At 63.1% G+C, this 226140-nt stretch carries 206 protein-coding genes, 1 other RNA gene and 5 pseudogenes (1 of these 212 only partly in view); 95 read left to right on the forward strand and 117 right to left on the reverse strand.

Going from position 1 to position 226140, the window contains the following annotated elements:
- From NCS28_RS09990 to NCS28_RS10015, 6 genes and pseudogenes are all read right to left on the reverse strand, one after another.
- A pseudogene (locus NCS28_RS09990) lies at positions 1-111 on the reverse strand (electron transfer flavoprotein subunit alpha/FixB family protein); the annotation flags it as partial.
- Between the two features lie 22 nt (positions 112-133).
- Positions 134-883, reverse strand: coding sequence for an electron transfer flavoprotein subunit beta/FixA family protein (locus NCS28_RS09995; RefSeq protein WP_250513680.1), 750 nt, complete (start codon positions 881-883; stop codon positions 134-136).
- Between the two features lie 173 nt (positions 884-1056).
- Positions 1057-1851, reverse strand: coding sequence for a MetQ/NlpA family ABC transporter substrate-binding protein (locus tag NCS28_RS10000; RefSeq protein WP_250513681.1), 795 nt, complete (start codon positions 1849-1851; stop codon positions 1057-1059).
- Positions 1852-1866: 15 nt separating this feature from the next.
- A complete protein-coding gene (locus tag NCS28_RS10005; RefSeq protein WP_250513682.1) occupies positions 1867-2520 on the reverse strand; it encodes a methionine ABC transporter permease in 654 nt (217 codons plus the stop codon).
- Complete coding sequence (locus NCS28_RS10010) at positions 2510-3544, reverse strand: methionine ABC transporter ATP-binding protein (RefSeq protein WP_250513683.1); 1035 nt, start codon at positions 3542-3544, stop codon at positions 2510-2512. Before NCS28_RS10010 ends, NCS28_RS10005 begins: the two co-directional genes overlap by 11 nt.
- Positions 3545-3761: 217 nt before the next feature.
- The gene (locus tag NCS28_RS10015; protein ID WP_250513684.1) at positions 3762-4685 is read right to left on the reverse strand and encodes a histone deacetylase family protein; all 924 of its coding nucleotides are present in this window, start codon (positions 4683-4685) and stop codon (positions 3762-3764) included.
- A gap of 319 nt (positions 4686-5004) precedes the next feature.
- Here NCS28_RS10015 and mltB point away from each other — a divergent pair, with 319 nt between their 5' ends.
- A complete protein-coding gene (mltB, locus tag NCS28_RS10020) occupies positions 5005-6174 on the forward strand; it encodes a lytic murein transglycosylase B (RefSeq protein ID WP_250513685.1) in 1170 nt (389 codons plus the stop codon).
- A 61-nt stretch (positions 6175-6235) separates the two neighbouring features.
- Here mltB and cysM read toward each other — a convergent pair whose 3' ends face one another.
- The 16 genes from cysM to gyrA all read right to left on the reverse strand — a co-directional run bounded on the left by cysM (position 6236) and on the right by gyrA (position 24221).
- Positions 6236-7138 carry a cysteine synthase CysM gene (cysM, locus tag NCS28_RS10025; protein ID WP_250513686.1) on the reverse strand — a complete coding sequence of 301 codons (903 nt, stop codon included), beginning with the start codon at positions 7136-7138 and terminating at the stop codon, positions 6236-6238.
- Between the two features lie 265 nt (positions 7139-7403).
- Positions 7404-7793 (reverse strand): ComEA family DNA-binding protein, encoded by a 390-nt coding sequence (locus tag NCS28_RS10030; protein ID WP_250513687.1) that lies wholly within the window; start codon positions 7791-7793, stop codon positions 7404-7406.
- 75 nt (positions 7794-7868) lie between these two features.
- On the reverse strand, positions 7869-8861 hold the full coding sequence (gene rfaD / locus NCS28_RS10035) for an ADP-glyceromanno-heptose 6-epimerase (RefSeq protein WP_250513688.1): 993 nt from the start codon (positions 8859-8861) through the stop codon (positions 7869-7871).
- A 19-nt stretch (positions 8862-8880) separates the two neighbouring features.
- Positions 8881-9855, reverse strand: coding sequence for a D-glycero-beta-D-manno-heptose-7-phosphate kinase (gene rfaE1, locus NCS28_RS10040; RefSeq protein ID WP_250513689.1), 975 nt, complete (start codon positions 9853-9855; stop codon positions 8881-8883).
- Positions 9821-11224, reverse strand: coding sequence for a UDP-glucose dehydrogenase family protein (locus NCS28_RS10045; protein ID WP_250513690.1), 1404 nt, complete (start codon positions 11222-11224; stop codon positions 9821-9823). The genes rfaE1 and NCS28_RS10045 overlap by 35 nt, the downstream gene beginning before the upstream one ends.
- Before the next feature lie 82 nt (positions 11225-11306).
- Positions 11307-12482: a lipopolysaccharide assembly protein LapB gene (lapB, locus tag NCS28_RS10050; protein ID WP_250513691.1), complete on the reverse strand. Its 1176-nt coding sequence runs from the start codon at positions 12480-12482 to the stop codon at positions 11307-11309.
- A gap of 42 nt (positions 12483-12524) precedes the next feature.
- Positions 12525-12818, reverse strand: coding sequence for a LapA family protein (locus tag NCS28_RS10055; protein WP_250513692.1), 294 nt, complete (start codon positions 12816-12818; stop codon positions 12525-12527).
- 295 nt (positions 12819-13113) lie between these two features.
- Positions 13114-13443 carry an integration host factor subunit beta gene (locus tag NCS28_RS10060; protein WP_008342376.1) on the reverse strand — a complete coding sequence of 110 codons (330 nt, stop codon included), beginning with the start codon at positions 13441-13443 and terminating at the stop codon, positions 13114-13116.
- Between the two features lie 23 nt (positions 13444-13466).
- Entirely contained in the window at positions 13467-15197 is a 1731-nt protein-coding gene (gene rpsA, locus NCS28_RS10065) for a 30S ribosomal protein S1 (RefSeq protein WP_181291061.1), read from the reverse strand.
- A gap of 115 nt (positions 15198-15312) precedes the next feature.
- Positions 15313-15993 (reverse strand): (d)CMP kinase, encoded by a 681-nt coding sequence (cmk, locus tag NCS28_RS10070; RefSeq protein WP_250513902.1) that lies wholly within the window; start codon positions 15991-15993, stop codon positions 15313-15315.
- A 75-nt stretch (positions 15994-16068) separates the two neighbouring features.
- A complete protein-coding gene (aroA, locus tag NCS28_RS10075; protein ID WP_250513693.1) occupies positions 16069-17373 on the reverse strand; it encodes a 3-phosphoshikimate 1-carboxyvinyltransferase in 1305 nt (434 codons plus the stop codon).
- 21 nt (positions 17374-17394) lie between these two features.
- The gene (locus tag NCS28_RS10080; RefSeq protein WP_502801175.1) at positions 17395-18345 is read right to left on the reverse strand and encodes a prephenate dehydrogenase; all 951 of its coding nucleotides are present in this window, start codon (positions 18343-18345) and stop codon (positions 17395-17397) included.
- A gap of 53 nt (positions 18346-18398) precedes the next feature.
- Positions 18399-19481, reverse strand: a complete 1083-nt coding sequence (gene pheA, locus NCS28_RS10085; RefSeq protein WP_250513695.1) for a prephenate dehydratase — start codon at positions 19479-19481, stop codon at positions 18399-18401.
- Positions 19482-19521: 40 nt separating this feature from the next.
- Positions 19522-20604, reverse strand: a complete 1083-nt coding sequence (serC, locus tag NCS28_RS10090) for a 3-phosphoserine/phosphohydroxythreonine transaminase (RefSeq protein ID WP_250513696.1) — start codon at positions 20602-20604, stop codon at positions 19522-19524.
- Positions 20605-20799: 195 nt separating this feature from the next.
- A complete protein-coding gene (locus NCS28_RS10095) occupies positions 20800-21414 on the reverse strand; it encodes a DUF2059 domain-containing protein (protein WP_250513903.1) in 615 nt (204 codons plus the stop codon).
- A 161-nt stretch (positions 21415-21575) separates the two neighbouring features.
- Positions 21576-24221, reverse strand: coding sequence for a DNA gyrase subunit A (gene gyrA, locus NCS28_RS10100; protein WP_250513697.1), 2646 nt, complete (start codon positions 24219-24221; stop codon positions 21576-21578).
- Between the two features lie 693 nt (positions 24222-24914).
- Here gyrA and ompA point away from each other — a divergent pair.
- From ompA to ssrA, 4 genes are all read left to right on the forward strand, one after another.
- A complete protein-coding gene (ompA, locus tag NCS28_RS10105) occupies positions 24915-25577 on the forward strand; it encodes an outer membrane protein OmpA (protein WP_035503193.1) in 663 nt (220 codons plus the stop codon).
- A 200-nt stretch (positions 25578-25777) separates the two neighbouring features.
- Positions 25778-26476: a bifunctional 2-polyprenyl-6-hydroxyphenol methylase/3-demethylubiquinol 3-O-methyltransferase UbiG gene (gene ubiG / locus NCS28_RS10110; protein WP_250513698.1), complete on the forward strand. Its 699-nt coding sequence runs from the start codon at positions 25778-25780 to the stop codon at positions 26474-26476.
- Positions 26477-26480: 4 nt separating this feature from the next.
- Complete coding sequence (gph, locus tag NCS28_RS10115) at positions 26481-27245, forward strand: phosphoglycolate phosphatase (protein WP_250513699.1); 765 nt, start codon at positions 26481-26483, stop codon at positions 27243-27245.
- Between the two features lie 81 nt (positions 27246-27326).
- Positions 27327-27684: a transfer-messenger RNA gene (gene ssrA, locus NCS28_RS10120) on the forward strand.
- A 230-nt stretch (positions 27685-27914) separates the two neighbouring features.
- On the opposite strand, the gene NCS28_RS10125 is transcribed toward ssrA, so the two are convergent.
- On the reverse strand, positions 27915-28184 hold the full coding sequence (locus NCS28_RS10125; protein ID WP_250513700.1) for a hypothetical protein: 270 nt from the start codon (positions 28182-28184) through the stop codon (positions 27915-27917).
- Positions 28185-28326: 142 nt separating this feature from the next.
- The gene (locus tag NCS28_RS10130) at positions 28327-29397 is read right to left on the reverse strand and encodes a substrate-binding domain-containing protein (RefSeq protein ID WP_250513701.1); all 1071 of its coding nucleotides are present in this window, start codon (positions 29395-29397) and stop codon (positions 28327-28329) included.
- A 128-nt stretch (positions 29398-29525) separates the two neighbouring features.
- On the opposite strand from NCS28_RS10130, the gene NCS28_RS10135 reads away from it, so the two are divergent.
- Genes NCS28_RS10135 through NCS28_RS10150 form a run of 4 tightly spaced genes read left to right on the forward strand, consistent with a single transcriptional unit; the run spans position 29526 to position 34753 of the window.
- Complete coding sequence (locus NCS28_RS10135) at positions 29526-30014, forward strand: NAD(P)H-dependent oxidoreductase subunit E (protein ID WP_250513702.1); 489 nt, start codon at positions 29526-29528, stop codon at positions 30012-30014.
- On the forward strand, positions 30011-31567 hold the full coding sequence (locus NCS28_RS10140; RefSeq protein ID WP_250513703.1) for a formate dehydrogenase beta subunit: 1557 nt from the start codon (positions 30011-30013) through the stop codon (positions 31565-31567). Before NCS28_RS10135 ends, NCS28_RS10140 begins: the two co-directional genes overlap by 4 nt.
- A gap of 15 nt (positions 31568-31582) precedes the next feature.
- Positions 31583-34504: a formate dehydrogenase subunit alpha gene (gene fdhF / locus NCS28_RS10145; protein ID WP_250513704.1), complete on the forward strand. Its 2922-nt coding sequence runs from the start codon at positions 31583-31585 to the stop codon at positions 34502-34504.
- A 3-nt stretch (positions 34505-34507) separates the two neighbouring features.
- Positions 34508-34753 (forward strand): formate dehydrogenase subunit delta, encoded by a 246-nt coding sequence (locus tag NCS28_RS10150; protein ID WP_250513705.1) that lies wholly within the window; start codon positions 34508-34510, stop codon positions 34751-34753.
- 48 nt (positions 34754-34801) lie between these two features.
- Here NCS28_RS10150 and NCS28_RS10155 read toward each other — a convergent pair whose 3' ends face one another.
- The 3 genes from NCS28_RS10155 to NCS28_RS10165 form a co-directional block, all read right to left on the reverse strand.
- A complete protein-coding gene (locus tag NCS28_RS10155; RefSeq protein ID WP_250513706.1) occupies positions 34802-36538 on the reverse strand; it encodes an FAD-dependent monooxygenase in 1737 nt (578 codons plus the stop codon).
- Positions 36539-36608: 70 nt separating this feature from the next.
- Entirely contained in the window at positions 36609-37574 is a 966-nt protein-coding gene (locus NCS28_RS10160; protein WP_250513707.1) for a cation diffusion facilitator family transporter, read from the reverse strand.
- A gap of 25 nt (positions 37575-37599) precedes the next feature.
- Positions 37600-37959: an ArsR/SmtB family transcription factor gene (locus NCS28_RS10165; protein WP_250513708.1), complete on the reverse strand. Its 360-nt coding sequence runs from the start codon at positions 37957-37959 to the stop codon at positions 37600-37602.
- Positions 37960-38091: 132 nt separating this feature from the next.
- Between NCS28_RS10165 and NCS28_RS10170 the strand changes: the two genes are divergently transcribed.
- On the forward strand, positions 38092-39951 hold the full coding sequence (locus tag NCS28_RS10170) for a tetratricopeptide repeat protein (RefSeq protein WP_250513709.1): 1860 nt from the start codon (positions 38092-38094) through the stop codon (positions 39949-39951).
- A 28-nt stretch (positions 39952-39979) separates the two neighbouring features.
- Here the strand turns inward: NCS28_RS10170 and NCS28_RS33530 are convergent.
- Both NCS28_RS33530 and NCS28_RS10180 read right to left on the reverse strand, forming a co-directional pair.
- A pseudogene (locus NCS28_RS33530) lies at positions 39980-40268 on the reverse strand (IS4 family transposase); the annotation flags it as partial.
- Between the two features lie 326 nt (positions 40269-40594).
- Positions 40595-41890, reverse strand: a complete 1296-nt coding sequence (locus NCS28_RS10180) for an MFS transporter (RefSeq protein ID WP_250513711.1) — start codon at positions 41888-41890, stop codon at positions 40595-40597.
- Positions 41891-42130: 240 nt separating this feature from the next.
- Between NCS28_RS10180 and NCS28_RS10185 the strand changes: the two genes are divergently transcribed.
- The 3 genes from NCS28_RS10185 (at position 42131) to NCS28_RS10195 (ending at position 44618) form a co-directional block, all read left to right on the forward strand.
- Positions 42131-42643 (forward strand): GNAT family N-acetyltransferase, encoded by a 513-nt coding sequence (locus NCS28_RS10185; protein ID WP_250513712.1) that lies wholly within the window; start codon positions 42131-42133, stop codon positions 42641-42643.
- 211 nt (positions 42644-42854) lie between these two features.
- Positions 42855-43838, forward strand: a complete 984-nt coding sequence (locus tag NCS28_RS10190) for a hypothetical protein (protein ID WP_250513713.1) — start codon at positions 42855-42857, stop codon at positions 43836-43838.
- Positions 43839-43883: 45 nt separating this feature from the next.
- Positions 43884-44618 (forward strand): DUF2968 domain-containing protein, encoded by a 735-nt coding sequence (locus NCS28_RS10195; RefSeq protein WP_250513714.1) that lies wholly within the window; start codon positions 43884-43886, stop codon positions 44616-44618.
- Between the two features lie 88 nt (positions 44619-44706).
- Here NCS28_RS10195 and NCS28_RS10200 read toward each other — a convergent pair whose 3' ends face one another.
- The 5 genes from NCS28_RS10200 to NCS28_RS10220 all read right to left on the reverse strand — a co-directional run bounded on the left by NCS28_RS10200 (position 44707) and on the right by NCS28_RS10220 (position 51960).
- Positions 44707-46113 (reverse strand): gamma-glutamyl-gamma-aminobutyrate hydrolase family protein, encoded by a 1407-nt coding sequence (locus NCS28_RS10200; RefSeq protein WP_250513715.1) that lies wholly within the window; start codon positions 46111-46113, stop codon positions 44707-44709.
- Between the two features lie 161 nt (positions 46114-46274).
- On the reverse strand, positions 46275-48032 hold the full coding sequence (locus NCS28_RS10205; protein ID WP_250513716.1) for a cation:proton antiporter: 1758 nt from the start codon (positions 48030-48032) through the stop codon (positions 46275-46277).
- Between the two features lie 189 nt (positions 48033-48221).
- Positions 48222-48560 carry a P-II family nitrogen regulator gene (glnK, locus tag NCS28_RS10210; protein ID WP_008342452.1) on the reverse strand — a complete coding sequence of 113 codons (339 nt, stop codon included), beginning with the start codon at positions 48558-48560 and terminating at the stop codon, positions 48222-48224.
- A 150-nt stretch (positions 48561-48710) separates the two neighbouring features.
- Positions 48711-50765 (reverse strand): NAD(+) synthase, encoded by a 2055-nt coding sequence (locus NCS28_RS10215; RefSeq protein WP_250513904.1) that lies wholly within the window; start codon positions 50763-50765, stop codon positions 48711-48713.
- A gap of 52 nt (positions 50766-50817) precedes the next feature.
- Positions 50818-51960 (reverse strand): GNAT family N-acetyltransferase, encoded by a 1143-nt coding sequence (locus NCS28_RS10220; RefSeq protein WP_250513717.1) that lies wholly within the window; start codon positions 51958-51960, stop codon positions 50818-50820.
- A 170-nt stretch (positions 51961-52130) separates the two neighbouring features.
- Here NCS28_RS10220 and NCS28_RS10225 point away from each other — a divergent pair, with 170 nt between their 5' ends.
- On the forward strand, positions 52131-52424 hold the full coding sequence (locus tag NCS28_RS10225) for a GIY-YIG nuclease family protein (RefSeq protein ID WP_062256270.1): 294 nt from the start codon (positions 52131-52133) through the stop codon (positions 52422-52424).
- 52 nt (positions 52425-52476) lie between these two features.
- On the opposite strand, the gene ppa is transcribed toward NCS28_RS10225, so the two are convergent.
- Positions 52477-53004 carry an inorganic diphosphatase gene (gene ppa / locus NCS28_RS10230; protein ID WP_250513718.1) on the reverse strand — a complete coding sequence of 176 codons (528 nt, stop codon included), beginning with the start codon at positions 53002-53004 and terminating at the stop codon, positions 52477-52479.
- Positions 53005-53221: 217 nt separating this feature from the next.
- Between ppa and NCS28_RS10235 the strand changes: the two genes are divergently transcribed.
- The 19 genes from NCS28_RS10235 to ureG all read left to right on the forward strand — a co-directional run bounded on the left by NCS28_RS10235 (position 53222) and on the right by ureG (position 72269).
- Entirely contained in the window at positions 53222-54661 is a 1440-nt protein-coding gene (locus NCS28_RS10235) for an aldehyde dehydrogenase family protein (protein ID WP_250513719.1), read from the forward strand.
- Positions 54662-54672: 11 nt separating this feature from the next.
- Positions 54673-55449, forward strand: a complete 777-nt coding sequence (locus tag NCS28_RS10240) for an SDR family oxidoreductase (protein ID WP_250513720.1) — start codon at positions 54673-54675, stop codon at positions 55447-55449.
- Between the two features lie 176 nt (positions 55450-55625).
- Complete coding sequence (locus tag NCS28_RS10245) at positions 55626-56942, forward strand: MFS transporter (protein WP_250513721.1); 1317 nt, start codon at positions 55626-55628, stop codon at positions 56940-56942.
- A 1159-nt stretch (positions 56943-58101) separates the two neighbouring features.
- Positions 58102-59409 carry an urea ABC transporter substrate-binding protein gene (gene urtA / locus NCS28_RS10250; protein WP_250513722.1) on the forward strand — a complete coding sequence of 436 codons (1308 nt, stop codon included), beginning with the start codon at positions 58102-58104 and terminating at the stop codon, positions 59407-59409.
- 81 nt (positions 59410-59490) lie between these two features.
- Positions 59491-61095, forward strand: coding sequence for an urea ABC transporter permease subunit UrtB (urtB, locus tag NCS28_RS10255; protein WP_250513723.1), 1605 nt, complete (start codon positions 59491-59493; stop codon positions 61093-61095).
- Positions 61096-61098: 3 nt separating this feature from the next.
- A complete protein-coding gene (urtC, locus tag NCS28_RS10260; protein ID WP_250513724.1) occupies positions 61099-62292 on the forward strand; it encodes an urea ABC transporter permease subunit UrtC in 1194 nt (397 codons plus the stop codon).
- Entirely contained in the window at positions 62289-63173 is an 885-nt protein-coding gene (urtD, locus tag NCS28_RS10265) for an urea ABC transporter ATP-binding protein UrtD (RefSeq protein WP_250513725.1), read from the forward strand. Before urtC ends, urtD begins: the two co-directional genes overlap by 4 nt.
- 142 nt (positions 63174-63315) lie before the next feature.
- The gene (gene urtE / locus NCS28_RS10270) at positions 63316-64008 is read left to right on the forward strand and encodes an urea ABC transporter ATP-binding subunit UrtE (protein WP_250513726.1); all 693 of its coding nucleotides are present in this window, start codon (positions 63316-63318) and stop codon (positions 64006-64008) included.
- A 29-nt stretch (positions 64009-64037) separates the two neighbouring features.
- Positions 64038-64898 carry an urease accessory protein UreD gene (locus NCS28_RS10275; RefSeq protein WP_250513727.1) on the forward strand — a complete coding sequence of 287 codons (861 nt, stop codon included), beginning with the start codon at positions 64038-64040 and terminating at the stop codon, positions 64896-64898.
- Between the two features lie 171 nt (positions 64899-65069).
- Entirely contained in the window at positions 65070-65858 is a 789-nt protein-coding gene (locus NCS28_RS10280) for a transporter substrate-binding domain-containing protein (RefSeq protein WP_250513728.1), read from the forward strand.
- 16 nt (positions 65859-65874) lie between these two features.
- Positions 65875-66552 (forward strand): amino acid ABC transporter permease, encoded by a 678-nt coding sequence (locus tag NCS28_RS10285; RefSeq protein ID WP_250513729.1) that lies wholly within the window; start codon positions 65875-65877, stop codon positions 66550-66552.
- On the forward strand, positions 66549-67199 hold the full coding sequence (locus NCS28_RS10290) for an amino acid ABC transporter permease (protein WP_250513730.1): 651 nt from the start codon (positions 66549-66551) through the stop codon (positions 67197-67199). Before NCS28_RS10285 ends, NCS28_RS10290 begins: the two co-directional genes overlap by 4 nt.
- Positions 67186-67905, forward strand: a complete 720-nt coding sequence (locus NCS28_RS10295) for an amino acid ABC transporter ATP-binding protein (protein ID WP_250513731.1) — start codon at positions 67186-67188, stop codon at positions 67903-67905. Before NCS28_RS10290 ends, NCS28_RS10295 begins: the two co-directional genes overlap by 14 nt.
- Positions 67906-67980: 75 nt before the next feature.
- Positions 67981-68283 carry an urease subunit gamma gene (locus tag NCS28_RS10300; RefSeq protein WP_008342482.1) on the forward strand — a complete coding sequence of 101 codons (303 nt, stop codon included), beginning with the start codon at positions 67981-67983 and terminating at the stop codon, positions 68281-68283.
- Between the two features lie 4 nt (positions 68284-68287).
- Positions 68288-68593 carry an urease subunit beta gene (locus NCS28_RS10305; RefSeq protein WP_061121130.1) on the forward strand — a complete coding sequence of 102 codons (306 nt, stop codon included), beginning with the start codon at positions 68288-68290 and terminating at the stop codon, positions 68591-68593.
- Positions 68594-68609: 16 nt separating this feature from the next.
- Complete coding sequence (gene ureC, locus NCS28_RS10310) at positions 68610-70316, forward strand: urease subunit alpha (RefSeq protein WP_250513732.1); 1707 nt, start codon at positions 68610-68612, stop codon at positions 70314-70316.
- Between the two features lie 6 nt (positions 70317-70322).
- On the forward strand, positions 70323-70940 hold the full coding sequence (gene ureE / locus NCS28_RS10315; protein ID WP_250513733.1) for an urease accessory protein UreE: 618 nt from the start codon (positions 70323-70325) through the stop codon (positions 70938-70940).
- A complete protein-coding gene (locus tag NCS28_RS10320) occupies positions 70927-71607 on the forward strand; it encodes an urease accessory protein UreF (protein WP_250513905.1) in 681 nt (226 codons plus the stop codon). Before ureE ends, NCS28_RS10320 begins: the two co-directional genes overlap by 14 nt.
- An 11-nt stretch (positions 71608-71618) precedes the next feature.
- Positions 71619-72269, forward strand: coding sequence for an urease accessory protein UreG (gene ureG, locus NCS28_RS10325; protein ID WP_250513734.1), 651 nt, complete (start codon positions 71619-71621; stop codon positions 72267-72269).
- Between the two features lie 6 nt (positions 72270-72275).
- On the opposite strand, the gene NCS28_RS10330 is transcribed toward ureG, so the two are convergent.
- From NCS28_RS10330 to NCS28_RS10350, 5 genes are all read right to left on the reverse strand, one after another.
- Positions 72276-73082, reverse strand: coding sequence for an FkbM family methyltransferase (locus NCS28_RS10330; protein ID WP_250513735.1), 807 nt, complete (start codon positions 73080-73082; stop codon positions 72276-72278).
- A gap of 197 nt (positions 73083-73279) precedes the next feature.
- Positions 73280-74602, reverse strand: coding sequence for a lipid IV(A) 3-deoxy-D-manno-octulosonic acid transferase (waaA, locus tag NCS28_RS10335; protein WP_250513906.1), 1323 nt, complete (start codon positions 74600-74602; stop codon positions 73280-73282).
- A gap of 32 nt (positions 74603-74634) precedes the next feature.
- Positions 74635-75519: a Kdo hydroxylase KdoO gene (kdoO, locus tag NCS28_RS10340; protein WP_250513736.1), complete on the reverse strand. Its 885-nt coding sequence runs from the start codon at positions 75517-75519 to the stop codon at positions 74635-74637.
- Between the two features lie 61 nt (positions 75520-75580).
- Positions 75581-76522, reverse strand: coding sequence for a lipopolysaccharide heptosyltransferase I (gene waaC, locus NCS28_RS10345; protein WP_284504821.1), 942 nt, complete (start codon positions 76520-76522; stop codon positions 75581-75583).
- Between the two features lie 276 nt (positions 76523-76798).
- Positions 76799-78199, reverse strand: coding sequence for a phosphomannomutase/phosphoglucomutase (locus tag NCS28_RS10350; RefSeq protein ID WP_250513738.1), 1401 nt, complete (start codon positions 78197-78199; stop codon positions 76799-76801).
- 440 nt (positions 78200-78639) lie between these two features.
- Here NCS28_RS10350 and NCS28_RS10355 point away from each other — a divergent pair, with 440 nt between their 5' ends.
- The 5 genes from NCS28_RS10355 (at position 78640) to NCS28_RS10375 (ending at position 84135) form a co-directional block, all read left to right on the forward strand.
- Positions 78640-79902: an oligosaccharide flippase family protein gene (locus NCS28_RS10355; protein ID WP_250513739.1), complete on the forward strand. Its 1263-nt coding sequence runs from the start codon at positions 78640-78642 to the stop codon at positions 79900-79902.
- Positions 79899-80705, forward strand: coding sequence for a glycosyltransferase (locus NCS28_RS10360; RefSeq protein WP_250513740.1), 807 nt, complete (start codon positions 79899-79901; stop codon positions 80703-80705). The genes NCS28_RS10355 and NCS28_RS10360 overlap by 4 nt, the downstream gene beginning before the upstream one ends.
- Before the next feature lie 41 nt (positions 80706-80746).
- On the forward strand, positions 80747-81886 hold the full coding sequence (locus NCS28_RS10365; protein WP_250513741.1) for a glycosyltransferase family 4 protein: 1140 nt from the start codon (positions 80747-80749) through the stop codon (positions 81884-81886).
- Between the two features lie 24 nt (positions 81887-81910).
- Positions 81911-82957, forward strand: a complete 1047-nt coding sequence (gene galE / locus NCS28_RS10370) for a UDP-glucose 4-epimerase GalE (protein ID WP_250513907.1) — start codon at positions 81911-81913, stop codon at positions 82955-82957.
- A 68-nt stretch (positions 82958-83025) separates the two neighbouring features.
- Complete coding sequence (locus NCS28_RS10375) at positions 83026-84135, forward strand: MraY family glycosyltransferase (RefSeq protein ID WP_250513742.1); 1110 nt, start codon at positions 83026-83028, stop codon at positions 84133-84135.
- A gap of 63 nt (positions 84136-84198) precedes the next feature.
- On the opposite strand, the gene NCS28_RS10380 is transcribed toward NCS28_RS10375, so the two are convergent.
- On the reverse strand, positions 84199-84894 hold the full coding sequence (locus tag NCS28_RS10380; protein ID WP_250513743.1) for a dienelactone hydrolase family protein: 696 nt from the start codon (positions 84892-84894) through the stop codon (positions 84199-84201).
- A 711-nt stretch (positions 84895-85605) separates the two neighbouring features.
- Here NCS28_RS10380 and NCS28_RS10385 point away from each other — a divergent pair.
- The gene (locus tag NCS28_RS10385; protein WP_250513744.1) at positions 85606-87021 is read left to right on the forward strand and encodes a hypothetical protein; all 1416 of its coding nucleotides are present in this window, start codon (positions 85606-85608) and stop codon (positions 87019-87021) included.
- 11 nt (positions 87022-87032) lie between these two features.
- Here NCS28_RS10385 and NCS28_RS10390 read toward each other — a convergent pair whose 3' ends face one another.
- The gene (locus tag NCS28_RS10390; protein WP_250513745.1) at positions 87033-87491 is read right to left on the reverse strand and encodes a hypothetical protein; all 459 of its coding nucleotides are present in this window, start codon (positions 87489-87491) and stop codon (positions 87033-87035) included.
- A gap of 196 nt (positions 87492-87687) precedes the next feature.
- On the opposite strand from NCS28_RS10390, the gene NCS28_RS10395 reads away from it, so the two are divergent.
- Positions 87688-87981 (forward strand): hypothetical protein, encoded by a 294-nt coding sequence (locus NCS28_RS10395; RefSeq protein ID WP_250513746.1) that lies wholly within the window; start codon positions 87688-87690, stop codon positions 87979-87981.
- Between the two features lie 7 nt (positions 87982-87988).
- Here NCS28_RS10395 and NCS28_RS10400 read toward each other — a convergent pair whose 3' ends face one another.
- The 5 genes from NCS28_RS10400 to NCS28_RS10420 form a co-directional block, all read right to left on the reverse strand.
- Positions 87989-90217, reverse strand: coding sequence for a polysaccharide biosynthesis tyrosine autokinase (locus NCS28_RS10400; protein ID WP_250513747.1), 2229 nt, complete (start codon positions 90215-90217; stop codon positions 87989-87991).
- An 88-nt stretch (positions 90218-90305) separates the two neighbouring features.
- Complete coding sequence (locus NCS28_RS10405; RefSeq protein WP_250513748.1) at positions 90306-91460, reverse strand: polysaccharide biosynthesis/export family protein; 1155 nt, start codon at positions 91458-91460, stop codon at positions 90306-90308.
- A 50-nt stretch (positions 91461-91510) separates the two neighbouring features.
- Entirely contained in the window at positions 91511-92890 is a 1380-nt protein-coding gene (locus NCS28_RS10410) for an undecaprenyl-phosphate glucose phosphotransferase (protein ID WP_250513749.1), read from the reverse strand.
- A gap of 136 nt (positions 92891-93026) precedes the next feature.
- Positions 93027-94556 carry a mannose-1-phosphate guanylyltransferase/mannose-6-phosphate isomerase gene (locus NCS28_RS10415; RefSeq protein WP_250513750.1) on the reverse strand — a complete coding sequence of 510 codons (1530 nt, stop codon included), beginning with the start codon at positions 94554-94556 and terminating at the stop codon, positions 93027-93029.
- Positions 94557-94699: 143 nt separating this feature from the next.
- Complete coding sequence (locus NCS28_RS10420) at positions 94700-95698, reverse strand: GlxA family transcriptional regulator (RefSeq protein WP_250513751.1); 999 nt, start codon at positions 95696-95698, stop codon at positions 94700-94702.
- A gap of 1124 nt (positions 95699-96822) precedes the next feature.
- On the opposite strand from NCS28_RS10420, the gene NCS28_RS10425 reads away from it, so the two are divergent.
- From NCS28_RS10425 to NCS28_RS10440, 4 genes are all read left to right on the forward strand, one after another.
- Positions 96823-97275 carry a GDP-mannose mannosyl hydrolase gene (locus NCS28_RS10425; protein ID WP_250513752.1) on the forward strand — a complete coding sequence of 151 codons (453 nt, stop codon included), beginning with the start codon at positions 96823-96825 and terminating at the stop codon, positions 97273-97275.
- Between the two features lie 325 nt (positions 97276-97600).
- Positions 97601-98659 carry a GlxA family transcriptional regulator gene (locus NCS28_RS10430; RefSeq protein WP_502801177.1) on the forward strand — a complete coding sequence of 353 codons (1059 nt, stop codon included), beginning with the start codon at positions 97601-97603 and terminating at the stop codon, positions 98657-98659.
- A 42-nt stretch (positions 98660-98701) separates the two neighbouring features.
- The gene (locus NCS28_RS10435) at positions 98702-99289 is read left to right on the forward strand and encodes a phosphatase PAP2 family protein (protein ID WP_250513754.1); all 588 of its coding nucleotides are present in this window, start codon (positions 98702-98704) and stop codon (positions 99287-99289) included.
- Positions 99290-99378: 89 nt separating this feature from the next.
- The gene (locus tag NCS28_RS10440) at positions 99379-100302 is read left to right on the forward strand and encodes a LysR family transcriptional regulator (protein WP_250513755.1); all 924 of its coding nucleotides are present in this window, start codon (positions 99379-99381) and stop codon (positions 100300-100302) included.
- Here NCS28_RS10440 and NCS28_RS10445 read toward each other — a convergent pair.
- From NCS28_RS10445 to NCS28_RS10465, 5 genes are all read right to left on the reverse strand, one after another.
- Positions 100283-101329, reverse strand: coding sequence for a glycosyltransferase family 9 protein (locus tag NCS28_RS10445; protein WP_250513756.1), 1047 nt, complete (start codon positions 101327-101329; stop codon positions 100283-100285). The two genes, NCS28_RS10440 and NCS28_RS10445, sit on opposite strands and share 20 nt — an antisense overlap.
- Before the next feature lie 16 nt (positions 101330-101345).
- Positions 101346-103241 carry a polysaccharide biosynthesis protein gene (locus tag NCS28_RS10450; protein ID WP_250513757.1) on the reverse strand — a complete coding sequence of 632 codons (1896 nt, stop codon included), beginning with the start codon at positions 103239-103241 and terminating at the stop codon, positions 101346-101348.
- 11 nt (positions 103242-103252) lie between these two features.
- Positions 103253-104278, reverse strand: a complete 1026-nt coding sequence (locus NCS28_RS10455; RefSeq protein WP_250513758.1) for an MraY family glycosyltransferase — start codon at positions 104276-104278, stop codon at positions 103253-103255.
- Between the two features lie 199 nt (positions 104279-104477).
- Positions 104478-105455 carry a UDP-glucose 4-epimerase family protein gene (locus tag NCS28_RS10460; RefSeq protein WP_250513759.1) on the reverse strand — a complete coding sequence of 326 codons (978 nt, stop codon included), beginning with the start codon at positions 105453-105455 and terminating at the stop codon, positions 104478-104480.
- Positions 105452-106276, reverse strand: coding sequence for a glycosyltransferase family 2 protein (locus NCS28_RS10465; RefSeq protein ID WP_250513760.1), 825 nt, complete (start codon positions 106274-106276; stop codon positions 105452-105454). Before NCS28_RS10465 ends, NCS28_RS10460 begins: the two co-directional genes overlap by 4 nt.
- A 255-nt stretch (positions 106277-106531) precedes the next feature.
- On the opposite strand from NCS28_RS10465, the gene NCS28_RS10470 reads away from it, so the two are divergent.
- From NCS28_RS10470 to NCS28_RS10480, 3 genes are read left to right on the forward strand one after another with little or no spacing between them, the layout of a single operon-like run.
- On the forward strand, positions 106532-107953 hold the full coding sequence (locus tag NCS28_RS10470) for a UbiA family prenyltransferase (protein WP_250513761.1): 1422 nt from the start codon (positions 106532-106534) through the stop codon (positions 107951-107953).
- A 3-nt stretch (positions 107954-107956) separates the two neighbouring features.
- Positions 107957-109273 carry an FAD-binding oxidoreductase gene (locus tag NCS28_RS10475; RefSeq protein ID WP_250513762.1) on the forward strand — a complete coding sequence of 439 codons (1317 nt, stop codon included), beginning with the start codon at positions 107957-107959 and terminating at the stop codon, positions 109271-109273.
- Entirely contained in the window at positions 109270-110010 is a 741-nt protein-coding gene (locus NCS28_RS10480) for an SDR family oxidoreductase (protein ID WP_250513763.1), read from the forward strand. The genes NCS28_RS10475 and NCS28_RS10480 overlap by 4 nt, the downstream gene beginning before the upstream one ends.
- On the opposite strand, the gene NCS28_RS10485 is transcribed toward NCS28_RS10480, so the two are convergent.
- The 7 genes from NCS28_RS10485 to NCS28_RS10515 form a co-directional block, all read right to left on the reverse strand.
- Positions 110007-110420: a GtrA family protein gene (locus NCS28_RS10485; protein ID WP_350029781.1), complete on the reverse strand. Its 414-nt coding sequence runs from the start codon at positions 110418-110420 to the stop codon at positions 110007-110009. The two genes, NCS28_RS10480 and NCS28_RS10485, sit on opposite strands and share 4 nt — an antisense overlap.
- A 240-nt stretch (positions 110421-110660) precedes the next feature.
- Positions 110661-111848 (reverse strand): acyltransferase family protein, encoded by a 1188-nt coding sequence (locus NCS28_RS10490; RefSeq protein ID WP_250513764.1) that lies wholly within the window; start codon positions 111846-111848, stop codon positions 110661-110663.
- Between the two features lie 580 nt (positions 111849-112428).
- Positions 112429-113646 carry a class I SAM-dependent methyltransferase gene (locus tag NCS28_RS10495; RefSeq protein WP_250513765.1) on the reverse strand — a complete coding sequence of 406 codons (1218 nt, stop codon included), beginning with the start codon at positions 113644-113646 and terminating at the stop codon, positions 112429-112431.
- Positions 113647-113656: 10 nt separating this feature from the next.
- On the reverse strand, positions 113657-115069 hold the full coding sequence (locus NCS28_RS10500; RefSeq protein WP_250513766.1) for a hypothetical protein: 1413 nt from the start codon (positions 115067-115069) through the stop codon (positions 113657-113659).
- A 72-nt stretch (positions 115070-115141) separates the two neighbouring features.
- Complete coding sequence (locus NCS28_RS10505) at positions 115142-117322, reverse strand: glycosyltransferase (protein ID WP_250513767.1); 2181 nt, start codon at positions 117320-117322, stop codon at positions 115142-115144.
- A 3-nt stretch (positions 117323-117325) separates the two neighbouring features.
- Complete coding sequence (locus NCS28_RS10510) at positions 117326-119503, reverse strand: class I SAM-dependent methyltransferase (RefSeq protein WP_250513768.1); 2178 nt, start codon at positions 119501-119503, stop codon at positions 117326-117328.
- A 116-nt stretch (positions 119504-119619) separates the two neighbouring features.
- Positions 119620-121044 carry a DUF2142 domain-containing protein gene (locus tag NCS28_RS10515; RefSeq protein ID WP_250513769.1) on the reverse strand — a complete coding sequence of 475 codons (1425 nt, stop codon included), beginning with the start codon at positions 121042-121044 and terminating at the stop codon, positions 119620-119622.
- A 173-nt stretch (positions 121045-121217) separates the two neighbouring features.
- Here NCS28_RS10515 and NCS28_RS10520 point away from each other — a divergent pair, with 173 nt between their 5' ends.
- Positions 121218-122210, forward strand: coding sequence for a glycosyltransferase family 2 protein (locus tag NCS28_RS10520; protein WP_250513770.1), 993 nt, complete (start codon positions 121218-121220; stop codon positions 122208-122210).
- A gap of 1 nt (position 122211) precedes the next feature.
- Positions 122212-122604 carry a GtrA family protein gene (locus NCS28_RS10525; protein ID WP_250513771.1) on the forward strand — a complete coding sequence of 131 codons (393 nt, stop codon included), beginning with the start codon at positions 122212-122214 and terminating at the stop codon, positions 122602-122604.
- A gap of 24 nt (positions 122605-122628) precedes the next feature.
- Here NCS28_RS10525 and NCS28_RS10530 read toward each other — a convergent pair whose 3' ends face one another.
- From NCS28_RS10530 to rfbB, 8 genes are all read right to left on the reverse strand, one after another.
- A complete protein-coding gene (locus tag NCS28_RS10530) occupies positions 122629-126129 on the reverse strand; it encodes a glycosyltransferase (protein ID WP_250513772.1) in 3501 nt (1166 codons plus the stop codon).
- A gap of 85 nt (positions 126130-126214) precedes the next feature.
- Positions 126215-126967: an ABC transporter ATP-binding protein gene (locus tag NCS28_RS10535; protein WP_250513773.1), complete on the reverse strand. Its 753-nt coding sequence runs from the start codon at positions 126965-126967 to the stop codon at positions 126215-126217.
- A 9-nt stretch (positions 126968-126976) separates the two neighbouring features.
- Positions 126977-127759 carry an ABC transporter permease gene (locus NCS28_RS10540; protein ID WP_250513774.1) on the reverse strand — a complete coding sequence of 261 codons (783 nt, stop codon included), beginning with the start codon at positions 127757-127759 and terminating at the stop codon, positions 126977-126979.
- Positions 127760-127824: 65 nt separating this feature from the next.
- Positions 127825-128724, reverse strand: coding sequence for a glycosyltransferase family 2 protein (locus tag NCS28_RS10545; protein WP_250513775.1), 900 nt, complete (start codon positions 128722-128724; stop codon positions 127825-127827).
- A complete protein-coding gene (gene rfbD, locus NCS28_RS10550) occupies positions 128721-129611 on the reverse strand; it encodes a dTDP-4-dehydrorhamnose reductase (RefSeq protein WP_250513776.1) in 891 nt (296 codons plus the stop codon). Before rfbD ends, NCS28_RS10545 begins: the two co-directional genes overlap by 4 nt.
- Positions 129608-130159 (reverse strand): dTDP-4-dehydrorhamnose 3,5-epimerase, encoded by a 552-nt coding sequence (rfbC, locus tag NCS28_RS10555; protein WP_250513777.1) that lies wholly within the window; start codon positions 130157-130159, stop codon positions 129608-129610. Before rfbC ends, rfbD begins: the two co-directional genes overlap by 4 nt.
- Positions 130144-131037, reverse strand: a complete 894-nt coding sequence (gene rfbA / locus NCS28_RS10560) for a glucose-1-phosphate thymidylyltransferase RfbA (protein WP_250513778.1) — start codon at positions 131035-131037, stop codon at positions 130144-130146. The genes rfbC and rfbA overlap by 16 nt, the downstream gene beginning before the upstream one ends.
- A gap of 10 nt (positions 131038-131047) precedes the next feature.
- A complete protein-coding gene (gene rfbB / locus NCS28_RS10565; RefSeq protein ID WP_250513779.1) occupies positions 131048-132109 on the reverse strand; it encodes a dTDP-glucose 4,6-dehydratase in 1062 nt (353 codons plus the stop codon).
- A 321-nt stretch (positions 132110-132430) separates the two neighbouring features.
- Between rfbB and NCS28_RS10570 the strand changes: the two genes are divergently transcribed.
- Positions 132431-133285: a symmetrical bis(5'-nucleosyl)-tetraphosphatase gene (locus NCS28_RS10570; protein ID WP_250513780.1), complete on the forward strand. Its 855-nt coding sequence runs from the start codon at positions 132431-132433 to the stop codon at positions 133283-133285.
- Here the strand turns inward: NCS28_RS10570 and NCS28_RS10575 are convergent.
- From NCS28_RS10575 to NCS28_RS10600, 6 genes are read right to left on the reverse strand one after another with little or no spacing between them, the layout of a single operon-like run.
- On the reverse strand, positions 133254-134054 hold the full coding sequence (locus tag NCS28_RS10575) for a lysophospholipid acyltransferase family protein (RefSeq protein ID WP_250513781.1): 801 nt from the start codon (positions 134052-134054) through the stop codon (positions 133254-133256). The two genes, NCS28_RS10570 and NCS28_RS10575, sit on opposite strands and share 32 nt — an antisense overlap.
- A gap of 2 nt (positions 134055-134056) precedes the next feature.
- Positions 134057-135334 carry a dihydroorotase gene (locus NCS28_RS10580; RefSeq protein ID WP_250513782.1) on the reverse strand — a complete coding sequence of 426 codons (1278 nt, stop codon included), beginning with the start codon at positions 135332-135334 and terminating at the stop codon, positions 134057-134059.
- Between the two features lie 10 nt (positions 135335-135344).
- Positions 135345-136370 carry an aspartate carbamoyltransferase catalytic subunit gene (locus NCS28_RS10585; protein WP_035500867.1) on the reverse strand — a complete coding sequence of 342 codons (1026 nt, stop codon included), beginning with the start codon at positions 136368-136370 and terminating at the stop codon, positions 135345-135347.
- A gap of 42 nt (positions 136371-136412) precedes the next feature.
- On the reverse strand, positions 136413-136922 hold the full coding sequence (pyrR, locus tag NCS28_RS10590) for a bifunctional pyr operon transcriptional regulator/uracil phosphoribosyltransferase PyrR (protein WP_250513783.1): 510 nt from the start codon (positions 136920-136922) through the stop codon (positions 136413-136415).
- A complete protein-coding gene (gene ruvX, locus NCS28_RS10595) occupies positions 136909-137355 on the reverse strand; it encodes a Holliday junction resolvase RuvX (protein WP_250513784.1) in 447 nt (148 codons plus the stop codon). The genes pyrR and ruvX overlap by 14 nt, the downstream gene beginning before the upstream one ends.
- Positions 137352-137930 carry a YqgE/AlgH family protein gene (locus NCS28_RS10600; protein WP_250513785.1) on the reverse strand — a complete coding sequence of 193 codons (579 nt, stop codon included), beginning with the start codon at positions 137928-137930 and terminating at the stop codon, positions 137352-137354. Before NCS28_RS10600 ends, ruvX begins: the two co-directional genes overlap by 4 nt.
- Positions 137931-137960: 30 nt before the next feature.
- On the opposite strand from NCS28_RS10600, the gene NCS28_RS10605 reads away from it, so the two are divergent.
- Positions 137961-139451, forward strand: a complete 1491-nt coding sequence (locus tag NCS28_RS10605) for a cryptochrome/photolyase family protein (protein WP_250513786.1) — start codon at positions 137961-137963, stop codon at positions 139449-139451.
- Here the strand turns inward: NCS28_RS10605 and NCS28_RS10610 are convergent.
- Entirely contained in the window at positions 139448-140842 is a 1395-nt protein-coding gene (locus NCS28_RS10610) for a hypothetical protein (RefSeq protein ID WP_250513787.1), read from the reverse strand. The two genes, NCS28_RS10605 and NCS28_RS10610, sit on opposite strands and share 4 nt — an antisense overlap.
- 361 nt (positions 140843-141203) lie before the next feature.
- Positions 141204-141374, reverse strand: coding sequence for a rubredoxin (locus NCS28_RS10615; protein ID WP_008342674.1), 171 nt, complete (start codon positions 141372-141374; stop codon positions 141204-141206).
- A 311-nt stretch (positions 141375-141685) separates the two neighbouring features.
- On the opposite strand from NCS28_RS10615, the gene thiD reads away from it, so the two are divergent.
- From thiD to NCS28_RS10630, 3 genes are read left to right on the forward strand one after another with little or no spacing between them, the layout of a single operon-like run.
- Positions 141686-142561 carry a bifunctional hydroxymethylpyrimidine kinase/phosphomethylpyrimidine kinase gene (gene thiD, locus NCS28_RS10620; protein ID WP_250513909.1) on the forward strand — a complete coding sequence of 292 codons (876 nt, stop codon included), beginning with the start codon at positions 141686-141688 and terminating at the stop codon, positions 142559-142561.
- A 32-nt stretch (positions 142562-142593) separates the two neighbouring features.
- Positions 142594-143373 (forward strand): DUF72 domain-containing protein, encoded by a 780-nt coding sequence (locus NCS28_RS10625; RefSeq protein ID WP_250513788.1) that lies wholly within the window; start codon positions 142594-142596, stop codon positions 143371-143373.
- A 29-nt stretch (positions 143374-143402) separates the two neighbouring features.
- On the forward strand, positions 143403-143834 hold the full coding sequence (locus tag NCS28_RS10630) for a hypothetical protein (RefSeq protein WP_250513789.1): 432 nt from the start codon (positions 143403-143405) through the stop codon (positions 143832-143834).
- A 103-nt stretch (positions 143835-143937) separates the two neighbouring features.
- Here the strand turns inward: NCS28_RS10630 and groL are convergent, their stop codons facing one another.
- The 3 genes from groL to NCS28_RS10645 form a co-directional block, all read right to left on the reverse strand.
- Positions 143938-145578 carry a chaperonin GroEL gene (gene groL, locus NCS28_RS10635; protein WP_250513790.1) on the reverse strand — a complete coding sequence of 547 codons (1641 nt, stop codon included), beginning with the start codon at positions 145576-145578 and terminating at the stop codon, positions 143938-143940.
- A 98-nt stretch (positions 145579-145676) separates the two neighbouring features.
- Positions 145677-145967 (reverse strand): co-chaperone GroES, encoded by a 291-nt coding sequence (locus tag NCS28_RS10640; RefSeq protein WP_035500852.1) that lies wholly within the window; start codon positions 145965-145967, stop codon positions 145677-145679.
- Positions 145968-146517: 550 nt separating this feature from the next.
- The gene (locus tag NCS28_RS10645) at positions 146518-147375 is read right to left on the reverse strand and encodes an AraC family transcriptional regulator (protein ID WP_250513791.1); all 858 of its coding nucleotides are present in this window, start codon (positions 147373-147375) and stop codon (positions 146518-146520) included.
- A gap of 202 nt (positions 147376-147577) precedes the next feature.
- Here NCS28_RS10645 and NCS28_RS10650 point away from each other — a divergent pair, with 202 nt between their 5' ends.
- From NCS28_RS10650 to NCS28_RS10670, 5 genes are read left to right on the forward strand one after another with little or no spacing between them, the layout of a single operon-like run.
- Positions 147578-149776, forward strand: a complete 2199-nt coding sequence (locus NCS28_RS10650) for a TonB-dependent siderophore receptor (protein WP_250513792.1) — start codon at positions 147578-147580, stop codon at positions 149774-149776.
- Between the two features lie 36 nt (positions 149777-149812).
- Positions 149813-150667: an ATP-binding cassette domain-containing protein gene (locus NCS28_RS10655; protein ID WP_250513793.1), complete on the forward strand. Its 855-nt coding sequence runs from the start codon at positions 149813-149815 to the stop codon at positions 150665-150667.
- Position 150668: 1 nt separating this feature from the next.
- Positions 150669-151631, forward strand: coding sequence for an ABC transporter substrate-binding protein (locus tag NCS28_RS10660; RefSeq protein WP_250513794.1), 963 nt, complete (start codon positions 150669-150671; stop codon positions 151629-151631).
- Positions 151631-153652: a Fe(3+)-hydroxamate ABC transporter permease FhuB gene (gene fhuB, locus NCS28_RS10665; RefSeq protein ID WP_250513795.1), complete on the forward strand. Its 2022-nt coding sequence runs from the start codon at positions 151631-151633 to the stop codon at positions 153650-153652. The genes NCS28_RS10660 and fhuB overlap by 1 nt, the downstream gene beginning before the upstream one ends.
- A 56-nt stretch (positions 153653-153708) precedes the next feature.
- Positions 153709-155409 carry a cyclic peptide export ABC transporter gene (locus tag NCS28_RS10670; RefSeq protein WP_250513796.1) on the forward strand — a complete coding sequence of 567 codons (1701 nt, stop codon included), beginning with the start codon at positions 153709-153711 and terminating at the stop codon, positions 155407-155409.
- Between the two features lie 156 nt (positions 155410-155565).
- Here the strand turns inward: NCS28_RS10670 and NCS28_RS10675 are convergent.
- Positions 155566-155874 (reverse strand): annotated as a pseudogene (locus tag NCS28_RS10675) (tyrosine-type recombinase/integrase); the annotation flags it as partial.
- Positions 155875-155959: 85 nt separating this feature from the next.
- Here NCS28_RS10675 and NCS28_RS10680 point away from each other — a divergent pair.
- Positions 155960-156337, forward strand: coding sequence for a Rap1a/Tai family immunity protein (locus NCS28_RS10680; RefSeq protein WP_250513797.1), 378 nt, complete (start codon positions 155960-155962; stop codon positions 156335-156337).
- A 614-nt stretch (positions 156338-156951) separates the two neighbouring features.
- Here NCS28_RS10680 and NCS28_RS10685 read toward each other — a convergent pair.
- From NCS28_RS10685 to NCS28_RS10695, 3 genes are all read right to left on the reverse strand, one after another.
- Complete coding sequence (locus NCS28_RS10685) at positions 156952-157692, reverse strand: SDR family NAD(P)-dependent oxidoreductase (RefSeq protein WP_250490226.1); 741 nt, start codon at positions 157690-157692, stop codon at positions 156952-156954.
- A gap of 282 nt (positions 157693-157974) precedes the next feature.
- Positions 157975-158655 (reverse strand): redoxin domain-containing protein, encoded by a 681-nt coding sequence (locus NCS28_RS10690; RefSeq protein WP_250513798.1) that lies wholly within the window; start codon positions 158653-158655, stop codon positions 157975-157977.
- A gap of 100 nt (positions 158656-158755) precedes the next feature.
- Positions 158756-159898: an alkene reductase gene (locus NCS28_RS10695; RefSeq protein ID WP_077160256.1), complete on the reverse strand. Its 1143-nt coding sequence runs from the start codon at positions 159896-159898 to the stop codon at positions 158756-158758.
- Between the two features lie 318 nt (positions 159899-160216).
- Between NCS28_RS10695 and NCS28_RS10700 the strand changes: the two genes are divergently transcribed.
- The 5 genes from NCS28_RS10700 to NCS28_RS10720 all read left to right on the forward strand — a co-directional run bounded on the left by NCS28_RS10700 (position 160217) and on the right by NCS28_RS10720 (position 164976).
- Positions 160217-161131 (forward strand): LysR family transcriptional regulator, encoded by a 915-nt coding sequence (locus NCS28_RS10700; protein ID WP_250513799.1) that lies wholly within the window; start codon positions 160217-160219, stop codon positions 161129-161131.
- A gap of 316 nt (positions 161132-161447) precedes the next feature.
- On the forward strand, positions 161448-161705 hold the full coding sequence (locus NCS28_RS10705) for a hypothetical protein (RefSeq protein ID WP_250513800.1): 258 nt from the start codon (positions 161448-161450) through the stop codon (positions 161703-161705).
- A gap of 200 nt (positions 161706-161905) precedes the next feature.
- On the forward strand, positions 161906-162208 hold the full coding sequence (locus NCS28_RS10710; protein ID WP_250513801.1) for a hypothetical protein: 303 nt from the start codon (positions 161906-161908) through the stop codon (positions 162206-162208).
- Positions 162209-163186: 978 nt separating this feature from the next.
- Positions 163187-164146: a LysR substrate-binding domain-containing protein gene (locus NCS28_RS10715; protein ID WP_250513802.1), complete on the forward strand. Its 960-nt coding sequence runs from the start codon at positions 163187-163189 to the stop codon at positions 164144-164146.
- 122 nt (positions 164147-164268) lie between these two features.
- Entirely contained in the window at positions 164269-164976 is a 708-nt protein-coding gene (locus NCS28_RS10720; RefSeq protein WP_250513803.1) for a nitroreductase, read from the forward strand.
- 201 nt (positions 164977-165177) lie between these two features.
- Here NCS28_RS10720 and NCS28_RS10725 read toward each other — a convergent pair whose 3' ends face one another.
- From NCS28_RS10725 to pdxR, 4 genes are all read right to left on the reverse strand, one after another.
- Positions 165178-165729 (reverse strand): 4-hydroxylaminobenzoate lyase, encoded by a 552-nt coding sequence (locus NCS28_RS10725; RefSeq protein WP_250513804.1) that lies wholly within the window; start codon positions 165727-165729, stop codon positions 165178-165180.
- Between the two features lie 396 nt (positions 165730-166125).
- Positions 166126-166581: a carboxymuconolactone decarboxylase family protein gene (locus NCS28_RS10730; RefSeq protein WP_250513805.1), complete on the reverse strand. Its 456-nt coding sequence runs from the start codon at positions 166579-166581 to the stop codon at positions 166126-166128.
- A 24-nt stretch (positions 166582-166605) separates the two neighbouring features.
- On the reverse strand, positions 166606-167022 hold the full coding sequence (locus NCS28_RS10735; protein ID WP_250513806.1) for a cupin domain-containing protein: 417 nt from the start codon (positions 167020-167022) through the stop codon (positions 166606-166608).
- 117 nt (positions 167023-167139) lie between these two features.
- Positions 167140-168549 carry a MocR-like pyridoxine biosynthesis transcription factor PdxR gene (gene pdxR / locus NCS28_RS10740; protein ID WP_250513807.1) on the reverse strand — a complete coding sequence of 470 codons (1410 nt, stop codon included), beginning with the start codon at positions 168547-168549 and terminating at the stop codon, positions 167140-167142.
- 180 nt (positions 168550-168729) lie between these two features.
- Between pdxR and NCS28_RS10745 the strand changes: the two genes are divergently transcribed.
- On the forward strand, positions 168730-169389 hold the full coding sequence (locus NCS28_RS10745) for an HD domain-containing protein (protein ID WP_250513808.1): 660 nt from the start codon (positions 168730-168732) through the stop codon (positions 169387-169389).
- 440 nt (positions 169390-169829) lie between these two features.
- Here NCS28_RS10745 and NCS28_RS10750 read toward each other — a convergent pair whose 3' ends face one another.
- From NCS28_RS10750 to NCS28_RS10770, 5 genes are all read right to left on the reverse strand, one after another.
- Complete coding sequence (locus NCS28_RS10750; RefSeq protein WP_250513809.1) at positions 169830-171137, reverse strand: chloride channel protein; 1308 nt, start codon at positions 171135-171137, stop codon at positions 169830-169832.
- An 87-nt stretch (positions 171138-171224) separates the two neighbouring features.
- On the reverse strand, positions 171225-171644 hold the full coding sequence (locus NCS28_RS10755; protein ID WP_250513810.1) for a MarR family winged helix-turn-helix transcriptional regulator: 420 nt from the start codon (positions 171642-171644) through the stop codon (positions 171225-171227).
- 87 nt (positions 171645-171731) lie between these two features.
- Positions 171732-171965, reverse strand: coding sequence for a pentapeptide MXKDX repeat protein (locus tag NCS28_RS10760; protein WP_250513811.1), 234 nt, complete (start codon positions 171963-171965; stop codon positions 171732-171734).
- A 65-nt stretch (positions 171966-172030) separates the two neighbouring features.
- Entirely contained in the window at positions 172031-172807 is a 777-nt protein-coding gene (locus NCS28_RS10765) for a molybdopterin-dependent oxidoreductase (protein ID WP_250513812.1), read from the reverse strand.
- An 18-nt stretch (positions 172808-172825) separates the two neighbouring features.
- Entirely contained in the window at positions 172826-173452 is a 627-nt protein-coding gene (locus NCS28_RS10770; RefSeq protein WP_250513813.1) for a cytochrome b/b6 domain-containing protein, read from the reverse strand.
- A 282-nt stretch (positions 173453-173734) separates the two neighbouring features.
- Here NCS28_RS10770 and NCS28_RS10775 point away from each other — a divergent pair, with 282 nt between their 5' ends.
- The gene (locus NCS28_RS10775; RefSeq protein WP_250513814.1) at positions 173735-174283 is read left to right on the forward strand and encodes a sigma-70 family RNA polymerase sigma factor; all 549 of its coding nucleotides are present in this window, start codon (positions 173735-173737) and stop codon (positions 174281-174283) included.
- Positions 174280-174921 carry a DUF1109 domain-containing protein gene (locus NCS28_RS10780; protein ID WP_250513815.1) on the forward strand — a complete coding sequence of 214 codons (642 nt, stop codon included), beginning with the start codon at positions 174280-174282 and terminating at the stop codon, positions 174919-174921. The genes NCS28_RS10775 and NCS28_RS10780 overlap by 4 nt, the downstream gene beginning before the upstream one ends.
- Positions 174922-174933: 12 nt before the next feature.
- Here NCS28_RS10780 and NCS28_RS10785 read toward each other — a convergent pair whose 3' ends face one another.
- The gene (locus tag NCS28_RS10785; protein ID WP_250513816.1) at positions 174934-175335 is read right to left on the reverse strand and encodes a hypothetical protein; all 402 of its coding nucleotides are present in this window, start codon (positions 175333-175335) and stop codon (positions 174934-174936) included.
- A gap of 227 nt (positions 175336-175562) precedes the next feature.
- Positions 175563-175706 carry an SAM domain-containing protein gene (locus NCS28_RS10790; protein WP_250513817.1) on the reverse strand — a complete coding sequence of 48 codons (144 nt, stop codon included), beginning with the start codon at positions 175704-175706 and terminating at the stop codon, positions 175563-175565.
- A 245-nt stretch (positions 175707-175951) separates the two neighbouring features.
- Here NCS28_RS10790 and NCS28_RS10795 point away from each other — a divergent pair, with 245 nt between their 5' ends.
- Positions 175952-176293, forward strand: coding sequence for a DUF4148 domain-containing protein (locus tag NCS28_RS10795; RefSeq protein ID WP_250513818.1), 342 nt, complete (start codon positions 175952-175954; stop codon positions 176291-176293).
- A gap of 204 nt (positions 176294-176497) precedes the next feature.
- Positions 176498-177253, forward strand: coding sequence for a DUF2242 domain-containing protein (locus tag NCS28_RS10800; protein ID WP_250513819.1), 756 nt, complete (start codon positions 176498-176500; stop codon positions 177251-177253).
- Positions 177254-177266: 13 nt separating this feature from the next.
- Here the strand turns inward: NCS28_RS10800 and NCS28_RS10805 are convergent, their stop codons facing one another.
- Positions 177267-179411 carry a D-(-)-3-hydroxybutyrate oligomer hydrolase gene (locus tag NCS28_RS10805; RefSeq protein WP_502801176.1) on the reverse strand — a complete coding sequence of 715 codons (2145 nt, stop codon included), beginning with the start codon at positions 179409-179411 and terminating at the stop codon, positions 177267-177269.
- 267 nt (positions 179412-179678) lie between these two features.
- Complete coding sequence (locus NCS28_RS10810) at positions 179679-180050, reverse strand: BON domain-containing protein (RefSeq protein ID WP_250513820.1); 372 nt, start codon at positions 180048-180050, stop codon at positions 179679-179681.
- A 113-nt stretch (positions 180051-180163) separates the two neighbouring features.
- On the opposite strand from NCS28_RS10810, the gene NCS28_RS10815 reads away from it, so the two are divergent.
- The 5 genes from NCS28_RS10815 to NCS28_RS10835 all read left to right on the forward strand — a co-directional run bounded on the left by NCS28_RS10815 (position 180164) and on the right by NCS28_RS10835 (position 185063).
- Positions 180164-180328 (forward strand): hypothetical protein, encoded by a 165-nt coding sequence (locus NCS28_RS10815; protein ID WP_250513821.1) that lies wholly within the window; start codon positions 180164-180166, stop codon positions 180326-180328.
- 359 nt (positions 180329-180687) lie between these two features.
- A complete protein-coding gene (locus NCS28_RS10820; RefSeq protein WP_250513822.1) occupies positions 180688-182163 on the forward strand; it encodes a TAXI family TRAP transporter solute-binding subunit in 1476 nt (491 codons plus the stop codon).
- A gap of 140 nt (positions 182164-182303) precedes the next feature.
- The gene (locus tag NCS28_RS10825; protein ID WP_250513823.1) at positions 182304-182963 is read left to right on the forward strand and encodes a 2-hydroxychromene-2-carboxylate isomerase; all 660 of its coding nucleotides are present in this window, start codon (positions 182304-182306) and stop codon (positions 182961-182963) included.
- A gap of 138 nt (positions 182964-183101) precedes the next feature.
- On the forward strand, positions 183102-184085 hold the full coding sequence (locus tag NCS28_RS10830) for a LysR family transcriptional regulator (protein WP_250513824.1): 984 nt from the start codon (positions 183102-183104) through the stop codon (positions 184083-184085).
- A gap of 57 nt (positions 184086-184142) precedes the next feature.
- Positions 184143-185063: an AraC family transcriptional regulator gene (locus NCS28_RS10835; protein ID WP_250513825.1), complete on the forward strand. Its 921-nt coding sequence runs from the start codon at positions 184143-184145 to the stop codon at positions 185061-185063.
- Position 185064: 1 nt separating this feature from the next.
- Here NCS28_RS10835 and NCS28_RS10840 read toward each other — a convergent pair whose 3' ends face one another.
- The 4 genes from NCS28_RS10840 to xdhA all read right to left on the reverse strand — a co-directional run bounded on the left by NCS28_RS10840 (position 185065) and on the right by xdhA (position 190536).
- Positions 185065-186015 carry a DUF4236 domain-containing protein gene (locus NCS28_RS10840; RefSeq protein ID WP_250513826.1) on the reverse strand — a complete coding sequence of 317 codons (951 nt, stop codon included), beginning with the start codon at positions 186013-186015 and terminating at the stop codon, positions 185065-185067.
- Positions 186016-186124: 109 nt separating this feature from the next.
- Positions 186125-186631 carry a xanthine dehydrogenase accessory protein XdhC gene (gene xdhC, locus NCS28_RS10845; RefSeq protein ID WP_250513827.1) on the reverse strand — a complete coding sequence of 169 codons (507 nt, stop codon included), beginning with the start codon at positions 186629-186631 and terminating at the stop codon, positions 186125-186127.
- Entirely contained in the window at positions 186628-188991 is a 2364-nt protein-coding gene (gene xdhB / locus NCS28_RS10850) for a xanthine dehydrogenase molybdopterin binding subunit (protein ID WP_250513828.1), read from the reverse strand. The genes xdhC and xdhB overlap by 4 nt, the downstream gene beginning before the upstream one ends.
- A gap of 21 nt (positions 188992-189012) precedes the next feature.
- Complete coding sequence (gene xdhA, locus NCS28_RS10855) at positions 189013-190536, reverse strand: xanthine dehydrogenase small subunit (RefSeq protein ID WP_250513829.1); 1524 nt, start codon at positions 190534-190536, stop codon at positions 189013-189015.
- 338 nt (positions 190537-190874) lie between these two features.
- Between xdhA and NCS28_RS10860 the strand changes: the two genes are divergently transcribed.
- On the forward strand, positions 190875-192089 hold the full coding sequence (locus NCS28_RS10860) for an MFS transporter (protein ID WP_250513830.1): 1215 nt from the start codon (positions 190875-190877) through the stop codon (positions 192087-192089).
- Between the two features lie 29 nt (positions 192090-192118).
- On the opposite strand, the pseudogene NCS28_RS10865 reads toward NCS28_RS10860, so the two are convergent.
- A pseudogene (locus tag NCS28_RS10865) lies at positions 192119-192423 on the reverse strand (addiction module antidote protein).
- 2 nt (positions 192424-192425) lie between these two features.
- Positions 192426-192726, reverse strand: a pseudogene (locus NCS28_RS10870) (type II toxin-antitoxin system RelE/ParE family toxin).
- 160 nt (positions 192727-192886) lie between these two features.
- Here NCS28_RS10870 and NCS28_RS10875 point away from each other — a divergent pair.
- From NCS28_RS10875 to NCS28_RS10885, 3 genes are all read left to right on the forward strand, one after another.
- The gene (locus NCS28_RS10875) at positions 192887-193633 is read left to right on the forward strand and encodes a GntR family transcriptional regulator (protein WP_250513831.1); all 747 of its coding nucleotides are present in this window, start codon (positions 192887-192889) and stop codon (positions 193631-193633) included.
- A gap of 10 nt (positions 193634-193643) precedes the next feature.
- Positions 193644-195077: a multidrug transporter subunit MdtD gene (mdtD, locus tag NCS28_RS10880; protein WP_250513832.1), complete on the forward strand. Its 1434-nt coding sequence runs from the start codon at positions 193644-193646 to the stop codon at positions 195075-195077.
- Positions 195078-195308: 231 nt separating this feature from the next.
- Positions 195309-196580 carry an EAL domain-containing protein gene (locus tag NCS28_RS10885; protein ID WP_250513833.1) on the forward strand — a complete coding sequence of 424 codons (1272 nt, stop codon included), beginning with the start codon at positions 195309-195311 and terminating at the stop codon, positions 196578-196580.
- Between the two features lie 2 nt (positions 196581-196582).
- Here NCS28_RS10885 and NCS28_RS10890 read toward each other — a convergent pair whose 3' ends face one another.
- The 4 genes from NCS28_RS10890 to xseA form a co-directional block, all read right to left on the reverse strand.
- Entirely contained in the window at positions 196583-196735 is a 153-nt protein-coding gene (locus tag NCS28_RS10890; protein WP_250513834.1) for a hypothetical protein, read from the reverse strand.
- 72 nt (positions 196736-196807) lie between these two features.
- Positions 196808-197938, reverse strand: coding sequence for an acyltransferase family protein (locus NCS28_RS10895; RefSeq protein ID WP_250513835.1), 1131 nt, complete (start codon positions 197936-197938; stop codon positions 196808-196810).
- Between the two features lie 212 nt (positions 197939-198150).
- Entirely contained in the window at positions 198151-198732 is a 582-nt protein-coding gene (locus tag NCS28_RS10900; protein ID WP_250513836.1) for a superoxide dismutase, read from the reverse strand.
- A gap of 208 nt (positions 198733-198940) precedes the next feature.
- Positions 198941-200308, reverse strand: coding sequence for an exodeoxyribonuclease VII large subunit (gene xseA / locus NCS28_RS10905; protein ID WP_250513837.1), 1368 nt, complete (start codon positions 200306-200308; stop codon positions 198941-198943).
- Between the two features lie 484 nt (positions 200309-200792).
- Between xseA and lpxK the strand changes: the two genes are divergently transcribed.
- From lpxK to NCS28_RS10930, 5 genes are all read left to right on the forward strand, one after another.
- Positions 200793-201809: a tetraacyldisaccharide 4'-kinase gene (gene lpxK / locus NCS28_RS10910; RefSeq protein ID WP_250513838.1), complete on the forward strand. Its 1017-nt coding sequence runs from the start codon at positions 200793-200795 to the stop codon at positions 201807-201809.
- Entirely contained in the window at positions 201790-201996 is a 207-nt protein-coding gene (locus tag NCS28_RS10915) for a Trm112 family protein (protein WP_061119386.1), read from the forward strand. The genes lpxK and NCS28_RS10915 overlap by 20 nt, the downstream gene beginning before the upstream one ends.
- Before the next feature lie 8 nt (positions 201997-202004).
- Positions 202005-202796 (forward strand): 3-deoxy-manno-octulosonate cytidylyltransferase, encoded by a 792-nt coding sequence (gene kdsB, locus NCS28_RS10920; RefSeq protein ID WP_250513839.1) that lies wholly within the window; start codon positions 202005-202007, stop codon positions 202794-202796.
- Between the two features lie 287 nt (positions 202797-203083).
- Positions 203084-203749 carry an adenylate kinase gene (gene adk, locus NCS28_RS10925; RefSeq protein WP_250513840.1) on the forward strand — a complete coding sequence of 222 codons (666 nt, stop codon included), beginning with the start codon at positions 203084-203086 and terminating at the stop codon, positions 203747-203749.
- A 196-nt stretch (positions 203750-203945) separates the two neighbouring features.
- Positions 203946-204704, forward strand: coding sequence for a 3-hydroxyacyl-CoA dehydrogenase (locus NCS28_RS10930; RefSeq protein WP_250513841.1), 759 nt, complete (start codon positions 203946-203948; stop codon positions 204702-204704).
- Positions 204705-204754: 50 nt separating this feature from the next.
- Here NCS28_RS10930 and NCS28_RS10935 read toward each other — a convergent pair whose 3' ends face one another.
- Together NCS28_RS10935 and murJ are read right to left on the reverse strand one after the other, a co-directional pair.
- Complete coding sequence (locus NCS28_RS10935; RefSeq protein ID WP_250513842.1) at positions 204755-205600, reverse strand: SirB1 family protein; 846 nt, start codon at positions 205598-205600, stop codon at positions 204755-204757.
- Positions 205600-207150, reverse strand: a complete 1551-nt coding sequence (murJ, locus tag NCS28_RS10940) for a murein biosynthesis integral membrane protein MurJ (RefSeq protein ID WP_350029782.1) — start codon at positions 207148-207150, stop codon at positions 205600-205602. Before murJ ends, NCS28_RS10935 begins: the two co-directional genes overlap by 1 nt.
- A 356-nt stretch (positions 207151-207506) precedes the next feature.
- Between murJ and rpsT the strand changes: the two genes are divergently transcribed.
- Positions 207507-207785: a 30S ribosomal protein S20 gene (rpsT, locus tag NCS28_RS10945; protein ID WP_250513844.1), complete on the forward strand. Its 279-nt coding sequence runs from the start codon at positions 207507-207509 to the stop codon at positions 207783-207785.
- A 147-nt stretch (positions 207786-207932) separates the two neighbouring features.
- Here rpsT and NCS28_RS10950 read toward each other — a convergent pair whose 3' ends face one another.
- Positions 207933-208271 (reverse strand): DUF3579 domain-containing protein, encoded by a 339-nt coding sequence (locus NCS28_RS10950; RefSeq protein WP_187605981.1) that lies wholly within the window; start codon positions 208269-208271, stop codon positions 207933-207935.
- A gap of 517 nt (positions 208272-208788) precedes the next feature.
- Between NCS28_RS10950 and argF the strand changes: the two genes are divergently transcribed.
- Entirely contained in the window at positions 208789-209718 is a 930-nt protein-coding gene (gene argF / locus NCS28_RS10955; RefSeq protein ID WP_250513845.1) for an ornithine carbamoyltransferase, read from the forward strand.
- Positions 209719-209893: 175 nt separating this feature from the next.
- The gene (locus NCS28_RS10960; RefSeq protein WP_250513846.1) at positions 209894-211123 is read left to right on the forward strand and encodes an argininosuccinate synthase; all 1230 of its coding nucleotides are present in this window, start codon (positions 209894-209896) and stop codon (positions 211121-211123) included.
- Positions 211124-211198: 75 nt separating this feature from the next.
- Here NCS28_RS10960 and murB read toward each other — a convergent pair whose 3' ends face one another.
- The gene (murB, locus tag NCS28_RS10965; RefSeq protein ID WP_250513847.1) at positions 211199-212215 is read right to left on the reverse strand and encodes a UDP-N-acetylmuramate dehydrogenase; all 1017 of its coding nucleotides are present in this window, start codon (positions 212213-212215) and stop codon (positions 211199-211201) included.
- A gap of 100 nt (positions 212216-212315) precedes the next feature.
- Here murB and NCS28_RS10970 point away from each other — a divergent pair, with 100 nt between their 5' ends.
- Positions 212316-212801 carry a YajQ family cyclic di-GMP-binding protein gene (locus tag NCS28_RS10970; RefSeq protein ID WP_250513848.1) on the forward strand — a complete coding sequence of 162 codons (486 nt, stop codon included), beginning with the start codon at positions 212316-212318 and terminating at the stop codon, positions 212799-212801.
- A gap of 52 nt (positions 212802-212853) precedes the next feature.
- On the opposite strand, the gene plsY is transcribed toward NCS28_RS10970, so the two are convergent.
- The 5 genes from plsY to queG form a co-directional block, all read right to left on the reverse strand.
- Positions 212854-213486, reverse strand: a complete 633-nt coding sequence (gene plsY / locus NCS28_RS10975; RefSeq protein ID WP_250513849.1) for a glycerol-3-phosphate 1-O-acyltransferase PlsY — start codon at positions 213484-213486, stop codon at positions 212854-212856.
- A gap of 34 nt (positions 213487-213520) precedes the next feature.
- Complete coding sequence (gene ybaK, locus NCS28_RS10980) at positions 213521-214012, reverse strand: Cys-tRNA(Pro) deacylase (protein WP_250513850.1); 492 nt, start codon at positions 214010-214012, stop codon at positions 213521-213523.
- 102 nt (positions 214013-214114) lie between these two features.
- Positions 214115-215044: a site-specific tyrosine recombinase XerD gene (gene xerD, locus NCS28_RS10985; protein WP_250513851.1), complete on the reverse strand. Its 930-nt coding sequence runs from the start codon at positions 215042-215044 to the stop codon at positions 214115-214117.
- Complete coding sequence (locus NCS28_RS10990) at positions 215041-215523, reverse strand: methylated-DNA--[protein]-cysteine S-methyltransferase (protein WP_250513852.1); 483 nt, start codon at positions 215521-215523, stop codon at positions 215041-215043. Before NCS28_RS10990 ends, xerD begins: the two co-directional genes overlap by 4 nt.
- Entirely contained in the window at positions 215520-216752 is a 1233-nt protein-coding gene (queG, locus tag NCS28_RS10995) for a tRNA epoxyqueuosine(34) reductase QueG (RefSeq protein WP_250513853.1), read from the reverse strand. The genes NCS28_RS10990 and queG overlap by 4 nt, the downstream gene beginning before the upstream one ends.
- Before the next feature lie 18 nt (positions 216753-216770).
- On the opposite strand from queG, the gene tsaE reads away from it, so the two are divergent.
- Both tsaE and NCS28_RS11005 read left to right on the forward strand, forming a co-directional pair.
- On the forward strand, positions 216771-217358 hold the full coding sequence (tsaE, locus tag NCS28_RS11000) for a tRNA (adenosine(37)-N6)-threonylcarbamoyltransferase complex ATPase subunit type 1 TsaE (RefSeq protein ID WP_250513854.1): 588 nt from the start codon (positions 216771-216773) through the stop codon (positions 217356-217358).
- A complete protein-coding gene (locus NCS28_RS11005) occupies positions 217340-218848 on the forward strand; it encodes an N-acetylmuramoyl-L-alanine amidase (protein WP_250513855.1) in 1509 nt (502 codons plus the stop codon). The genes tsaE and NCS28_RS11005 overlap by 19 nt, the downstream gene beginning before the upstream one ends.
- Before the next feature lie 19 nt (positions 218849-218867).
- Here NCS28_RS11005 and NCS28_RS11010 read toward each other — a convergent pair whose 3' ends face one another.
- A complete protein-coding gene (locus tag NCS28_RS11010; RefSeq protein WP_250513856.1) occupies positions 218868-219746 on the reverse strand; it encodes an EamA family transporter in 879 nt (292 codons plus the stop codon).
- Positions 219747-219914: 168 nt separating this feature from the next.
- Complete coding sequence (locus tag NCS28_RS11015; RefSeq protein ID WP_250513857.1) at positions 219915-220178, reverse strand: hypothetical protein; 264 nt, start codon at positions 220176-220178, stop codon at positions 219915-219917.
- Positions 220179-220346: 168 nt separating this feature from the next.
- Here NCS28_RS11015 and NCS28_RS11020 point away from each other — a divergent pair, with 168 nt between their 5' ends.
- Entirely contained in the window at positions 220347-221246 is a 900-nt protein-coding gene (locus NCS28_RS11020) for a pirin family protein (RefSeq protein WP_250513858.1), read from the forward strand.
- Positions 221247-221324: 78 nt separating this feature from the next.
- Complete coding sequence (gene trxA / locus NCS28_RS11025; RefSeq protein WP_250513859.1) at positions 221325-222173, forward strand: thioredoxin; 849 nt, start codon at positions 221325-221327, stop codon at positions 222171-222173.
- Between the two features lie 51 nt (positions 222174-222224).
- Here trxA and NCS28_RS11030 read toward each other — a convergent pair whose 3' ends face one another.
- Positions 222225-223070, reverse strand: coding sequence for a tRNA threonylcarbamoyladenosine dehydratase (locus tag NCS28_RS11030; RefSeq protein ID WP_250513860.1), 846 nt, complete (start codon positions 223068-223070; stop codon positions 222225-222227).
- A 281-nt stretch (positions 223071-223351) separates the two neighbouring features.
- On the opposite strand from NCS28_RS11030, the gene pdxH reads away from it, so the two are divergent.
- The 3 genes from pdxH to NCS28_RS11045 all read left to right on the forward strand — a co-directional run.
- Positions 223352-223993 (forward strand): pyridoxamine 5'-phosphate oxidase, encoded by a 642-nt coding sequence (gene pdxH, locus NCS28_RS11035; protein WP_250513861.1) that lies wholly within the window; start codon positions 223352-223354, stop codon positions 223991-223993.
- 102 nt (positions 223994-224095) lie between these two features.
- Entirely contained in the window at positions 224096-225310 is a 1215-nt protein-coding gene (locus tag NCS28_RS11040; protein WP_250513862.1) for a class I SAM-dependent methyltransferase, read from the forward strand.
- Between the two features lie 11 nt (positions 225311-225321).
- Positions 225322-226140, forward strand: partial view of a DUF72 domain-containing protein gene (locus NCS28_RS11045; protein WP_250513863.1) — the 5' portion only. Its footprint extends 255 nt past the window's final position; 819 of the gene's 1074 nt are visible here — the first part of the coding sequence; it begins with the start codon at positions 225322-225324; its stop codon lies beyond the right edge, outside the window.

Genomic DNA, 226140 nt, shown 5'->3' on the forward strand with positions numbered 1-226140 from the left:
ATGCACATCGCCGCCGGCGAATTTGCCAACTTCAGCCGCCGCTGCAACCGTGTTCAGCGTCGCGGCCTTGATCGACGCGTTATCGTGTTCCGCAATTACCAGAATCGTCATGTTTTCTCCGCGTATGTGTCGATCAAAGCACCTTGGCTTCGGTCTTGAGCTTTTCGACCAGCGTCTTTACGTCGGGCACCGTGATGCCCGCGCTGCGCTTCGGCGGCTCGACGACCTTCAGCGTCTTCAGGCGCGGTGCGACATCGACGCCCAGATCGGCTGGCTTCACCGTCGTCAACGGCTTCTTCTTCGCCTTCATGATGTTCGGCAGCGTGACGTAGCGCGGTTCGTTCAGGCGCAAGTCGGTCGTGACCACCGCGGGAAGCTTGAGCGACAGGGTTTCCGCGCCGCCATCGACTTCGCGCGACACGGTGGCCTTGCCATCCGCGATCACGACTTTCGATGCGAACGTCGCCTGCGGCAGACCTGCCAGTGCGGCCAGCATCTGACCGGTCTGATTCGAATCGTCGTCGATGGCCTGCTTGCCGAGAATGACGAGCTCGGGCTTCTCCTGATCGACGAGCGCCTTGAGAATCTTCGCCACCGCCAGCGGCTGCAGCTCATCAGCGGATTCGACGAGAATCGCCCGATCAGCCCCGATGGCCAGCGCCGTGCGCAACGTCTCCTGACACTGCGTCACGCCGCACGACACGGCGATCACTTCCGTCGCAACGCCCGCTTCCTTCAGACGCACCGCTTCTTCAACGGCGATCTCGTCGAACGGGTTCATCGACATTTTCACGTTGGCAATATCGACGCCCGTGTTATCCGACTTCACCCGGACCTTCACGTTGTAGTCGACCACGCGCTTGACTGGCACCAGAATTTTCATGCACACGCTCCAAAGTTACGATTACGTCAACCCAGCGACATTATACGAGCGACGCGTCCGCTAGCTCCCCGGAATCGGTGGGTTGAGTCGCCATGCAATAGGTATGGGCTTAATTTTATCGAACGATCGTTCTATTTGTATCCACAAAAACCCGAACGTCGCCGAAAAATCGATCACCAGGCCGTAATCACCGCGCCCGCGTACTTGCCTTCGATGAACTGCTTCACCTCCGGCGAATGATAAGCAGCGACCAGTTTCGCGACCCACGGCTTATCCTTGTCGGCCGCGCGGACCGCGATGATGTTCACGTACGGACCGTGCGGATCTTCGATGGCGATCGCGTCGGCCTTCGGCTTGAGGCCGGCTTCCATCGCGAAATTCGTGTTGATGGCGGCGGCGTCGACGTCGTCGAGCGAGCGCGGAATCTGCGCCGCGTCGAGTTCGACGATCTTCAGCTTCTTCGGGTTCTCGACGATATCGAGCGGCGTCGCCTTCAGGCCCGCATCCGCGCGCAGCTTGATCAGACCTTGCTTCTGCAGCAGCAGCAATGCGCGGCCGCCATTGGTCGGATCGTTCGGCACCGCGATGCGCGCGCCATTGCCGAGCGCCGACAGCGACTTCAGCTTCTTCGAATAGATGCCCATCGGAAACGTGACGGTATCGGCGACCCGGACAAGCTTGTAGCCGCGGTCTTTCACTTGCGCGTCGAGATACGGCAGATGCTGATAGCTGTTCGCATCGAGATCGCCGGCGGCGAGCGCGGCGTTCGGCTGCACGTAGTCGGAGAACTCGACGACCGTGATCTTCAGGCCGTTCTTCGAGGCGACCTGCTTCACCACGTCCATGATCTGCGCGTGCGGGCCGCCGGTCACGCCCAGCTTGATCGCGTCTTCGGCGTGCGCGACTCCGTTGAAAAGCGTTGCGCTCAGCACCGCGGCGGCGAACTTCAAAATGAATCGACGTTGCATGGTTTTCTTGAGTGGTTATTTGTGGCTGAGACGGCGAACGAGCCAGTCGCCGAACGATTGCACGAGTTGCACGAACACGATCAGGATGATGACCACCATAATCATCACTTCGGGCAGGAAGCGCTGATAGCCATAGCGGATGCCGAGATCGCCGAGACCGCCGCCGCCGATCGCGCCCGCCATCGCCGAATAGCCGACGAGCGACACGAACGTGATCGTGAGCCCCGCGACGACGCCCGGCAGCGATTCCGGCAACAGCACCTTGAAGACGATCTGGCGGGTGGTCGCGCCCATCGCCTGCGCGGCTTCGATGAGACCGCGATCCACTTCGCGCAGCGCCGTTTCGACGAGCCGTGCGATGAACGGCGCAGCGGCGATGGTCAACGGCACGACGGCGGCCGCGGTGCCGATCGACGAGCCGACGACGAGGCGCGTGAACGGAATCACCGCGACGAGCAGGATGATGAACGGCGTCGAGCGCACCGCATTGACTACGCCGCCGAGCACGCGATTCACGCCGATGTTCTGCAGCACGCCGTCGCGATCGGTCAGATAGAGCAACACGCCGAGCGGCAGGCCGACGGCCGCGCCCACGAGTCCCGAGATGCCGACCATGATCAGCGTTTCCCAGAACGACTGCACGAACATGTCGAACATTTCACTCAACATGGGACAACTCCTCCACGACGACACCTTGAGAACGCAAATACTCGATCGCCTCCGCGATTTTCACCGGCTGGCCGCCCGCGAGCACCGCGAGCGAGCCGAACGCCTGCCCCTGAATCTCATCGATCTGGCCGTGCAGGATGTTGAAATCGAGCTCGTAGCGGCGGATCGTCTCCGAGAGAATCGGCTGATCGACGCCCGATCCCGTGAACGCGAGCCGCAGCAAATGGCCGCTGCCCGTCTTAAGACGCTCGATGACGCGCGCCTTCAACGCGGGCGGCAACTCGTGCGCGATCACATCGCCGATCAGCGCGCGCGTGACTTCGTGATGCGGCTGCATGAAGACATCGACGACCTTGCCCTCTTCGACCACGCGGCCCGCGTCGAGCACCGCCACGCGATCGCACACCTGCTTGATCACTTCCATCTGATGCGTGATGAGCACGATCGTGAGGCCGAGTTCGCGATTGATCTTGCGCAGCAGATCGAGAATCGCCCGCGTGGTTTCCGGATCGAGCGCGGACGTGGCTTCGTCGGAAAGCAGCACTTGCGGCTTGCTCGCGAGCGCCCGCGCGATGCCCACGCGCTGCTTCTGCCCGCCGCTGATCTGCGCGGGATACTTGTCCTTGTGCGTCGTGAGACCGACGAGATCGAGCAACGGCAGAACGGCCGCCTCGATCTCCGCGCGCTTCTTGCCGGCGAGTTCGAGCGGCAGCGCGACGTTGTCGTACACCGTGCGCGAACTCAGCAGATTGAAATGCTGAAAGATCATGCCGATGTCGCGGCGCGCCGCGCGCAGATCGTCCTTGCGTAGCGTCGTGAGATCGCGTCCGTCGACAATCACGTTGCCTTCGCTCGGCCGCGTGAGCAGATTAATGGTGCGCACCAGCGTGCTTTTGCCCGCGCCGCTGCGCCCGATGATGCCGAACACTTCGCCGGCGGGGATCGTCAGATTGACGTTGTGTAGCGCTTCGACCCAGCCGCGGGGCCCGGCGAAGCGCTGCGAGAGATTGCGTATTTCGATCATGAAAAATGCAAACGGCGGAAGGCTCGCGCGGGTGAAACGCACCCGCGCCGCCGGCCGCCGTTTGTTCGTAGTCGTAGCTGTGTAGTAACGTCGCCCGCGATTTTACCGGAGGCGTTACATTCTGTTTAATAATGAATTCGGATCGGCTAATTACCGTGGGATATTTGACGGGTGGTCTCGCCGCCGGGTCCAGCGACACCAAGCCACCCAACACACTCTAGAGCTCAGCTAGAACGCGCAAATGCGCAACCACACTACGCCCAAGCGCCGAAAGGTTATACCCACCCTCAAGACAACTCACAATCCGCCCTTGAGCATGCCGCTTCGCCACAGCGCGAATCTGCTCGGTGATCCACGCGTAATCGTCCTCGACAAGACCCATATTGGCCATGTCGTCTTCGCGATGCGCGTCGAAGCCCGCCGAGACGAAGATCATCTGCGGCTTGAACTCGTCGAGCCGCGGCAGCCACAACATGTCGACGACTTCGCGCACCTGCATGCCCTTCGTGCGCGCGGGCAGCGGCACGTTGACCATGTTTTGCGCGTGATTATCGGCGCCGCTGAACGGATAGAACGGATGCTGAAAGAAGCTGCACATCAGCACCCGCGAGTCGCCGCTGAACGCGGCCTCCGTGCCGTTGCCGTGATGCACGTCGAAGTCGACGATCGCGACTCGCTGCAGTCCGTGCACTTCCAGCGCATGACGCGCGGCGATCGCCACGTTGTTGAAAAGGCAGAAGCCCATCGCGCGCGCGGGCTCCGCGTGATGGCCCGGCGGGCGCACGCTGCAGAATGCGTTGTCGTATCGCCCTTCCATCACCGCATCGGTGGCCGCGATCGCCGCGCCCGCCGCGCGCAATGCGGCGCGGTAGGACTCGGGGCACATGGACGTATCCGGATCGAGTTCGCTTCTGCCCGACTCGGGCGTGCGGCTCTTGATGTAATCGATGTGCGCCTGCGTGTGCACGCGCGCGAGTTCGGCTTCCTCGGCGAGCGGCGCTTCCTCGCGTTCGATGAGCGAATCGATCCGGCTCGCGATCAGTTGATCTTCGATCGCCTGCAAACGCGCCGGACATTCGGGGTGCCATTGGCCGTTGTCGTGCCGGAGGCAATCGGGGTGGGAGTAGAAGCCGGTGGCCATGATGTCTCGCAGTGCCGCTTTCGTCGGCTCTCGTCTCGTGTTTTTTCGTCATACGCGACCACGTGTCGCGCAATTGACGTTAAGTTACCACACCGTTCGGCGCGTCCGCCTTCGCCCGGGCACGCGGGCAGTCCGGGCGCGAAGCGTCGGTTATACTGCCCCGACGCCTTGCCGGCCGAGCGGTTGCGCGCGGCAGGTTGCAGGCCGTTGCGTTCAGTTGAGAATCGTTGCAGATCGGTTTCGATCGGTTCGACTTCACACGCGTTCTGGCCGCTCGCGCATCAGTCGTCGCCCCTACCGCCCCCCAACCACGCACACTATGACTTTCCAGTTTGCTCCGTTCGACTTCACGGCTCAGTTCAAGCCGGCAAAGCGCGCACTCGTTGCTTCCCTCGTCTGCGCGCTCGGCTTTCTCTCCAACAGTGCCTTTGCGCAGTCGCAGCAACCGCAGGCCGCGACGCCGCAAGGGCAGGTGTTCGAAGAAGAGATCGTGCCGCAACGCTACGCGAACAATCCGAATGTCGATGCGTTCATCAACGACATGGTCGCGCGCTACGACTTCGATTCGTCGGCGCTGCACGATCTGTTCGCCCGCGTGAGTTATTCGGCGACGGCGGCGAAGCTGGTCCTGCCGTCCCCCACGCCGCAAGCCAAGAACTGGCGCGCGTATCAGGCGCGTTTCATCGAGCCAATTCGCATCAACGCGGGCGTGAAATTCTGGCGCGCGAATCAGGCGACGTTGCAGCGGGCCGCGGAGCAATTCGGTGTGCCGCCTGAGGTGATCGTCGGGATCATCGGCGTCGAGACGATCTACGGGAAGTACATGGGCAACTTCCGCGCGCTCGACGCGCTGACCACGCTCACCTTCGACTATCCGAACACGCCGAACCGCACCGAGCGCATGGCGACGTTCCGCAAGAATCTGGAAGACCTTCTCGTGTGGACGCGCGATTCGCAGATCGATCCGACGACCGTGCTCGGTTCGTACACCGGCGCGATCGGCATTCCGCAGTTCCTGCCGAGCAGCATCGTGCAATACGCGGTCGATTATGACGGCAACAGCCGCATCGATCTGCGCACGAGTCCGGCGGACGCCATCGGCAGCGTGGCGAACTATCTGAAGCAGAACGGCTGGGAGCCGGGGCGACCGGTCGTGTGGCGTATCGCCGGCGATGTCGGCAGTCAGGGCATTGCGCAGGCCGCCGCCGATGGTTCGCCCGAGCCGAAGTGGTCGCTCGCGCAGCTGACGAAAGCCGGCATGCTGCTCAACGAGCCGGGATTGAACATCGACGCTCAGGCGCCGACGCCTCTCACCGTGGTCGATCTTCCGACGCCCGGCCGCGCGACCGAATACACGCTCGGGCTAAAGAACTTCTACGTGCTCACGCGCTACAACCGCAGCTTCTTCTATGCGCTCGCGGTGTATCAGCTCGGCGAGGCGGTGAAGGCGCGCATGATGGCGGGCGACACAGGCACGAACTCGCAGTGACTTTCAGTCAGCCTCGCGCGTAAAAAACCCCGGCTTGCCGAGGTTTTTTTCATTCACCGCATCAAGCCGGAAACACGCCCGTCGACAGATAACGATCCCCACGATCACACACGATGAACACGATCGTCGCGTTCTCCACCTGACGCGCGATGCGCAGCGCGACTTCGCACGCGCCGCCTGACGAGATGCCCGCGAAGATGCCTTCGACCGATGCGAGGCGTCGCGCCATTGTTTCCGACGCCGCCTGACTCACGTTCTCCACGCGATCGACACGGCTGCGATCGAAGATCTTCGGCAGATACGCTTCCGGCCACTTGCGAATGCCCGGAATGCGCGAGCCGTCTTCCGGCTGCGCGCCGATGATCTCGATCTTCTGATTCTGTTCCTTCAAATACTTCGACACGCCCATAATCGTGCCGGTCGTGCCCATCGACGAAACGAAGTGCGTGAGGCGGCCTTCGGTCTGACGCCACAGTTCGGGGCCGGTCCCTTCGTAATGCGCGAGCGGGTTGTCGGGATTCGCGAACTGATCGAGGATGATGCCCTTGCCGTCGCGCTGCATCTGATCGGCGAGATCGCGCGCGTATTCCATGCCGCCCGTCACCGGCGTGAGCACGATTTCCGCGCCGTACGCGGCCATGCTCTGACGGCGCTCGATCGACAAATCTTCAGGCATGAGCAGGACCATCTTGTAGCCGCGCATCGCGGCGGCCATCGCGAGCGCGATGCCCGTATTGCCGCTCGTCGCTTCGATCAGCGTGTCGCCCGGCTTGATGCGGCCACGCTCTTCAGCTTTCCTGATCATCGACAAAGCCGGGCGATCCTTCACCGACCCCGCCGGATTGTTGCCCTCGAGCTTACCCAGCACGACGTTGTTACGGCTGCGGATGTCGTCGTCCACGAGGCGGACGAGTTGCACGAGCGGCGTGTTGCCGATCGTGTCTTCGATAGTCATATAAGCCATATGCGGAAGCGGTCCATCCCCACGCACGACTCGTCTGCCGCGGGGAATTTGATATAGGGATTCGTCGATTGTAGCCCACCGGTTCTGCCGACGCCGGCGCACCCCTGATGCGCGGATGGATTGCCGCGCGAAGTCTGCGCGTGCCCCGGCGTTCGCGCATGCAAAAAACCCCGCGGGGAGGCCGTCCGCGGGGAGCCCAAAACAACGGGAGGCTGAAGGAGACCGGTGGCGCGCCGTGTACCAGGGCGCGCCTTCGCGTCTTCCGCTATTTCTTCACGACGACCGGTTTGGCCGATGTGGACGCCGAAACCGGCGTGACGACCGCCGAGTTCGCCGCACCGGGCGGTGCGACGTTACCCGATGTCGCGGCCGCGGCCGTCTTCGACGCGGCGCCGACGGTCAGCCCCTCCGCTTCGAGACGTTGAACCGTCTTGCCGCCCATGCCCTTCACGCGCGTGCTGAGATCGTTGGCGTCCTTGAAGGGGCCGTGTGCCTGACGTTCATCGAGAATGGCTTTCGCCTTCGCCGGACCGATGCCCTTGATGCCGCGCAACGCGTCGGCGTTCGCGGAATTGACGTCGACGGCCGCCCACGCGCTACCGATGGAAAAGATGAGCGCAAACGCGGCGATCGACGAGAGTGCTTGCTTGAACATGACTGAGTCTCCGTGAAGAACCGGCCGGCACCAGCGCCAACCGTGAGACCCAGTGTAGAGAGACTCGAAACGCGTTTATAGCTGGCCGAATAGCCAACGCACGTAGCGATCGACGCCTTCCTGAACCGTCAGGAACGGCGCGTCATAACCTGCCGCGCGCAGGCGCGACTGGTCGGCTTGCGTGAAGCATTGGTACTTGCCGCGCAGTGCGTCCGGGAACGGCACGTACTCGATTAGCCCGCGCTGCACCAGCTCCGCGAGCGACAGCGACGCTTCGCCGTCGAGCGCGCGCATCGAGTTCACGACCGTCGACGCGATATCGTTGAACGGCTGCGCGCGTCCCGTGCCGAGGTTGAAGATGCCCGACTTCTCCGGGTGATCGAAGAAGAACAGGTTCACCTTCACGACATCTTCGACCGAGATGAAGTCGCGCGTCTGCTCGCCGGCCGCGTAGCCGTTGTATTCGCCGAATAGCTTGACCTTGCCTTCCGAGCGGAACTGGTTGAAGTTGTGAAACGCGACCGACGCCATGCGGCCCTTGTGCGTCTCGCGCGGACCATACACGTTGAAGTAGCGAAATCCGGCGATCTGACTGTGCGCCTTCGGCAACACCTGACGCACGATCTGATCGAAGAGAAACTTCGAGTAACCGTAGACATTGAGCGGCTTCTCGACTTCGCGCTCCTCGACGAAGCGGCTCGACCCGCCGTAAGTCGCCGCCGACGACGCATACAGGAATTGCGCGCCATGCGCGAGGCACGCGTCCATGACGTCGCGGCTGTAGCGGAAGTTGTTCTCCATCATGTAGCGGCCGTCGGTTTCCATCGTGTCCGAACAGGCGCCTTCATGAAACACCGCGCGCACGCGGCCGAAATCGCCGCGCCTGAAGCGCTCGACAAACTCGGTTTTATCGAGATAATCGTCGATCTCGCAATCGACCAGATTCTTGAATTTGTCGGCGCGTGTGAGATTGTCGACCGCGATCACGCGGTTCTCGCCACGTTCGTTCAGCGCCTTGACGATATTGCTGCCGATAAATCCGGCAGCACCGGTCACGATGATGGTCATGGCGAAGTATGAGATAAGGTCAGGCGAAGAGTTCGTTGTAGTCGACGGTCGCCGTGCCGAGCTTGCCCACGACGATACCCGCCGCGCGGTTCGCATAGACGATCGAGTCGACGAGCGGGACGCCCGCGCCCAGCATGGTCGCGACCGTTGCGATGACGGTGTCGCCCGCACCCGAGACATCATACACTTCGCGCGCTTCGGCCGAAGTATGCAGCACCCGGTTCTCGGTGAAGAGCGTCATGCCTTCCTCGGAGCGCGTGAGCAGGAGCGCGGAGAGTTCGAGCTCGGCGCGCAGCTTCGTCACGCGCTCCAGCAGGTCTTCTTCCGATTTCCATTGGCCGATCACTTCGCGCAGTTCCGCGCGGTTCGGCGTGATGAGCGTGGCGCCGCGATACCGGTCCCAGTCATCGCCCTTCGGGTCGACGAGCACCGGCTTGCCCGCGTGCTTCGCGTCGGCGATCATCTGCGTGACGTGCGTCAGGCCGCCCTTCGCGTAATCCGACATGAGGATCACGTCGTGCTGCGGAAGCAGTTGCGCGAAGCGCGCGAGGCACGCGCGCAGCACTTCGTGATTCGGCGTGTTCTCGAAATCGACGCGCAACAGTTGTTGCTGGCGCGACAGCACGCGCAGCTTGATCGTCGTGAGCAGTTCGGGATCGCGCTCGAGGTGCCCCGCGACCTTGCTCTCACCGAGCAGTTCGACGATGCGCTCGCCCGGCTCGTCATGGCCGACCACGCAAAGCAAGCCCGCCTGCGCGCCGAGCGCCGCCGCATTTCGCGCGACGTTCGCCGCGCCGCCGAGCCGGTCTTCCTTCTTCTGCACGTGCACGACCGGAACCGGCGCTTCCGGCGAGATGCGGTTGACGTCGCCGAACCAGTACCGGTCCAGCATCACGTCGCCGACCACGAGCACGCGCGCCGCTGAAATACGCGCGCGCGGCACGACGGGGATATCGAGATCAGTTGCTGCTGTCGCTGCGGTCGAGTTCGGCATGGGGACGTCCTATTGCAAAGTAGTCGATGCCCATTTCGGCCATCGCTTCCGGTTCATACAGATTGCGGCCATCGAAGATCACCGGTGTCTTCAATGCGCTCTTCAAGTGCCAGAAATCCGGGCTCTTGAATTCCTTCCATTCGGTCACGATGACGAGCGCGTCCGCTCCCATCAGCGCATCCTGTTGCGTCGTCACGAAGTGCAGACGCTTCAAATCTTCCGGGCGATCGGCGAGATCGAGCGCGAACACGCGCGCGGCTTCCTCGCGCGCGACGGGATCGTAGCCGTGCACGGTAGCGCCGCGTTGCAGCAGCGCCTCGATGATGCGACGGCTCGACGCCTCGCGCATGTCGTCGGTATTGGGCTTGAACGCGAGGCCCCAGACGGCGAACGTGCGCCCGCGCAGATCTTCGCCCATGCGCTTCACGATCTTGTTGACGAGCACTTCCTTCTGGTCGTCATTGACCGCTTCGACCGCTTCGAGAATGCGCAGCGTGTGGCCGTTTTCGCGCGCCGTCTGCACGAGCGCCTGCACGTCCTTCGGGAAGCACGAGCCGCCGTAACCGCAGCCCGCGTACAGAAAGTGGTAGCCGATGCGCGGGTCGGAGCCGATGCCGCGCCGCACCGATTCAATATCGGCGCCGACGGTGTCCGCGAGATTCGACAGATCGTTCATGAACGAGATGCGCGTCGCGAGCATCGCGTTGGCGGCGTACTTCGTGAATTCCGCCGAGCGCACGTCCATGTACAGCGTGCGCTCGTGATTGCGGTTGAACGGCGCGTAGAGGCGCTTCATCTTTTCCCGCGCGAGATTGCCCGCGTGGTCGTCGTCGATGCCGATCACGATGCGATCGGGGCGCATGAAGTCGTCGACCGCCGCGCCTTCCTTCAGGAACTCCGGATTCGACACGACCGAGAACCGATGCTTGTCCGAGCCTTCGAGCCCGCGCGTCTTCAGCTCTTCATCGACCGCCTTCTTCACCTGCAGCGCCGTGCCGACCGGCACCGTCGATTTATCGACGATCACCTTGAAGCCGTTCGAATATTTGCCGATGTTGCGCGCCGCCGCGAGCACGTACTGCAGGTCGGCGGAGCCGTCTTCGTCGGGCGGCGTGCCCACCGCGATGAACTGGATATCGCCGTGCTCGACGCTGGCTTTCACGTCGGTGGAAAACTGGATACGGCCGGCCGCGCGCGTGCGCCTTAGCATTTCCTGAAGCCCCGGCTCGTGGATCGGCACGCCGCCGTTGTTGAGAATGTCGATCTTGCGCGGATCGACGTCCACGCAAAACACGTCGTTGCCGATCTCGGCAAGACACGCGCCGGTCACAAGACCGACGTAACCCGTGCCGACGATAGTTACTTTCATACGCTTTCCGGTGGTTTTTTAAATGCCGGTGGCGGGAGCGGCGCACTCGCGCGCCGCATGATGTCGTGCTTGCAGCGCGCGTTCAGGCCGAGTTCGTGATCGGCTCGACGCGGCGCGGCGCGTACGTCTCCCAGCCGCTGCAGCCGGGGCATTGCCAATAGAATAGTCGCGCGCGGAAGCCGCAAGTCTGACATGTATAACGCGGCAAATTCTTGGTGCGCTGTTTCACCAAATTACGCATCAACTCGAGCTCGCCGCGACGTGGCTCGTCGGCCGTCGCTTCCTGCGCTTCGAGCAGGCGCGTCATGCCCGCGAGATTCGGCGCGCTCTGCATCTGCTTGCGCGCGAGCGCGTGCGCCGCGTCCAGGCCGCGCAACTCCTGCACGTGCTTGTAGGCGACATCCAGCAAATCGTTCGACGGATAGCGCGTCGTGTAGTCGATCAGCAAGTCGACGCCTTCTTCCCTGCGCCCAAGCGCGCTGTACGCCTTCATCAGCTTTTCGGCAACGAGCGGCAGATACGCTTCGTTCTGTTCCTCGACGCGCTTCCAGTTCGAGATCGCGGCTTCGACGTTGCCCGCGGCCGCTTCGACATCGCCCGAGAGGATCGTTGCGCGCACGTTGTCCGGGTTCGATGCCAGCGCGAGCTTCAGTTCAGCGCGCGCGCCCTCGGGATTCTTGCGCTGCAATGCTTCCTGCGCGAGTTCGCAATGGAAATGCGCGATCTCCATATGCAGCGACGGCGCGCCCATCTTCTCGATCTGCTCGGCCGTCGTGATCGACTTTGGCCAGTCCTTTTCGATTTCGTAGATGGTCAAAAGCGCGCGCTGTGCGCCGAGGGAATATTCGCCCGAATTCAGCGACTTGAACGTTTCCTCCGCGCGATCGAGCAGGCCTGCCTTCAGAAAGTCCTGCCCGAGTTCATACAGAGCGTGATCGCGTTCGGCGGCCGGCAAATCGGCGCGGCTCAAAAGGTTCTGGTGTACGCGAATCGCCCGGTCCGTTTCGCCGCGACGGCGGAACAGATTGCCGAGCGCGAAGTGCAGTTCGATCGTTTCAGGATCGAGCTTGGCGACTTCGATGAATGCGTCGATCGCCTTGTCGTGCTGTTCGTTGAGCAGAAAATTGAGGCCGCGAAAGTACGAGCGCGGCAAGTTCGCATTCTCGGACAACAGCGTTTTCAAATCATAGCGGGACGCCATCCACCCTAGCGCGAACGCGACGGGAATGACGAGCAGCCACCAGAAGTCTAGATCCATGCGATTAGTCGTTGAATGTTAGGCGTCTGCTTTCATGCCGCGTCAGATGAGCGGCGGCATCGGCGGCTCTTCCTTCACCACCGGCGTCTCGCGCGCGACGCGCAGTTCGCGCTTCAGGCGCCCGTTTTCCATGCGCAGACGCACCATCGCCGGAACAGCGGATACGAGCCCCGCCAGCAATCCCACGACGAAAAACGCGAGGCCGATCAGAATCAGCGGCGCCGTCCAGGCGTAGCCTGCGAGGAAATTCAGCGTCGCGGACTGGGTGTTGGCGAGCGCCAGCACCAGCAACAACACGAATACCAGAACGCGGATCAGCCGGACGATGATTTTCATGTAGGGTCTCGCAAGAGCGGTTGCACCCGCCGACCCCGCCTGTGCGGCCGGGCCTGCGCGGTTGAACACCCAGGTCAAAGTGACCGGTATTGTAATTGATGCGTCCGGGTCCCGGCGGTCGCCGGCTCGCCGCACGAACTTTTAGCAAGCAGTGCACCCGTGGCGTGACATCGTCCATAACGAAACGCCGCGCATAAAAAAAGCACCCCGAAGGGTGCTTTCCTGGTCGATTGCCTCGTGGCCGGACGCCGCGAACCGAAAATCCCGAAGGATCATCGGTCAGGATGCGCGCCGATCAGAGATCGTCCGCATCGTCGTCATTCGACGCCTTCAGAGGCTCGCCCGCACGGCCGTCGACGCGTTCGCGCAATTCCTTGCCCGGCTTGAAGTGCGGCACGAATTTCTCCGGCACCAGCACCTTCTCACCCGATTTAGGATTGCGCCCGACACGTGACGGACGACGATTGAGCCCGAAGCTGCCGAAGCCGCGAATCTCGATGCGGTGACCGTTGGCCAAAGCCTCCGACATCGCATCGAGCATCGTCTTCACCGCGAAATCCGCATCCTTGAGGACAAGTTGCGGAAATCGCGACGCCAACTGGGCGACCAATTCCGATTTGGTCATACTGCAGCTGTGCCGTTAAGGGCTTAGCTGTTCTGGCCGTCGAGCTTGGCCTTGAGCAGCGCGCCGAGGTTGGTCGTGCCGGTTGCGGCGGCGTTCGAGTCGCCCTGCAGGCTGCGCATGGCTTCCTGCTGTTCGGCCGAATCCTTCGCCTTGATCGACAGGTTGATGCCACGCGACTTGCGATCGATGTTGATGATCATCGCGTTGACCTTGTCGCCTTCCTTCAGCACGTTGCGCGCATCTTCCACGCGGTCTTGCGCGATTTCCGAAGCACGCAGGTAGCCTTCGACTTCGCCGGACAGCGTGACGACCGCACCCTTCGGATCGACCGATTTCACGACGCCGTCGACGATTGCGCCCTTGTCGTTGATCGCGACGAAGTTGCTGAACGGATCGCCTTCCAGCTGCTTGATGCCGAGCGAAATGCGTTCCTTCTCGACGTCGATGCCCAGAACCACGGCTTCGACTTCGTCGCCCTTCTTGTACTTGCGGACGGCTTCTTCGCCGGTTTCCGACCACGACAGATCCGACAGGTGAACCAGACCGTCGATGCCGCCGGGCAGACCGATGAACACGCCGAAGTCGGTGATCGACTTGATGGCGCCGCTGATCTTGTCGCCCTTCTTGAAGTTGCGGCTGAAGTCATCCCACGGATTCGGCTTGCACTGCTTCATGCCAAGCGAGATACGGCGGCGGTCTTCGTCGATTTCGAGAACCATAACTTCGACTTCGTCGCCCAGTTGAACGACCTTCGACGGCGCAACGTTCTTGTTGGTCCAGTCCATTTCCGACACGTGGACGAGGCCTTCGATGCCCGATTCCACTTCGACGAATGCGCCGTAGTCGGTGATGTTCGTGACTTTGCCGAACAGGCGCGTGCCCGACGGGTAACGGCGCGAGATGCCTTCCCACGGATCGTCACCGAGTTGCTTGATGCCGAGCGAAACGCGGTTCTTCTCTTGGTCGAACTTGAGGATCTTGGCGGTGACTTCCTGGCCGACCGACAGCACTTCCGACGGGTGACGCACGCGACGCCATGCGATGTCGGTGATGTGCAGCAGGCCGTCGATGCCGCCGAGGTCGACGAACGCGCCGTAGTCGGTGATGTTCTTGACCACGCCTTCCACGATCGCGCCTTCCTTCAGCGTCTCGAGCAGCTTCGCGCGCTCTTCGCCTTGCGTCGCTTCGATAACGGCGCGGCGCGACAGCACCACGTTGTTACGCTTGCGATCGAGCTTGATGACGCGAAATTCGAGCGTCTTGCCTTCGTACGGCGTCGTGTCCTTGACCGGACGCGTGTCGACGAGCGAACCCGGCAGGAACGCGCGGATGCCATTGACCATCACGGTCATGCCGCCCTTGACCTTGCCGGTGATCGTGCCGGTCACGAGTTCGTTGTTGTCCAGCGCCTTTTCCAGCGACAGCCACGAAGCGAGACGCTTCGCCTTGTCGCGCGACAGGATGGTGTCGCCATAGCCGTTTTCCAGCGCGTCGATCGCGACGGAAACGAAGTCGCCCGCCTGCACTTCCACTTCACCCGCGTCGTTCAGGAATTCTTCGAGCGGAATATAGGCTTCGGACTTGAGACCAGCGTTCACGACCACGAAGTTGTGGTCGACACGCACGACTTCAGCGGAGATCACTTCGCCGGCGCGCATGTCCTGCTTGGTCAGCGACTCTTCGAACAGAGCCGCAAAGGATTCGGTATTCGGGGTGGAGGTTTGCAGGTCGGACATAAAAATCTGTATTTGCACAGCCTTTGCGCGGTGGTCCCCAATGGACCGGTGAGACGCAACGCCGTACGGGGTTAAAGGTTTAACACACGCTCTGTTTTCGACGGAGCACCTTGCTTTTCACTACACAAACGCGTTACACGCGAATCTTGCTGTACCAGCCGATGATCTGTTCGACCGCTTGATCGATCGACAAACCGGAGGTGTCCAGCGTCTTCGCATCCGCCGCGGGCTTTAGCGGCGCGGCGCTCCGGTTCATGTCCCGGTCGTCGCGTGCGCGCAAATCACGCAGCAAGTCATCCATATTAGCAGAAAAACCTTTTTGCATCAATTGCTTATGCCGCCGCGCCGCGCGTGCCTCGGCGCTCGCGGTCAGAAAGACCTTCAGCGTGGCGTCGGGGAAGATGACGGTGCCCATGTCGCGGCCGTCGGCGACGAGGCCGGGGCGCTTGCGAAAGGCCCGCTGACGCGCGACCAGCGCCTGACGCACTTCGGGATGGACGGCGATCGCGGAGGCGCGGTTGCCGACTTCTTCCCGCCGGATTTCCCCCGAAACGTCCACGCCGTCGAGCTGCGCGCAACCTTCGCGGAAGGTAATGTGGAGCGCTTCGATCAGTTTTGCAAGTCCGCCGGCGTCCTCTCTGGCCACCTCGTAGCGGATGCTTGCGAGCGCGGCGAGCCGGTAGAGCGCGCCGCTGTCGAGCAGGTGAAAGCCGAGCGTCGCCGCGACGATCGCCGCGACCGTGCCCTTGCCCGAAGCCGTCGGCCCGTCGATGGTGATCACTGGAGTGGGGTCGAATGGACGGGTCGGTTTCATCGAGTCTGGCCGGTCTGGCCCGTTATTGCGGTCATTGAAGTCGAAGTCATCGCGTTTCACGGTACAGCGCTCCGGTTACGCCTTCACGAGCGTCGAAAAACGCTCGAAGTAGTCCGGGAAGGTTTTATTCACGCATTTCGGATCGTTAATGCGCACCGGCACGCCGCCGAGACTGACGAGCGAGAAGCACATCGCGATGCGGTGATCGTCGTAGGTGTCGATCGCGGCGTTCGGCATGAGTTTCGCCGGCGGCGTGACGACGAGAAAGTCCGCGCCCTCTTCCACGGTCGCGCCGACCTTGCGCATCTCGGTCGCCATCGCGGCGATGCGGTCGGTTTCCTTCACGCGCCAGCTCGCGATATTGCGCAACGTCGTCGGGCCGCTCGCGAAGAGCGCGGCCACGGCGATGGTCATCGCGGCGTCCGGAATCAGATTGAAGTCCATGTCGATGGGCACGAGTTTGCCGTCGTCCGACTCGACGCCGCGCACCTCGATCCAGTCTTCGCCCATCATCACATTCGCGCCCATGCGATTGAGCGCGTCCGCGAAACCGACGTCGCCCTGAATGCTCGAGCGCCCGACGCCTTCCACGCGCACCGGCCCGTGGCCGATTGCGCCCGCGGCCAGGAAATACGACGCGGACGACGCGTCGCCTTCCACCATGATCGCGCCCGGCGACTTGTAGCCCGCGCCGGCCGGAATCGTGAAGCGCGACCAGCCTTCGCGCTCGACGGTCACGCCGAAGCGCTCCATCAAACGGATCGTGATTTCGATGTACGGCTTCGAGATGAGTTCGCCCTCGATCTCGATCGCAACCGGGCCGTCGCGGCCGACGACCACCGGCAGGCTCATCAGGAGCGCGGTCAGGAACTGGCTCGACACATCGCCGCGCACGCGGATCGGCTTGTCGATCGCGATCTTCGCGGCGTGAATCTTCAGCGGTGGAAAGCCGTCGTTCAGTTCGTAATCGATCGCGGCGCCGATCTGACGCAGCCCGTCGACGAGATCGCCGATCGGCCGCTCGTGCATGCGCGGCACGCCGTGCACGCGATATTCGCCGCCGTTCACCGCCAGCGCCGCCGTCAGCGGCCGCACCGCCGTGCCCGCGTTGCCGAGAAACAGCTCCGCCGACTTCGACGGAAACGCGCCGCCCGTCCCGCCGACGATCACGCGCTCGCCATCTTCACGCACCGCGACGCCGAGCGTCTTGAGCGCGGCGAGCATGACGCGCGTGTCGTCGGAATCGAGCAGATTCGTGATGGACGTTTCGCCGCTCGCGAGCGCCGCGAGCAGCAGCACGCGGTTCGAAATGCTCTTCGAGCCGGGCAGGCGCACGGTGCCGGACGCGCGAGCGAAAGGTCCGAGATCGAGATGTTCCATAGTGTTTCCTTGGGTCACAGCTTATTTCGCGGCGATGTCGTTGGACGGCTTGATGCCGCCGCGTTCCTGCCACTCTTTTCGCGCGACGCGCGAGCGCGCGAACGCCGCTTCGAGCGCCGCGCCATCCGATGCGTCGATCGCCGCGCGAAAACGCGCGAGCACGGCCGTGTAATCGTCGAGTTCGGCGAGCAGCGCGGCGCGGTTCGCGAGACAGATATCGCGCCACATTTCCGGACTCGAAGCCGCGATGCGCGTGAAATCGCGGAAACCGCCCGCCGCGAACGAGAATTTCAGATCGGCGTCGGGCGTATCCAGAATCTGATCGACGAGCGCGAACGACAACACATGCGGCAGATGACTCACCGACGCGAACACGCGATCGTGCTGCGCCTCGCTCATCTCACGCACGCACGCGCCGGTTGCTCGCCACATCGACGCGATGCGCTCCACGTCGTCCGCCGCGTTGTCGGGCAACGGACACAGCACGACGTTGCGATCGACGTACAGATCCGGCAACGCGGCATCCACGCCGCTCGACTCGCGGCCGGCAATCGGATGCCCCGGCACGAACTGCGCGATGCGTTCGCCCAGCGCGCGCCGCGCCGAAGCGACGACGTCCGTCTTCGTGCTGCCGGCATCGGTGACGATAGTCGGCGCGTCGAGAAACGGCGCGATGCGCACGAGCAGCGACTCGGTCTGCGCGACGGGCGCGGCGAGCAGCACCACGTCCGCGCCTTGCAGCGCGCGCGCGAGCGCGGAGTCGTCGTGAAGCGCGGCGGCTTCGTCGATCACACCGAGTTCGAGCGCGCGTTCGACCGATGCCGCCGAACGCCCCACGCCGACGATGCGCCCCGCGAGCCCCGCGCGTTCACGCAACGCGCGCGCAAGCGATCCGCCGATCAGGCCGACGCCGAAGATAACCAGTTTGTTGAAAGAGAACGCAGCCACGGGACATCGATAAGAGCGCGCCATCCGACGCAAGGTGAAACGAACCGCCGCGACTCGTCGCAGCGGCAATGAGCCAATCAGCGCGCCCGCGGATACGAGCCGAGAATTTTCAGGAACGCTGACTTGCGCCCCAGTTCATCCAGCGCGGCGGCCACGGCGGCATCGTCGCGATGGCCTTCGATGTCGATATAGAAGTAGTACTCCCACGCGCCGGAGCGCGCCGGGCGCGATTCGAAGCGCGTCATCGAAACGCCGTGCTTGGCGAGCGGCTCCAGCAGCTTGAACACCGCGCCCGATTCGTTTCGCACCGTGACGATGAGCGACGTCTGATCGTGGCCGCTCGAATCCGTCGGCTGCTTGCCGATGATCACGAAACGCGTGCGATTGTGCGGGTCGTCCTGGATCATCGAGAACACGACGCCGAGGCCGTAGTGCGTCGCCGCGCGATCGCCAGCAATGGCCGCGACCGTCGGATCCTCGACCGCCATGCGCGCCGCTTCCGCATTGCTCGACACCGCCTGCCGCTCCAGATGCGGCGCGTTCGCGCTCAACCACCGCTGACACTGCGCGAGCGCCTGCGGATGCGCGCACACGCGCTTCACGCCATCGAGCGTGCCGGAGGCCGTCAGCAGATTGTGATGGATCGGCAGCGCGAGTTCGCCGCCGATCAGAAGCGACGTTTGCAGCAGCAGATCCAGCGTGCGCGACACCGCGCCCTCCGCCGAATTCTCGACCGGCACGACACCGTATTGCGCCGCGCCCGCTTCGACGGCGCGAAACACTTCGTCGATCGACGGGCACGGCACGCCATGAATCGAATGCCCGAAGTATTCGAACATCGCCTGTTCGCTGTACGTGCCGACGGGCCCCAGGAACGCCGCGCTGATGGTCTGTTCGAGCGCGCGGCTCGCGGCCATGATCTCGCGCCAGATCGATGCGATGTGCTCGTCGGCGAGCGGCCCGTCGCTCATTTCCTGCAGTCGCGCGATGACCTGCATTTCCCGCTCCGGGCGAAACACGGGCGCATTGAAATGCTTCTTCACTTCGCCGACTTCCAGCGCGACGGATGCGCGCTGATTCAACAGCGCGATGAGCTGCGCGTCGAGCACGTCGATGCGCTCACGCAGCGGTTTGAGTCTTGAATTGAGATCGTCGTCCATGCGGTGCTTGAGCTTGTGCGGTTGAGTGAGCGTCGCGCCGTTAAGCGCTCGTGCGCTCGAATTCCTTCATGTAATCGACGAGAGCGTTGACTCCCTCGATCGGCACCGCGTTGTAGATCGATGCCCGCATGCCGCCGACGGACTTGTGGCCCTTCAGTTGCAACAGCCCGCGCGCCTTCGCGCCGGCCAGGAAATCGGTATTGCGCGATTCGTCGGCGAGGAAGAACGGCACGTTCATGCGCGAACGGTTCCGGCGCTCGACCTTGTTGACGTAGAAATCGCTGGAATCGATGGTGTCGTACAGCAGCTTCGCCTTTTCGACGTTGCGCGCCTCGATCGCTTCCAGGCCGCCCTGCTTCTTCAGCCACTTGAAGACGAGGCCCGCGATGTAGATCGCGTAGGTCGGCGGCGTGTTGTACATCGAGTTGTTTTCCGCAACGATCTTCCACTCGAACGCGGACGGACAGATGGGCAGCGCGCGGTCGAGCAGATCCTCGCGCACGATCACGACGGTCACGCCCGCCATGCCGATGTTCTTCTGCGCGCCGCCGAAGAGCACGCCGTACTTCGCGATGTCCATCGGACGCGACAGGATGTGCGAGGAGGCATCGGCGACGAGCGGAATGTCGCCGAGATCGGGAATTTCGAAGGCTTCGACGCCGTCGATGGTTTCGTTCGAGCACAGATGCACGTATGCCGGATCGTCCGACAGCTTCCATTCGCTGAAGGCCGGCACGCGCGTGAAGCCTTCTTCGGTCTTGCCACTCGCCGCGAGATGCGGCGTGCCGTATTTTTGCGCTTCCTTGAACGATTTCGTCGACCACGAACCGGTCACGACGAAGTCGGCGGTTTGCTTTGTGCCGAGCAGGTTCATCGGCACGATTGCGTTTTCGCCGATGCCGCCGCCCTGCAAAAAGAGGATCCGATGCGACGCAGGCACGTTCAGCAGATCGCGCAGATCGGTGAGCGCGGACTCGTGGATCGACATGAATTCCGCGCCGCGGTGGCTCATTTCCATCACGCTCATGCCGCTGCCTTGCCAGTCGAGCATTTCATCGGCTGCTTGCCTCAGAACTTCTTCTGGCATGGCGGCGGGGCCGGCGGAGAAATTGAACACGCGCATCTGAAGATCCCGGAATTCCGATTTGGCAGACGCGAATGAAGGCGGATCGAACGACGGCCGCGTCTTCACGTCCAAAAAAGAAATGGCTGCTTGCGCGTCTTGCGCAAACAGCCATTATCGCACTGTCCTGAAAACCCGCCAATGCAAGGGACGGCAGGCGCCATCCAGCGGATTTCAGTCAGACCGGCGCCGAGCTTACTTGGCGCTCGGCTTGACGCTTGCCACTTCCTGATCGGCTTGCGTGCGCGTTGCCTTGATGGCTTGCGGCATGTACTTCTGCATCAGGCCGTTCACGACGTCGCGGCCAACCTGGTCCTGAACCTGGATGAACTTGCGGCCAGTCGGGCTCTTGTAGAAGTTGGTCAGATCCTTGATCTCGTCGGTCGAGTAGTACTTGGCGTACGCGTCGTACTGAGCTTGCATCGCGTCCTTGCGGAATGCGTCGGTTGCGAAGACTTGGCCAGCGGAATCGACCAGCTTCGGCACTGCATTCTTTTGCAGCGACGGAACGGCGGCTTGCTTTTGTTTGTCGTTCAGCGACTTGTTCTCGGACAGCGCGTCCGAGAGGATCGCCGGCACAAGTTGCTTTGATTGCATCTGCGCGCTGTTACCGATCGCACCGACCAGCTTCTGCGCGTCGATCGCGTCGAGCAGGTCCTTGATCGCGGCTTGCTTGGCCGGATCAACCGGGGCTGCTGCGGCTGCCGGTGCGGCCGACTGTGCGGGCGCCTGGTTCTGAAGCGACTGGGCCATCGCGAAAGTCGGTACGAAAGCGGCCAGCAACATCCACTGCTTGAAACGTCCTTGCATCATTACTCCCTGTAAAAAATATCCAGTTCAGCACTGGCGACGAGCTTTCGCCCGTTGTCCGACGCCGGCCTCGCCTGACGCCGGCAACGAACTCACGTCGCGCAGCTTAACCAATCCGAGCTTTCAAAAGCGATAACGAGAGACCCGCGACACAAAAAATATCAGGCGTTTTCTCCGCCTTCGCCATTTTCCGCGTCGCCGGGCTTGGGCGCAGCGTCGTCCGAACCGGCGTCTGCTTCGAGTTCGGCCTCGGCTTCCGCTTCGGCGATATGCTGCAGTCCCGACAACTTCGTTCCCTCGTCAAGGCTGATGAGTGTAACACCTTGGGTTGCACGGCCCATTTCGCGGATTTCGGAAACGCGGGTGCGAATCAGCACGCCCGAAGTCGTGATCAGCATGATCTCGCTTTCCGGCTCGACGAGCGTCGCCGCGACGACACGGCCGTTACGCTCCGACGTCTGGATCGCGATCATACCCTTGGTGCCGCGGCCGTGACGCGTGTACTCGTTGATCGGCGTGCGCTTGCCGTAGCCGTTCTCGGTCGCCGTGAGCACCGACTGATTCTCGCCGCCCGCGACCAGCATCGCGATGACCTGCTGCCCGTCTTCCAGTTGCATGCCGCGCACGCCGCGTGCCTCGCGGCCCATCGCGCGAACGTCGTTCTCGTCGAAACGCACGGCCTTGCCCGCGTCCGAGAACAGCATCACGTCATGCTCGCCGTCGGTGATGGCCGCACCGATGAGGTAGTCGCCCTCATCCAGCCCGACCGCGATGATGCCCTTCTTCATCGGACGGCTGAACGCTTCGAGCGGCGTCTTCTTGACCGTGCCGAGCGCGGTCGTCATGAACACGTACTTGTCCGCCGAGAATTCCTTGATCGGCAGCACGACGTTGATCTTCTCGCCGTCCTGCAGCGGGAACATGTTGACGATCGGGCGGCCGCGCGAGTTGCGGGAGCCCTGCGGCACTTCGTACACCTTGATCCAGTACACGCGGCCGCGGTTCGAGAAGCACAGCATGTGATCGTGCGTGTTCGCGATGAAGAGCGTGTCGATCCAGTCGTCTTCCTTCATCTGCGTCGCCTGCTTGCCGCGCCCGCCGCGCTTCTGCGCGCGGTATTCGGAAAGCGGCTGCGACTTCACGTAGCCCGAGTGCGACATGGTCACGACCATGTCCGTCGGCGTGATCAAGTCTTCGGTGTTGAGCTCCGTCGCGTTCAGTTCGATGCGCGAACGGCGTTCGTCGCCGAACTCGGACCGCACCTGGCCCAGTTCCTCGACGATGATCTGGCGGATACGCTCGGGCCGCGCGAGGATGTCGAGCAGGTCGGCGATCTGCGCCATCACGTCGCGATATTCGCCGACGATCTTGTCCTGCTCGAGCCCGGTCAGGCGCTGCAGGCGCATCTGCAGAATTTCCTGCGCCTGGACGTCAGACAATTTATACAGGCCGTCTTCCTGCAGACCGTACGCCGGATTCAGCCCTTCCGGACGATAGGCCACGCGGCCGCCCGACGCCTCGGTCTCGGTGCGTGTGAGCATTTCGCGCACGAGGGACGAATCCCACGGACGCGACATCAAGTCCTGTTTCGCGATCGGCGGCGTGGGCGCGGCCTTGATGATCGCGATGAATTCGTCGATGTTGGCGAGCGCGACGGCGAGACCTTCGAGCACGTGCCCGCGATCGCGCGCCTTGCGCAGTTCATACACAGTGCGCCGCGTCAGCACTTCCCGTCGATGCGACAGGAAGCACTCGATCATTTCCTTCAGATTCAGCAGCTTGGGCTGGCCGTCGACGAGCGCGACCATGTTCATGCCGAAGGTATCCTGAAGCTGCGTCTGCTTGTACAGATTGTTCAGGATGACTTCCGGCACTTCCCCGCGCTTCAGTTCGATCACGACGCGCATGCCGCTCTTGTCGGACTCGTCGCGGATGTCGGAAATGCCTTCCAGCTTCTTCTCGTTGACGAGTTCGGCGATGCGCTCGAGCAGCGTGCGCTTGTTCACCTGATACGGAATCTCGTCGACGATAATCGCCATGCGCTGGCCGCGATCGATCTCTTCGAAGTGCGTGGCCGCGCGCATCACGACGCGGCCGCGCCCCGTGCGGTAGCCGTCGCGCACGCCCGCGACGCCGTAGATGATGCCGGCCGTCGGGAAATCCGGCGCCGGCACGATCTCGATCAGCTCGTCGACCGTGGCCTCGGGCGTATTCAGCAGATGCAGACAGGCGTCGACGATTTCTCGCAGATTGTGCGGCGGAATGTTCGTCGCCATGCCGACCGCGATACCGGCCGAGCCATTGATCAGCAGATTGGGGATGCGGGCCGGAAGAACGAGGGGCTCGCTTTCGCTGCCGTCGTAGTTCGGACCGAAGTCGACGGTTTCCTTGTCGATGTCGGCCAGCAATTCGTGGCCGATCTTCGCCATGCGGATTTCGGTGTAGCGCATCGCCGCGGCGTTGTCGCCGTCGACCGAACCGAAGTTGCCCTGACCGTCGACCAGCATGTAGCGCAGCGAGAATGGCTGCGCCATGCGAACGATTGTCTCGTAGACGGACGCGTCGCCGTGAGGATGGTATTTACCGATGACGTCGCCGACGATACGCGCCGATTTCTTGTACGCGCGATTCCAGTCGTTGTTCAGCTCGTGCATCGAGTACAGCGCCCGACGATGCACCGGCTTCAAGCCATCGCGGACATCGGGAAGCGCGCGCCCGACGATCACGCTCATCGCGTAATCGAGATACGAACGGCGCATTTCCTCCTCGAGGGAGATTGGCAGAGTCTCTTTGGCGAATTGATCCATTATCCGTGTCTTGAACTTTGCAGCGGCGACACGGCAGCGCGCGCGATGAATTCGCGGACTCGCCCGCCGGCCGCACGACATGCGCCGGCGTGGCGCGTAGCCGACGTACGCTGCGCGCTGCGTATGCAGCGCATGCCTTTTTATGCGTGCGAACGCAGCGCATCAAGAGATTCTACCATGCGCGACATCCGCGCCCGGACGCATGCCGTATACATACAGTTGTATCGCGCAGGCGAGCGCATCGCGCATCTGGAATTCGCAGTATGCAACGCTGTACCAATTACTTACAAAAACCGGGGAACGTATTCCGTCTTTTCGTCACGAGGGCGGGCTATCATGCCGCCTCGTCGTTTTGCCAAACGCAAAAACACCGACGATAAAAACTCGCAGGAAATCGCTCTCAGGCACGCAAAGTGCGCACGTTTCGCGCCTTCTTCAGCCTCGACCGCCTCCTGACCCTTTCTTGTTGCGCATGCACCACATAAGGTTGCGGGCGCAGTGCGTGCGGGGATATTTTTATCGTTGCAAGGGAACGATATGGCAAAATGCCAACGCACAAACTTAGACATTGCTCGAAGTCTATACAAAGCGTTTTGTTCCGTAGGGAATGTTATACTTCGAGCAATGTATGACTTGTCTTCGTCTACAGGCTCGCAGTAAACCTGCGGTAATCTCAATTTCGAGAGGAGAAATATGAATAAACTTTCAAAGCTCGCGTTCATTGCAGCTACCGCAGTTATGGCTGCATCGGCCTCGGCACAGTCGGTGCCGGCCTCGCGACAAGCCGTGAACGACAACTGGGTGAACGGTACGGGCGAGTATGTGTGGATGAACGGCACGAACGAACTGTGCTGGCGCGACGCATTCTGGACCCCGGCTACGGCAAACGCAAAGTGCGATGGCGCACTGGTCGCGCAAGCACCGACGCCGCCGGCACCGGTCGCTCCGCCGCCCCCGGTCATCCAGAGCCAGAAGGTTACCTATCAGGCTGACGCTCTGTTCGACTTCGACAAGGCAGTCCTGAAGCCGGCTGGTAAGGAAAAGCTGGACGATCTCGCATCGAAGATCGGCGCGCTGAACCTCGAAGTCGTGGTTGCAACGGGTTACACCGACCGCATCGGTTCGGACAAGTACAACGATCGTCTGTCGCTGCGCCGTGCGCAAGCTGTGAAGGCTTACCTGGTCAGCAAGGGCATCGAAGCCAACCGTATCTACACGGAAGGCAAGGGCAAGCGCGACCCGGTCACGGGCAACAGCTGCCAGCAGAAGAATCGCAAGCAACTCATCGCCTGCCTCGCGCCGGATCGTCGCGTGCAGATCGAAGTTGTTGGCACGACGCGTCAGCCGCAGCAGTAATCGCGAGCCGGATTGCCGCAGATCGAACCCCCGCCTCGGCGGGGGTTTTTTTATGCCCGAAGCTTTTCGGGCATTCGTTTAATGGGCCGCCGATTCGGGTAGGCTTCATCTATTCATCTATTCCGCTTTTTGCCCACCCATTGCGGCGCCTATATACTCGGTCCTAATCGATTCACGACTCAATCAAGGCAATTCCGAACATGACCAATGTCGATCCCCACGAACTGCAGAAATTCAGCGAGCTCGCGCATCGCTGGTGGGACCCGAACGCCGAGTTCAAGCCGCTGCATGAACTGAACCCGGTTCGGCTCGACTGGATCGACGCGCATGCGCATCTGATGAGCAAGCGCGTGCTCGATATCGGCTGCGGCGGCGGCATTCTGTCCGAGTCGATGGCCGCGCGCGGCGCGAACGTGAAAGGCATCGATTTGTCGTCGAGCGCGCTTGGCGTCGCCGATCTGCACAGTCTCGAAAGCGGTGTTGAAGTCGCGTACGAAGAGATCTCGGCGGAAGCCCTCGCCGCGCGCGAGCCCGGTTCGTACGATGTCGTGACCTGCATGGAGATGCTCGAACACGTGCCGAATCCCGCGGGCACCGTCGCCGCGTGCGCTGCGCTCGTGAAGCCCGGTGGCTGGGTGTTCTTCTCCACGCTGAATCGCAACCCGAAGGCTTATCTGTTCGCCGTCATCGGCGCGGAATACATCGCGCGCATGCTGCCGCGCGGCACGCACGATTACGCGCGCTTCATCAAGCCGTCCGAGCTGGCCACGTTCGCGCGCGCCGCCTCGCTTTTGACGCTCGACATCAAGGGCATCACGTATCGGCCGATCTCCAAGCATTTCGGCCTGTCAGACGACACGAGCATCAACTACATGATGGCTTGCCGCCGCGAAGCCTGACGCCATGATCAACGACGATCCTTTGTCCACGGGCACCATCGATACCAAGCCGCTGCCGGAAGAAACCACGCCCCTGCCTCAGCGCCTCGCCGAGGGCGATGGTCTTGCGCTGTGTCAGGCCGTGCTCTTCGATCTCGACGGCACCATCGCCGACACCGCGCCCGATCTCGTCGCCGCGGTCAACAAGATGCGGCACGACCGCGGCCTCGAGATGCGGCCGCTCGAAACGCTGCGGCCCTATGCGTCGGCCGGTGCGCGCGGACTGCTCGGCGGCGCGTTCGAGATCGGGCCGGAACACCACGACTTCGCCGCGATGCGCGACGAATTCCTCGCGAACTACGAGGCCGATCTGTGCATCGAAACCACGCTCTTTCCGGGCATCGCGGAGATCCTCGATCAACTCGATGCGCGCGGCGTGCGCTGGGGCATCGTGACGAACAAGGTGACGCGGCTCGCCGCGCCGCTCGTCGGCTTGCTGGGACTCGACACGCGGGCCGGCTGCCTCGTCTGCGGAGACACCACGCCGCATTCGAAACCGCACCCCGCGCCGCTTTTGCACGCGGCGGAATTACTCGATGTCGCGCCGGAGCGCATCGTCTATGTCGGCGACGATCTGCGCGACGTGCAGGCCGGATTCGCCGCCGGCATGATCACCGTGGCCGCCGCCTACGGCTATTGCGGCGACGACATCCCGCCGCGCCGCTGGCACGCCAATCATGTTGTCGATTCGACGGAAGAGCTTCAGCACTTGTTGCGCGACATCGCTTGAAGTGCGAGGCGAACTTGGCGGCTTGAAAACCGCGCGGTTCGCCTCATATCGCTTTTCGTGGGATAATCTTCCTTACGCTTTGGGGGCGACCTGGTTTCGACAGGGGTTGTGAAGCGGTCAGGGCATACCGAGGACCCGTCACCTCGTTAATCAATGGGAAAATCGTAACTGCAAACGACGATACGTTCGCACTGGCAGCCTAAGGGCCGCCGTCCTCTCACTAATTCGCTGACGGGTTAGGGTAGCAATACCACGAGAGGTCATATACGTCAGATAAGCCTTTGCGGCGTCACGACGCCAGGGTCGAAAAATTAGTGAATCGCTGTAACGAAGCGTGTTCGTCCGCGTCGTTGCGGTTAAATCAAAAGATAGAACTAAGTATGTAGAACTGTTCGTAGAGCGCTTCTGGACGCGGGTTCGATTCCCGCCGCCTCCACCAGAACCCGGCAAAAACCCGCGATCGCGCAAGCTTCGCGGGTTTTTTCTTTGTTGCGCGACAGGCGAAAAAAACCCCGCACGAGGCGGGGCAAACATCCTTGAGAGACGTAGCAAGGACAGAGACACCCTTCACTACGTCCGAGAGAATAAGCGGCGGCACACGTCGGCCGAATCAGACCGGTCCGAATACCATTGCCTTGCGTCAGTTAACCACCGTTTCCGTGCGAGAGCTTAGTTCGAGCCGTCCTTCGGACACTTCAGATTGCAGCCATTGGGATCGCCTTCGTCGCCACGGCGGCGCATCGCCGATTTGCCTTTCTGATACTTATCCGACGGCGCCGACGCCGCGAACTGCATCTGCGGATGCTCGTTGAAGCGGAATTGGTCTTGCAGGACGCCGCCCGGCAGGCCCGGCGAATTCTGAGCAAAAGCGACGGGAACCAGATACATCGCGCCAGCGACGAGCGCGGCGGAGGAACAAGCGAGCAACGAGAGTTTCATGGCGGTATATCGCGCGCAAAGAGCGCTCAGAGCGGTTAAGTCGACAGCAAAGCGTTAGGTTAACCCAATTCGCCGTCGACGGCAGTTTTACACCCGCCCCGCTCTCTTACCGCGCGTTTCCGTTATTCCTCACGCGCTCGCTTCAGCCGCGCAAGCCTTCGTCGATATCGACGAGCGAGCCGCAACGCGCCGGATCGTAGCCTTCCAGATGGGCGACGCTCTCCGTGAAACCCGCGCTGCGCAAGATGCGCAACACGGACCCGAGCCGCGCCTCGCCGAGCCGCGCACGTTCGAACGCGAAGAAATAGTCCTCGTCGATGATCGGTATGAAATCGAGTGCGAAATGCTGCGCGGCCGGCTGCACGCCGAAGCCCAGATCGGCCATGCCGCTCGCGACGAATGCGGCGATCGCCGAATGTGTCAGCTCCGTCGTCGCGTACCCATTGATCTGATCCGGATCGACGCCCACACGACGCAGCGACAAATCGAGCAGCATGCGCGTGCCCGAGCCCGGCTGACGATTGACGAAGCGCACGTCGCCGCGCGCGAGATCGCGCAAGCCGGAGATGCCCTTCGGATTGCCCTTCGGCAGAAAGAGACCCTGCGTGCGACGCGTGAGCCGAATCAACTGATGCTTGTTCCGGTCCAAGTACGGCCGATAAATCTCCGCGCAAGTCGAGCGGAACTCGCCGATCGGCAAGTGAAACCCCGCCAGTTCGCACTCGCCGCGTGCAAGCGCGCTCACCGCTTCGGCGCTTTCCCGATACTTGATGTCGACCGGCACGCGCTGATCGCCGAGCGCACGCACGAGCGTCGCGACAGCGTAACCATGCGACGCGTGAATCCGCACCTGCGTAATGCCGCCCGCGAGGCGCCGGTTCAATTCCACGGCGACGTCGTTCGCGACCGCCTGCAACGGCGCTTCGAGCCGTTCGCCGCAAACGCGTTGCGCGCGCAGCACCGACTCGCCCAGCTCCGAAAGCACCGAGCCGCGCCCGCGCGATTTCGTGATGAGTGCGCCGCCAAGACGTGCTTCGATTTCGCGCAACAAACCCCACGCATGCCGATAGGACAAACCCTTAGCGCTCGCGGCATTTGCGATACTGCCCGTCTGCGCGACGAGCTGCAAAAGCGGCACAACCGCACTGAGACTGGTTTCCCGGCCATCGGCGTCCCTTAGGACCAGTTCAGCCCGACATTCGACGTCCACCATATGCAATCCCCCATCCTATTGCCAAGATATATCACGACGCCTATTGTTCTTATACAGGCTCGGCACCCGTAATTATATCGATCCAAATATGTACCGACAAAACATATGCCGAGTGTTGGAGGAGCCCCATGACACATCCGCAGCTATCCGCCGCCGCTTCCGCTGAACTCGTGCGTCGCCACGCCGTGCAGGGCGCGACGCTGATGACCATTCTTCACGCTATCCAGGACGAAGTCGGCTACGTGCCGGAAACGGCTATCGCGCCGCTTGCGCAGGCGCTGTCGCTGTCGCGCGCCGAAGTCCACGGCGTCGTCACCTACTATCATCACTTCCGCTCGGCTCCGCCCGCGCGCGTGACCGTGCAGCTCTGCCGCGCGGAAGCGTGCCGCAGCATGGGCACCGAGGCGTTGAAGGAGCACATCGAAGGGCATACGGGTTGCCGCTTCGACAGCGGTCATGCCGACGACACCGAGCTCGAATCCGTGTTTTGTCTCGGTCAATGCGCGCTGTCTCCGTCGATGATGATCAACGGCGAATTGCACGCGCGCGTGACGCCGGCGAAGTTCGACCGCCTGTACGCCGCGGCGCAAACGAAGGTCGCGGAGGTGACGGCATGACGCGCATTTACGTTCCCATCGATTCCGCCGCGCTCGCTCTGGGCGCGGACGCCGTCGCGCAGGCTATTGCGAGCGAAGCGCAGAAACGCGGCGTGGACGTGCAACTCGTGCGCAACGGTTCGCGCGGGCTCTTCTATCTCGAACCGCTCGTCGAAGTCGAGACGCCGGACGGACGCATCGGCTATTCGAACGTCGAAGCCGACGATGTCGCCGCGCTCTTCGATGCCGGTTTTCACGAGGGCAAGGCGCATGAGAAGAACGTCGGCATCGTCGACGAGATTCCGTATCTCAAGAACCAGCAGCGCCTGACGTTCGCTCGCATCGGTATCACGGACCCGCTGTCCATCGACGATTACACCGCGCTCGGCGGCCTCCAGGGTCTGCGCCAGGTGCTCGACATGAACGGCGACGCCGTCTGCGAAGCGCTGCTCGATTCGGGCCTGCGCGGTCGTGGCGGCGCGGCGTTCCCCGCGGGCATCAAGTGGAAGACTGTGCGCGGTGCGTATGCGGATCAGAAGTACATCGTCTGCAATGCGGACGAGGGCGACTCCGGCACGTTCTCCGACCGTCTCGTCATGGAAAGCGATCCGTACATGCTGATCGAAGGCATGATCATCGCGGGCGTGGCGGTGGGCGCGACCGAGGGCTACATCTACGTGCGCAGCGAGTATCCGCATTCGATCGCCACGCTCAACCGCGCGATCGACAAGGCGCGCGATGCCGGCTGGCTCGGCGCGAGCGTGCTCGGCACGTCGCATGCGTTCGAGTTGTATGTGGCGAAAGGCGCGGGCGCGTACGTGTGCGGCGAGGAAACGGCGCTGCTCGAATCGCTCGAAGGCAAGCGCGGCATCGTGCGCGCGAAGCCGCCGGTGCCGGCGCTCACCGGCCTGTACGGGAAGCCGACGGTCATCAACAACGTCATCACGCTCGCGACCGTGCCGATTATCTTCGCGAAGGGCGCGGCGTTCTATCGCGATTTCGGCATGGGCCGCTCGCGCGGCACGCTGCCCTTCCAGATTGCGGGCAACGTGAAGCAAGGCGGGCTCGTCGAACTGGCGTTCGGCGTGACGTTGCGCGAACTGCTCTACACCTACGGAGACGGCACGGCGAGCGGCCGTCCGGCGCGTGCGGTGCAAGTGGGCGGGCCGCTCGGCACGTATCTGCCTGAGAGCCAGTGGGACATTCCGCTCGATTACGAGGAATATGCGAAGGTCGGCGCGGTGGTCGGACACGGCGGACTCGTGGTTCACGACGACACCTCGAATCTCGCCGAACTCGCGCAATACGCGATGCACTTCTGCGCGCTCGAATCGTGCGGCAAGTGCACGCCCTGCCGCATCGGCTCGACGCGCGGCGAGGAAGTCATCGCGAAGATCCGTGAAGGCGATACGTCGGTGAAGCAGATCACGCTGTTGCGCGAGTTGTGCGACACGATGGTGTCCGGCTCGCTCTGCGCGATGGGCGGCATGACGCCGTTCCCGGTGATGTCCGCGCTCGATCATTTCCCCGAGGACTTCGGGCTGCCCCGCACACCCGCACAGAAAGCGGCATAGAAAAAGGAGACGACAATGTCCAACACCATCAACGGCTGCGGCTCCGGCAACTGCGCGTGCAAGAGCGCGGCGTCGGTGCAGCGCCGCGACCCGTTCGACGAAACCGACTACGGCACGCCGCTGCGTCACGCCGATATCGACGTAACGCTGGAAATCGACGGCGAATCCGTCACGGTGCCCGCGGGCACGTCGGTGATGCGCGCCGCCATCGAAGCCGGCGTCAACGTGCCGAAACTCTGCGCGACGGATTCGCTCGAGCCGTGGGGCTCGTGCCGCTTGTGCCTCGTCGAGATCGAGGGAAAGCGCGGCTATCCGGCGTCGTGCACGACGCCCGTCGAAGCGGGCATGAAAGTGCGCACGCAAAGCGACAAGCTGCAATCGCTGCGCCGCAACGTGATGGAGTTGTATATCTCCGATCACCCGCTCGACTGCCTCACCTGCCCCGCCAACGGCGATTGCGAATTGCAGGACATGGCGGGCGTCGTCGGCTTGCGCGAAGTGCGCTACGGCTATGAAGGCGCGAACCATCTGAAGGACAAGAAGGACGAGTCGAATCCATACTTCACCTACGATCCGTCGAAGTGCATCGTCTGCAATCGATGCGTGCGCGCCTGCGAGGAAACGCAGGGCACATTCGCGCTGACAATCGCCGGACGCGGCTTCGAATCGCGCGTCGCGGCGAGCGAGAACGTGCCGTTCATGGAATCGGAATGCGTGTCGTGCGGCGCGTGCGTCGCCGCGTGCCCGACCGCGACGCTGCAGGAAAAGACCGTCATCATGCTTGGCCAGGCCGAACATTCGGCGATCACGACGTGCGCGTATTGCGGCGTCGGCTGTTCGCTCAAGGCGGAAATGAAGGGCAACACCGTCGTGCGCATGACGCCGAACAAGAACGGCCAGGCGAACGAAGGCCACGCGTGCGTGAAGGGCCGCTTTGCATGGGGTTACGCGACGCACAAGGATCGCATCAAGAAGCCGATGATCCGCGCGAAGATCACCGATCCGTGGCGCGAAGTGTCGTGGGAGGAAGCGCTCGCGTACGCGGCGAGCGAATTCCGCCGCATCCAGGACAAGTACGGCCGCGATTCGATCGGCGGCATCACGTCGTCGCGCTGCACGAACGAAGAGACCTACCTCGTGCAGAAGCTCGTGCGCGCGGCGTTCGGCAACAACAATGTCGATACCTGCGCGCGTGTTTGCCACTCGCCGACGGGTTACGGCCTCAAGGCGACGCTCGGCGAATCGGCGGGCACGCAGACGTTCGCATCGGTCGAGCAATCAGACGTGATCATCGTGATGGGCGCGAATCCGACCGACGGCCATCCGGTCTTCGGCTCGCGCCTGAAGCGCCGCGTGCGTGAAGGCGCGAAGCTGATCGTGATCGATCCGCGCCGCATCGATATCGTCGATACGCCGCACGTGAAGGCGCAGTATCACCTGCAATTGCGCCCGGGCACGAACGTCGCGATGGTCAACTCGCTCGCGCACGTCATCGTCACGGAAGGTTTGCTGAAGGAAGATTTCATCGCCGAACGCTGCGAGGCGCGCGCCTTCGGGCAGTGGCGCGATTTCGTCGCGAAGGAAGAGAACTCGCCCGAAGCGATGGAAGCCATCACCGGCGTGCCCGCGCAACTGGTGCGCGAAGCCGCGCGCGTCTACGCGCTCGGCGGCAACGGCGCGATCTATTACGGCCTCGGCGTGACCGAGCACGCGCAAGGCTCGACCACCGTCATGGGCATCGCGAATCTCGCGATGGCGACGGGCAACGTCGGGCGCGAAGGCGTCGGCGTGAATCCGCTGCGCGGCCAGAACAACGTGCAGGGCTCGTGCGACATGGGCTCGTTCCCGCACGAGTTGCCGGGTTATCGGCATATCGGCGACGCGGCGGTGCGCGCGCTCTTCGAAGAAGCATGGGACGTGAAGCTCCAGCCGGAGCCGGGCCTGCGCATCCCGAACATGTTCGATGCCGCGATGCACGGCACGTTCATGGGCCTCTACTGCCAGGGCGAGGATATTGTCCAGTCGGACCCGAACACACAGCACGTGGCGGACGCGTTGTCGTCGATGGAATGCATCGTTGTGCAGGACATCTTCCTGAACGAGACGGCGAAGTACGCCCACGTTCTGTTGCCCGGCTCGACCTTCCTCGAAAAGGACGGCACCTTCACGAACGCCGAGCGCCGCATCTCGCGCGTGCGCAAGGTGATGCCGCCGCTCGCGGGCCTTTCCGACTGGGAAGTGACGATCAAGCTCTCGCGCGCGCTCGGCTACGAGATGAACTACGCGAATCCGTCGGAAATCATGGACGAGATCGCGCGTCTCACGCCGACCTTCCACGGCGTCTCGTACGAGCGGCTCGACGAGCTCGGCAGCATTCAGTGGCCGTGCAACGAGCGCGCACCGGACGGCACGCCGACGATGCACATCGACGAATTCGTGCGCGGCAAAGGACGCTTCGTCATAACGAAGTTCATCGCGACGCCGGAGAAAGTCACGCGCAAGTATCCGCTGCTGCTCACGACCGGGCGCATCTTGTCGCAATACAACGTCGGCGCGCAGACGCGGCGCACCGAGAACTCGCAATGGCACGACGAGGATCGTCTCGAAATTCATCCGGTCGATGCGGAGGATCGCGGCATCAAGATGGACGACTGGGTCGGCATCGAGTCGCGCGCCGGGCAGACCGTGTTGCGCGCGAAGATCTCCGAGCGTATGCAGCCGGGCGTCGTCTATACGACGTTCCACTTCCCGGAATCGGGCGCGAACGTCATCACGACGGACTCTTCCGACTGGGCGACCAACTGTCCGGAGTACAAGGTGACGGCGGTGCAGGTGATGCCGGTGGAGCAGCCGTCGCAATGGCAGAAGGAATACTCGCGCTTCAACACACAGCAGCTCGAGTTGCTCAACCTCGCCACGACCACGTCGGGAAAATAACCCATGGATGTCGATAACCTGATCGAGATGGCGAACCGCATCGGCGATTTTTTCGATTCGATGCCGGACCGCGCCGAAGCCGTCGACAGCATCGCGGATCACATCCGCCGCTTCTGGGAACCGCGCATGCGGCTCGCGATTCTCGCCGCGCTCGACAATCCCGAAGCGAGCGCGTCGATGGAGCCGATACTTCGTGAGGCGCTCAATCTGCATAAAGCGGATTTGCAGCCCAAGACAGCGACGGCCTGACATCGTTCTCAAACTGCATCAAGCCAAGCCCTGCATCGCAGGGCTTTTTTAATCCTCGCGATATTCCCGTTCCGCTTGTCGCTCGGTGCTCGTATCCTGCGCGCCGAACCACGTTTCGCAATGACGCAGAAGCGCATGCACATCCGATGGCGCCCGCCCGCGCGCGGCGATATAGCCATCGGGACGCACGAGATAGAACGCGGGACGCGTGCGGCCGTAGTTGTCGGTGAGCGAATTCGCGCCCTCGCCGCGCGTATCGGTGATGCGCCACACGCGCACCGCGTTCGGCATGATCGCTTCGATGGATGTCACGAGGCCGTCGAGGCCAGGATCGCGCATCGCGTGCGCGACGGTGATCGTCGCGGGCGCAAGCGCGATGTCGTCCTCGCCCGACGGATTCAGGAGCAGAAAGAGCGAGAAGCAGCCGGGATCGTGCAGATCGTAGAGACAGCCGACGCCGGGCAGCCGCCCGAGCGGGCCGTCGACGACATGCACGCGCGCATCGGGCGCGCGCTCGCCCGCGCGCGGGCCGCCGTCGAGCAGACGCTCGAGCGTGAGCGGGCTCTTGCGATAATTGATCGACAGTTCGCTCACCGTGCGCCGCATCGCGTCGCGCAACGGACCGATCGCGGCGAGCGCGGGCATTACATGGTCGCGCATCAGCTTCATCGGACCGTGCTCGGCGCCGGCCATCTGCGTGAGCATGCTCGTCTGGCGCAGCACGTCGCGTTCGATCGGATGCCGCTCCGCGTGATAGCTGTCGAGCAGCCGTTCGGGCGCGCCGCCCGCGAGCATGCGCGCGATCTTCCAGCCGAGATTGAAGGCCTCCTGAATGCCGGTGTTCATGCCCTGCGCGCCGGCGGGACTATGCACGTGCGCCGAATCGCCCGCGAGGAACACGCGCTCCACGCGCAGCCTGTCGACCATGCGGCTGTTCAGGTGAAAGTACGACGACCACGTCAGGTTCGACAACGCGATCTTGTGATGCACGCGCCGCTCGATGAGCGCACGGCATTCATCGAGCGTCGGGCCGGTCTTCGCCTCTGCCGCGTTGACCGCGCTCGCGACCGGCGGCGGCAGATCCGCGATCAGGCGCGCGCGATCGCCGCCCATCGGAAAGAGCGCGGCGAGGCCTTCGCCGGACGCGAAGATGTGGAACTCGTCGTCGGGCCAGTCGGAGTCCGCCTGGAGATCGGCGAGCAGAAACGTTTGATCGAAGGTCTTGCCGTCGAAACCGATGCCGAGCCGATGCCGCACGAAACTGTGCGCGCCGTCCGCCGCGATCAGGTACGAAGGCCGCAAGAGTTCTTCACGTCCGTTCGGATGGCGCAGCGTCGCCTGCAAGCCTGCCGAGCCTTGCGAGAAATCGACCACTTCGACGCCGCGCTCCACATCGACGTGATAGCCCGCCAGATGCTCCGTGAGCAGGCGTTCGGTTTGCGATTGCTCCAGAAAAAGCAGATACGGATAACGCGTTTGCAGCGGATCGAAGTCTAGGCGTGCGAGGCGCTGCCCGTTCGAATAGAGGTTCGCGACGCGCGCGCGATGGCCGAGCTCGAGAAACGGCTTGACCACGCGATGCTGCTCGAAGAGTTCCAGCGTGCGCGCCTGAATGCCGATCGCGCGTGAATACGGCGACGGCTCGCGCGCCTTGTCGACGAGCCTGACCGGGATGCGCGCGCGCGCGAGGCTCATCGCGGCGGCGAGGCCCGTCGGACCAGCGCCGACGATCAGAACGGGCGCCACGTCCAGCTTGTCGTTCGGATTCAGCTTTGGCGCGAACATGCAGTCCTCCTCTGAAACGTCACGCCGCCTAGTGTACGCCCGCGCCCCGCGCTTTCGGCACGCCGGAACCTCAGTGCGCGTGCCCGCGCTCGCTGAGCACGCACGCGTGGCAGGCCTCGCCGAACTCCACCTGCACGGTCGCATGATGCATCGAATAATCGCGGCGCAGCGTCGTGACGACACCCTGCACGAAGGCGTCGCCCGGATGGCCCTGCGGCATCACCAGATGGACCGTGAGCGCGTTTTCGGTCGTCGAGAGCGCCCACACGTGCAGGTCGTGCACGTCGCGCACGCCGGGAAGCTGCTTCAGATATTGCTCGACGCGGGGCATGTCGACCGACGGCGGGACGGCGGCCATTGCGAGGCGCATCGCATCGCGGCCGAGCCCCCACGTGCCGTAGACGATGACCGACACGACGATCAGGCTCATCAGCGGATCGAGCCAGCTCGCGCCCGTGAACAGGATGATGAGACCGCTCACCGCGACGGCGGCGGAGATGGCGGCATCGGCGGCCATGTGCAGGAAGGCGCCGCGCACGTTGAGATCTTCCTTGCTGCCGCGCATGAAGAGCCACGCGGAGAAGCCGTTGACGACCATGCCGAGCGTCGCGACGATGAACACGTCGAGCCCCGCGACGGGCGCCGGATTGAGCAGGCGCTGAATCGCTTCGAGCACGATCGCGCCGCACGCGAAGAGCAGCAGCGCCGCGTTGGCGAGCGACGCCAGGATCGACGAACTGCCCAGGCCGAAGGTATAGCGCGAGCTCGGCTGGCGCTTGCCGAGCCACACCGCGCCCCATGCGAGCAAAAGACCGAGCACGTCGGAGAGGTTGTGGCCGGCATCGGCGAGCAGCGCGGTCGAGTGTGCGAGAAAGCCGTAGACGGCCTGCACGATCACGATCACCACGTTCAGGCCGACCGCGAGCGCGAACGTTCGGCCTTGCCCTTCCTGCGGCGCTCCGTGATGGTGATGATGTCCGTGATCGTGCCCGTGGCCATCGTGATGCTCGTGTTCTTCGTGCTGATGCGTGCTCATGGACGTATTCGTGATCCGGTGGCTGTCATTCGATGTCGGTGGCGTCGGCTTGCGGCTCGGCGATGTGCTCCAGCAGTTCGCCCAGCATTGCGCTGATGTGGCGATCCGCCGCCACGTAGAACACCTGCTTGCCCTGGCGCTCGGCCCGCACGATCCGCGCCGCGCGCAAGAGCCGCAAGTGATGGCTCACGAGCGACGCCGACAGCCCCAGCAACTCCGCGATCGCCCCCACCGCGCGCCGCTGTTCGACGCACGCGAGCACGATGCGCAGGCGCGTCGGATCGCCGAGCAGGCGGAACAGATCAGCGAGCGGCACGACGCGGTCGTCGGAAGGGATCGGGCTGGCGGTGGTGGACGGATCGGAAACCACGGTTATCGCCAACATATGAATAGGTGTTCATATGTTAAGTGCCATCGCCGCAACATGTCAACCGCGCTTGCCCGGAAGAATCCGGGAGAGCGGCGCCGGTGTGGGAAAATGCGGGGTTTGCTTTTCCGGCCAGAAGTCTTCCCCGTCATGGACACCGTATTCGCCCGCGGCTTCGCGGCACATCGCGATGGCCGCCTGACCGACGCGGAGCGCGACTATCAGGCCGCGCTCACCGCGGAACCCCGGCACGTCGACGCACTGCATTACCTCGGCGTGCTGCGCCATCAACAGGGCCAGCACGCGGAGGCGGCTGAACTCGTGCGCCGCGCCGTCGATCTGCGCCCGACCGATGCCGGCCTGCAGCTCAACCTCGGCAACGCGCTGAAGGCGCTCGGCCGTCTCGACGACGCGATCGAACGCTTTCGCAACGCGCTGACGCTCGCGCCGGGTTTTCCGCTCGCGCAGTACAACCTCGGCAATGCCTACACGGCGGCCGGCCGTCATGAAGACGCCGCCGACGCCTTCGAAAAGGCTTTGCGCCTGCAGCCCAACGATCCGGCGGCATGGAACAACTTCGGCAACGCGCTCTCCGCGCTGCGCCGTTTCAAGGACGCCGCGCACGCGTTCAAGCGCACGCTCGCGCTGCGCCCGCGCCACGCCGGCGCGCACAACAACCTCGGCATGGCGCTGAACGCGCTCGGCGACACGCTCGGCGCGATCGCGCACTTTCGCGCCGCGCTCGACGCCGAGCCGAATTACGTCGCTGCGCATTTCAATCTCGGCAATCTGCTCGATACGAACGGCCATCCCGAAGATGCGTTGCCCGTGCTGCAAAAGGCGGTCGTGTTGCAGCCGCACTTCGCGCCGGGGTATTTCGGGCTTGGACACGCGCTCGCGAAGCTCGGCCGTCATGAAGAAGCCGTGCCGCATTTCGAGCGCGCGGTCGGACTCGATCCGAAATATGGCGTCGCATGGCTCTGCCTCGGCAACACGCATCTCGCGCTCGGCGCGCACCGCGCTGCACTGCGCGCGTTCGACGAGGCGCTGCGCATCGATCCGAAGATGCCCGCCGCGCATCTGAACCGCGCGCTCGCGCTGCTCACGACCGGCGACTACGCGCGTGGCCTCGCCGCCTACGAATGGCGTCTGCAGACGCCCGGCAGCGAACCCGCGCCGCGCCTGCCGCGCTGGAATGGAGAGCCGATGCCGGGCCGCACGCTGCTCGTGCGTGCCGAGCAGGGTTTCGGCGACACTTTGCAGTTCGCGCGTTTCGCGCCGTTCGCGGCGAAGCTCGTCGGCAAGCTGGTGCTGGAAGTGCAGCCCGCGCTCGTGCCGCTGCTCGCGCCGGCCGCGCACGCCGCGCGTGTCGAGTTGAAGAGCAAGGCGGATGGTGTACCGGTTCACGCGGACGCCTTCTGCCCGCTGCTCAGCCTGCCGCTCGCGCTCGGCATGACTTCGCCCGCTGCGATTCCGGCGCGCGCGCCCTATCTCGTCGTGCCCGCCGATTACCGTCGCAAGTGGCGCGGCCCGATCGGCGGCCAGGCGCCGCGCAAGATCGGCATCGCGTGGTCGGGGCGGATGCAGCCGGGCGAAACACGCTCGGTGCCCGTCAGCGAGCTCGCGCCGCTCTTCGCGCTCGAGGGCATCGACTGGATCGTGCTCCAGCCGTTTCTCACCGGCCGCGAGCGTGACGTATTGCGCGCGCATCCGAATGCGAAGTCGATTCACACGCTGGAAGGCCGTCTCGATAATTTCGCGGATACGGGCGCGATCGTTGATCGGCTGGACGCCGTCGTCTCGGTGGATACGTCCGTCGCGCACCTCGCAGGCGCGCTAGGCAAGCCGCTCTGGGTGATGCTGCCGTTCGCCGCCGACTGGCGCTGGGGTCTCGGCAACGATGAAAACGCGTGGTATCCGCGGGCGCGGCTCGTGCGACAGCCCGCGCCGGGCCGATGGCGCGAAGTGATCGAGGCTACGACGGCCGCGCTGGCTTTGCTGCCCGCATGAAAAATTCCCGCCGAAGCGCTAATGCCGTTCAGCTAAGGCTCTTCTTAAGGCGCCGAACGGCATAACGTAAAGGGCGTGATTTGACGACCCGATCGCATGCGCGGCCGGGTCGTTTTTCGTTGGCGAGGCTCTAAGTCGTCCGCGCAGACGTCGCAGGCTGGCGGTCAATTCGCATATGCCGATGTCACAGCGGCCCACATCATGTCGTGCTGGACCGTGTGGAAAGCTCGCACGAAGCTGATATCGGTCGGCGCGAGCTTCGCTTCCCATGCGGCGCCGGCTGTCTCACGGCGAATCAGGTCGTAGGCGATCAACGCCGTCGCAATCGCAGCGAGCGTCAATGAGCGCATCTGCGGATGACTCGCCGCCTTGCCACTGCGTCGCACCGGATGCTCGCTGTGCCGGTTGCCTGGACCGCGTGCTCGATCCATTCGTAGGGCAGATGCTCAGCCGGCCAAGGTCGGCAACCGGCCGTTGCGCTTCGAACAGGAATGTCAGGTGGCTGGACAGCATCGCGCCGAAAAGCTAACCCCTCGGCGCCTCGTTACAACCTCTTCCAGACACAAAAATAAAAATGCCGTCCAGTCTTAACTGAACGGCATTAGGCCCGAAGCGGGGATTTTTTTCGACCTTCTCGAATGCGTCAGGCCGTCTTGTACTGGTTGCGCGCCTCGGTCGAGCGATACAGCACGAGCGTCGCGATCAGACCGCAGATCGCGGCAAGGCCCATCCACAGACCGGGCGCGGCCTTGTTGCCGGTGACGTGAATCAGATACGTCGAGATCGCCGGGGTAAATCCGCCGATGGTCGTGGCGAGGCTATACGCCATCGAGAAGCCGGTCGTGCGCACATCGACAGGCATCACTTCGGTCAGCGCGACCACCATCGCCCCGTTGTAGCTGCCGTACAGGAACGAAAGCCACAGTTCGCACATCAGGAGGCGCGCGAACGACGGGTCCGCGACCAGCCATTGCACCACCGGATACGACGTCAGAATCGTGAGGATCGTGAACACGAGCAGCACCGGGCGGCGCCCCACCCGGTCCGATACCGCGCCCATCAGCGGCAGCCAGACCAGATTCGAGAGGCCGACGCACACCGTGACGACGAGCGCATCGATGGCGGAGAGCTTCAGCACTTCCTTGCCGAAGGTCGGCGTGTAGGCGGTGATCATGTAGAACGACACGGTCGTCATGATGACCATGCCCATTCCGGCGAGTACGATGCCCCAGTTCTGCGCGATCGAGCGCGCGATCTCGCCCATGCCCGGACGATGCTTGCGCGCGAGGAACTCGTCGGTTTCACGCAGCGAGCGGCGGATGAGGAAGAGGAACGGCACGATCAGGCAGCCGATCAGGAACGGCACGCGCCAGCCCCACGCCGTCATCTGCTCGGGCGGCAAGAGACGGTTCATGACCACGCCGATGAGCGCCGCGAACACGACGGCGACTTGCTGGCTGCCGGACTGCCAGGAACAATAAAAGCCCTTGTTGCCCCGGGTCGCGATCTCGGACAGATACACCGACACGCCGCCCAGCTCCACGCCGGCCGAGAAGCCTTGCAACAGCCGCCCGCCCAGCACGATGATCGGCGCGAGCGCACCGATGGTCGCGTAGCCCGGCACCAGCGCGACGCACGCGGTGCCGACCGCCATCAGCCCAAGCGTGAGGATCAGCCCTTTGCGCCTCCCGTGGTGGTCGATGTACGCGCCGAGCACGATGGCGCCGACCGGCCGCATCAGAAAGCCCGCGCCGAAAACGGAGAGCGCGAGCATCAGCGAGGCGAACTCGTCGCCGCTCGGAAAATAGGTCTTCGCGATCGCCGAAGCGTAATAGCCGTAGACCATGAAGTCGTACATTTCAAGGAAGTTTCCGCTGACGACGCGAAATACCGTCTTGAATTTGGATTCGTTGGCGGGTGCGATGTGGGTCGTGGACATGACTTTCTCAAGAAGCTTTGGGGCGCACTCCGGTTCTGCGCGATGACTAGAACCGTTCACGGCGGTCCGAAGATGACGGGCCGCGAGACTGAGGCGAAATCTGTTTCGTTTTTTTACGCGACACCCTCAATCTTAACGCCGCATCCCCGGCGACTGCACACAACTTCGCTCAATTTCATTCAATCAAAGCTTAAATTACGGTTACATATACCTAACTTTAAGCTAACAGACGACCAAGATATGAACGCGAACCTCTCGCTGCGCGCGGCAAATCCGGACGACACGGCCCTCATCGCGTCGATGCACGCGCGCAGTTGGGGGTCGGCGTATCGCGGCATCCTCCCGGACACGTATCTCGAACGCGATCTGCAAGCGGAGCGCATTTCCCATTGGAACGCGCGCATGAAGGATGTCGCGGCGGGCGCGGCGAGTGTGTTCATCGCGGAACACGAAGGCGAACCGGTCGGCTTCATCTGTCTCGTCGAGCCGGACGAGACGGGCAGCGTGCTCGTCGATAATTTGCACGCGCTGCCCGGGCATCGCGGCCTGGGCACCGGCACCGTGATGCTCGACGAAGCGGCGCGCTGGGCTCGCTCGCGGGGCGCGCGGCAACTGCATCTCTGCGTGCTCGAACAAAACGGCGCGGCGATCGGCTTCTACGAATCGCGCGGCTGGACGTGCGCCGAACGCGAAGCGGACCACATGGCGGGCATCGATCTCTTCTCGTTGCGCTACGTGCTTCCGCTCGGCTGAGCACAAGAAGAGCGAATACGTCAATAAGCATTCCTGTCAAAAATAGATAATAGGAATCTTCTGGTCGTCGGGCAGGTAACCGTTTCGTATGATCGCGGGTCGAATTTCGGCCATCCTCGCGCCGAACCTGCGGTGCTATCTCCATGCGCCACGACGGTCCAGGCGGGCCATCTCGTTTGCCCGCGTCCGGGCGTATGCATGTGGAATCTTCATGTCCGAACCCTTCATCGTAGTCGAAGGCAATCTGCGTCTGCCGGCGCGGCGCGCGCCGACGGATCCGCCCTTGAACTTCGGTTTCGAGTGGTCGCCTGTGCGCCCGCGCCCCGTTCAGTCGCAGTCCGAATTTGCGCTTTTTGCCGCGCGCTTCGACACCGCTTATGTGCCGGCGCTGAGCCTGTCCGATATCCACTCGCCCTATCGCGCCACGAGCCTATGGGGCATTTTCGCGAAGGAAGAAATACCACGCGCGATGCTGCGCCTGAATCCAGGCTCGAACGGTCGCGACGATGCCGGCGCAACCCGCGCCGACCCCGTTCATCTGGCGGTCAACGCGCCGTCGGACGTCCGCAAGCATCGCTTCGGCAAGCCGGCCGTCGCTGCTGTCGCCGCGGCTTGCAGCGTGTTCATCGTATGGTTGCTGTTCAGTCACGCGCCGGTCTCGCGCAGCGATGCGCGCCCCGCGTCAGCCGAAGCAACCGTGACTCGCGCACAGCCGGCCGTGCCTGTTGTGGCTCCGGCAGTGCTCACCGCCACCGCCGTATCCCCGCCGGGCCGAGCCGCTGAGAGCGCGCGCGCATCGGAAGCGGCAGTCGTTGCAGATAGCCGCGCCATTGCTGCCGTCGAACCTGTCGTGTCCGAAGCCAAAGCCGCGTCCGCTGCGACATCGCCGGAAAAATCGCGCGTGCGTGCCGTCGAGCCGGCGCAAGACCGCAAGCAAAACGGTCGAGTAAGAGCCGTGCTGACGCCGCACATCAAGCGCGCCGCATTGCCCGTTCACGCAACCGGCGAGCGGGTCGCAAAGCAAGAGAATCGGCGGCACACGCGAGCAACATCGGTCGACAAAATCGCAAGCCAGGCGCCGAAGGTTTCCGTGTCGATGGACCCGTCCACGCTCTATTCGATGCTCCAGCATTCACCGACCCTCGACAGCAACGCGGCCTCGTCCGGCCGCGGCGCTGCGAATGGCGCGCGTTGATTTGCCCAATACAGTCCGATCAACCATTCCGGCCACGACGCCAACATGACGCAATTCAGTTATCTCCGTTACGCGACGCTCACGCTCGCCCTTTCTCTTTGCGGCCTCCTTGCGCCGTTCACGAGCGCGTTCGCCGCACCCGCGACGAAGGCCGTCGCGAAGACGGCTCAGCCCGTGGCGAACGATCCCGCGCCGGCCACGCAAGCCGCACTCGAGGATCTCTCCGACCTCAACGCCGATTCGAACGCGCCGCGCGTCGAAGGCAACATCGCCGAATTGCAAAGTCTCACGCAGGCGGGAAGCCTCACCGAGCTGCGCGCGACGCACAACGGCAGCTACGGCGCGAAGCTCTTCTTCCTCGGGCGCGAGATGCTGTACTACGTCGCGCTCTCGCAGGACGCACGCTGGTGGCGCGTCGTGAAGACGCAGGACGCGGCCCGCGCCGAATCGATGTACGCGCAGTTCTCGCGCAAGAGTTTCGAACTCGCCGATGGCGAAATCCGTCGCACGCAATTGCAGGCGCAAAAGGCGCTGCTCGAGCGTGTGATCGCGAAGTCGGCCGATCGCGCGAACCGGCTCACCGCCGACCTCGAACTCGCGCAACAGCAGGATTCGCAAGTGTCGCAGCGTCAGCAGCAATTGCAGGCCGAATCCGCCGTACTGCAGACGGACAAGCAGGAAGCCGAACGCAAGCTGCGCGCGCTGCAATTGCAGGTCGAGCAACTTCAGAAGCAGACGGAAGCGGGACTTGCGCCGGTGAGCGTGGCGCCGTCGCGTTGAGACCGGCAATACGCGCCTGAATACGAAGAAGGCCCGCTCGAATCGAGCGGGCCTTCTTGTTTTGCGACGTGCCGAAACGCGCGTCGGCTCAGAAGCGCGTCTCGCGCGCAACGCGCAGGAACGTATCGAGCAGCGGCGTGCAATCGAGCAGTTCCGCGCCGCCCGCCCGATGAAACTCCGGGTGCCACTGCACGCCGACGACGAACGGCGCCTTCCGGTAACGCACCGCCTCGATGATCCCGTCCGACGCCGACACCGCCTCGATGTTCAGATCGCGCCCGATCGACTTCACCGCCTGATGGTGAATCGAGTTGACGATCGCCTCGCGCTGGTTAGGGAACATGTTGGCGAGCGTGGACCCCTCGGGGAAGCGGATCGAGTGGCGATGCTGGTCGTAGTGTTCGTTGACGTGGATGCCGGCCGTCGGCACATCGGTGGCGATGTCGCCGTAGAGCGTGCCGCCGAACGCCACGTTGATCAGCTGACAGCCGCGGCACACGCCGAGCACCGGCTTGCCCGACTCGACGAACTCATGGAGCAGTTCCAGTTCGTACATGTCGCGCACGCGGTCGCCGGGCCACTCGGGCCGCGTCGTCGCTTCCTCGTAGGACTGCGGAGAAACGTCGGCGCCGCCTTGCAGCAGCAGGCCGTCGAGATGCTTGGCATAGTCGCGCAGGCGGATGTTGCTCGGATGCAGCATCCCTTGATGGCCGACCGTCGGAATCATGAACACGAGCACGTCGCGCGACATGACCCAGTGCGCGATCGATTCCTCGAGATATTGCAGCGTCTTCCCGCGCAGCCCTTTCGCACCCGGCTCCGGATGAAAGATGCGCGCCGACACGCCGATGCGCAACGTGCGTTGCGTGATGCGCTGACCCGCGCGATCGAAAATCTGACGCGCACGCGCCGCGATGATCCGGCCGAACACGGACCACGCCGAATCCGAATGCTTGAGATACGCGGGCTGTGCCGGCGCCGCCGCCTGTTCGGGCAAAGGCAGCGGCGGCGGATTGAGCTTGCCGAAGTCCGGCGCTTCCGTGAATTCGGGCGGCAGGACGGTCGCGCGGCCGGTCGGCGAATCGGATGACGCGGATTGTGCGTTGGCGGTGCTCGCGGCTTCCGCTTCGGTCGCGGCTTCGAGATTCTCGGCGAGGCTCGCGCGGGGCTTGCCGGATGCGCGCTGCCTCTCGCGCACCTCGGCTTCCTGCGCGGCCGTCGCGCTCGCCGCCGATGCGCGCGCTTCGCGGGCGGCCTGCTGCGCTTCTTCGCGCCGGGCCTGCGCCGTATCGACCGGTTCGACGTTCGATGCGCTCGAAGGCGCATCCGTCGATGCCCGCTCGGTCGCGCTCGCCTTCGGGCCGGGCGCTGCGGCCGCTGCCGCCGCTTCGGGCGGCGCCGTGGGATTCGCGCTTTGCGGCGCGGCCTGAGAGTCGGCGCCGCTGCGGCGCGCGTCGGTGCTGCTTGCGTCGTTGGACGTTTTGTTATCGCTCATTCCGGATTCAGGCGCTCAAAGGCCATAAGGAGAATGCACAAGCGACGATTATCCGCCTCAGACCCGCACGGGGCAAACCAGCACACATTTGGTCACATTGGCTCACATTATCGCGGGAACCCGTCGCACGCGGCCGTAGGGCTATCCCGTGAAGAGAGCCGTCAATGGTCGCGCGGTTCCTCGAAGGTCTCGCGCAAGGCGATCTGCATCGTCGCGTGAATCTTCACGCACCAACGCCACAGCACCGTCAGCAGGAGCGCCACGCACACCAGCACGCCGACCATCAGGCCGAACGGCGGCAGGATGCCGCCCGACAGCGCCGCGACGAGCAGAAAGACGCCGAACATCGCGACGATAGGAATCAGCCCGGAAATCGCCGATCGGATCGCGCGCGTGAAGCGCCCCGCCTTCGCGGGCTGCACGCTCACTTCGGCAAGGAGCAGCGCGAGCGATTCGAGCTTGCGATACACCGCGACCAGAAACGGCAGCGCGACGACGAGCGCCGCACTCCACAGCACGACGCGCTGCGCGTTGTCGGTGTCGAGCCAGCGCGCCAGATAGCCCGACGCAAAAGGCGCCGCATACGACGCGCCCAAAAAAATCGCCGCGACGAGCGCGAGATTCACCGCAATCTGCACGACGATGCGCCGCGTCATCGAGAAGAGCGTCGGGCCGCCGGAGACGGGCGTGAGGCTCGCGAGCCATTGCGAGTAAAGACCGAACGTATGCGCGATCGGCGCGGGCATCGCGCGGGCGAGGCGCATCGTGAGCGGATCGGCGGCGCGGATCAGATACGGCGTGAAAAGCGTCGTAAGCGCGGATACGGCCACGGCGATCGGATAGAGAAAGCTGCTCGTGACCTTGAGCGACAGCCCGAGCGACGCGATGATGAACGAGAACTCGCCGATCTGCGAGACGCTCATGCCGACGCGCATCGATGTGCGGCCGTCCTTGCCCGCGAGGAAGGTGCCGAGCCCGCACGAGACGATCTTGCCGAGCACCACGGCGAAGGTGATGACGGCGATTGGCCACGCGTAATCGACGAGCACAGTCGGATTCAGCAACAAGCCGATGGTCACGAAGAAGATCGCGGAGAACATGTCGCGCACCGGCGCGATCAGATGCTCGATGCGCGCGAGATGCTTCGACTCCGCCATGATCGCGCCGATCAGGAACGCGCCGAGCGCGATCGAATAATCGAGCTTCACGACGAGCAGGCAGAAGCCGAAGCAGAAGCCGAGCACGGTGACGAGCAGCATCTCGTCGCTCTTCGCGCGCGCGACGTAATTGAGCGCGCGCGGCACCGTCAGAATGCCGACCACGAGCGAAACGGTCATGAAGAGCAGCAGCTTGCCGAGCGTGACGGCCGCGACGCCCGCGCTCACGGAGCCCGTCTGCGCGATGCCGGAAAGCAGCACGAGCATCGCGATCGCGAGAATGTCCTCGACGATCAGAATGCCGAACACGATCTGCGCGAAGTGCTCGCCTTTCATGCCGAGCTCGGAGAGCGCCTTCACGATGATCGTCGTCGACGAGATTGCGAGCATCGCGCCGAGAAAGAGCGAGTCCATCGCGCTCCAGTCGAACCATCGCCCGATCTCGTAGCCGACCCAGATCATCAGCACGATTTCCGACAGCGCGGCGACGAAAGCCGTCGCGCCGACCTTGAAGAGCTTGCGCAGGCTGAATTCGAGCCCGAGCGAAAACATGAGGAAGACGACGCCCAGTTCGCCGAGCGTCTGGATCGTCGCTTCGTCGTGAATGAGATTGAACGGCGGCGTGTACGGCCCGATGATCACGCCCGCGGCGATATAGCCGAGAACGACCGGCTGCCGCAGACGATGAAACAGCACCGTCACCACGCCCGCGATGGCCATGATTACCGCAAGATCCTGAATGAAGCCGATCGCGTGATGCATCAAACGATTCCTTACAGAGATATAACCGGGAATTCGATGTTACAGCACGGGCGCGGCATTCCAGCAATCGGGCAATAAAACGGGCTGAAAAAATCGGCATCGTCGCGCCGGTGCATGCGCGATGCGAAAGACGAAAAAAGAAGGCCCGCGCGAACGGCGGGCCGGACCGGCGAAAACGAAACGCGGCGCTCAGACCGCCGCTTCGTTTTCCTCGCCGGTGCGGATACGGATCACGCGCTCGACATCGGCGACGAAGATCTTGCCGTCGCCGATCTTGCCGGTGCGCGCGGCGCCGATGATCGCGTCGATCACCTGATCGGTTTGATCGTTCGCGACGACGACTTCGATCTTCACCTTCGGCAGGAAGTCGACGACATACTCTGCACCACGATAAAGCTCGGTATGCCCTTTCTGGCGGCCGAAGCCCTTCACTTCCGTGACCGTGAGGCCCGTGAGCCCCACTTCGGCGAGCGCTTCGCGGACTTCGTCGAGCTTGAACGGTTTGATGATGGCGGTGATGCGTTTCATGGCGTGCCTCGCGTAAGGATCGATTCAAGGGGTTCGAAAAAACGTCGTGCCCCGTGCGGGGCAGATGTTTTCGATTCTAGCCGCGTTTCATCGAGCCAGCGGTCCGGAAAATCGCGAGGTGCTCACACGATGATCGAATTTCGCGCGCCATCACTCTTTCGCCGGGACGCGTTCGAGGTCGTTGAGCCACACCGTCGCTTGTCCGTCGCTCGGCGCGCGCCAGTCGCCGCGCGGAGACAGCGAGCCGCCCGAGCCGACCTTCGGCGCGTTCGGTATGCATGACCGCTTGAACTGGCTCGTGCGGAAGAATCGATCGAGAAAGATCCGCAGATTCTTGCGGATCTCGCCAAGGTCGTATTGATTGCGTACGACGGTCGGACCTTCCGGCCACGCGCCCGCATCCCGGTTACGCCATGCATGCAGCGCGAGAAACGCGACCTTTGTTGGTGCAAAGCCGAAGCGCAGCGTGTAGTAGAGGTTGAAGTCCTGCAACTCGTACGGACCGATGACGCTCTCCGTCTTCTGCTCGACCACGCCGCTCGTCTTGCCCGGGATGAGTTCGGGACTGATGTCGGTGCCCAGAATGTTTTCGAGCACATCGGTTCCGCTGCCGCCGATCTGCCCCGACTCCGCGACCCAGCGCACCAGATGCGTGATCAAGGTCTTTGGCACGCTCGCGTTGACGTTGTAGTGGGACATGTGATCGCCCACGCCGTAGGTGCACCAGCCGAGTGCGAGCTCGCTCAGATCGCCCGTGCCGACGACGATCGCGTTGTTGAGATTCGCGAGCCTGAACAGATGGCTCGTGCGCTCGCCGGCCTGAACGTTCTCGTACGTGATGTCGTACTGCTCGGCGCCCGAACTGTGCGGATGGCCGATGTCCGACAGCATCTGCGTGCAGCTCGCGCGAATGTCGATCTCGCTCGCCGTGCAGCCGACGACTTCCATCAGTTCGCGCGCCTGCCGCAGCGTGCGATCGCTGGTCGCGAAACCCGGCATCGTGTAGGCGAGAATGTTGGCGCGCGGCAAGCCGAGACGGTCCATCGCTTTCGCGCACACGAGCAGTGCATGCGTCGAGTCGAGCCCGCCCGAAATGCCGATGACGACCTTCGACATGCCCGACGACTGCAACCGCTGCAACAGCGCCTGCACCTGAATGTTGTAGACCTCGTTGCATCGTTCGTCGCGGCGCGCGGCGTCGGCGGGCACGTAGGGAAAGCGCGCGACGCGGCGTTCGAGCGGCAGCTTTTCATCGGCGGGAACCGTCAGCGGAAATTCGACGACATCGAACTGTTCCACTTCGCTCGCGTGACGGTGCGTCGAGCGGCCGAACGTGGTTTGCCTCATGCGTTCGCGCGAGAGCCGTTCGAGATCCACATCGGCGAAGATCAGATGCGACTGATCCGAGAAGCGCTCGGATTCCGCGAGCAGCTCGCCGTTCTCGTAGATGAGGCCCTGCCCGTCCCAGGCGAGATCGGTGGACGATTCGCCATTGCCCGCCGACGTGTACAGATAAGCCGCGACGCAGCGCGCGGACTGCTGTCCGACGAGCTGATGCCGGTACGCCGACTTGCCCACGACAATATTAGACGCCGACAGATTCACGAGCACGGTGGCGCCGGCGAGCGCCGCGAACGACGACGGCGGGATCGGCACCCATACGTCCTCGCAAATCTCGACGTGGAATCTGAAGAGCGGAAGATCCTTGATCTGGAACAGCAGTGACGCGCCGAACGGCACGTCCTGACCGCAGAGCGTGAGCGTGTTGGTCGCGGCGGCATCGGCTGGGCTGAACTGGCGCGCCTCGTAAAATTCGCCATAGTTCGGCAGATAGCTCTTCGGCACGACGCCGCGAATGAAGCCGTCGGCGATGACGATCGCGCAATTGAAGAGCTTGTGCTCCGTCTTGATCGGCGCGCCGACGATCATCGCGATATTCAATCCCTTCGACGCGTCCAGGATGCTTTGCAGCGCGTCTTCGCAGGCATCGAGCAAGGCGCGCTGATGGAAGAGGTCGTCGCAGGTATAGGCGGAAATGCCGAGCTCGGGAAACGCGACGAGCACCGCGCCGTGCGCGGCGGCCTCTTTCGCGAGCTCGATCGTCTGCGCCGCGTTGAACGCGGGGTCGGCCACCTTGCAGGCCGGAACGCCGACCGCGACGCGCGCGAAGTCGTGGCTGTACAGGTTGAAGAAGTTTCTGTTCATGGTCGACATGGATGTGCGCGTGTTGCAACGTAAGGTCTCGCCGATTATCGCATCAGGTCTTCTTCCTGAACGGCGTATGCGCTTCGAGTTCCTCGATATGCTGATCCATCGCCTGCGTCTCGGCATCGAGAAACTCGGCGATCGCGTGCGCGAAACGTTGGTCGGCGATCCAGTGCGCGGACCATGTCGGCGTCGGCAAGAGACCGCGTGACATCTTGTGCACGCCCTGCGCGCCGCCTTCGAAGCGCGCGAGCCCGTGCTCGATGCAATACGCGATGCCCTGCATGTAGCACGTCTCGAAGTGCAGCCCCGAGACGAACTCCCGCGTGCCCCAATAGCGGCCGTACATCGTGTCGCCGCCGATCATGTTGAGCGCGCACGCGAGGCGCTCGCCGTCCGCTTCGGCGATCACGAGCAGCATGCTGTCGGGCGCGCTGGCGTGAATCTGGCCGAAGAACTCGCGCGACAGATACGGCGCGTTCCAGTGCTCGCGATACGTGTTGTCGTAGCAGTCGTAGAAGAAATCGAGCGCGCTTTCGTCGATCTGCGCGCCGCGCAGCCACGTGTACGTCACGCCCGCGTCCGCCACGCGCCGGCGGTCCTGCTTCACCTTCTTGCGCTTGTCGTGGCTCATCGTCGCGAGAAAGGCGTCGAAGTTTTCGTAGCCGTCGCCGGGCAGGTTTTCCCAGTGGAACTGCACGCCTTCGCGCAGCATGTAGCCCGCATCCGTTAGCGCCTGGACATCCTGCGCATGCGGAAACAGCACGTGCAGCGACGAGAGTTCAAGACGCCGCGTCAATTCGATCGCGCCGCGCGCGAGCAACACGCGATCCTCGTGATGCGCGGCGATGAGGCGCGGGCCCGTCACCGGCGAAAACGGCACGGCGGCGAGCGCCTTCGGGTAATAGCGCAAGCCGTGGCGCTCGAACGCGTCGGCCCACGCATGATCGAACACGTACTCGCCGCGCGAATGCGACTTCAGATAGAGCGGCATTGCGCCCGCGAACTCGCCGCCGCGTTTCAATACCAGATGATGCGCGCGCCAGCCGGTGCGCTTGACGGCGCAACCCGTCTCCTGCAACGCCGAGAGAAACGCGTGACGCACGAAGGGGTTATCGCCGGCGAGCCGGTTCCAGTCGTCGGCCGGGATTTCGTCCAGCGCATCGACCACATGAATTTCGACCTCGCGATTCAACAGGCTACCTCGCTGAAATATCGATGAGCGCACGCCCTAGAAAGCTGCGCCCGAAAGCGGCTATTCTCGCGCAAGTCGCAACGCCACGCCGAAGCGGACAAAAGCGCCCCGGCGCGGTGCTTTCGGCGATAATGCGCGGCAAATCTTTCACCGAGCGCCGACCAAACGCGATGCCGTGGTTCCTCTATCTGATCGAATGCGCCGACGGCAGCCTCTACACGGGCATCGCGACGGACGTCGAAGCGCGCTTCTGCGCGCATGCGAGCGGCAAAGGCGCGCGCTATACGCGAGCAAGAAAACCGCTGCGCGTGCTGGCGTCGTTCGAACTGGCGGGAAGATCGGAGGCGTTGCGCGCCGAATATCGCGTGAAGCGTCTGACCGCGCAGCAAAAGCGCGCGTTGATCGCGGGAGAGCGGACGCTCGAATCGTTGTTGCCCCAGACCGAGGCAAGCGAAGAAGAATAAAAAAACGCCGCCGCGTTTCGGCAATGCGGCGGCGTTTCGTCGAACAGCGTGCTTACTTCTTGAAGTTCGCGACGCCTTCCGAGATTTCCTTGTGCGCGGCGTCGATGCCCGCCCAGCCCTCGACCTTCACCCACTTGCCCTTTTCGAGCGCCTTGTAGTTCTCGAAGAAGTGCTTGATCTGATCCTTCAGGTACTCGGGCACGTCGTCGATCGACTTGATGTTCGCCGTCATCGGGCAGATCTTGTCGTGCGGCACGGCGACGAGCTTCGCGTCCACACCGGATTCATCGGTCATTTGCAGCATGCCGAGCGCACGCGCGCGTACGACCGAACCTGCGAGCAGCGGGAACGGCGTGATGACGAGCACGTCGACCGGATCGCCGTCGCCGGAGAGCGTCTGCGGAATGAAGCCGTAGTTCGCCGGATAGCGCATGCCGGTGCCGATGAAGCGATCGACGACGAGCAGGCCCATGTCCTTGTCCGCTTCGTATTTGACCGGATCGCTCTGCGCGGGAATCTCGATGATGACGTTGAAATCTTGCGGGAGATCACGGCCGGAAGGTACGTTGTTGAAGCTCATGAGCACTCTCTGGAGAAGTTGAGGTCGAGATGGAATCGCACGGGCGGACGGTCTTCGGCTGAAGCGCCGCGACCCTCTCGCGCGTAGATGCGTGATTGCGTCATTATAGCCAATCGGTTTGCGCGTCCTTTGCACGCGCGGCGCGCGACAGGCGTTGGCGCGATAATCGGATTCGGCATCGAATTCCAGCAGCAGAAACCCGATTCAGGAGACATGCATGGAAGAAGCGAAGCACTTCATCAATAACCGATGGCTCGCGCCGTCAGGCAACGAGACGATTCCGGTCGTCGATCCGTCGGACGGGCAGATCTTCGCGCAGATCGCGCGCGGCTCGGCGGCCGATATCGACCGCGCGGTGGCCGCCGCCCGCGCCGCGTTCGATGGCGAATGGGGCGCGATGAGCGCCGCCGAGCGCGGACGCATTCTCGCGCGCCTGTCGATGCTGATCGGCGCGTGCCACGAGGAAATCGCGCAAATCGAGGCACGCGACACCGGCAAGCCGCTCAAGCAGGCGCGCGCCGACGCCACCGGCATCGCGCGCTACTTCGAGTTCTATGCGGGCGCCGCCGACAAGCTGCACGGCGAAACTCTGCCCTATCAATCCGGCTACACCGTGCTCACGATCCGCGAGCCGCACGGCGTGACGGGCCATATCGTGCCGTGGAACTATCCGCTGCAGATTTTCGGGCGCAGCGTCGGCGCTGCGCTCGCGACCGGCAATGCGTGCGTCGCGAAGCCTGCGGAAGACGCGTGCCTCTCGCTGTTGCGCATCGCCGAACTGGCGGCGGAAGCGGGCCTGCCCGACGGCGCGCTCAATATCGTCACCGGCTACGGTCACGAAGCAGGCGCGGCGCTCGCGCGGCATCCCGGCATCGATCACATCTCGTTCACGGGCTCGCCAGCGACGGGCGCGGCCGTCACCAAAATGGCCGCCGATAACCACGTGCCCGTGACTTTGGAACTGGGCGGCAAGTCGCCACAAATCGTGTTCGCCGATGCCGATTTCGACGCCGCGCTTCCCGTGCTCGTCGCCGCGATCGTGCAGAACGCGGGGCAGACATGCTCGGCGGGCAGCCGCGTGCTGATCGAGCGCGCGGCCTACGAGCCGCTGCTCGACCGGCTGTCGCAGGCGTTCGCGGCGCTGAAGGTCGGCCCGAGCAAGCTCGATCTCGACTGCGGCCCGCTCATCAGCGCGAAGCAGCAGCAGCGCGTGTGGGACTTCCTGTCCGATGCGCAGCACGACGGCATCCCGATGGCCGCGCATGGCGAAGTGGTCGGCGATGCGCCCGAAGCGGGCTTCTATCAGGCTCCCACGTTGCTGCGCGATGTCCCGCCGACGCACCGTCTCGCACGCGAGGAAGTGTTCGGCCCGGTGCTTGCCGCGATGCCCTTCGACGACGAAACCGACGCGCTCAAACTCGCCAACGGCACCGACTACGGCCTCGTCGCCGGCATCTGGACGCGCGACGGCGCACGGCAGATGCGCCTCGCGCGCCGCGTGCGCTCGGGGCAGGTGTTCATCAACAACTACGGCGCGGGCGGCGGCATCGAATTGCCGTTCGGCGGCGTGAAGCATTCCGGACACGGACGCGAGAAAGGTTTCGAGGCGCTGTACGGCTTCACGACGCTGAAAACCATTGCTATCAGACACGGATAACGGGAGACGATATGCGACTGCAAGGCAAGACGGTGATCGTGACGGGCGGCGGCTCGGGATTCGGCGAAGGCATCGCGAAGACCTTTGCGCGCGAGGGCGCGAACGTCGTCGTCAACGATCTCAACGGCGCGGCGGCCGAACGCGTGGCGAGCGAAATCGCGCTCGCGTCGTCGCCGGAGGTGAAGCATGGGCGCGCGATCGCAGTAGCGGGCGATGTCACGAAGCACGCCGACTGGCAAATGCTCTTCGATGCGGCCATCCAGGACTTCGGCAGCGTGCAGGTCGTCGTCAACAACGCGGGCACGACGCATCGCAACAAGCCCGTGCTCGAGGTGACCGAAGCCGAGTTCGACCGCGTCTATGCGGTGAACGTGAAGAGCATCTACTGGAGCGTCGAGCAGTTCGTGCCGTACTTTCGCGAGCAGGGCGGCGGCGCGTTCATCAATATTGCGTCGACGGCGGGCGTGCGGCCGCGCCCGGGGCTCGTCTGGTACAACGGCAGCAAGGCGGCGGTGATCATCGCGAGCAAGGCGCTGGCGGTCGAGCTGGGCGCGGATCGCATCCGCGTGAACTGCATCAATCCGGTGATGGGCGAAACCGCCCTGCTCTCCGAGTTCATGGGCATGGAAGACACGCCCGAGAACCGCCGCAAATTCCTCGCGACGATTCCGCTCGGCCGCCTTTCGACGCCGCAGGACATCGCCAACGCGGCACTTTATCTCGCCTCCGACGATGCCGAGTTCATCACGGGCGTCGCGCTCGAAGTGGACGGCGGACGCTGCGTCTGAGCGATGCCCGCACGCCGCGCGACGAGTGCGGCGTGCGCTCAAATATCCGTGCTTTCCCTAGCAGGAACAGGCGCTTGGCGTGAATGCCGAAGGGCTAGAATCCTTACGCGTCTGTAATCGGGAGCGGGCCCATCCGCTCGACTTTCGCGCGCTAAAAACCAGAGGAGACAAGCAACATGGCCAGCACCGCCAATCCCATGCCCCGCCCCGGCGCGGGCGTGCCGTCGGCCTTCGAGGAGGCCACGTATCGCAAGGTCGCGTGGCGGCTCTCGCCGCTTCTCCTGATTTGCTATGTGGTCGCGTATTTGGACCGCGTGAATGTCGGTTTCGCAAAACTGCAGATGGCCGCCGACCTGCAACTCTCGGACGCCGTGTACGGTTTCGGCGCGGGCATCTTCTTCTTCGGCTATTTCATCTTCGAGATACCGAGCAACGTGATCCTGCATCGCGTGGGCGCGCGCGTGTGGATCGCGCGGATCATGATTTCGTGGGGCATCATCTCCGCGCTCACGATGTTCGTCACCACGCCGACGATGTTCTACGTGATGCGCTTTTTGCTCGGCGCGGCGGAAGCGGGCTTCTTTCCCGGCATCATTCTTTATCTGACGTACTGGTTTCCGGCGCGCAGGCGCGGGCGCATGACGACGCTCTTCATGACCGCCATCGCGTTGTCCGGTCTGATCGGCGGCCCGATCAGCGGCTGGATCATGAAGAGCTTCGACGGCGTGCATGGCTGGCATGGCTGGCAATGGCTGCTCTTGCTCGAAGGCATTCCGTCGGTCGTGGTCGGTCTCGTCGTGCTGGCGATGCTCGACGATCGCATCGCGAAAGCGAAGTGGCTTACGCAGGAAGAACGCGAGCTGCTCGAGCGCAATATCGCGGCGGATAACGTCGAGAAGGAAGATCCGCCGCTGAGCAAAATTTTGTCGAGCCCGAAGGTCTGGCTGATGAGCCTCATCTACTTCTCGTTCGTGATGGGTCTTTACGGCGTGAGCTTCTGGCTGCCGACGATCATCAAGTCGATGGGCGTCTCCGACGCGTTGCAGGTCGGCCTGCTGTCCGCGATTCCATACGGCGCGGCGGTGATCGGCATGCTGTATGCGGCGCGCAGCGCGGACCGCACGGGCGAGCGGCGGTGGCATATCGCGATTCCTGCGTTCATCGGTGCGATCGGGCTGGTGCTGTCGGTGGTGTGGGCGTCGAACACGACGCTCGCGATGGTCGGTCTCACCCTTGCGACGATGGGGATTCTGACCACCCTGCCTTTGTTCTGGAGTCTGCCGACGGCGTTTCTCGCCGGGACGGGCGCGGCGGCGGGGATCGCGATGATTAATTCGCTTGGCAATCTTGCCGGGTTTTTGAGTCCCTATCTCGTCGGGTGGCTCAAGCAGGTGACTGCTTCCACTGCGAGCGGGATGTATATGCTTGCGGGGTTTTTGGTGCTTGGGGCGTTGCTCGCGTTGAGTGTTCCGGCGCGGATGGTTAATCGGTAGAGTTTTTTTTGATTGGGGCTTCGTGCTATTTGATTTCGTGGAATCCTGATTTCGCGTCGGTCTATTAGCACTGCCCCTGTGCGGGGCGGCAGTCACTTTCTTTGCTGCTGCAAAGAAAGTAACCAAAGAAACAGCTTCTCACCGCCCGCGGTCACACGCAGTTTGACCATGCTTGCCAGCCGCGAGTGGCACCCGCCTGAGTGTCGCCCTCGAAGGCCTAACCGAGCTTGGCTCGCGCACGGTCTGACACATCGCATCGTTTGCTTCACTGATTCAGCGCCAAATGGCTCCGGCCCGCTTCGCGGCCGACGGGTCAATCGGTCGGCGTGCGGCCCCCTCAGTTGTACACATCCCAGCTTCGGAATAACTCACTAGCACGGCTTGGTGACGCGCTGCCATTCGAGTATCAGCCGGATTCATTGGTTGACAATGCGACCGAATTGGCCGCGCGTGGAGTCAGCGAGGCAGAAGAGGCTGTGGAAGAATGCCAAGTCGCGCGAGCGACGTTTCAAGATTCATGCACTTACCTACTATATAAGGAACGAGCTTTTGAGAACTACCAGCGATGCCGAGGGTATTGAGATGAAAGACCGCTGCCGAGCCTGTTCATCGAGACGCCGTGCAATCAGCCATTGCAGAGCGAGCGGCCGCAGGATTCGTTTTCAACGTGCCTCCTGATCGCGCCGATCAATGCGGCGAACCAGTGACGAACGAACACGCACGACTTATCGGATGTATGGCAATTCTTAGTCAGGCGCAAGCGCATCCAGAACTTCGCCCTCGTTTGCAAATCACTACTGCAAACTCGATGAATTGGGAACCGATCGAACGTCCCGATCAATAGCAGGGAGACATGGTTGGCACATGTGCGAAGAAGGCGACAGCCGCCCCGGGAGAGGCAGTGCCAATAGACCGACACGATAACGGGATCCCGCAATAAGCAAAAACAAAGCGCACCCGCACCGCAACGATGCACGCAACCTCCGACGTGCACCAAAACCCCGCCTCACAACACGACCACGCAGCAGTAAAACCTTCCACGAACCACCCGCAAACCCAAGCGATCCGGGCATTCCGCCCTCATTGGCATAACCCTTGCAGAACGATACGAGCAATCGTCATTGCTCAAACAAACACATCGGCAAGGGGAACACTCATCATGAAACGACGCAGTCTGCTGAAGTTCGGCTCGATGTCGGGCGCGCTCGCCCTCGCGGGTCAGCTTCCGTTCACGAAAGCCCAGGCCGCCGATACGGGTCCGATCAAGGTCGGCGTCCTGCATTCGCTGTCGGGCACGATGGCGATCTCCGAGACATCGCTGAAAGACACGGCGCTCATGACCATCGCCGATATCAACAAGAGCGGCGGCGTGATGGGCCGGCAGATCGAACCCGTCGTCGTCGATCCGGCTTCGAACTGGCCGCTCTTCGCCGAGAAAGCGCGTCAGCTTCTCACGCAGGACAAGTGCGCCGTCGTGTTCGGCTGCTGGACGTCCGTCTCGCGCAAGTCGGTGCTGCCGGTCTTCGAGGAACTCAACGGACTGCTCTTCTACCCCGTGCAGTACGAAGGCGAAGAGATGTCCCGCAACGTGTTCTATACGGGCGCCGCGCCGAATCAGCAGGCGATCCCCGCCGTCGAATATCTGATGGGACCGGAAGGCGGCAGCGCCAAGCGCTTCTTCCTGCTCGGCACCGACTACGTGTATCCGCGCACGACCAACAAGATCCTGCGCGCGTTCCTACATTCCAAGGGCGTCAAGGATGCGGACATACAAGAGGTCTACACACCGTTCGGACATAGCGACTATCAAACCATCGTCGCGAACATCAAGACATTTGCCCAAGGGGGAAAGACAACCGTCATCTCTACGATCAACGGCGATTCCAACGTACCGTTCTACAAGGAACTCGGCAACCAGGGCCTGAAAGCGACGGACGTACCCGTTGTCGCGTTCTCGGTCGGCGAAGAAGAATTGCGCGGCATCGATACGAAGCCGCTCGTCGGCCATCTCGCCGCATGGAACTACTTCATGTCGGTGAAGAACACGAACAACTCGAAGTTCGAGAAGCAGTTCTTCGAATACGTGAAGGCGCAAAACCTGCCCGGCGGCGACAAGCGCGTGACGAACGATCCGATGGAAGCGACCTTCGTCGGCATCCACATGTGGAAGCAGGCCGTCGAAAAAGCGAAGAGCGCCGATGTCGACAAGGTGCGCACCGCGATGATCGGCCAGACCTTCGCCGCGCCCTCGGGTTTCACGTTGTCGATGGACGGCAATCATCATCTGCACAAGCCGGTGATGATCGGCGAAATTCGCGGCGACGGGCAGTTCAACGTGGTGTGGAAGACGAAGACCGCGGTGCGCGCGCAGCCGTGGAGCCCGTATATCGCGGGCAATCAGGGCAAGCCGGATGTCGTCAGTTCCATTCCCGCGTTCTTGCGCCGTCAGCGCGTGCGTGTCGCGTGATGCCGTGATGGTTTGAAGCAGTGAGGCCGCGCGCGCTCTCGTGATTCGCGCGGCCGTCCATGTCTCATCAGAAAGGCCATCATGACCGGTTCCTTCATGCGCGTTTTGCTCGCGCTCTTGATCGCGATCGCGCCGTTCAGCGCCCGCGCGCTCACGAACGGCGATCTCGCCCCGCTCGCCGGCGACGACTTCGACGCCAAATCCGCCGCCATCGACAAGCTCATCGCCAACGCCGATGCGCCTTCGGTCGCCGTGCTCACCGCGTTGTCCGATGGCTCGCTCGTCGCGACCGACAACGGCCACGTCTACATTCAGACCGACGACGTCAACAAGGATCCGCTCACCGGCAAGACCGTCGAAGCGCCCGATGCGCAGCAGATCACGCTCTCCAACATCCTGCGCACGAAAGTCGCCGGTGCGCTATCGGGCCTGCAGCTCGCTTCCGCCGATACCGCGAAACGCCGCGAAGCGATCGCCGCGCTCCTGAAGAACCCCGACGCCTCGATGAAGCCGCTGATCGACCGCGCCCGCGCCGTCGAGAAAGATCCCGAACTGAAGAAGCGCCTCGACACGCTCTGGGCGATGACCGCGCTTCACGATCCCGATGTCGGCAAGCGTCTCGAAGCGGCGCAGCTCGTCGCGGCGCGGCATGACCTCGACATGTACGAGCTGCTGCGCCCCATCGTCGCGAAGAAAACCGACGGCTCGTTCAACGAACCCGACGAGCGCGTGCGCAACGCGGCGCAGGAAGGCCTGTACGCGCTCGATTCGATCCAGCGCCGCAGCGAGATCTTCGGCACGATCTTCGCGGGCCTCTCGCTCGGCAGCGTGCTGCTGCTCGCGGCGCTCGGCCTTGCAATCACGTATGGTCTCATCGGCGTCATCAACATGGCGCACGGCGAGTTTCTGATGATCGGGGCATACGCGACGTATGTCGTGCAGAACCTCGTGCAGCATTACGCGCCGGCCGCGTTCAACTGGTATCCGCTGTTCGCGGTGCCGGCATCGTTCATCGCGGCGGCCCTCGTCGGCATCGTGCTGGAAAGGCTCGTGCTCAAACATCTCTACGGACGTCCGCTCGAAACGCTGCTGACGACTTTCGGCGTCAGCCTGATCCTGATTCAGGCGACGCGCACGCTCTTCGGCGCGCAGAACGTGCAGGTGACGAATCCTTCGTGGATGAGCGGCGGCGTCTCGGTGATGCAGAACCTGATCCTGCCGTACAACCGTCTGACGATCCTCGCATTCTCGCTCGCGGTAGTGGGGATCGCGTGGGGCGTGCTTACGAAGACGCGTCTCGGCTTGTTCGTGCGCGCCGTGACGCAGAACCGCCGCATGGCCGCGTGCGTCGGCGTGAAGACCGCGCGCGTCGATTCGTATGCGTTCGCGTTCGGCGCGGGCATTGCGGGACTCGGCGGCTGTGCGCTCTCGCAGATTGGCAACGTCGGGCCGGATCTCGGTCAGAGCTACATCATCGATTCGTTCATGGCGGTGGTGCTCGGCGGCGTCGGCCAGCTTGCGGGCACGGTGATCGGCGGCTTCGGGCTGGGGCTCATCAGCAAGGCCGTCGAACCGTTCTGGGGCGCGGTGCTCGCGAAGATCGCGGTGCTCGTGCTCATCGTGTTGTTCATCCAGAAGCGTCCGCAGGGCATGTTCGCCCTGAAGGGCCGCAGCGCGGAGGCTTGAGCCATGACCGCCTCGACCAATATCGGCGCGAATCTCGACGTCGCGCCGCAACCCGATGCAGGCGCCGCGCGCGCCGGTTTCGCGCTCGGCCTGCCGCCGCGCGCCGCGCTGCTGCCGCGCAACGGCTGGCTCGCGTTGATCGCGCTCATCATCGCGATGGGCGTCCTCGTGCCGGTCAGCGCGCTCGTACTGCCGGAGACGAGCACGTTCCACCTGTCCGCCTATGCGATGACGCTCATCGGCAAGCTGATGTGCTATGCGATCGGCGCGCTCGCGCTCGATCTCGTGTGGGGATACTGCGGCATCCTGAGCCTCGGCCATGCGCTCTTCTTCGCGCTCGGCGGCTACGCGATGGGCATGTACCTGATGCGCTCGATCGGCCGCGAAGGCACGTATCAGAGCGACCTGCCCGACTTCATGGTGTTCCTCGACTGGCACAAGCTGCCGTGGTACTGGGAAGGCACGGAGCATCTCTGGTACGCGCTGCTGCTCGTCGTGCTCGTGCCCGGCGTGCTCGCGTGGCTGTTCGGCTTCTTCACGTTCCGCTCGCGCGTGAAAGGCGTGTATCTGTCGATCATCACGCAGGCGATGACCTTCGCCGCGATGCTGCTTTTCTATCGCAATGAAACGGGCTTCGGCGGCAACAACGGCTTCACGGATTTCAAGCGCATCGCGGGCTTTTCCGTCACGCATCCGGGCACGCGCACGGCGCTGTTTCTCATCACGTTCGCCTTTCTCGTGCTCGCGTTTCTTGCGGCGCGCTGGATCGTCACGTCGAAGCTCGGGCGCGTCGTCACCGGCGTGCGCGACGGCGAGGCGCGCCTGATGTTTCTCGGCTACAGCCCGCTCGCGTACAAGCTCTTCATCTGGACCGTGTCGGCCGTGCTGTGCGGCATCGCCGGTGCGTTGTACGTGCCGCAGGTCGGCATCATCAATCCGAGCGAGATGTCGCCTGCAAACTCGATCGAAATGGCGATCTGGGTCGCAGTCGGCGGACGCGGCACGTTGATCGGACCGATCATCGGCGCGTTCGCGGTGAACGGCGCGAAGAGCTTCTTCACGGCGTACTTCGCGGAGTACTGGCTGTTCTTCCTCGGCCTCATCTTCACGCTCGTGCCCTTGCTTCTGCCGAACGGCATCATGGGTCTCATCGATCTCGCGCGCCGCAAGAAGACCGCAGGAGACGCCGCAGAATGACCGCACACCATGCATTGATCGTCGATCTGCCGCCGATTCCACCTGCGCCGGACTCGCCCGAATCGAACCACAAGAACATCAACGTCATCTCCGGCCTGGGCCATGTGCTTACGCCTGGCGAGATCGACGTATCGCACGGCACGATCCTCTATCTCGAGGATGTCACCGTGAGCTTCGATGGCTTTCGCGCGTTGAACAAGCTGGCGTTGTCGATCGACGTGGGGGAATTGCGCTGCGTGATCGGGCCGAACGGGGCGGGCAAGACGACGATGATGGATGTCATCACCGGCAAGACGCGTCCCGACGACGGCAAGGTTTTTCTCGGGCAGACGCTCGATCTCACGCGCATGTCGGAGCCGGTGATCGCGCGCACGGGCATCGGCCGCAAGTTTCAGAAGCCGACGGTGTTCGAGCATCATCCTGTGTGGGAGAACCTCGAACTCGCGATGAAGACCGACAAGCGCTGGTTTGCTTCGTTGCGCGCGAGGCTGGATCGGCAGGCACAAGCGCGGATTGAAGAAACGCTCGAGCTGATTCGATTGCAGCATCAGGCGACGCGGCTTGCGGGCGAGTTGTCCCACGGACAGAAGCAGCGCCTGGAGATCGGCATGTTGCTGATGCAGCAGCCTGCTCTTCTGCTTCTCGATGAACCCGCCGCCGGCATGACCGATCACGAGACGATGGAACTCGCCGAGCTTCTGAACAAACTGCGCGGATCGTGTTCGATGATGGTCGTCGAGCATGATATGGAGTTTGTTGCTGCTCTTGCTGGGGATAGCGGGAAGGTGACTGTGATGGCTGAAGGGCGTGTTCTTGCTGAAGGTACTTTGGATGATGTCAAGCGGGATGAGGCTGTTATTGAGTCTTATCTGGGGCGGTAATGTTTTTTTTGGGACTTTCGTGAAGCCGGTTTACATATCGGTCTATTGGCTCTGCCCCTGTGCGGGGCGGCAGTGCTAATAGACCACCGCGAAATCAGGATTCCACGAAAGAAAGCCAACCCGAAAACCCGAAAACCCGAAAATGCTAGAAGTCGAAAACCTGAACCAATACTACGGCGGCAGCCACATCCTCCGCGATGTGAAGATGACCGTCCCCGACGGCAACCTGACGGTGCTGCTGGGCCGCAACGGCGTCGGCAAGACGACACTGCTTCGCTGTCTGATGGGCGTCGTGCCGACAAAAAGCGGCACGATCAACTGGCGCGGCAACAAGATCTCGTCGATGCCAACGCACGCACGCGTCGCAAGCGGCCTCGCCTACGTGCCGCAAGGACGCGACATCTTCGGGCGTCTGACAGTAGAAGAAAACCTGCTAGTCGGCGCAGCGAGCCGAAAAGCGCCATCGAAGATCCCAGACCGCATCTACGATCTCTTCCCCGTCCTGAGAGACATGAAAAACCGCCGAGGCGGCGATCTCTCCGGCGGTCAGCAACAACAACTCGCCATCGGCCGCGCGCTCATGAGCGAGCCGCAACTGCTCATCCTCGATGAACCGACCGAAGGCATCCAGCCATCGATCATCCGCGACATCGGCCGCACGCTACGACAGCTCGTCGATGAAATGGGCATGACCGTGCTGCTCGTCGAGCAGTATTACGACTTCGCGCGCGAGCTCGCCGACCGCTACTGGGTGATGAGCCGCGGTGAAATCGTCGCGGGCGGCGCGGGCTCGGAAATGGACGCGCATGGAGTGCGCGAGCTGATCGCCGTATGATTCAGGCTCAGCTCTGAAACGCACCGCTCATGCACCACGAATCTCACGCGACGCTCGTCGATCCGAACATATGGCGCGGCTCGCTCGAACTCGGCTACGCGCATCAGCATGGCCGCACCGTTTGCGTTCATCGCAAGCACGAAGGGCCGTTGAGGCTGCAACGGCCGCTCTATCCCGAAGGCGATATCTGTCACTCGGTCATCGTGCATCCGCCGGGCGGCGTGGCGGGCGGCGATCGCCTGTCCATCGACGTTCGACTTCAGGCGCACACGCACGCCGTCATCACGACGCCCGGTGCGACCAAGTGGTACAAGGCCAACGGCAAGCTCGCGACGCAGCGCATCGACATCGGCCTCGCGGCGCATGCGAAGCTCGACTGGCTGCCGCAAAACAATATCGTGTTCGAATCGTCGAACATCGAGCTCGAATTCAATCTCACGCTCGACGAAGGCGCGAGCGCGATCGGCTGGGACGCGATGCTGCTCGGCCGCGCCGCCGCCGGCGAGAAGTGGACGCAAGGACACATCGAGGCGATATCGCGCATCGCACGAAGCGACGGCGCCACGCTCTGGTTCGAGCGCACGCTGCTCGACGCGAACGATCCGCTACGAGATGCCGCGCAAGGGCTCGCCGGTTTTCCCGCCTACGGCACGCTCTGGGCGGTCGGCCCCGCTTGCGATGATGCCCTCGCCGAAGCGCTCACCGCGCAACTGCCCTTCGACGATGAACTGCGCGCCGGCGCATCGTGCGTCGGACCGGGAGTGTTGATCGTGCGTGCGATCAGCCGCTCGATGGAGCCGCTGCAAAACACGCTCACCGATTGCTGGACGCGGCTTCGTCCCATCGTGCATGGCGTCGATCCGCGGCCCTTGCGTTTGTGGACTACCTAGTACGCACCAGAGCAGCGCATCGTATTGCACACGCGTTGTGCGCGATCATAGACGCGCAACCCGCAAACGCAGACGATACAACGAAGCGACATCGATGGCACGACTCTCGCTTTAAGCCTCGGCTCAAGAGCCGCGCCTTCCATGCGGCCGTTCAAGACCGAAGGATCATCGATGCTCACCACGTTTTCCCGCGCGCGCCGCACCGCGCTCGTCGCGCTGCTGCTTTCCCTCGCTCCCTTCGCCGCACGCGCCGACGCCCTCGACACAATCGCGAAGAACGGCACGCTGCGCGTCGCCGTGCCCGAGGACTACCCGCCGTTCGGATCGGTCGGCGCGGACATGAAGCCGCAAGGCTACGACGTCGACATGGCCGCGCTGCTCGCCAAGTCGATGAACGTGAAGCTCGAACTCGTGCCCGTCAACAGCGCGAACCGCATTCCGTATCTCACGACCAACAAGGTCGATCTCGTGATCTCGTCGCTCGGCAAGACGCCGGAACGCGAAAAGGTGCTCGACTTCTCGACCGCTTATGCGCCCTACTTTCAGGGCGTGTTCGGCCCCGCCGACATCAAGGTGAGCGACCCCGCCGATCTCACCGGCAAGACCGTCGGCGCGACGCGCGGCGCGCTCGAAGAAATCGCGCTGTCGCAGATGGCGCCGAACGCGACCATCAAGCGCTTCGAGGACAACAACGCGACCATCTCCGCGTTTCTCTCGGGACAAGTGCAATTGATCGCGGCGGGCAACATCGTCGCGGCCGCGATCCTCGCGAAGAATCCGCCGCGCCGCCCGGAAGCGAAGTTCATCATCAAGGATTCGCCCTGCTTCGTCGGCATGAACAAGAACGAGCCGCGCCTGTTGGCGAAGGTGGACGACACCATCGCGCAGGCGAAAAAGGACGGCACGCTCAACACGATGTCGAAGAAGTGGTTCAGCCAGCCGCTGCCCGCGAGCCTTTGATCGAGCGCGGCAACGTATGGCCTATGAACTTCAATTCGGCGATCTCGCGCAATACGCGGGCATGTTCGCGAGCGGCGCGGCGACGACGCTCGCATTGACCGCCGTCTCGACGGCGCTCGGTGTATCGGTCGGCGTGCTCGGCGCCGCCGCGCGCGATAGCCGGCAAGCGTGGCTCGCCGCGATCGTCGGCGGCTATGTCGAAGCGGTGCGCAACACGCCGTTCATCGTGCAGCTGTTCTTCGTGTTCTTCGGCCTGCCCGCGCTCGGCATTCATTTGAGCGAATACGTCGCGGCCATTCTCGCGATGACGCTCAATCTCGGCGCGTATTCGATCGAAATCATCCGTGCGGGCATCGCGGCCGTGCCGAAGGGGCACCACGAAGCGGCGGCTTCGCTTGCGATGTCGCGCGGCGAGACGTTTCGCCATGTCGTGCTGCCGCAAGCGCTTGCAAAGGTGTTTCCCGCGCTCACCAGCCAGATCGTCATCACGATGCTCGGCTCCGCGGTCGTATCGCAGATCTCGGTGCCCGATCTCACGTATGCCGCGAGCTATATCCAGTCGCGCAATTTCCGCGCGTTCGAGACGTGCTTCTTCATCACGGCGGCGTATCTGGTGATGGCGCTCGTGTTGCGCACCGCGTTGAACGCTGCGGCCAAGCGCTTTCTGATGAACAACCGGAGCGCCGCGCGATGATCGAGTTCACTCTCGCGCAGATCTTCGAGAACCTGTTGCTCGCGGCGCGCTGGACCGTCGTGCTGTCGATCGTGTCGTTCGTGCTGGGCGGCATCGTCGGCTTCGCGCTGCTCGTGATGCGCGTGTCCGGTTCGCAAGTGCTGCGCACGATCGTCAAAGCGTATATCCAGATCTTTCAGGGCACGCCCCTCTTGATGCAACTGTTCCTCGTGTTCTTCGGTCTGCCGCTGCTCGGCATCGAGGTTTCGCCGTGGCTCGCCGCGACGGTCGGTCTCACGCTCTTCACGAGCGCGTATCTCGCGGAGATCTGGCGCGGCGCGGTCGAAGCTGTGCCGAAGGGGCAATGGGAAGCGTCGTCGAGTCTCGCGATGAGCTACTTCGAACAGCTTCGTCATGTGGTCCTGCCGCAGGCGATGCGCATCGCGGTCGGTCCGACGGTCGGCTTCGCGGTGCAAGCGGTGAAGGACACGGCGCTCGTATCGATCATCGGCTTCACGGAACTCACGAAGGCGGGCACGATGATTTCGAATGCAACTTTCCGGCCGTTCCTCGTGTATGGACTCGTCGCCGTCATCTACTTCGTGCTTTGTTATCCGTTGACGCGCTACGCGCGCACGCTCGAAAGGAAATGGAATGCCGCTCGTTGAAACCCGCAATCTTCAAAAGCAGTTCGGCGCGAATCAGGTGTTGAAGGGTATCGACTTCGCCGTGGAGCGCGGACAGGTCGTGTCGATCATCGGACGCAGCGGCTCGGGCAAGAGCACGCTGTTGCGCACGTTGAACGGGCTCGAGAGCATCGACGAAGGCTCGATCGAAATCGACGGCGAGCATATCGATGCGCGTCATGCCGACTTGCGCGCGCTGCGTCTGAAGGTCGGCATGGTGTTTCAACAGTACAACCTCTTTCCGCATCTCACCGCGGGAGAGAACGTGATGCTCGCGCAAACCGTCGTCAAGAAGATGCACAAGGCGAAGGCGCGCGCGACCGCGCATACGGTGCTCGAACGCGTCGGTCTCGGCGATAAATTCGATGCGTATCCCGACCAGCTTTCCGGCGGCCAGCAGCAACGCGTGGCGATCGCACGCGCGCTCGCGATGAAGCCGACCGTTCTGCTCTGCGACGAGATCACGTCGGCGCTCGATCCCGAACTCGTGGGCGAAGTGCTCGCGGTCGTCGAAGATCTCGCGCGCGACGGCATGACGCTCATCATGGTCACGCACGAGATGCGCTTCGCACGCAAAGTGAGCGACAAGGTCGTGTTCATGCATCAGGGACGCGTGTGGGAATCGGGTGCGCCGGAAGCGATTTTCGAACGGCCGTCGACGGTGGAACTGCAACGCTTCATCCAGTGACATGCAAGCTCGCCGAAAGCCCGTCCGATGCTAGGATTGCAAGGCCCGAAACGCCTTTCTCCGTAAAAGAAGCTCATGAAACTCACGCCCAGAGAAAAGGACAAGCTGCTGATCTTCACCGCAGCATTGCTCGCCGAACGCCGCCGCGCGCGCGGCCTCAAATTGAATCATCCGGAAGCGGTCGCATTCATTTCGGCCGCGCTGATGGAAGCCGCGCGCGACGGCAAGACCGTCGCCGAAGTCATGCACTACGGCACCACGTTGCTCACGCGCGACGACGTGATGGAAGGCGTGCCCGAGATGATTCCCGACATCCAGATCGAAGCGACCTTTCCCGACGGCACGAAGCTCGTGACGGTTCATCACCCGATCCCTTAAGAACATGATCCCCGGCGAATATTTCATCGACGATGGCGAGCACGAGCTCAACGCGGGACGCGAGACCGTGACGGTCGTCGTCGCGAATCATGGCGACAGGCCCGTGCAGGTCGGCTCGCATTTTCATTTCTACGAAGTCAACGCGGCGCTGAAGTTCGAACGCGAGAAGGCGCGCGGCTTTCGCCTGAACATCGCGGCGGGCACGGCCGTGCGCTTCGAGCCGGGACAGGAACGCACGGTCGAACTCGTCGCGCTCGCGGGCGACCGGCATGTCTACGGTTTCAATGGCCTCGTGATGGGCCCACTCTGAACAGGACATCGAAAACATGACGCTACGCATCGGCCGCCGCGCTTATGCTGAAATGTTCGGCCCGACGACCGGCGACCGCGTGCGCCTCGCCGACACCGAACTCATCATCGAAGTCGAGCGCGACTTCACCACCTACGGCGAAGAAGTGAAGTTCGGCGGCGGCAAGGTGATTCGCGACGGCATGGGCCAGTCGCAACGTCCATCGGCCGAGGTCGTCGATACGGTCGTGACCAACGCGCTGATCCTCGATCACTGGGGCATCGTGAAAGCCGATATCGGCATCAAGGGCGGACGCATCTTCGCGATCGGCAAGGCGGGCAATCCGGACATCCAGCCGAACGTGAACATCGCGATCGGCGCGGCGACCGAAGTGATCGCGGGCGAAGGCATGATCGTCACGGCAGGCGGCGTCGATACGCATATCCACTTCATCAGCCCGCAGCAGATCGACGAAGCGCTCGCAAGCGGCGTCACGACGATGCTCGGCGGCGGCACCGGTCCCGCGACCGGCACCAACGCGACGACCTGCACGCCGGGACCGTGGCACATGGAGCGCATGCTGCAAGCCGCCGATGGCTGGCCGGTCAATCTCGGCTTCCTCGGCAAGGGCAACGCGAGTCTGCCTGAGCCGCTGATCGAACAGGTGAAGGCGGGCGCGATCGGCCTGAAGCTGCACGAGGACTGGGGCACGACGCCCGCCGCGATCGACAATTGCCTCAGTGTCGCCGACGACACCGACACGCAAGTCGCCATCCACACCGACACGCTCAACGAAGCGGGCTTCGTCGAGACGACCATCGCCGCGTTCAAGGGCCGCACGATCCACACGTATCACACCGAAGGCGCGGGCGGCGGCCATGCGCCGGACATCATCAAGGTGGCGGGCGAATCGAACGTGCTGCCCTCTTCCACCAATCCGACGCGCCCTTACACCGTCAACACGCTCGACGAGCATCTCGACATGCTGATGGTGTGCCATCACCTCGATCCGTCGATTGCGGAAGACATCGCGTTCGCGGAATCGCGCATTCGCCGCGAGACGATCGCCGCTGAAGACATCCTGCACGATCTCGGCGCGTTGTCGATGCTGTCGTCCGATTCGCAGGCGATGGGGCGCGTGGGCGAAGTCATCATCCGCACATGGCAGACGGCGCACAAGATGAAGGTGCAGCGCGGCGCACTGTCTGAAGACAACGCGCGCAACGACAATTTCCGCGCGAAGCGTTACGTGGCGAAGTACACGATCAATCCGGCGATCACGCATGGCATCGCGCATGAAGTCGGTTCCATCGAGCCGGGCAAGTGGGCCGATCTCGTGTTCTGGGAGCCGGCGTTTTTCGGCGTGAAACCGGCGATGATCGTCAAGGGCGGCATGATCGCGGTGGCGCAGATGGGCGACCCGAATGCATCAATTCCGACGCCGCAGCCGGTGCATTATCGCGAGATGTTCGCGACGCGTGGCGGTGCGCTCGGCAAGACGTCGCTGACCTTCGTGTCGCAACTCGCGGCGGAATCGCGCATCGCGGATCGCTATGGGCTGAGAAAGCAGATCGTCGCGGTGAAGAACTGCCGCAATGTGACGAAGGCCGACATGATTCACAATGCATGGCAGCCGTCCATCAGCGTCGATCCGCAGACCTATCAGGTGATCGCCGATGGGCAATTGCTCACCTGCGATCCCGCCACCGTTCTGCCGATGGCGCAGCGCTATTTTCTGTTCTGAGTCGCCATGCGTACCATCGACAAACGTCTGACCGCCAAGCTCGCACCCGTGCTCGTGAAGCGCGCGCCCACTCTGACCCTGCCTTTCGATGCGCGCGGCAAGAGCCGTCTCGCCGCCACGCTCGACAACGGCGAGGAAGTCGCCCTCGTGATGCCGCGCGGCACCGTGCTCGCGGACGGCGACATGCTCGTCGCGGATGACGGCGGCTTCGTGCGTGTGGTCGCGGCGGCGGAAGACGTGCTCGTCGTGCGTGCGCCGAGCGTGCGGCTCTTGACGCGTGCCGCTTATCACCTCGGCAACCGCCATACGCCCGTGGAAGTCGGCGCGGACTATCTCAAGCTTGAAAGCGATCCTGTGCTCGAAGACATGCTGAAGCGTCTTGGCGTGCTCGTCGCGCATGAATCGCAGCCGTTCCAGCCCGAAACCGGCGCGTATGGCGGCGGTCACAAGCATGGTCACGACGAAACCTTCAACGAAGATTACGCGCTCGCGCAGAAGGTGTTCGACGAGCATCATGGGCATGATCATTCGCACGGTCACGATCATTCGTCGTGCGGTCACGGTCACGGTCACGACCACGACCACGACCACGGTCATCATCATCACGGCCATGCGCATCGCTGAGCTCACTGCGCTTCTGCATCTCGCGTCGCCGGCGCTGCCGATCGGTGCGTTCAGCTATTCGCAGGGGCTCGAAGCGGCGATCGAGCACGGCCTGATCCACGACGGCGACAGCGCGCGCGACTGGATCGCGAGCGGCTTGAGCACCGTGCTCGCGCGTGGCGAACTGCCGTTGCTCGGGCATCAGATCGAGCATTGGCGTTCGCACGACGAAGCCGCGTTGAGAGCCGCGAACGATGAATACATCGCGAGCCGCGAATCGGCGGAATTGAAACGCGAAACCGAGCAGATGGGATGGTCGCTCGCGCAGTTGTGCGCATCGCTCGAATGGGGCGACGAAGCGCGCCGCGCGACGCTCGCCGCGATCAAACCCATCGCGCAACCGACCGCGTTCGCTTTCGCCGCATTCGCCCACGATGCGACGGCGGAAGCCGCGCTCGCGGCCTACGCGTTCAGTTGGGTCGAGAATCAGGCGGCCGCCGCGCTCAAGGCCGTGCCGCTCGGCCAGCTTGCGGGGCAACGCATCATCGTGGCGTTGCGCGAGCCGATCGATGCCGCCGTGCGCCGCGCGCTCGATACATCGCCCGAACGGGTCAACACCTTCGCGCCGCAACTCGGCATTTTGTCCGCGCGGCACGAATCGCAATACTCGCGGCTTTTCCGCTCCTGAACCGATATTTCATGAACACTCCCGCTTACTCTTCCGCCGCTCGCCGAACCAAGAAACTGCCGCCGTTGCGCGTGGGCGTCGGCGGACCGGTCGGTTCCGGCAAGACCACGCTGCTCGAAATGCTCTGCAAGGCGATGCGTGAAAAGTACGATCTCGTCGCCATCACCAACGACATCTATACGAAGGAAGATCAGCGCCTGCTGACCGTCGCGGGCGCGCTGCCGGCCGAGCGCATCATGGGCGTCGAGACGGGCGGTTGCCCGCATACGGCAATTCGCGAGGATGCGTCGATCAATCTCGAAGCCGTCGATCGCATGGTGTCGAAGTTTCCGGACGCCGATATCGTGTTCATCGAATCCGGCGGCGATAATCTCGCGGCAACATTCAGCCCGGAACTCTCCGATCTGACCATCTACGTGATCGATGTCGCGGGCGGCGAGAAAATTCCGCGCAAGGGCGGCCCGGGCATCACGAAATCGGATCTGCTCGTGATCAACAAGACCGATCTCGCGCCTCACGTCGGCGCGAATCTCGACATCATGGCAACCGACGCGAAAAAGATGCGCGGCGAGCGGCCCTTCGTCATGTGCAACTTGAAGGCGCTCGACGGGCTCGATGAAGTCATCGGCTTCATCGAGAGGAAGGGGCTGCTGCTCGCGTAGGACGCGCTAGGTCAGCGCAATCGAATTCGATATCGACACTGCGTTCTCGCCCACCTGCACGAAATCGCGCTTCATCTCGACGTGCCATTGCAGGAAGTTGCGGCTGTTCGATTCGCCGGGAAGCATCCAGTCGTGCAGCTCGATCATGACGACGGGGAACAGGTTCAGGGCATCGCAATGGCGCGAGAACAGGTCCGACTCCGCGCCTTCGATATCGATCTTGAGAATGAACGGCGTCACGCCCGATGCGGGCATCACGTCTTCGAGCGTGAGCGCGTCGACGGCATAGCCTTTCTCGATGGGCCGGTCAGCCGTGCGAAAAGCCCATTCACCGCCGCCCGGATCGTTGAGATAGAGCGTGCCGCGCCTTGCCGCAATCGCGGCGTTCAGCGGCGTGATCAACGGAAAGCTCTCCGCGTTCTTCTGGAGCAGCGCGAAATTCGATACGTCCGGCTCGATGGCGACGATCTTCGCCTTCGGATACGTGAGCGCGTACCACACCGCGGCCGCGCCGATATTCGCGCCGGCATCGACGATCAGCGGGTTCTCGCAGGCCTCATAAAACGCGGCGATCTCCTTCGCGCGAAGCAGATGATCGGTCGCATACTCGCGCAGAAAGAATATCTGCCTGCAAACGGATCGATCTGCCGGGCAAGGCCTATATTCGAAGCGCCTGTTGCCCGGAAGCACGAGGCCGTGCGCGCCGTATCGCACGCTGCCCCATGCATCGGTGGGTCCTGGAGGTGGCCGCAGCAGGCGCAACAGCCCTGGCGGCATCATGTCTTTGACGACGGACTTGATGAGATCTTGCATGCGCGTCCTCGAACGAAGATTGGCAGCAGGTTCGCAGAAATCCGGCTTTTTTAGTGTCCGTTCGAAGGGGCCGGCAGGAAAGGTCGGTTCAGTATCCCCCGAACTTTTTTGACGTTCAACCTCGATTTGTACGCAAAATGAGCGTTTTCATCAGATGATTCGCCGATGAAGACGGCACGGCTACGGCTCGACGAACATCACTTCGCCGCGTCGCTTTCCTCTTCTAGCAATGCGCTCAGCACGCTCACCGTGCGCTCCGTCGCGCCGCGATGCCTCGCCGCGAAAGCCGATGCCGCCGCGCTCATCGAAAGCCGCCGCGCCTTGTCGCCGAAGATCTCGCGCAGGCCGCGCGCGAGTTCCTGCGGGTCCTGCACACGCAGCGCCGCGCCTGCCGCGATCGCATCGTTGGTCGCCTGCGTAAAGTTGAACGTATGCGGCCCGATCAGCACCGGCACGCCCGCCGCGCACGCTTCGATCAGATTCTGCCCGCCGAGCGGCAACAAGCTCCCGCCGATGAACGCCAGATCCGCCGCCGCGTAATACGCGCCGAGTTCGCCCATCGAATCGCCCAGCAGGACCTGCACGTTCGCCGGCAACGGTTCCGGCACGTCCGCGCCCGATCCCGCCGCGGCCGGCTTCGGCGCCCACACCGAACGGCGCGCGCTCGTCAGCCCCAGGCTCGCGATCAGCGCCGACACTTCATCGAAACGCTGCGGATGACGCGGCACGAGAATCAGCAATGCGTTGGGCACATCGAGCGCCGCGAAAGCGCGCAGCACCAGCGTCTCCTCGCCCTCGCGCGTGCTCGCCGCGACCCACACCGGCCGCTCGCCGATGGCGGAGCGCCACGCCTGACCGCGCGCGACGAGTTCGGGCGGCGCGGTCATGTCGAACTTCAGATTGCCGAGCACGGCGACATTGCGCGCGCCGAGCGAGGTGAGCCGCTCGGCGTCGGACGGCGTCTGCGCGAGCACGCGCGAAAAGCCGCCGAACACTTCGCGCACCGCCCGCCCGAACTTCGCCGCGCGCCGATACGAACGCTCCGACATGCGCGCATTCGTCAGCACGAGCGGCACGTCGCCGCGCTTGCATTCGTCGATGAGAGTCGGCCAGACTTCCGTCTCCATCACGATGCCGAGCGACGGACGCCACGCGCGCAGAAAGCGCCGCACGAGCACCGGCAAATCGTAGGGAAGATAGGCGCGCGACACGCGGTCGCCGAACAATTCGAGGCCCGTCGCGCGACCGCTCGGCGTCATGTGCGTGAGCAGCACTCGCGCTTCGGGATGCGCTTTCATCAATGCGTCGATGAGCGGTTGCGCCGCGCGCGTCTCGCCGACCGATACCGCGTGCACCCAGATGAGCGGCGCGAGATCGTCGGCGCGGCGTGGCGGAATGCGTCCGAAGCGCTCGCCGATATGCTCGCGATACCCACGCTCCTTGCGCGAACGGATATAGAGCCGCAGCACCGCGAGCGGCGCGACGATCCACCAGAGCGCCCGGTATACGGCCCTCAGCACGGCAGCCGATGCACCCGGCGAAGCGGCGCCGCTCAAACGAGCGCCCTGCCCTTCAGGCGCTCGAGAATGCCGAGCGGCGCGCAATCCGGGCGCACCATCGCCTTGACGGGCAAAAAGAAGGTCTGCTCCATCATGAACTGGCCGGACATCACCGCGTGCGACGTGTGATCGGAGAAACAGACCCAGACCGAGCCGGGCGGAAACGGCATCGTCTCCTGCGGCGAAGTTTTTTGATAATCGAGATCGGCCTTCATCGCGTCATGCAGATTCAGCATCAAATGGTCGTACTCGCTGCGCGGCGACTTCGTGATGTGCAGCAGATTCATGAGCCACGCCGAGCCGGGCATCTGCGTCTTGATGCCGGGCAGGAAGCGTTTCGCCATGTCCTCGAACGGTTCGCCGACACGCCACACGCGCGGCGCGCCCTTCGGGTTGACGTTCGTGAACACGCGCAGAATGCGCTCGCCGTAGTTCGGGCGCGACGGGAAAGCATCGACGTGCAGGCGGCTGTCGTCCTTGCGCCAGGATGTTTCGCGCGTTTCGACCTGATGCAGCCGGAGGCTCGTGGGCGCGACGCGCAGCTTGCCGTCGTATTCGGGAAAGAGACCGTCGACGAGCGAGCGCGCGTGATCCTGATAACGCTTGATGAGCGAGCGCACCGCCGATTGCATCACGCTGTCGCCGAGCACGCCGTTCAACGCGCCGCCGTTGGGCGCGAGGCTGATGTTCTTGCGTTTGGGGTCCGCGATCTTCGGATCGAGCAGCGCGGTTTCGCCGCCTTCGATCGGAAAACGCAGGTTGGGGAAATACAGCACCTTGCCGTTTTCAACGCCGGCAAGGAGCGTCTCGCGCGGCACGGAAAGATTCTTTCCCTGCCAATCGCCAGACGCGACTTCGATGATTTGAGATTCCGTCATGTGTCTACGACCTTGAGTTGCAAGAGCACGGCGCAGCGCACGATGAAAACGCCACAGCACGCTACAGCAGGCCGAAGCCCGCGAGCGCGGTCTTGACTTCGGAAAGCGTCGGATGCCGGCTCGCGTCGCCGAGATTGACCACCTGCGGCGACCAGTAGCCGCCGGTGCGCCATGCGGTCGAGAAATTGTACAACTCGACGGTCGGGCGCTTCAGCGCCGCGGCAATATGCACCAAGCCCGTATCGACGCCGACGGTCGCGGCCGCGCCGTCGATCAGTCCGACCACCGCGGGCAGCGACAGCTTCGGCGGCACGATCGCGGCCGCGCCGAACTCCTTCGCGAGCTTTTCGCTCGTCGCGCGTTCGGCGTCGCTGCCCCACGGCAGCACGATCGACGCCCCGCGCGTCACGAGCGCTTGCCCGAGCTCGATCCACGCGGCTTCGGGCCATTGCTTGTCGGCGCGCGACGTGGCGTGGACGAACACGACATAAGGCACCGGCAAGTTCAGCCCGAGTTCGGAGACGGCGAGCGTCGCGCGCCGCGTGTCGATGCCGAAGTCGATGTCGTCGGTCATTTGCGGCTTGGGCAGATCGAGCGCCGCCGCCACGAGTTGTCGCGTGCGCTCGACGACGTGCGTGCGCGGCTCGATGGGCACGCGGCGATCATAAAAGAAGCGCACCGGCCATTCGTAGCCTGCGCCGTCGGTGCGATTGCCGAGGCCGACGAGCGGCCCGCGCGCCCAGCTCGCGACCCACGCGGTCTTGATGAGACCTTGGCAGTCGATTACGAGATCGTATTTTTCGGCGACGAGTTCGCGCTTGAACTTGCCGATCTCGCGCCAGTTCGCGGGCGACGAGAATGCCTTGCGCCAGCGCCTGAGCGAGAACGGAATCGCGCGGCGCACGCCGTGCACCAGTTCGACGAGACCCGCGAAACTTTCCTCGACGAGCCAGTCGATCTGCGCATCGGGATAACGGCGGCGGATGTCGGCAATGACCGGCATGTTGTGAACGACGTCGCCGAGCGACGACACGCGGACGATCAGGATCTTTTGCACGCTATGGAGGGAAAGGCGCGGACGGCGCGGCGCAGTGAGCAGGAAAGGGGAGATTTTAGAGCGTGTCGGGGGAGTTTGGCTAAGAAATGCTTGCCCGCTGGGGGCGGCGTGCGGGGGGACTGGGCTTTTCCGCCGGATCCCGGCGGAAAAGCCCGAACATGTCAGGCACTACGAAGTGCAGGCCGCAGCCACGCGCAGTGCCATCCAAACCGGCGAAGCCATTCAAAACGGCAACTTGGCATCCGGCTTCTCAGCCATGATCACCCGACGAAAATCTTCCTGAATCCGCTTGAGCGCCGCATCGTTGTCCGCTTCGAAACGCATCACGACGACCGGCGTCGTATTCGACGAACGCGCGAGCCCGAATCCATCCGGATATTCCACACGCAAACCGTCGATGGTCAGCACATCGTCCGCGCCTTCGAACTTCGCCGATTTCTGCAGACGCGCGATCAGCTCGAAGTTCTCGCCCTCTTCCAGCTTCAGTTGCAACTCCGGCGTCGAAAGCGAATTCGGCAGATCGTTGAGCAGCTTGCTCGGATCCGCCACGCGCGAAAGAATTTCGAGCATCCGCGCGCCGGTGTAAAGACCATCGTCGAAGCCATACCAGCGGTCCTTGAAAAACACGTGGCCGCTCATCTCGCCCGCGAGCGGCGCGCCGGTTTCGCGCAGCTTCGCCTTCACGAGCGAGTGGCCGGTCTTCCACATCACCGGCTCGCCGCCCTGCTCGCGCACCCACTTCGCCAGATTGCGCGTGCACTTCACGTCATAGATGATCTGACCGCCCTTGTTGCGCGACAGCACTTCCTGCGCGAACAGCATCAACTGGCGATCCGGATAGATGACCTGGCCGTCCTTCGTCACGACGCCGAGACGGTCGCCGTCGCCATCGAATGCGAAGCCGACTTCGGCATCCGTTTCCTTGAGCGCCTTGATCACGTCCTGAAGATTTTCCGGATGCGCCGGGTCCGGGTGATGGTTCGGGAAGTTGCCGTCGATGTCCGTGAACAACTCCACGAGCTCGCAGCCGAGCGCCTTGAACAACTTCGGCGCGAGACCGCCTGCGACGCCGTTGCCGGTATCGACGACGATTTTCATCGCGCGCACCGGCTTCACGTCCGACACGATGCGATCGAGATAGATCTGCGACACGTCGAACTCGGTGTACGTGCCTTCGCCCGTGGTGAAGTCGCTATCGACGATGCGCTTGTACAAGCCCTGGATCTGCTCACCGTAAATCGCCGCGCCGCGCAGCACCATCTTGAAGCCGTTGTAGTCGGGCGGATTGTGACTGCCCGTCACGACGATGCACGAATCCACGCGACGCTCGCCCGAGGGCAACGGCAGCGGCACGCTCGCCGCGAAATAGCCGACGGGTGTCGGCACCATGCCGATATCGACGACATCGACGCCCGCCGCGCGCAAGCCCTCCGCGAGCGCGCCGACGAGCTCGGGGCCGGAGAGGCGCCCGTCGCGCGCGACCACGACCGAGTCGCCGCCTTGGCTTTTGATCTCGCTGCCGAACGCCTGGCCGATGCTCTTCGCGACATCCTTGTCGACCGTCTTGCCGACGATACCGCGAATGTCGTAGGCCTTGAAGATGGATTGGGATACTTGGCTCATGAGATGGCTACCTCTTCTCTATTAATTGATGGTTTCTCGGCGATGCAGCCATGAGGGCATGCAGGTCGTGACGGTTGGCGAGCCGGCGCAGCGTGCGAGGCGCGCGAACGACTGCCAGATGACGTAAGAATTCTGCCTATGCGTCTGCTAAATCAATACGAAAGAAACAATTGGAAGCAACTGGATGCAAAACCGGTGCAGCGGGCGGCCCGTGGATCGCACTTATAATCGCTGTCTTTCGGCGCTCTCGTGGTTGCGCGCGGCGGTCAACGCCTGCGCGTTCATTCTAATCCAATGCTCAAACGCTCTTTGGCCTCGATGCCTTCGAAAGAGGCGCGTCTGCGTGCAAACACACAAAACTTGACCGGTTGCGCACGCCCTGAATGCGGTCAGGCTCAGGTAGCACGCCGCGTGCCCGATTGCGCGGCAGGATCGGCCGCATGAAGGCGCTGACGCGCTCCGGCAATCCGGACGTCGCCCGCGCGCTCGCCAACATCGTCTGGCTCGGGCTCGAGCGGCTCACACAGATCGCGGTCGCCATCGTCATTTCGGGATTGCTCGCGCGCTATCTCGGCCCCGACGATTTCGGCAAATGGCAATACGCGAACACGCTGCTGCTCGTGATCGCGCCGATCACCTGGGTTTGCGGCGCGGAGATTCTCGTGCCGACGATCGTCAACCGCACGCCCGCCGAAACCGGCGCGGTGCTCGGCAGTGCGTTCGTGCTGCGCATGGGCGTTTCGATCATCGCGCTCATCGTCACGTGGCTCTGGATCGCGGCGGGCGGCACCGATCCGATGGTCGGTCTGATGCTCGCCGGCCTCGCCGTCACGATGCTCTTTCGCGAGCCGTTCATCGGCGTGGTCAATTCGTGGCTGCAAAGTCTCACCTACAGCAAGCCGCAGCTCATCGCGAGCATGGCGGCGGCGATCGTCAAGGCGGCGCTCGTGTTCGCGCTGGTGCGCGCGGCGGCCGCGCCGCCGAGCTTCGGCTGGCTCTGGGCGCTCGAAGCCGCGGCCATCAGCGCCGCGCTCGTCGTGTATTACATGCGCCGTCACGGCGGCACGCTCGGCTGGCGCTTCGATCGCGCACTGTTCAGACATTTCACGAGCGCGGGCACGGTGTTCTGGCTCGGGCTCATCTGCATGTATCTGTTTCTCAAGCTCGACCGGCTGATGCTCGCGCATCGCGTGTCGTTCGCGGAGCTCGGGCTTTACTCCGCCGCGCAGCAGTTGAACGAGAACTGGATCGCGCTCGCGCTGATGCTCTCGCAGACCATAGCGCCGGCGTTCGTGTATCGCGTGCAGGACACCGCGCGCCTCAGACGCAATCTCGTGCGTCTCTTCGCAATGACCGCCGCGCTCATGATCGCGGGCGCCGCCGCGCTCGATGCGCTCGCGGGCTTCATCATCGCGCGCGTGTTCGGGCCGAACTATGCGGGCGCCGCCGATATTTTCCGCTGGGCCGTGTGGCTTTCCGTGCCCGCGGGCATCGAGGCGATCGGCAATCTCGTCGTGCTGAAATATCAGGCGAAGTACGTGCTGCTGTCGAAATGGCTGTTCGCGCTGGCGGTCGCGTTCATCGTGAACTGGTTCACGATTCCGCGCATCGAAGGCTACGGCGCGCTGATCGGGCTCGCGGCGGGTTATGTCGCGGCGGCGTCGGTGAATTTTTATTACATCCGTTTCCGGCTGCGCGCATGAACGATCTATCCGATGTCGCCGTGTTGATGCCCGCGTTCAATGGCCAGGCCGATGTCGAACGCACGCTCGCGTCGTTCAGGGAAACGTCGACGGTGAACGTGCTGATCGTCGACGATGGCAGCACGCCGCCGATCGTCGCGCCCGTCATCGACGGCATGCGCATCGACATTCTGCGCATGCCGCAAAACGGCGGCATCGAGCGCGCGCTCGAAGCGGGCGTCGCGGCGCTCGGAGCGCGCGGCGTGCGCTATGCGGCGCGCATCGACGCGGGCGATCTGGCGACGCCCGGGCGTCTTTCGAAGCAGCGTGCGTACATGGAGGACCATCCGCGCGTCGCGGTGCTGGGCATGTGGACGCACGTCGTATCGAGAGAAGGCGCGCCGCTCTTCGACCTGACGCCGCCGGCCGAGCCCGCCGCGATCCGCCGCATGATGCTCGCGCGCACGTGCTTCACGCATCCGTCGCTGATGCTGCGTATCGATGCCGTGATCGAAGCGGGCAACTATCGCGCGCACTATCGCGCGGCGGAAGATCTCGATCTGATCCTGCGGCTCTTGCAGCGGCACGACGGCGCGAACCTGCCCGAGTTCGGTCTCTTCTACGAGCTGAACGAAGGCGGCATCAGCGCGACGAAGCGGCGCGCGCAAGTGATGTCGACACTGCGCCTGCAACTGCGCCATCTGCGCGTGACGAATCCGCTCGACTGGGCGGGCGTCGCGAAAAGCGTCGCGCATCTCGTCTTGCCGTATCGCGCGTTGCGCGGCCTGAAGGCGCGATTGCTGAAGTCCACGTCTTCCGCGTGAAAATTTCAATTCAGTTCGCGCTACGTTGAGCGCTCCTCCGGATGACGAAAGAAAAGTCGAGTCTTCGCATCGCCCTCGTCTGCAACACGGCGTGGGCGATCTACACCTATCGGCAAGGCGTGCTGCGCATGCTGACCGCGCGCGGCGCGGAAGTGACGATCATCGCGCCGCGCGATCGCACCTTCGAGCCGCTCACGGAAATGGGCTGCCGCTGCGTCGAGTTGCCGGTCGCATCGAAGGGAACGGATCCGCGCCAGGACCTGAAGACGCTTGCCGCGCTGTATCGCGAATATCGCGCGACGCGTCCGCATATCGTGTTTCACTACACGATCAAGCCGAATATTTACGGCACGCTCGCCGCGATGCTCGCGCGCGTGCCGTCGATCGCGGTGACGACCGGCCTCGGCTACGTCTTCATCCAGAAGAGCCGCACGGCGCAGGTCGCGAAGCTGCTGTACCGTTTCGCGTTCCGCTTTGCGCGCGAAGTATGGTTTCTGAATCGCGACGATCACGAAGCGTTCCTGCACGAGAATCTGCTCGCGCATCCGGATCGCGCGCGGCGTCTGCACGGCGAAGGCGTCGATCTCGATGAATTCGCGTTGCAGCCGCTGCCCGCGCGCGACGACTTCGTTTTCATCCTGATCGGGCGGCTTCTGTGGGACAAGGGCGTGGCGGAATACGTCGAGGCCGCGCGCAGGATCCGCACGAAGTTTCCGCACGCGCGTTTCCAGTTGCTCGGGCCGGTAGGCGTCGACAATCCGAGCGCGATCAGCCGCACGGATGTGCAGAAGTGGGAAGCGGAGAATATCGTCGAATATCTGGGCGAAGCGAACGACGTGCGCCCGCTCGTGGCGGCGGCGGATTGCGTCGTGCTGCCTTCATATCGCGAAGGCGTGCCGCGCACGCTGATGGAAGCTTCGGCGATGGGCCGCCCGATCGTCGCCACCGATGTCCCCGGCTGCCGCGAGGTCGTCGAGCACGGTGTGAACGGTCTTCTCTGCGAGGTGAAGAACGCCGACAGCCTGACCGAAGCGCTTGAACATATGCTGACGCTCTCCGCTGACGAGCGCGAAGCGATGGCGCTGCGCGGCCGCGAGAAAGTGGCGCGGGAATTCGACGAAAAGAATGTCGTCGAACGCTACAAGGGCACAATACATGCCATCACCGGCATTTCACTCTGATTCGAGTTTCCTGGAGAACGCATGATGAATGGCAATCAGTCGCCGAGCACGGGTGCCAAGAGCACGATTCTCGTCACGGGCGGCGCGGGGTTCATCGGTTCGCACACGTGTGTGGAACTGCTCGACGCGGGCTTTGGCGTCGTGGTCATCGACAATCTCGTCAATAGCCGCGCGGAGTCGGTAAAGCGCGTCGAGCGCATCACGGGAAAGAGCGTCGCGTTCTACGAAGCCGACGCGCGCGACGAAGCCGCGCTCAATCGCATTTTCGACGCGCATGACATTACCGGCGCGATTCACTTCGCGGCGCTCAAAGCCGTGGGCGAATCGGTCGCGAAGCCGGTCGAGTACTACAGCAACAACATCGGCAGCCTGCTCGCCGTGCTGAAGGTGATGAAAGAGCGCAACGTGCGCAACTTCGTGTTCAGTTCGTCCGCGACGGTCTATGGCATGCCGAAGAGCGTGCCGATCGACGAATCATTTCCGCTTTCGGCGACGAATCCGTACGGCCAGTCGAAGCTCATCGCCGAACAGATCCTGCGCGATCTCGAAATCTCCGATCCGTCGTGGCGCATCGCGACGCTGCGCTATTTCAATCCGGTCGGCGCGCATGAAAGCGGTCTGATCGGCGAAGATCCGGCGGGCGTTCCGAACAACCTGATGCCGTATGTCGCGCAGGTGGCCGTCGGCAAGCTGGAGCGCCTGCGCGTGTTCGGCAGCGATTACGATACGCACGACGGCACCGGCGTGCGCGATTACATTCATGTCGTGGATCTGGCGCGCGGACACATCGCGGCCATCGACGCGCTGAAGACGCTCGATCGCAGCTTCGTCGTGAATCTCGGCACGGGCCAGGGCTACAGCGTCCTCGATGTCGTGAAGGCGTTCGAGGCGGCGTCGGGCAAGTCCGTGCCGTACGAACTCGTGCCGCGCCGCCCGGGCGATATCGCCGCCTGCTACGCCGATCCGTCCGCCGCCGCGACGCTGATCGGCTGGCGCGCGGAGCATGGCATCGAACGCATGTGCGCCGATCATTGGCGCTGGCAGTCGCAAAACCCGCAAGGGTTTGCGTAAAGTCTCGCTGCGCCCCGCCGCGTCATTCCGAGCGATGCGGGGCTGCTTCTCCCAACCGGTTCTATTTCATGCTTAGTTTCGCGCTTGCTTTTCTGGTCTCGCTGTTCGTGACCTTGTTGATCGTGCGTTTCGCACACCTGCAGGAAGGCGTGCTCGGCGACACCGATCTCGCCGGCGTGCAGAAGTTTCACGTGCGCCCCGTGCCGCGCATCGGCGGCGTGGGCATCATTTGCGGGCTGACCGCATCGGCCGTGCAACTGCGATGGGGCTATCCGGCCGTGTCGGGCGGCATTCTCGGGATCGTCGCGTGCGGGCTGCCGGCGTTCCTCTCCGGGCTGATCGAAGACCTGACCAAGCGCGTCTCGCCGCTCGCCCGCCTCGTCTGCACGATGGCCGCCGCGGGCCTCGCCTATGCGTTCCTGAATATCGCGGTCACGCGCATCAGCGTGCCGCCGCTCGATTTCCTGCTGTCCTACGCGGTCATTTCCTGCACCGTGACGGTGCTCGCCGTCGCGGCCCTCGCGAACGCGGTGAATATCATCGACGGCTTCAACGGCCTCGCGTCGATGGTCAGCTTCATGATGTTCGCATCGCTCGCCTACGTGGCGTTCCAGGTGCACGATCCCGTCGTGCTGTCCGGCTCGCTCATCATGATGGGCGCGGTGATGGGCTTCTTCATCTGGAATTTCCCCGCCGGCCTGATCTTTCTCGGCGACGGCGGCGCGTACTTCGTCGGCTTCATGCTGGGCGAACTGTCCATCATGCTCGTGATGCGCAACCGCGATGTCTCCGCGTGGTATCCGGTGCTGCTCTTCATGTATCCGATCTTCGAGACGTGTTTCTCGATCTATCGCAAGAAATTCATTCGCGGCATCTCGCCCGGCATTCCGGACGGCGTGCATCTGCACATGCTCGTCTACAAGCGGCTGATGCGCTGGGCCGTCGGCGTGAAGAACGCGCACGAGCTCACGCGGCGCAATTCGCTCACGTCGCCGTATCTGTGGCTGCTGTGCCTGATCGCCGTGATTCCCGCGACGCTTTTCTGGCGGCACACGGTGCATCTCTTTTGCTTCGTCGTCGTGTTCGCGGCGACGTACGTGTGGCTCTACATGAGCATCGTGCGATTCAAGTCGCCGCGATGGCTCGTGTTTCGACGGCCGCACACGGTGAAGAAATGAACTGTCTTTTCTGACGATGAACGCCGCCCCGCCCCGGGGCGGCGTTTTCGTTTGCGGCGTCGATTACGTCAGATGCTTTTTGAAAAACTCCGCGGTGCGGCCATTCGCGAGGTGCGCGGCGGCGGCATCGTAATTCGCGCCCTGGTTGCGCGCGAACGCGTGATGGCAGCCGGGATACGTGAACGCCTCGACGTTTGCGCGCCCTTGGACCGCCGCGAGCACGCGATTGCGCGCGTCGGCGGGAATGAACTCGTCTTCTTCCGCGAGATGCAGCATGAGCGGCACCTTGATCTTCGGCGCCTCGCCGACGTATTGGTCGGTGCCGCCGCCGTAATAGGACACCGCTGCATCGACGTCGCTGCGCGCGGCCGTCAGAAAGGATAGCAATCCGCCGAGACAGAATCCGACCGAGCCGATCTTGCCTTTCACCTGCGAAAGCCCGCGCGCAAAGCCGATGGTCGCCGCGATGTCCTCGACGCCCGTGTTCACGTCGAATGCGTTGTAGTACTTCAGCGCCTGTTGCCATTCGGCTTCGGTCTTGTCGGTGAGCTCGACGTTCGGCTCGATCCGCCAGAACAGGTCCGGGCACAGCGCGACGTAGCCCTGGCGCGCGTACTCGTCGCATGTTTCGCGCATATCGGCGTTGATGCCGAAGATCTCCTGGATCACCACCACGGCGGGCGCGGGCGTCTGCGCGGGATAGGCGACGTAGGCGTCGAAATTGCCGTCGGGCGTGGAGATGCTGAGCCTGTCGGACATGAAAGTCTCCTGAGCGATGGTGTGAATCGAAGGCGCGCAAAGGCCCGATCGAGCGTGCGCCTGGCCGATAGTCGAAGTGTGATTCGCGAGTGTGACGCAAAGACGTGGGCGACTGGAGAAAGCCCCGCGCGTCGAGAAGATGCGTTTCGATGCACGCAGCGCGACGCGGCCCGCCTTGCGGCGAGAACCTATTTGATACGCGAAAATCGGCGCGCGCGCCAGCGTTGAATCGTGCGGATGTCATCGCGGCGATGATCGCGAGTCCCGGATGAAATCGAATCGAATCGATCGATCGGGTTTTCGCATGCGTGCTGCGCCGAACAGGCCCATGCCGTTTCCCTTCTGCGAGGGTTGCTCGATGTCGCGTGGCTCGCGCGGCCGGAACCGCGTCCTCGTGGGCCTGCTTACCCCGAAGCCGGGGTTACCTCGTATCGGCGCGTGCACGCACATCGCACGTATTGAGTGGTCTCACGCCGGAACATGCCGCTTCCGGTGATTCAATCTTCGGCCGAAAAACCGGCGGCGATCCGCCAGAATGCCGTGTTTTGCGGACATGGCGCTCGCCGATGAAACGCTTCAGGCGATGCGTGGTGCGGCGCACATGCGCGTCCGTCGTTTCGCGCCGAAGACTAGTCGCCTGACGCCGCCGCAACCGCGCGCGCTCATGGCCGCTGATATATTCGGCGAAAAAATGGGGTTCCCGGGGTCGTCATGCGCAACAAGTTCGCCGTCTTCTGGATCTGGCTTTGCCTGCTTCCGCTCGCTTTCGACTTCAAGGGCGTGGCGTCGGCGAGCAGGACGGTCGACATGCTGCTCACCGTGACGTCGATGGGCGCCGCCTGCGCGCTTCTCCTGATCGCGCCGCGCTTCGCACGCCGTTCGCGCATGCGCACGTTCGTCACCTCGCTCGTTCTGCTGACGATCTTCGGCAGCGTCGCCACGCAATTGCTGCAAGGAAACGAAGCGGGCAACTACGCGCGCGTGATCCTGCCGTTCCTGCTGATGCTGTTCGGCTTTTTCGTCGGTTGCCGCCCGTGGGATGCGCAACGTCTCGAACAGATCGAGCGCGCGTTGATCGGCTCGATGATCGCATCGCTCGTGTTCAGCGTCGGCTTCGACATGGCGATGTCCGATGGCGCCGTGGGCATTCACGTCGTCCCGGTCACGTTCCTCTGTCTGCAAGGGCTGCTGCTGCACGAATTCGTCTTCGCGCAGCGCAGCACGAAGCTCGCCGCGCTGCTCTTTCTCGCGACGCTCGTCGTCGAGATTCTGTGGGGCACGCCCAGCCTGCTCGTCGGCACGGTGCTGCTCATCGCGTACGCGACGTGGCTCGCCGCGCCTTCGATCCGGCATTTCTTCACCACGGGCCTGCGCGCGGTCGTGATTCTGGCGCTCCTCGGCGCGATGGCGACCGCAACCGCCACGTTCTTCCCGGGCATCGCGCAACCGTGGATGCAATACATGTCGTTCGCGAAAGATGCGCCGTCCGCGCGCGACCCGGTCACCATCGCGCGTCTCGCTGAAATGAAGGATCAGGTCGATCAGACGACATCCTCCACGCTCTCGACGATGGTCGGCATGGGCTACGGACACGACTATAGATATTCGCCGTCGTACTTGCCCGATCTCGCCGGCCTCATCAGCGAGAAGGATTTCTACGCGATCAGAATGTGGGCCGCCGGGCACGACTTCTGGGTGTATCAGTTCTTCGCGGGAGGTGTGCTTTTCGGCCTCGCGCTGCCGCTCGCCGTTCTGTGGGCGCTGTGGCGCGGCTCGATGGCCTATCGCGCGTGGCGGCATCGCGCGCCCGATGCGCCCCATCTGTCCGTGCTCGGACGCGCGCTCTTCGTGCTCGCCGTGCTGCCCGCGACGTCGATCGGCGGCAATCCGCTCGGCGAGCGCTTCTGGGGTGTCGTGTTCGGCGTTGCGCTGGGCCTCGTCGTCGCGTCGTATGCGCGCATCGCGCACACGATGCAAATGCGCGCCGCCGAAGCGTCCGGGCATCGGCCGCCGCCGCGACCGCCTTGGTTCGGCACGCCGCCCGACATGCGCCCGTCCGACGAACCGCTAACGGAAATCCTGCCCGCGAATCCGTCGCGCGCGCCCGGCTCGCTGCCGGCGCGATAACGCGCTTACATTCACTGCGCGGGCAGATGCGTCCTCAGATACGGCGCGAAGCCGTTCTGCACGGAAATGATCTTGGTCGCGCAGTCGTCGAAATCGGAACCGCGCGCGCGCTCGTCGCCATACATGCCCTTGCATTGCGCAAAGAGCGAGATGGTCGCGCCGCCGCCGTTCGCGATGTGCGTTGCCGAAAACACCGGCTTGCCCGAACCCGAAGGAATATCCGTTTCGATGGCGGCATCGTCGGCGCGTGTCAGGCGTTCCTTCGAATTCTGCTCGACGTAGGTCTTCGTCAGCTTCCAGGCCGCATCGCATTGCGCGGCGTCGCGGCACGCGATGGTCGCGTTGCGTTGCGCCGTATCGAGCGAATCTTGCGAAAGCAGGAATGTGCGTTCCCTCTGCTGCTCCTTATCGACGGACGAGCAGGCGGTGAGGACAACCGAAGCGAGTGCGAGAGCGATGAGCTTTTTCACGGACGGACAGCCTAAAAACCAGGTCGGACGGCGATTATAACGACGCCCGCTTTCGGCACGCGGAAAACGCGGGTGCATCGCGTGAATGGCCGCTCGTGCATGGTTTTTGGCGTTAGTGGCCGGCAGCGCGCAATATTCTGTGTTCATGCGTGCGCGGCTCGACGTCAGCGCATCCGACAAGCCCGGAGGAGACATCATGAAACTTGCGCTAGGCACGGCGCTTCTATCGCTGGCCATGACCGCTCTCGCGCCCTTGACCGCCCATGCCGACGATGCATCGCCGACGGACAAGCTGCTCACGCAGCAGAACGGTTACGTGGGAAATCCCGCAGGCGGCGCGCGGCTGCGCCCGAGCGCACGCAAGGCAGACGCCAAGGCGATGATGATGCCGAAAAGCGCGGCCGCGGCGCTCTATCCGTCACCGGCGGGCCTGAATCCTCCGGCGGGGAATGCGCCGCGTGCGCGCGACATCTACAAGTCGCCGTACTAAGAGCTTGTTACTCCGCAATGCTTTCGTAGCCGTAATAACCGGCGTAGGTGCTGCCCATCAATATCTTCGATTGCGGAACGTCGGTGAGCAGCACGCCCTTCATGTGCACGCCGCCGTGATACAGGCGCTTCATCGTTTCGCCGATCTCCTGCACCTGGTTCTTGCCGTGCCGCACGACGAGCAGACTCGTGCCCGCATGCCTGCCGATCACCGTCGCGTCAGTCACGGCGAGCACCGGCGGCGTATCGATGACCACGAGATCGTAATGCTGCTTCAACTCGGCGAGGATTTCCCCGAGGCGGTCGCTTGCAAGCAGCTCCGCCGGATGCGACGGCAGCGAGCCCTTTGGAATGAGATCGACGCCGGGCAGCACGTCGTGAAGGATCGTGCTCATCACGTCGGCGCCCATCAGCACGTCGGAGAGGCCGGGCGAATGACGCACGCCGAAGTGCGAGTGGATGTCGCCGCGGCGCATGTCGGCATCGATCAGCAACACGCGCTTTCTCGTCGACGCGACGAGCGTCGCGAGATTCGCCGACAGAAACGACTTGCCCGCCTCCGGACGCGAACCGGTCAGCATCACGACGTTGTTGCGCGCATCGGAAAGCTGCAACTGAAGCGACGTGCGCAGGCTGCGGATTCCTTCCACCGCCGCGTCTTCCGGCGCTTGCGCGGCGAGCACGTGCAGCCCTTCACGGCGCATGCCGACTTGCCGCTGCAAACGGAGCTGCTGCGTGCTGCGCGGCACGATCGCGAAGACGCGCGTGCCCAGTTGCCGTTCGATGTCTTCCGGACGCTCGACGCCGCCATACAGCGCCTTGCGAATGAACGCGACGATGATGCCGAGCACGAGCCCGATGCCCGCCGAGCTCAGAATGACGAGCGCGCGCTTCGGACGCACGGGATCGTCCGCGGCCTGCGCGAGATCGACGATACGCACGTTGCCCACCTGCCCCGCCTTCGCGATGCGCAGTTGCTGGGCGCTGTTCAACAGGTTCGTGTAGAGCTCGCTGCTCGCACGCACGTCGCGCGTGTAGCGCAGCGCGGTCTGCTCGGTATCGGGCAGTGTCGACACGTTCTTGCCGAGACGCGTCTGCGAAGCGGTGAGCGCGGCGATCTGCGCATCGAGCGCCTGAACCGAAGGGTGATTCGCCGTGAAGCGCAGCGAAAGCTCCGCGCGCTGTTGTTGCAGGTCCGAGAGCTTCGTCTTGTTATCGACGATCTGTTGCAGAAGCAGCCGGCTTTCCTCGGAGAGATCCACCGAACCCTGCTTGTTGCGAAACGCGCTATAGCGCTGCTCGGCTTCGTCGAGCTGCTTCTTCACGACCGGCAGTTGTTGCTCGAGAAACGCGAGCGTGTGCTCGGTTTCGGCCGACCGCTTCTGCGCATCCTGCTCTGCATAGCGATTCGCGATGTTATTGACGATCGCCGCGATTTCCTTCGGATTACTACCTTCAAGAGATACGCCGATAATGCCCGATTGCAATGCCGTCTCCGCCACGGTGAGACGCTTCTGCAAACGGTCGATGGTCGTGAGCGTCGAGAATCGCTGCAAGTCGAACTGCACGCCGGGCTTGCTCACGAGCTTGTCGACCTTGAGCGCGACGGGGCCTTGCGGCGTCATGCCCGACGCTTCCCGACCGACGTGGCCGGTGAGAACCCCGAGACCGTCCGGGTCGCGCAGCACGTAAGCACCGCGTTCGCCCGCGACGAGCGTGAACTTCTTGTCGTAGAGCGCTTTCGGCGTGTCGAAGAGCGGCACGTCGATCTCTTCGCCGCCCCATGCGAAGCGCGACAGATATCCCGGCGGCACCGGCTTGTTCAGCATCGAGAAGACGTTGCCGACGAGTTTGCCGACGACCGGAAACGTGCGCGGCGACGCGCCGATGTCGAGATGCAGGCGCCTCACCGTATCGTCGATGACGAGGCGCGAACGCAACAACTCGATCTGCGCGGCGGTGACGGACTTCGTATCGGTCAGTTGCGGCGCGACGGCCTGTACCGCGGCGGCGCTGGCGTTCGCCTTGTTGCTGACGGCCTCGTCGACCTGAATCATCGCGTCCGCCTTGTAGGTCGGCGGCGCGAGATAGGCGTAAGCGGTTCCGAGCGCGACCACGACGAGCGTGACGAACGTCACGAGCTTCCAGTTGCGCATCACCGCGGCCAGATAATCAGATAGCCGCAACTCGTCGGCTGTCGATACGTCCGTGTACCGCGTATCAAAGTTCATCGCCATGATCTCGCTCGCTTGTATTTTTTGAGTCGAACAATGATGCTCCGGCGCGCCCCCGCGCGCGCCGGTCAAACGCCTGCTGTCACTACCTTTACTTCGTCAGCACCGCCGCCGTCAGACCCGCGTTGATGGCCGGCAAGAGCAGGTTCAACACGCGCGAGAAGCGCACGAGCCCGTTGTTGTCCACATACACGACGTCATGCGGCTGCAGCTCGAAGTTGTTCGCGAGCAGCATCGACACCGGCGAACGCGCGTCGAGCTTGTAGACCTCCGGGTTGTCCGTCTGGCCGTTGCGGATCACGTACAGCTCGCGCGGATCCGACGTTTCCGGGTTGAAGCTGCCCGCCTGCGAAATCGCGTCCGACAGCGTAAGCTTGCCGTTGCGCATCGGGATCACCGTGGCGGGCTTGGTCACTTCGCCCATCACGTAGACGCCGTTTTCGTCGCGCGAATCGACACGCAGCGCATCGCCCGGCTTGAGCATGATGTCCGACGGGCTGCGGCCCTTCGCCGTCATGCCGGCCATGTTGATGTTGTACGTGACGCCGTCGCGGATCAGCGTGACGCGGCTCTGGTCCGCCGTCGTCGCGAAGCCGCCCGCGCGGCCGATCGCCTCGGTGAGCGTCATCGGAATGTCGTTGATCTGCTGCGCGCCCGGCGTGCGCACGTCGCCGTCGATATACACCTGCGACGCGCGGAACGATGCGACGCGCACCGTCACCTGCGGCTTCACGAACACCTTCGACAGTTCCGCGTACAGTTCGCGCTGAACCTGCGTCTCGGTCTTGCCCGCGACATGCAGCGAACGCGTCACGTACGGGAATTGCAGATTGCCGTCCGCATCGACGACGAAGCCGGGCGCCGCATCCGACGTACGCGTCTGGTTCGCGGGCTGGCCGAGCGCCGCGACGAGTTCCGGGTGATCCCACACGGTGATCTGCAGCACGTCGCCGACGCCCAGCTTGTACGGTGCAGGCTTGCCGTAGAGCGATGCGTTCGGATCGGTGGCCGCGGACGGCTGCGTGGTGCGCATCTTCTTCACGAGCGCGGCGTCGATCGTCGTGATCGGAATGTTGGTCGTCGTGGCCGGGTCGCCCTGATCGTTCGACGTCTCGACGAGCGCGGCCGGCTTTTCCATGTGCATGCCCGGCGCGAGCCCGCAACCCGTCAGGATCACGGAAATGGAAGCTGCCGCAGCCAGGCTCGTGAGGCGGAAGATACGCGACACGTTGGTGTTGGCGGCCATGGAGGTGGTGCCCGGTTGTTGTTGGTTGTGCATAATGGTCGTCCCCTGCATCAGTAAGCGTTGGTGTGGCGTAGTCCCTTGAAGATCGTTGCGGCGATGATTCTCATATCGAGTCCGAACGACCAGTTACCCAGGTAGTACAAATCGTGAGCGACGCGTCCTTCCATCTTTTCGATCCGATCCGTTTCTCCACGAAAACCGTTGACCTGGGCCCAGCCGGTGATGCCTGGCTTGATCCGGTAACGATGGATGTACCCCGATACGACCTTCTGATACAGGTCGTCATGTTCAAGCGCGTGTGGACGCGGGCCCACGACCGACATGTCGCCACGCAGAACGTTGAAGAACTGCGGCAGCTCATCGAGGCTGGTGCGGCGCAGGAACGCCCCGACACGGGTCACGCGCGGATCGTCGCGCGTGGCCTGGCGGAGCACCCCGGCCTGTTCCGTATGCAAGCGCATCGAACGGAATTTGTAGATGGTGAAGACGCGGCCATCCGCGCCCTTGCGGTTCTGCCGGAAGAGCACGGGCCCGCGCGAAGTCAGCTTGATCGCGAGCGCGATGCAAATCAGCGCGGGCGAAACGGCAATGATCGCGCACAGCGCGAACACGCGGTCGAAGAGTTCCTTCTGCAGTTGCGCCGACGCGGACAGCGGCGACGCGACGAGATTGATCGCGGGCTGGCCGAGCAGATCGGTCACGCCGCTTTCGAAGAGCGCGAGGCTGCGCACGTCCGGGATGAAGCGCACGTTGAGCAGATCGTCGCGGAACTCGTTCACGAAGCGCAGGATCGTGCGCTCTTCGGACAGCGGCAGCGCGAGCCACACTTCATGCACGTTCTGCGTGCGCACGAAGCTCACGAAGGCGTCGAAGTCGTCGTACACCGGCAGGCGCGTGTTGAGCCGAGCCTTGCCCGGCGACGCGTTGAACGCGGCGCTCATGCGAAAGCCCGTGTCCTGCGAGCGCTCGATCTTGCGCAGGATCGAATCGCAATGCCTGCCGCAACCGACGATCACCACCTGTTGCAGATTCAGGCCGGCGTTGCGCATGTGCGCGAGGATCGCGTGCGTGACGAGACGCCCGGCGATCATGAGCCCGCCGGACATCGCGGTCCAGTAGGCGAACCAGAGGCGCGACACATAGTCGAGGCGATGCAGGGAGAACATGAGCGCGAGCGCGCAGCCCTGCACGACGAGCCAGCCGAGCGAGACCTGACAGACGAGTTGCAGCTTGCTGCGGCCGCGCCACGACTGGTAGACGCCGAAGCCCGGAAAGAGCGCGAGCGAGAACGCCGCCGCGAATGCGACGAACGCCACCGAATAGGTGTGAGCCTCGATGTACTCGAACCTGATTTGCGACGCCACTGCCGCACCGCCGACGATCATCACGACGTCGAACAGGCGCGCGAGCAATCCCTGTAAATCGCGCATGTTTTTTTCCCCGAACGCAATCAGCCCTTTACCGCCCTCTTCAGTCTCCTCCGCGCGTAATCCCGTCTTTTTCGAATGAAAGCCGTTGCAAAGAAGTCGGTCGCCTCAACTCGTTACGTCACTGCCCGCCGAGCGCTCAATTGCGCCCGTAGGTGTCGTCGAAGCGCACGATGTCGTCTTCGCCGAGATAACTTCCCGACTGCACCTCGATGATCTCGAGCGGCACCTTGCCCGGGTTCTCCAGACGATGCCGCACGCCGAGCGGAATGAACGTCGATTCGTTCTCGGAGAGCAGGAACTGCTCTTCGCCGCGCGTGACGAGCGCCGTGCCGCACACGACGACCCAGTGCTCCGCGCGATGGTGATGCATCTGCAAAGACAGCTTCGAGCCCGGCGACACCACGATGCGCTTCACCTGAAAGCGCTCGCCGTGCTCGATCGAATCGTAGAAGCCCCACGGACGGCGCACCTTGCGATGCGTGTCCGCTTCGGGCGCATGCTGCTCGCGGATGCGCGCAACGAGCCCCTTGATGTCCTGCACGCGCGAGCGATCGGCGACGAGCACGGCGTCGTCCGTTTCGACGACGATCACGTTGGTCGTGCCGACGCACGCGACGAGCCGTCCGCCTTCGGAGCGCGCATAGCTCGATGTCGCACCTTCGAACACGACGCGCCCGCTCGCGACGTTGCCGGCTTCGTCCTTGTCCATCGCGTCCCACACGGCGTCCCACGAACCGAGATCCGACCAGCCCGCGACGAGCGGCACGACGATGCCGTCGCACGGCTTCGTCGGCGTGCCGATGTGCTCCATCACGGCATAGTCGATCGAGTCGGACGGCGCGCGGCCGAATTGCGCGGCCTGCGGACGGAAGAACTTGCCGTCGTCCTCGCCTTCCTGCGCGGCGGCCGAGCAGGCCGCGTGCATGTCGGCGTTGAGCTTCTTGAGCGCCGCGAGCCACACGCTCGCGCGCACGATGAAGATGCCGCTGTTCCACCAGTACGTGCCCGCCGCCACGTATTGCGCGGCGAGTTCGGCCGCGGGCTTCTCGACGAAGCGATCGATCCGGTACGCGCCGTCGTCGAGGGCGTCGCCCAGACGGATGTAGCCGAAGCCGGTGTCGGGGCGCGTCGGCGGAATGCCGAGCGTCGCGATCACGCCGCGCTCCGCATGCGCCGCCGCGATCGCGATCGCGCGATGCAGCGCGGGAATGTCGGCGATGGAGTGATCGGCCGGCATCGCGACCATGATCGCGTCCTCGCCGTCCTTCACCGCGGCGAGCGCCGCGAGCGTGAGCGCGGGCGCGGTGTCGCGGCGCGCCGGCTCGACGATGATGCGCGCGTCGACGCCGCTCTCGCGCATCTGCTCTTCCGTCGTGAATCGATGCTCCTCGCCGCACACGATGATCGGCTCGCCATTCACCTCGAAGTCGCCATTGAAGCCTTTCAGCCGCGAAACCGTAGCCTGCAACAACGAGTCACGCCCGACGACGCCGATCAGTTGCTTCGGGAACTGTTCACGCGACATCGGCCACAGGCGCGTGCCCGAGCCGCCGGCGAGGATCACGGGAACCAGGCGGCGGCAGGGTCCGGCCGTTTTGGCCGGGCCCGCCTCCACACCTGCTGCTCCCTGCTCCACCCCACCTTTCGTGCGTGCTTCATTCGTCATCGAGGACTCCTTGCCTGCAATTCATTCGAACGGCATTGCCGTCCGGGAAATGATTAAGTGCCGGACCGATCGGGTCCGGCCAAACGTCCGACGCTTTACGCCATAGTCGGCGCGAGAGCGGCCCACGTCACACTTCGCGCGGGTCAGCCGTTCGCCTCGCGTCTGCTCTGCATCCGGTACTCCGTCGGAGAGATCAGAAGACGCTTGCGGAAAATCTTTGCGAGCCTGTCGCCGTTGCCCATGCCGCTTCTGCGCGCGATCTTGTCGACCGGCAGTTCCGAATCCGTCAGAAGCGCGCAGGTCACGGCGAGGCGCGCCTGCAGCAAATAATCGGATGGCGTGATGCCCATCTCGATCTTGAAGCGGCGCAAAAAGTTGCGCTCGCTCATCGCGGCCACCTGCGCCGCATCGACGACCGAAATCGGCCGTTCGCAGTTGTCCTGCAGCCAGCGCGCCGCCGCGCGGATCTTGTCGCCCGCGGACGCCGCGCCGCTGTCGCCGAGAATCGACACGAGCTTCGCGGCGGAGCCGGGCATCAGGCGCTCGGCCACGGCGCGCGCCACGTCTATGCCCAGATCGCGCTTCACGATCAAAAGCGCGCCCTTCATGGACTCGTAGCGGTCGCCCGCATCGCCTTGCTGCTCGTCGCGCACGAGGTGCATCGCGTTGTTGAAGCGAGCCTGCGCGTCCTGCGCCTGGCCGATACCCGCCGCGTCGAGCACCTTGCGTCCTTCGGAAATGGCGCGCACGACCGTCGTCTTGGACTGCACGCGGCGCAGCCATTCGACGATGCGATCGTCCTTCGCGGCATCGTCGGCGCCGCGGCCGCCCGCGACGAAGAGCGCGTCGAAGCCGCCGTAGTGGCGCGCGTCGAGTCCGTCGCTCCACACCCGCACCGACGACGAGCACGCCACGTTGCCGCCTTCGACGGACAGGAAGCGCACGTCATAGCTGCAGTCCGGCCGCGACTTCACCGACGCGAACTCGTTCGCCATGTGGAAGACCTCCGCGACGATCCCCGCGCCGAGCAGGGAAAAACCGTCGAACAGCAGTATCGCGATCTGGCGCACCTCGGTTTGCGAGGCTTTCGTCGCGGGAGGCGTCCAACCCACGACGGCGGGTTCTAGAGTGGCGTAAGGCATGGTCATCCTCTGCAGCTTTGCATCCTCGAAGGTGCGGAAGAGTTTCTCGGGCATTGCGGCGCATCAATAGACTTTCCCGAACTTCGCCGGGTTGCCGTGACCGATTGGAACGAAGTGTTGGCGGAATCGATCCGCTGGCTTGAATAATAAGCAGACAATCTTTTTTGTGCTCTAGATTTTCGTGCTTAAACCACAGAATCTGTTCCGATGTGAGGGTGAGCGCACATTGATATCCCTCCCCAAATTCTGAAAAGCCATTTTCAAAGCGTGGAATACAGAAATGTATTCGTCATACGAAGGCTGGTGGACGGGCTTAGCGCAATTCGATCGGCGTGCCGCCAGATCGGACAATCACGCCGCCGCAGCGTCCCGCATGACGGCCGTGCGCGGATTATCAGGTCGTCAAGTCGCTAAATCAGACGAATGAAACTGATTCAAATTTGAAACGTCGGATCAAGAAAAGGCGGACGTTCGTACCGCGAGAATCGGAAAATTTTGGGTTTCTCGTTACATTTGGGAACCGGATGTAATCGGTTTTTCACTCATCGATTTAAAAGCCAAATTAGATCGTCCATTTAATTGCGCCGATTTTCCGATAATCCAAAGGCGGGCAATCGGATCATTTTCTATTAAGCGGTTTTAATTTTATTCAAAAGCATAATGCGGTATTTTCATATGAGGTTAAAATGCTGTGCCGCAATATGGCCGCCGACCCGCCGAAGCTGCGTGCGCGCGGGACCGCGAGACTGTCCCGGTCCGCCATCGGTTAGGCTTTTTGCGGCGGCGCACGCGGCAACACCATTTGTTGAATCGTTCAATCAGACCATTGCATTCTTCGGTCGAATGCCGCGGATTTGGCGCGTACGTTCGAAATTCACGGCGCGCGGTTTTTAGCGTGCGGAGGTGGCTTCCGGATCGGTCAAGTTTGCCGTCAACGAATACCGGTGTCGGTCGAGTTCGCCAGCCTTGCTTGTTTCACTCGTGAGAATCGATCCGGTGACATGCACCGTCGCAAGGCTTCGCATCTATCAGACGAAGCACGCCGCGGCGTGCGCGTGCGCACGGTCATGCGATGACGCAGGCATCATCGTTTGCGCTGAGCGCGACGCAAACACGGAGCAACGATGCTGAGCAACGCGGACTTCCTGACGGTGGTGCGGCTTACGCCGCTGGTGGCGATCGACCTCATCGTCACCGACGGCAACCGGCGCATTCTGCTGGGACATCGGCGCAACCGGCCCGCGCAAGGCACGTGGTTCGTGCCGGGCGGGCGCATCACCAAGAACGAAACGCTCGACGCCGCGTTCAGGCGCATCGTCATCAACGAGCTGGGCGTCGCGAGCGCGCAGCGTTCGGCCGCGCGCTTCTTCGGCGTCTACGAACATCTGTACGACGACAACTTCGCGGGCGCCGAGGACATCGGTACGCATTACGTCGTGCTCGCCTACGCGATGACGCTGAGCGGGAAAGTGCCGATCGGCCGCTTCGATCAGCACAGCGACTATCGATGGCTCCTGCCCGACGAGATCCTCGCGCGCCACGACGTGCACGAAAACACGAAGGCCTATTTCCGCTGAACGTCTGGAAAAAGCGCGCTCAAAAGACAAACGGCGCGCATTGCTGCGCGCCGACCGCCCTACCGCCAAGAACCTTCATCATCGATTGCTTCCCTCGGATAACGGTTGGCGGACACCGCTACTTGAGCGCCCCGATTTCATCGAAATCCCCGCGTACCGAGACGATCTGCCAACAGTTCGTCAATTTCGGACTCGGCACGCGACGACTGTCGGGCGCCGCGTATAGTGCGCCCATGTAAGCTCACTTTCCCGCTACTTGCGTTCCTTCATGGACCGGACCCAACGGCGCGACAACGCCGGTCCGGTCCGCACAGGGGAGAAGTCGATGGTGTACGCCAATGGTACGGGCAGGCTTCAGGTCGTGCGCGCCGTCGCGCCCGACTCGCCGTCCGCCGATATGGCCAGCGCGGCAAAACGGATCGGCATTCTGATCTTCGAGGACTTCTCGCTCGTCGAAGTCAGTTCGATCTCCGAGGTCTTCTCCGTTGCGAATCAGGTGCACATGCCCGCCGCGGCCGGCGAGCGCGGGCAAGCGCCGAACTATTCGCTGCGGTTCGTATCGAGTGAAGGCGGCAGCGTGGCGAGCAGTTGCTCGATGCGCATCTGGACAGAAGGTCTCGAAACGCGCTGGATGAACGAGTGCGACGCGCTATTCATCGCGGGCGGCGTGGGCGCGCGGCATGCACGAAACGACGCCGTGCTGAGAAAGCGGCTCGGTCGCGTGGCGCCGAAGATTCCGTTCATCAAGGCGATCGGCGAAGGCGCGCACATTCTCGCCGCGGCCAATCTCACCGTGCAGAACCGCTCGCTCGATTTCACCGGAGAGCCCGGGCAGCGCGCGTTGCCGTCCGCATTGTCGAACCCGCTTTTCATCGCCGAGCAGACGCTCACGCTCGACGATCCGAAAGGGCCGATCGCCGCGGCGCTCTCGATCATCAAGCGCGATCACGGCGCCGCGCTCGCGCGTGAAGTATCGGAGCGCTCGATTCCCGGCGCATGGCAAAAGCTCGCCACCGTGCTGGACGATACCGAAGCCGGCGGCGTGCGCCAGAAGATCGACGCGGCCGCGCGCTGGATTCGCGAGAACTATGTACGGCCGATCTCGATCACCGACGCCGCGCGCGTCGCCGCGATGAGCGAGCGCAATTTCCTGCGCCGCTTCAAGGCGCAGATTGGGCTCACGCCGTCGGAATATCTGCTGCGCGCACGGCTCGATGCAAGCTGCATGCTGCTCGCCGCGACCGATCTGCCCGTCGACAAGATCGCACGGCGTTGCGGCGCGGGCAGCGGCGACGGCCTCGCGAAGATCTTCCGCAAACGGCTGTCGATTTCGCCGACCGAATACCGGATGGCCGGCCGCCGAAAACTCGCCGACAGTTCATAGCGGCGTCGATCGAGTTCGCGAGCCTGCCTATAACGGACACGCATGGAATCAAAGGTACTCTGGACGCTTTCGAATCTCGGCGACGCGGCCTTCCTGCTTCCGCTCGCGCTCGTTTGCGCGCTGTGGCTGCGCACTGTCGACGCGCGTCTCGCGTTGCGCTGGGCGATCCTGCTCGCAATCGGCACCGGGCTCGTCGGTATCTCGAAGATTCTCTACGCCGGCTGCGGCTTCGACATCGCCGCCATCCAGTTGCGCATGATCAGCGGTCACACGATGCTCGCCGCGTCGATCTATACGGTCGCGGGCGCATTGCTGTTCGGCGGTTTCGGGGGCGGCTGGCATCGGCTGGGCGCGGCGGGCGGGCTCGCGCTCGCGGCGGCGATCGGCGCGAGCCGCATCATGCGGGATGCGCACACGCCCGCGGAAGTCGTCGCGGGCTGGGTGCTCGGCGCGATCGTCGCCGCCCTCTTCCTCGTGCGCGTTTTCGATCAGCCGCGCAAGATGCCGCGCGCGCTCGTCGCGGGTTGCGGGCTGCTGGCGGTGTCGTCGATCGCGTACGGCCATCACGCGCCGTTTCAGCGGATGATCGAGCATTACTCGTGGCGGCTCTGTCAGGGCGTCGGGCTCTGAATTCACCCCTTGCCCAACCAAGGCGCGCGCGCAAGCGATCCCAAGTATGATCGTCGCTTGAAAAAAGCACGTATTTCCGGAACCCGAGCATGGACCGCTTTCTTGCAATGAAAGTCTTCGCGCGGGTCGTCGAGGCGGGCAGTTTCTCCAAAGCCGCCGACGCCCTGCGCCTGCCGCCCGCGAGCGTCTCGCGCACGCTCCAGGCGCTCGAAGCGCATCTTGGCGCGCGCCTCATCAATCGCACGACGCGCAGCATCAGCATCACCGAGGACGGCGAAGCCTATTACGAGCGCTGCGTGCGCGTGCTGGGCGAAGTGGACGACATGGAAGCGTCGCTCTCGCATTCGAAGCTCAGTCCCAAGGGCAACGTCAAAGTGAGCCTGCCGACGGTGATGGCGAAGAACACGATCATCCCCGCGCTGCCGGAATTCTTCGCGGCGTATCCGGATATCGGCGTCGAACTGGTGCTCACGGACCGGCAAGTGGATCTCGTCGAGGAAGCCGTCGATTGCGTCGTGCGCGTGGGCGCGGTCGGCGATGTCGGGCTCGTCGCGAAACGCATCGGCGCTTATACGCAGATCACGTGCGCGTCGCCTGGATACATCGAGAAGCACGGCGAGCCCGCGTCGCTCGACGATCTCGACCAGCACCTCGCCGTCGGCTACGTGCTCAACAAGTCGGGACGCGTGCGCAATTGGGAATTCGTCGTCGATGGCGAAACGCGCATCGTCGCAATGAAGCACAAGATCGCCGTGAACGACGGCGATTCGTACATCGCCGCGGGCGTGACGGGACTCGGCCTGATCCAGAGTTCGAGCTACACGCTCGATCCGCTCGTGCGCAGCGGCGCGCTCAAGGAAGTGCTGAACGCGTATCCGTCGTTTCCGCGCGTGGTGTCGGTGCTTTATGCGGCTAATCGCCATCAGCCGCGCCGCGTGCGCGTGTTCATCGACTGGGTCGCGGAGCTGTATGGACGGCTGCCGTCGTTTCAGGTCAACGGCAAGCCGAACTGATCGATGCCTCGCGCGCGAACGGCATCGCGCGCCAGTCGTAGTCGCGATACGCCTGTTCCACCGTTTCCAGATCCGCGGGTTGCGCGCTCGCGTGAATGCCGCGCAGATGCGGCAAGTCGAATTCGACCGCGACGCAGTTCGTGTAATCGCGCGCGCGCATGAACGCGGGAATCGTCGTGAACAACGCGGTCGCCGGAACGTCGAAGCCGGCCGCGATGTGCAGCGCCGCCGTGTCCGCCGTGACCAGATAGCGCGCACGTTTGATCCACGCGAGGAAATGGTCCGTGTCGATGCAAAGCGGCGCGATGTCGCGATAGCGCGGATGATCGATCGCGCCGAAGCCCAGCACCGGCAAGCCGGTTTCGTCCGCGAGCCGCGCGACGATACGCGCGCGCATCGACGCGGGAACGCTGCGCACCGGCGTGCTCGCGTCGGGACAGAAGAGCGCGTAAGGCTCGCTTTCGTTGGCGGGCAAAGGTATATCGGCGAGCCATCGATTGCGCTTGTCGCTTGCGGCGATGCTGCCGGGCGCGACGCCCATCGCCCAGAGGAAGAAGTCGATCATCGGCATCGACGCGAAGCGCGGCCAGAAAAGCTGATTGCCGATGTCGATCTTCAGCTCGTCGGCGCGCAGGCTCGCGAGCGGCACGGGTAAATCGACCCTATCCGCGAGGCGCGGCATAGCGAGCGCATAAAGACGCTGTACGTAGCGTGGCGCGCCAACCGGACGATAGATCGTGAACCGAAGATGCGGATGAAGGCGCTTCACCGCGAAGAGCGCCGACAACCCGATGATCGAATCGCCGAGCGTGACGCCGAATGCGTTGATCAGATGCACGCGGCTCGCGCGGGCGTAGTCCGCATCGAAGTGCTCGCGGCCCGCGTTCCGGATGTCGGCGGGCAAGGCGGAGAAGTTGGTCGCATCGGCGCGCGCGACTTCGAGATCGTACGGCGCGACGATCTCGCCGCCCGGCGACAACAGCGAGCCCGCGTGGGTCAGCGCATGGACTTCGTCGAGCGTCGTCATGCGTGAACCGTGCGCGTCAGCTTGCCGCGCCCCGCTCGCGCGCCGTCTGCACGGCCGCGACGCTTTGCAGGACGGGCAGCGCCGCCGTCTGATATTCCGGCACCCAGCGGCGCAGGTCGCGGCGCACTTCTTCGTCCGAAAGCACGCGATGCTGCATGAGCCACGGCAGCAATTCGTCGATGAAACTATCCGGCACGCCCCGCGCCTGCGCGATACGCAGCTTCGGATGCGGCGTGCGCGTGGTGGTTTCGTCGTCGGCGAGCAGTTCTTCGTAGAGCTTCTCGCCGGGACGCAAGCCCGTGAACACGATGCGGATCTGCTCTTCGGAGAAGCCGTAGAGACGGATCAGGTCGCGCGCGAGATCGACGATCTTCACCGGCTGCCCCATGTCGAGGATGAAAATCTCACCGCCGCGCCCCATGCTCGACGCCTGCAACACGAGCTGCGCGGCTTCCGGGATCGTCATGAAGAAGCGCGTGATTTCCGGATGCGTGACCGTCACCGGCCCGCCTTTCGAAATCTGCTGCTGAAACTTCGGAATCACGCTGCCCGCGCTGCCGAGCACGTTGCCGAAGCGCACCGTCTCGAACTGCGTGCGCGGCGCGGATTGCTGCAACGCCTGGCACGTCATCTCGGCGAGACGCTTGCTCGCGCCCATCACGTTGGTCGGATTGACGGCCTTGTCGGTGGAAATCAAAACGAAATGGCGCACGTCATGACGCATCGCCGCGCGCGCGACGCGCAGCGTGCCGAGCACGTTGTTGCGCACCGCCTGCCACGCGTTCTGCTCTTCCATCAGCGGAACGTGCTTGTAGGCGGCCGCGTGGAAGACGATGTGCGGCGTGAAGCGGCCCATCGTCTGATCGAGCAGCAGCGAGTCCTTCGCGTCGCCGACGACCGGAATCACCGAGCACTCCGGAAACCGCTCGTGCAGTTCTTCGATCAGGCGATACATCGCGTACTCGGAGAGGTCGTAGGCAACGAGTTGCGCGGGCGAGAAACGCAGGATCTGACGGCACAGCTCCGAGCCGATCGAGCCGCCCGCGCCCGTCACCATCACCACGCGCCCGTGCAGCAGTTGCTCGACGTGCGGCATGTCGATCTTCACCGGCTCGCGGCCGAGCAGATCTTCGAGGTCGATCTGCCGCACGCGCGACAGGAAATTCTGGCCCTGCGTGAGCGGCGTGAGCGCGGGCAGGACCATCACCTTCACGCCGGCGCGCACGCACAACGTGGCGACGCGCCGCTGTTCCTCGACCGACGCCGACGGAATCGCGATGATCACGTAATCGACCTTCAGTTGCTCGGCGACGCGCGACAGATCGCCGAACGAGCCGAGCACCTTGTGTCCGAGCACTTCGCGGCCTTGCTTGCCGGGATCGTCGTCGAGCAGGCCGACGAGGCGCCATTCGCTCGAGCGCGCCAGCTCGCGCACGAGCATCGCGCCCGCCGTGCCCGCGCCGAGCACGATCACGGGCTTCCCCTGCCCGACGAGGCCGCCGTACAGATAGAACTCCTTGCCCGCGCGATAGAGCGCGCGCGCGCCGCCCATCGACAGAAAGAGCAGCAGCGGCGACACGATGAGCACCGAGCGGGGGATGATCGGCGTCGGCTGCGACATCACCGCGCCCACCATCACGATGAGCGCGCCCACGACGATGGACTTGGAGATGCGCATCAGATCGGGCAGGCTCGCGAACACCCACATGCCGCGATACAGCCCGAAGACGCGAAAGACGACGGCGTAGACCGGCACCACCCAGACGAGCGCGGTGAGCGCCCCGTGGCGGAAGTCATGCGGAATGGCGCCGTTGAAGCGCAGCAAATATGCGATGAGCCAGGATCCGACGACGGCCATGAGATCGAAGCCGAACGCGCCCGCCGATAGCCATGTAGCTTTTATTCGATTCATCAGCATGGACCTCAAGATTGTCCGGAATGGCGCGTCTCATGACGCCGCCAATGCGCGTCGACCACCGCGCCCGCTGCCACAACCACGACCGCCCAGCCCGCAACCGCCGCCCACTGCCCCGCGACAGAAAACCGCAGCGCCCCGTTCGCGAGCATTATGCCCGCCAGCATGAAGAGATACCACGCGAGCGCGGTGCGCGCGTGCCCCACTCCAAGGCGCACCATGCGCTGATAGTAATGCTGCCGATGCGCCTGCCAAAATTTTTCGCCGCGCGCGAGACGGCGCAGCAAGGTGACCGTGGCGTCGGCAATGAACGGCGAAAACACGAGCGCCGGAAACCAGACCGGCCATGCGCCGCGTTGCCAGCCCCAATAGCCGAGCGCGCCCGCGAGGAACCCTAACGGAATAGACCCGGCATCGCCGAGAAAAATCCGGGCCGGATGAAAATTGAGGGTCAGGAATCCGGCCGCCGCGCCCGCGATGGCCACGCTTGCGAGGCCGAGATCGGCTTGCGGCGCGGGTCCGGCGAGCGCCGCGAGCGCGTAGCCGCCGAAGCCGAACAGCGCCATGCCGCCGGCGAGCCCGTCCGAGCCGTCCATGAAGTTGTACAGATTGACGAGCCACAGCATCAGAAAGCCGACGAGCGCGAGCGCCCACCACGGCACGTTCGCCGGATGCGCGACGATGACGAGCGCGACCGCGACGATATGCGCCGCGAAGCGCACGCGCGCGGGCAGGCCACGACGGTCATCGATTTGCGACACGGCGGCGAGAAAGACGGCGCAAGCGGCGACGAGCCACATTGACGGCGCCGCGACGAGAAGCGCGATCACCGCGACCGGCACGATGCCCCAGCCGCCGACGCGCGGCGTGGGCCGTTCGTGCAGCGAGCGTTCGTTGGGGATATCGGTGGCGAGGCGCCACGCGAGGCCGGTGCGAATGAGCGTGCGCAGGATCAGCGCGCACGCGGCGAACGCCAATACCGCAACCGACGCGACGGTCAGCAGCGGCGAATCTTCAAAATACGAATGCAGCATGCGTTGTTATAAGTTGTCGAAAACGAGGCCCTGTCGTCCTGGCAATTTTTTTCTGGGAAAACTCTGAAGCATACGCGAACGTCCGCCCCATTTTATTTTAAATATCTGACGAATAACGGAAATTCGCTTTGCAAAGCCGGTGCCGAGACTGCGTGTATTTTAACGTTCGCGACCGGCCATTTCGGCGGGCGCGAGCCGGTCATTGTCCGCGCGTCGAGCGAAACCACGCGGCCGTGGCGGCCAGGCCTTCGTCGAGCGATTGCGGCGCCTGCCAGCCGAGCGTATCGCAGATGCGGTGAGAATCGACTCGCAGGCTGCCCGTCAGCCGATCGATCTGCGCAGTCTTGCCGACGACGCGCGCGACGCCGCGCAAAAGCCCCGCCGGAACCGGCACGAGCCGCGCGCGCTTGCCGAGATGCTCGCCGAGCTTGCGCGCGAGTTCCGCAACGCTCGGATCGTAGCCGTCGGTGACATGGAAGAGGCGGCCCGCGGCGGCCGGATTAAGCGCGCATTCGATCGTCGCGCTCGCCAGATTGTCGGCGGAGACGAGACTGCGACGCGCATCGATCGCGCCGAGCGGCAACGGCATGCCGCGCGCGATCGCACGCATCATCGCGAGAAAATTGGCGCGCACGCCGGGGCCGTACACGAGCGGCGGCCGCACGATCGCGACTTCGAGTCCCGTGCGGCTGCCGAATTCGAGAAGTTGCACTTCGGCTTCGGCTTTGGAGACGCCGTAGGCATCGGGCGGATCGCGCGCGTCGTCTTCGGTGAAGGGGCGGCCCGGATCGCTTTCCCCGAGCGCCTTGATGCTGCTCATCAGCACGAAGCGCGTGACGCCGGCGCGGCGCGCGGCTTCGGCGGCGGCGAGCGTGCCCTCGACATTGACCGCGCGGTACGCGTTCAGCAGCGCCTCCGAGGTCTTCTGCGCGGCGGCGTCGGTCATGACGTGGACGCGCGCGGCGAGGTGAATCACCGCGTCGCAGCCTGCGAATGCGTCGGGCGCGATCGATTCGAGGCCGTCGATATGCCGTATGTCGACGCCCGCTTCGCACGCCGCGCCGCGCCGCACGAGCCCCGTCGCGCCGATGCCGCGCGCGAGCAGCGCCCGGCTCACCGCACGGCCGACGAAGCCGTTGGCTCCGGTGATCGCGATCCGTCGGCCGGTTTCGCTCATAGCCACTTCCAGCCGAAGCGGTTGAAGAACCGGTACGCCGACGTGACAAAGAGCTTGATGTGCATCGAGCCCTTCTTCGCCGCGCCGCCGCCGTGATGCAGGATGCGAACCGACGGCACGTAAGCGATGCGCGCGACGCGGCGCGTGCGCAGGCTCAGATCGTAGTCCTCGAAATAGAGGAAGTAGCGCGGATCGAAGCCGCCGAGCGACTTGAGCACGTCGGTGCGAAAGAGCATGAAGCAGCCGCTCACGATCGGCGGATCCCACACGATGCTGTTCTCGCCGATGACGTCGCGCATCTCGTAGCGCGCGAGGCGCCGCGCGAACGGCTTGCGCAGCGCGGACGGCAGGAAGCCGCGCACGAAGAGATCGAGCACCGTCGGATAGCGGCGGCAGAGAAACTGCTGACGGCCGTCGTCGCCGCCGATCCACGGTGCGAGCAGGCCTGTTTCCGGAGAGTCGCGCAGGAAGGCGAGCGCCCGGCGCAGGCCGTCCGCGTTGAGTTCGACGTCCGGGTTCAGGATCAGGTGATAGCGGCTGTTCGCGCGCGCGATCGCGAGATTGTGGCCGCGCCCGTAGCCGACGTTGCCGTGCCCTTTCAGCACCACTGTGTCGAATTCGGCATCCGATGGTGTCGGCAGGTCGGCGAGTTCGCCGGGATTGCCGTTGTCGATCAGATACAGGCACGGGCGACCGGCGACGTCGTGCAATTGCGCGAGCGCGGACTCGAGCGTTTCGACGGTGCGTGCGAGCAGTGCGGCGTCGGGGCGGTAGACGACGATGGAGATGCTAAGGGTGATCGGTGATGCGTTCGCGTTCATCGGACAAAGGGGGTGTCCGCGCCACGAAAGGAAAACGGACCGCATCGACGAGTGGAAGACGCCAAGATTGTCCTCAAAGTGGGGGGTTTCGGCAACCGCGCGACATGGCGCACAGCGCGGCAAGACGAACTGTTCTTGTTACAGATTGTGCTAAATTCCGCCAGCAAGCGGAGGATTCTGCCGCGCCCGGTCGGACCTTTCTTTGGCTCGGACCGGACGCGCTGTGGGCTTAACCGATCACCTGACGTGAATTGTATGAGCAAGCCCATTGTCGTCGATCTCGACGGAACGCTGATTCACTCCGACATTCTCGTCGAGAGCGGATTCGCCTTTTTGAGATCGTTCCCGCAGAAGTTCTACAAGCCGCTGCAATGGCTTTCGAGCGGCGGCAAGCCCGGTCTCAAAACGCGGCTTGCGGAGCACGTGAACATCGATGTGACGACGCTGCCGTACAACACGCAGGTCGTGAACTGGCTGCGCGAGATGCGCGCCGCGGGCCGCACGATCGCGCTTGCCACGGCGAGTCATGAGACCTTTGCGCGGCGAATTGCGGAGCACCTCGGCATCTTCGATCGCGTGTTCGCCACCGACGAGCACGTCAATCTCTCTTCGCATCGCAAGCGCGACCGGCTCGTCGAAGAGTACGGCGAGAAGGGTTTCGACTATGTCGGCAATTCGCACGACGACATCGCCGTCTGGGCCGCCGCCGATCGCGCGTACGTGGTCAATCCACATGCGGGCGTGGTGCGCGCGGCGTCGAAACACGACAACATCGAACAGGTCTTCGAGAATCGCCAGCCGACGCTCAGGATCTGGGCGAAGTCGCTGCGTCTGCATCAGTGGTTGAAGAACGTGCTGGTGTTCGTGCCGCTGCTCGCGGGGCATCAGCTGAGATCGTCCACTTCGATCGGATTCGCCGTGCTGGCGTTCTTCGCGTTCGGGCTGTGCGCATCGAGCGTGTATCTGCTCAACGATCTGCTCGATCTTCAGGACGACCGCCAGCATCCGGTGAAGCGCAAGCGCCCGCTCGCCGCCGGCACCATGCCGCTCGCGTGGGGCGTGGCGCTGTGCCCTATCCTGCTTGCCGCCGCCTTCTCGATCGCGCTGACGTTTTTATCGTGGAAATTCAACGCCGCTCTGCTCGGCTACTACGTGCTGACGCTCGCCTATTCGCTCGCGCTCAAGCGCCAGGTGATGATCGACGTCGTCGTGCTCGCCGCGCTCTACACGACGCGCATCGTCGCCGGCGCCGCGGCGATCCACGTGCCGCTCACGTTCTGGCTGCTCGCCTTTTCGATGTTCGCGTTCCTGAGCCTCGCGCTCGTGAAGCGCTACACCGAACTTCACGCGATGATGAAAGCCGGACGCGACAGCGCGCGCGGGCGCGGCTATCTGGCGAGCGATCTTGCGATCGTGTCGTCGCTTGGGACGTCGTCGGGATATATCTCGGTGCTCGTGCTGGCGCTGTACATCCAGGACGAACGCACAACGATGCTCTACCGGCATCCGCAATTCATCTGGATGGTTTGTCCGCTGATGCTCTACTGGTTCAGCCGGACGTGGGTCATCACGCATCGCGGCAGGATGAACGACGACCCCATCGTCTTCGCTGCCCGCGATCGCATGAGCCTCGTCGTCGTCGCGCTGTGCGGCTTCGCGTTCTGGCTCGCGATCTGACCGATGAGCGAACTGCTCTCCTGGGGCCGCTACCCGCATCTGCCGCAGACGGCGCACGCCGCCCACTGGCGCGACGAAGCGCAGACGCGATGGCACGACGTGCAGCGCGCGCACGGCACGACGCTCGCATTCGGCAACGGCCGCAGTTACGGCGATGTCTGCCTCGCCAGTTCGAATCATGTGTTCCAGACGCTCGCGCTCGATCGCATCATCAGCGCCGACTGGACGCGCGGCGTCGTGCGCGCCGAGCCAGGCATCACGTTCGAGCAGATTCTCGCGCTCGCGGTGCCGCGCGGCTGGATGCTGCCGGTCACGCCGGGCACGAAGTACGTGACGCTCGGCGGCGCCATCGCCAACGACGTGCACGGCAAGAATCATCACGTGCGCGGCACGTTCGGGCGCCATGTGCACGCATTCGGCGTCGCACGCAGCGACGGCACGGTGATCGAATGCTCGCCGGACACGAACACGGACATGTTCAATGCGACGATCGGCGGACTCGGGCTCACGGGACTCATCTTGTGGGCCGAATTTTCGCTGATGCCGATCCGCACGAGTCTCATCGACGTGACGAGCATCCGCTTCGGCACGCTCGACGAGTTCTTCGATCTGTCGGAGGAGTACGACGCGAAGCATGAGTACTGCGTCGCGTGGGTCGATTGCGCGAGCCGCGGGCCGGCGCTCGGACGCGGCATATTCATGGCGGGCGATCACGCGATTCACGGCTCGCTCGATGTCGAGGAACGGCATACGCGTCGCATGCCGCTTACGCCGCCCGTCTCGCTCATCAACGGCGTCACGCTGCGCGCGTTCAACGAACTGTATTACCGCAAGCAGCGCAAGCCCTTCGAGTTGTCGCGCGTCGGTTATGACGGCTATTTCTATCCGCTCGACAGCCTGCTCGAATGGAATCGCATCTACGGGCCGTCGGGGTTTCAGCAGTATCAGTGCGTCGTGCCGGCGGCGAGCGCGCGCGATGCGGTGCGCGCGATGCTCGATCGCATTTCATCGAGCGGCACTGGCTCGTTTCTCGCGGTGCTCAAGCGTTGCGGGGACATCCCATCGCCGGGACTGTTGTCGTTTCCGATGGAAGGTACGTCGCTCGCGCTCGATTTTCCGCAGCACGAGCTGCGCAATTCGCACCTTTTCGCCGCGCTCGATTCGATCGTGCGCGAAGCCGGCGGACGCATCTATCCGGCCAAGGACGCGCACATGTCGGGCGCCGATTTTCGCGCCGCCTATCCTCAGTGGCAGCAACTCGAGTCGCTTCGCGATCCGGCGATGCTGTCGCATTTCTGGAAGCGAATGACCGGCCTATGAAAAACATCGTCATCGTGGGCGCCACGTCCGCCATTGCCATCGCCTGCGCGCGCGAATGGGCGATTAAAGGCGCGCGCTTCTTTCTCGTCGCGCGCAATCGGGAACGCATGGAGCAGGTTGCGGCTGATTTGACGGCGCGTGGAGCTGCGTCGGTTGCCATGCATCGGCTCGATATCGACAAACTCGACGATCACGCCGCGATGCTCGCCGATTGCGTCGCGCATATGGATTCGATCGATATCGTGCTGGTCGCGTCGGGGACGCTACCGGATCAGGCCGCTTGTCAGAGCGATCCGGCCGTCGCGGTGCGCGAGTTTCATACCAATGCGCTGTCGCTGATCGCGCTGATTACGCCGCTCGCCAATCGGCTCGAAGTGCAGCGGCATGGGACGCTGGCGGTGATTTCATCGGTGGCGGGAGATCGCGGGCGGCCGTCGAATTACCTTTACGGCAGCGCGAAGGCCGCGTTGCAGGCGTTTCTTGAGGGCTTGCGGGCGCGGTTGTTCAAGGTCGGCGTGCATGTGGTCGATATCAAGCCCGGCTTCGTCGCCACACCGATGACCGCGGGTCTGCCGCTGCCGGGGCCGCTCGTCGCGACGCCGGAGAAGGTCGCGAAGGATATCGTGCGCGCGGTCGAGCGGAAGAAGGATGTGCTTTATACGCCGTGGTTCTGGTGGGGCATCATGCTGATCATTCGCAATGTGCCTCGTTTTTTGTTTAAGCGAGCGTCGCTTTAGGCGAATGTTCGGAACACGTAGCGCTTGTCGAGGCGGTACTTGATCACGTAGCCGATCGCCAGGCCGATGCAACCGCCTAGGTAGCGCATTTCGGCTGTCCCGAAGATGTGGTTGAAGCCGAACTCCACACCCCAGAAGATCGCCGTGGTGACGAGGCCCATCGTCACGTAGAGCGTGAACATGGTGGCGTCGTGGCGCGCGTTTTCCGCCTTGAAACGGAAGATCCATTTCTTGTCGAGCACGTACTTCACGACGAGACCGACGCCGGTGCCGATGAATACCGAGAGCAGGATGTGCCACGGGCCAGTGTAGAGGTGCGTGGTGAGGTCCTGGGCGCCGATGTTGGCGGCGGTGGCGATGGCGGCGAAGAGGGTGTAGAGGAGGGCGAGGTGCATTTTTTTCAGGACCACGACAGTATTTCTGCAGATTTCCAGCAGCCCTTCGGCGTTTCTTGCGTCAAGCCGACTTTACTTGCGCCCGCAACGAGCTGCGCCCGAGATTTTGCGCAACGCCTTGCCATCGGCGGCAACAGCGGCGTGCAACCCGACGAACGACAATGCGATTTCGAGTCGCGGTCGATCAAAACTGACCTCGCGCGCGAAAGTCCAGCGTAGCCCGCAGTTCCAGCTTTGTGAACGGAAAGCCCGTCCCTATTCGCGACTCTGGATCAAATGTCCGTCGGGAGTGCATGGGCGCACGGTGATCGACCTTGCGAACGAATTCGCAAGGCGAGTTGCCGGCAGATCAACGAAGCGAGTGAAAATCTCGGCCGTCAAGAGCGCAACCGCGAGCGCCAGTCCGGACGAGAGCGCAGCGCTCGCCCAATATGGCAAGTGAGGCTCCAGGATACGGAAGACCGCCGCACCTACGGACGCCAAAACGAATGTGTGCACCAAATACATCCCGAACGAAACTCGGCCGAGCCAAGCGATTGGACTCGTCGAAAGCGCCCTTTGAAGCGCCGGGCTGGCAAGAACGCTGGCGACGATCAGGACCGCGCCGCAGCCAACAAAAAACAGTGGCCAGTACGGCTTGATCCCCCATCCGAACTGAAGATAGTTGGCGAAACGCGCAACGCCCGCATACACGGGCATCGAGCTGTCGTACCCACCGATGAAGAGACCGACTAACAACATAGGTATCGCAACGGTCTTGATCGCATTGGTGATCCAGTCGTAGTTCAGATACGCGCCTGCAAAGAACAACGACAGAAGGGTTCCCTGAATCGGAACAGTCTTCATCAGGACGAGCGAGACGATGAGCGCGGCGATCCCGTTATACCGGATCGGTCCGAAGACAGCGAAGAAGGCGAAGATCATGAGCGACCCGTAGAACTCGATCTGAATGGTCCAAAGCACGTAGTCGTAGCCGGCATCCCCGAACAGCAATGCTCCGTAGACACCATCGCGCAAAGCAGTCGGCAGAGAGACGGCTCTTTGATAAACGGACCAAACGAACGTCTGCGGCAGGACGCCCTTCGTTGCCGGAACTGCATCAAACGCCATGAGGATGTAGCCGATCAACACGGCGACAAAAACTGGCAATCCCAAGCGGATGTATCGCTTCGCGGCCGCCTGAGTCAACAAGGAAACATCAGGACTCTTGATGTACTTCCGTGTCAGGACGTAGCCACTCAAGACGAAAAAGATGCTTACCGCCAATTCACCTGAATAGGTGAAATGGACCGCGTGATTCCAGATCCACGAGTCAAAGCCAGAGCGGAGATGTTCAGCCTTTCCGGTTTGAGTAAAGGGGTAGAAGCCGAATGCAGCGTGAGAGATGAAGACGATGAGCGCGGCGACGCCGCGCAAACCCTCGAGAGAGTAATTCTTGTTCATGGCTGTGCTCCTGGTCGCTTCCAGCTTTGGCGCGCGCGCCAGGTTGTCCACGAGATCAGCATCTAACTGACGATCTGGTAGTTATTACTTACGGTAACGCTTTGCGAGAATTGGATCATAACCGATCTTTATCTCTGCGCCGGCAAGATCGGGAGCCGCTGGACGTCGGCCAAGTGGCGCCGCCATTTTTTGACCGAGAGGCAGTCAGAAATACTAGGCAGAGGGTGTTCCAGAGAATGTCGTCCATTGAGCGGGCCTTCCGGTGGACGAGGCGGAAAATCGGAGACGGGCGCCAAGCCGATTCGGCTCGACTCAGAGAGATTTCTCGGGCTGAGCGACCGACGCTCGATCAGCCCTGTGCTTCCGCTTTGATCGGAGAAACGGCCTCTCAATCACTTTTTAAAACGCGACAGCGGTGGCGAGCGAGGCAGCTAAAGCAGTCAGCGCCCATGTCAGGGACTGCATGTGTTTCGCTCTAAAACTGGACGTATCAACGCTGCAACCTGCACGGTTGGCTGCATTGGTTGAGGCGAATGATTCAGCCCGACAGCCAGCCACCTTCGAACAGTTAAACCTGACTCTAGCGCAACCAGCCGAACCATCTTCGTTGCTTCTCCGTGCTCAGGTTGAGTTTCTGATCGCCAGGCCTGGCGACTGAAAATTCGGCGTGCGCTGCATCGAACGACTTGCCAAAGTCCTCGGTAAAGAAAATGCCCAATTCGCGCGCGCGGCCGGTTCCGTAGGTGTCGGCAATTTTCCGATAGTTCGCGAATCGCGTGAAGCGCCTGACGACCTCTTTCTCTACTTCCGGGTTGCTTCCGGACTCCCAGATCACGAAGTCTTCGACCATCTGGTCGAGCCGCTCCAGCAGTGGACGATGCTTGTCCTGCGCCAGAAGGTGATAGAGCACGGTCAGAAGAAAGCTGCCGGAAAAGTGCTCATTCGGATTCGCGTCTTCGAAAGGCTTATTCTCGAAGCGAGCGCTCGACCGGTAGAGCCGCGACAGGGCGTTTGCGAGATCGAAGTGATTCCGGTCTGGCTCGAAGCCTACGACCTCCACGCCCTCTCGCGCGAACTGGTGAGAGAAATAACCCGTGTTGGAGCCAATATCCAGCAGGCGACCGCGAAATCTGTACGGGCCGAGATATTCGAAAATATGATCGAGGCGGCTCCGATAGCTGGCTTCGCGCAGTGCATCGATGGCGTAGAAGTCCGGATGCTGGATCGGCGTATAGAACTCGGCGCGAGACTGGGCGGCAAGCACGTCCCTGACGTGTTGCGCCTCGTCCGGATTGAGCCACGTTTCGCTCTCTTCGCGCGTCACTCGCAACAAGAGATAGCGAATGCCAGCCCCCCGCAAGAACGCCGAACGGTGATGACCGTCCTTAAGCATGAATACGCCCCGCTCAGCGTCGAATGAGGCGTCCAGAATGAATTCGGGATCGCCCGGTCCTCCGGACCAGAGCACGCGATTCCACTTCTGAAAGAGCCTGAAGCGACCTTCCAGAACATCTGGCTCTGCACGGGGGCTCTTCATTCCCCGCAGTTCGAAAATGTTCCGATACCAGGCCAGGTATGCGGCCGCGTCGTCCGAGTGGCTGCCCCGAAAGAACTGATACAACTGGTGATGCGGCCAAAGGCGCCCTATCGGCAGATTGGACCAGCGCCGGTTGTGACGAAACCATTCCTGAGTCCAATTATCGACGGCTCCCCCAGTCGTCTGATAATCCTCAGTGAAGATCATTTCGACCGGAACCTGAATAATCGCCTTGTTCGGATCTTCGTTGGTTTCCATCATCTTCAAGTCTCTATCGAGTGCTGGTTGCGCGGCAGGCGGGATTCGTGGCATTACGTCGGGTGCGGTCCACGGCGATTTCACCAATCGCTATCAACAGGCATACCAGCGATATATAAACTGTCCAGAACACGTAGCGAAAATCGAATGCGACACCGAAGATCGCGTACGTAAAGACCCATACGATCGAACAACCCGCCAGCAGCGTGCCGAAAACGGCAACCTGACGTCGCTCCGGAGATCCCGCGGAACGCCGGAGCAGCCATCCGAGCGCGCAGAACCCCAACAAGTTGCATGCGAGCCAAGGACCCGGACGAAACACCCACAGGTTGAGAAAGCTGCTCGCATACGCGTAAAGGCCGCCAATCAACGCATGATTCTCGATGGGCCAGCCGGTGGCTTCGTTGGACGGGCTATTCGTCAGCACCGGCGTCGAGTTCTGAGAATGCAGGAACGTCGCGAAGAACTTGATTCGCGAGCGTGCGTAGGCGGCCGGGTGATGCACGATGGTCGAAAGCCACGCCTTGCCCAACACGGGAGTGCTCAGCAAATGCTGTTCGTCAAGGGTCTTGGCGACGAAGCCACAGCGTCCCCAGGCAAACACATCCCAACCGTTGTCCGGAGCGCGCGTGTCGAGCGAGTCTGGCACGCAGTCGTGCTCGACCTTGTCGGTCTGCGCCGGCGTCCAGTCGCCAGGATACTGATTGCTCCGCAGCTCGGCCGACATTGCGCCTAGATCGAGAATCAGGATCGAGTTCACCGCGTGGGAGCTGACGGTCTGTGTAACCTTCGCAAAGCCGGTCCATATGAGAGGCATCGCCACGAACGCGGCCGCAGCGATGAAGAGCCGCATCGGCAAACGCAGCGTCGCCGGCAATGCCGTCAGCACCAGCAGCGCGGCAGCGAACCATCCGTTCTGCCGAACGAGCACGCCAGCGATAATGAGCAAGATCGCAGCCACGCATGTGCCAGTTGCTATCGTGCGGTCCGCCGCTACGTCGCGGAACACTAGCGCAGCCGCCAGCGCCCACAACGCTACATGCAGCGATACATCCCAGATAAAGCTCGGCATATAGATGATGGCCGGACACAGCGGAATCACGCAGAAAAACGTGCTGAACCAGCCGTAACGTTTGCGCGCTGCGTCCGCCAGCAGAAATGTCGCCGCCCACAACACGACGTTGTTGACCAGCAGCATCCCGACCGGACCCAGACGCGACGGCGACATCAAGCTGAAAATGAACGTATAAAACGGTGCGTGCCAGTCACTCCAACTGCCCGTTACGGCCTGATTCATCACATCGGTCGAATCGGGCGTCATGATGCCCGGATAGCCCGATGCGAGGGTCAGCGCAAAGCCGCCGAGGCAAAGCATGCCGTTGCATGCCGCGATCCAGCGTGATCCCGGAGCCGTGTTCCTGTTCATAGTCGATCGATTGATTGGAAACGGGCAGTCAACGAGCCCTGTCGTCGGGAGCGGCGGCGCTCCCCTCCTGCCTTATTTGAAAAGATGCCACATTGCGCGCGCAACGCGCCTGCCGGCATTCAACGCCCACGGCGCGCGCGCCTGCAGGAAATGCGCGACGCGCAGCGACGCAAAGACCACCTCGCTGCGCCGGTACTCGTCGAGTTCGGCCTCTAGCCTCGCGACGCGCTCGGAGGAAGAATCGGCGACGGGCAGGACGGCGCCCATCGCGGCCACATAACCCGGGATCTCGATCGCGCCGATCTTCAGAGAGCGCATGCGCAGCACGTCGTGCCATAACAGCTTCTCCCTCAAAGCCTTCTGCGGATTGTGGTTCATCGAGTCCGGGCGATGCCGGTAGTAGAAATTCAGATTGTTCGTGACGAGGAATCGCTTGCCCTGAATCACCGCGCGCTGGTACAGGTCCCAGTCTTCATAGGCAGTCAATTCCTCGTTGTATTTCAGATCGACCAGTACCGCGCGGCGTGTGAGCATCGTCGCTGTCGAAAAACGGTTCTTCAGGAGGCCCGACGCGCGCGCATCGCCGACGAACACGATGGAATCCCGGCAACCCTCGACCATCATCCGCGCGATGTCTGCGTCGACGAAATAGCCCGTCGTGGGGACGACGAAGTCATATTCGCCGTGGCGCTCGAGCGCCCGCACCGCGACGCTGATGAACGACGGATGGATCAGATCGTCGGCGTCGAGCGGAATCGCATATTCGCCCTTCGCGACCTTCGCCGCCAGGTTTCGCGCAGCCGACAACCCCGCGTTGTGCGGCCGTCTCACGACCGTGAGGCCATCCACTTTCGCGTGATCGAGGCTGTTGATCACCGCGAGGCTCACGTCTTCGGTCGATGCATCGTCGACGACGACGATTTCGAGGTTCGGGTAGTCGGACGCGAGCACGCTGTCGAGCGTCTCGCGCAGGTAACGCCCGAGGTTGCAATGCGTGACGAGCACGCTGACGAGCGGATACTCGGGCGTAGCGGACGTTGCGGTCGTGACTGCTTGCGGCGCCGGAAGGTCGTACGGCCGCGCAGTTTCGGGGATCGCCACGACGTCATATGCGCGCGGCGCGGCGAAAATCTGCCCAAGAACGTCGGCGAGGTCGTCGGTGAAGCCGTCGAACTTGCGGCAGTTCTCACCCTCCTTCCATGGCGTACCGTCTCCGAACGCCGGATTTCCTGCATTGAGCACACACACAGCGCCGCTCAGCGAAGCCTCGTAGGCCGCAAGACAGAATGATTCGAATACGGTGGGGAACACGCATACCGAGCGCTCGATGATCTGATGGCGCTCCAGTTGCGACGCGTTGCTGACATATGTGAAGCGATACTTCAGGTCTTCCGGAATCAATGCCTGCATGCTTTCCGCGTATTCGCTGCTGAACGCATGGGCGAGAAATATCACGCGGCCCGTGTAGTCGGCGTTCGCACGCAGGAAGCCGCACACGCCTCGTATGAAAACGTCAGGGCGCTTGCAGTGCTGAATCTTCGACGAGAACACGATCGGCGTGTCGAGCTGCGGCGTGATGCTGCGCGTCGGCGACGTGTCGTGGTCGAGCAACACCGGGGGCGCGTGCACATGCAGCTTTGCCGCCCAGAGAGCCGGTTCTATGTCGAAGAACTCCCGCATTACCTCGGCGACGGGTGCCAGTTGCGCCACTATCCGGTCGCAATCCATCAGCGCCTTGCGCTCGAGATCGTACAGCGCTATCGACGACGAATCGATCACTCGCAGTTCGTAGCGCGACAGCAGGCTGTCGGCGGTATGCAGGCGAACGGCGATAACCGTTTCAGCAAACGCAAGGCCCAGTTTTTTTTCCTGGCAGGTCGCAAACGCAGTGCCGCCCCAGTCAGGGAATTCGACGTACTCGATAGGCCCGTGCTCGCGCTCCATGTGTTTGAGCGCCTGCATCGCCCGCACGGACTCGGCATGCAGCGGCGAAGTCGTATAGCACTCGACAGGCGGATAGGACGATGCGCCGTCCTGCTCCAGATAGCCGCCAGCCGGTGCATTGACCAGCATCACGCCGGGATACGTCAGCGCGAAGCGCGCCGGATCGAGCGGTTCGCCGAGATAGACGACCGCCATGCGAAAGCCGTCGCCGGGAGGCTGCGTGGAAAGCATGTTCGCAACCACGCGGCCAATGCCGCCTGCTGTGAACGGATAGATTTCTCGGGTAACGAAGACGCGCAGTCGGCTCACTCTTTACAGCTCCAGAAACTCGCAATAACGGGCAATCGATACCTCGCGCAGCGCGCGATCGTAATCCGCCATCATGCCAAGCATGTCTTCTCGCGGAATCTCGAGCACGGCATCGATACGTTTCATCACGTCCACTACGCTGAGCGGATTCTCCACCAGCGTCGCGGCGACATAAGGATGATCATCGAGCGCATCCATGAACAGCGGACCGCGCAGGCAAGGCGTGCGCACGGCGAGCGCCTCGAGCTCGATCATCGGATGGCAATCGATCAAGCTCACGTTCGTCACGAGGTCCACCAGCTTCATCGTGTCGAGCATGCCGCGCAGCGAGCGCGGCGCAAGACGCTTTACTTTGTCGTCAAGGCCTGGAGGCAGACGGATCTCGCCGTCAAGCGTCCAGACCTGGGCGACCTTCGTGGACTGGTTCGCGGCGATGAGATTGGTCGGCAGATTCTTGTGTAGCACGTGCCACGACGGCGCGAAGACTACCGCACCGGGCGCGTCGCCCCGCTCCGGTACCGGCAGCAGCGCGTCGGCGGCGCCGAATGTCTCGGACAGCGTCGGCGGCAGGTTGAACAACTGGCGCGCGAACCCGCGCGGGCCGAGCGCGGGCTGCATGCCCGAGCGCATGCCAGCGATTCGCGTGATCTCGCCTCGTTCCAGCAGGCGTGAGACACGCGTGAACAGCTCGGTCTCGTGGATCATCGACCACATGGCCGGGGCGCCGTGCCATACGACATAGACCGAGATGTCGATCGACTTTTTGAGTGCGCTGACGAGAGCGGCCAAGGGCGCCGACATGCCATGCACGACGAGCCGCGTGATGCCGTTGCTGGTCAGGATCTGCGCGATCTGCCCGACAGCCGGAGCCGACAGCTCACGCGACGCGGAGACGACCAGTTTGTGCCCTGGTAAGCCAGCCGCTGCCGCTCGAATACCGATCCATTCGACATTCATCACGTGACACACGCTGGCGAAGCGCTCGTCGGTGCATCCCCACTGAACGTCGCCCGGCCGGTCCCAGCCGAACTCCTCGCCCGGCGCAAGCCGCTGCTGCGCCTCGACGCTGGCATCCGGGCGCTTCTGCCGAACGGCCACGGACGCCGGTGTTTCCTGAGGCTTTGAAAGGGAATTACCGGCATGAACCTCGGCGAGCGCGGCGGTCACCGTGCTGCGCAGTGTCTGCGCGCGAGTGAGCCGGGTTATCGTCACAGCGGCAGCGTCGGTGAGTTGCTTCAGGCGGGCAGCGAGCGCATCAACGTCGTCCCGCTCACCTTGCACATCGACCGCGGGTTGACCCGGCAGCTTCTCGAGAGCGTCGATCGACGCGACGAGCGCTTGCTGCATGCGCTCTCTGCGCTGCTCCGCATAGCGTGCGAATTCGCCTTGATCGTGCGCATCGGCCTGCAGCGCGGCGGCCTCGTTCAACTCGTTCTCGAGCAAGGCGGTCGCGAGCCTGAGACGCTCCATGCCGAGCAGTTTCAGCTCGTCCAGCGTGGTCGGCCGCTCGGGCGCGTCGCCCTTTATCAGCGTCACCTTACGTTCCCCCGCGACCGGCATGCTGAGGCGGTAGACACTGTGGACATCGCTCAGACGGTAGGTGACGCAAGTATCGAACTGGGGCGCAGTCGTACCCGCGAAATCGTGGACCCAACAGCCGCCATGCCAGTTGTTCTCCTTCATGGTCAGCGGCACGAGCGCATTCTCGATCAGGCAAACGTTGCCGTGCGACTCGGCCATTTCCATCATTTGAGAGACGAGCCGGGCGGCCTGTTCGGGCGCGTTGTGAATGAGCACCGAGACCGTGAACACGACATCGAAATGCTCGCCGGGAAATGCCTCACCGACGGTCGGCGCGACGCGCACACGAGCGTCCAGCGGCACCAGGCCGGGTGGCGGATCGTCGAATAGCGGCTGGACCATGGACGCCGAGAAGTCGTAGCCGTGATATTGCACTCGTTCGTGGCCTTCGAAGAGCCGCGCGAAGCGGCCGAAGCCACAGCCGAATTCGAGCACCCGTGCCGGGCGTCCGAGCCGCTCAGCCTGTTGCTGAAAGAATTCGTTAAGCCACCTTTCTTGTTCGCGGTAGCTGTCGTTGCCGGCACCGGCTCTTCCGACCTGCTGATCGAAATAGGCTTCACCGGATTTCTTGAGCCAATACTCGGAATTTGCGTGATTCATATTTCGGTAGAGCTCGACAATGAATAACGGGCATGTTGCGCCGCACGACGGGTAAGAAAAACCTTAGCATCTTACCGCACCGCATAGTTCTCCCAATGAGGCTGCGGATTATGCGCTCAGAGGTAGTAGCGGTGCAAAACGAGATCGACCAGCTCGATGTAGGTCACCAGTGGAAACACCAGAACGATGGCGACACATAGGCCGCGCAGTTTCCGTACGCTGTTTCCGGGCACCGCTTTTCCACGTTGCGCGGACGCTGTCAGTGCGGTGAGCGAGAGTGCAATGAGCGGCGCGAGCGCGATGAAATAACGTCCCTGCACGCCCTCGACAACCGCATTTCCGACCGGAGTCCAGGTGAGATACAGCGAGCCGAAGATCATCGCCGCGCTGGTCCCGAAAGCCAATACAGCCGCGCCGCGGTCCGCTGCGCACGCCGTCCGCGGCCCGTTAGCCGGCAGTGCGCATGCGATGGCGAGAGCCGCGAACATGAGCAGCGCCAGCGTGTAATAGCCGTGTCTGAACGATGCGTCGAGCCAGCCGAGCACGCCGATGAAACTCACTATGTAGACGCCGCCGTAGGACTTGAGCGTGGCGATCGCCACGTGGACGAATTGCAGTGGCGCATGCAGCAGGAACGCGATCTGGCCGCCAAGCGAACGCGGCGCGGATACCGGCGCCCAGCCCGCGCGGCTGAAGGCGAGCGTGGCGAACGCCGCCACTGCGGCGGTCGCGACGAACCAGGCCAGCCGCTGCACGAGCGCGTAGCGCGACGCATCGATCCGCAAGCCTGGCGCGAAGATCATTAATAGAAGACCGACGTACGGCGGCCGCGCCGATACGGCCACGATATACGCCAATGCCATCAGCATGAGCGCGCGGTGCGATACCACGACACCATCGTCAATCGAACGGTCGATCCAGGCGATCAGCAGAAAACAGAGCGGCACGACGGTGGCTTCCTGACTCACCGACGAGAACAGCATGGCGGTGCATGGCAGGAGCGCGATCGCGAAAAGCGCGAGCGCGGTGCCTCGCGCAATCGCGATCGCCCATGAGGTCAGCGCGACGCTCACCAACAGGCTGAACGCGCACGAGGCGAGATAAGTCGCGCGAACGGGCACGTGCAGCGCGCGCCCGGCGGCGATCGCCAGCGCCTGTGGCACGTATGCGTAAGCAGGGTAAATCGCGGTGTTCGGAAATTCGGCGTTGCGGTTGTCGCCGTTCCAGCGAATCGCGCGGCCTCGCTCGTCCATCGACGAGGTGAGCTTGACTTCCGCGTGATGCGCGATCGGGTCGAAGATCGCGGCGAACGCGCTCGCGCCGACATCGATGGGACCGCCGGACGTACCGCCGAAGCTTCGCGCGAACCAGCCTCCCTGCGCGATCTGCGTTGCCCGAAAAAAATGATTTGCGGCATCGGGCGTCTGAAACGGCGGCGTCGCGATGAGCAGGAAACATCCAGCCGGCAATGCGTAGCAGATATAGAGCAGCGACAGTCGCCACATGCGCAGGTGCGCGAAGAGCGGAATCAACCGGATCATGAAGTCAACATTTTGAAACACAACCGGGCGGCATGCCCACGTGCGAGGCAGCGTATTCTACAAGACCGCATCACGCTGCCTCCGCACTTGGCGGGCCGACTTTCGAGATGCAATACAATAGCGCCGACAGAGGCACACGTCGCCCGCTCATTTTTCAGCTGTCCAACCACCCTATGCTCCAACAGAATGCATCCCCGAGGATCGCCGTCGTCGTCCCCTGCTATAACGAGGCCAGTACGATTGCGAAGGTCGTTGCCGATTTCCGCGCGGTGCTGCCCGAGGCCGACATCGTCGCCTTCGATAACAACTCGAGTGACGGCACGGCCGCTGTCGCCCTCAAAGCTGGCGCGCGCGTGATCGCGGTGCCGTTGCAGGGCAAGGGCAATGTCGTGCGCCGCATGTTCGCCGACGTCGATGCCGATGTCTACATGATGGTCGACGGCGATGCGACCTATGACGCGTCGGCGGCGCCAATGCTGATCGAACGGCTGGTGAGGGACGGCCTCGATATGGTGGTCGGCTCGCGACTCTCGGACGAACAGCTTGCGTACCGGCTGGGCCATCGTCTCGGCAACGTCATGCTCACGCAATGCGCGGCCACCATCTTCGGACGCACGTTCAAGGACATGCTCTCCGGCTATCGCGTGTTCTCGCGCCGTTACGCGAAAACCTTCCCCGCTCACTCGGCCGGGTTCGAGATCGAAACCGAATTGGCCGTGCATGCGCTCGGTATGCGGATGCCAGTGGCAGAGATCGAGACACGCTACTTCTCCCGCCCGGAAGGGTCGTCGAGCAAGCTCAACACGTACCGCGACGGCTTTCGCATCCTGATGACGATTCTCAAGCTCTTCAAGAGCGAGAAGCCGTTGCTGTTCTTCAGCTGTGCGTTCGCGATCTGCATGGCGCTCGCGATCGGTCTCGCGGTTCCGGTTTTCGAGACCTATGTGGAAACGCACCTCGTGCCGCGCATTCCAACGGTCATTCTGTGCAGCGGTCTCACACTGTTCGGGGCGATTCTCCTCGTATGCGGCATCGTTCTCGATACCGTCACGCGCGGACGCAATGAAACCAAGCGGCTCGCCTATTTGGCAATCCCAGCGCCATCCGAATTCATGGTCAGGCCGACGCGCGCCGATGCGCCCGTGCTACACGCCGGGCAGCGCTGACATGTCGCGGCAGTTCCTGCGATTCGTCATCGCCGGTGTCATCGGCTTCGTGGTCGACGCCGGCGCGCTCTATCTGGCGATGAAAGCCGGCACCGGTCCGTACGTTGGCCGAGTGATCTCGTTTTTGCTGGCCGTTTTCGCGACGTGGCAGATCAATCGCCGCTATACTTTCGAGCGCCAGAAGGACCGCTCCATCTGGCGCGAGTGGAATGAATACCTTCTCGCGATGGCCTTCGGCGGCGCGTGCAATTACGCCGCCTATGTCGTCGCCATCCATTTGCTGCCCGACACGTCGTGGACGCCGCTCGCAGCAGTCGCAGTCGGCTCGATCGCAGGGATGGGCGTCAACTTTCTCTCGGCCAAGTTGTGGGTCTTTCGCGGCGCGCGGCGCTGAACGCGGCGCGCCACGCCCCATCGTTCAGCGCGCCGCCTCCACCGCCGACGACGCGACATGCTTCGTCACGACGTCCTCGAGAATCGCGCGCAGTTCGCGCGCCTGATCATCGAATACGCGAATCGACGATGCATACGGATTCCGGTAACCGTCGAGCTTCTGCGGATCGGCGAGCAGCCCGCCGATCGCCGCGGCGAGTTGCGTACCGTCGTCATCGAGCGCAATCACGTCGCCATTCTCACCGTCCACGATATCTTCGATCACACCGCCCGCATCGGTGGCGATGACCCACACGTCGCGAATCAGCGCCTCGCGCACCGAAAGACCGAAGCTCTCCTTCCACTGCGTCGGGAAGAGCAGCACGTCGATCTCCTGGAAGAACGTGTCGATGGTCTGCTGGGTATAGGCCGGCACCACCTCGAGGCGACCCGGCACGGACCACACGCCTGCATCAATGGTACGCAATCCGAGATTCAATCCGTTATCGACGACGCGCAGCTCGTAGTTGTCGTACGGCAGCACGTTGAGCGCCTTGCGGATCAGATGCGAACCCTTGATCGGCGTTTCTCCGCTGACGTACCCGAAGCGTAGCGGCCGCTCGCGCAGCGAGGCGCGAGGTCTACGCAGCGCGGGCGGCCGGATACCGTTCTTGTTGACAACGACCTTGGCCGCGTCGAAGCCGTTCTCGATGTACAGATCGCGGAAGAACGCACTGGGCGCAAGCAGTTTGTCTGCCGACGCGAGAATCTCGTGTAGTCTGAACTGGCGGTACGAATTGAGCGTCGGGTTGTTCACGCAACTCGCGCAAACGGTCAGGTCGATCTTGCGCTGGTGACAATAGCGATGCTCCCCAGTAATCATGAACTGGCGGCCGCAGATCCACCACGCATCGTGCAGTGTCACGACGACCGGGATGCCCTCTTCCTCACAGATTTCCGCGATCTGCGCGCCGATGCCTTGCAGGCTATGCAGATGCACCACGTCCGGGCGCACCGCGCGCACGACATCCGTGAACGGACCGATCACGTGCGGATTCTCGAATTCGAACGCCGGATCATGCTCTCCCGGCAGTCCGAGCGCGAACACGCCACCCGTCGACGCTTCATAGCGCACCAGATGATACGGCTCGACTTCGCTGGTCGGCAGCGACGTGAACATGAAATACTCGCTCTCGCCCGGAACGCTCAGGCGGCGCGCCATTTCCTCGGCGATGATGGTCGCTCCGCCGAAGCTGCGCGGCTCGTAATAGATGTTCACGCCAAGCACGCGCATGCCGCCGCGCTCCCGCTTGAACGGCGCCACGACGGGCGCGAGCTGGCGGGTAGCGATCGCATGAGGCGAGTAGTCGCGCATGACCGAGTGATACGCCCGCGCAGCCATCTCCGCACGCAGTGCGGAATCGTCGACGAGTTGCAGGAGCATGCGCTCCCAGTCGGCGTCGGTCTCGGCGAGAAACGCCGTGTCACCGGAGACGATCGCGCTGCGAAACGCCGCGGCCGGCGAGCACACCGAAGGCAAACGGACGACCGACGCTTCCAGATACTTGATGTTCGACTTCGCGTCGTTGAACACACTCTCTTCCAGCGGAGCGATGCTGATGTCGCACTCTGCGAGACGGCCGAGATAGGTCGGATAGTTCGACGACGACTGACGCTCGATCTGCGAGGCGACATCGGCGAAATCAGCGGGCAGGTTCAGCTCGCCGATCACCCGCAGACGCACGTGCGACCGCGCGCGCAGCACGCGCTTGATTGCCGGCGCGGCAACGCGAAAGTCGCTGTCGTGCGTTTTCGTGCCGGACCCGTAGACGATGCGCAGCATCGCACGCTCGCGCTTTTTCGCTTGTAGCTTGAGACTCGCGGCAACCCGCATGGTCTCGCGGTCGAGCGCGTTCTCGACAACTTCGACATGCTTCATGCCGACATCGCGCATCGCGTCGGCGAGACCGGTGGTGGAAGCGATCGCACGGTCGCAAGCGAGCAGCGCGGCGCGATAGAGATCGACGCCCGCCAGCAGTTCGCGCTGCAACGACTGCGAAAGCTCGTCGAGATTGGTGTTGAGCGCATATTTCGACCTGTCGAAAATCAGGTCGTCGACCTCCCATAGCGTGACGATGCCCAGCGCCTTCGCCTCCTCGATCACGTCGAGGTTCTCTGGGAATCCCGGCACGCGATAGAAGATCGCCACGGAATGTGTCGGCAGAGCCTGCCGCACCGCAGCGCGCTCTCTCCACGACAGGACCGTGCAATCGATGCCGAGTTCGGCGAACATCTGCTGCTTCTGCGTGACCCGATACTTCATGCATTGCCGGATGCTCGTCTCGGCGACGATCAGCACGCGCAAAGCAAGCTGTTCGAGCGCCGGAGTAGGAGGCGGCAGCACGAGTCTGGGCGCGCGCGCCGGCGACAGACCGCCATGTACGAGTCCGCGCAGACCGCGATTGCGCACAGCGAACACGGCCTTGCGCGCGGTGACGAGCGCCCCGTCGGCGCGTATCGAAGTGCGCACGAGCGCGGACAACTGACGTGAGCGCGCCACGAAGCGCCGCAAGCCGGCGGTCCTTCCTACCGCCTGACGAAGCGGTGCCGTGACGCGCCATGATGTCGACGCTCGCAGATCGGCAAGCTCTTTCTCCGCGTAGTCCGCACGCAGGTTCGCTTCGTCGACCACGCTACGCTGCCAGTCGTCGGCGCCGAGCAGCAGGGCGAACTGCGCCTCATGCTCCTGCAGGCTTGCCTCAGCGCTGCGCAAACGCTGCCCAAGCGCTTCCGCGCGCTCATGCTCAGCGTTCAACGCCGCGATCTGCGCTTCGAGCGCCTTACGCACGCCCGTGAGCGACTCGCTCGCTGTAATCGCGGTCCCAAGCCGCGCGTAGCGCGTGCAAACGTCCTGCCGCGCACGTTCCGGCAGACCGGCGAGCGCACGCAACGCCAACGGCGCATGCGAACCGGCGATGAGCACGCCTAGCCCGCCGCCGTGCGGGAAGATCAACGATGGAAAGCTCGTCGAGACAGCATCGGCGCGTACGAGCACGATGGCTCTCGCCGACAACTTCGGCAGCCATGACGCCAGTTGCATGCTCGCGGACTGCTGGGCGGACGGTTCACCTAGCAGGACCAGCACATCGATCGAACCATCGGGGATGTCTTCGACCGCGGCTTGCCTGCCGGCCGGGCGCACGACGCACGAGAACGCTTGATAACGACGCGTCTGATAGATCTCGTGATCGGATATCGCGGTATCTGCGCCGGGGTTTGCGTCCTCGGTGGCAAACGCGATGCATCGCGTATCGAGTGCGAGTTGCGTCACTGCCTGGCACATCGCCGAGAACAAAAAGCCTTCCGTTGCGCCCGCTTCCACGATCAATGACGGACGGAGCGCATCCACCAGCCAGAAGGCAAAAGGCGCATGTTCGAGCCAGGGTGAAGGCACGATGCGCTCGGGCCACCAGAACGAGGCCGGCGAAAGCGCGTCGAGAACCGGCGCCTCTGTGGCATCAGCGGGATGAGAGTCGTGCGATGTCATCGTCTGTGGATTCGGGAAACGGCACGCCGGTCAAACCGGCGGCACGGCGTCCGGCGCTCGAGTGCGCCGTGACGCCAGGCAGTGCTCAGGTACCGTAATGCGCTTCGTATGCGGCAACGACCGCTTCGGTCGGACCAAAAGCGCGCACGCGGCCGTGGTCCATCCACAGCACCTTGTTGCACACGCGCCGGATCTCGGGATTCGAATGCATCGCCAGCACGACGATTTCCGAGCGGCTGTGCAAGTCGGCAAGACGCGCTTGCGCCTTGTGCATGAACGAGGCATCGCCGACGCCCATCACTTCGTCGAGCAAAAGAATTTCCGCGTCGACGGCGGTCGACACGGCAAAGGCCAGACGCACGCGCATGCCGCTCGAGTAGGTTCGGATCGGCAAGTCCAGGTAATCGCCCAGTTCACAGAAATCGGCAATTTCCTGCTGCTTCGCCTTGATCTCTTCGTCGCACATTCCAAGCAACAGGCCACGCAGACGGATATTTTGCAGGCCACTGGAGTTGTCGTCCATGCCGAGGCTGATGTCGAGCAGCGGGACCACTTTGCCCTCGCGCTCGATACTGCCTGACGTCGGCGCATAGATTCCCGCCATCATGCGCAGGAGCGTGGACTTGCCCGCGCCGTTGTGGCCGATGAGACCCACGCGGTCGCCGCTTTCGAGGCGCACGTCGATGTTGTCGATGGCGCGGACGACGACCACACCGTCATTGCCCTCGGCGATCTCGTTGCGGCGCCCCATGCGCATCACTTTTTTCTTGAGCGAGCGCCCGGAAATGTCGTAGATCGGAAGATCGAGCGTCGCGCCTTTCAGTTCAATGTAAGCCATGAGTTTTCTTCAGACCCAATATGGAATTCGCTTCAGGTAGCGCCCTGTCAGCATCATCGCGAACGTCAGCCCGATCACCGCCATGCCCGCCGTTACGCCCCACGTCAGAAGGCTGGGCGCGGAGCCAATCAACGGTGCGCGCACCAGGTCGACCAGATAGGCAAGCGGATTGAACTCGACAATGAACTCATAGCGGTTCAGCGCGTTCGGCCGGTACATGATCGGCGTGACATAGAACGCGATCTGCAAAAGCGCGGTGATGATCTGCGGCAGATCGCGAAACCGCGCGGACAGCAGCCCTGCCAGCATGGCAAGCCAGAAGCCGTTGAGAATGTAGATGACCATCGCGGGAATGAACAACCACAGCGTCGCCCAGTTGTTCACACCGAATACGCAGAACAGCAGCAGCACGATGAGGAAGTTGTGCGCAAGCACGATGAGGTTGCGCCACACGACCATCAGGATAAAGATGATCTTCGTGGTTGCGGCCTGACGGATGTAGGTCGCGCTGTTGATATACGCGACGCTGCCCTCTTGCACCATTTGCGCGAAGAAATTCCACATCACCAGGCTGACGGCGAGAAACGGCAGGTACTCGCGCATGGTTTGTCCGAACAGCGTGCCGTAAACCACCCCGATCGCGCCGATGACCACGCCCATACTGATCGTGAGCCAGAACGGACCGACGCGCGATCGCGCGTAACGCTGGCGGATCTCTAGCCAGCCGAGCAGCGTCCACAGACGCCACGAGGTAATACTTTTGGCGAAATCGCCAAGCGCATGACTCATCATAATTACAAGTTCGATTCGCGTAACGAAGAAGAAGGTGGGGAAAGCGGAACTACAAAAAACCGTTATTATCGCCGTAACGGACCGAGACGCCCTTTCAGTCCGTGCAGAATGCCGAGCAGCGCCATGCGCAGATGCGCGAGTCGAGGCGTCATGAATGCTCCGTAGATCAACAACCGCACCGGCATCTTGAGCAACTCGGTCGACTTCCAGCTGAGCGGAACGTAGCGTCGCCGCATGAGCGCAGTCGCGTTGCGAAACAGGTAGTAATGTCGCAGCGCACTGTGCCCCGGGTAGGCGCGCCCGAGAAATCGCACCGGCTCGCCGCCGAGCTCGTGCGACATGCGCAGAGAGGGCAGCCCAAGCAGAACGAAGCCGCGAGAGCGCGCGCGGACGCACCATTCGAGATCGACGAAATCGATGAAAAGTTCATCGTCCATCGGCCCAATGGCATCCCATGCGTGAAGGTCGATACAGGAACCTGACGTGATCAGGAAATCTACCTCTACCGGCTCCTCGCCTTCTGGTGCGACGCGTTTCAGCGCCAAGTAACCGAAACGCACGAAGGGTGCAACGCCGCCGAGCCGCCTGTCCTCGTAGGCCGGTCCGACTAGCGCGACGCGCCGCGATTCAGGCTGCCCCTCGAGCGCGCGCGGCAGCGCGAGCAATAGTTGCGGCGACGGCTCGCTATCCTGATCGAGCAATATCGCGGCATCGAATCCGGCGCTTTTGAGCGCTCCGACTCCACGATTCAACGCAGTCGCGACACCGAGGTTGGTGCCATTCGGCAAGTACTCGATATCGTCGCGCAGCGCGAGCCGGGCGTCGCTCACGCTGCCTGGCGTATTGTCGACCACCACGCAGTGCAGCGTTTCCGCCAACCGGTTCGCACGAGCGATACATGCGGCGTCCGGTTCATAGAACACGACGATCGCGCCGGTGCGCAGCGCGTTTGCAGACCTGGTCAACGCGGCGCCATACACAGTTGAAGCGCGTCTCGCCAATGTGGGGCGCGCAGACCGAAAGCAGCCGCGAGTCTGTCATTCGACATCCGCGAATTGGCGGGCCGCTTCGCCGGCGTCGGATAAGCCGATGCCGGAATGGGTTTCACGAGCGGCTTCTTCGCGAGCGACGACGTCTCGAAGATCGCCTCGGCGAAACCATGCCACGATGTCTCGCCGCCAGCCGTCAGATGGTAGACGCCAGACTTCTGCTGCCACCACTCCTGTCCGCCACACGCGCCCTGCGCCAGAATATGCGACGTCAACACCGCAATGCTGTTGGCCCACGTCGGCGCGCCGATCTGATCCGCGACCACGCTCAGTTCATCCCGCTCGGCACCCAGCCGCAGCATCGTCAAAAGAAAATTCTTGCCACGCGCGCCGTACACCCAGCTCGTGCGGAAGATCAGATGGTCGCAACCCGATGCCGCAATCGCCCGCTCGCCCACCAGCTTGCTCTTGCCATAGACGTTCTGCGGATTCACTGCGTCGTCTTCGACATAAGCGCCGTGCTTCATGCCGTCGAATACGTAGTCGGTGGAGTAGTGAACCAGCGCGGCGCCGAGACGCTTCGCCTCTTCCGCGAGCACGCCGGGCGCTTCTCCGTTCGCACGCATCGCTGCGTCGACGTCGGTTTCGGCCTTGTCGACTGCCGTGTAGGCTGCGGGATTCACGATCAGCGACGGTTTGATCTCCCGCACGACACGGCGAACCTGATCGAGATCGCCGAGATCGAGTCCTTTGCGATCCACCGCAACGACGCGGCCCAGTCCCTGCAGCGTACGAGCCAGCTCAAAGCCAACCTGACCATTGACGCCGGTCAGCAGAATGGTTCGCTCTGAAGCGCCACTCATGCGAACACCTCCGCGTCCGACAACCGCTTCCCCGCCGCATCCTTCGCCGCGAGCATCGGCTCGAAATCGATCGGCCATTCGATACCGATCTCCGGATCGTTCCACACGATGCTGCGCTCGTGCGCTTGATACCAGTAATCCGTAGTCTTGTAGAGAAACTGCGCCGTCTCCGACAACACGACGAAACCATGCGCGAACCCCGGCGGCACCCACAACTGCCGATGATTCTCCTCCGACAAATTCACGCCCACCCACTTCCCGAAGTTCGGCGAACTCTTGCGGATGTCCACGGCAACGTCGAACACCTCGCCTTCGACCACGCGCACGAGCTTGCCCTGCGCGTGCTTGATCTGATAGTGCAGCCCACGCAGCACGCCCTTCGCGGAACGTGAATGATTGTCCTGCACGAATTCGACGCCCGCCTCAACATGCTCCGCAAACTCACGCGCGTTGAAGCTCTCGTAAAAAAAACCACGCGCATCGCCGAACATCTTCGGCTCGATGATCTTGACTTCAGGCAGCGCCGTAGCAGTTACTTGGATGGCCATGCAACTTGGTCCTTGGGAAGATTGAGCAGATATTGTCCGTAGGCGTTCTTCGCGAGCGGCCGCGCGAGTTCGAGCAATTGCTCCTCGCCGATCCAGCGCTTGCGATACGCGATCTCCTCGGGACACGCCACCACGAGGCCCTGACGTTTCTGCAACGTCGCGATGAACGTGGCCGCGTCGATCAGCGAATCGTGCGTGCCCGTGTCGAGCCACGCATAGCCGCGTCCCATGATTTCGACGTCGAGCTTCTTCCGCGCGAGATAGCGCGAGTTGACATCGGTGATTTCGAGCTCGCCGCGCGCCGACGGCTTGATGTCCGCCGCGATATCGCACACCTGGTTGTCGTAGAAGTACAGACCCGTCACCGCATAGTTCGAGCGCGGTTTCGCAGGCTTTTCTTCGATCGACAACGCACGGAACTGCTGATCGAACTCGACCACGCCATAGCGCTCCGGATCGTGAACGTGGTACGCGAACACCGTCGCGCCATCGGTGCGGGTGTTGGCACCTTCGAGCTGCTTCGCGAGATCGTGGCCGTAAAAAATGTTGTCGCCGAGAATCAGCGCCGACGGATCATTCCCGACGAATTCGCGGCCGATGATGAATGCTTGCGCCAGCCCGTCCGGCGACGGCTGCACTGCGTACTGAATGTTCATGCCCCACTGGCTGCCGTCACCGAGCATCGACTCGAAGCGCGGCGTGTCCTGCGGCGTCGAGATGACGAGCACATCACGAATGCCCGCGATCATCAGCGTCGACAGCGGATAGTAGATCATCGGCTTGTCGTAGACCGGCAGCAGTTGTTTCGACACCGCATGCGTGATCGGATAGAGCCGCGTGCCGGAACCGCCGGCCAGAATGATGCCTTTGCGCGCCATCGTCAGCCCCTTACGCACGCTGCGCGTAGTTCGTCTCGACCCATTTCCGGTATTCGCCGGAAGCCACTTCGTCCGCCCACGCCTGATTGTCCAGATACCACTGGACCGTCTTTGCGAGACCGGTCTCGAAGGTTTCCGCGGGCTTCCAGCCGAGCTCGCGCTCGAGCTTGCGCGCATCGATAGCGTAGCGGCGATCGTGGCCCGGACGGTCTTTCACATACGTGATCTGGTCGCGATACGAACCGCTCGACTTCGGCTTCGCTTTATCGAGCAGATCGCACAGCGTATGCACGACTTCGAGATTCTTCTTTTCGTTCCAGCCGCCGACGTTATAGGTCTCGCCCGGCACGCCGCGCGCGAGCACTTCGCGGATCGCCGAGCAGTGATCGCCGACGTACAGCCAGTCGCGCACGTTTTGGCCATCGCCATAGACCGGCAACGGTTTTCCGCCGAGCGCATTGGCGATCATCAGCGGGATCAGCTTTTCAGGGAACTGGTACGGGCCATAGTTATTCGAGCAGTTGGTCGTCAGAACGGGCAGGCCGTACGTATGGTGATACGCGCGCACGAGGTGATCGGAGCCGGCTTTCGTCGCGGAGTACGGGCTGTTCGGTGCGTAAGGCGTCGTCTCGGAGAACTGCGGATCCGTGGCAGAAAGCGAGCCATAAACCTCGTCGGTCGATACGTGCAGGAAGCGGAACGCCTGCTTCTCGTCTTCCGGCAGCTTGCTCCAGTACATCCGTGCGGCTTCGAGCAGCGTGAACGTGCCGACGACATTCGTCTGCACAAAATCGGCCGGACCATGAATCGAGCGATCGACGTGACTCTCCGCAGCGAAATGCAGGATCGCACGCGGCTTGTGCTCGTCGATCAGCGCGTCAATGGCAGCGCGGTCGCAGATGTCGGCGCGCGCGAACACGTGTCGCGGATCGTCCTTGAGGGACTTCAGCGTGCCGAGATTGCCCGCGTACGTGAGCTTGTCGACGTTCAGCACGGGTTCATCCGAACCTTCGAGCCAATCCAGAACAAAATTAGCGCCGATAAAACCGGCGCCGCCCGTCACGAGAATCATACTTGGCCCTCTTTAACCCTTTCTGCCGACTTAACAAGCCGCACTGGAAAGCTCGAATATGCGAAAAATTTGCAACTGTGACTGGTTTTCAAGAGCAATCGGAACCTGTGACCGATTGATTCCTCATCCGCCATAGTTTGGTCAACCGTGGATTATAAAGCCAGACCATGCAAAAACTACGCACATAACAACTTGATACAGCTAGGCATTTGCGGTTGCACCGCGTTGCAATGTGTAACCGCATGGGTCCCCTTCACAGACCCGACAGTCGTTATCCAACTGCTCCATAATCCCGGCATAAACCGCCTTCCCGTTCACTAAATGACCGACGCCCTAACCTCTAGCATTAACACCTCCCTCGCCCCCCTCGTCTTCGGCGACCTCCAGGGCTGCTGCGATCCCTTCAATCGTCTCCTGAAAAAAGCCGCACCCTCCCCCGACACACCGCTCTGGTTCGCGGGCGACCTCATCAACCGCGGTCCGAAATCGCTGCAGACACTGCGCGAAGTGATCGCGCTCGGCTCGCGCGCAACCGTCGTACTCGGCAATCACGACCTGAACCTGCTCTCCGTCGCCGCCGGCCTGCGCAAGCCGAAAAAAGGCGACACGCTCGATGAAATCCTCGCCGCGCCCGACGCCGCCGATCTCATCGAGTGGGTGCGTCACAAACCCGTCGCGCATTTCGAAAACAACGTGCTGATGGTCCACGCAGGCGTCCTTCCGCAATGGGACGCGACGATGACGATCGAGCTCGCCCACGAACTCGAGCAGGCATTACGCGCGCCGAACTGGAAAGAAACGCTCGCGACGCTCTACGGCAACGAGCCGCATCGCTGGGAAGACAATCTGAAGGGCGCGGATCGCCTCCGCGTGATTTACAACGCGTTGACGCGCATCCGCTTCTGCACGCCCGAAGGCGCGATGGAATTTGCCAACAACGGCGGCCCCGACGCCGCGCCACCCGGCTATTTGCCGTGGTTCGACGTGCCGAACCGCCGCACGCGGGACGTGACCATCGTATTCGGCCATTGGGCCGCGCTGGGCCTCATGATTCGCGACGACGTGCTGTGTCTTGATTCGGGCTGCGTCTGGGGCAACAAGCTCTCGGCGGTGCGCATGACCGCCGATCCCGCGCAGCGCGTGGTCACGCAGGTGAGCTGCTCGATGAAGAAGTGAGCGGCACCTCAGCCGTCGTTTCGACGACAGCCGGTGCACCACGCATGCGCTGCAGCGCCACGTCGACAGCAGCTTGCGCTTCACTCGCGAGCAACCGTCGATCCGCCCCCGGCGCGAGCGGATCGCACACGTACAAATGCGCGGTGATCTTCCCCGCGCCCAACAACGCGTTCAACGAATCGTTGAGCGACATATCGCCGATATACGCGGGCGCGGTCGATTGCCGTCCCTGCGCATCCTCGTACATCAAACAGACCGGCTGCACCGGACACGACGCCGACACCGCCGCCTGAAACATGTTCGCGTGAAACGGCAGCAGCGTTTGCCCATCGGTAGTCGTGCCTTCGGGGAACACGCACATCTTTTCGCCCGCGAGCAGCCGATTCGCCAGTTCGTGCATGATGCGCTTTGCGTCGCTGCGTTTCTCGCGCTGCACGAACACCGTATCCAATTGATGCGCGAGCCAGCCGACCACCGGCCACTTGCGGATCTCCGCCTTCGACACGAACGGCGTCGGACGCCACGCGTTGATCACGTAGATATCGATCCACGAGATGTGATTGCCGACGACGAGCACGCCCGCATCGAGCCGCGCGACGTCGTTGTGCACGACGAGCTTCATGCCGCAAAGCCGCAACATCTCGAGCGACCACACGCGATTCATCTCGGCACGCTCGCTCGCGGACGCGCGCGGAAAGCGCCTCGCGACGACCCACATGCCATACAGCAAGTGAATGACGAGCCGGAGCTTGCGCAACGCGAAACTCATGATCAGCGGCTCTCGTACGCGATATGACCGCCGACGATCGTCGCATGCACGCGCGCCGGCAACTCGTAGCCGAGGAACGGCGTGTTGCGGCCCTGGCTCTTCAGCTTCTTCGGATCGACGCGCCATTCGCCCGCCGCGTCGAACACGCAAAGATCGGCGAGCGCGCCGGTCGCTATGCGGCCGGCGGGCAGCTTGAGCACATCGGCGGGCGCGGACGAAATGCGCGCGAGCGCCTTCGCGAGCGGCACGTTGGCTTCGCGCGCCCACTTCACCGTCAGCGACAGCAGCAGTTCGAGACCGGTCGCGCCAGGCGTCGCTTCGGCGAAGGGCAAGAGCTTCTCGTCGTCGTCGAGCGGCGTGTGGTCGGAACAGATCGCGTCGATGGTGCCATCGGCGAGACCGGCGCGGATCGCAGCGCGGTCGCGCTGCGAGCGCAGCGGCGGATCGAGACGGAATTGCGCATCGAAATAGCCGATGTCGATATCGGTGAGATGCACGTGATTGATCGTCACGTCGCACGAGACGGCGAGCCCCTCGGCCTTCGCCGCGCGCACGAGCTCGACGCCCGCCGCCGACGACAGATGCGACAGATGCACGCGCGCGCCCGTCACGCGAATCAATTCGAAGATCGTATGCAGCGCGATGGTTTCCGCCGCCACCGGCACGCCCGACAACCCGAGCCGCGACGCCACCGCGCCGCTCGCAGCCACGCCGCCCTTCGACATGTACGCGTCCTGCGGACGCAGCCATACCGTGTAGCCGTACGTGGTCGCGTATTGCAGCGCGCGCTGCAAGGTGCGCGTATCGACGATCGGGTTATCGGCCTGCGAGAAACCGATGCAGCCCGCTTCCGTCAGTTGAACCATCTCGGTGATGGTTTCGCCCTTCAACCCGACGGTCAGCGCGCCGAGCGGATACACATGCGCGAGATGCAGCTTCTGCGCGCGAAACTTGAGCATTTCGACGAGGCCCGGCTCGTCGAGCGTCGGGTCGGTGTCGGGCGGGCACACGAGGCTTGTCACGCCGCCTGCCATCGCGGCGGCCATTTCGGATTCGAGCGTCGCCTTGTGCTCGAAGCCCGGCTCGCGCAACCGTGCGGACAGATCGACGAAACCCGGCGCGATGTAGAGCCCCGACGCGTCGATGACCTTCGCCGCGTTGAAATCCGCAGGCGCTTCGCCCAGGCCGACGATCCTGCCCGCCGCGATGAACACGTCCTTGCGTTCTTCCGTGCCCGCCACCGGGTCGATGATCGTGCCGTTTTGAATCTGGATCTTCATGTCGTCTTCTTCAGTCGCTGTTGCCGGCCACGATGCCCATCACCGCCATGCGCACGGCGATGCCGAAGGTCACCTGATTCAGGATCACCGATTGCGGGCCGTCCGCCACCTGCGAGTCGATTTCCACGCCGCGGTTCATCGGGCCGGGATGCATGACGATGGCATCGGGCGCGGCGAGCGCGAGACGCTCGGGCGTGAGGCCCCAACTCTTGAAATACTCCTGCGCGGAAGGCAAAAGCGCGCCGCTCATGCGCTCGTTCTGCAGGCGCAGCATGATGATCACGTCGACGCCCTTCAGCCCTTCGTCGAGATTGTGATAGACGTGCACGCCCATCTGATCGAGGTTGCCCGGCAAGAGCGTGCGCGGTCCGATCGCGCGCACTTCGGGCACGCCGAGCGTGGTCAGCGCGTGAATGTCCGAGCGCGCGACGCGCGAATGCAGAATGTCGCCGACGATCGCCACGCGCAGCTTCGTGAAGTCGCGCTTGTAATGGCGGATCGTGTACATGTCGAGCAGGCCTTGCGTCGGATGCGCGTGGCGGCCATCGCCCGCATTGATCACGTGCACATGCGGCGCGCAATGTTCGGCGATCAGATACGGCGCGCCGCTCGACGCGTGACGCACAACGAACATGTCCGCGTGCATCGCGGAGAGGTTGTTGATCGTGTCGAGCAGCGATTCGCCCTTGCTCGTCGACGACGCGTTGATGTTCAGATTCAGCACATCCGCCGACAGGCGCTTCGCCGCGATCTCGAACGTGGTGCGCGTGCGCGTCGAGTTCTCGAAGAAGAGATTGAACACCGACTTGCCGCGCAACAACGGCACCTTCTTCACCTCGCGGTCGGTCACGCTCACGAACTGCTCGGCGGTGTCGAGAATGTGCGTGACGATCGAGCGCGGCAAGCCCTCGATGGTCAACAAGTGCTTGAGCTCGCCGTTCTTCGTGAGCTGCGGGTTGCCCTTGAGAAAGCCGTACCGGAACTTGTCTTGCGTGGGCGCGCCCGTCTCGGTTGCGCCCTGAGTGGCGGTGTTCATGGTGATCCCGGGTGTTACTTTGAAAGAGGCTGCAAGCGCCGCTCAGCGCGCTTCGGTCGTGAAAGTGAAGGCGCCGTCTTCGCGACGCGCGAGCACGAGGTTCTGGTTCGCGGGCAACTCCACCGTCGCGCCTGTGAAGCGCGCGCCGATCGGCATTTCGCGCCCGCCGCGATCGGCGAGCACCGCGAGGTCGATCGATGCCGGGCGGCCATAGTCGTACAGCTCGTTGATCGCCGCTCGCACGGTGCGGCCCGTAGACAGCACGTCGTCGATCAGGACGATGCGGCGGCCGTTCACGTCGAAAGGCAGTTCCGTCGGCCGCGCCTGGCTGTGCAGGCCCTTTTTCGCGTAGTCGTCGCGATGCAGCGCGACATTCACCACGCCGAAGTGCGGCGCGTCCAAATCCTGCGCGAGCCGCTCGGCGAGCCACACGCCGCCGCTGTAGATGCCGGCGAGCACCGGGCCGTCGGATGCGGCAAGCGATTGTCCGAACGCCGCGCGAATCTGGTCGACGAGCGCACGGTAGAGCGTCTCGGCGTCAATGGAACTCATGATCGTCGGGAAGTCCGTCGAGATATTGTTGAAGGATGACGCGAGCGGCTTCGGCGTCGATATCGTCGAAACGGCCGCGTGCGTTGGTGCGCACGCCGCGTTCGCGCAAATCGGCTTTGGCGTCGACGGACGAGTAGCGCTCGTCCATCCATTGCACAGGCACGTTGAAACGGCCGTTCACTTGATTGCCGAAGCGCTTCGCAAGCGCGCTCATTGCGTGAGGCGTGCCGTCCGGATGCATCGGCATGCCGACGATCACCGTGTCCGGCTTCCACTCGTCGAGCAGCTTGCCCACCGCGACGAAGCGATATTCGCGATCGCGATTTTCCAGCGTGACGAGCGCACGCGCGTTCTTGGTGAGCGTATTGCCGACGGCGACACCAATGCGTTTCTCGCCGTAATCGAATGCCAGCAGCGTGGCTTCGCGGCTCATGCGTGCCCTGCTTCGCCGGACAACATCGAGCGCGACACGCCGAGCAGCGAGAGCGCCGCTTCGAGGCGGTCTTCGGCGGGCACGTCGAAGATGATGCGCGGATCGGCTTCCACCGTGAGCCAGCCGTTCTTCGAGATTTCCTCTTCGAGCTGCCCCGCGCCCCAGCCGGCATGACCGAGCGTGAGCAAGAAGCGCTCGGGGCCCTTGCCGCTCGCGACCGCTTCGAGCACGTCCTTCGACGTGGTCATGGCGAGGCCGCCGGGCACGCTCATCGACGAACTGTACGGTTCGCCCTCGCCTGATTCGTGCAGCACGAAGCCGCGCTCGGTCTGCACGGGACCGCCGAAATACACGGGCAAATGGACAAGCGGCTCGATCTCGAGCTTCAGATCGATGCGGTTGAAAAGCGACTGGAGATCGATGTCGGTCGGCCGGTTGATGACGAGGCCGAGCGCGCCCTTCTCGGTGTGATCGCAAAGGTAGACCACCGTTCCTGAGAATGTCGGATCCGCCATGTTCGGCATGGCGATCAGGAACTGATTCGTCAAATTGATGCGATCGGAAGTCTTGGACATAATTCAGAATTTTAACAAAGGCGCTGCGAGATGGCCGACTTTGATGTGGGTCTGGTCTGGTTTAGGCGGGACCTGCGCGCGGCAGACAATGCTGCACTCTATCATGCGCTTACACGGTGCCGCCGCGTGCTGTGCGCCTTCATTTTCGATCGCGATATTCTCTCGCCGCTCGAAAAAAAGGACCGGCGCGTGCCGTTCATCCATGCAAGCGTCGTCGAGCTGGATCGCACGCTGCGCGAGGCTGGCGGCGCGCTGATCGTGCTGCACGGTCATCCGGTTCACGATATTCCGACGCTCGCGCGCGAATGCGGTGTCGATGCCGTGTTCGCCAACCGCGATTACGAACCGGGCGCGAAGGCGCGCGACGAGGCCGTCGCGCGGAAACTAGCGAGTCAGGACATCGCTTTTTTCACGTTCAGAGATCAGGCCGTCTTCGATCATGACGACGTGATGACAGGCGCAGGCAAGCCCTACACCGTCTTCACGCCGTACAAGCGCAAATGGCTCGCCACGCTCACGCCGGACGCGCTGAAGCCGTATGCGTCGGAGGATCATCTGAACGCGCTCGGGAAGCCGCCCGCGGGCGTGAAGCACGCGATTCCATCGCGCGCGGCGCTCGGCTTCCCCGATGCGCACGGCCCCGCGTTACCCGCTGGCACGAGCGGCGCTTACGAGCTCTTCGACGATTTCCGCGACCGCATGACCGACTACGGCCGCGCGCGCAATTTTCCCGCACTGAAGGGCCCGAGCTATCTCGGCGTGCATCTGCGGCACGGCACCGTGTCGATCCGCGCGCTCGCCCGCAGCGCGCACGACGCCCAGCGCCACGGCGACCAAGGCGCGGAAACCTGGCTCGGCGAACTGATTTGGCGAGAGTTCTATTTCTCCGTGTTGCACCATTTTCCGCACGTCGGCGTGCCGGGCGATCATCGCGCGTTCAAGCCGGAATACGATCGCATACAGTGGGAAACGGGCGATGCTGCCGACGCCGGTTTCGCCGCATGGTGCGCGGGTCAGACCGGCTATCCGCTAGTCGATGCGGCGATGCGCCAGATCAACACGTCCGGCTACATGCATAACCGGCTGCGCATGGTGGTCGCGAGTTTTCTGACGAAGGATCTCGGCATCGACTGGCGGCGCGGCGAGGCGTATTTCGAAGCGCTCCTGAACGACTTCGAGCTGTCGAACAACAACGGCGGCTGGCAGTGGGCCGCATCGAGCGGCTGCGACGCACAGCCGTACTTCCGCATCTTCAATCCGGTCACGCAGTCGCGGAATTTCGATGCCGCGGGCAAGTTCATCCGGCATTACGTGCCGGAAATCGCGGGCCTGCCGGATCGCGACATCCACGCGCCGTGGCTCGCGAAGCCGGATGCGCTGAAGGCCGCCAGAATTTCGATCGGCGTGGATTATCCGCAACCGATCGTCGATCATGACGCCGCGAGAAAGCGCACGCTCGCGCGCTACGACGTCGTGCGCGGACCAGGCGCGAAACGCGCCGCGCCGCCTGAGGACGATTAACGCGCGATCAGCGCCGGCTTTTCGATCATCGCGGTGAGCGCGACGATCGACCCGCGGCCTTCGGACGGCGCAATGCCGGCGGCCGCCTGATGCAGCATCGAGCGCAGCATTTGCGCGGCGCGCTCGGGCACGGTGGCGTCGATGCCGCGCGTCGCGCCTTCGGCGCCATCGGCGTGCGTTTCTCCGTGATGCGCGACGCGCCGCCACGCCAGACCGAGCGTGTCCGCCAGCAGCGCGACATGCCCGAGGCCCAGCGCGCAAGCCGCCGCGCCCAGCCGATGCGACGCGTCCGCCGCGGAAAGCGCCGCGGCTTCGTCGACGGTGCCGGTCTCGCTCGCTTGCGTGCCGCGCTCGACGAGCGCATCGATCGATGTCTCCGCGCTCTGCAGGAAGTCCTCGTAGGCGGCCGCGTTGACGCGCAGCGCGCCGAGATCGCGGGTGACGGCGTCGCGCGACGCTTCCTCGCTCGCCTGCGCCGCACCCGCTTCCCACGCCGCTTCCGATGCCGCCGTCGCCGCGACGTGCCAAGCCACGGTCAGGCCGTAGTCGCGCAGCACGTCGACGTGCCCGGCGTCTTCGGGCGCCGCGCCGTACAGCGCGAAATCGCGCCACAGAAGCGCGAGCGTCGCGCGCACCAGCGAACGCGGCGCGTACGACAGCGCGTGCGCCTGGTCCGCCAGCACGAGGTTGAAGCGCGCGTAGAGGCGCTTCGCATCGGCAATGTGATCGAGCTCGCCGCCGTTGCGTTCGGCGCGCTCACGCAACGCACGCACCGTCGACGACGCGAGCCGCCAGAAATCGTAGGGATCGGAACCGCGCAGCTCGTCGAGACAGGCATCGAGGCGCTCGAAGGCATCGGCGGAATGTTCGGCCGGTCCACGCAGGAGCTTGAGCAGCGTCGCCTCGTAATGCGCCCGCAGGTGCGCGAGCCGCTCGGGGGCGATGCCGCGCAGCGTCGCCGGTGCGATTGCGCGGCCCGCGAGCGCGAGGTCGTCGTAGGAAACCGGCGCGACGCGCGTGTGCGCGGCGAGCAGCGCATGCAGGCCGCGATAGTGATCGAACAGCAACGTCGAGCACGAAAGTTCGCGCAAATTATGGCGCTCGACCGCCGCGCGAAACACCGCGATGGCGTCGGCGATGCGCGCGTGGCTTCCCTCCGATTCGTCGCCGAGCGGCGCGACGAGCGCGAGCGCTTCGGCGAAACGCTGTCCGGGCAGCCAGCCCGCCGAATGCAGCGCGGCGATGGCGCGCTTCAGCGCGGCCGCGGTTTCGCCCTGGCGCTGGAACGCGTGCAACGCGTCGGTCAGCGCCATTTCGGCGAGCCGCACCGATCCGCCACGCGGATTGGGCAGAGCTTCGAATGCAACGGGCAGATCGGGACGAGATGTCATAACAAGCGCTCACAAGCCGGTTCGCGGGCGCGGCGATCTAACGCCGCCGTCGCACGCGGTTGAAATGCGTCATCGGTAGGCGCGACGGGTGTCGTCACGCCAGCTTCAAGCGTATGCCTGAACGAGCGGGCGCGGGAAACGAATGCGCCCGCCGAGGCTTTACGCACCTTCACCTTTACTCGCCGACATCGCGCGGCGCCGGAATCGCCGCAACGAACTCGCCTTACGCCGCAAAATCCGAAAAATTGGGCAAACCGCACGGCGGCAGCCCGCGCGCGGCACGCGTCGTGATCGACGAACGCGGCCCGCAAAAAACGCGCGCCGCATGACGCGAGTCATGCGGCGCGGCAGAACGACAAGATCAGATCTGAACCATCTCGAAATCTTCCTTGCGGGCTCCGCATTCGGGACAGGTCCAGTTGATCGGAACGTCCTCCCAGCGCGTGCCGGGCGCGATGCCCTCGTCGGGCAATCCCGCCTCCTCGTCGTAGATCCAGCCGCAGATCAGGCACATCCAGCTTCTGTATTCCATACTTATGCCGCGTCGATTGGTCGATTGAAATTAGGACATGATGGTACCGTGTTGCCGTGTCGATGCCTAGCAAGCCACCGGCCCGGGTGCGCGCATTGTGACATCGGTCGAAACGGCCGCCGCGCCGGTTTGCGCGCCCCAAGCCTAGCGCGCCGGAAAAAAGTGCGCAAAGAGAACAGCCGGACGGCATTAGGCCGCATAATCAGACATGACCGAGCGGGCATTCGCTCACGCGCCCGAGGGCGCGGACGAGTTCGCTTAAAGCCGATCGCCCATTCAAGCAAACCAATACCATAATGTCCGCTTTTGCCATGACCGGCGATTCCCCACCGATCGTACTCACCTTCGGCATTTCCGATCCCACGGGCGGCTCGGGCCTGCAAGCCGACCTGCTGACGCTCGCGAGCATGGGCTGCCACGGCGCGACCGTGCTGACCGGCTACGCGGTACGCGACTCCGCGACCTGCGATGAAGTAACCGGCCTCGATCCGGACACGGTCGCGACGCAGGCGCGCATGTTGCTGGAGGATATGCCGATCGCCGCGTTCAAGATCGGCGCGGCGACCCGCGCGGAGCTGGTGTCCGCTATCGCCGAAGTCGTCTCCGACTACGACGACGTGCCGCTGATCCTCGCGCCCGATTTCACGCTCGACGACGAACACGTGCTGTCCGCCGACGAACTGCGCGAATCTCTCGCCGATCTGCTCGTGCCGCAAACCACCATGCTGATTGCCGATCACGCCACGCTGCTGCAACTCGCCCAGCCGGACAGCGACGCCGAATCGCCTACGCTCGATTCCGCGATTTCCCACATCCTGGCGCAAGGCTGCGAATACGTACTCGCGATGGAAACCGGCACGCACCGGCACGTGAACACGCTCTACAGCGAAGAAGGACAAGTGCGGCAGGACACGTGGGAGCGCGGCGTGCAGCGCATCATGGGCCTGACCGATACACTCGGCTCGGCCGTCGCCGCTTTGCTCGCGAACGGCCAGGAGCCCGCCGAGGCCGCGCGCGAGGCGCAGGAATACGTGTTTCAGGCCGCGCGCGCCGCGTTTCGGCCAGGCATGGGCGCGTATCTGCCGGACCGCTTCTTCTGGGCGCGTTCGAACGACGCTGACGAAGACGGCGAGACCTCCTCGCCACCCGATGATCCAACGGGACTGCCCGGAGAAGCCCGACACTGAAGCCCGAACAATAAGGGAGGCAACGCGAGCGCATGCCATATCGACTGCCCCATCTGCACAAGGCCGGCCCGCAAGGCGCGATCCGCATCGGCTGCGCGGGCTGGGGCCTGTCGAGCGCCGTCTCCGCCAGCTTTCCGCACGAAGGCACGCATCTCGAACGCTATTCGCATGTGCTGACGTGCGTCGAGATCAACTCCAGCTTCTACAAGCCGCACCGCGAGCAGACCTACGCGCGCTGGGCCGAGAGCGTGCCCGAGTCGTTTCGCTTCTCGGTCAAGCTGCCGAAGGCGATCACGCATGACGCGCGTCTCGTCGATACCGAATCCCTGCTCGACGAATTCCTCAAGGCGGCCGGACAACTCGGCGACAGGCTCGGCTGCTGGCTCGTGCAAATGCCGCCGAGCCTGCCGTTCGATCACGACATCGCCGAGACATTTTTCAAAGCGTTGCGCGAACGCACGAAGCTGCCGGTCGCGTGCGAGGCGCGCGAGCATAGCTGGTTCACGACGCACGCGGCGGCGCTGCTGAAGGCGCATCACATCGCATACGTGGACGCCGATCCGATTCCCGACGAATGCGAGATCAAGCATCGCGCGGATACGTCGCTCGTTTATGTGCGGCTGCACGGCTCGCCCGAGCTCTACAAGTCTTCCTACGACTACACCTATCTCGACGAGCTCGCGCGCACGCTGCATAACCGCGCGAAAAAGACGCCCGAAGTCTGGTGCATCTTCGACAATACCGCCGAAGGACACGCGCAGCCCAACGCGCTGCATCTGATGGAGCGCTTGCGGACGCATCACAAAGTCTGATTTCGTTCTACGCCACGGAGGAGTTTCCGATGCATAAGCCGGCAGGACGCATTGCCCGTTTGCTTGGAGCCACGCTGCTCGCCTCGCTGTTCAACCTCGCCCTGCCCGCTCATGCCCAGAATGCCGCGCCGCCGCCCGGCGCTACGCCCGCAGGCGACGGCACGTTCTTGTTGACGATCTTCCTCAAGCACGACGAATCGAAGACGCTGCCGCAGATCAATCAGCAACTGAAGGAACAGGGCTACTTCAAGCAGTTTCCGCCGCCGGGCGTCGAAGTGGTGTCGTGGTACGTGATGATGGGCATCGGACAAGTCGTGACGCTGCGCGTGCCCGCCGACCGGCTGCGCGAAGTGAACCGCGCGATCGAGAGCACCGCGTGGGGCGGCTATCGCACGGAGTTCTATCCGACCTACGACTACAGGGCGGCCGCGCAGAAACTTCGCGACGAGATGAACAAATAGCCTTCGTATGGACGAAAAAAAACCCGCATCGCTGCGGGTTTTTCCTTGGCACGGCGCGAGACCTCTTGCGAAGCCCGCGCCGATGCAATCGGCCGAAGCCAGATTACATGTCCATGCCCATGCCGCCCATGCCGCCGGGCATGCCGCCAGGCATCGGAGCATCTTCCTTCGGCAGTTCGGCAACGGCTGCGTCGGTCGTCAGCAGCAGGCCCGCCACCGATGCCGCGTTTTGCAGCGCGGTGCGCGTGACCTTCGTCGGGTCGACGACGCCGGCTTCCACCAGGTCACCGTACTCGCCGGTCGCCGCGTTGTAGCCGTAGTTGCCCGAACCTTGAGCAACAGCCGCCACCACGACGGATGCTTCTTCGCCGCCGTTCGTGACGATCTGGCGCAGCGGCTCTTCCATTGCACGCAGAACGATCTTGATACCCGCGTCCTGATCGGCGTTAGCGCCCTTCAGTCCGTCGATCGCACGACGAGCGCGGATCAGCGCGACGCCGCCGCCAGCCACGATGCCTTCTTCCACAGCTGCGCGCGTTGCGTGCAGTGCGTCTTCGACACGTGCCTTCTTTTCCTTCATTTCGACTTCGGTCGCAGCACCGACCTTGATCACCGCAACGCCGCCGGCCAGCTTGGCCACGCGCTCTTGCAGCTTTTCACGGTCGTAGTCCGACGTCGCTTCTTCGATCTGCTTGCGCACTTGCTTCACGCGCGCTTCGATGTTCACGGCTTCGCCTGCGCCATCGATGATCGTCGTGTTTTCCTTGCCCACTTCGATGCGCTTCGCTTGACCGAGTTCGTTCAGCGTCGCCTTTTCGAGCGTCAAGCCGGTTTCTTCCGCGATGACTTGACCGCCGGTCAGGATCGCGATGTCTTCCAGCATGGCCTTGCGACGGTCGCCGAAGCCCGGAGCCTTGACGGCGACGGTCTTCAGGATGCCGCGGATGTTGTTGACGACCAGCGTTGCGAGCGCTTCGCCTTCGACGTCTTCAGCGATGATCAGCAGCGGACGGCCAGCCTTCGCGACTTGTTCCAGCACCGGCAGCAGATCGCGGATGTTGGAAACCTTCTTGTCGTGCAGCAGCACGAACGGGTTTTCCAGCACGGCGACTTGTTTGTCCGGATTGTTGATGAAGTACGGCGACAGGTAGCCGCGGTCGAACTGCATGCCTTCCACGACGTCCAGCTCGTCTTGCAGCGACTTGCCGTCTTCGACGGTGATGACGCCTTCCTTGCCGACCTTGTCCATCGCTTCAGCGATGCGCTCGCCGATGGACGTGTCGCTGTTCGCCGAGATCGAGCCGACTTGCGCGATTTCCTTGTTGGTCGTGCAGGGCTTGCTGATCTTGCGCAGTTCTTCGATCGCGGCTGCAACAGCCTTGTCGATGCCGCGCTTCAGGTCCATCGGGTTCATGCCCGATGCGACGTACTTCATGCCTTCGCGGACGATGGATTGCGCCAGAACGGTAGCGGTCGTGGTGCCGTCGCCTGCGTTGTCGCTGGTCTTGGAAGCGACTTCCTTGACCATTTGCGCGCCCATGTTCTGGAGCTTGTCCTTCAGTTCGATTTCCTTCGCGACCGAGACACCGTCCTTGGTGACCGTCGGGCCGCCGAACGAGCGCTCGAGCACGACGTTGCGGCCCTTCGGGCCCAGCGTGACCTTGACCGCGTTGGCCAGGATGTTCACACCTTCGACCATCTTGGCGCGTGCGGAATCGCCAAAAGTGACTTCTTTAGCTGCCATATCCAAACTCCTTGATTCGATTCGGTTTGCCGGCTCCGCTCAGCGCGCCCGAAAAGGGCTGCGGCTTGTTGGCGAAGCCGGACGTGCAGGAAGGATGCTTACTTGACCAGAACGGCCATGATGTCTTCTTCGCGCATGACGAGCAGTTCCTGCCCGTCGACCTTGACGGTCTGGCCAGCGTACTTGCCGAACAGGACGCGGTCGCCGACCTTCACGTCGAGGGCGTTCTGCACGCCCTTGTCATCGCGCTTGCCCGGGCCGATGGCCAGGACTTCGCCTTGATCCGGCTTCTCAGCCGCGGCTTCCGGAATCACGATGCCCGATGCGGTCTTGGTTTCCTGGTCCAGACGCTTGACGATGACGCGATCGTGCAAAGGACGAAGGTTCATACACACTCCTCTCTTGATTGAGACTGAAAACGCGGGAAAACCCGTCCTTTGAGAACGATCTCGCCGGACGGCAATCTTGTTAGCACTCTCGTGCAGTGAGTGCCAATTATATGGACCGAGTTTGACAATTTCAAGGAGGACGTGCGCGGGAATTGTCGAAGTTCACCGAACATTGAACTACGTTCAGCGACCGTTGAACCGCTAGATCGCGGGCACGCGTATCATGCCGCGCAAGAACTTTAGTCAAATCAGCGGCTTAGGATGTTGGACGCGACGCCCGGCCCGGGCAGTCGCCGTGTGCGAGCCCGCTGACGACCTAAAATGGGTCGGCTCGCCCACGCGAAGCGTTGTCATTAAGGGTTAGGTGTTTACCCTCCCCTCATGCCGTCTCATCCATTGACGGCGCGGATTCGATTGATCGAATGTCGCTGATCGACCCCAAACGGCCGGTCGCGCTGTCCAGGGTCAATGGCCGGTTACTCAGTCATTCGGCCATCCAGATCAGCCTCTCGGCCTGCTCACGCGAAAGATCCTAGACACGTGCCGGCGCTCAAATGGCGGTGCGTTCGCGGGATCGTTGTATGAACTGCTGGGGTGTACTGCCGAACGCACGCCTGAACATCACGGTAAACGTGCGCACGTCGGCGTACCCCAGATCCTGCGCCACCTGAGCGGCGGCATGGCCAACCGACAGCCTGGACATAGCTTCGGCGAGCCGCAACTGTTCGCGCCACTGTCCGAAGCTCATGCCGGTTTCCTGGCGAAACAGCCGGGCAACAGTGCGCGAGCTTGCGCCGACGCGGTCAGCCCACTGCTCCAGCGTGTCGTTGCTGGCAGGCTGCGCAATCAGACTCTCGCAGATATTGCGCAGACGCCTGTTGGCCGGCAAAGGCAGACGCGCGGCGTGCGACCCGTCGTCGGCGTCCTGCAGCAGGCGAAGGATCAGCGGCACGACCAGGGCTGCCCGGCTCTCGCCGGCCTCGTCCGAGCCGGCATCGAACAGGCCTTGAATCGAGGCGCGCAGCAGGTCGCCGACCGGAATCACGCGGCATTCGTACTTCTGTGGCAACAGCGAGTCCGGCTCTATGTAGAGCGTACGCATCGACACTTGGCCGACCATATGTAATTCATGCTCAATCTGCGATCCAATCAGTAATGCGTTGCCCGGTGTCAACATCCATAATCCGAGCGGGGTAGCTGCCCGCACATTGCCGCTCGTGGCATAAACCAGTTGCGCGCGATGGTGGACGTGAGCGATTTCATGCGTGCCATCGGCGTAATCGATTGCCTGCGCAATCACCTTTCTGGGAGAAAAACCGTCCCCAAAAGTTTGAAGTTTGGGTTTATTCATGGCTTTACCTGATACCTGTTCGGCAATTAATGCATTAATACAGACAGTTTTGTCCATTTTGACGTCAAAGTTGTCCTGACTGGCGACACGACCTCAGATTATATTTGCACACGCCCATCCCAAAGGGCCATCACTTCCGCTGTACCCCCACTCAGTTTGAACCAGTTTCGATAGCCACCAAGAGCTAGCAAAATCAACAGTTTAAGGTTTAGTAAGAATCATTTGCACTACCATTCACAGTCAATTTTGGGAATTTCACATGAGTACAGGGGTGCGCGGATCGACCGCGCTTAGCTTGCTGTTCTGTCTGCTGAGCGGAAGCTCGGCGGTGTATGCACAAACATCGTCCGATGCACCGGCTGCCGGGACAGCCGGTTCGTCCAGCCTGCCGCCCGTCAAGGTGACGAGCGCGCGCGACAATCCGCGAGTCGGTTCCGCCGACGGTATCGTGCCGGTGAGCGCGGCCACAGCGACTAAAACGGATACGACGCTGATCGAAACGCCGCAATCGGTTTCGGTGGTCACGCGCGACCAGATGACGATGCAAGGCGCGAACACCGTTGCGGAAGCGTTGCGCTACACCGCTGGCGTGGTCTCCGAGCAGCTAGGCGGCTCGACGGCCGCTGCCCCGTATCTCTACAGCCGCGGCTTCGTTCTCGAGCAATACCTGGATGGCTCGCGGTTGCCGAGCAGTTCGGCCTTCGGCTACGGGGTGCCGAATTTCGACACGTACGGGCTCGAACGCGTCGACGTGATGAAGGGACCGTCGTCGGTGCTGTATGGTCAGGCGAACCCCGGCGGTATCGCGAACCTGATCAGCAAGCGCCCGACCGCCGATCCGCTTCACGAAATCTACGTGACCACCGGCAGCCATAACCACGCCGAATCCGGCTTCGATATGGGCGGTGCGCTGACCTCCGACGGCAAGCTGACGTACCGCCTGACCGGCCTCGCGTCCGACGCCAAAACCCAGGTGAACGGCGTGAAGGAGTCGAGCCTTTACATCGCGCCGGCCGTCACCTGGAAGCCGGACGAAAACACCACGCTGACGGTGCTCGCGAAATACCAGCGCGACCCGAACGTCGGCTACTTCAACTACGTGCCCGCGAGCGGCAGCGCGCTGTTCAATCCGAACGGGCAGATTTCGAGCCATACGAACGTCGGCGACCCGGATTTCGATCACCACTCGCGCACCCAATATTCGGTCGGCTACGAGTTCGAGCATCGCTTCGATCCGACGTGGACGGTCCGTCAGAACCTGCGCTATACGGTGGTCAGCGACGACCTCGCGAACGTGTTCCCGTACCCGAACGGCTTTATCGCGGGCTCGACGACCACGGTCAACCGCTACTCGTTCACGAACGAGGAAACCGCCAAGTTCTTCATCGTCGACAACCAGGCTCAGGCGAAATTCTCTACCGGCCCGCTGTCGCATACGGTTCTGTTCGGCTTTGACTTCCAGCGCGTGCTGTACAACGAAACCGTGGGTTCGAACTTCGTTCAGCCGAGCCTGAATCTGTTTGCTCCGGTCTACCTGCCGATTTCCGGCACGACGGTCACGTCCGACGACATGGACCGCATGTCGCAATTCGGCGCGTACGCGCAGGACCAGATCGCTTATGGCAAATGGCGCTTCCTGGTCGGCGTGCGTGAAGACTGGGCGCGCTCCGAAGACAATAATCCGATCGGCGGTTATGACATCAACCAGTCGGATCGCGCGTTCACGTGGCGGGCCGGTCTCGTGTATCTGTTCGACAACGGCATCGCGCCGTACGCGAGCTACTCGAAGTCGTTCACGCCGCAGATCGGCGCGACTTTTAGCGGCACGCCGCTGCGTCCGACCACCGCGGATCAATACGAAATCGGCGTGAAGTATCAGCCGCCGGGCTTCAACAGCTTTGTCACGGCAGCCTTGTTCGACCTGAGAGAACGTAACGTGGCGGCCTCGGATCCGAACAACTTTGGCTATAGCACGCAGATCGGCCAGGTGCGCGCACGCGGCGTCGAACTCGAAGCCCATGCGATGCTGACCGACAACCTCGCGCTGATCTCGGCGTACACGTATCTGAGCAGCGTCTCGACGGCAACCAATCTGACCGGCACCACTATCGACGGCTCGACGGTTTCGCAGCAAGGCCTGCAAACGTGGGGGATTCCGCGCAACGTCGCATCGGCGTGGCTCGACTACTCGCTGCATGCAGGGCTGCTGCGCGGCCTGAGCTTCGGCGGTGGCGTGCGCTACGTCGGTGCGAGCTATGATCAGACGAACACGATCCACGTCGGCTCGCGCACGCTGATCGATGCGGCCGTGCGCTACGACACCGACACGCACTGGCTGTTCTCGCTGAACGGCACGAACCTGTTCAATCGCACCTACACGGCGTCCTGTCAGACTTATGGCAACTGCCATTTCGGCGACGGTGTCGAGGTTCTGGCGACCGCCCGCTACCGCTGGTAAGACTGACAGAGCAATAAGCAATCAAGGATGAGCGCGTTGATCGACATAACCCAGCAGCAACTCGAACAGCCGGCGGCGAAGCGGGATCTTCACGACGAGGACGGGCGTGCGACGCCCGCCGCGTTGTACCAACTCGACGGTGCGTCGTTCGAGGCCGACGGCCGGGTTCTGTTGCAACCGCTCACCCTTGCATTGCACGCGAGCCGGATGATCGCGCTAATCGGCCACAACGGGTCGGGCAAGAGCACCTTGCTCAAGCTCATCGCGAATCAGCAAAAGCCGTCGCGCGGCACGATCCGCCTGAACGGCACCGATCTCGCCGACTGGCCGGCTCGCGACTTTGCGCGGCAGGTGGCCTATCTGCCGCAAAATCCGCCTACCGGCACCGGCATGACCGTGCGCGAGTTGGTCGCGCTGGGCCGCTATCCATGGCACGGTGCGCTCGGCCGCTTGCGCGCGGCGGATCATTTGAAGATCGACGAAGCGCTGCAACTCACCGACACTGCGCGCTTCGAATCACAGCTGGTCGATCATCTGTCGGGCGGCGAACGGCAACGCGTGTGGCTCGCGATGCTGGTCGCGCAGGGTGCATCGTGTCTGCTGCTCGACGAGCCGACCTCCGCGCTCGATATCGCCCATCAGATCGACGTGCTGCGGCTGTTACGCCGACTCACCGACAGCCACGCGCTCACCGTGGTGATCGTGCTGCACGACATCAACCTCGCCACGCGTTTCTGCGACGAACTGATCGCCTTACACACGGGCTGTCTGCTCACGCGCGGCACGCCCGCCGACGTCATGCAAAGCGACATGCTCGAATCGATCTTCGGCATTCCGATGGACATCGTCATCCATCCGCATAGCGGTAGCCGCCTAGGCGTGGCACGCTGAAATGCGCCGCCGCGATTTCCTCCGCTCCGCGGCGCTGGCACCGCTGGCTGGGCCACTGGCGAGCGTGCAGGCTGCTACCGCGGGCCTCGTCTCTTCCGTCAAGGCGCCGGGTCCCGCGCCGCGGCTGGTCGTGCTCGACTGGGGCCTCGTCGAAACCCTGCTGGCAATCGGAGTCACACCGGTCGGCGTCAGCGAAATCGCCGCGTATAACGAAAGCGTCATCACCCCACGGGTGCCCGCGCACGTGCCGGATGTCGGGCTGCGGCTTGCGCCCAGCCTCGAACTTTTACAGCAACTCGCACCCGATTTGATCCTGATCAACTTGAGCCAGGAATCGCAGCGCGAGATGCTCGAACGGATCGCTCCAGTACGCTCATTCGCCGTCTACACAGATGCGGGCGCACCGCTGCACCACTCGCAGCAGGTCACGCTGCAACTCGCGGAACTATGCGGCCGCGCAAATGTGGGCCAGGTGTTGATCGACACGACCGACCGCGTGCTCGCGACGAGTCGCGAGCAAATCGTTGTGCACCGCGTGCGCCGGCAGCAATCCACAACGCCGCGCCCCCTCTATCTGATCCGCTTTTTCGACGGACGGCATGTCGGCGTCTACGGCGCACGCAGCCTGTTCCAGGATGTGATGGACGCACTCGACGTCAGCAACGCCTGGCACGGTCCGACCGACTATTGGGGCATCGGTGTAGCCGGGCTTGAAAAGCTCGCCGCATCGCCGACGGCCGACCTGTTGTATTTCGACCCGCTGCCCACGGGCGTCGCTCGCACGCTGGCCTCGAACCGCCTGTGGCACGCGTTGCCCGCGGTCGCCGGTGGACGCGTCGCGACGCTGCCGCCATTCTGGGGCTTCGGCATGCTGCCCTCCGCCGTCCGCTTCGCTGGCGCGTTGAGCACCGCGCTGACGCAGGACACCGCGTTGACTACCCCGGTGCAACCGCAGACACGTTGATGAACATCGCCCGTCCCTATCCGCGGCATTTCACGCTCCGCGCATGGCTGCCCGCAGTGATCGCCCTGCTCGCCCTCAGCGCGGCGCTGACGCTGAGTCTCGAAAGCCTGTCGAAGATCCTGCCGCCGTCGCTGTGGTGGCACGCGCTACGGTCGCCGGATACGATGGACATCCAGCTGATCGTCGCGCACGACAGCTGGTTGCCGCGCCTCCTTATCAGCTGGCTGTGCGGCGCGATTCTCGGGCTCGCCGGCACAATCTTCCAGCAGGTGCTGCACAATCCGCTCGCCGAACCGATCACGCTCGGCGTGTCGGCCGGCGCGCAACTCGCGTTGACGGTTGCGACGCTGTGGGCACCCGCGCTATTCGGAAGCGGCGCCCAATGGATCGCGCTCGGCGGTGCGTTGCTGACGGCGGTGGTCGTATTCGGCCTGTCGTGGTGCAGCGGACTCGCGCCGGTCACGGTCGCGGTCGCGGGACTGGTCGTCACGCTCTACTGCGGATCGATCGGCGTCGCGTTGCAACTGTTCTATGCGCCGTATCTGCGCGGTCTGTTCATCTGGGGCGGCGGGTCGCTGGTCCAGCAGGACTGGAGCAACGTGACGATGCTCGCGTCGCGCCTCGCGATCGGCGGTGCGCTCGCATTCCTGCTGCTGCGTCCGATGACGCTATTCGGCCTCGACGACGTCAACGCGCGCAGTCTCGGAATGTCACTGCGACGCATGCGGCTGGCCGCGCTTGCGCTTGCGGTCGTGTTGAGCGCGGCGGTCGTCAGCGCGGTCGGCGTGATTGGATTTGTCGGCCTGGCCGCGCCCGCGCTGGCGCAGATGGCGGGCGCCCGCCGCTTGTCAAGGCGTCTGGTGGCCGCGCCGTTGTGCGGCGCGCTGATTCTATGGCTCACGGATCAGGCCGTGCAGCAACTATCCGGCGTGATGGGCGATCTGATCCCGACCGGCGCGGCGACCGCGCTCTTTGGCGCGCCATTGATGCTGATGCTGCTCGCCCGCATGCATCGCGCGCCGCGGTTGCCTGGCGGCACCGACGACGTTGTGCGTCAGCATCCGGTGACGGCGTCCTCGTTGCAGCGGCGCTTCGCCGGTATCGTGATCGTCACGCTCGCCGCACTCGTGCTCGCACTGGATTTCGGCCATGGCCCGCATGGCTGGCATCTAAGCAGTCTGGACGAATTTTCGCGCGTGGCCATCTGGCGTGCGCCGCGCACTCTGGCCGCGCTGGCCGCTGGAGTGATGCTCGCGGTAGCCGGCATGCTGATGCAGCGAGTTACCGGCAACCCACTGGCGAGTCCCGAGGTGCTTGGCGTGAGCTCAGGCGCGGCGCTCGGTTTGATAGCGATGGTGATCGGGTTCGACGATGCGGGACACATCGCGCGCCTCGCTGCAAGCGCGGCCGGAGCCATGGCGGCGCTGCTCGCGGTGCTTTGGTTCTCGGTGCGTTCGCGCTTCGCGCCCGGTCGCGTGTTGCTCGCGGGCATTGCCATCGGAGCGCTGTTTCAGGCCGTGGTCGCGGTCGCCATTGCAAGCGGCGGCGAGCGCGCCAGCATCTTGCTGCAATGGCTCGCAGGCTCGACCTACACGATCACACCGGCCGATGCGACGATCGCTCTCGTCCTCTGCATCGCGTTGTGCGCATTGACGCCGCTCGTCAGCCGTTGGCTGCAGATTCTGCCGCTCGGCGAAGCGTCGGCGCGTGCGCTCGGCGTGTCCACGCGAGGCGCGCGCTTCATGCTGCTTCTGCTGATTGCGCTGCTGACTGCGGCGGCCACGCTAGTGGTCGGACCGCTGTCCTTCGTCGGCTTGACCGCGCCGCATTTCGCGCGGCTCCTCGGCGCGCGCCGGCCTTTGCAGCAGTTGCTGCTGGCCGGACCGATCGGCGCGTTGACCATCGTGGTCGCCGACTGGCTCGGCCGCGCGCTGCTGATGCCGCGCGAGTTGCCCACTGGCCTCGTTGCGACGTTGATCGGCGCGCCCTATCTGATGTGGCTGCTCGGACGCCGTCGCTAGGCCGCGTCACCGGCTCTTTTTTGTACATAGAACTTTCGAAACTCGAGGAGAACAGGATGTTTGCGGAACTGCTCGGATTGCTCAGGCGACTCTGGCCGATTACCGTACTCGCCACCACGATGGGTGCTGCGAGTGGTATTGCCACCGCTGCGCTGCTGGCGGTCACCAATCGCACACTACATGACCGCGCAGCCGCGTTGCCGACTCTGATGTGGAGTTTTGCCAGCCTATGTGCACTAACGCTCGCAGGCGAAGTCATCTCGGACATCGGCAACAATCTGGTGGGCCAGCGCGTGATCGCGATGCTGCGTAAAAACCTGTCTGAGAAGATCATGGTCGCGCCGATCAGCCAGATCGAGCAGTTTCGCAGCCATCGGCTGATTTCTGCATTGAATCAGGATATCGATACGATCAGTTCGTTTTCGTTTATGTTCTCGAGCCTCGCCATTGCCGCTGCGACAGTCGTGGGTTGCCTCGGCTATCTCCTGGTGCTTTCGCCGCGGATGCTGATCATCGCGCTCGTCGCGATCGCGCTCGGGTCGATCGTCCAGGCGCTGGCGCGGCGTGTGGGCCTGCGTCGGTTCGGCGCCGCGCGCGAAGCAGAAGACCGCTTGCAGAAGCACTATCGCTCGATCACTGATGGCGCCAAGGAATTGCGCCTGAACGGCCCGCGCCGCAGCTTTGTCTACCAGCAAGAACTGTCCGGCACCATCGACGCAATTTGCCGGCTGCGAGTGCGCGCCGCCAACGTTTTCGTTACGGCCAATGCGTTTGGGTCGCTGCTGTTTTTTGTCGTCGTCGGTGTGATGCTGAACTTACAGACGTGGTCGCCGGGTGCGGACCGCGCGGTCATCACCGGTTTTGTGCTGGTGCTGCTGTACATGAAAGGACCGATCCAGGAGCTCGTCGGCGCGCTACCCTCGATTGGCCGCGCGCAAGTGGCATTGCAGCGGATCGCCGAATTATCCGCGCGCTTTTCGTCCGCCGAGCCCTCGCTCGTCGCTGCTCGCGGCACGGGTTCGTCCGTCGGGCTCGCCGAGCTGTTCGACACCATCACCCTCGCCGATGCGCACTATCGTTTCGCGAAGCCGCAGGACGAACGCGACGCATCTATTCATGGCAACAGCGGCAGTGGCTTCGAACTCGGGCCGCTCAGTCTGACCATCGAACGCGGCGAAACGCTGTTCATCGTCGGGGAAAACGGTTGTGGCAAGACCACCTTAATCAAGCTGCTGCTCGGCCTCTATCAGCCCGACGCCGGGCAACTACTGCTGAACGGCGAATCGGTGCACGAAGAACGCCTGGACGACTACCGCCAGCTGTTTTCCGCCGTGTTCTCCGACTACTATCTGTTCGACACGCTCATTCCCGGCGAGGCCACGCTCACCGCCGAAGCGCAAAAGTATCTGGAGCGCCTCGAGATTGCGCATAAAGTTTCGATCCGCGGCGGCGCGTTTACGACGACCGATCTGTCGACCGGGCAACGCAAGCGGCTGGCATTAGTGCACGCGTATCTCGAACGGCGGCCGGTGATGGTGCTCGACGAATGGGCCGCCGACCAGGACCCGACTTTCCGACGCATCTTCTACAGCGAAATCCTTCCCGATCTGAAGCGTCAGGGCAAAACCCTGATTGTGATTTCGCACGACGACCGCTATTTCAGCGCGGCCGACCGCTATATCCGCCTTGAAGAGGGTCGCATTATCGAAGAAGTCCGCCCCGTACGCGGCCCGGCCGCTCCCGCCCGGGCGTCTTGAGTTGAAGCGACATGCCCTATCTCGATCGGCTGTCATGACGAGACTTCCAAAGATCAGCTGGCAGGTTTCGGAGTGGACCGGTCGTTTGAATGATGCGTTCTCATGACGACCGAGCGGCAGTAACTGGCCGGCAAGCGTCCGCTCACCGGCCAACAGCTAATAGACTTCGGTTTGCTCGGCCATCTCGAGCGCATCATCTACCTCGATCCCAAGGTATCGAACCGTGCTCTCGAGCTTCGTATGGCCCCAAAGTAACTGAACCGCGCGCAGGTTCTTTGTTCGTCGATAGATCAACGAGGCTTTCGTGCGGCGCATCGTGTGCGTGCCGTAGGCAGCATCGTCCAGTCCGATTGACCCGACCCAACGATGTACGATGCGAGCATACTGACGCGTCGACACGTGCGCTGACACGTGCAGGCGACTCGGAAACAGATAGTCGGAGGGTTTCAACCCGCGCGCTGAAATCCTCTCGACTGCGTGCCTCTAGCAGCGTGGTTGCCAAATTGGATCGGGACTTGAGGATGTAAGACTTTGCCAAGGAAGGAGAGCCATGCGCGTCCTGACTCGCTGCACCATCCTCGTCTACCTCCTGTCGTGGAATGCCTGCGTGGTGGCAATGCCAACTGGCGAAGACCTTCTAAGTGCTTGCAGCGCAACAGTCAAGCAGCAAGATGGCGGGCAGTTATCGGACGCAGAGCTCGCCGCATCCCTATGGTGCGTGGGTTACCTCTCGGGTTTTATAGATGCTGTTGGATTGACGTCCAGCATGTATGGAAAACCTGCCATCTGTCTGCCCACAAACGGGATCTCCAACGACCAACTCGTCCGGATTGTGACGAAATGGCTTCGAGACAATCCGGAACATCTCCACGAAAGCGGTCGCATGGAAACGATGATCGCTCTTGCTAAGGCATTCCCCTGCCGATAGTCGAGGCATCCAGATGCCACCGCGACGCGCAACGCAGACATCGAACGCTCGGTACTCGAATTAATGATCGAACCGTTTCAGTACAAAATTTCGTTGAGAGGAGCCCGCCTGATTCATTTTTTGGCCGGCAAAATTCGGAAGTGATGTTAGCGCTGGTAATTGAGGGAGGACATCCAGTTCTCGCCGCGAGTACAGCGTACCAGGCTGCATCTCATTCGTACCATGCGTTGGCAAGCCCGAGGCGTAGTACCGCGCCGACGCGTGCGCATAGCCTGATGGTAAATACGGTGCGGCCATAGCCGACATTGTGAGATTCTGTTCAACGTCAGCAGCCAGGCGGATCGCTGACCTTGGCGGTGTCGCGCGGCAGGACCGCAACCGCCGGTAACAGCGAGCTCACACTCACGACCCATTTCGGCCAGTCCGCGACTGCGAGATAAACGGCCGTCCTCGAAAGCTCAACGGCCGTTGGTTACTTCAATAAAGATGCAAATGGCGATGTGTCAGTCAACGATGGTGCGCTGCGCCAAAGTGATCCGACATCTGCGTGCGTAATTACCCGATACGTAACAAGCACGGCAAGTTCGCTGCGACGAGAGTCAGTTGACTCTCACCTAAGCATTCGTTCCGCCATCAACCGTTAGATTCGCTCCGGTGATATACGCCGCCTCGTCACTAGCAACAAAAGCGACGATCGCCGCAATTTCGTCGACGTGCCCGTACCGCTTAAGGGCAGTCATCTCTAGCTGCGGGGTGGCCCAATCACCCCCTGCTGGGTTGAGATCCGTGTCAATCGGACCGGGTTGAATATTGTTGACGGTGATAGCGCGTTCGCCCACCTCGCGGGACAGGCCTTGCGTGAACATGCGTATAGCAGCCTTCGTCGCAGAATACGAAACAAGGCCGGGCGTCATCATTCGCTCGCCCACGCACGAGCCGATATTTATGATGCGACCGCCAGTCCTCAGGTGCTTGAGAGCCGCTTGAGTTGACAGGAACACGCCTCGGATATTTAGGTTGATCACGTGGTCCAATTCCTCCAGCGTCGTCACTTCAAACGGTTTCGGAATCGCTGTGCCTGCATTGTTGACGAGAATGTCGAGTCCGCCATACGCGGTAATCGTCTGCTGTACCACATTATTGATTGCCTCTGCGCTTGCGGCATCGGCCTGTATTGCGATCGCCTCGCCTCCAGCGGCTTCAATTGCTTTCACCACGGTTGCAGCGGCTTCACTGCCTTTAGAGAACGTGATCACCACGCGTGCTCCATCCGCGGCCAATCTTCTGGCAATCGCAGCACCGATGCCCCGCGAACCGCCTGTCACGATGGCAACCTTATTACCTAGCTTAGCCATAAGAACTCCATATCCTCGTCGAGTGGAAAGATCCACTTCGCCGCCCCAGACGAAGCAACACAACAAGCGGCGACGAAGTGGTGAAACACTTTGCTTTCAAGGGACCGTCAATAAGGCAGGACCTCCGGAATTTCCGGGACAATGCCCAGCTTGGTGAAGGAATCGCTTGCATCTCCGCACGTCCATACGACGAGGCGATTCGCGCGGCAACTGGCAGGAAGTCTCCAAAAGCGGATGCGAAGACGGATGCCGAATTAGTACTGACGCATTTACCGCTCGCCACTAGTGCGTGAAATCGTGAGCTTTTGTCACGACCGTCAAGGCTGGAAGACTTCCACGCGGGCGATCTCGATCGCGAATTTTGCGTTTCACCCGAAGCGCGTCGAGCCCCTTCAGCAAGGACTCCGTATCCAATCCGTTTCGGTAGTCGAAGTCGACGTGCGCAAACACGACAACGCCGTCCTGCTCGAGAATGTAGGTCGCTGGGACCGGGACGAGAAACACGCCCGACTTGCGTATCCTGGGTGGTACATAGCCCAGATCTATATAGCGACTGCGCAGCTCCTCCGGAAGATCGAAGGTTAAACCGAACGCTCGCGCAAGGCCGAGGTCGGTGTCGACGATTTTGGGAATCGGTAACACGCCAGCGCGATCGTCCGATTGACCAGGCGGAGCAACGGCAAGCGCCGTCGCTCCCGCGGCAGCAATACGCTCATGCACGGCCGAAAATCGCACGAGGTTTTCTTCACCGAATGCACACCACGAACCACGCTGGAAATAGAGCACGACCGGACCCGCGCGCAGCAGTTGATCCAACGCGATGCGGCGGCCGAGCGTGTCATGCAAGGCAAACGTCGGCGCCCGGGCTCCCGCATGCAGCGCGTTCGTTGCTGCAGCCGCCTTCGAGACCATCGTGATTTCCGCCGCGGCATCCGTGTCCACTACCACTTGTGCTTGACTCATGATCGATGTCTCCATCGAAGCCGGCCGCGCATCGCAACGGCCTGCGCACGGCCGGCTTTCTTGCTGTCACGCTGCATCCCGCGAACGCCCGAACAAGCCGTTACACCGCCTCGGCACTTTCTTCATCCTGGACAGTGCGGCTTGCTGCCTGCTGCACTTCATACATTGGAAAGTCCGAGTAGTTCTCTTCGTTACCTCCCCAGAACGCCGCGCGGACATAAGGCGTGAGCGGCAGATCACGCGCCAGGCGAGCGGGAAGATCCGGGTTCGACGAGAAGTGACGTCCGAATGCAACCAAGTCGGCCACGCCCGACTCAACGACCGCGATCGCACTTTCGCGATCGAACCCGCCCGCCGCGATGATCGGACCCGAGAAGTGTGGACGCAGATACGCCGCCGCCACGACAGGATGGCCATGATGCAATGTATCGTCCCCCTTGATACGCGGCTCGATGACGTGAAGATAGGCAATCCCGTACGAGTCGAGCACCTTGGCGACATGGCTGAACGTCGCCTCAGGGTCGCTGTCGGATACGCCGCCCCATTCGCCCGACGGCGAGATCCGCACCCCGACGCGATCCGCGCCGAACACGGAAATCAGCGCTTCGAGTGCCTCGCGCATGAAACGCACACGGTTCTCGACCGGGCCACCGTATTCATCGGTACGCCGGTTCGTGCCGTCCTGGATAAACTGGTCGACGAGATAGCCGTTGGCCCCGTGCAATTCGACACCGTCGAAGCCGGCCTTCTTCGCGCGTTCCGCAGCCTGACGGAAGTCTTCGACAATCCCCGCAATCTCGTGGGTTTCCAGCGCACGGTGCGGCGACGCCGGAACGAACCCGTCCGTGGTGAGCGCAACGCCTTCGAACGGCACCACCGACGGCGCGACGGGCGAGCCGCCGTCGTTGACTTCGACGTGGCTCTGACGTCCACCGTGGATCAGTTGCAGGAACGCACGACCACCCTTCGCGTGCACCGCGTCGGCGATCGCCTTCCAGCCCGCGTCCTGACCGTCGTGGAAGATGCTTGCCGCGCCTAGATACGAGCGCGCCTGCCGTGAGATGCTCGCCGCTTCGATGATGACGAGGCCCCCTTCCGAAGCACGCTGACCATAGAAGCTCGCCATCATCGGGCTGGGAATATCATCGGGCTGAATGGTGCGCAGACGGGTCATAGGCGCAAGGACGACACGATGAGCGAGGTCATAGGTGCCGACTTTGCTGGAACTAAACAGCTTGGTCATGATGTTTCCTTTGAGAGTATGGTTGCGCACCCCAGGGACGGGTGCGTCACGCGATGCGTTGAGATCAAATGTAGAGAACCGGCGGGGCCGGATATAGCCCTCTATCAGGATGAGGTCTATTCCAGATCGGGATAAATCGGCGACGCGAATGGCTGTGCGTTGCGGGCTGCCACCGCCACGCGGGCATGAGGCCTCCACATCGAATGCGTCTTGCCAGGTGAGGTACGCTATCGGCACGGCAGACGCCGCACCTTGCTGGTGCTTCGAACCCTGCGCTCGCGGCGCCTCATCCATTCTGCGCAGCTCAGGAGAATTCCAATGGACCGCCTTGCCGCATTCGAGATTTATATCCGCGTCGTCGATACAGGCTCGTTCTCCGCAGCTGCGCGCCATTTCGACATCGGCCAGCCGGCAGTGTCGAAGGCCGTGGCGCAACTGGAGGAATGGCTCGGCGTCAAATTGCTACTGCGCTCGACCCGTGCGTTGACGCCAACCGAGGCGGGGCAAAATTTCTATACACGTGCGAGGCGTGCCGTCGAGGAATCGGGCGCGGCCGTGCTTGCCGCACGGGGCACGGCTGCGGGACTGACAGGAAAGCTTCGCGTGTCCGCCGCAGTCTGCTTTGCAAGGCTGCATATCGTTCCAAAGTTGCCCGGCTTTCTGAGCAAGCATCCCGACCTGGAAGTCGAACTGCTCCTTGACGACCGCAATATAGATCTTGTCGAAGAAGGCGTCGATCTGGCATTGCGAATGGGTGATCTGCGCGATTCAAACATGACCGCCCGACGCATCGGCGAGGCTCGCCGGCGCGTACTCGCGACACCCGCGTACTTTGATCGCTGCGGCATTCCGACGAAGCCTGCAGATCTGCTCGAGCATCACGCGGTGGTCTACACGCGCGACATTAACAGCGGCGAGGACTGGACATTCCGCAGGGACTCCGTCGAGCAGTCCATCAGACTACAGAGTCGCGTGAAGATATCCGCGACCGAGGGATTGCGCGCCGCCGTCTTGTCGGACATCGGCCTTGCCGTCGCGTCCGAATGGGCGTTTTCTCCCGAACTAAAATCGGGAGCGGTCGTCGCCGTCATGGATGACTGGAAGCTGCCGGGTATAGCTCTCTCCGTGCTGTATCCGACGGGGCGTATGGCGAGCGGTAAAGCGCGTCAGTTCGCTGCTTTCGTTGAAGAATGTCTGTCGGCCGAATTTGCGCCGACGCTCCTTTCTGCGTGAAAGATCCAGGGTAGTCGACAGCGGCGATAACAACAGCCGCGTACCTTCTTGCGTAGCGAACCGCTTGAGATTCGATCTGGTTAAGGCGAGTAGGCGGTCGACTTGCGCCTGCACTACGAGCTCGCCTCCTGGCCGGTAGCCGCCAAGAGCTCGGCGGAGGGGTACGCTCGTGATCAGCAAGGCCCGGAGTGTATAGTTCCTCATGGACATTGTCTTGGGTTAATTTCTCCAGAATGTCACCGGTCGCTGCGCAATCCCGGCGACTGCGATCGTCGAATTGAGGAGCAGGAATGGACATCACAGCCGGAGCGCCGATATGAATGAGCATGATCGCGCTTTGCCGTTCACCGCAGACTTGCTCGTTCGAGCGAGCAACGAGACGAGAATGCGTCCGACGCTCTTCCGCGAGATTCTTGCCTGCGTTCAAGCGATTGAGCACCCCAGTGAGCCGGTTGTGGTGCGTATCGCTGACATTCCCGAGCCGCACAGAATAGCCTTCAAGACCGCGTTGCGTGACGTTGGTCGCAGCAATAGACAGCGAAGGCGAATTCGCCTCCTTTCGCGACTGGCGTGACTGGGTGGATGGGAAGTTGCAGCGATAAACTGCTATTCAAAAACCTACAGGCTCTCAACGTATTATCAATTACGGACGGGCTGTCTCGCGCAGAGGGGTCGGCACCGCAACTGCCTAACTATGCTCTGCACCGTGCATGGTTAGCTTAATCCACCTTATGCCACTTAGCGACGAAACTAAGACTTGCACTGGAGTGACTTATGAGCGTCAACGCAACCCTTGCGCGGCACAAATCTGAGGGTTCCATGGACCCGTCCTGGCACTTGTATGAAGATGTATTTGAGGCAGGAGTTGTCTACTTACAATTGCAAGGCGTTGCAATTGACTTCACCACGATTGCTGACGCGGAACATGGACTTGGTACCGTCGTGCTTCGCTTGCCTGTGGCCACTGCTCAACAGCTTGGTTTACACACCGCCGTACCGCCTGATCTCTGGGCGAAAGCGTGTGACGCCGTCCCACTTACTTGTCTTCACCTCGATTGGCCGCTTCGCATCGTTTAGCCGCCGTCTCAATGCAAACCAACGCAGGTCAGCAAAGGCCGAACTGCGGACCCGCCCTCCTCGGCGGCAGCGCTCCTACATCATGACGTGCGCGTGCTGACAGCGCACAGGGAGTTTTGCTTATCCGACACAGGAGTTCAACGCTAGGCGAACCCGTCCGTAAGAAGTTCAAATCTAGGTGAATTTGGGGTTCAACGCTGGATGAGCGAGCCGGTCGGAAAACCGTGCTGGTTGGCCATACCCTGTTCAAGGTTCGGCGAATTTCGACATCATTGTCGAAGTTCACGGAACATTGAACTACGTTCATCGAACGTTGAACCGGTAGACCGCGAGCACGCGTATCTTACGGCGAAAGATCTTCCGTTAAATCAGCGGCTTAGGATGGTCGAACACGACGCCCAGCCCGGGCAGTCGCCGTGTGCGGACTTGCTGAAGACCAAGAATCAGACGACTCGCCCACGCGAGGAGCTCTTCCTCCGAGTTAGGTGTTTACCCTCTCTCGAGCCGTCTCATCGATTGAGGTTCGCCGTAAAAGATATGAAGTGATTCCAACGCGGTCGGCATCATTGGAGAATTGGGAGGTCACGGCAGCAGCGGCAGTAGGATGTGCTGATTCGATTGATCGAACGTCGCTACACGGCCACAAGCAGCCTTTCAAACCTCGTGCCGCCTCGTCATTCAGACGACCGCTCCTATCAGGGAGCGGACATGTTCAGGGTTCATTCGGAAGGAAGCCGGATGGCCATTGCAATTACTCGCCTGGCTGCGTCTGATATGCAGCGAGGCTGCTCGTGTATAAGGGTCCTAGGACAAGAACGGGCATGATCGCGCCCATAGTCCAAGTGTGTGAATTTGCTAGGCAGCAAGGTTATACATTGACGGGCTGATGTTTCACCAGACGAAGCACCGACCGGACCTGACGACATGCGCCTGCATAGAACTTGAACAGACTGCTGATGCAAAGGTAGAGCAATGGCGATGAGTAACCTCGATCTGAATTTGCTTCGTGTGTTTGATGCGATCCTTCGGGAACGGAACGTTCTTCGTGCAAGCGAGGCGATCAATCTGAGTCCGTCCGCAGTCAGCCACGCTCTTTCGCGTCTCCGAGCGTTTCTTGACGATGATCTGTTTGTGCGAACGGCTGCCGGAATGGAACCCACGACACGTGCGCTGGAGATGGCGCCGCTCGTACGGGATGCGCTTGTGGTCATTGAGCGTGCAATCGGGCCGAAGCAGTTCGAACCCGCCAGCACGCAGCGGCAATTTTGCATCGCGGCGACCGACTACGTCACCGCGGTGATATTGCCCGAATTCCTTCATGGGACGTCGCTCGCGGCGCCCAACGCGAGTGTCACGCTATTGCCAGCGAGCAGGATCGACTTGACCACACAGATCGATGTCGGCCGGGTCGAGATTGCGCTTGGATCGTTTTCGAACATGCCATCTCGTATTCGGGAAAAGGTCCTGTTCGAAGAACGGGACATGATGGTTATCGCTTCCGATCACCCGCTCGCGGGACGCAAAATTCGTTTAAGAGATTTCGCCAGTCTACCGCTGCTGGTGGTTTCTACAGGAGGGGCCGAAGATGGCTTCCTCTCCGAGCGCGGACTGACCAGGAGGACAGAGATGTTCGACCGCACCGCGCTGGTGGCGGCGTTCGAATCGGTCGGCAAACGGCCGGAATTCAGGGTCGTCCAACCTCATTTCCTGGCTATCCCGAGCTTGCTGGCCGGGACGCGAATGGCAGCGGTCGTTCCTGCTTCGCTCGCCAGGTTTTTCGTGAAATCGGGCACGGTGTACGCGGCAGAATTACCGTGGGAGCCGACGACGCGCGCGCTGCAGATGATCTGGCACGAACGGCACACTGAGGATCAGGGCCATGCCTGGCTGCGCACCGTGTTGGCAGACGCCGCCCTGACTGCGTCGAGTGCCAAATAGGGCTGCTGGGCGTAGGCATACCCAGCTGCATTACATGCATTTGGCTCTTACGAAAAATGCACTTCTGAGATTCAGACTCGCCGTGTAGCCTTCAATCAGGAATCCATTGAAGGGCTATTTATATGTTCACCGACGATATCGAAACGGCACATGAATTGACCGACCTCGAAAGAATCATGATGAGCCGATTTGCCAACCGGTTCTATCTGAATCGCGAGGTTGATCCGGCAATCGTAAAGGGAATTCTCAATTCTGCGCGTTACGCCGCAACGGGTGCGAACGTGCAGCCCTGGCGCGTTCACGTCACGGCAGGCAACGCAAAAGAGCGGCTGATCAATGCGATCAGTGCAGCGCACGAAGCGTCGCCAGGCGATCACTCATCCGAATATCGCTACCTTCCGGAGGCTTTGCCCGAACCGTTTGCGGCGCGTCTACGCGAGTTCGGCACGGTATTCTTCGGGTCTCTGGGTATCGGCCGGGAAGACGTTGCAGCGCGGGCAGCAAATACCGCGCGGAATTGCCGATTCTTTGACGCGCCAGTCGCTTTGATCTTTACGATCGATCGGCGTCTCGAGAAGGGCAGCTGGCTGGACCTCGGCATGTTCATCCAGAACGTCATGCTCGCGGCAAAGGCGCGGGGGCTGGACACGTGTATCCAGGAGTTTCTTTCGCGTTATCACGCCGTCATTCGAGAAGAGCTGACTCTTGGCCCCGAAGAGCTGGTGGTCTGCACGATGGCAATGGGTTACGGCGATCCGGACTGGGCAAAGCGACGCCCGCAGATGCCAAAGGTATCCGCTGACGAGTTCGCATCGTTTTACGGGCTCTGAAGATGCACCGACGTTTTCGGGTTTAGAAACGTCGATGGTGCCCGAACATGGCGGTTCGCGTGTTCGGGACGACAGCTGCAGAAAACGACGGGGAGTTTGCGGACCGGTGTCTGCGTGAACTCTTGCGTGATCGCGAGGCGGGCAGCAATTGGCTTCGATCTAGTGACGTGGGCAGCACGCCAGGCCGCGTCACTGGTCGACTCACTGAACCGAGGGCTTGACGTCGTACGCGATTCGCCCTGCTGGCAAGAAGAACAAAGCAATCACAGCGCCACCTTTCGCTTCCGGGAAATGATGGCTTCCCGGGGCAGGCGCGGTCCAGCCTCCATAGCACCATCCGTTTGGACCCGCGAGTGCTGCGCCCTCATTGAGCGGCACGACGAGATTGAACTCGCCATAAGGATGCGAGTGGTAGTCACCGCGGAACGCGCCTTCCGGGTTGTCCTGCGTGTTGTCGGTACTGTCCATCAGTACGGCGGTGATGCTGAAAAAGAATGTTTCCGCAGTTGGCGAAACGAGTCGCGCGCGGCGATATTTTGGGCCGGAAATCTCGACGTCGGCTGCCCAGCCTTCTTTAACGCCCAGCGTAATCAGGCGTGCAAGGTCAATGTACAGCTGGCTGTCGACGCCGTATTTGGCATTGAGCCATTGCTCCACCTCCGTGCCCGCCGTCATCTCTCTTACTTCTTCGAGGAACGGCAGGCAACACGCGATCAGCTGATCTCTGGTGTGTGCAGTGGGTGCTTCGGACATTCGCTTTCTCCTTGATTTGATAGCTTTGCACATCGCCGCTTTTCCTGCGTGCGTCCGGTGTGCTTCAGCAATTCCAAGATGCCATGTCGAAGCTCGCTGAGGAAGCGAAAGTTGTGCAGAGGCCCAGTGCATGTCATGCATTGTCAGGCCGAAGCCCATTCCGGTGAAGGCACCGGAAGCTTAAGGAGTGCGCAGTGTGACGCGTGATGTCACATTCGTTGCTCCTGCCGCCGTACTCGCTCAACCCGCAGCGTGCGAGGACCACGTTGCCGACCGACCCTCGTCGCGCTATCTGAATTTCTCGCTACCGGTTCAGCCGTGCTTGTGCCGCGTCGTTGCACATGCACGCGCAGCGCGAGTCGTTCCTATTTGGGCTGTACAAGCCCGAAAGGCGTTTTACTGTTCCATCACGGCCTGAGGTGTGTTCCGGAAGCTAATCGCCATACGGTTATAGGTATTCATCAGGGTGACGGCGATGGTCAGGTCCACCAGCTCGCGTTCATTGAACACGGCGCGGGCAGCCTCATAGGCCGCGTCCGGTACACCAGTCTGCGCCACGAGGGTTACTGATTCGGCCCAGGCGAGGGCTGCACGCTCGCGGTCGTCGAACAGATGGCCCGCTTCCCTCCATGCCTGCACGAGTGCGAGCTTTTCGACCTTCATGCCTTTTTGGAGGAGGTCGCGCTTATGCATGTCGAGGCAATAAGCGCAGCTGTTGATCTGCGAGACGCGCAGGTAGACGAGGTCCACAAGAACCGGCGACAGGTCGCTCTGCATGACGTATCCGTAGACGCCGCCAAGTGCTTTGACGCCCGCGGGGGCAATCTGGGTATAGTCGAGACGCTTGCTCATGATGTAACTCCTTGATGCGGTGATTTACTTGATGGGGGTAGTAAGGGCGTGGTCGTTGCTGTCCGCGACAAAGACGGCGAGCAGCTTCGCAGGCTTTGTTTCACTCGCGTTGCGGCTTATGCGGTGAACGGCGCCAGGCTCCTCGAAGAAGCTCTCGCCGGCGCGGTAGACGCGCTTGGGACCATCACCCACCTGCGACTCGATCTCGCCTGATACGACATAGGCATAGATGAAAGCTGATCCCGCATGCCTGTGTGCGGGCGACGCCGCACCCGGTGGATAATCGACGACGACGGCCGTCAACGACTTCCCCGGAAGGTTGGGAATCGTGTGCTGAAAGTTGGGTGTGACGGTTTCGGCCCCGCCATGCGCCGAGGCCGGCACGGCGACGGCGTAGGCCATGGCTGTACCGGCGGCTCTAACGATGGATCGGATGTTCATGATGTCTAGATCCTTTGTGTTCCACCATTGTGAGGTGACGATGGGGGCACGCAAAAGCACCAGGAATGAACAATTTCGATGCACCAAGAACACTTGAGGGCCGGGGTCGCCGGTCCGTCAGTGGCGCCCGAGAACGATTTCCAGCACGCGAGAACAGTTGGCCGCCACCGTCTTTTCACTCAAATTCGTGACGCCGAGCAGGAGCCCCTGCTGCCCCGGATTGCTCATGTACCAAGGCGAGAGAGGAACTGGGGCCAGCCCGAACAGCCGCGCCCGGGAAGCGATATCGATATCCGATATGGATTGAGGCAGCGCAGTCACCACGGTCATGCCCGCGGCGGCCTGGAGTCTGATTGATTCTGAAGCAAGGTCATTCAGACAACGAACGAGGGCTGCCTGCCGGGCAGCGTAAAGACGCTTCATTCGCCGCAGATGGCGAAGATAGTGTCCGTCGTGCATGAATTCGGTCACGGCGTGCTGCACGGATGCAGCCGGGGCAGGCGCAAGGCACACCGCGACGTCGCCGAACCGGCGTGCCATGGACAGCGGAACAACGACAAATCCCAGGCGTAGTGCCGGGCTGATCGTCTTGCTGAAGGTGCCGATGTGCAGCACCCGACCGTCCTGATCGAGCGACGCCAGCGCCGGTGCGGCCCGTCCTTTTAACTGCAGCTCGCCGAGATAATCGTCTTCGACGATCCAGGCGTCGTGTTGTTTCGCCCAGCTCAGCAGTGAAATCCGTCGAGCGAGCGACATCGTCATCCCGAGCGGCGCCTGCTGGCCCGGTGTCACCACCGCGAGGGCGGCTTCGGGCGCAATGCGGGTGCCTGCGTTGATATCGAGCCCGTCCGCGTCCACCGGCACCCCTGCCACGGTCATGCCCGCCAGCCCGAGCGCCGTGCGCGTAAGCGGAAAGCCAGGGTCTTCCATCCAGGCCTGTCTGCCTTCTACGCGCAGGGCCCGAATCGCGAGATTGAGCGCGCCGGAGAATCCCGCCGTGACGAACACCTGGGAGGGACTGCATCGAAGCCCACGCGAGACGCCAAGATACGCCGCGATCTCCCGTCGCAGGTCCGGATCGCCGCGCGGATCGGGGTAGCCGACAGGAGCCGCTGCCGCCCGGCGCGCGGCGCGTACCTGAATGCGCGACCAGAGCTTGAACGGGAAGGCGTCCTGGGCGGGCACACCCATTTGAAACGCCAAGGGCGCTGTGCTGAAATCGTAGAACAGATCTGGAAGCGGCGCCGCCTCCGGCGACCATCCGGTCGTCGCTGGCAAGGGCCGCGTGGCTACCCGAGTGCCGGCGGCGCCCAGGCCGATCGCCAACTGCTCATCGATCAGACGCTCGTAGGCGGCACGCACAGTGCCCCGGGACACGCCGAGCTGGGTGGCTAAATCCGACCAGGAGGGAAGCCGAGCGCCGGCGGCAAGCTGGCCCGACTCGATCGAATCTCGAATCGAGCCGTAAATTTGCGTGGACAGCGGGATGCGTCCGGCGCGATTGAGGCTAACAGCGAGCGTTGCCATGGACGCGATAGTACATTGGAACTTGTCGATCTTGGGCCTTTCCCGTGACCCATGGGAGGCGTAACTTCGCCGGTGTAACGCCTCATAACACTTCCGGCGCAAATTAGCCGATCACGTGTGCCGATCCAGAAGCCAAGCGCGCCGCACGGATCGCACGCTCTTTACAGCTCGAGTACCTCGATGAAGCAAGATAAAGCAACGCCTACGAACGAACTGCCCGACGTCGTAATTCCCGACAGTCAACTGGCGCGGGAGGTAGCCCAACTCATTCGCGACACCGAAAGCGACCTGCTGTTCAACCACTCGACTCGGGTCTACCTATGGGGCGCCCTTTTGGGAAAGAGACAGAATGTGGCGTTCGACCCAGAGTTGCTCTACGTCGCAGCCATGTTCCACGACATTGGTTTGACGTCGGCCTACCGCGACAGCGAACTTCGTTTCGAAGTCGACGGCGCCAACGCCGCGCGAGATTTTCTGCGCAGCCATCATGTCGACGAGGCGGACGTGGCCAAGGTGTGGACCGCTGTAGCGCTCCATACGACGCCCGGCATTCCGGAGCACATGCGCGGTGAGATCGCGCTGGTGCAAGCCGGAGCTGGGATGGACGTTGCGGGACGGGGTTTTGATGAGTTTTCTGAGGCACAGCGCGCGGCCGTGGTCGCAGGCTTTCCGCGCGGCGCTGATTTCGCCGAGAAAATGATCGATGCTTTTTTCGACGGAATGAAGCATCGTCCAGGCACCACGTTCGGCACGTTCAACGACGATTTCCTGGCGTACAAGGACCCGGGCTTCAAGCGCGTGGACCTGTGCAGCATCATTTTGAATTCCCGGTGGGGCTGACTTCCTCGGCGGACCGCTCGGGCTCACTCCCACATCTATAGGCTTTCGCAATGCACAGACGTCTGCAATGGCCGACGACATGTCGTCGAGCGACGGTACGGAATGGCCGTTCCAGTCTGATAGCCGCCCCGAGAACGGCCACGGCCGGACCGGCAGCAACGGCCGAACTGCGGACCCGCCCTCCTTAGCGGCAGCGCTCCTACATCATGAAACAGCGCACAGGGAGTTTTGCTTATCCGACACAGGAGTTCAACGCTAGGCGAACCCGTCCCTAAGAAGTTCAAATCCACGTGAATTTGGGGTTCAACGCTGGATGAGCGAGTCGGTCGCAAAACCGTGCTGGTTGGCCGTACCCTGTTCAAGGTTCGGCGAATTTCGACATCACGCTACGTAGGACGGGTAAACCCGTGTTTCGCCGCGATGTCGTCGGCTGGAGGACTTCACCTGCTCATGTACCTCTGCGCCAACGCCTCATACAACGGCGGCGCAAACAACCTCGACACCTGACTCGAAATCAAAGCCGTGGCCATCAGCGACAGCACGAGCGCATGGCCGTTGATCATCTCGATGACGATCACGAACGCCGTAATCGGACTCTGCGTGACCGCGGCGAGATAGCCCACCATGCCGAGCGCGATCAGCATCGGCAATTGCATGCCGCCGAAGACCTGGTGGAGCGCATTGCCGATGCCCGCTCCGATCGCGAGCGACGGCGCGAAAAGTCCTCCGGGCGCGCCCGGGAGATACGAACCGACCATCGACGCCATTTTCAGTAGCGGATAACTCGCGCCGAGCTGTGAATTGCCTTCGAGCATGCCGCGCGCTTCCGCGTAGCCGCTGCCGAACGTGTGACCGCCCGCGGCGACGCCGATCACGGCGATGATGAGGCCGCACATGGCGCCGAAGGCTACCGGATGCGACCGGCGCCAGTCGATCACTCGCGCGGGCATCCAGCGCTGCGTGTTCAGCAATAGCCAGCAGAAAATTCCGCCCGCGACGCCCGTCACTCCGCCAAGCAGGATGACCGCGAGCGCGAGCGAATCGGGAAAATGCCCGTCCAGTTCGATGGTGCCGAAGTAGGTGTAGTTGCCTTGGAGCGCGAGCGAAACGACACCGGCAAAAATGATCGCCGTGATCAGCACGCCGCTGGTGCGCTGCTCGAAGCTGCGCGTGAGCTCTTCGATCGCGAACACCACGCCCGCGAGCGGCGCATTGAACGCGGCCGACAACCCGGCGGCTGCCCCCGCGAGCGCCAGCTTGCGCTCCATTGCGCCGCCGCGAATGCTGCGCAAGCGCGACGGATAGAACCGACGCAAGCTAAACATGAGCGCCGCGCCGACGTGGATGGTCGGCCCTTCGCGCCCGATGGTGAAGCCGCCGAGAATCGACAGGAACGATACGGCGATCTTGCCGACCAGAATGCGAATGGTGAGCAGCCGCGGACCGAGTTCCCGCCCGTCGTGCAGCGTCGCGATGACCTGCGGAATGCCGCTGCCTTCCGACCCAGGGAAGAAGCGGCGCGTCACCCAGACGCCGAATGCGCCGATCGCGGGCGTGATCAGCAAAGGCAGCCACCAGCAGACGGCCGTGAAGCGTAGAAACGTGTCGTATCCGAAGTCGATCAGCCGCGCGTACATGACCGCGACGAGCCCGGTCGCGACCGCGCCGAGCCAGAACACGCCGTAGTGCAGCCATAACCGCCTGCCGCGCAATATCGTGCGTCGGTCGATGAATCCGGGGATGCGCATCGGAAAATGCTCGCACTTGAATTTAAGGCACATTGTGACATAAATTCGATTCGACCTTCGATGCAACCGCGCGCGCGTGCTATCGGCTCACTCGCGTCGATCGTCGAATACGTAGCCGAACGATCCGTAGTGCGCCTTGTGTTCGGCCGCGAGCTTGAGCAGACATCGCTCGCCTTTCGCCGTCAGATGAACCTGCACCTGTCGACGATCGGTCTTGTCGATCTTGCGCGTGACGAGGCCCGCGGTCTCACATCGCGACACCAGTGCGGCCGTTCCGTTTGGCGCGGCCTGCAAGCGCTCCGCGAGCTCGCCGACGGTGGCCCACTTGCGCTCGGGAAATCCGCGAACGTGCAGTAGCAATTGATATTGAAGCGTGGTGATTCCGGCCGCATTGGAGATCTCTTCCGACACGCGCAGAAACTTGCGCAGCTCGTAACGGAAGAGGGACATCGCTTCCAGATCCTGCTTGTCCGGAAGCGCGGCTTTCTGTTTCGTGCTCGATGACATGGGGCGACCCTGATTCGACATTCATGTTCGCGGATCATACCCAGTCCTGAAGACGCGGGCGTGCCGTCACGCCCGGTCTCCTTCGCTTTACTGCGACATCGTGCCCGATGCGGGATGGTCCATGCCCATCGCATCATGCTTCTTCATCTTGTCGTTCTTGCTCATCTTGTCGTGGGACATCTTGTCGTGAGACATGCTGTCCTTCTTCATCGCGTCATGCGACATCGCGTCGTTCGACATCGTGCCGCTTGCCTGCGCGAACACGGCCGATGAGCCCATTGCCAGCGCCGCTGCGAGTACCGCCGTCGTCAATCGTTTCATGCTTCTCTCCTTGGTGAGTCAAACATGGCATCCGGACGATCCGGAACCGGTGGATGGTTCGGCGCTCAGGATCCGCCGAACCAGTTGTATCCCTGGTCGACCCAATAGCCGCCCGGATAGGTGTTCGTGACGAAGATCTCGACAATGTGCTTCGGATTCTTGTAGCCGAGCTTGGTCGGCATGCGCAGCTTCATCGGATACCCGTATTTCGCCGGAAGCCGTTGGCCGTCGTAGTCGAACGTGAGGAGCGTCTGCCGATGCAGCGCCGTCGGCATGTCGATGCTTTCATAGTAGTCGTCGGCGCAGCGGAAGCCGACGTACTTCGCCGTCGTGTCCGCACCCACGCGCCGCAGGAACTCGGCGAACGGCGTGCCTCCCCAGCGCCCGATCGCGCTCCACCCTTCGACGCAGATGTGCCGCGTAATCTGCTCTTCATGAGGCAGCGCGTACAACTCCGGCAGAGTCCACACGCGCTGCCCCGTCACGAGCCCGCTCACCTTCAGGCGATAGTCGCTGCCGTTCACTTCGGGCACGTCATCGATCCCGTAGAACGCATTGAAGGGAAACGGCCGTGTGAGCTGCGCTTCGGTGTATGTCGGCGCGAGTTGCTTCGGATCGAAGAGCAGCGCCTGCGCGCGATCGTTCAAACGCGATACGGCGGTGAGAAACTTGTTGACGGAGACGTCGTCCGTGATCGAGCAGCCGGTCAGCAGAGAAAGGCCGCCCAAGGTCAGCATGCGCTTGCCGAACAGACGCCGCGACGGCATGTCCAGCTCGCGGCGCGCATCGGCGAGCACGGATGCACGATCGACCGTGATGATTCGCTTGTCGTTGGATTTCATGGCGTGTTCCTCGATGCATCAGCGGCCGCGCAGCATCGTCATGAGCGAGCGCGGCACGAGCGCGACCATCGCCACATGCACGACGACGAACGCCGCCATCACCGCCATCGCGCAGAAGTGCACGACGCGCGCGCTGTCATAACCGCCCATCAGTTCGCGCAAGAGCGGGAACTGCACGGACTTCCAGATCGCGAGCCCCGACAGCACGAGCACGATCAGATCGGCGATCACCGCGAGATAAGCGAGCTTCTGCACCGCGTTGTACTGGCGCAAATCGGCGTGCGAGAGCTTGCCGCTCAGTGCGGCGATAAGGTCGCGCAGCACGGCGCGCGGCGAGACAGGAAAGAACTTCGAGAAGAATCGGCCGCTTGCGACATTGAGCGCGACATAGACGATGCCGTTGAACACGAGCAGCCACATCGCCGCGAAGTGCCATTGCAACGCGCCGCCGAGCCAGCCGCCGAGCGTGATCGACGGCGGAATGACGATGTCACGGAATACGGGCGATGCGTCGTAGATGCGCCAGCCGGACAACATCATGATCACCGCCGCGCATGCATTGAGCCAATGCGTGATGCGCAGCCAGAGCGGATGGATCAACGCTTTCTCGCGTGCTGGCGCCAGTGGTGCTTTCATCGTTTCCATGTCGGTCGCCCTGTTTGTCGAACTACCAGTTAATTCGTCGATGAGGCGTCATCGGTTACAGCGATGCCCGCGAAAAATTGCACGCCGCGCTGTAACGCGTGGAGCGCAGAGAACGAACTAACAAAACGCACGAGAGAACCGACGAACATGAACCAAAACGGCGTCATTGCAGCGCATCACGGCTTCGGATACTGTGTGACGACCGAACTAGAACACAGCACGCCGCTCGCTTCGGCATGGGCGCGCGAAACTTCGTCTCGTTGCCCCGCCCCTACAGGAACCATGTCGCACGATGCGGAAAGCCGGCTGAAAGCGTTGTTCATCAGCGGACTCGATGGCGATCAGAACGCGTATCGCAGCTTTCTGCAGGCTCTCACGCGGCATCTGCGCGGCTATCTGCGAAAGCGCATTGCGCATCGTCTCGACGATGTCGAAGATCTCGTCCAGGAAACTTTGCTGGCGGTGCATAACGCGCGGCACACCTATCGGCCCGATGAACCGTTGACGGCCTGGCTGCACGCGATCGCGCGCTACAAGCTAATGGACTTCTTCCGTTCGCACGCGCGCCGCGAGTCGCTGAACGTCCCGCTCGACGATCACGAAGAGTTGCTCGCCGCCGCCGACGACGAACCCGCTCAGGCGCGGCACGACATCGGCAAGCTGCTCGAGCATCTGCCGGACAAGCAACGTCTGCCGATCGTTCACATGAAACTCGAAGGGTTGTCGGTGACGGAAACCGCGCGAATAACCGGCCTTTCGGAATCGGCGGTCAAGGTCGGCGTGCATCGCGGTCTCAAGGCGCTCGCGGCTAAAATCCGGGGACTGCGATGAAGACCGATGAACTCATTTCCCTCCTTTCGAACCAAGTGACGCAGGTTGACCGCGCGGCCATCGCACGGCGGTTCATTCAGGCGCTGCTGATCGGCGCGGCGGGCTCGCTGGTTTTGATGAGCATCGTGTTCGGCATTCGTCACGATCTCGGCAGCGTCGCCCGCACGGGCATCTTCTGGGCGAAGCTGGCGTTTCCGCTGGCGGTCGCGATCGGCGCGATGCTCACCATCGTGCGGATCGGCCGGCCCGGCGCGCGCGCGGGATATTCGTGGGCGCTCGTGGTGTTGCCCTTCGCGGCGGTCTGGATCGCGGGGTGGATGGTCGTCGACCACGCGGGTCCGACCGCGCGTGCCGCGCTCGTGCTCGGTCATACGTGGCGCACTTGCCCGTTCAATATCCTGCTTCTATCGATACCGACCTTTCCCGCCGCAATCTGGGCGATGCGCTCGCTCGCGCCGACGCGATTGCGGCTTGCGGGCGCCGTCGTCGGATTGCTGGCAAGCTCGACGGCGACGATCGTCTATTGCCTGCATTGCCCCGAAATGAGCCCCGCATTCTGGGGCGTGTGGTACGCGATCGGGATGCTGATGCCGGCGCTCATCGGTGCATGGCTGGGGCCGCGGCTTCTTCGCTGGTAACGACGACGACCTCTATCCGAAGACGCGCGCCCATGCCGCCCGAACGCGCCGCGCGCGATCTTCGAGCAGATACGAAGCGAGCAGCGCCAGAAGTCCAGAGACGACGCCCGTCAGAACGTGTTCGACGTAAGGCAGACGGTAATGGCTTTTGTGCGCGTAGGCATCGCCGATTGCGGTCAGCACACCGACGATCGCCGCATTGCCGTAGCGGTTTTCATAGAGGCTCGCGGCGGGCGTGAAGGTCAGAAGCACCGCCAGCAGTCCGGTGAGAAGACCGGTTTTGAAGGCTATCGTCCAGTGAGCGATGCTCGCGATATTGCTCCAACTGCCGGGCATGCAGGTCATGCACGCGCTGGTCGGTTGCCAGAAGCGTTGAATGAACAATTTGATCCGACGCTTCAACTCGCTCGGCATGATCGATGTTCCTTCGACTGGCTTGCAAGCGCGACGTCGACTGCTTCGAGCGCGTAGATGAAACCGGACGTCCGGCCCTCGTCTCTGATTCGCTGAAGTTCGTTCATCGACGCAGCGCTCCGATTACCCATGCCATACCAAACTAGCGCGCGTGCACGCGCCACGTAGAACGCGGAAAAAAGCGATGGCTCGCGCCCTGCGTATTCGTCGAAAGCCGCAGCGCGAATTCATGGCGATGCGCGCTCGCCTGGGCGCGCTGCATCGCAATAGGCGCGCGCCGCCTCGCTGTCCATAGCGCGATCGCGATGTTCGCGGAACACCGCTTCGTACCGCTCCATTCCGAAGCTGCGCAGCCAGGCGGCGACGTCCACGATGTCTCCCGGGCGAGGAATCCGAGTCACTTAAAAAGATAGCAGATCGCCTGATTCGGACTTCCGTTATCAATCGTCGGGCCGACTTTGATTGAAACGATTAATGTCAAACCAGGAAAACTGATTTGGGCGAATCAGGGTTTTTACTAATAAAACCGCGTCCTACACTGCCTCTCAACGACGAAGCAGTGGCCAAGCAAACTCACCACCGCGACGTTCCCCAAAGCCAGTATTCGGAGGTCATCATGTTCAAGTCCATCGTTCCCGCCATCGCCATTGCTGCCGTTCTCGCCGTGCCCGGTTTTGCCCAGGCGCGTGAAGACGGTCCGGTCACCCGCGCGCAAGTGCGCGCCGAACTGGTTCAACTCGAACGCGCGGGCTACAACCCGTCGGCCGATCAGACCACCTACCCGGCCGCAATCCAGGCTGCGGAAGCCCGCGTCGATGCGCAGCAAGGCGTCGCCGCGTCGTCGTTCGGCGGTGCGACAGAAGGCGCATCGGCGTCGGGTCATGCAAGTCGGTCGAGCTTTCTGGACCGCATCGTCCGTCCGGAAGCCGCAAATCCGGTCGACTTCAACCGTCCGTAATCGTCCCGTAAGCGCGTTTCGCGCGCGAACAAACGCCCGGCCGCGCGCCGGGCGTTGCGCTTTGCAAAACGATGAATCGACAGCTTTCATCACGCTGTAAATCACGGATTCGACGATGTTTTCAGACTGCGCTTTTTCATCGGCCAGTCCGGCGGCACTACAATTTGTGTCTGCCGTTGACACAAATTCTGGATTCGCTGCCTCATGCCCATGCCGTCGCTGGGCCTCGTTTTCGCCTCCCTCGGACTCATCGCACTCACTGCCTGCGGGAGCCGCGGCTCGGTCACGCCGAGCTATCAGCAGGAGCTGTTCAGCACCGGCGCGAGCCCGTTCGCGCACAATTACGACGCCACCGTCAACGAAACCTGCGAGGCCGCGCGCCGCGCGCTGCTGTCGCAAGGCTTTCTCACGACGATGGCCCAGCCCGACACCGTCGACGCGACCAAGAATTTCCAGCCGAGCGCCGAGACGCACGTCGTCGTGTCGTTCCATGTGGTGTGCACGCCCGGCGAGAATGCGACCAATCAGAGCATCGCGTATGTGAACGCCGTGCAGGACGGCTATGCGCTCAAGAAGAGCGATACGTCGGCGAGCGTCGGGTTGAGCGTGCTCGGCTCGCTGTCGCTGCCGATCCGCTCGAACAGCGACGCGATGGTCAAGATTTCGAGCGAGACCGTGCCCGCTGGCAAGTTCTACGACCGCTTCTTTTCGTTGATGGGCCACTATCTGAAGACGGTGCCGCGCAGCGCGCCCGTCGCGGCGGACGAAGTGAAGAGCAAGCCGCTCGCGCCCTCGCTCATCATCACCTCACCCGAGCTCACGCCGACGCCGATCGTCGTGCAGACGCCCGCCGCCGCAACGGCGATCCAGGCGTCGGATGCGGTCGCGGCCGGCGCCTCGGACGTGCCCGCGGCGTCGGCTGCAGCGCCCGCCGCGCCCCGCACCACCGCGACTCAATAAACCACGCGCCGCGTCAGTTCGGCACGTTGACGATGCCGCCCGCCGTCGTGATCGCGTTCGCGCCCGGATCGGCGGCGATCGGCGGCAGATTCGACGGCGTCAGCGCGGGCGCCGATCCCGCCGTGCCGCCGCGCGCAACCGTGCGGACCACCTGAGAAGGCGGCAGCGGCGCGTTGTTCTTCAAGTGGTTCCACATCAGGTTGAGCGCCTGAATGTTGTAGTAGTGGATTGGAATGAAGCGCGTGTCGAAGCCGGCCACGCTCAGGAACGCGTCGAAGTGCTGACCGTTCGTGATTTCATATAGCGAGAGCTGGCTGTTGTTGCCCTCCGCCACGCGATTCGCGCCGAGATACGGCCGCGACGCGTGGTTGATCGGCACGAGCGCATCGGCGCGGCCCTGCACGATGATCGCGGGCTTGCCGCGCAGGTTCGCGTTCACGCGGATCGCGTTCACGCTGCCCACCATCGTCGCATTGCCGTTCGTCCACAGCGAGCGCAGACACGCGGCGCCCGCGTAGCTGCCATCGGGCGTCGCCAGCCGATGATCCGCCGCGCCCGTCGTCCCCGCGTTGTAGACCAGGTTGATGCCGTTCGTCGGCGGCACGCCGTTGCCGTTGCCGAAGAGCGTCGGCATCGGCGAGACGAGCGGCGTCACGCCCGCCGCGCCCGTCACCGCGTTGGTCGTGCCGAAGCTGAAATTGCACAGGTTGTCGAGCACGCTCGCTTTCATGTATGCGTCGGCGTAGGTGACGGCTACGGCCGGCACCGCCTGCGAGTCCCACATCGGCGCATGGAGCGTGTCGGAGTCGGACTCGTAGCCGGCCTGATGCAACTGGTTGAGCGCATCGGTGGCCTGCGCGACGGTGTTGCCGCCCGAAACGAGCCCGCTCGCGGCGAGCGTCGCGCAACGCGCCGTGCGAATCGCGTTGGTCGTCGCCACGGGAAGCGCCGTCAGATAAGGCGCGCCGGCCGCGGCGGGCGCGAGCGCCGCGCACGGCTGGAGCAGATTGGCGAGCGTCGTGTAATCCGCGAGCGGCCGCCCGAACGAGCCGACCGGCACGCCGCCCTGCCGCACCGAGACCTGCGACGGCAGATTCAGATTGATCTGCGGCTCGCCGACGACGACCGCCGTGATCCAGCCATCGCTATCCTGTTCCGCCGCCGCCAGCGATGCCCCGCCGCCGTTGCTCACCGATGCCGCGATCGTCGTGATGTTGCCTTTGTTGTAGCGCACCTGATGCGACGAGCCGCTGACCGGGCCGAACATGTCGTTGAGCGCCCAGTACGCGAACTGGATCGCCTGCAGCGTGTTCTTGCCCCAGTCCTTTTCCGGATTCTGCTGCGAATGCGCGTGCTTGTACGCGTAGCGGTTCGCGAAGGCCGAATTGAACGACGCCAGCGCCGAGGCGCTCACGTTCGCCTTGAAGATCGCCTTGTTCCCGGCGATGTCCGCGCTGGCGAGCGTGCCGTCGATCAGCGTGACGAGATTCGTCGACAGTTCGTGGCCGCCGTTGCCGCTGCCCTTGTCGGTGTAGGCCACCGCGCAGCCGCGCTTCAAGCCCCACTCGCCCGCCGCCGAGATGGCGCCGTAGACGCCGCGCGATCCCGACGACGTCGCCGTGACGATGCAAGGCTGATCGGGATTGAAGCTCTGCGGAATCTGCACGAGCAGGCTGACGTTCTGCGCGCCGCTGCCGTCGTCCGCGTAGGCGATGTATTCCTTGCCCGCGATCTTCCCTTCGCCGAGCGTGTCGTTGCCGTTCAGATCGACGTTCGGCCCCCAGAAGCGGCCGTAGCCGCCGTTCGCCGACATGTCGACGAGCGCGCGGTAGTTCGCATAGATCGCGAGACGGCGCAATTCGGCCGCCGTGGGCGCCGCCGGCTTGGCGATCGAGGGCGCGGTCGCGGACGCGAGTCCCGTCTTGCCGAGACCGGCTGTGAGCAGGTCGTCCGACACGCCGTCGTAAATCTGCGTATTGACCGAACCGGAGATGAAGCTCGGCAAGGTGTTGGTCGGCTGGCCGCCGCCGTTGTCGTCATCGCCGCCGTGGCATGCCGCGAGCGTCAGCGCGGCGAGCGCCGCCAGCACGCGGAACGCAGCCGTGCGCGGCGCATTCTGCAAAGTCTGCAACCTCTGGGTACGCGCGAATCTTGTCATTGTGAGTCTCCGCCATACGTTCCGATGAGTGATGCAATCTGAGGAGTGCAACACGTCCGCGAGGCTCGCGTGCGCGCTGCGCGGCCGTTGGTGCAAGTATCGCGCCTTATCGGCCGATCGTTGCGGCCAAATTCATGTGCCGTCGCAGCACGAGCGCCAAACGACAACGGGCTCCGGCCGCAAAAGCCGGAGCCCGTTCAAACGCCCGCGTGACGAGCGAAGCCGGCGGCATCGTGCGATGACGCCAGCTTTCTGTGACTCGAGTTATTAACCTCCGCCGCCTTGCACGCCGAGGGTGATCTTGTTGGAAACCGACTTCACGCCCGGCACGCCCTTGGCCACTTCTTCGGCCTGGGCAATCTGGCCGCCTTCCGGCACCGTGCCGGTCAGCGTCACCGCACCGCCGCGCGCACGCACGAACACATTCGATACATCGAAGCCCTGTGCCTTCGACAGTGCGCGGCGCACGTCATAGCCGAGCTTGCGGTCGGTCTTCTTGGTCGTGGATTTCTGGGCTTTCGTCGGCGCGGCGGAGTCGGCGCTCGTGGCGGCCGCGTCGCTCGATTGGGCATAAGCGCTCGAGGCCACGGTCACGCACATCACCATGCCCAGCGCCTTTAACAGATCGACTGCTTTCATGACTTCTCCTTTTGTTTCGCTTGTTGACTTCGCACAGTTGCTACTTCTCTCGTTTGCACTCCAAAACCGGAGCGCATTCCCAGCGGCTGGGCTACGACATCGAGCGGCTGCCCGTGGCCACGCGCGCCCAAGACCTGAAAGGCGCGGGCATGACGGCGGCAAGCCGGCGAATGCGGCTCACGGTGCTGCGAGAGACTGGCGAAAGAAACAAACAGCGGCCGGTTGGTCGGGCGAAAAAAACCCGTCGGCTCGAATATGACCTGCCGCATGACGGCTGACTGGCGCGGCTCACGAACCCACATTGCGGGCTGCGGCGCGCTAAGAGCCTTGTCGTGCGGCGGCGAACGTCAATTTAGCCCAGCGCGGCCATTAGCGCAAAGCATTTAACAACGAGGCCTTGCCCGAAGCCGTGCATATGCAACAGCAGCGTCTTCGCCGACACACGTCCGACACACGTCCGTCACACCCCACGCACGCCGGACGCCGATCGATCTCATGTACCATCAACGCCATGCCGGCCGCCCGGACGCGCCGCTCGCGCGCCGCGCCGAACCTGTTCGTGGCGTTGTCCGCGCATCGCGATCGGGTAAGCTCGCGGGCACGCAGTTTTACCGCAGTTCGACGATTTACCGACGAGATGACCCACCCATCAGGAAACAATCCGGGCACCGATCCGGACGTCCCACCGGCACGCAAGCCGCAGCAGCGGATCGTCGCGCGCTTCGTCGCGATTTCCTGGCGCGATCTCGCGCTCACCTTCGGCCCGATCCTGCTCGTCTGCGCCGCCGCGCTCTATGTTGCCGTGCGGCTGATCCAGCCCGCGCCGCCGAGCACGCTGACCATCGCCGCCGGGCCGAAAGGCAGTTCGTTCTGGAACAGCGCGCAGAAATACAAGGCGATCCTCGCGCGCAACCGCGTGACGCTCAACGTGCTGGAGACGCAAGGCTCGCTCGACAACCTGACGCGTCTGGACGATTCGAAATCGAACGTCGATGTCGGTTTCGTGCAGGGCGGCCTCACCAAGCCCGGCACGACGCACGACAATCTCGAATCGCTCGGCAGCGTGTCTTACGTGCCGCTCGCCGTGTTCTATCGCGGCGCGACGGTCGTCAACCGGTTGTCGGAGTTGAAGGGCAAGCGGCTCGCGATCGGCGCGGAAGGCAGCGGCACGCGCGTGCTCGCGCTGAATCTGCTGAAGGCGAACGGCATCGAACCGGGCGGCGACACGGAGTTGCTGCCGCTCGCCGGCGACGAAGCCGCGAAAGCGCTCGAAGACGGCCAGGTCGACGCCGTCTTTCTGACAGGCGACTCCGCCCAGCCGCCGACGATGGCGAAGCTTCTGCGCACGCCGGGCATCCGCTTCATGGATTTCGTTCAGGCCGATGCCTACGCGCGCCGCTTCCCGTACCTGACGGAAATCGAGCTGCCGATGGGCGCGTTCGATTTTTCCCGCAACCTGCCGCCGCGCCCCGTCCACATGATCGCGCCGACAGCCGAGCTGGTTGCGCGCGACAGCCTGCATCCGGCGCTCTCCGATCTGCTGATCGAAGCCGCCCGCGAGGTGCACGGGCGCGCTAATCTGATGCAGCGCGCCAACGAATTCCCCGCGCCGCTCGCGCACGAATTCCGCATCAGCGACAACGCCGAGCGGTATTACAAATCGGGCAAGAGCTTCCTGTACCGCTCGCTGCCGTTCTGGCTCGCGAGCCTCGCCGATCGGGTGCTCGTCGTGCTGGTGCCGCTGATCGTGGTGCTGATTCCGGGCTTGCGGCTCATGCCGGGGCTGTACCGCTGGCGCGTGAAATCGCGTATCTATCGCTGGTATGGCGCGCTCATTGCAATAGAGCGGGAGGCGATCAGCGGCCCCGATACCGCCCAGCGCGACGCTTTGCTCGACCGCATCGACGCAATCGAGACGGCGGTGAATCGCATGAAGATGCCGCTCGCGTTCGCGGATCAGTTCTACGTGCTGCGCGAGCACATCGGCTTCGTGCGGGAGCGCCTCGCGAACGTGCCGGTCGCGCACGCCGGTAAAGCCCCTGCGCGCGGCGTGGCGCAATCGGATACATCCGGTGTCGCGGCGCGGGCAGACACGGAACAAGGCAGCACGTAATATCTATTGGAGGAAAGGAAGAATGGATGCGACGCCGCGAGCGCCGCATCCGCGATGCAGGACACGACAAAAAACGAACAAATGAGGCCCAGGCGCGCATCGGCGTGAGTAAGGCCAAGGAATCTCAGGGAGAAGGGAACATGAGTGCCCCGCATTCGGCCAGCAATGGCCAGCCGTACTTTTTCTTCGACTTCATTTCGCCGTTTTCGTACTTGCTGCTCGAACAGCATGAAAAATGGCCGGACATGCCGTTCGAGCTCGTGCCCGTCCAGTTGATGAAGCTCCTCGATCGCTGGGGCCAGCCGCACGCCGCAACGATTCCCTCCAAGCGCGTCTTCACCTACCGGCACGCGCTGTTCCGCGCAGAACAACTGGGCATTCCGTTCAAGATGCCGCCCGCGCATCCCTTCGATCCCACCAAGGCGCTGCGGCTCGCCGTGCTGGCGAACGGCGAGATCGGCCGCGTGCGCGAGATCTTTCGCTACATCTGGCGCGAGGGGCGCGATCCGTCGACGCCGGAGGGCTTTCGCGCGTTGTGCGAGCACGTCGGCATGCCGGAGGGCGAGACGCGTATCGAGGACGAGGACATCAAGGCGAAGCTGCGCGACAACGACGACCGCGCCGTGTCGATGGGCGTCTTCGGCGTGCCGACCTTCCTCGTCAACGATCAGATCTTCTGGGGCGAGGACACGCTGCCGATGGTGCTCTACGTCGCGCGCTCGCCGAACTGGCTCGACGGCGCGGAAGTGAAGCGCATCAGCGCGCTGCCGATCGCCCCGCGCGACGCCGATTTCGGCTGACGCCGGCGGGGCCGACGAGCGCGCCTATGCCGTGCATAGCGCGCTCGCTATGGCGTCAAAAATGGATAAGCGTTTAACTCCGGGTGAGGGATCGCGAGTTCGCGCCCGCGCGTCCTGATTTCAACCGCTTCGCAAGCCATGAACGATCCCGCCGACTCACTCGACATCTGGCTCATCCGCGTGCTGCGCACCCTGTTGCTGGAGCGCAGCGTGACGCAGACCGCGCAGCGGCTGAACCAGACGCAACCGGCCATCAGCACCGCGTTGCGCCGCCTGCGGGAGATCCTGAACGATCCGATTCTCGTGCGCGGCAAGCAGGGCATGGTGCCGACCGAGTACGGCGAATCGCTGCTCGCGCCCGCGCAGCGCGCGTTGCGGGAAGTGGAATTCGTCGCGACGCCGCACGGCGACTTCGACCCGGAAAGCTCGCGCCGCACCTTTCGCGTCGCCGCGCCCGATTATCTGAACGATTTCTTCATGCCGACGCTCGTCGCGGCTTTTCGCGATGCGGCGCCGAATGCGCGTCTGGAGATCGAGTCGCTCACGCCGATGCGCGACCACGAGCGCATGCTCGACGAAGGCGAAATCGATCTGATGGTCGCCAACTGGACAAAGCCCGAGCCGCGCTTCGAACGCCAGGATCTGTTCACCGACGTATTCGTCTGCCTGATGCGCGCGAACCATCCGCTTGCACGCGAGCCGCTGACGGCGGAACGCTACGCGCTCGCCGCGCATCTCGCGCCGACGCCGTATAGCGGCGGCAGGCGGCATCCGATCGACATCGGCCTCGCGCGCGCGGGCATCGAGCGGCGCATCGTCACGACAATTCCCTACTTCGGGCTCGTGCCGCAAGTGCTGCTGCAGTCAGACCTCATCTTCACCGCGCCGCGCCGCTTCGCGCAGCACTATGCGGCGATGCTGCCGCTCGCGGTGCTCGACTCGCCGGTGCCGTTTCCGCGCATCAAGTGCTATCAACTTTCGGTGCCGCAGCCCGATCAGCCGACGGATGTCGCGTGGCTGCGCACGCTGATGTCGACCGTGTCGGATTCGCTCACCCGCAAGAAGAACGTTGCGCCCGCCTTAGAAGACGAAGCTCGCGAACTCGGCGAGCTCGCGAAGTAGCGCACGCCTGGCGGGACTTCGGTACTATCCGGAACGACACCCTCGCCGACCGCTCACATGGACGCACTCGACAAACTGATCCAGCTTGCGAGCCTCGCCGGCGCGCTCGATCTGCGCTGCCTGCTGAGCGGCCCGCTGGAACTCGATCACGCGCCTGCGCCCGTCGGCGAAGCGGTGTATCACGTCGTGCTCGATGGCGCGTGCACGGTGCTTCGTAAAGGTCATGCGCCGCTGGAACTGAGGGCCGGCGACATCTTCTTTCTGCCGCGCGGAGACGCGCATGTGCTGAGCATTCAGGCCCGTGAAGCCGGCGCGTCAAAAACGGACATGGAAGTGCGCCACAACGGCGCGGTCACGGTGGAAAGCAATTGCGGCGGACGGCAGCCGGGCGTGGACTTGCTGTGCGGGCGCTTTCTCTACGCGCCGCGCGCGCTGCTGATCGATGTGCTGCCGGATGTGGTGCATGTGTCGTTCACGGACGCATCGGCGGCTTACCTCGCGCCGCTCGTACAGACCATGCGCCGCGAGGCGGAAGAAGCGCAACTGGGCGCGCCGTCGATCGTCACGGCGCTGTCCACCGCGCTCTTTACGATGGTGTTGCGCGCATGGCTCGAAGGTCAGCCGTCGCTCGCGGGCGTGCTCGGACTGCTGGCGAACCGGCGGCTGGGCGCGTCGATCATTGCGATGCTGGAACGGCCCGCCGAGCCGTGGACGCTGGAAATGCTGGCCAAGGAAGCGGCCATGTCGCGCGCGACGTTCATGCGCGCGTTCTCCGCGCATTCGGACAGCTCGCCGCTGGCGTTGCTGAGCCACGTGCGCATGCAGCTCGCGAGCACGATGCTCACGCATACGAAAAAGAGCATCGCGGATGTCGCGGCGGATGTGGGATATCAGTCCGAGGCGGCGTTTTCGAAGCGGTTCAAGGAGCTTTATGGGGTGGCGCCGGGGAGGTTTCGGGCGGCGAATGGGCTGGGCTGAGTCAGCGAAAATCGGAGCGGTAATACGCGCGCTGATGATCGGCGGGCGCCGCGTTTTCCGTTGCTGTGGAAGCCGGGGCGTCATGATGTGGCGGGACTAACGATGAGAAAGCCGCAGCCGCCGCGGCAACGATCGCGACGCGCACCAAGACACCGATCCATGTCCGATCGCGTTTGAGCGCGAGATCAGGGCGCGGGGAAAGTTGCTTGACAACCAACGCGTCGAATTGCGTGTCGATACCGCCGATTCCGTTCAACAGCGCTGACTTCCTGTTTTCATACGCGACGAACCTGCGGCCGCCCCAGCACGCGGCGGCGATCAACAGCAACGCGCCCAGCAATCCCACTGGAAGAAGAAAGCTCCCCAACAGTCCCAGCACGAACGGACCGCTGAAGGTCGGCTTCGCCGGCAGAGACTGCACCTTGCTCTCGGCCGATGCGACGACCTCGTTGAGCGCGCGATACGCGCCGTGCCGGCTGGCGCATGCCGACTCGATCGCGTAAGCCGCGCGCATCGCCTTCTCCTTTTCGGCGAGCGATATCGAGCCGATATCGGTAGCGAGACGGGCGGCCTTGTGCACGATTTCCAACTCCGGCGACAGGCTTTCGATGAACGCCTTGTGCTCGACGAGTTCCGTCGCTTCGCCGAGATTCGCTTCGCTTACATAGATGCCGTGCGAAAGAAAGTAGCCGCGCAGCGCGCACACGACGCGCTCCTGCACGCACAGTCTGAATTCGAGCGATGCCGCTTGCCTGCGCGACGGCTGTCGCGGGCCTTTCGATTTGAGGTTGGTGACGTGGTAGATGCCGGTGCCCGGAATGCTCGTCGTGATGCGGCCGCGCGTGTTGTAAGTGAAACCTTTTACGCCGATCGAGGTGCTGATTCCGCTCTTGCTCAGCTTGACACGCACGCCGGGCAATATCTTGATGCTCTTGCGAAAACCGAATCCCATCGCTGCTTCCCTTACTCAAATCGCCGATCACGACATGTTAGGGATGCAGCGCTTATCGATCTATCCGATAGTTCAGAAAAGACAGTCACGGGAAGCGAAACGATGCGCTTCAGGCGGTCACGCGGATTCTCCGTAACGCTTCGGGCCCCACCCGTACGCCCATCTCCCTCACCCTCAACAACTGCGCCGCGACCGCCATTCCGATCGACCACGGCGCCTTATCGACGATCCCTTCCACGCCGATCGGACACGTGATCTCCGGCAGCCGCTCCGCCGCCACCCCGCGCTCCATCAGACGCCGTTCGAACTTCACGCGCTTCGTCTTCGACCCGATCAAACCGAAGTAAGCGAAGTCATCCCGCCGCATGATGCGTTGCGTGAGCGAAAAGTCCAGCGAATGATCGTGCGTCATCACGATGAAATACGTACCCGCTGGCGCCTCGTCGACGATCGCATCGGGTAAATCGGTCGCTTCGATCTGCACGTTCGCCGGGACTTCGTCGGGGAAGAGTTCGTCGCGCGCATCCACCCACTGCACGACGCACGGCAGCGTACCGAGCACCTTCACGAGCGCATGGCCGACGTGGCCCGCCCCGAACAGGACGACGTGCATCATGACCGTGCGCTCCTCACCGCGTGGACCGCCTTGAGGATCTCTTCCGCCGTCGCGGGGGCGTTCAACGGCGGATTCACCTTGTGATCGCCGACCGCGGAAACGGCGTCGCGGATCGCGAAGAACACCGAGAACGGCAACAAGAGCGGCGGCTCGCCCACGGCCTTCGAGCGATGGATGCTGTCCTCCGCGTTGCGGTTCCTGAACAGATCGACGCGGAAATCGGCGGGCATGTCGTTCGTCGTCGGAATCTTGTAGGTGGACGGCGCGTGCGTCATCAGCTTGCCCTTGTCGTTCCACCAGAGTTCCTCCGTCGTGAGCCAACCCATGCCCTGCACGAACGCGCCTTCGACCTGGCCTTTATCGAGCGCCGGATTCAGCGATGCACCCACGTCGTGCAGCGCGTCCGCGCGCAGCACACGCATTTCGCCGGTCAGCGTATCGATCACCACTTCCGACACCGCCGCGCCGTACGAGTAGTAGAAGAACGGGCGGCCCTGCATCGTCGCCTGATCCCAGTAGAGCTTGGGCGTCGCGTAGAAGCCGTCGGACCACAACTGCACGCGCGCGAGATACGCCTTCTGCACGACTTCGCCGAACGGAATCGCATCGTCGCCGACCATCACGCGATCGTTCGCGAAGCGCACCTGCGCGGGCGTAATCGTGCCGCCGCCGAACTTCTCGGCAGCGAACTTCGCGAGCCGTTCGCGCAACTGGCGCGCGGCGTCTTGCGCGGCCTTGCCGTTCAGATCCGTTCCCGTCGATGCCGCCGTGGCCGATGTATTCGCGACCTTGCTCGTGTCCGTGGCCGTCACGCGCACGCGCTCGAAGTTCACGCCGAGTTCATGCGCGACGACTTGCGCGACCTTCGTGTTCAGGCCCTGCCCCATCTCGGTGCCGCCGTGGTTCACGAGCATCGAGCCATCGGTATAGATGTGAACCAGCGCGCCCGCCTGGTTGAAGTGCGTCACGTTGAAAGCGATGCCGAACTTCACCGGCGTCAGCGCAAGACCCTTCTTCAGGATTTCATTGTTTGCGTTGAACTCGTTGATGGCCGTGCGCCGCCGACGATAATCGCTCGTCTCTTCGAGTTCGGCGATCAGTTCGTGGATGACGTTGTCTTCGACCGTCTGGCCATAAGGCGTCTTGTTGTTTTCCGTCTTGCCGTAGAGATTCGCGCGGCGCACGTCGAGCGAATCTTTTCCGACCGAGCGCGCGACGTTGTCCAGGATGTACTCGATCGCGAACGCGCCCTGCGGCCCGCCGAAGCCGCGAAACGCGGTGTTCGACTGCGTGTTCGTCTTGCCGCAATAGCCTTCGATCTTCACGTCCGACAGCCAGTACGCGTTGTCGAAGTGGCAGACGGCGCGCGTCATCACCGGACCGGACAGGTCGGCAGAGAAGCCGCAGCGCGAGGTCATGTCCACGGCGACGCCATCGATCTTGCCGTCGTCGTCATAGCCGACTTCGAACTCGTACACGAAGTCGTGACGCTTGCCGGTGATCATCATGTCGTCGTCGCGGTCCGGACGCAGCTTCACCGGGCACAGCAGCTTCCACGCGGCGAGCGCCGCGCAGCACGCGAAGATGCCCGACTGCGATTCCTTGCCGCCGAACCCGCCGCCCATGCGCCGGCATTCGACCAGCACGTTGTGCGAATGCACGTTGAGCACGTGCGCGACGAGATGCTGCATTTCCGTCGGGTGCTGCGTCGAGCAATAGACATGCATGCCGTCGTCGTCCTTCGGCACGGCGTACGCGATCTGGCCTTCGAGATAGAACTGCTCCTGACCGCCGAGCTTCATCGCGCCGCGCTCGTGATGCGAGGCTTTCGCCATGCGCCCTTCGGCGTCGCCGCGCGACAGCTTCAGCGGATTCAGCACATACGATTCGGCCTTGCGCGCGTCTTGCGGCGTCAGGATGGGCACGAGGTCTTCGAACTCGATCGTCGCGCGGCGCGCGGCAAGACGCGCCGTGTCGTGCGATGTCGCGACGACGATGAACATCGGCTGGCCGACGAACTGCACGATGCCCTGCGCGAGCACCGGGTCGTCGTGGATGATCGGGCCGCAATCGTTCACGCCGGGAATGTCCTCGGCGGTGAAAACGGCGACGACGCCCGGCGTCGCGCGCACGGCGTCGAAGTTCATCGACACGATCTTCGCGTGCGCCTTCGGGCTCGTGCCGAGCGCGGCGTGCAGCGTGCCCGCGATGGGCGGAATGTCGTCCGTATAGCTTGCGCGCCCGCTCACGTGCAGATGCGCCGATTCATGCGGACGCGACACGTGGACCTGCTTGAACGCGTCGATTTCGTTCGCGAGCGACTGGGCTTCGGCGAGAAAGGCTTCGGCTTGCTGATTCATTGTCTTGTTCTCCCTTTTCGCTTACTTCGCTTCGACCAGTTCGATTGCGCGCACGTCCAGCTTCGATTTATCGAGCGGATCGTGCGGACGCGTCTCCAGCCAGAAGCGATACAGCAGGCTCTTCGCGGTATCGAGGCGGTAATCGCTGCTCGCGCGCATGTCGGTGAGCGGCTGGTAATCCTTCGAAAGCGCGAGCATCGCGGCCTGGGCGGTGGCTTCATGCCAGTGGGCATCGGCGAGAACGGCTTCCGCGTGCGATGCGCGCTTCGGCGTCGCGGCCATGCCGCCGTAGACGAGGCGCGGCTCGCGGATCGTGTCGCCATCGGCGATGAACGAATACGCGGCGTACACGGCGGAAATATCGGAGTCGAAGCGCTTCGACAGCTTGTACGCGCGGAACTGGAGCTTCGCGCGCTTGCCTGCCCGCGTCGGCACGCGAATGGCCGCGACGAATTCGTTCTCGCGCATGTCCTTCTTCTGATACGCGATGTACAGGTCTTCGAGCGGCATTTCTCGCGTACCGTCCACGCTTTGCAGCACGACGCGCGCGTTCAACGCGATGAGGCCTGGCATCGAATCGCCGATCGGCGAGCCGTTCGCGACATTGCCGCCGAGCGTGCCCGCGTTGCGAATCGGCAGCGAAGCGAAGCGCAGACGCGTTTCCTCGAGTTCGGGATAGGTCTTCACGAGTTCCGCATACGCGCGATCGACCGACGCGCCCGCGCCGATCTCGATCCACGCGTCCGTCGTCTCGACGTGCTTGAACGATTCGATCTGCCCGATATAAACGATGTCGCCAAGATCGCGCAGTTGCTTCGTCACCCACAGACCGACGTCGGTGCTGCCCGCCAGAATGCGCACGTTCGGATTCTTGTCCTTGATCGCGGCGAGCGCTTCGGCGGTGCGCGGCGCCTCGAAGCGGCGGCCGGCGTGCTCGTAACGGAACGTGTCGTCACGCTGGATGCCTTCGAGCGTGCGCGCGAGCGCGGGCACGTCGACGGGCGCGAGCGGCGCGTGATCGAACATCTGCTCCGCCGCCTCGATGATCGGCCGGTAACCCGTGCAGCGGCACAGATTGCCCGTCAGCGCGTCGCTGATTTCCTGGCGCGAGGGCTTGGTCTTCTCGCATGCGCCCGGGCAGCCGGTCGTCGCATGGCCGTGTTTTTCGTAGAGCGCGAACATCGACATCGCGAAACCCGGCGTGCAGAAACCGCACTGCGAGCCGTGGCAATCGACCAGCGCCTGCTGCACCGGATGCAGCGTGCCGTCAGGCTGGCGCAGGTCTTCGACGGTGAAGAGCGCGCGGCCGTCGAGCGTCGGCAGGAACTGCACGCACGCGTTCACGGCCTTGAACGCGACGCCGCCCGCGCCGTCCGGCTCGCCGATGACGACCGTGCACGCGCCGCAGTCGCCTTCCGCGCAGCCTTCCTTGGTGCCTGTGCAGCGCGCGTCTTCGCGCAGGTATTGCAGGACGGTGCGCGTCGTCGACGCGCCGCTCACTTCCTGGATCGCGTTGCGGTGATAGAAGCGGATCGGCTGGGTCATGGATGTCTCGGGGCTCTTCGATGCTTTTTTGCTGGTTGCGTGGGATACGCAGCCGGTGGCATTCGCGACTTCAGGGGACTTTTTCGGACTGGTCCTGTCGCTTCGATGATCCGAAAGCTATCACCTCCAAAAACCATAACCCATAGCCGACATTGCATGAACGACATACTCTTCGTCCGATATGTGCGCCGAGTCTTATGCAGCAAGCCTTCTGGCGTTGCCGTCCGATCGTTCGGATCCTTGATTTGTCCCTCCTGGTTACAAAACACGTGCGACGTTGCGCCGCAACATATGGGAGAATCATGCCTTCGCGCCGAATTCAACCCCGCACTTTCCCTATGTCCTCCGAGCCTCGCATCAAGCCGCAGGGCGATTTCGCAGTCACGCTGCGGATTTTGCCCGTCGTGCTGTACACGTTCCTTTGCTACCTGACGATCGGCATCCCCCTCGCGGTGCTGCCGGGTTACGTGCATACGGATTTGGGCTACGGCTCGGTGATGGCGGGCGCGGCGATCAGCGTCCAGTACTTTGCGACGCTCATGTCGCGGCCGCTCGCGGGCCGCACCGCCGATACGCTCGGCCCCAAGAAAACCGTGCTGTACGGCCTTGCGGCGTGCGCGGCGAGCGGCGTGCTGCTGCTTGCGTCGGCGCTCGCGGCGCAATGGCATGGTGTGAGCCTCGTGCTGCTGGTGATCGCGCGGCTCGTACTCGGCTTCGGCGAAAGCTGGGTCGGCACGGGGTCGATCACGTGGGGCATCGGCCGCGTCGGGGTGACGAACAACGCGAAGGTGATTTCGTGGAACGGTATCGCGACCTACGGCGCATTGGCGGTCGGCGCGCCGCTCGGCGTCGCGATCGATCATTCGCTCGGGTTTGCATCGCTCGGGGTGATCGTGATCGCGCTCGGCGGCTTCGGCTACTGGCTCGCGACGCGCATGGCGAGCGTGCCGATCGTGCACGGCGAGCGCATGTCGTATCGGAGCGTGTTCTTCCGCGTGTTGCCGCACGGGCTGGGACTCGCCCTCGGTTCGGCGGGCTTCGGCTCCATCGCGACGTTCATCACGCTCTACTATGCGGCGCACAACTGGCCGAACGCGGCGCTGTCGCTGACGGTGTTCGGCACGATGTTCATCGGAGCGCGGCTGCTGTTCGCCAATACCATCAAGGCATACGGCGGGTTCCGCGTGGCGATCGTGTCGTTTGCTTTCGAAAGCGCTGGATTGCTGATGTTGTGGCTTGCCGCCGAGCCTACTTTTGCGCTCGCGGGCGCGGCGCTGACCGGCTTCGGCTTCGCGCTGGTGTTTCCGGCGCTGGGCGTCGAGGCGGTGGAGCTCGTGCCGCCGGCGAGCCGGGGCGCGGCGCTGTCGGCTTATTCGGTGTTTCTCGATTTGTCTCTCGGGCTGACCGGGCCGCTCGCGGGCTATGTCGCGGGTGAGTTCGGTTATGGGTCGGTGTTTTTGTTCGCCGCGCTGGCGGCGGCCGCGGCGGTGGCGTTGTCGGTTGCGCTTTATATGCGGGCGGGGCGTGGGGTGGGTGGGGCGGCTACGGCTTGAGGCTCATTCTGTTCCGGCAAGCCTGTGAATTACGTACCGGCCTTCGACGCGTGAAGTTGTAGCCCCAGCGCCTTGACCACTCTCAGGATCGTGCCGAAGCTCGGGTTGCCGTCTTCCGACAGCGCTTTATAGAGCCCTTCGCGACTGATGCCGGTGTCGTGCGCTACTTGCGCCATGCCGCGCGCTCGTGCGATCACGCCGAGCAACGCGCGATGAAAGCCGGTTCGTCACCGCCCTCTTGCAGACAGGCCTCGAAGTATTCGGCGATGTCATCTTCCGTTTGCAGATATTCGGCCGAATCCCATGGCCGCGTTTTGATCCTGGTTGCCGTCATGGTCACTCCATGTTCAAGTGAGGCAGCATGGCATGAGCGGACCTGATGCCTCGCTCCTGCGTGGACTTGTCTCCGCGGCATAAGAGAATCGCGAGAACATCGCCGCGCTGCACGTATTAGCACGCGGTAGCCCGGCACATGATCGATGCGTAGCTCGATAACAGGCGATCCGGCCGAATTCGTGTCGCCCGGATTTCCCATTGCGAGTCGATCGATGCGGACCCGGATGCGGCGCTTCGCGATGCGGTCCTTCAGCGAGGAGTACCCGTCGTCGAAGATCTCGGTCGTGCGGATGTTCAGCATCGTAATCCATGGTTCGCACCGTGTAAGCTATAGCTCACACATGAAACTGCATCATGAGGGCGTTCAGACGCAGCAAACCTAGCCAAGATAAGGAACAGGACGCCCCTTCGTCTTCCATGTTTGTCTTAAAATCCCCGCTTGGCCCATTAGCGTCCGCTTTATGAACCCGAACTCGGAAGACCGCTGGCGCGACTTGCGCCCGGACCCGGACAGCGACACTCCGCTCTATCTTCAACTCGCTCGCAAGCTCGCCAACGCCATCCACGACAATCGCTGGAACGCAGGCGAAGCGCTGCCCTCCGAGCGCGTGCTGTCGGATGCGCTCGGCGTCTCGCGGATCACATCGAGAAAAGCGATTGCGCTGCTCGTCGAGCAAGGGCTGATTCGCCGCGAGCAAGGCGCGGGCAGCTTCATCACGCCGCGCTACGAAGATCCGCTGTCGCGTCTGTCGAGCTTCTCCGAGATGCTGCGGCGGCGCGGCTTCAAGCCGAGCTCCAAGTGGCTCTCGCGCACCATCGAGCCGGCCAATCGCGATGAAGTCATTCAGCTCGGCCTCTCGCCCGCCGCCACCGTCACGCGCCTGAAACGGCTGCGCCTCGCCGACGACATCGTGATGGCCGTCGAGAACTCCACGTTTCCCGCGTCGTGCATTCCCGATCCGCAGACCATCGGCGATTCGCTCTACAGCTATCTCGAAGCGCGCGGGCTCTCAATCGTGCGCGCGCTCCAACATTTCCGCGCGGTCAACGCGAGTGAGGAGATCGCGCGGCAAATGGGCATCGCGCCGCACGACGCACTGTTGCTCATCACGCGCGTCGGCTATACGGCCGATCAGCGCGCAATCGAGCTCACCGATACCTACTGCCGCAACGACTACTACGATTTCGTTGCCGAGCTGCGAAAGTAAGCCCCGCCCAATGACCGACACCCCCACAGCCCAGCCATCCGACCGATCGCTCTCCATCATGCTGTGGCTCGTCGCCACGGGCTTCTTCATGCAGACGCTCGATTCGACGATCGTCAACACCGCGCTGCCGGCGATGGCCCGAAGCCTGGGCGAAGCGCCATTGCGCATGCAGGGTGTCGTGATCGCCTACTCGCTCACGATGGCGATGATGATCCCCGTGTCCGGCTGGCTCGCCGACAAGCTCGGCACGAAGCGTGTGTTCTTCAGCGCGATTCTCGTGTTCACGATCGGCTCGCTGTTATGCGCGAAAGCGCAGTCGTTGCAGGCGCTCGTCGCGTATCGCGTGGTGCAGGGCGTGGGCGGCGCGATGCTGCTGCCGGTCGGGCGTCTCGCCGTGCTGCGCGTGTTCCCGGCGGAACGGTATCTCTCGGCGCTCGCGTTCGTCGCGATTCCGGGGCTGATCGGACCGCTCATCGGCCCCACGCTCGGCGGCTGGCTCGTGCAGATCGCGTCGTGGCACTGGATCTTTCTGATCAACGTGCCGGTCGGCGTGATCGGCTGCATTGCGACGAATCTGTATATGCCGGACAGCCGCAATCCGGCGACCGCGCCCTTCGATCTCGCCGGCTATCTGCTGCTCGCCGTCGGCATGGTCGCGCTGACGATTTCACTCGACGGCCTCGCCGATCTCGGCCTGCAGCATGCAATCGTCATCGTGCTGCTGGTGCTCTCGTTCGGCTGCTTCGTCGCGTACGGCCTGCACGCGACGCGCGCCGCCCAGCCGATCTTCTCGCTCGATCTCTTCAAGATCCACACCTTCAGCGTCGGGCTGCTCGGCAATCTGTTCGCGCGCATCGGCAGCGGTGCGATGCCGTATCTGATCCCGCTGCTTCTGCAAGTGAGTCTCGGCTACTCGGCGTTCCAGGCCGGCATGATGATGCTGCCCGTCGCGGCCGCGGGGATGGCGTCGAAGCGCGCCGTCACGCGTCTCATCGAAAAACACGGCTACCGGCGCGTGCTCGTCGTGAACACAGTGCTCGTCGGCCTGATGATGGCGAGCTTCGGGCTCGCGAGCGCGCATCAGCCGCTCTGGCTGCGGCTCGTGCAACTGGCGGTCTTCGGCGCCGTCAATTCGATGCAGTTCACCGCGATGAACACGCTCACGCTGAAGGATCTCGGCACGGGCGGCGCGAGCAGCGGCAACAGCCTGTTCTCGCTCGTGCAGATGCTGTCGATGAGCCTCGGCGTGACCGTCGCGGGCGCGATTCTGTCGACGTTCACGGGGCTTTTGCCGCAGGTGACCGAATCGAACTCGCTGCCGGCGTTCCACGCGACGTTCCTGTGCGTCGGCATCATCACCGCAGCGACGGCGTGGATCTTCGGTCAGCTCGCGCCGGAAGTGCGCGCGGTGCCGCGCAAGCCCGATCCGTCCGAATCGAACTGAGGCGGTTCGCGAATCGCGCACCGCGCCGGTGCCCGTGCGCACGATTGCGCGGCGCGCGCTCCCGCGTCTGCGGCACGCCCGTCCAATCCACACACGAATCGATTCGACCTGCTCATCCGATAATCGCTGCGAGCCGCCTGAACATTGAATTTGCACGCTTTTTGCTCGAACGATCGGAAGCCGATCCGGTAAACTATCTCGATAAAGTCACTTGCCTTGCGCCCAGACACCATGAGCATGGTTGATCTCGACCCTCCCCGCTTCCAGCCGCCCCGGCCCGTCGCCGGCGACGACGGATCGCGTCGCACCGTGCTGTACGGCGAGTACACCGTTTTCAGCGTGTTCCAGCCGGTGTTTTCCGTGTCGCATCGGCGCGCGATCGGCTATCACGCGTCCTTGCGCGCCCGCGACGACGCACATCGGCACATTCCGTCGCACGAGGTCTTCACGCAAGCCGCGCGGCGCGGCGATTTGCTCGAACTCGGCCGGCTCGCGGAATCGCTGCATCTGGGCAATTTCAACGCGTTCGACAGCCACGACGAATGGCTTTTCCTGAGCCTGCACCCCGCTGCGCTGATGGACACGAGCTACGGCGACGCCCTGCTCGCATCGCTGAAGGACATCGGCCTGCCGCCGCAGCGCGTCGTGCTCGAAGTCCCCGAGCAGGCGGGCGGCGAGACGACACGCTTCGCGGAAATCGTCGATTCGCTGCGCAAGTCGGGCTTTCTGATCGCGCTCGACGGCTTCGGCGTGAAGCATTCGAACATCGATCGCGTGTGGCATCTGCGGCCCGATATCGTGACGCTCGACCGCTGCATCCTGCAGCAGGCGACCGAGCATTCGCATATCGAGCGCGTGCTGCCGCGTCTCGTGTCGCTGCTCCATGAATCCGGCCAGCTCGTTCTGATGGGCGGCCTCGCGACCGAGCGCGACGCGCTGATCGCGCTCGAATGCAACGTCGACTTCGTGCAGGGCGCGTATTTCGCGCAGCCGAGCGTCGATGCCGTGCATAGCGAAGTCGCCGCGGGCGTGATGGACGCGCTGTCGGCGGCGTCGCGCGAGCGCGTCGCTGCGCGCGAGCGGGCTCAGGCCGCGCGTCTCGGGCCGTATGTGAGCGGGCTCGAACGCGCGTCCGTCGAACTGATGGAAGGCGAATCGCTCGTCACCGCGACGAGCGAACTGCTGCAACTCGCCGACACCGCCCGCTGCTTCCTGCTCGATCAGGCCGGACGGCAGATCGGCGACAACGTCGTGCCGGTCGTGCGCACGTCGCAACGCGCGAAGCGCTTCAGCCCGCTGCTGCATTCCGAGGGCGCGAGCTGGGAACGCCGGCCGTATTTCATCGAGGCACTGCGCGCGCCGGGGCGTGTGCATTTGACAGCGCCGTATCTCTCCATCAACGATGCGCACCTTTGCGTGACGGCGTCGATCGCCGCGCAGACGCCTTATGGACTGCAGGTGCTGTGCGTGGATATCAACTGGGAAGGCGCGAAGCAGCGATAGGTCTACGCGCCGTTTCCGGCGTCGGGACGAAGCAGATCGATGCCGGCGAGAACGAGCACGCCGGAGAGCACGATGAGCGCGGCGGAATGGCGGCCGAAATAGAGCAGCGCGGCCGCCGACCAGGCCGCGAGGCACAGTCCTGCGAAGCGTTTCATGATGGCGATGCGATTCGGAACATTGCGACAAGCCCACATTTTAGGCTCGCGTTCCGGCGCGCGCAGCGACCGTCAGGCGCCCAGCGTCGCCCTGCCGCGGTGCTTTCGGCGGGTCAGATAACGGCCTAGTCGAATCGACGGTTTTTCGATCGCATAATATCCGGCGATGCTGACCGGAAGAATCAGCACGGCGGGGATCAGCAACGACAGGCGCTGATACGTCTCGCCGAAAAAATGCAGAACGCCCATCAGCACGATGCAGTGCAGAAGATAAAGACTGAACGAAATCTTGCCGAGAAAAACGAGTGGCCGTGCGGTCAGAATCGTGGCGAATCGTTCGAGAGAAATCGCCAGGACGAGAATACCGGTGACGGCCGGAAGAATGACCCAATCGTCCGCGAAACTGCGCAGCACATCGTTGGATATCAGATGGCGATTCACTGAGCCGACCAGGCCATATAGCGCGAGTGAAATCAGCAATGCCGCGAAAAGCCAGTGCGCAGAATAAGCAGCGAGCTTCGACGTAATGGCCTTGCGATATCGCGCGATCAAAGCCCCCAGCACGAACATCGAAATATAGTGGATCGTTGGAATCCATTCGCCCTGAAGGCTCGCGTCCATAAGCGTCCGATGCGCATGGTGGTAGTAACCGAAAGCCGCGAGAGACAGGCAGGCACTCAGCGCGACGGAAAACCAGACCGGCATCGCAAACACTGCGACGACGAGCATCGGAAAGAGCAGCGAGATACGCATCTCGTAAACAAGCGACCAGAGCACCGGATCGAGCGTGCTATTGCTGAATGGAATCAGAAAGTAGATATGGTTCAGCAGGTCATGCCGATTGATGCCCGCGTGCCATGCCTCATTGACCCATTCGCCGGTCCAGGACAGATTCGATCGATAAAGCACGCAGTACGCCGCGTATGCAGCCAGCACCGCAAACAAGTAAGGGATATAAATCCGGCAGACGCGTTTGATGACGAACTCCGCGAAACCTGGCTTGCTTTCACTGGTCACCTGCAAAGTCAGGGCAAAGCCGCTTAGCGCGAAGAACAGAATCACCGCGGAATGTCCCTCGGCGAATACGCGCCAGGGGACATGCTGGAGCCATCGTGTCGGCGTGATTTGCGAATAGTGACTGAATACGACGGTCAAAGCGGCAATGCCGCGCAATGAATCGAGTTGATGATAGCGTGTCGTCATTGTTCAGCTCGCGTCTTTGCTGGCCAGGCCAACGTGAAAATCGGAAGCCAGTTCGGCGACCCCGATCCCGTTAGACTAGGTGAGACTTCGACGTTCCCCAAAACGCGGGCATAAAACGCGGAGCATCAATGAAAAAAGCCCTCTTACGAGGGCTTTCTTGTCTTGCGGCTTTCAGAATCACTATCGAATGCCGCAACCCATTTCATGCGCGATTACGCACCGAAATTCTTCGCAGCAAAATCCCAGTTCACGATATTCCAGTAAGCCTCGATGAACTTCGGACGCGCATTGCGATAGTCGATGTAATAAGCATGCTCCCACACGTCGATGGTCACGAGCGCTTTCGCGTCCGTCGTGAGCGGCGTGGCGGCGTTGCTCGTCGACACGATATCCACCGTGCCGTCGGTCTTCTTCACGAGCCACGTCCAGCCCGAGCCGAACGTGCCCGTCGCGACCTTCGCGAATTCTTCCTTGAACTTGCCGAAGGAACCGTACTTGGCGTTGATCGCGTCAGCCAGCGCGCCGGCCGGGGCGCCGCCGCCGTTCGGCGACAGGCTGTTCCAGAAGAACGTGTGATTCCACACCTGCGCCGAGTTGTTGAAGATGCCGCCGGACGACTTCTTCACGATTTCTTCCAGCGGCAGATTTTCGAATTCGGTGCCGGGGATCAGCTTGTTCAGGTTCGTCACATAGGTCTGGTGGTGCTTGCCATAGTGATACTCGAGCGTTTCTTCCGACATGTGCGGAGCGAGCGCGTTCTTGTCGAACGGCAGCGGCGGGAGCGTATGTTCCATGATGCGAGCTTCCTTTCTATGTGGATTGTGGGATTGTGAGGATGAGGCAGTCGAGCAATGGATTGTAGGCGAGTTGGGATAACCCAGCAAACCGTGTGCTCTTTATGAGCAAGATTGCTTTCTATATGCCTCGGATGGCGTAAAAAGTGCTCTGCCGAGCAACTTCAGGCACGTCAAATGTACGCCGATTTCGCGTGTCGCGCCTGCCTCAGAAATCGTCCGACAGACGCGGCTGGACATCGGCGAGCAGCACGTCGGCGGACCCTTCCGCAAGATGAACGGTGAGCGGCCGCCTCGGTTTCAGCGCGCTCGGCGCACGCACCGCGCGCCCGGTTTGCGCGTCGATCAATGCGGCATAGCCGCGTTCCAGCGTGCGCTGCGGACTCAGCACCTGCAAGCGCGCCGCCAGTTCCGACACGCACGCTTTTTCCCGCTCCGCGCGTCGCTCGTACGCGCCGCCGATCCGCTGCGCGAGCCGCAGCACATGCTCACGTTCGGTCGACACATCCGGACGCTTGCGCTGCCAGCGGTAATGAACGAGCGCGAAGTGCGCGCGCGCGTCGCGCACGGGTCGCGCGCCTGCCGCACCGAGACGGCTCGCCAGTTGCCGCAGATGCATCCGTTGCCGCGCGAGCCGCTCGGCCGGACTCACGAGCCTGCGCGCGAGCCAGTCGAGTTGCTGCGCGCGCCGCTCCATCGTCCGGCCGAAGCCGCGAGCGAGCGCCGCATGCCGATGATCAAGCTCGCGCAACAGCAACACGCGCTGCGGGCTGACGAGTTCGGCGGCGGCGGTCGGCGTAGGCGCGCGGACGTCGGCGGCGAAATCGGCGATGGTGAAATCCGTTTCGTGACCGACGCCGCTCACCACCGGCAACGCGCTCGCCGCGATCGCGCGCGCGAGCACTTCCTCGTTGAACGCCCACAGATCTTCGATCGATCCGCCGCCGCGGCACACGATCAGCACATCGACTTCGCGACGCGCGTTCGCGGCTTCGACCATCGCCGCGAGCTTCGCGCCGACGCCCGCGCCCTGCACCGGCGCCGGGTACACGACGATCGGCACATGCGGCGCACGGCGCGCGAGCGTCGTGAGCACGTCGCGCAGGGCGGCCGCCTGCAACGACGTCACGATGCCGATGCCACGCGGATGCGAGGGCAACGCGCGCTTGCGTTCGGCCGCGAAGAGTCCTTCGCTTTCGAGTTGCGCCTTGAGCCGCAGGAACGCCTCGTAAAGCCGCCCCTGCCCCGTGCGCCGCACCGCTTCGACGTTGAGTTGCAGTTCGCCGCGCGGCTCGTACATCGTGACGAGCGCGCGCACTTCGATCTTGTCGCCCTCGCGCGGCACGAATTCGGCGTATTGCGCGCGGCCGCGGAACATCACGCAGCGCATCTGCGCGTTCGCGTCCTTGATCGAAAAGTACCAGTGGCCGCTCGCCGCACGCGTGAAGTTCGACACTTCGCCCGACACCCAGACGAGCGGAAACGACCGTTCGAGCATCGAGCTGATGGCGCGATTGAGCACGGAAACGGGGATGACGGCATCGCCGCTTTGCGACGGCAGGGAATCGGGAGTCATGTCTGAATGGGAAAATACTTGGGCTGCGGACGCTGTGTCCGATGGACAAACGCCGCCGAACGAGGTACGCAAGTGTAACAAGTGTCCACACAGAAAGACTTACCGCCGTGCGCGGCGCGGCATCGCCGCAGGCCCATGACTTTGTTACAAGGGACTGATTTTAAAGCGATTTATTTTCTTGAACACCGTAATCCCCGGAGCAACTCTTTCTTGACGCGGTTTCGTGCTTCTCGCAGCGCAAGTTCTTCACAGAGTTATCCACAGGCGCCAGGTCGATGCGCGACGAATTCTCATGACTGGCGCCCATGGCTCGCGCGCGCTAGAGTGCCGGGTTCCAGCGCCGGCTGGCGCGGCGGAGTCTCGCTCATCCCGAGCCGCGAACAGCCGGGCATCGTCCAACGCTGACCGTTACCCGAGGAGCTGCCGTTGCACGCCATGTCGTACCCGACCCGCCGCCTGTCAGCGTTTCGCGCGAAGGCGGTCCATGTCTGATTTCAAGCCGCCGATCGAGAACTTCCTCGCCCGCGAATGGCGCCGCCGCGGGCCCGTCGCGTGGGCGCTGACGCCCTTCGCGTGCGTCTTCGGCGCGGTCGCTGCCGCGCGGCGCGCCTGCTACGAGCTCGGCTGGTTCAAGCGCGTCGATGTCGGCGTGCCGGTGGTCGTCGTGGGCAACGTGACCGTCGGCGGAACGGGCAAGACGCCGACCGTCATCGCGCTCGTCGAGGCTTTGCGCGCCGCCGGTTTCCAACCAGGCGTGGTGTCGCGCGGCTACGGCGCAAAGGTCGAGAAGCCCACGAGCGTCACGCCGACCTCGGCCGCCGCGCAGGTCGGCGACGAGCCGCTCCTGATCGCGCGACGCACGCACGCGCCGGTGTTCGTCTGCCCGGATCGCGTCGCCGCCGCACGCGCGCTGATCGAAGCGCATCCGAGCGTCGATGTCCTCGTCTCCGACGACGGCCTGCAGCACTATCGCCTCGCCCGCGCGTTCGAGCTCGTCGTGTTCGACGCCCGCCTCGGCGGCAACGGTTTTCTGCTGCCCGCCGGTCCGCTGCGCGAGCCGATGTCGCGCCGCCGCGACGCGACGCTCATCAACAGTCCGTACGAACGCACGCTGCCGCCGTGGCCGGACACCTTCGCGCTCGAACTCGAATCCGGCGACGCATGGCTGCTCGACGATCCGCATCAGCGCCGCCCGCTCGACCAGTTCGCGGGCGAGAAAGTGGTCGCGGCGGCGGGCATCGGTTCGCCCGAGCGCTTCTTCGCGACGCTGCGTGCGGCAGGCATCGCGCCCGCGACGCGCGCCTTCCCCGATCACTATTCCTATCGCGAGAATCCGTTCGCGGGCGTTCAAGCCGATGCGATCCTGATCACCGAGAAGGATGCAGTAAAATTTGGGGCCTGGCGCGACGCACGCATCTGGGTCGTTCCGGTGCAAGCCGTGCTCAGCCCGCGCCTCATCGCTCTTGTTGTGGAGAAACTCCGTGGACGCACGTCTGCTTGAAATCCTCGTTTGCCCGATCTGCAAAGGCCCGCTCAGTTACGATCGCGCGGCGCAGGAACTCGTCTGCAGCGCCGACAAGCTCGCCTATCCGATCCGCGACGGCATTCCCGTGATGCTCGTCGACGAAGCGCGCCAGACCGTCGAAGGCACGCCCGTCGAGCCGATCAAGCCGAACGGCGACGCCTGAGCGCCGACATGTCCGCTCCGTTCATCGCGGTCATTCCGGCGCGGCTTGCGTCCACCCGCCTGCCGAACAAGCCGCTCGCCGATATCGGCGGCAAGCCGATGGTCGTGCGCGTCGCCGAACGCGCGCGCGAATCCGGAGCGAGCCACGTGCTCGTCGCGACCGATTCCGACCGCGTGGTCGAAGCGGTGCGCGATCACGGCATCGAAGTGATGATGACGCGCTCGGATCACCCCACCGGCACGGACCGTCTCGCCGAAGTGGCGACGCGCCTGAACTGGGACGACGACGCGATCGTCGTCAACGTTCAGGGCGACGAGCCGCTCATCGATCCGCAACTCGTGCGCGATGTCGCCGCGCACCTGGCGGCGCATCCCGAATGCGCGATCGCGACGGCCGCGCATCCGATCCACGATCCCGCAGACGTATTCAATCCGAACGTCGTGAAGGTGGTGCTCGATGCGAAGAGCGTCGCGCTCTACTTCTCGCGCGCGCCGATTCCGTGGACGCGCGATCTCTGGCAGCCGCACTGGCCGGACGTCGCCGCGCTTGCAAAACTGCCTTCGGTTCCGGAGAACGTTCTGCGCCACATCGGGCTGTATGCGTATCGCGCGAAGTTCCTGCGCGACTTCCCGACGCTTGCGCAAGCGCCGATCGAAACCGCCGAAGCGCTCGAACAACTGCGCGCGCTGTGGCACGGAGAGCGCATCGCGGTGCGCGTGACGCAGGACGCGCCCCCACCCGGCGTCGATACACAAGCCGATCTCGAGCGCGTTCAAGCGCTCTTCCCGAAAGCCGACTGAGCGCCGCCGCACAACCCGTGTAAACCCCGCCGACGCCCAATCGGCGGGCTTCGTGGCGTTTTCTATCCGCGTTATTACGGTCGCGATAGTAAGGAGCCGTGGCATAATCAAGCGATTGCGCGAGCCTTCCGGTCAGCGCCACGCTCAACGTTGCGCCGCTGTCCGCAGGTGCCCGCCGTCTCCTTTCGGCCGCGCGCCCTGTCGTCGACGCCGCACGAGCCACGCCACCGGATGTCAAATCAGCCTCGCGGCTTGAAGCGGTTTATAGACGATTCGGAGAGATCACCATGCGTTTGATCCTGTTGGGCGCACCCGGTGCGGGCAAGGGCACCCAGGCAAACTTCATCAAGGAGAAATTCGGCATTCCGCAGATTTCGACCGGCGACATGCTGCGCGCAGCCGTCAAGGCGGGCTCGCCGCTCGGCGTCGAGGCGAAGCGCTACATGGACGCGGGCGAGCTGGTGCCGGATTCGCTCATCATCAATCTCGTGAAGGAACGTCTGCAAGCGGACGACTGCCAGAACGGCTATCTGTTCGACGGTTTTCCACGCACGCTGCCGCAAGCCGAAGCCATGAAAGACGCCGGCGTCGCGATCGACTACGTGCTCGAAATCGATGTCCCCTTCGACGAGATCATCACCCGCATGAGCGGTCGTCGCGTGCATGCGGCATCGGGCCGTACGTATCACGTCAAGTTCAATCCGCCGAAGGTCGACATGACCGACGACGTCACCGGCGAGCCGCTGATCCAGCGCGACGACGACAAGGAAGAGACCGTGAAGAAGCGTCTCGACGTGTATGTCGCGCAAACCAAGCCGCTGATCGCGTACTACAACGACTGGGCGACGAGCGGCGAAGCGCCGAACGGCCTGAAGGCGCCGGCATATCGCAAGATCTCGGGCCTCGGCGCGGTCGACGAAATCCGCACGCGTGTGTTCGACGCGCTCAAGTAAAGCGTCACGCATCACGCTCGAAGGAAACCCGCTCTCGACGAGCGGGTTTTTTTACGCCTGTGAATCCGCATGATCGATGTGCGATTTTGCGATCATCGGCTTCGCTACAATCGACGCGTTTCCCACGAGGACGACATCGGCGCGAGCGGCATTCACCCCTGTCCTCGCAGACACGAATCACATAAGGAGAAGAAGCATGGAGATGCAAGGGAATATCTTTCTGATCACCGGCGGCGCGTCGGGGCTCGGCGCGGCGACGGCGCGGCTCATCGCGGCGCAAGGCGGCAAGGTCGTGCTCGCCGACATGAACGAGGCGGCGGGCGAAGCGCTCGCGAAGGAGCTGTCCGGCACCTTCGTCAAATGCGACGTGAGTCAGGAAAGCGATGGGCAGCGCGCTGTCGATACCGCGTCGAGCCTCGGCACGTTGCGCGGCCTCGTGAACTGCGCGGGCATCGCGCCGGCGGCGAAGACGGTCGGTCGCGACGGTCCGCACGCGCTCGACCTGTTTTCGAAAGTGGTTGCGGTGAATCTCATCGGCACCTTCAACATGATCCGGCTCGCGGCCGCGGTGATGTCGAAGAACGAAGCCAACGATGCGGGCGAGCGCGGCGTGATCGTGAACACGGCATCGGTTGCGGCGTACGACGGGCAGATCGGCCAGGCGGCCTATGCGGCGTCGAAGAGCGGTGTGGCGGGCATGACGCTGCCGATCGCGCGCGATTTGAGCAGGAGCGGCATCCGCGTAATGACGATCGCGCCGGGGCTGTTCGAAACGCCGATGCTGCTCGGCATGCCGAAGGAAGTGCAGGACGCGCTCGGCGCGATGGTGCCGTTCCCGCCGCGCCTCGGCAAGCCGGACGAATACGCGATTCTCGTCAAGCAGATCTTCGATAACCCGATGCTCAACGGCGAAGTGATCCGTCTCGACGGCGCAATCCGCATGCAGCCGAAATGACGCGCCGGATGTGAAAACGGCGGGCTTCTTTCGAAGTCCGCCGTCTGCGTTCAGTCGCCGTTGTGCTGCGTGCGTTGCCGCAGCTCATGCAGTTCGGTTTCGACGACCGTCGCGTCCTCGGCGTCCGGGCGTATCTCGATGTAACGCTGCAAATCTTCCAGCGCCGGCCGGAGATAGTCCAGGCGCGCGTACGCGAAGCCGCGATCGCGCACTTCCTCGATGCTGTTCGGCAGCGCGATCACGAGCCGCTGCTGAACCGCGAGCAGACGCTGCCAGCGCTCCGTCTGCAAGTAGATGCCCTTCAGATTGCGCAGCATGCGCGCGACGATCTCGCGCCGCGTCGCGGGCTGCAACAGCACGCGCAGCGCGCTACCGATCGATTCGCCCACGCGCTGCACATACGGCTCCAGCATCTCGACCATCTGCGCTTCGGAAAGCGTTTGACCGGTGGTCGGATCGAGCATCAGATCCTGGCCGGGCGTCGCGACGCGCAGCAGAAAATGCCCCGGAAACGAGACGCCGCGCGCCGGCACGCCGAGTTGCTCGGCCATTTCCAGATAGATCACAGCGAGCGAAATCGGAATGCCGCGACGCCGGCGCAGCACCACGTTCAGATGGCTGTTGTCGGGATCGTAGTAATCGTTGAGATTGCTGGAAAAGCCCAGCTCGCGAAAGAAGTAGCGATTGAGCGCATCGACTTTCTGCTTCACGTTCGCGTCGTCGGGCGTGCGGCGGCGCACGCGCACGACGAGCTCGTCGATCTCCGCGAGCGCGGCCTGCATGTCGAGATCGGGATACGCGTCCTGCGCGAGCGACAAAGCCGCTTCCGTGAGCGGAAGGCTGTCGTCGTCAGCCATCAGCGAAGAGAAGTAGTCGAGGATACGCGTTGTCGTCATCAAAGCGTGCGTCTCTTGAAATAGGCGTATTTGAAGCCCATCGCGGACAGAATACCGAAATATAGCGCAGCGAACACGACGAGACTTGCAGCGAGCAGCGCGATCCGGAAGAACGGCGTCGCGCGCATGCCGATCCAGTCGAAGTTGACCGCCACCCAATGCATCGCGCCCGCAAGAATCAGGCACGCACCGATCAGTTGCACGAAAAAGCGCAGCCAGCCCGGCGACGGCTGGTAAATCTTGCGGCGGCGCAGACCCGCGAACAGCAGGAGCGCGTTGGTGAGCGCGCCGAGGCCGATCGACAGCGTGAGACCCGCATGGGAAAAAATCGGCACGAAAATGTAGTTGCTCACCTGCGTCATGATCAGCACGAAGATCGCGATCTTCACCGGCGTCTTGATGTCCTGCTTCGCGTAGAAACCCGGCGCGAGAATCTTGATCAGAATCAGCCCGATCAGCCCGATGCCGTACGCCGCCAGCGCGCGGCCGACCATCACGACGGAATGGCTGTCGAACTTGCCGTAGTGAAAGAGCGTCGCGGTGAGCGGCTCGGCGAAGAAGAAGAGCGCGATCGCGCTGGGCGCGGCCAGCAGGAACGTGATGCGCAGGCCCCAGTCGAGCAGCGCGGAGTATTCGTCGTTGTCGGCGTCGACGTGCGCTTTCGAGAGGCTCGGCAGCAGAATCGTGCCGAGCGCCGCGCCGAGCAGCGCGGTGGGAAATTCCATCAGGCGATCGGCGTAGTTGATCCACGACACGGCGCCCGCCCCGATGTTCGACGCGATATTCGTGTTGATGATGAGGCTCAACTGCCCCACCGACACCGCGAACATGGCCGGGACCATCTTCAGGAGCACGCGCTTTACGCCCGGATGCGCGAGCGCGCGCCGGAAGTTCAGCCCGATGCGCGGCGTCATGTCGATCTTCTTCAGGCCGGGCAGCTGTACGAGCAATTGCAGAAAACCGCCGACGATCACCGCATACGCGAGCGCATAGACCGGCACCTTCAGATGCGGCGCGACGAACACCGCCGCGAAGATGAACGCCACGTTCAGCAGCACGGGGGCGAACGCGGGCAGCGAAAACTGCTTGTACGTGTTGAGCACGCCGGACGCGAGCGTCGTCATCGAAATGAGGACGATGTACGGAAACATGATGCGCGTCATCTCGACGGCAAGCGTGTACCCGATGCCCTCGTGCCGAAGCCCCGACGCCACCGCGTAGACGACCCAGCTCGCGCCCGCCATGCCGGCCAGCGACAGCACGACGAGGAACCACGTGAGCACGGTCGACATCGCGTCGACGAGCGCCTTGGTCGGATCGTGGCCCTTGCTGTTCTTGAACTCGGCGAGGATCGGGACGAACGCCTGCGCGAACGCGCCTTCCGCGGAGAGACGCCGCAGCAGGTTGGGAATGCGGAACGCGACGTAGAACGCGTCGGTATAGAGACTGGCGCCGAAAGCTCGGGCGATCAGCGTTTCGCGGATCAGGCCGGTCACGCGCGACAGCAGCGTGAAGCCGCTGACCGTCAGGAGGGCTCGGAATAGATTCATGGGGCGCTTATTATACGGGCCACGTGCGGCGCACCCATGAGACTCCATGTGTTGCGGATCAATTGCATCAAATCGCCCGGCGACGGCGCACGCCACGCCGCGCTTGTCACGTCTCATATTCCCTTGCTATAATTTCCTGTTTCGAAGCTCCAAAATTCTATCGATGCACGGGAAATTGGGCAGCTTCGCGTCTTTTCCGGCTCTGGCCGGCGATGTTTAGAGGTTCTCGGGCAATCGTTCCCGGGATTTCAGATCAAATGGCAGCGCGCTCGAGTGTCCGCGTCAGGGCTTTTCAAGGCCTTCGCCGGCCGCGCGCTCCGGACAAGTAACAGCAGAAACAGGACAAGGAAACCGTCATGGCAAATTCCGCTCAAGCACGCAAGCGCGCCCGTCAGGCCGCCAAGGCAAACTCGCACAACTCGGCGCTGCGCTCGAAGTTCCGCACGGCCATCAAGGCTGTTCGCAAGGCTATCGACGCCGGCGACAAGGCCAAGGCCGCCGAACTGTTCCAGTCGTCGGTCAAGACGATGGACATCATCGCGGACAAGAAGATCGTCCACAAGAACAAGGCAGCTCGTCACAAGAGCCGCCTGGCTGCAGCCATCAAGGGCCTGCAGGCCCCCGCTGCCCAGTAATTCCGGCTCGCTTCCGGCGGGCGCTTTCCGGTCATCGTGAGTTTTCGTGAACGGGGCGTTCGCCGAAGCAGCTTCCTGTTTCCGCTGCGCAGTAACGAAAAAGCCCGCTTCGGCGGGCTTTTTTGCGTCTGCTAGTTCTTCGACGGGTCAAGGCTGATGCTGCTGGGTCTGCGTGCCATGATGCGGCGGCAGCTCGCACGCCTCGGTCACGAGCAGGTCATTGTCCTTCGCGAAGTTCAGCACGAAGTCGAAGGCCATTGGCTCTATGTCGCGCAGGCGCGAATCGACGATCACGACCTTGATGTCGCCGATCATCGTCGGACGCACGTAGATGGAATATTGCAGACGGGCGTTGGGCCCTTTCGCCTTCGGACCGAAGCCGGACATCACGCCGCACAGGCGCTCGGACCAGTCGCTCGGCCGAAACTTCCTCCCGTTCCTGGTGATGCCTTGTATGAAGTATTCGGTCGGAGATGTTTCAGCCATGTAGAAATACCTTTTGACGGCCGGTGACGCGCACCGGGACGCACATGCCTGACGCAGGGAACCGCAAGGGCAGGCGCGGGAAGCGCCGGGCGGTTTCGCGCGTGTCGATCCTGTTGGAAGCGTCCGCGCCCGCGGCAGAAATGGCGGATTCGACAGCACTGGGCAATCCACCGCGAAATCGAAACGCGCAAAGTCACGCCGACCGGATTCTTGCAAACCCTTCGCCGCAGATGCGCGTGAAACGGTGCTGAATGTTGCAGAACTGTTGAAACGAGCGAGCGCAATTATACAGCAGCGACCTCTTTTCCGCAGCGCACACAGACATCGTGCGCGTCCATCGGGGGCGCTACGAAGCCGCGGAACGGGTGTGCGCGCTCGCCATCGTCCTTTTGGGCCAGCCTCGTCAAACATCGCAAAATCCTTTATGCTCAAATGCGATACCACTCACGACGGCGGCGCCGTCCGGTCCTGACGCCTCATGTCGAAGCGGCCGGTTCGAAGCCGCCGCTTGCGTTTCATGACCGCCAAAAAAATTCGCCACTATCTTCAGTTCAAGGATTTTTCGCTCGACGACTACGAGTATGTGCTGGAACGCGCGCGCATCCTGAAGCGCAAGTTCAAGAACTACGAGACCTATCATCCGCTGCACGACCGCACGCTCGCGATGATCTTCGAAAAGAGCTCGACGCGCACGCGCCTCTCGTTCGAAGCGGGGATCTTCCAGCTCGGCGGCCACGCGGTGTTCATGAACACGCGCGATACGCAGCTCGGCCGCGGCGAGCCGATCGAGGATTCGGCGCAAGTCATCTCGCGCATGGTCGACATCATCATGATCCGCACGTTCGGCCAAGACATCATCCAGCGCTTCGCGGAAAGCTCGCGCGTGCCGGTCATCAACGGGCTGACGAACGAATATCACCCGTGTCAGGTGCTGGCGGACATCTTCACGTTCTACGAGCATCGCGGGCCGATCCACGGCAAGACCGTGGCGTGGGTCGGCGACGCGAACAACATGCTCTACACGTGGATCGAGGCCGCGCAAATCCTCGGCTTCAAGCTGCGCCTCTCGACGCCGCTCGGCTACAAGCTGGATCCCGCGCTCGTCTCCGTGGACAGCAAGCCGTTCTACGAAGAGTTCGCCGATCCGAACGAAGCGTGCGCGGGCGCCGATCTCGTCACGACGGACGTCTGGACCAGCATGGGCTTCGAAGCCGAAAACGAAGCGCGCATGAAGGCGTTCGCCGACTATTGCGTCGACGCCGAGATGATGGCGCGCGCCAATCCCGATGCGCTCTTCATGCATTGCCTGCCCGCGCATCGCGGCGAGGAGGTGAGCGCGGAAGTCATCGACGGCCCGCAGAGCGTCGTCTGGGACGAGGCGGAGAACCGTCTGCACGTCCAGAAGGCGCTGATGGAGTATCTCCTGCTCGGCAAGCTCAATCACTGAGCGGATAGCGGGCAAATCGGCGCCGCCGCTCAGCCGCGCATCCCGAATTTACGGAAGCGCGGCTTTTTGATGTCAAAATAGCGTTTTTTCCGCGCACTTCATGCCCGTCGCGCGGCCGGCGGACGCGAAGCGGCGCACAACCGCCGCACCTGGCTTTTCAGCACACGAGTTCACCATGAGCGATATCAAGAAAGTCGTGCTCGCCTATTCGGGCGGCCTCGACACCTCCGTCATCCTGAAATGGTTGCAGGACAACTACGACGCCGAAGTCGTGACCTTCACGGCCGACATAGGCCAGGGCGAGGAACTGGAGCCCGCGCGCAAGAAGGCGCTCCAGCTCGGCATCAAGCAGGACAACATCTTCATCGAAGACCTGCGTGAAGAGTTCGTCCGCGATTTCGTGTTCCCGATGTTCCGCGCGAACACCATCTACGAAGGCGAGTATCTGCTCGGCACGTCGATCGCGCGTCCGCTGATCGCGAAGCGCCAGATCGAGATCGCCCGCGCGACCGGCGCGCAAGCCGTCTCGCACGGCGCCACCGGCAAGGGCAACGATCAGGTCCGCTTCGAACTCGGCTACTACTCGCTCGAACCGGGCATCAAGGTGATCGCGCCGTGGCGCGAATGGGATCTGCTCTCGCGCGAAAAGCTGCTCGCGTACGCCGAGAAGGCCGGCATTCCGATCGAAATGAAGCACAAGCAAGGCGGCGCGCCCTACTCCATGGACGCGAACCTGCTGCATATCTCGTTCGAAGGCCGCCATCTGGAAGACCCGAAGGCCGAGGCCGAAGCCGACATGTGGCGCTGGACCGTGTCGCCGGAAGAGGCGCCGGATCAAGCGGAATATGTCGATATCGAATTCGAGAAGGGCGATCCGGTCGCGCTGAACGGCAAGCGCCTGTCGCCCGCCGAGATGCTGACCGAGCTGAACCGCCTGGGCGGCAAGCACGGCATCGGCCGTCTGGATCTGGTCGAGAACCGCTACGTCGGCATGAAGTCGCGCGGTTGCTATGAAACGCCGGGCGGCACGATCATGCTGAAGGCGCACCGCGGCATCGAGTCGATCACGCTCGACCGCGAAGTGGCGCATCTGAAGGACGATCTGATGCCGCGTTACGCATCGCTGATCTACAACGGCTACTGGTGGAGCCCGGAGCGCCGCGCGCTGCAAGTGCTGATCGACCACACGCAGGAAAAGGTCAACGGCTGGGTGCGCGTGAAGCTCTACAAGGGCAGCGTGTCGGTCGTCGCGCGCGATTCGAAGGAAACGCTGTTCGACAAGACCATCGCAACGTTCGACGACGACGGCGGCGCCTACGACCAGGCCGACGCGGGCGGCTTCATCAAGCTGAACGCGCTGCGCATGCGCATCGCGGAAAACGCACGTCGCAAGCGCGGCGCGTAATTCGCTGTCGCCAGATGTAAAAAAACCGCCGGACTCGTTCGGCGGGTTTTTTTCTGCGCGTCGTGCGCGTAGGAATCAGAGGCAGACCGGTTCCATCTCCAGCTCGACGCCGAAGCGCGCAAGCACATCGCGCTTGATGGCTTCGGCCAGTTCCAGCACTTGCGCGCCCGTCGCGCCGCCGCGATTCACGAGGACGAGCGCCTGACGGTCGTGCACCGCAGCGCCGCCGATGCCGCGTCCTTTCCAGCCGCATTGGTCGATCAGCCAGCCCGCCGCGAGCTTCACATTTCCGTCCGTTTGCCGGTACGAAACGACGCCGGGTTCGCGCCGGTTCAGCGTCTCGAACGCCGTCGCGCTCACGACGGGATTCTTGAAGAAGCTGCCCGCATTGCCGAGCACGGTCCAGTCGGGCAGTTTGGCGCGGCGTACGGCGACGACCGCATCGAAGATAGCCTGCGCATCCGGTTTCGAAGCGCCGTCGAGCGCGCGCGCGACATCGGCATAGTCGGCGCGCGGCGTCCACGCTTTCGGCAACCTGAACACCACCGACGTGATCATGAAGCGTCCGCGCCCTGCCCGCTTGAAAAAACTGTCGCGATAACCGAAGGCGCACGCGGCGCGATCGAAGTCCACGCGCTCGCCGGTCGCGAGTTCCACCGCGCTCAACCGCTCGAAACGCTCGCCCATTTCGAGCCCGTATGCGCCGATGTTCTGAATCGGCGCCGCGCCGACCGTGCCCGGAATCAACGCGAGGTTTTCGAGGCCCGGCATGCCGTGTGCGAGCGTCCAGGCCACAAAATCGTGCCAATTCTCGCCCGCGCCGGCTTCGACGAGCCACGCATCGCCGTCTTCACCGATCACCCGTTTCCCCGCGATGCCGACGATCAGCGCGACGCCGTCGAAATCGCGCGTCAGCACGATATTGCTGCCGCCGCCGAGCACGAGTTGCGGCAGGTTCGCGATACGCGCATCGGTGGCGAGCGCGACGGCCGCATCGACGGAATCGATGCGCATTGCATGACGCGCGCGCGCGTCGAAGCCGAACGTGTTGTGAGCGCGCAGAGAGAAATCGGAGAGAAGCTGGAGCGACATGAGCGAGGCGCGTCGGTAGAATGACGACAGGTCCGTGATTATAGCGATTGCGCGAGCCGCGCTTCCCCGGCGCGCTCGCCTCAATGAAGGAGAAAGACAGATGCCATCGTTTGACGTCGTCAGCGAAGCAAACATGATCGAAGTGAAGAACGCGATCGAGCAGTCGAACAAGGAAATCTCGACGCGCTTCGACTTCAAGGGTTCGGATTCACGCGTCGAGCAGAAAGAGCGCGAACTCACGCTCTACGCCGACGACGATTTCAAGCTCGGCCAGGTGAAGGACGTTCTGCTGAACAAGCTGGCCAAGCGCGGCGTCGACGTGCGTTTTCTCGACTACGGCAAGCAGGAGAAGATCGGCGGCGACAAGCTGAAGCAAGTCGTCACGGTGAAGAAAGGCGTGTCGGGCGATCTGGCGAAAAAGATCGTCAAGATCGTGAAGGACAGCAAGATCAAGGTTCAGGCGAGCATTCAGGGCGACGCGGTGCGCGTGCAAGGCGCAAAGCGCGACGACCTTCAAAGCGCCATCGCGCTGCTGAAAAAGGAAGTCACGGACACGCCGCTCGACTTCAACAACTTCCGCGACTGATTTCCGGGCATCGAAGTAAAAAGTCGTTCCACGCAACTGGAACGGCTTTTTTTCATTCAGCGGCTTCGGCTTTCTTCTTTTCGCCGATGCGGCTTTCCTTCCCCGCCAGCAGCTTCGAGATATTGGCGCGATGCCGCCAGATCAGCAGCAGGCTCATTGCGAGAACGGCGAGCGAAATGCGGCTCGGCCCGAACAGGAAGACCTGAAAGAACGGCGCGAACACGGCCGCGACGAGCGCCGCTAGCGACGAATAGCGGAAGAAGAACGCGATGATCAACCAGGTGAGCAGCGTGGCGATACCGAGCGCCGGATGGATCGCGAGCAGCACGCCGGCCGCCGTCGCGACGCCTTTGCCGCCCTGAAACTTGAAGAAAACCGGGTAGAGATGCCCGAGGAAAACCGCGATGGCCGCGAGCGCGGTGGCCGTGTTGATGCCGGCGCTATCCAGGCCGAAGCTCGCGCCGAAGTTCGCGACGATCCACACGGGCAGCCAGCCTTTGAACCCATCGCCGATCAGCGTGAGGATCGCGGCTTTCTTGTTGCCGGTGCGCAGCACGTTGGTCGCGCCGGGATTGCCCGAGCCGTACGAGCGGGGATCGGCCAGCCCCATCGCGCGACTCACGACGACGGCGAATGAAATCGAGCCGATCAAATAGGACACGACGGCGACGATCAGAAAAATCATGGTGTTTTTTCAGTTATGGCGAGCGGAACGCATTCTAATCGACACTCGCGCACTGCACGGGCTTCGCGTCGAGCAACTCCGTCAGAACCGACGGCTTCAGGCTCACGAGATAACCGCGCCGCCCGCCGTTCACATAGATCCGGTCGAGTTCCAGAATGCTCGATTCGACGTACACCGGCATCGCTTTCTTCGTGCCGAACGGCGACGTGCCGCCCACGAGAAAACCCGAATGCCGGTTCGCCACTTCGGGCTTGCACGGCTCGATGCGCTTTGCGCCCGTCTGCCGCGCAAGGTTCTTCGTGGAAACGGTGCGGTCGCCGTGCATGAGGACGATGAGCGGCCTCGCGTGCTCGTCCTCCATCACCAGCGTCTTGACGACGATATGCTCGTCCACGCCCAGTTGCCGCGCGGATTCCTCCGTGCCGCCGTGTTCGACGTAATCGTAGGGATGCTCGCCGAACTCGACCTTGTGACGGCGCAGAAACTGCGTCGCGGGCGTTTCGGATACGTGTTTGGCTTTCGACATGGACGCATTGTAGCGGCGTGCTCCGCGCCTCACCATTGGCCATTCGGCCAAGTGTTCAACGACACGCCGGCCGTGGCACGATCGTGCGGAAATGAAGCGATCTTATCCGCGCGGATGATGCTCGCGATGCAGCTTCTGCAGCCGCTCCCGCGCGACGTGCGTGTAGATCTGCGTCGTCGAGATGTCGGAGTGGCCGAGCAGCAATTGCACGACGCGCAAGTCCGCGCCGTGATTGAGCAGATGCGTCGCGAACGCGTGACGGAGCGTATGCGGCGAGAGCGGCGCATGTACGCCGCCCTTCAACGCATGGCGCTTGATGATGTTCCAGAACTGCTGACGCGTCATGCCTTCGCCGCGCGCGGTGACGAAGAGCGCATCGGCGGAACGCGCGCCGAGCAACACAGGACGCGATTCGCGCAGATAGCGTTCGAGCCAGTCGTGCGCCGTCTCGCCGAACGGGATCAGGCGTTCCTTCGAGCCTTTGCCCATCACGCGCACGACACCTTCGTTCAGGCCGAGCTCAACCGTTTTCAGCGTCACGAGCTCGGTCACGCGCAGGCCGCTCGCGTACATCAGTTCGAGCATCGTGCGATCGCGCAGGCCGAGCGGCGTCTCGATGTCCGGCGCGCCGAGCAGCGCTTCGACTTGCGCCTCGTTGAGCGTCGAAGGAAAGCGCGGAGGCTGCTTGGCCGAGCGCAGCTTCAATGTCGGATCGGAGGTCACGCGGTGCTCGCGCAACGCCCACGCGTAATAGCGGCGAAAGACGGACAGACGCCGGTTCGCGGACGTCGCCTTGTCGCCGCGGCGCGCGGCCATGTAGCCGTTCATGTCGGCTTCGGCGGCTGCGTCGATGGATGCGCCGCGCGTCTTGCCGAGCCATTCGGCGAACAGCTTGAGATCGCGCCGGTACGCTTCGAGCGAGTTTTTCGCGAGCCCGTGTTCGAGCCAGAGCGCATCGCAAAAGAGATCGATCGCGTCCTGACTCGCGCTGAGTTCCGGCTTTTGTATTTCTTCAGTCGTTGCGCTCGTCATGCGATCCGTACACCTTCATGCGCCAGCAGCCAGCGCTTCACGTTGCGATAAAAACCGTCGCCGGGATGATGCGCGAAGCCGCCGATCCCGCCCGATGCCACTACCCGGTGGCACGGTATCACGATCGGCAGCGGATTGGAGCCGCACGCCTGCCCTACCGCGCGCGGCACGCTGCCGATCTCGTGCGCGAGCTGGCCGTAGGTCCAGACATGCCCCGCCGCGATGGTGCCGATGCCCCGCCACACGCGCTGCTGGAACGCGGTGCCGCGGATCGCGAGCGGCAGGTCGAAGCGCATCGAAGGCGTGTCGAAGTAACGGCGGATCTGCGCGGCGGCTTCCTCGGCGAGCGGCGTGCGCGGCTCGATGCTGTCGACATCGCCGGGCAGATAGACGATCTCGCGCACCGACTGCGCGTCGGCGCGAATGCCGACTTTGCCGAAAGGCGCGTCGATCACGGCATCGTATGGCGTGTTCTTCATGTTTGCTCCAGCGCCCATCGAACGTGTTCGCGGACGAGTTCGGACGGATCGTCGGCGCGCGCTTTCAATGCATCGACGATGGCCGCGCGTTCGCTCGCATCCAAACCGGACGCGCGCAATGCATTGCCCATCGCGACCGCGATATTGCGCAGCCAGCGCTCGTGCCCGATGCGCCGGATCGCGCTGCCCTGCATGCGCGTGTCGAAGTCCGCGTCGCTCCATGCAAACAGCTCGACGAGCGTCGCGCGATCGAGCCCATGCCGCACGTCGAAATCCGCGACGGGCGCGGCCTGCGCGAACTTGTTCCACGGACAGACGAGCTGGCAGTCGTCGCAGCCATAGACGCGATTGCCGATCAGCGGACGCATCTCTTCGGGAATGCTGCCGTGCAGTTCGATCGTCAGATACGAGATGCAGCGTCGCGCATCCACGCGATACGGCGCGACGATCGCGCCCGTCGGACATGCGCCGATGCAGCGCGTGCACTGCCCGCAATGCGCGCCCTCGTGCTCGGGATGCGGATCGACAGGCAAGGGAACATCGACAAAAATTTCGCCGAGAAAGAAGAGCGATCCGGCATCGCGATCGAGCAGCAGCGTATGCTTGCCGCGCCAGCCGTTGCCCGCCTTCTGCGCGAGCGCGACTTCCAGCACCGGCGCGGAATCCGTGAACGCGCGATGCCCGAACGGCCCGATCTCCTTCTCGATGCGCTCGGCCAGTTGCTGCAGGCGATTGCGCATGACCTTGTGATAATCACGGCCGCGCGCGTAGATGGAGACCATCGCCTGCGACGGCTTCGCGAGCCTCGACCATTCGATCGCGCGCCAGTCGTTCTTCTGACCATCGGCTGTCGCGACACTTTCATCGCCGTTTTTGGCGAGCGTTTGCGCCGGCAGATAGGCCATTCGCGCGGTGATGACGCGTCGCGTGCCGGCCACAAGCTCGGCCGGTCTTGCGCGTTTCATCCCATGTTTGGCCATATAATCCATTTCGCCGTGATAGCCTGCTTCGAGCCAGTCATTCAGGCCTTTCTCGGCATCCGTCAGGTCGATATCGCTGATACCGACCGCACCGAACCCCAGCTCGCGCCCCCACACCTTGATGCGTTGCGCGAGTTCTGCCAGCGCGTTTTCATCGATATCGAAAACGCGAGACTCTGATACGGATTCAGCGGCAGCGTCGCTGGACGCGGTCGTGACTTCAACGGAATGTTCCGGCAATCGGTTCATCACGACATTTTACGAGCAATGCCCGAAAGCCCCGTACGAACGACGCAAGACTTTCCTCCCGCGCTTCTCGAACGCCGCTTCGACTTGCGCGACGAAGCCGCGACGCTCGCTTTCGGAGAACGCTTCGCGCGCGCCTTTGACGCCACGCGCCTTCATGCATCGCAATCGTCTTCTGAACGATTTCACGGTCTGCAGGTCCAGTTGATCGGAGATCTGGGCGCGGGCAAGACCACGCTCGTGCGCGCCACGCTGCGCGCGCTCGGCCACGCAGGCCGCGTGAAGAGCCCGACCTATACGCTCGTCGAACCGTATTCGCTCGTCATCGAAAGCGGCCCGCTCGACGTTTATCACTTCGATCTCTATCGCTTCGCCGATCCGGCCGAATGGGCCGATGCCGGCTTCCGCGAATATTTCGATGCGGGCGCGCTGTGCCTCGTCGAGTGGCCGCAGCAGGCGGGCGGCCTGCTCGGCGTGCCGGACCTCGTGTTCCAGCTATCGCTGCCGGGCGAGCACGGCTCGTCCGGAGATTCGAACGAAGAAGAAGGCCGCGTTCTGACCGCGCGCGCGTTCAGCGAAACAGGAAAGTCATGTCTCGAAAGATGTTGATCAAGCCATTTCATTCGATCGAAGCCGCTGCCCTCGCGCCGCACAACTGGCGCCGCCGCCAGGTGCTGCGCGCCGGCGCCTCGACGCTCGTGCTCGCGCTCGTCGGACCGAAGCTCGCGCATGCGAGCAGCGTGCTCGGCGTGCGTGTGTGGCCCGCGCGCGATTACACCCGCGTGACGATCGAATCGGACCAGCCGCTTCAGAACGCCAACCAGCTCTTGCAGGGACCGGACCGGCTCGTCGTCGATCTCTCCGGCATCGATCTCGATCAGGCGTTGCGCGATCTCGTCTCGAAGATCACGCCGAACGATCCGCAGATTCAGGCGGTGCGCGTCGGGCAGTATCAGCCGCATGTCGTGCGCATGGTGTTCGACTTGAAAGGATCGGTGAAGCCGCAGGTGTTCACGCTGGGGCCCATCGGCAGCTACAAGTATCGGCTCGTGTTCGACTTGTATCCGGCCGTCGCGCCCGATCCGTTGATGGAACTGCTCGCGCAGACCGAGCGCAAGCAGGAGGCGCTCGACCGCGCGAATCCGAGTCCGTCCGCGCCGCCGCCCGCCACGCTCTCCGGCCCGGCCACGCCGCAGAAACCGGCGACGCCCGATTCCACCGACGAGTTCTTTCAAAAGTACGCGCAGAGCGATGCACCGGCCGAGACCGCGCCCGCACCGAAGCCTTCGGTGAAACCGCAGCGCGTGCCGACGCCGCCGCCCGTCATCGCGAAGAAGAACGACGACGAAGACCAGTACACCTTCTCCACGCCGAAGCAGTCCGGCACCACGCGTCTCTTGACGGTGGCGATCGATCCGGGTCACGGCGGCGAAGACCCCGGCGCGATCGGCGGTCAGGGCACGTACGAGAAGCACATCGCGCTCGATATCGCGAAGAAGCTGCGGGCGAAGATCGACGCCCAGCCCAACATGCGCGCGATGATGACCCGCGACGCCGACTTTTTCGTGCCGCTCAACGTGCGCGTGCAGAAGGCGCAGCGTGTCTCCGCCGATCTGTTCGTGTCGATTCACGCGGATGCATTTACCTCGCCCGACGCGCGCGGCTCGTCCGTCTTCGCGTTGTCCGAGCACGGCGCGTCGAGCGCGGCCGCGCGCTGGATGGCGGCCAAGGAAAATTCGTCGGATCAGGTCGGCGGCATCAACGTGAAATCGCAGGACGCGAGCGTGAACCGCGCGCTCTTCGACATGTCGACGACCGCGCAGATCCGCGATTCGATGCGCTACGGCAGCTTCGTGCTGAACGAGATCGGCGGCATCAACAAGCTGCACAAAGGCTCGGTCGAACAGGCGGGTTTCGCCGTGCTGAAAGCGCCTGACATTCCGTCGATCTTGGTCGAGACCGCGTTCATCAGCAACCCGGACGAGGAAACGCGCCTGAACGACGACGCCTATCGCGACAAGATGGCCAACGCGATCATGAAGGGCATCAAGCGCTACTTCGCGGCGAATCCGCCGCTCGCGAAGAGCCGCATGACGTAAGGCGCGCGTGCGGCTGAGTTCAGCGCGCCGGCAAGATGCGCTGAACGAGCCGGGCGCCGAACACGTTCACGACGAGCCCCGCCATCACGAGCGCCGCGCCCACCGCTTGCGCGGCGCTCAGTCCCTCGCCGAGAAACAGCGCCGCCGACGCGAGCCCGATCACCGGGACGAGCAGCGAAAACGGCGCGACGCTTCCCGCCGGATAGCGCGCGAGCAACTTTCCCCACAGGCTGTAACCGACGATCGTCGCGATGAACGCGAGGTAGAGAACCGCGAACACGGACACGAGCGGGATGGACGCGAGACTCGCTTCGATGCGCGCCGGTCCTTCGAAGATCAGCGAAAGCGCGAGGAACGGCAGCGGCGGAATCAGGCTGCCCCACACGACGAGCGAGAGCAGATCGACCTTGCCCATTCGCTTCGTCACGACATTGCCGAGCGCCCACATCGCGGCAGCCGCGAGCGTGAAGAGAAAACCGGCGAGGGTCATCGCGTGGCCGCCGCGCATGCCGATCAGCGCGAGCCCCGCCGCCGCGATCACGAGTCCGGCGACGTTCGCCGCGCGGATGCGCTCGCCGAGGAACATCGACGCGAAGATGAGCGTGAAGAACGCCTGCGCCTGCAGGACGAGCGACGCGAGGCCGGCGGGCATCCCGACATACATGCCGTAGAAGAGCAGCGCGAATTGCCCGAGGGAAATGGTGAGGCTGTAAGCGAACAGCCAGCGCAGCGGGATTTGCGGGCGCTTCACGAAGAACACCGGCACGGCGGCGAGCGCGAAACGCAGCGCGCCGAGCAGCATAGGCGGCACACCGTGCAACCCGAGCTTGATGACGACGAAATTGACGCCCCACGCGACAATCACCACCGCTGCGATCAGCAAATCCTTTGGCGACATCGCCCTTCCCCTCGTGTCGTGTACGTGTTGGCGAGCCGTAAAGTGTAGCGGAGGGCGTGGCGGCAGGCTTGTCAAAAGCTGCGCGCCGTGACGAAGGACGCAAAAAAGCGCCCGCGCCGGAGGACCGGCGCGAGCGCTCTCTTTTGCTTCGGTGCGTCGGAAAGACGCTTACTTGCTCTGTCCGGTTTCCGTCCCGGAGTCGTTGCCGGTTTCCGCGGCCGGCGTCTTCTTGGTCGACGTATGCCCGGATTGCTTGTGCATCTTGTGCTTCTTCTGCGTCGTGGGAGCGGCCGAATTGTCGGTTGCACCTGCGGTATCGTTGCCCATCGCCGCCGACGAATTGCCCGACGAAGTCTGCGCGAATGCGCCCGTCGCGGCGGTGGCGGTGAAAAGACCGGCGGTAATGGCGATCAACAGCTTGTTCCTGCTCATGGCGAAGCTCCTATCGAGGTTGCGAAAGTTGCGTGAAGCCGCACGCGTACCGTAGCGCGGGACGTAAAAAACGAGAGCCTCGGCGGCACGTCTGCGCCGTGCGGCATCGGCCGGTAGAATCGATTCGACACGCGCCATTCCGGCGCGATTTCCTCATCGGAACCCGCCATGCCTTCGCCGATCCGCGTATTGCTCAAGCCTCACGAACACGACGTTGGCGGCCTCATGGTGCGGCGCGTGCTGCCCGCGCTCGCGGCGCGCACCGTCGGACCCTTCATTTTTTTCGACCACATCGGTCCCGCAACGCTCGTGCCCGGCAAGGGGCTCGACGTGCGCCCGCACCCGCACATTGGACTGGCGACTGTCACGTATCTGTTCGACGGCGCGATCATGCATCGCGACAGCGTCGGTTCCGTGCAGAAGATCGTGCCCGGCGACGTGAACTGGATGACCGCGGGCCGCGGCATCGTGCATTCTGAGCGCACGCCCGACGAAGAACGCGCCTCCGGCCAGACGATGCACGGCATCCAGACGTGGGTCGCGATGCCGGCGGCGAGCGAGGACATCGAGCCTGCGTTCGAGCATCACGCAGCCTCCACGCTGCCGCAGATCGAGCGCGACGGCGTCACGCTGCGCGTGATCGCGGGTACGGCGTTCGGCGCGCAGGCGCCCACGCGCACGTTCTCGCCGACGCTCTATGTCGCCGCGCAGTTCACGGCCGGCAGCGCGATCGCGCTCGACACCGAGCACGAGGAACGCGGCGTCTATCTCGTGAGCGGCGATTTGTCGATCGATGACGAAGCGCTGCCCGAACAGCAGATGGCGGTGCTCACGCCGGGCGCGGATGCGAAGCTGCACAGCAAGAACGGCGCGGTCGCGATGCTGCTCGGCGGCGCGCCGCTCGACGGCTCGCGCTTCATCGAATGGAATTTCGTGTCCAGCTCGCGCGAGAAGATCGACGCGGCCAAGATCGCATGGGGCGAGCAGCGCATGGGCCACGTGCCCGGCGAGACCGAATTCATTCCGTTGCCGCCGCAGCGCCGCGAAAATCGCGCGCCCGAGGCATGAGGCGTGCGTGCGCGCTTGAGAGTCACGCGGATCGTCCCTATCTGTTTGGGATAGACCGCAAGCATTAGGAGAAAACGCATGGATACGACCCTCGCCACCTTCGAGCACAACGTCATCAACGCGTCAATGCTCGCGCCCGTTCTGGTCGATTTCTGGGCGCCTTGGTGCGGCCCGTGCAAGACGCTCGGACCGATGCTCGAGAAGCTGGAAGCCGAAGCCGCGGGAAAGTGGAAGCTCGTCAAGGTGAATGTCGACGAAAACCAGGAACTCGCCGCGCATTTTCAGGTGCGCAGCATTCCGCACGTGGTCGCATTTGCAGAAGGCCGCCCGGTCGATCAGTTCATCGGCGTGTTGCCGGAAGGCCAGTTGCGCGCCTTCCTCGACCGGCTCGTGCCCGAAGGCGCCGACGCCGAGCGCCACGCTGCGCAGACCGCATGGGCCGCGGGCAATCGCAAGCAGGCGATCGACACGATCAAGGCCGCGCTTGCGCTCGATCCCGGCTACGACGATGCGCGTCTCGACCTGATCGAATGGCTGATCGCGGAACGCCGTATCGACGAGGCGAAGGAAGAGGACAAGCTGCTGTCGCCGAAGACGACGCAAGGAATCGATGCACGCTACAACGCGCTGAAGACCGAGCTCGACGCCGCCGATGCCGCAGCGGCTCTGCCGCCCGCCGACGCGCTCATCGACGCGGTCAACGCGAATCCGGACGATCTCGAGGCGCGCTTCGCGCTCGCCAATCGGCTGATTGCGGGCCGCGATTACGGCGGGGCGCTGGAACACCTGCTCGCGATCGTCGTGCGCGATCGCGCCTTCATGGACGACGTCGGCCGCAAGACGATGCTGTCTGTGTTCGAGCTTGCCGCGAACCAGCCGAATCTCGTGTCGCAATGGCGGCGCAGGCTGAGCGCGGCGATCAACTGATCGTCGGCTCTACCGAAAAACGGCCAGCTAGCGAAGCTGGCCGTTTTCGTTTCAGGCCGCGCGCTTCGCCAGATCGCGCAGCACATACGCGGCGGCCGCGAAGCCGAAGCTCGCCGTCACGCACACGCTCGATCCGAACCCGGCGCAATTGAGGCCGACCGGCCCGGAATAGCCCGCGCCCGTTTCGAGATGCTCTGCGCCTTCGCTGATGTCGCACGCGGGCGCTTCGGGATAGATCAGCGGTTCGTCGGAATACACCGCGCTCACCTTGAAACGCGCCTTCGGTCCGCGCGCAAAGCCGTGCAGCTTGCGCAACTGGCCGCGCACTTTCGACAGCAACGGGTCCTGAATCGTGAGCGCGAGATCGTCGATGCGAATGCGCGTCGGGTCCAGTTGTCCGCCCGCGCCGCCGACGGTGATGAGCGCCTGCTTGCGCGCCACGCACCACGCGATGAGCGCGGTTTTCGTGCGCACGCTGTCGATCGCATCGACCACATAGTCGAAGCCGCAGCCGAGCGTCGCGTCGAAATTGCCGGGCTCGATGAAATCCTCGATCTGCCGCACGTCGCAGGCCGGATCGATGAGCTTGATGCGCTCGGCCATCGCCGTGACTTTCGCCTTGCCGTAGTTGCCGTCGAGCGCGTGAATCTGCCGGTTCGTATTGCTTTCGGCGACATTGTCGAGATCGATCAGCGTCAGCTTGCCGACAGCGCTTCGCGCGAGCGCCTCGGCGACCCACGAGCCCACGCCGCCGATGCCGATCACCGCGACATGCGCCCTTTCGAACGCGGCGAGCGCGGGCGCGCCGTACAGACGCGCGATGCCGCCGAAGCGCCGGTCGCGATCGGCGGCGTCTTCGGCGGACGGTTTTACAGCGGTTTCGGATGAAACGTTCATGGCGTGCGGTGATGAAGCCGGGTACGTTGAAAGCCAACTATAAGCCAGCAAAATGCAGCGCCGTTGTGCGGCGTCAAGCAACGCTTACAGGCGGCTGTCGAGACTGCGAAGCCAGGCGCTCGATCATGCAAAATGCGGGCGAATTGCGTATTCTGCCTTATCGAAACCTTGGACGTGATAGCTGCAAGCGCCGCACTGCCGGCACGCAACAGGTCCAGGGCTAATCAGGGCAAGAACGTTTCACCTTGGCTATACTGACCCGACTGTAGTGCTTGCATAAAATGACGACCCTCGCAGACCTTCGCAAAAACTATTCGCGCGGCGCGCTCGATGCCACCGACGTCGACCCGAATCCGGTGAGCCAATTCCACACCTGGTTCGCCCAGGCGCTCGATGCGAAGCTGCCCGAACCGAACGCCATGACGCTTGCGACCGTCGATTCGCAAGGTCGTCCGTCCGCGCGCATCGTGCTCATCAAGGGCGTCGATGAGCGCGGATTTGTTTTTTTTACCAATTACGATAGCCGCAAGGGCCGCGAGCTCGCCGCCAATCCCGCGGCGAGCCTGCTGTTCCACTGGATCGAACTCGAGCGGCAGGTGCGCATCGAGGGCCGCGTCGAAAAGACGAGCGATGCGGAGAGCGACGCGTATTACACGTCGCGTCCGCTCGGCTCCCGCATCGGCGCGTGGGCATCGGATCAGAGCCAGCCGCTCGAAAGCCGCGAGGCGCTGGAAGCGCGCGAACGCGAGATGATCGCCAAATATGGCGACGCGCCGCCGCGCCCGCCGCACTGGGGCGGTTATCGCCTCGTGCCCGATACCATCGAATTCTGGCAGGGACGCCCGTCGCGGCTGCATGACCGCATCGTCTATACGCGTGACGACGCGGGCGCGCCGTGGCGAATCATGAGACTTGCGCCGTAACGTAAAAAACGAGCGCGAGCGCTGGCAGCACCGGGATCGCAACGGCAACGAACATGAAGGCGCGGGCCTTCCCTTGATTTTCTTTAGCGCGGAGAAACAAGCATGTTCTGGGAGAAGAAGCTGACGCAGTGGGTTGAGGAAGTGCGCGACCGGGCCAATCTGCCCGCGCGGCTCGTGCTCTGGGATGGCCAGCAGCACGATTTCGGCCAGTTCGCCGCTCCTCGGGTGACGTTGCACGTGAAGAGCGCGACCGCGCTGCCCTATCTGCTCGAACCGAGTCTCGACAACCTCGGTGAGGCCTACGTCAAGGGCAAGATCGACATCGAGGGCAAGCTGTCCGACATCATCAACATCGGCTATTCGCTCGCGAAAAGCACCGTGACGAGCGCCAGCAAGCTCGCCCGCGTGCGGCGTTACTTCAATCACTCGAAGACGTCGGACAAGAAGGCCATTCAGTACCACTACGATGTGTCGAACGAGTTTTACGCACTCTGGCTCGACAAGAACATGGTCTACTCGTGCGCGTACTTCGAGAACGGCGACGAAGACATCGACACTGCGCAGCTCAAGAAGATCGACCACATTCTGACGAAGATTCAGCTTCAGCCGGGGCAGCGCCTGCTGGATATCGGCTGCGGCTGGGGCGCGCTCGTGATTCGCGCGGCGCAGAAATTCGGCGCGCAATGCGTGGGCGTCACGCTCTCCGAAAATCAGTTCAAGCTCGCGACCGAGCGCGTCAAGGCGGCGGGACTCGAAGATCGAATCGAGATTCGGTTGCAGGATTATCGCGACGTCCCGGGGCAGTTCGACCGCATAACGAGCGTCGGCATGTTCGAGCATGTCGGGCGCAAGAATCTGCCGGGATACTTCGCGCGAATCCGCGATCTGCTCGTCGACGACGGCATCGCGATGAATCACGGCATCACGTCGTCGGATGCCGACAGCGGGGAGACTTCGCTCGGCGGCGGCGAATTCATCGACAAATACGTGTTCCCCGACGGCGAGCTGCCGCACATCAGCCTCGCGCTAGAAAGCATGCAGCGCGGCGGGCTGGAAGCGATCGACGTCGAAAGCCTGCGGCGGCACTACGCGCATACGCTCGACATCTGGGCCGACAGGTTCGAGGAGAACGCGGAGCAAGCAAAGAAGCTCGTCGACGATGAGCACTTCCGCATCTGGCGCGTGTATCTCGCGGGCTGCGCGTATGCGTTCGAGAACGACGATGTGTCGATCTATCAGGTGATCTGCCGCAAGGCGGGGCGCAGCGCGCAGACCTTGCCGTGGTCGCGGCGATATATCTACGAGAAGGCGCTCTGAACCGCGAGCTAATGCACGTTGAAACGGGCGAGCAGGAAGATCAGTTCGATCTTTTCGGCGAGCCTGCGCCTGCGCTCGTTTCGGCGGAGCCTGCAAAGGCATCGAAGCAACCGAAGCCGCGCGGCGTCCTGCCCGCGCTCTTGCAGCCCGAGCTCGAGACAATCGCGAAACGCCTGCCCGACGCGGTCCATCTCGGCACATCGACATGGTCGTTTCCGGGCTGGCGCGGCATCGTTTATGGCGACGAGTACTCGAACACGAAGCTCTCCCGCGACGGCCTCACCGCTTACGGCGCGCATCCGCTGCTGAAGAGCGTGTCGATCGACCGCTCGTTCTACGCGCCGCTGTCACTGGCCGAATACGCGCGCTACGCATCGCAGGTGCCGGCGCATTTTCGCTTCATCGTCAAGGCGCCCGCCTCCGTCACCGATGCCTTCATCCGCGGCGAGCGTGGCACGCCGGACGCCGAGAACCCCGCGTTTCTGAACGCGCGGATCGCCATCGATGAATTCGTGACGCCGTGCATCGGCGGCCTAGGCGCGAAAGCGGGCGCGCTCGTGTTCCAGTTCTCGCCGCTGCCCGATGCGATGATCGTCGATCCGGCGAGCTTCATCGAACGGCTGTCGGCGTTTCTGCAAGCGCTGCCGCCGCTCGACGGCGAGTCGTGCTATGCGGTCGAGATTCGCGATGCGGTCATATTGACGCCGCGCTTCATCCGCGCGCTGCGCGAGGCGAACGTGCGCTACTGCATCGGCGTGCATGCTCGCATGCCGGACGTGCGCCGTCAGGCGAAGGCGCTCGCGTTGCTGGACGAAGAAGGAATGGGACCG

This window comes from Caballeronia sp. INDeC2 (assembly GCF_023631325.1).
Lineage (GTDB): Bacteria > Pseudomonadota > Gammaproteobacteria > Burkholderiales > Burkholderiaceae > Caballeronia.

What these genes read in the sequence shown, in the direction of transcription:
- NCS28_RS09995 (WP_250513680.1), bottom strand. Translation starts at nt 883, where the DNA reads ATGAAAATTCTGGTGCCAGTCAAGCGCGTGGTCGACTACAACGTGAAG.
- NCS28_RS10000 (WP_250513681.1), bottom strand. Translation starts at nt 1,851, where the DNA reads ATGCAACGTCGATTCATTTTGAAGTTCGCCGCCGCGGTGCTGAGCGCA.
- NCS28_RS10005 (WP_250513682.1), bottom strand. Translation starts at nt 2,520, where the DNA reads ATGTTGAGTGAAATGTTCGACATGTTCGTGCAGTCGTTCTGGGAAACG.
- NCS28_RS10010 (WP_250513683.1), bottom strand. Translation starts at nt 3,544, where the DNA reads ATGATCGAAATACGCAATCTCTCGCAGCGCTTCGCCGGGCCCCGCGGC.
- NCS28_RS10015 (WP_250513684.1), bottom strand. Translation starts at nt 4,685, where the DNA reads ATGGCCACCGGCTTCTACTCCCACCCCGATTGCCTCCGGCACGACAAC.
- mltB (WP_250513685.1), top strand. Translation starts at nt 5,005, where the DNA reads ATGACTTTCCAGTTTGCTCCGTTCGACTTCACGGCTCAGTTCAAGCCG.
- cysM (WP_250513686.1), bottom strand. Translation starts at nt 7,138, where the DNA reads ATGGCTTATATGACTATCGAAGACACGATCGGCAACACGCCGCTCGTG.
- NCS28_RS10030 (WP_250513687.1), bottom strand. Translation starts at nt 7,793, where the DNA reads ATGTTCAAGCAAGCACTCTCGTCGATCGCCGCGTTTGCGCTCATCTTT.
- rfaD (WP_250513688.1), bottom strand. Translation starts at nt 8,861, where the DNA reads ATGACCATCATCGTGACCGGTGCTGCCGGATTTATCGGCAGCAATATC.
- rfaE1 (WP_250513689.1), bottom strand. Translation starts at nt 9,855, where the DNA reads ATGCCGAACTCGACCGCAGCGACAGCAGCAACTGATCTCGATATCCCC.
- NCS28_RS10045 (WP_250513690.1), bottom strand. Translation starts at nt 11,224, where the DNA reads ATGAAAGTAACTATCGTCGGCACGGGTTACGTCGGTCTTGTGACCGGC.
- lapB (WP_250513691.1), bottom strand. Translation starts at nt 12,482, where the DNA reads ATGGATCTAGACTTCTGGTGGCTGCTCGTCATTCCCGTCGCGTTCGCG.
- NCS28_RS10055 (WP_250513692.1), bottom strand. Translation starts at nt 12,818, where the DNA reads ATGAAAATCATCGTCCGGCTGATCCGCGTTCTGGTATTCGTGTTGTTG.
- NCS28_RS10060 (WP_008342376.1), bottom strand. Translation starts at nt 13,443, where the DNA reads ATGACCAAATCGGAATTGGTCGCCCAGTTGGCGTCGCGATTTCCGCAA.
- cmk (WP_250513902.1), bottom strand. Translation starts at nt 15,993, where the DNA reads ATGAAACCGACCCGTCCATTCGACCCCACTCCAGTGATCACCATCGAC.
- aroA (WP_250513693.1), bottom strand. Translation starts at nt 17,373, where the DNA reads ATGGAACATCTCGATCTCGGACCTTTCGCTCGCGCGTCCGGCACCGTG.
- NCS28_RS10080 (WP_502801175.1), bottom strand. Translation starts at nt 18,345, where the DNA reads ATGGCGCGCTCTTATCGATGTCCCGTGGCTGCGTTCTCTTTCAACAAA.
- pheA (WP_250513695.1), bottom strand. Translation starts at nt 19,481, where the DNA reads ATGGACGACGATCTCAATTCAAGACTCAAACCGCTGCGTGAGCGCATC.
- serC (WP_250513696.1), bottom strand. Translation starts at nt 20,604, where the DNA reads ATGCGCGTGTTCAATTTCTCCGCCGGCCCCGCCGCCATGCCAGAAGAA.
- NCS28_RS10095 (WP_250513903.1), bottom strand. Translation starts at nt 21,414, where the DNA reads ATGCAAGGACGTTTCAAGCAGTGGATGTTGCTGGCCGCTTTCGTACCG.
- gyrA (WP_250513697.1), bottom strand. Translation starts at nt 24,221, where the DNA reads ATGGATCAATTCGCCAAAGAGACTCTGCCAATCTCCCTCGAGGAGGAA.
- ompA (WP_035503193.1), top strand. Translation starts at nt 24,915, where the DNA reads ATGAATAAACTTTCAAAGCTCGCGTTCATTGCAGCTACCGCAGTTATG.
- ubiG (WP_250513698.1), top strand. Translation starts at nt 25,778, where the DNA reads ATGACCAATGTCGATCCCCACGAACTGCAGAAATTCAGCGAGCTCGCG.
- gph (WP_250513699.1), top strand. Translation starts at nt 26,481, where the DNA reads ATGATCAACGACGATCCTTTGTCCACGGGCACCATCGATACCAAGCCG.
- NCS28_RS10125 (WP_250513700.1), bottom strand. Translation starts at nt 28,184, where the DNA reads ATGAAACTCTCGTTGCTCGCTTGTTCCTCCGCCGCGCTCGTCGCTGGC.
- NCS28_RS10130 (WP_250513701.1), bottom strand. Translation starts at nt 29,397, where the DNA reads ATGGTGGACGTCGAATGTCGGGCTGAACTGGTCCTAAGGGACGCCGAT.
- NCS28_RS10135 (WP_250513702.1), top strand. Translation starts at nt 29,526, where the DNA reads ATGACACATCCGCAGCTATCCGCCGCCGCTTCCGCTGAACTCGTGCGT.
- NCS28_RS10140 (WP_250513703.1), top strand. Translation starts at nt 30,011, where the DNA reads ATGACGCGCATTTACGTTCCCATCGATTCCGCCGCGCTCGCTCTGGGC.
- fdhF (WP_250513704.1), top strand. Translation starts at nt 31,583, where the DNA reads ATGTCCAACACCATCAACGGCTGCGGCTCCGGCAACTGCGCGTGCAAG.
- NCS28_RS10150 (WP_250513705.1), top strand. Translation starts at nt 34,508, where the DNA reads ATGGATGTCGATAACCTGATCGAGATGGCGAACCGCATCGGCGATTTT.
- NCS28_RS10155 (WP_250513706.1), bottom strand. Translation starts at nt 36,538, where the DNA reads ATGTTCGCGCCAAAGCTGAATCCGAACGACAAGCTGGACGTGGCGCCC.
- NCS28_RS10160 (WP_250513707.1), bottom strand. Translation starts at nt 37,574, where the DNA reads ATGAGCACGCATCAGCACGAAGAACACGAGCATCACGATGGCCACGGG.
- NCS28_RS10165 (WP_250513708.1), bottom strand. Translation starts at nt 37,959, where the DNA reads ATGTTGGCGATAACCGTGGTTTCCGATCCGTCCACCACCGCCAGCCCG.
- NCS28_RS10170 (WP_250513709.1), top strand. Translation starts at nt 38,092, where the DNA reads ATGGACACCGTATTCGCCCGCGGCTTCGCGGCACATCGCGATGGCCGC.
- NCS28_RS10180 (WP_250513711.1), bottom strand. Translation starts at nt 41,890, where the DNA reads ATGTCCACGACCCACATCGCACCCGCCAACGAATCCAAATTCAAGACG.
- NCS28_RS10185 (WP_250513712.1), top strand. Translation starts at nt 42,131, where the DNA reads ATGAACGCGAACCTCTCGCTGCGCGCGGCAAATCCGGACGACACGGCC.
- NCS28_RS10190 (WP_250513713.1), top strand. Translation starts at nt 42,855, where the DNA reads ATGTCCGAACCCTTCATCGTAGTCGAAGGCAATCTGCGTCTGCCGGCG.
- NCS28_RS10195 (WP_250513714.1), top strand. Translation starts at nt 43,884, where the DNA reads ATGACGCAATTCAGTTATCTCCGTTACGCGACGCTCACGCTCGCCCTT.
- NCS28_RS10200 (WP_250513715.1), bottom strand. Translation starts at nt 46,113, where the DNA reads ATGAGCGATAACAAAACGTCCAACGACGCAAGCAGCACCGACGCGCGC.
- NCS28_RS10205 (WP_250513716.1), bottom strand. Translation starts at nt 48,032, where the DNA reads ATGCATCACGCGATCGGCTTCATTCAGGATCTTGCGGTAATCATGGCC.
- glnK (WP_008342452.1), bottom strand. Translation starts at nt 48,560, where the DNA reads ATGAAACGCATCACCGCCATCATCAAACCGTTCAAGCTCGACGAAGTC.
- NCS28_RS10215 (WP_250513904.1), bottom strand. Translation starts at nt 50,765, where the DNA reads ATGAACAGAAACTTCTTCAACCTGTACAGCCACGACTTCGCGCGCGTC.
- NCS28_RS10225 (WP_062256270.1), top strand. Translation starts at nt 52,131, where the DNA reads ATGCCGTGGTTCCTCTATCTGATCGAATGCGCCGACGGCAGCCTCTAC.
- ppa (WP_250513718.1), bottom strand. Translation starts at nt 53,004, where the DNA reads ATGAGCTTCAACAACGTACCTTCCGGCCGTGATCTCCCGCAAGATTTC.
- NCS28_RS10235 (WP_250513719.1), top strand. Translation starts at nt 53,222, where the DNA reads ATGGAAGAAGCGAAGCACTTCATCAATAACCGATGGCTCGCGCCGTCA.
- NCS28_RS10240 (WP_250513720.1), top strand. Translation starts at nt 54,673, where the DNA reads ATGCGACTGCAAGGCAAGACGGTGATCGTGACGGGCGGCGGCTCGGGA.
- NCS28_RS10245 (WP_250513721.1), top strand. Translation starts at nt 55,626, where the DNA reads ATGGCCAGCACCGCCAATCCCATGCCCCGCCCCGGCGCGGGCGTGCCG.
- urtA (WP_250513722.1), top strand. Translation starts at nt 58,102, where the DNA reads ATGAAACGACGCAGTCTGCTGAAGTTCGGCTCGATGTCGGGCGCGCTC.
- urtB (WP_250513723.1), top strand. Translation starts at nt 59,491, where the DNA reads ATGACCGGTTCCTTCATGCGCGTTTTGCTCGCGCTCTTGATCGCGATC.
- urtC (WP_250513724.1), top strand. Translation starts at nt 61,099, where the DNA reads ATGACCGCCTCGACCAATATCGGCGCGAATCTCGACGTCGCGCCGCAA.
- urtD (WP_250513725.1), top strand. Translation starts at nt 62,289, where the DNA reads ATGACCGCACACCATGCATTGATCGTCGATCTGCCGCCGATTCCACCT.
- urtE (WP_250513726.1), top strand. Translation starts at nt 63,316, where the DNA reads ATGCTAGAAGTCGAAAACCTGAACCAATACTACGGCGGCAGCCACATC.
- NCS28_RS10275 (WP_250513727.1), top strand. Translation starts at nt 64,038, where the DNA reads ATGCACCACGAATCTCACGCGACGCTCGTCGATCCGAACATATGGCGC.
- NCS28_RS10280 (WP_250513728.1), top strand. Translation starts at nt 65,070, where the DNA reads ATGCTCACCACGTTTTCCCGCGCGCGCCGCACCGCGCTCGTCGCGCTG.
- NCS28_RS10285 (WP_250513729.1), top strand. Translation starts at nt 65,875, where the DNA reads ATGGCCTATGAACTTCAATTCGGCGATCTCGCGCAATACGCGGGCATG.
- NCS28_RS10290 (WP_250513730.1), top strand. Translation starts at nt 66,549, where the DNA reads ATGATCGAGTTCACTCTCGCGCAGATCTTCGAGAACCTGTTGCTCGCG.
- NCS28_RS10295 (WP_250513731.1), top strand. Translation starts at nt 67,186, where the DNA reads ATGCCGCTCGTTGAAACCCGCAATCTTCAAAAGCAGTTCGGCGCGAAT.
- NCS28_RS10300 (WP_008342482.1), top strand. Translation starts at nt 67,981, where the DNA reads ATGAAACTCACGCCCAGAGAAAAGGACAAGCTGCTGATCTTCACCGCA.
- NCS28_RS10305 (WP_061121130.1), top strand. Translation starts at nt 68,288, where the DNA reads ATGATCCCCGGCGAATATTTCATCGACGATGGCGAGCACGAGCTCAAC.
- ureC (WP_250513732.1), top strand. Translation starts at nt 68,610, where the DNA reads ATGACGCTACGCATCGGCCGCCGCGCTTATGCTGAAATGTTCGGCCCG.
- ureE (WP_250513733.1), top strand. Translation starts at nt 70,323, where the DNA reads ATGCGTACCATCGACAAACGTCTGACCGCCAAGCTCGCACCCGTGCTC.
- NCS28_RS10320 (WP_250513905.1), top strand. Translation starts at nt 70,927, where the DNA reads ATGCGCATCGCTGAGCTCACTGCGCTTCTGCATCTCGCGTCGCCGGCG.
- ureG (WP_250513734.1), top strand. Translation starts at nt 71,619, where the DNA reads ATGAACACTCCCGCTTACTCTTCCGCCGCTCGCCGAACCAAGAAACTG.
- NCS28_RS10330 (WP_250513735.1), bottom strand. Translation starts at nt 73,082, where the DNA reads ATGCAAGATCTCATCAAGTCCGTCGTCAAAGACATGATGCCGCCAGGG.
- kdoO (WP_250513736.1), bottom strand. Translation starts at nt 75,519, where the DNA reads ATGACGGAATCTCAAATCATCGAAGTCGCGTCTGGCGATTGGCAGGGA.
- waaC (WP_284504821.1), bottom strand. Translation starts at nt 76,522, where the DNA reads ATGCCGGTCATTGCCGACATCCGCCGCCGTTATCCCGATGCGCAGATC.
- NCS28_RS10350 (WP_250513738.1), bottom strand. Translation starts at nt 78,199, where the DNA reads ATGAGCCAAGTATCCCAATCCATCTTCAAGGCCTACGACATTCGCGGT.
- NCS28_RS10355 (WP_250513739.1), top strand. Translation starts at nt 78,640, where the DNA reads ATGAAGGCGCTGACGCGCTCCGGCAATCCGGACGTCGCCCGCGCGCTC.
- NCS28_RS10360 (WP_250513740.1), top strand. Translation starts at nt 79,899, where the DNA reads ATGAACGATCTATCCGATGTCGCCGTGTTGATGCCCGCGTTCAATGGC.
- NCS28_RS10365 (WP_250513741.1), top strand. Translation starts at nt 80,747, where the DNA reads ATGACGAAAGAAAAGTCGAGTCTTCGCATCGCCCTCGTCTGCAACACG.
- galE (WP_250513907.1), top strand. Translation starts at nt 81,911, where the DNA reads ATGAATGGCAATCAGTCGCCGAGCACGGGTGCCAAGAGCACGATTCTC.
- NCS28_RS10375 (WP_250513742.1), top strand. Translation starts at nt 83,026, where the DNA reads ATGCTTAGTTTCGCGCTTGCTTTTCTGGTCTCGCTGTTCGTGACCTTG.
- NCS28_RS10380 (WP_250513743.1), bottom strand. Translation starts at nt 84,894, where the DNA reads ATGTCCGACAGGCTCAGCATCTCCACGCCCGACGGCAATTTCGACGCC.
- NCS28_RS10385 (WP_250513744.1), top strand. Translation starts at nt 85,606, where the DNA reads ATGCGCAACAAGTTCGCCGTCTTCTGGATCTGGCTTTGCCTGCTTCCG.
- NCS28_RS10395 (WP_250513746.1), top strand. Translation starts at nt 87,688, where the DNA reads ATGAAACTTGCGCTAGGCACGGCGCTTCTATCGCTGGCCATGACCGCT.
- NCS28_RS10400 (WP_250513747.1), bottom strand. Translation starts at nt 90,217, where the DNA reads ATGGCGATGAACTTTGATACGCGGTACACGGACGTATCGACAGCCGAC.
- NCS28_RS10405 (WP_250513748.1), bottom strand. Translation starts at nt 91,460, where the DNA reads ATGGCCGCCAACACCAACGTGTCGCGTATCTTCCGCCTCACGAGCCTG.
- NCS28_RS10410 (WP_250513749.1), bottom strand. Translation starts at nt 92,890, where the DNA reads ATGCGCGATTTACAGGGATTGCTCGCGCGCCTGTTCGACGTCGTGATG.
- NCS28_RS10415 (WP_250513750.1), bottom strand. Translation starts at nt 94,556, where the DNA reads ATGACGAATGAAGCACGCACGAAAGGTGGGGTGGAGCAGGGAGCAGCA.
- NCS28_RS10420 (WP_250513751.1), bottom strand. Translation starts at nt 95,698, where the DNA reads ATGCCTTACGCCACTCTAGAACCCGCCGTCGTGGGTTGGACGCCTCCC.
- NCS28_RS10425 (WP_250513752.1), top strand. Translation starts at nt 96,823, where the DNA reads ATGCTGAGCAACGCGGACTTCCTGACGGTGGTGCGGCTTACGCCGCTG.
- NCS28_RS10430 (WP_502801177.1), top strand. Translation starts at nt 97,601, where the DNA reads ATGGTGTACGCCAATGGTACGGGCAGGCTTCAGGTCGTGCGCGCCGTC.
- NCS28_RS10435 (WP_250513754.1), top strand. Translation starts at nt 98,702, where the DNA reads ATGGAATCAAAGGTACTCTGGACGCTTTCGAATCTCGGCGACGCGGCC.
- NCS28_RS10440 (WP_250513755.1), top strand. Translation starts at nt 99,379, where the DNA reads ATGGACCGCTTTCTTGCAATGAAAGTCTTCGCGCGGGTCGTCGAGGCG.
- NCS28_RS10445 (WP_250513756.1), bottom strand. Translation starts at nt 101,329, where the DNA reads ATGACGACGCTCGACGAAGTCCATGCGCTGACCCACGCGGGCTCGCTG.
- NCS28_RS10450 (WP_250513757.1), bottom strand. Translation starts at nt 103,241, where the DNA reads ATGAATCGAATAAAAGCTACATGGCTATCGGCGGGCGCGTTCGGCTTC.
- NCS28_RS10455 (WP_250513758.1), bottom strand. Translation starts at nt 104,278, where the DNA reads ATGCTGCATTCGTATTTTGAAGATTCGCCGCTGCTGACCGTCGCGTCG.
- NCS28_RS10460 (WP_250513759.1), bottom strand. Translation starts at nt 105,455, where the DNA reads ATGAGCGAAACCGGCCGACGGATCGCGATCACCGGAGCCAACGGCTTC.
- NCS28_RS10465 (WP_250513760.1), bottom strand. Translation starts at nt 106,276, where the DNA reads ATGAACGCGAACGCATCACCGATCACCCTTAGCATCTCCATCGTCGTC.
- NCS28_RS10470 (WP_250513761.1), top strand. Translation starts at nt 106,532, where the DNA reads ATGAGCAAGCCCATTGTCGTCGATCTCGACGGAACGCTGATTCACTCC.
- NCS28_RS10475 (WP_250513762.1), top strand. Translation starts at nt 107,957, where the DNA reads ATGAGCGAACTGCTCTCCTGGGGCCGCTACCCGCATCTGCCGCAGACG.
- NCS28_RS10480 (WP_250513763.1), top strand. Translation starts at nt 109,270, where the DNA reads ATGAAAAACATCGTCATCGTGGGCGCCACGTCCGCCATTGCCATCGCC.
- NCS28_RS10490 (WP_250513764.1), bottom strand. Translation starts at nt 111,848, where the DNA reads ATGAACAAGAATTACTCTCTCGAGGGTTTGCGCGGCGTCGCCGCGCTC.
- NCS28_RS10495 (WP_250513765.1), bottom strand. Translation starts at nt 113,646, where the DNA reads ATGATGGAAACCAACGAAGATCCGAACAAGGCGATTATTCAGGTTCCG.
- NCS28_RS10500 (WP_250513766.1), bottom strand. Translation starts at nt 115,069, where the DNA reads ATGAACAGGAACACGGCTCCGGGATCACGCTGGATCGCGGCATGCAAC.
- NCS28_RS10510 (WP_250513768.1), bottom strand. Translation starts at nt 119,503, where the DNA reads ATGAATCACGCAAATTCCGAGTATTGGCTCAAGAAATCCGGTGAAGCC.
- NCS28_RS10515 (WP_250513769.1), bottom strand. Translation starts at nt 121,044, where the DNA reads ATGATCCGGTTGATTCCGCTCTTCGCGCACCTGCGCATGTGGCGACTG.
- NCS28_RS10520 (WP_250513770.1), top strand. Translation starts at nt 121,218, where the DNA reads ATGCTCCAACAGAATGCATCCCCGAGGATCGCCGTCGTCGTCCCCTGC.
- NCS28_RS10525 (WP_250513771.1), top strand. Translation starts at nt 122,212, where the DNA reads ATGTCGCGGCAGTTCCTGCGATTCGTCATCGCCGGTGTCATCGGCTTC.
- NCS28_RS10530 (WP_250513772.1), bottom strand. Translation starts at nt 126,129, where the DNA reads ATGACATCGCACGACTCTCATCCCGCTGATGCCACAGAGGCGCCGGTT.
- NCS28_RS10535 (WP_250513773.1), bottom strand. Translation starts at nt 126,967, where the DNA reads ATGGCTTACATTGAACTGAAAGGCGCGACGCTCGATCTTCCGATCTAC.
- NCS28_RS10540 (WP_250513774.1), bottom strand. Translation starts at nt 127,759, where the DNA reads ATGATGAGTCATGCGCTTGGCGATTTCGCCAAAAGTATTACCTCGTGG.
- rfbD (WP_250513776.1), bottom strand. Translation starts at nt 129,611, where the DNA reads ATGAGTGGCGCTTCAGAGCGAACCATTCTGCTGACCGGCGTCAATGGT.
- rfbC (WP_250513777.1), bottom strand. Translation starts at nt 130,159, where the DNA reads ATGGCCATCCAAGTAACTGCTACGGCGCTGCCTGAAGTCAAGATCATC.
- rfbA (WP_250513778.1), bottom strand. Translation starts at nt 131,037, where the DNA reads ATGGCGCGCAAAGGCATCATTCTGGCCGGCGGTTCCGGCACGCGGCTC.
- rfbB (WP_250513779.1), bottom strand. Translation starts at nt 132,109, where the DNA reads ATGATTCTCGTGACGGGCGGCGCCGGTTTTATCGGCGCTAATTTTGTT.
- NCS28_RS10570 (WP_250513780.1), top strand. Translation starts at nt 132,431, where the DNA reads ATGACCGACGCCCTAACCTCTAGCATTAACACCTCCCTCGCCCCCCTC.
- NCS28_RS10575 (WP_250513781.1), bottom strand. Translation starts at nt 134,054, where the DNA reads ATGAGTTTCGCGTTGCGCAAGCTCCGGCTCGTCATTCACTTGCTGTAT.
- NCS28_RS10580 (WP_250513782.1), bottom strand. Translation starts at nt 135,334, where the DNA reads ATGAAGATCCAGATTCAAAACGGCACGATCATCGACCCGGTGGCGGGC.
- NCS28_RS10585 (WP_035500867.1), bottom strand. Translation starts at nt 136,370, where the DNA reads ATGAACACCGCCACTCAGGGCGCAACCGAGACGGGCGCGCCCACGCAA.
- pyrR (WP_250513783.1), bottom strand. Translation starts at nt 136,922, where the DNA reads ATGAGTTCCATTGACGCCGAGACGCTCTACCGTGCGCTCGTCGACCAG.
- ruvX (WP_250513784.1), bottom strand. Translation starts at nt 137,355, where the DNA reads ATGAGCCGCGAAGCCACGCTGCTGGCATTCGATTACGGCGAGAAACGC.
- NCS28_RS10600 (WP_250513785.1), bottom strand. Translation starts at nt 137,930, where the DNA reads ATGTCCAAGACTTCCGATCGCATCAATTTGACGAATCAGTTCCTGATC.
- NCS28_RS10605 (WP_250513786.1), top strand. Translation starts at nt 137,961, where the DNA reads ATGGCCGACTTTGATGTGGGTCTGGTCTGGTTTAGGCGGGACCTGCGC.
- NCS28_RS10610 (WP_250513787.1), bottom strand. Translation starts at nt 140,842, where the DNA reads ATGACATCTCGTCCCGATCTGCCCGTTGCATTCGAAGCTCTGCCCAAT.
- NCS28_RS10615 (WP_008342674.1), bottom strand. Translation starts at nt 141,374, where the DNA reads ATGGAATACAGAAGCTGGATGTGCCTGATCTGCGGCTGGATCTACGAC.
- thiD (WP_250513909.1), top strand. Translation starts at nt 141,686, where the DNA reads ATGACCGGCGATTCCCCACCGATCGTACTCACCTTCGGCATTTCCGAT.
- NCS28_RS10625 (WP_250513788.1), top strand. Translation starts at nt 142,594, where the DNA reads ATGCCATATCGACTGCCCCATCTGCACAAGGCCGGCCCGCAAGGCGCG.
- NCS28_RS10630 (WP_250513789.1), top strand. Translation starts at nt 143,403, where the DNA reads ATGCATAAGCCGGCAGGACGCATTGCCCGTTTGCTTGGAGCCACGCTG.
- groL (WP_250513790.1), bottom strand. Translation starts at nt 145,578, where the DNA reads ATGGCAGCTAAAGAAGTCACTTTTGGCGATTCCGCACGCGCCAAGATG.
- NCS28_RS10640 (WP_035500852.1), bottom strand. Translation starts at nt 145,967, where the DNA reads ATGAACCTTCGTCCTTTGCACGATCGCGTCATCGTCAAGCGTCTGGAC.
- NCS28_RS10645 (WP_250513791.1), bottom strand. Translation starts at nt 147,375, where the DNA reads ATGGACAAAACTGTCTGTATTAATGCATTAATTGCCGAACAGGTATCA.
- NCS28_RS10650 (WP_250513792.1), top strand. Translation starts at nt 147,578, where the DNA reads ATGAGTACAGGGGTGCGCGGATCGACCGCGCTTAGCTTGCTGTTCTGT.
- NCS28_RS10660 (WP_250513794.1), top strand. Translation starts at nt 150,669, where the DNA reads ATGCGCCGCCGCGATTTCCTCCGCTCCGCGGCGCTGGCACCGCTGGCT.
- fhuB (WP_250513795.1), top strand. Translation starts at nt 151,631, where the DNA reads ATGAACATCGCCCGTCCCTATCCGCGGCATTTCACGCTCCGCGCATGG.
- NCS28_RS10670 (WP_250513796.1), top strand. Translation starts at nt 153,709, where the DNA reads ATGTTTGCGGAACTGCTCGGATTGCTCAGGCGACTCTGGCCGATTACC.
- NCS28_RS10680 (WP_250513797.1), top strand. Translation starts at nt 155,960, where the DNA reads ATGCGCGTCCTGACTCGCTGCACCATCCTCGTCTACCTCCTGTCGTGG.
- NCS28_RS10685 (WP_250490226.1), bottom strand. Translation starts at nt 157,692, where the DNA reads ATGGCTAAGCTAGGTAATAAGGTTGCCATCGTGACAGGCGGTTCGCGG.
- NCS28_RS10690 (WP_250513798.1), bottom strand. Translation starts at nt 158,655, where the DNA reads ATGAGTCAAGCACAAGTGGTAGTGGACACGGATGCCGCGGCGGAAATC.
- NCS28_RS10695 (WP_077160256.1), bottom strand. Translation starts at nt 159,898, where the DNA reads ATGACCAAGCTGTTTAGTTCCAGCAAAGTCGGCACCTATGACCTCGCT.
- NCS28_RS10700 (WP_250513799.1), top strand. Translation starts at nt 160,217, where the DNA reads ATGGACCGCCTTGCCGCATTCGAGATTTATATCCGCGTCGTCGATACA.
- NCS28_RS10705 (WP_250513800.1), top strand. Translation starts at nt 161,448, where the DNA reads ATGAATGAGCATGATCGCGCTTTGCCGTTCACCGCAGACTTGCTCGTT.
- NCS28_RS10710 (WP_250513801.1), top strand. Translation starts at nt 161,906, where the DNA reads ATGAGCGTCAACGCAACCCTTGCGCGGCACAAATCTGAGGGTTCCATG.
- NCS28_RS10715 (WP_250513802.1), top strand. Translation starts at nt 163,187, where the DNA reads ATGAGTAACCTCGATCTGAATTTGCTTCGTGTGTTTGATGCGATCCTT.
- NCS28_RS10720 (WP_250513803.1), top strand. Translation starts at nt 164,269, where the DNA reads ATGTTCACCGACGATATCGAAACGGCACATGAATTGACCGACCTCGAA.
- NCS28_RS10725 (WP_250513804.1), bottom strand. Translation starts at nt 165,729, where the DNA reads ATGTCCGAAGCACCCACTGCACACACCAGAGATCAGCTGATCGCGTGT.
- NCS28_RS10730 (WP_250513805.1), bottom strand. Translation starts at nt 166,581, where the DNA reads ATGAGCAAGCGTCTCGACTATACCCAGATTGCCCCCGCGGGCGTCAAA.
- NCS28_RS10735 (WP_250513806.1), bottom strand. Translation starts at nt 167,022, where the DNA reads ATGAACATCCGATCCATCGTTAGAGCCGCCGGTACAGCCATGGCCTAC.
- pdxR (WP_250513807.1), bottom strand. Translation starts at nt 168,549, where the DNA reads ATGGCAACGCTCGCTGTTAGCCTCAATCGCGCCGGACGCATCCCGCTG.
- NCS28_RS10745 (WP_250513808.1), top strand. Translation starts at nt 168,730, where the DNA reads ATGAAGCAAGATAAAGCAACGCCTACGAACGAACTGCCCGACGTCGTA.
- NCS28_RS10750 (WP_250513809.1), bottom strand. Translation starts at nt 171,137, where the DNA reads ATGCGCATCCCCGGATTCATCGACCGACGCACGATATTGCGCGGCAGG.
- NCS28_RS10755 (WP_250513810.1), bottom strand. Translation starts at nt 171,644, where the DNA reads ATGTCATCGAGCACGAAACAGAAAGCCGCGCTTCCGGACAAGCAGGAT.
- NCS28_RS10760 (WP_250513811.1), bottom strand. Translation starts at nt 171,965, where the DNA reads ATGAAACGATTGACGACGGCGGTACTCGCAGCGGCGCTGGCAATGGGC.
- NCS28_RS10765 (WP_250513812.1), bottom strand. Translation starts at nt 172,807, where the DNA reads ATGAAATCCAACGACAAGCGAATCATCACGGTCGATCGTGCATCCGTG.
- NCS28_RS10770 (WP_250513813.1), bottom strand. Translation starts at nt 173,452, where the DNA reads ATGGAAACGATGAAAGCACCACTGGCGCCAGCACGCGAGAAAGCGTTG.
- NCS28_RS10775 (WP_250513814.1), top strand. Translation starts at nt 173,735, where the DNA reads ATGTCGCACGATGCGGAAAGCCGGCTGAAAGCGTTGTTCATCAGCGGA.
- NCS28_RS10780 (WP_250513815.1), top strand. Translation starts at nt 174,280, where the DNA reads ATGAAGACCGATGAACTCATTTCCCTCCTTTCGAACCAAGTGACGCAG.
- NCS28_RS10785 (WP_250513816.1), bottom strand. Translation starts at nt 175,335, where the DNA reads ATGCCGAGCGAGTTGAAGCGTCGGATCAAATTGTTCATTCAACGCTTC.
- NCS28_RS10795 (WP_250513818.1), top strand. Translation starts at nt 175,952, where the DNA reads ATGTTCAAGTCCATCGTTCCCGCCATCGCCATTGCTGCCGTTCTCGCC.
- NCS28_RS10800 (WP_250513819.1), top strand. Translation starts at nt 176,498, where the DNA reads ATGCCCATGCCGTCGCTGGGCCTCGTTTTCGCCTCCCTCGGACTCATC.
- NCS28_RS10805 (WP_502801176.1), bottom strand. Translation starts at nt 179,411, where the DNA reads ATGACAAGATTCGCGCGTACCCAGAGGTTGCAGACTTTGCAGAATGCG.
- NCS28_RS10810 (WP_250513820.1), bottom strand. Translation starts at nt 180,050, where the DNA reads ATGAAAGCAGTCGATCTGTTAAAGGCGCTGGGCATGGTGATGTGCGTG.
- NCS28_RS10820 (WP_250513822.1), top strand. Translation starts at nt 180,688, where the DNA reads ATGACCCACCCATCAGGAAACAATCCGGGCACCGATCCGGACGTCCCA.
- NCS28_RS10825 (WP_250513823.1), top strand. Translation starts at nt 182,304, where the DNA reads ATGAGTGCCCCGCATTCGGCCAGCAATGGCCAGCCGTACTTTTTCTTC.
- NCS28_RS10830 (WP_250513824.1), top strand. Translation starts at nt 183,102, where the DNA reads ATGAACGATCCCGCCGACTCACTCGACATCTGGCTCATCCGCGTGCTG.
- NCS28_RS10835 (WP_250513825.1), top strand. Translation starts at nt 184,143, where the DNA reads ATGGACGCACTCGACAAACTGATCCAGCTTGCGAGCCTCGCCGGCGCG.
- NCS28_RS10840 (WP_250513826.1), bottom strand. Translation starts at nt 186,015, where the DNA reads ATGGGATTCGGTTTTCGCAAGAGCATCAAGATATTGCCCGGCGTGCGT.
- xdhC (WP_250513827.1), bottom strand. Translation starts at nt 186,631, where the DNA reads ATGATGCACGTCGTCCTGTTCGGGGCGGGCCACGTCGGCCATGCGCTC.
- xdhB (WP_250513828.1), bottom strand. Translation starts at nt 188,991, where the DNA reads ATGAATCAGCAAGCCGAAGCCTTTCTCGCCGAAGCCCAGTCGCTCGCG.
- xdhA (WP_250513829.1), bottom strand. Translation starts at nt 190,536, where the DNA reads ATGACCCAGCCGATCCGCTTCTATCACCGCAACGCGATCCAGGAAGTG.
- NCS28_RS10860 (WP_250513830.1), top strand. Translation starts at nt 190,875, where the DNA reads ATGTCCTCCGAGCCTCGCATCAAGCCGCAGGGCGATTTCGCAGTCACG.
- NCS28_RS10875 (WP_250513831.1), top strand. Translation starts at nt 192,887, where the DNA reads ATGAACCCGAACTCGGAAGACCGCTGGCGCGACTTGCGCCCGGACCCG.
- mdtD (WP_250513832.1), top strand. Translation starts at nt 193,644, where the DNA reads ATGACCGACACCCCCACAGCCCAGCCATCCGACCGATCGCTCTCCATC.
- NCS28_RS10885 (WP_250513833.1), top strand. Translation starts at nt 195,309, where the DNA reads ATGAGCATGGTTGATCTCGACCCTCCCCGCTTCCAGCCGCCCCGGCCC.
- NCS28_RS10890 (WP_250513834.1), bottom strand. Translation starts at nt 196,735, where the DNA reads ATGAAACGCTTCGCAGGACTGTGCCTCGCGGCCTGGTCGGCGGCCGCG.
- NCS28_RS10895 (WP_250513835.1), bottom strand. Translation starts at nt 197,938, where the DNA reads ATGACGACACGCTATCATCAACTCGATTCATTGCGCGGCATTGCCGCT.
- NCS28_RS10900 (WP_250513836.1), bottom strand. Translation starts at nt 198,732, where the DNA reads ATGGAACATACGCTCCCGCCGCTGCCGTTCGACAAGAACGCGCTCGCT.
- xseA (WP_250513837.1), bottom strand. Translation starts at nt 200,308, where the DNA reads ATGACTCCCGATTCCCTGCCGTCGCAAAGCGGCGATGCCGTCATCCCC.
- lpxK (WP_250513838.1), top strand. Translation starts at nt 200,793, where the DNA reads ATGTCTGATTTCAAGCCGCCGATCGAGAACTTCCTCGCCCGCGAATGG.
- kdsB (WP_250513839.1), top strand. Translation starts at nt 202,005, where the DNA reads ATGTCCGCTCCGTTCATCGCGGTCATTCCGGCGCGGCTTGCGTCCACC.
- adk (WP_250513840.1), top strand. Translation starts at nt 203,084, where the DNA reads ATGCGTTTGATCCTGTTGGGCGCACCCGGTGCGGGCAAGGGCACCCAG.
- NCS28_RS10930 (WP_250513841.1), top strand. Translation starts at nt 203,946, where the DNA reads ATGGAGATGCAAGGGAATATCTTTCTGATCACCGGCGGCGCGTCGGGG.
- NCS28_RS10935 (WP_250513842.1), bottom strand. Translation starts at nt 205,600, where the DNA reads ATGACGACAACGCGTATCCTCGACTACTTCTCTTCGCTGATGGCTGAC.
- murJ (WP_350029782.1), bottom strand. Translation starts at nt 207,150, where the DNA reads ATGAATCTATTCCGAGCCCTCCTGACGGTCAGCGGCTTCACGCTGCTG.
- rpsT (WP_250513844.1), top strand. Translation starts at nt 207,507, where the DNA reads ATGGCAAATTCCGCTCAAGCACGCAAGCGCGCCCGTCAGGCCGCCAAG.
- NCS28_RS10950 (WP_187605981.1), bottom strand. Translation starts at nt 208,271, where the DNA reads ATGGCTGAAACATCTCCGACCGAATACTTCATACAAGGCATCACCAGG.
- argF (WP_250513845.1), top strand. Translation starts at nt 208,789, where the DNA reads ATGACCGCCAAAAAAATTCGCCACTATCTTCAGTTCAAGGATTTTTCG.
- NCS28_RS10960 (WP_250513846.1), top strand. Translation starts at nt 209,894, where the DNA reads ATGAGCGATATCAAGAAAGTCGTGCTCGCCTATTCGGGCGGCCTCGAC.
- murB (WP_250513847.1), bottom strand. Translation starts at nt 212,215, where the DNA reads ATGTCGCTCCAGCTTCTCTCCGATTTCTCTCTGCGCGCTCACAACACG.
- NCS28_RS10970 (WP_250513848.1), top strand. Translation starts at nt 212,316, where the DNA reads ATGCCATCGTTTGACGTCGTCAGCGAAGCAAACATGATCGAAGTGAAG.
- plsY (WP_250513849.1), bottom strand. Translation starts at nt 213,486, where the DNA reads ATGATTTTTCTGATCGTCGCCGTCGTGTCCTATTTGATCGGCTCGATT.
- ybaK (WP_250513850.1), bottom strand. Translation starts at nt 214,012, where the DNA reads ATGTCGAAAGCCAAACACGTATCCGAAACGCCCGCGACGCAGTTTCTG.
- xerD (WP_250513851.1), bottom strand. Translation starts at nt 215,044, where the DNA reads ATGACGAGCGCAACGACTGAAGAAATACAAAAGCCGGAACTCAGCGCG.
- NCS28_RS10990 (WP_250513852.1), bottom strand. Translation starts at nt 215,523, where the DNA reads ATGAAGAACACGCCATACGATGCCGTGATCGACGCGCCTTTCGGCAAA.
- queG (WP_250513853.1), bottom strand. Translation starts at nt 216,752, where the DNA reads ATGAACCGATTGCCGGAACATTCCGTTGAAGTCACGACCGCGTCCAGC.
- tsaE (WP_250513854.1), top strand. Translation starts at nt 216,771, where the DNA reads ATGCCCGAAAGCCCCGTACGAACGACGCAAGACTTTCCTCCCGCGCTT.
- NCS28_RS11005 (WP_250513855.1), top strand. Translation starts at nt 217,340, where the DNA reads ATGTCTCGAAAGATGTTGATCAAGCCATTTCATTCGATCGAAGCCGCT.
- NCS28_RS11010 (WP_250513856.1), bottom strand. Translation starts at nt 219,746, where the DNA reads ATGTCGCCAAAGGATTTGCTGATCGCAGCGGTGGTGATTGTCGCGTGG.
- NCS28_RS11015 (WP_250513857.1), bottom strand. Translation starts at nt 220,178, where the DNA reads ATGAGCAGGAACAAGCTGTTGATCGCCATTACCGCCGGTCTTTTCACC.
- NCS28_RS11020 (WP_250513858.1), top strand. Translation starts at nt 220,347, where the DNA reads ATGCCTTCGCCGATCCGCGTATTGCTCAAGCCTCACGAACACGACGTT.
- trxA (WP_250513859.1), top strand. Translation starts at nt 221,325, where the DNA reads ATGGATACGACCCTCGCCACCTTCGAGCACAACGTCATCAACGCGTCA.
- NCS28_RS11030 (WP_250513860.1), bottom strand. Translation starts at nt 223,070, where the DNA reads ATGAACGTTTCATCCGAAACCGCTGTAAAACCGTCCGCCGAAGACGCC.
- pdxH (WP_250513861.1), top strand. Translation starts at nt 223,352, where the DNA reads ATGACGACCCTCGCAGACCTTCGCAAAAACTATTCGCGCGGCGCGCTC.
- NCS28_RS11040 (WP_250513862.1), top strand. Translation starts at nt 224,096, where the DNA reads ATGTTCTGGGAGAAGAAGCTGACGCAGTGGGTTGAGGAAGTGCGCGAC.